The 227,396-nt window shown below is 65.0% G+C and carries 212 protein-coding genes, 1 tRNA gene, 2 pseudogenes and 1 riboswitch (1 of these 216 running past the window's edge); of the genes and pseudogenes, 118 read left to right on the top strand and 97 right to left on the bottom strand.

All coding sequences use genetic code 11. The annotated features are described in order from the left end of the window. Positions 1-122 carry the 5' end (the start) of a general stress protein CsbD gene (locus AB0362_RS05740; protein WP_068055948.1) on the bottom strand. The gene continues 406 nt to the left of window position 1, outside the view, so 122 of the gene's 528 nt are visible here — the first part of the coding sequence; the start codon lies at positions 120-122; its stop codon lies beyond the left edge, outside the window. Positions 123-214: 92 nt separating this feature from the next. Here AB0362_RS05740 and AB0362_RS05735 point away from each other — a divergent pair, with 92 nt between their 5' ends. Continuing rightward, positions 215-1,024 (top strand): alpha/beta hydrolase, encoded by an 810-nt coding sequence (locus AB0362_RS05735; RefSeq protein WP_366235123.1) that lies wholly within the window; start codon positions 215-217, stop codon positions 1,022-1,024. 90 nt (positions 1,025-1,114) lie between these two features. Next, entirely contained in the window at positions 1,115-1,375 is a 261-nt protein-coding gene (locus AB0362_RS05730) for an MbtH family protein (RefSeq protein ID WP_008710007.1), read from the top strand. A gap of 10 nt (positions 1,376-1,385) precedes the next feature. Here the strand turns inward: AB0362_RS05730 and AB0362_RS05725 are convergent, their stop codons facing one another. Continuing rightward, complete coding sequence (locus AB0362_RS05725; protein ID WP_094640838.1) at positions 1,386-2,849, bottom strand: threonine/serine exporter ThrE family protein; 1,464 nt, start codon at positions 2,847-2,849, stop codon at positions 1,386-1,388. Between the two features lie 92 nt (positions 2,850-2,941). Here AB0362_RS05725 and AB0362_RS05720 point away from each other — a divergent pair. The 3 genes from AB0362_RS05720 (at position 2,942) to AB0362_RS05710 (ending at position 4,776) form a co-directional block, all read left to right on the top strand. Further along, positions 2,942-3,013, top strand: a tRNA-Thr gene (locus tag AB0362_RS05720). Positions 3,014-3,403: 390 nt separating this feature from the next. Then, complete coding sequence (locus tag AB0362_RS05715; protein WP_094662028.1) at positions 3,404-3,997, top strand: type IV toxin-antitoxin system AbiEi family antitoxin; 594 nt, start codon at positions 3,404-3,406, stop codon at positions 3,995-3,997. After that, positions 3,907-4,776: a nucleotidyl transferase AbiEii/AbiGii toxin family protein gene (locus tag AB0362_RS05710; protein ID WP_341442271.1), complete on the top strand. Its 870-nt coding sequence runs from the start codon at positions 3,907-3,909 to the stop codon at positions 4,774-4,776. Before AB0362_RS05715 ends, AB0362_RS05710 begins: the two co-directional genes overlap by 91 nt. Here AB0362_RS05710 and AB0362_RS05705 read toward each other — a convergent pair. From AB0362_RS05705 to AB0362_RS05695, 3 genes are all read right to left on the bottom strand, one after another. Further along, complete coding sequence (locus AB0362_RS05705) at positions 4,706-5,224, bottom strand: MarR family transcriptional regulator (RefSeq protein WP_314142760.1); 519 nt, start codon at positions 5,222-5,224, stop codon at positions 4,706-4,708. The genes AB0362_RS05710 and AB0362_RS05705 overlap by 71 nt on opposite strands. A 152-nt stretch (positions 5,225-5,376) precedes the next feature. Continuing rightward, a complete protein-coding gene (locus tag AB0362_RS05700; RefSeq protein WP_314142761.1) occupies positions 5,377-5,808 on the bottom strand; it encodes a cupin domain-containing protein in 432 nt (143 codons plus the stop codon). Between the two features lie 294 nt (positions 5,809-6,102). Further along, on the bottom strand, positions 6,103-7,077 hold the full coding sequence (locus AB0362_RS05695) for a LysR substrate-binding domain-containing protein (RefSeq protein ID WP_243597456.1): 975 nt from the start codon (positions 7,075-7,077) through the stop codon (positions 6,103-6,105). A gap of 109 nt (positions 7,078-7,186) precedes the next feature. Here AB0362_RS05695 and AB0362_RS05690 point away from each other — a divergent pair, with 109 nt between their 5' ends. The 3 genes from AB0362_RS05690 (at position 7,187) to AB0362_RS05680 (ending at position 10,038) form a co-directional block, all read left to right on the top strand. Then, on the top strand, positions 7,187-7,600 hold the full coding sequence (locus AB0362_RS05690) for a hypothetical protein (RefSeq protein WP_042940221.1): 414 nt from the start codon (positions 7,187-7,189) through the stop codon (positions 7,598-7,600). A 37-nt stretch (positions 7,601-7,637) separates the two neighbouring features. After that, positions 7,638-8,504, top strand: a complete 867-nt coding sequence (locus tag AB0362_RS05685; RefSeq protein WP_008719926.1) for an alpha/beta hydrolase — start codon at positions 7,638-7,640, stop codon at positions 8,502-8,504. 85 nt (positions 8,505-8,589) lie between these two features. After that, positions 8,590-10,038 (top strand): aldehyde dehydrogenase family protein, encoded by a 1,449-nt coding sequence (locus AB0362_RS05680; protein WP_243608729.1) that lies wholly within the window; start codon positions 8,590-8,592, stop codon positions 10,036-10,038. A gap of 463 nt (positions 10,039-10,501) precedes the next feature. On the opposite strand, the gene AB0362_RS05675 is transcribed toward AB0362_RS05680, so the two are convergent. After that, the gene (locus AB0362_RS05675; protein WP_341442270.1) at positions 10,502-11,443 is read right to left on the bottom strand and encodes a helix-turn-helix domain-containing protein; all 942 of its coding nucleotides are present in this window, start codon (positions 11,441-11,443) and stop codon (positions 10,502-10,504) included. 107 nt (positions 11,444-11,550) lie between these two features. Between AB0362_RS05675 and AB0362_RS05670 the strand changes: the two genes are divergently transcribed. Beyond that, on the top strand, positions 11,551-11,862 hold the full coding sequence (locus AB0362_RS05670) for an antibiotic biosynthesis monooxygenase (protein WP_314142768.1): 312 nt from the start codon (positions 11,551-11,553) through the stop codon (positions 11,860-11,862). Positions 11,863-13,166: 1,304 nt separating this feature from the next. Here the strand turns inward: AB0362_RS05670 and AB0362_RS05665 are convergent. The 8 genes from AB0362_RS05665 to AB0362_RS05630 form a co-directional block, all read right to left on the bottom strand. Then, positions 13,167-14,147 (bottom strand): DUF368 domain-containing protein, encoded by a 981-nt coding sequence (locus AB0362_RS05665; protein ID WP_366235122.1) that lies wholly within the window; start codon positions 14,145-14,147, stop codon positions 13,167-13,169. Positions 14,148-14,381: 234 nt separating this feature from the next. Further along, positions 14,382-15,191 (bottom strand): sugar phosphate isomerase/epimerase, encoded by an 810-nt coding sequence (locus AB0362_RS05660; RefSeq protein ID WP_366235121.1) that lies wholly within the window; start codon positions 15,189-15,191, stop codon positions 14,382-14,384. Continuing rightward, a complete protein-coding gene (locus AB0362_RS05655; RefSeq protein WP_366235120.1) occupies positions 15,188-16,906 on the bottom strand; it encodes an FAD-dependent oxidoreductase in 1,719 nt (572 codons plus the stop codon). The genes AB0362_RS05660 and AB0362_RS05655 overlap by 4 nt, the downstream gene beginning before the upstream one ends. Before the next feature lies 1 nt (position 16,907). Then, a complete protein-coding gene (locus tag AB0362_RS05650; RefSeq protein ID WP_366235119.1) occupies positions 16,908-17,993 on the bottom strand; it encodes a Gfo/Idh/MocA family oxidoreductase in 1,086 nt (361 codons plus the stop codon). A 55-nt stretch (positions 17,994-18,048) separates the two neighbouring features. Next, a complete protein-coding gene (locus AB0362_RS05645; protein ID WP_366235118.1) occupies positions 18,049-20,007 on the bottom strand; it encodes an FAD-dependent oxidoreductase in 1,959 nt (652 codons plus the stop codon). Positions 20,008-20,018: 11 nt separating this feature from the next. After that, the gene (locus AB0362_RS05640) at positions 20,019-20,888 is read right to left on the bottom strand and encodes a shikimate dehydrogenase (RefSeq protein WP_366235117.1); all 870 of its coding nucleotides are present in this window, start codon (positions 20,886-20,888) and stop codon (positions 20,019-20,021) included. A 52-nt stretch (positions 20,889-20,940) separates the two neighbouring features. After that, a complete protein-coding gene (locus tag AB0362_RS05635; RefSeq protein ID WP_094632867.1) occupies positions 20,941-22,308 on the bottom strand; it encodes an MFS transporter in 1,368 nt (455 codons plus the stop codon). A gap of 164 nt (positions 22,309-22,472) precedes the next feature. Continuing rightward, positions 22,473-23,372, bottom strand: coding sequence for a LysR family transcriptional regulator (locus AB0362_RS05630; RefSeq protein WP_094632868.1), 900 nt, complete (start codon positions 23,370-23,372; stop codon positions 22,473-22,475). 140 nt (positions 23,373-23,512) lie between these two features. Between AB0362_RS05630 and AB0362_RS05625 the strand changes: the two genes are divergently transcribed. Then, entirely contained in the window at positions 23,513-24,202 is a 690-nt protein-coding gene (locus tag AB0362_RS05625; protein ID WP_366235116.1) for an SDR family NAD(P)-dependent oxidoreductase, read from the top strand. 50 nt (positions 24,203-24,252) lie between these two features. Here AB0362_RS05625 and AB0362_RS05620 read toward each other — a convergent pair whose 3' ends face one another. After that, on the bottom strand, positions 24,253-25,167 hold the full coding sequence (locus AB0362_RS05620) for an aldo/keto reductase (protein ID WP_366235115.1): 915 nt from the start codon (positions 25,165-25,167) through the stop codon (positions 24,253-24,255). A 170-nt stretch (positions 25,168-25,337) separates the two neighbouring features. Here AB0362_RS05620 and cynS point away from each other — a divergent pair, with 170 nt between their 5' ends. Next, entirely contained in the window at positions 25,338-25,787 is a 450-nt protein-coding gene (cynS, locus tag AB0362_RS05615) for a cyanase (protein WP_366235114.1), read from the top strand. A gap of 9 nt (positions 25,788-25,796) precedes the next feature. Here the strand turns inward: cynS and AB0362_RS05610 are convergent, their stop codons facing one another. From AB0362_RS05610 to AB0362_RS05600, 3 genes are read right to left on the bottom strand one after another with little or no spacing between them, the layout of a single operon-like run. Then, positions 25,797-27,065, bottom strand: a complete 1,269-nt coding sequence (locus AB0362_RS05610) for an alpha/beta hydrolase (protein WP_366235113.1) — start codon at positions 27,063-27,065, stop codon at positions 25,797-25,799. 37 nt (positions 27,066-27,102) lie between these two features. Next, the gene (locus AB0362_RS05605) at positions 27,103-28,077 is read right to left on the bottom strand and encodes a phytanoyl-CoA dioxygenase family protein (RefSeq protein ID WP_366235112.1); all 975 of its coding nucleotides are present in this window, start codon (positions 28,075-28,077) and stop codon (positions 27,103-27,105) included. Beyond that, positions 28,068-28,880 carry a class I SAM-dependent methyltransferase gene (locus AB0362_RS05600; RefSeq protein ID WP_366235111.1) on the bottom strand — a complete coding sequence of 271 codons (813 nt, stop codon included), beginning with the start codon at positions 28,878-28,880 and terminating at the stop codon, positions 28,068-28,070. The genes AB0362_RS05605 and AB0362_RS05600 overlap by 10 nt, the downstream gene beginning before the upstream one ends. A 63-nt stretch (positions 28,881-28,943) precedes the next feature. On the opposite strand from AB0362_RS05600, the gene AB0362_RS05595 reads away from it, so the two are divergent. After that, the gene (locus AB0362_RS05595; RefSeq protein ID WP_366235110.1) at positions 28,944-29,804 is read left to right on the top strand and encodes a class I SAM-dependent methyltransferase; all 861 of its coding nucleotides are present in this window, start codon (positions 28,944-28,946) and stop codon (positions 29,802-29,804) included. Positions 29,805-29,917: 113 nt separating this feature from the next. Here AB0362_RS05595 and AB0362_RS05590 read toward each other — a convergent pair whose 3' ends face one another. Beyond that, complete coding sequence (locus AB0362_RS05590) at positions 29,918-30,568, bottom strand: LppP/LprE family lipoprotein (RefSeq protein ID WP_366235109.1); 651 nt, start codon at positions 30,566-30,568, stop codon at positions 29,918-29,920. Positions 30,569-30,749: 181 nt separating this feature from the next. Continuing rightward, entirely contained in the window at positions 30,750-31,646 is an 897-nt protein-coding gene (locus AB0362_RS05585; protein WP_366235108.1) for a hydroxymethylglutaryl-CoA lyase, read from the bottom strand. Positions 31,647-31,783: 137 nt separating this feature from the next. Between AB0362_RS05585 and AB0362_RS05580 the strand changes: the two genes are divergently transcribed. The 7 genes and pseudogenes from AB0362_RS05580 (at position 31,784) to AB0362_RS05550 (ending at position 40,192) form a co-directional block, all read left to right on the top strand. Then, positions 31,784-32,449 (top strand): GntR family transcriptional regulator, encoded by a 666-nt coding sequence (locus AB0362_RS05580; protein WP_366235107.1) that lies wholly within the window; start codon positions 31,784-31,786, stop codon positions 32,447-32,449. Then, positions 32,446-33,651 (top strand): CoA transferase, encoded by a 1,206-nt coding sequence (locus tag AB0362_RS05575; protein ID WP_366235106.1) that lies wholly within the window; start codon positions 32,446-32,448, stop codon positions 33,649-33,651. Before AB0362_RS05580 ends, AB0362_RS05575 begins: the two co-directional genes overlap by 4 nt. Before the next feature lie 51 nt (positions 33,652-33,702). Then, positions 33,703-35,799, top strand: coding sequence for a hydantoinase/oxoprolinase family protein (locus tag AB0362_RS05570; RefSeq protein ID WP_366235105.1), 2,097 nt, complete (start codon positions 33,703-33,705; stop codon positions 35,797-35,799). Then, on the top strand, positions 35,799-37,688 hold the full coding sequence (locus AB0362_RS05565) for a hydantoinase B/oxoprolinase family protein (protein WP_366235104.1): 1,890 nt from the start codon (positions 35,799-35,801) through the stop codon (positions 37,686-37,688). Before AB0362_RS05570 ends, AB0362_RS05565 begins: the two co-directional genes overlap by 1 nt. Further along, positions 37,685-38,314, top strand: coding sequence for an isochorismatase family protein (locus AB0362_RS05560; protein ID WP_366235103.1), 630 nt, complete (start codon positions 37,685-37,687; stop codon positions 38,312-38,314). Before AB0362_RS05565 ends, AB0362_RS05560 begins: the two co-directional genes overlap by 4 nt. 170 nt (positions 38,315-38,484) lie before the next feature. Next, positions 38,485-39,698 (top strand): annotated as a pseudogene (locus AB0362_RS05555) (acyl-CoA dehydrogenase family protein). A 95-nt stretch (positions 39,699-39,793) separates the two neighbouring features. Then, on the top strand, positions 39,794-40,192 hold the full coding sequence (locus AB0362_RS05550) for a VOC family protein (RefSeq protein WP_366235102.1): 399 nt from the start codon (positions 39,794-39,796) through the stop codon (positions 40,190-40,192). A gap of 20 nt (positions 40,193-40,212) precedes the next feature. Here the strand turns inward: AB0362_RS05550 and AB0362_RS05545 are convergent, their stop codons facing one another. From AB0362_RS05545 to AB0362_RS05530, 4 genes are all read right to left on the bottom strand, one after another. Beyond that, positions 40,213-41,718, bottom strand: coding sequence for a protein adenylyltransferase SelO (locus tag AB0362_RS05545; protein ID WP_366235101.1), 1,506 nt, complete (start codon positions 41,716-41,718; stop codon positions 40,213-40,215). Positions 41,719-41,779: 61 nt separating this feature from the next. Further along, positions 41,780-42,601, bottom strand: coding sequence for an ABC transporter ATP-binding protein (locus AB0362_RS05540; protein ID WP_366235100.1), 822 nt, complete (start codon positions 42,599-42,601; stop codon positions 41,780-41,782). Next, complete coding sequence (locus AB0362_RS05535) at positions 42,598-43,563, bottom strand: iron chelate uptake ABC transporter family permease subunit (protein ID WP_366235429.1); 966 nt, start codon at positions 43,561-43,563, stop codon at positions 42,598-42,600. The genes AB0362_RS05540 and AB0362_RS05535 overlap by 4 nt, the downstream gene beginning before the upstream one ends. Positions 43,564-43,661: 98 nt before the next feature. Further along, a complete protein-coding gene (locus AB0362_RS05530; RefSeq protein WP_366235099.1) occupies positions 43,662-44,708 on the bottom strand; it encodes an ABC transporter substrate-binding protein in 1,047 nt (348 codons plus the stop codon). Between the two features lie 179 nt (positions 44,709-44,887). Between AB0362_RS05530 and AB0362_RS05525 the strand changes: the two genes are divergently transcribed. Further along, entirely contained in the window at positions 44,888-45,307 is a 420-nt protein-coding gene (locus AB0362_RS05525) for a nitroreductase/quinone reductase family protein (protein ID WP_366235098.1), read from the top strand. A gap of 115 nt (positions 45,308-45,422) precedes the next feature. On the opposite strand, the gene AB0362_RS05520 is transcribed toward AB0362_RS05525, so the two are convergent. Beyond that, a complete protein-coding gene (locus AB0362_RS05520; protein WP_366235097.1) occupies positions 45,423-46,040 on the bottom strand; it encodes an NAD(P)H-dependent oxidoreductase in 618 nt (205 codons plus the stop codon). 79 nt (positions 46,041-46,119) lie between these two features. On the opposite strand from AB0362_RS05520, the gene AB0362_RS05515 reads away from it, so the two are divergent. Continuing rightward, positions 46,120-46,695 carry a TetR/AcrR family transcriptional regulator gene (locus tag AB0362_RS05515; protein WP_366235095.1) on the top strand — a complete coding sequence of 192 codons (576 nt, stop codon included), beginning with the start codon at positions 46,120-46,122 and terminating at the stop codon, positions 46,693-46,695. 26 nt (positions 46,696-46,721) lie between these two features. Here AB0362_RS05515 and AB0362_RS05510 read toward each other — a convergent pair whose 3' ends face one another. Beyond that, the gene (locus tag AB0362_RS05510) at positions 46,722-46,976 is read right to left on the bottom strand and encodes a hypothetical protein (RefSeq protein ID WP_366235094.1); all 255 of its coding nucleotides are present in this window, start codon (positions 46,974-46,976) and stop codon (positions 46,722-46,724) included. Positions 46,977-47,138: 162 nt separating this feature from the next. On the opposite strand from AB0362_RS05510, the gene AB0362_RS05505 reads away from it, so the two are divergent. The 4 genes from AB0362_RS05505 to AB0362_RS05490 all read left to right on the top strand — a co-directional run bounded on the left by AB0362_RS05505 (position 47,139) and on the right by AB0362_RS05490 (position 51,090). Next, a complete protein-coding gene (locus AB0362_RS05505) occupies positions 47,139-47,669 on the top strand; it encodes a hypothetical protein (RefSeq protein ID WP_082898847.1) in 531 nt (176 codons plus the stop codon). A gap of 181 nt (positions 47,670-47,850) precedes the next feature. Further along, entirely contained in the window at positions 47,851-49,323 is a 1,473-nt protein-coding gene (locus AB0362_RS05500) for a PepSY domain-containing protein (protein WP_366235093.1), read from the top strand. Next, the gene (locus AB0362_RS05495; RefSeq protein WP_366235092.1) at positions 49,320-49,874 is read left to right on the top strand and encodes a copper chaperone PCu(A)C; all 555 of its coding nucleotides are present in this window, start codon (positions 49,320-49,322) and stop codon (positions 49,872-49,874) included. Before AB0362_RS05500 ends, AB0362_RS05495 begins: the two co-directional genes overlap by 4 nt. Next, positions 49,867-51,090 carry a Dyp-type peroxidase gene (locus tag AB0362_RS05490; protein ID WP_366235091.1) on the top strand — a complete coding sequence of 408 codons (1,224 nt, stop codon included), beginning with the start codon at positions 49,867-49,869 and terminating at the stop codon, positions 51,088-51,090. Before AB0362_RS05495 ends, AB0362_RS05490 begins: the two co-directional genes overlap by 8 nt. Positions 51,091-51,120: 30 nt before the next feature. Here the strand turns inward: AB0362_RS05490 and AB0362_RS05485 are convergent, their stop codons facing one another. Next, positions 51,121-52,242: a TIGR03364 family FAD-dependent oxidoreductase gene (locus tag AB0362_RS05485; RefSeq protein ID WP_366235090.1), complete on the bottom strand. Its 1,122-nt coding sequence runs from the start codon at positions 52,240-52,242 to the stop codon at positions 51,121-51,123. 1 nt (position 52,243) lies between these two features. Continuing rightward, positions 52,244-52,957: a GntR family transcriptional regulator gene (locus AB0362_RS05480; protein WP_317548120.1), complete on the bottom strand. Its 714-nt coding sequence runs from the start codon at positions 52,955-52,957 to the stop codon at positions 52,244-52,246. Between the two features lie 108 nt (positions 52,958-53,065). Between AB0362_RS05480 and AB0362_RS05475 the strand changes: the two genes are divergently transcribed. From AB0362_RS05475 to AB0362_RS05450, 6 genes are all read left to right on the top strand, one after another. After that, a complete protein-coding gene (locus tag AB0362_RS05475; protein ID WP_366235088.1) occupies positions 53,066-53,764 on the top strand; it encodes a phosphonatase-like hydrolase in 699 nt (232 codons plus the stop codon). A 41-nt stretch (positions 53,765-53,805) separates the two neighbouring features. Then, complete coding sequence (locus tag AB0362_RS05470; RefSeq protein WP_366235428.1) at positions 53,806-54,774, top strand: phosphate/phosphite/phosphonate ABC transporter substrate-binding protein; 969 nt, start codon at positions 53,806-53,808, stop codon at positions 54,772-54,774. Then, positions 54,774-55,580: a phosphonate ABC transporter ATP-binding protein gene (gene phnC / locus AB0362_RS05465; protein ID WP_366235086.1), complete on the top strand. Its 807-nt coding sequence runs from the start codon at positions 54,774-54,776 to the stop codon at positions 55,578-55,580. Before AB0362_RS05470 ends, phnC begins: the two co-directional genes overlap by 1 nt. Beyond that, entirely contained in the window at positions 55,577-57,169 is a 1,593-nt protein-coding gene (phnE, locus tag AB0362_RS05460) for a phosphonate ABC transporter, permease protein PhnE (protein WP_366235085.1), read from the top strand. Before phnC ends, phnE begins: the two co-directional genes overlap by 4 nt. Continuing rightward, positions 57,145-58,227 (top strand): zinc-binding dehydrogenase, encoded by a 1,083-nt coding sequence (locus AB0362_RS05455; RefSeq protein WP_366235084.1) that lies wholly within the window; start codon positions 57,145-57,147, stop codon positions 58,225-58,227. The genes phnE and AB0362_RS05455 overlap by 25 nt, the downstream gene beginning before the upstream one ends. 82 nt (positions 58,228-58,309) lie before the next feature. Next, positions 58,310-59,107 carry a DNA-formamidopyrimidine glycosylase family protein gene (locus AB0362_RS05450; RefSeq protein ID WP_366235082.1) on the top strand — a complete coding sequence of 266 codons (798 nt, stop codon included), beginning with the start codon at positions 58,310-58,312 and terminating at the stop codon, positions 59,105-59,107. A gap of 117 nt (positions 59,108-59,224) precedes the next feature. Here AB0362_RS05450 and AB0362_RS05445 read toward each other — a convergent pair whose 3' ends face one another. Both AB0362_RS05445 and AB0362_RS05440 read right to left on the bottom strand, forming a co-directional pair. Continuing rightward, positions 59,225-59,944 (bottom strand): GAF and ANTAR domain-containing protein, encoded by a 720-nt coding sequence (locus AB0362_RS05445; protein WP_149404926.1) that lies wholly within the window; start codon positions 59,942-59,944, stop codon positions 59,225-59,227. Between the two features lie 194 nt (positions 59,945-60,138). Continuing rightward, the gene (locus tag AB0362_RS05440; protein ID WP_027495724.1) at positions 60,139-60,309 is read right to left on the bottom strand and encodes a CsbD family protein; all 171 of its coding nucleotides are present in this window, start codon (positions 60,307-60,309) and stop codon (positions 60,139-60,141) included. 143 nt (positions 60,310-60,452) lie between these two features. Between AB0362_RS05440 and AB0362_RS05435 the strand changes: the two genes are divergently transcribed. From AB0362_RS05435 to AB0362_RS05385, 11 genes are all read left to right on the top strand, one after another. Then, a complete protein-coding gene (locus AB0362_RS05435) occupies positions 60,453-61,439 on the top strand; it encodes a YhjD/YihY/BrkB family envelope integrity protein (RefSeq protein ID WP_149405571.1) in 987 nt (328 codons plus the stop codon). 720 nt (positions 61,440-62,159) lie between these two features. After that, on the top strand, positions 62,160-63,158 hold the full coding sequence (locus AB0362_RS05430; RefSeq protein WP_366235081.1) for a substrate-binding domain-containing protein: 999 nt from the start codon (positions 62,160-62,162) through the stop codon (positions 63,156-63,158). 42 nt (positions 63,159-63,200) lie between these two features. Next, positions 63,201-64,190 carry an ABC transporter permease gene (locus AB0362_RS05425; RefSeq protein WP_094670362.1) on the top strand — a complete coding sequence of 330 codons (990 nt, stop codon included), beginning with the start codon at positions 63,201-63,203 and terminating at the stop codon, positions 64,188-64,190. Continuing rightward, positions 64,187-64,969, top strand: a complete 783-nt coding sequence (locus AB0362_RS05420) for an ATP-binding cassette domain-containing protein (RefSeq protein ID WP_068055667.1) — start codon at positions 64,187-64,189, stop codon at positions 64,967-64,969. Before AB0362_RS05425 ends, AB0362_RS05420 begins: the two co-directional genes overlap by 4 nt. Further along, positions 64,950-65,882, top strand: a complete 933-nt coding sequence (locus AB0362_RS05415) for a PfkB family carbohydrate kinase (protein WP_366235080.1) — start codon at positions 64,950-64,952, stop codon at positions 65,880-65,882. The genes AB0362_RS05420 and AB0362_RS05415 overlap by 20 nt, the downstream gene beginning before the upstream one ends. Further along, on the top strand, positions 65,879-66,529 hold the full coding sequence (locus AB0362_RS05410) for a nucleoside/nucleotide kinase family protein (RefSeq protein ID WP_366235078.1): 651 nt from the start codon (positions 65,879-65,881) through the stop codon (positions 66,527-66,529). The genes AB0362_RS05415 and AB0362_RS05410 overlap by 4 nt, the downstream gene beginning before the upstream one ends. 54 nt (positions 66,530-66,583) lie before the next feature. Continuing rightward, the gene (locus AB0362_RS05405; RefSeq protein ID WP_269595711.1) at positions 66,584-67,573 is read left to right on the top strand and encodes a LacI family DNA-binding transcriptional regulator; all 990 of its coding nucleotides are present in this window, start codon (positions 66,584-66,586) and stop codon (positions 67,571-67,573) included. Between the two features lie 32 nt (positions 67,574-67,605). Next, positions 67,606-68,628 carry a class II fructose-bisphosphate aldolase gene (gene fbaA / locus AB0362_RS05400; protein ID WP_366235077.1) on the top strand — a complete coding sequence of 341 codons (1,023 nt, stop codon included), beginning with the start codon at positions 67,606-67,608 and terminating at the stop codon, positions 68,626-68,628. Between the two features lie 95 nt (positions 68,629-68,723). Beyond that, positions 68,724-69,083 carry a hypothetical protein gene (locus AB0362_RS05395; protein WP_366235427.1) on the top strand — a complete coding sequence of 120 codons (360 nt, stop codon included), beginning with the start codon at positions 68,724-68,726 and terminating at the stop codon, positions 69,081-69,083. A 176-nt stretch (positions 69,084-69,259) separates the two neighbouring features. After that, positions 69,260-70,222 carry an alpha/beta hydrolase family protein gene (locus tag AB0362_RS05390; protein ID WP_317548133.1) on the top strand — a complete coding sequence of 321 codons (963 nt, stop codon included), beginning with the start codon at positions 69,260-69,262 and terminating at the stop codon, positions 70,220-70,222. Positions 70,223-70,280: 58 nt separating this feature from the next. Next, a complete protein-coding gene (locus tag AB0362_RS05385) occupies positions 70,281-70,496 on the top strand; it encodes a DUF2945 domain-containing protein (RefSeq protein ID WP_068055681.1) in 216 nt (71 codons plus the stop codon). A 56-nt stretch (positions 70,497-70,552) separates the two neighbouring features. Here AB0362_RS05385 and AB0362_RS05380 read toward each other — a convergent pair whose 3' ends face one another. Together AB0362_RS05380 and AB0362_RS05375 are read right to left on the bottom strand one after the other, a co-directional pair. Beyond that, the gene (locus tag AB0362_RS05380; protein WP_366235426.1) at positions 70,553-72,559 is read right to left on the bottom strand and encodes a hypothetical protein; all 2,007 of its coding nucleotides are present in this window, start codon (positions 72,557-72,559) and stop codon (positions 70,553-70,555) included. A gap of 41 nt (positions 72,560-72,600) precedes the next feature. Further along, positions 72,601-73,842, bottom strand: a complete 1,242-nt coding sequence (locus AB0362_RS05375; RefSeq protein ID WP_094639239.1) for an acetyl-CoA carboxylase biotin carboxylase subunit family protein — start codon at positions 73,840-73,842, stop codon at positions 72,601-72,603. Positions 73,843-74,024: 182 nt separating this feature from the next. On the opposite strand from AB0362_RS05375, the gene AB0362_RS05370 reads away from it, so the two are divergent. The 3 genes from AB0362_RS05370 (at position 74,025) to AB0362_RS05360 (ending at position 75,987) form a co-directional block, all read left to right on the top strand. After that, positions 74,025-74,366 (top strand): GNAT family N-acetyltransferase, encoded by a 342-nt coding sequence (locus AB0362_RS05370; RefSeq protein ID WP_149404936.1) that lies wholly within the window; start codon positions 74,025-74,027, stop codon positions 74,364-74,366. 81 nt (positions 74,367-74,447) lie between these two features. Further along, the gene (locus AB0362_RS05365; protein ID WP_366235075.1) at positions 74,448-75,383 is read left to right on the top strand and encodes a pirin family protein; all 936 of its coding nucleotides are present in this window, start codon (positions 74,448-74,450) and stop codon (positions 75,381-75,383) included. 28 nt (positions 75,384-75,411) lie between these two features. After that, positions 75,412-75,987 carry a hypothetical protein gene (locus AB0362_RS05360; protein WP_366235073.1) on the top strand — a complete coding sequence of 192 codons (576 nt, stop codon included), beginning with the start codon at positions 75,412-75,414 and terminating at the stop codon, positions 75,985-75,987. Here AB0362_RS05360 and AB0362_RS05355 read toward each other — a convergent pair. Continuing rightward, positions 75,984-76,916 carry a hypothetical protein gene (locus tag AB0362_RS05355; RefSeq protein WP_366235072.1) on the bottom strand — a complete coding sequence of 311 codons (933 nt, stop codon included), beginning with the start codon at positions 76,914-76,916 and terminating at the stop codon, positions 75,984-75,986. The genes AB0362_RS05360 and AB0362_RS05355 overlap by 4 nt on opposite strands. Positions 76,917-76,996: 80 nt before the next feature. On the opposite strand from AB0362_RS05355, the gene AB0362_RS05350 reads away from it, so the two are divergent. Beyond that, positions 76,997-77,611 (top strand): TetR family transcriptional regulator, encoded by a 615-nt coding sequence (locus AB0362_RS05350; RefSeq protein ID WP_068055695.1) that lies wholly within the window; start codon positions 76,997-76,999, stop codon positions 77,609-77,611. A 15-nt stretch (positions 77,612-77,626) separates the two neighbouring features. Here the strand turns inward: AB0362_RS05350 and AB0362_RS05345 are convergent, their stop codons facing one another. The 8 genes from AB0362_RS05345 to AB0362_RS05310 all read right to left on the bottom strand — a co-directional run bounded on the left by AB0362_RS05345 (position 77,627) and on the right by AB0362_RS05310 (position 85,831). Beyond that, entirely contained in the window at positions 77,627-78,352 is a 726-nt protein-coding gene (locus tag AB0362_RS05345) for a YoaK family protein (protein ID WP_068055698.1), read from the bottom strand. A 50-nt stretch (positions 78,353-78,402) separates the two neighbouring features. Next, positions 78,403-79,155, bottom strand: a complete 753-nt coding sequence (locus tag AB0362_RS05340) for a TauD/TfdA family dioxygenase (RefSeq protein ID WP_366235070.1) — start codon at positions 79,153-79,155, stop codon at positions 78,403-78,405. Beyond that, complete coding sequence (locus tag AB0362_RS05335) at positions 79,152-80,174, bottom strand: D-alanine--D-alanine ligase (RefSeq protein WP_366235069.1); 1,023 nt, start codon at positions 80,172-80,174, stop codon at positions 79,152-79,154. The genes AB0362_RS05340 and AB0362_RS05335 overlap by 4 nt, the downstream gene beginning before the upstream one ends. Further along, positions 80,174-81,460 carry an ATP-grasp enzyme gene (locus tag AB0362_RS05330; RefSeq protein WP_366235068.1) on the bottom strand — a complete coding sequence of 429 codons (1,287 nt, stop codon included), beginning with the start codon at positions 81,458-81,460 and terminating at the stop codon, positions 80,174-80,176. The genes AB0362_RS05335 and AB0362_RS05330 overlap by 1 nt, the downstream gene beginning before the upstream one ends. Next, on the bottom strand, positions 81,457-82,257 hold the full coding sequence (locus tag AB0362_RS05325) for a class I SAM-dependent methyltransferase (protein WP_317548143.1): 801 nt from the start codon (positions 82,255-82,257) through the stop codon (positions 81,457-81,459). Before AB0362_RS05325 ends, AB0362_RS05330 begins: the two co-directional genes overlap by 4 nt. Then, positions 82,254-83,465 carry a sedoheptulose 7-phosphate cyclase gene (locus tag AB0362_RS05320; protein WP_094639246.1) on the bottom strand — a complete coding sequence of 404 codons (1,212 nt, stop codon included), beginning with the start codon at positions 83,463-83,465 and terminating at the stop codon, positions 82,254-82,256. Before AB0362_RS05320 ends, AB0362_RS05325 begins: the two co-directional genes overlap by 4 nt. A 60-nt stretch (positions 83,466-83,525) precedes the next feature. After that, a complete protein-coding gene (locus AB0362_RS05315; RefSeq protein ID WP_366235067.1) occupies positions 83,526-84,191 on the bottom strand; it encodes an HAD-IA family hydrolase in 666 nt (221 codons plus the stop codon). Between the two features lie 134 nt (positions 84,192-84,325). Further along, positions 84,326-85,831 carry an adenylate/guanylate cyclase domain-containing protein gene (locus AB0362_RS05310; protein WP_366235066.1) on the bottom strand — a complete coding sequence of 502 codons (1,506 nt, stop codon included), beginning with the start codon at positions 85,829-85,831 and terminating at the stop codon, positions 84,326-84,328. Between the two features lie 153 nt (positions 85,832-85,984). On the opposite strand from AB0362_RS05310, the gene AB0362_RS05305 reads away from it, so the two are divergent. The 4 genes from AB0362_RS05305 (at position 85,985) to AB0362_RS05290 (ending at position 91,088) form a co-directional block, all read left to right on the top strand. Then, entirely contained in the window at positions 85,985-86,890 is a 906-nt protein-coding gene (locus AB0362_RS05305; protein WP_366235065.1) for a diiron oxygenase, read from the top strand. 37 nt (positions 86,891-86,927) lie between these two features. Then, a complete protein-coding gene (locus tag AB0362_RS05300; protein WP_366235064.1) occupies positions 86,928-88,424 on the top strand; it encodes an FAD-dependent oxidoreductase in 1,497 nt (498 codons plus the stop codon). Positions 88,425-88,523: 99 nt separating this feature from the next. Further along, positions 88,524-89,621 carry a ferredoxin reductase gene (locus AB0362_RS05295; RefSeq protein ID WP_366235063.1) on the top strand — a complete coding sequence of 366 codons (1,098 nt, stop codon included), beginning with the start codon at positions 88,524-88,526 and terminating at the stop codon, positions 89,619-89,621. A 24-nt stretch (positions 89,622-89,645) separates the two neighbouring features. Next, positions 89,646-91,088, top strand: a complete 1,443-nt coding sequence (locus AB0362_RS05290; RefSeq protein ID WP_366235061.1) for a fatty acid desaturase — start codon at positions 89,646-89,648, stop codon at positions 91,086-91,088. A gap of 73 nt (positions 91,089-91,161) precedes the next feature. On the opposite strand, the gene AB0362_RS05285 is transcribed toward AB0362_RS05290, so the two are convergent. Continuing rightward, a complete protein-coding gene (locus tag AB0362_RS05285) occupies positions 91,162-92,514 on the bottom strand; it encodes an MFS transporter (RefSeq protein ID WP_317548151.1) in 1,353 nt (450 codons plus the stop codon). A 203-nt stretch (positions 92,515-92,717) separates the two neighbouring features. Here AB0362_RS05285 and AB0362_RS05280 point away from each other — a divergent pair, with 203 nt between their 5' ends. Further along, entirely contained in the window at positions 92,718-93,539 is an 822-nt protein-coding gene (locus AB0362_RS05280; RefSeq protein ID WP_366235060.1) for a class I SAM-dependent methyltransferase, read from the top strand. Between the two features lie 4 nt (positions 93,540-93,543). On the opposite strand, the gene AB0362_RS05275 is transcribed toward AB0362_RS05280, so the two are convergent. Continuing rightward, a complete protein-coding gene (locus tag AB0362_RS05275; protein ID WP_317548153.1) occupies positions 93,544-93,984 on the bottom strand; it encodes an SRPBCC family protein in 441 nt (146 codons plus the stop codon). A gap of 22 nt (positions 93,985-94,006) precedes the next feature. Continuing rightward, positions 94,007-94,474, bottom strand: coding sequence for an SRPBCC domain-containing protein (locus AB0362_RS05270; RefSeq protein WP_149404946.1), 468 nt, complete (start codon positions 94,472-94,474; stop codon positions 94,007-94,009). A gap of 189 nt (positions 94,475-94,663) precedes the next feature. Here AB0362_RS05270 and AB0362_RS05265 point away from each other — a divergent pair, with 189 nt between their 5' ends. Both AB0362_RS05265 and AB0362_RS05260 read left to right on the top strand, forming a co-directional pair. Next, positions 94,664-96,844: a glutamine synthetase III gene (locus AB0362_RS05265; RefSeq protein WP_149404947.1), complete on the top strand. Its 2,181-nt coding sequence runs from the start codon at positions 94,664-94,666 to the stop codon at positions 96,842-96,844. Positions 96,845-97,042: 198 nt separating this feature from the next. Continuing rightward, positions 97,043-98,116: an alkene reductase gene (locus AB0362_RS05260; protein ID WP_366235059.1), complete on the top strand. Its 1,074-nt coding sequence runs from the start codon at positions 97,043-97,045 to the stop codon at positions 98,114-98,116. A gap of 83 nt (positions 98,117-98,199) precedes the next feature. Here AB0362_RS05260 and AB0362_RS05255 read toward each other — a convergent pair whose 3' ends face one another. From AB0362_RS05255 to AB0362_RS05245, 3 genes are read right to left on the bottom strand one after another with little or no spacing between them, the layout of a single operon-like run. Next, positions 98,200-99,705 (bottom strand): tripartite tricarboxylate transporter permease, encoded by a 1,506-nt coding sequence (locus AB0362_RS05255; protein WP_068055749.1) that lies wholly within the window; start codon positions 99,703-99,705, stop codon positions 98,200-98,202. A 16-nt stretch (positions 99,706-99,721) separates the two neighbouring features. Then, positions 99,722-100,258 carry a tripartite tricarboxylate transporter TctB family protein gene (locus tag AB0362_RS05250; protein WP_366235058.1) on the bottom strand — a complete coding sequence of 179 codons (537 nt, stop codon included), beginning with the start codon at positions 100,256-100,258 and terminating at the stop codon, positions 99,722-99,724. Next, positions 100,255-101,244, bottom strand: a complete 990-nt coding sequence (locus AB0362_RS05245; RefSeq protein ID WP_149404950.1) for a tripartite tricarboxylate transporter substrate-binding protein — start codon at positions 101,242-101,244, stop codon at positions 100,255-100,257. Before AB0362_RS05245 ends, AB0362_RS05250 begins: the two co-directional genes overlap by 4 nt. Before the next feature lie 122 nt (positions 101,245-101,366). On the opposite strand from AB0362_RS05245, the gene AB0362_RS05240 reads away from it, so the two are divergent. The 3 genes from AB0362_RS05240 to AB0362_RS05230 all read left to right on the top strand — a co-directional run bounded on the left by AB0362_RS05240 (position 101,367) and on the right by AB0362_RS05230 (position 104,315). Continuing rightward, entirely contained in the window at positions 101,367-101,759 is a 393-nt protein-coding gene (locus AB0362_RS05240; RefSeq protein WP_317548158.1) for a universal stress protein, read from the top strand. A gap of 136 nt (positions 101,760-101,895) precedes the next feature. After that, positions 101,896-103,299: a hemolysin family protein gene (locus AB0362_RS05235; protein ID WP_094639256.1), complete on the top strand. Its 1,404-nt coding sequence runs from the start codon at positions 101,896-101,898 to the stop codon at positions 103,297-103,299. Next, a complete protein-coding gene (locus AB0362_RS05230) occupies positions 103,296-104,315 on the top strand; it encodes a hemolysin family protein (protein ID WP_068055764.1) in 1,020 nt (339 codons plus the stop codon). The genes AB0362_RS05235 and AB0362_RS05230 overlap by 4 nt, the downstream gene beginning before the upstream one ends. Positions 104,316-104,640: 325 nt before the next feature. On the opposite strand, the gene AB0362_RS05225 is transcribed toward AB0362_RS05230, so the two are convergent. Next, entirely contained in the window at positions 104,641-105,120 is a 480-nt protein-coding gene (locus AB0362_RS05225; protein ID WP_068055767.1) for a DUF6764 family protein, read from the bottom strand. A 207-nt stretch (positions 105,121-105,327) separates the two neighbouring features. Here AB0362_RS05225 and AB0362_RS05220 point away from each other — a divergent pair, with 207 nt between their 5' ends. Further along, a complete protein-coding gene (locus AB0362_RS05220; protein ID WP_366235055.1) occupies positions 105,328-105,678 on the top strand; it encodes a VOC family protein in 351 nt (116 codons plus the stop codon). A gap of 10 nt (positions 105,679-105,688) precedes the next feature. Here the strand turns inward: AB0362_RS05220 and AB0362_RS05215 are convergent, their stop codons facing one another. Further along, positions 105,689-106,063, bottom strand: coding sequence for a helix-turn-helix domain-containing protein (locus AB0362_RS05215; protein WP_366235054.1), 375 nt, complete (start codon positions 106,061-106,063; stop codon positions 105,689-105,691). A gap of 113 nt (positions 106,064-106,176) precedes the next feature. Between AB0362_RS05215 and AB0362_RS05210 the strand changes: the two genes are divergently transcribed. Both AB0362_RS05210 and AB0362_RS05205 read left to right on the top strand, forming a co-directional pair. Then, positions 106,177-107,031: an SDR family oxidoreductase gene (locus tag AB0362_RS05210; RefSeq protein ID WP_149404954.1), complete on the top strand. Its 855-nt coding sequence runs from the start codon at positions 106,177-106,179 to the stop codon at positions 107,029-107,031. A gap of 59 nt (positions 107,032-107,090) precedes the next feature. Next, positions 107,091-107,675, top strand: a complete 585-nt coding sequence (locus AB0362_RS05205; protein WP_366235425.1) for an FKBP-type peptidyl-prolyl cis-trans isomerase — start codon at positions 107,091-107,093, stop codon at positions 107,673-107,675. A 91-nt stretch (positions 107,676-107,766) separates the two neighbouring features. Here AB0362_RS05205 and AB0362_RS05200 read toward each other — a convergent pair whose 3' ends face one another. Continuing rightward, the gene (locus AB0362_RS05200) at positions 107,767-108,396 is read right to left on the bottom strand and encodes a lipocalin family protein (protein ID WP_149404955.1); all 630 of its coding nucleotides are present in this window, start codon (positions 108,394-108,396) and stop codon (positions 107,767-107,769) included. After that, positions 108,393-110,426: an MMPL family transporter gene (locus AB0362_RS05195; RefSeq protein WP_366235424.1), complete on the bottom strand. Its 2,034-nt coding sequence runs from the start codon at positions 110,424-110,426 to the stop codon at positions 108,393-108,395. Before AB0362_RS05195 ends, AB0362_RS05200 begins: the two co-directional genes overlap by 4 nt. A gap of 207 nt (positions 110,427-110,633) precedes the next feature. Between AB0362_RS05195 and AB0362_RS05190 the strand changes: the two genes are divergently transcribed. Further along, positions 110,634-111,113, top strand: coding sequence for a MarR family winged helix-turn-helix transcriptional regulator (locus tag AB0362_RS05190; RefSeq protein ID WP_317548163.1), 480 nt, complete (start codon positions 110,634-110,636; stop codon positions 111,111-111,113). A gap of 279 nt (positions 111,114-111,392) precedes the next feature. Beyond that, positions 111,393-111,731 (top strand): STAS domain-containing protein, encoded by a 339-nt coding sequence (locus tag AB0362_RS05185; protein WP_231893846.1) that lies wholly within the window; start codon positions 111,393-111,395, stop codon positions 111,729-111,731. Positions 111,732-111,907: 176 nt separating this feature from the next. Here the strand turns inward: AB0362_RS05185 and AB0362_RS05180 are convergent, their stop codons facing one another. The 3 genes from AB0362_RS05180 to pruA all read right to left on the bottom strand — a co-directional run bounded on the left by AB0362_RS05180 (position 111,908) and on the right by pruA (position 114,887). Continuing rightward, a complete protein-coding gene (locus AB0362_RS05180) occupies positions 111,908-112,096 on the bottom strand; it encodes a hypothetical protein (RefSeq protein ID WP_094639319.1) in 189 nt (62 codons plus the stop codon). Positions 112,097-112,296: 200 nt separating this feature from the next. Then, complete coding sequence (locus tag AB0362_RS05175) at positions 112,297-113,241, bottom strand: proline dehydrogenase family protein (protein ID WP_317810545.1); 945 nt, start codon at positions 113,239-113,241, stop codon at positions 112,297-112,299. Beyond that, the gene (gene pruA / locus AB0362_RS05170; RefSeq protein ID WP_366235053.1) at positions 113,238-114,887 is read right to left on the bottom strand and encodes an L-glutamate gamma-semialdehyde dehydrogenase; all 1,650 of its coding nucleotides are present in this window, start codon (positions 114,885-114,887) and stop codon (positions 113,238-113,240) included. The genes AB0362_RS05175 and pruA overlap by 4 nt, the downstream gene beginning before the upstream one ends. A 99-nt stretch (positions 114,888-114,986) precedes the next feature. Here pruA and AB0362_RS05165 point away from each other — a divergent pair, with 99 nt between their 5' ends. Next, on the top strand, positions 114,987-116,558 hold the full coding sequence (locus tag AB0362_RS05165; protein WP_366235052.1) for a helix-turn-helix domain-containing protein: 1,572 nt from the start codon (positions 114,987-114,989) through the stop codon (positions 116,556-116,558). Between the two features lie 80 nt (positions 116,559-116,638). Here AB0362_RS05165 and AB0362_RS05160 read toward each other — a convergent pair whose 3' ends face one another. The 8 genes from AB0362_RS05160 to AB0362_RS05125 form a co-directional block, all read right to left on the bottom strand. After that, entirely contained in the window at positions 116,639-117,649 is a 1,011-nt protein-coding gene (locus AB0362_RS05160) for a LacI family DNA-binding transcriptional regulator (RefSeq protein ID WP_366235051.1), read from the bottom strand. Between the two features lie 72 nt (positions 117,650-117,721). After that, positions 117,722-119,053, bottom strand: coding sequence for a multiple monosaccharide ABC transporter permease (gene mmsB, locus AB0362_RS05155; RefSeq protein WP_068055806.1), 1,332 nt, complete (start codon positions 119,051-119,053; stop codon positions 117,722-117,724). After that, complete coding sequence (gene mmsA / locus AB0362_RS05150) at positions 119,050-120,588, bottom strand: multiple monosaccharide ABC transporter ATP-binding protein (RefSeq protein WP_366235423.1); 1,539 nt, start codon at positions 120,586-120,588, stop codon at positions 119,050-119,052. The genes mmsB and mmsA overlap by 4 nt, the downstream gene beginning before the upstream one ends. Positions 120,589-120,596: 8 nt before the next feature. Beyond that, positions 120,597-121,733 (bottom strand): multiple monosaccharide ABC transporter substrate-binding protein, encoded by a 1,137-nt coding sequence (gene chvE, locus AB0362_RS05145; protein WP_317548168.1) that lies wholly within the window; start codon positions 121,731-121,733, stop codon positions 120,597-120,599. Positions 121,734-121,942: 209 nt separating this feature from the next. Further along, complete coding sequence (locus AB0362_RS05140; RefSeq protein WP_094615630.1) at positions 121,943-122,746, bottom strand: ABC transporter; 804 nt, start codon at positions 122,744-122,746, stop codon at positions 121,943-121,945. A gap of 32 nt (positions 122,747-122,778) precedes the next feature. Then, positions 122,779-123,093: a multidrug efflux SMR transporter gene (locus tag AB0362_RS05135; protein WP_068055819.1), complete on the bottom strand. Its 315-nt coding sequence runs from the start codon at positions 123,091-123,093 to the stop codon at positions 122,779-122,781. Between the two features lie 11 nt (positions 123,094-123,104). Beyond that, positions 123,105-123,167, bottom strand: a riboswitch (guanidine-III (ykkC-III) riboswitch). Positions 123,168-123,212: 45 nt separating this feature from the next. Next, entirely contained in the window at positions 123,213-123,950 is a 738-nt protein-coding gene (locus AB0362_RS05130; RefSeq protein WP_366235050.1) for a TIGR03943 family protein, read from the bottom strand. Continuing rightward, the gene (locus AB0362_RS05125) at positions 123,947-124,897 is read right to left on the bottom strand and encodes a permease (protein WP_366235049.1); all 951 of its coding nucleotides are present in this window, start codon (positions 124,895-124,897) and stop codon (positions 123,947-123,949) included. The genes AB0362_RS05130 and AB0362_RS05125 overlap by 4 nt, the downstream gene beginning before the upstream one ends. A gap of 175 nt (positions 124,898-125,072) precedes the next feature. On the opposite strand from AB0362_RS05125, the gene AB0362_RS05120 reads away from it, so the two are divergent. Together AB0362_RS05120 and AB0362_RS05115 are read left to right on the top strand one after the other, a co-directional pair. Further along, the gene (locus AB0362_RS05120) at positions 125,073-125,780 is read left to right on the top strand and encodes a response regulator transcription factor (protein ID WP_068055814.1); all 708 of its coding nucleotides are present in this window, start codon (positions 125,073-125,075) and stop codon (positions 125,778-125,780) included. A 26-nt stretch (positions 125,781-125,806) separates the two neighbouring features. Continuing rightward, positions 125,807-127,192: a HAMP domain-containing sensor histidine kinase gene (locus AB0362_RS05115; protein WP_366235422.1), complete on the top strand. Its 1,386-nt coding sequence runs from the start codon at positions 125,807-125,809 to the stop codon at positions 127,190-127,192. On the opposite strand, the gene AB0362_RS05110 is transcribed toward AB0362_RS05115, so the two are convergent. The 3 genes from AB0362_RS05110 to AB0362_RS05100 are packed head-to-tail and all read right to left on the bottom strand — an operon-like array spanning position 127,172 to position 130,119. Then, positions 127,172-128,293: an AbrB family transcriptional regulator gene (locus AB0362_RS05110; protein WP_366235048.1), complete on the bottom strand. Its 1,122-nt coding sequence runs from the start codon at positions 128,291-128,293 to the stop codon at positions 127,172-127,174. The genes AB0362_RS05115 and AB0362_RS05110 overlap by 21 nt on opposite strands. Beyond that, the gene (locus tag AB0362_RS05105; RefSeq protein WP_068055827.1) at positions 128,290-128,700 is read right to left on the bottom strand and encodes a universal stress protein; all 411 of its coding nucleotides are present in this window, start codon (positions 128,698-128,700) and stop codon (positions 128,290-128,292) included. Before AB0362_RS05105 ends, AB0362_RS05110 begins: the two co-directional genes overlap by 4 nt. A 33-nt stretch (positions 128,701-128,733) precedes the next feature. Then, entirely contained in the window at positions 128,734-130,119 is a 1,386-nt protein-coding gene (locus AB0362_RS05100; protein WP_068055829.1) for a CitMHS family transporter, read from the bottom strand. Between the two features lie 170 nt (positions 130,120-130,289). Between AB0362_RS05100 and AB0362_RS05095 the strand changes: the two genes are divergently transcribed. Next, positions 130,290-131,954 carry a sensor histidine kinase gene (locus AB0362_RS05095; protein ID WP_149404966.1) on the top strand — a complete coding sequence of 555 codons (1,665 nt, stop codon included), beginning with the start codon at positions 130,290-130,292 and terminating at the stop codon, positions 131,952-131,954. Then, positions 131,951-132,607, top strand: a complete 657-nt coding sequence (locus AB0362_RS05090; RefSeq protein ID WP_366235046.1) for a response regulator — start codon at positions 131,951-131,953, stop codon at positions 132,605-132,607. The genes AB0362_RS05095 and AB0362_RS05090 overlap by 4 nt, the downstream gene beginning before the upstream one ends. Here AB0362_RS05090 and AB0362_RS05085 read toward each other — a convergent pair. Continuing rightward, a complete protein-coding gene (locus AB0362_RS05085; RefSeq protein ID WP_366235045.1) occupies positions 132,590-133,972 on the bottom strand; it encodes an MFS transporter in 1,383 nt (460 codons plus the stop codon). The genes AB0362_RS05090 and AB0362_RS05085 overlap by 18 nt on opposite strands. A 74-nt stretch (positions 133,973-134,046) precedes the next feature. Between AB0362_RS05085 and AB0362_RS05080 the strand changes: the two genes are divergently transcribed. Next, on the top strand, positions 134,047-134,571 hold the full coding sequence (locus AB0362_RS05080; protein ID WP_366235044.1) for a helix-turn-helix domain-containing protein: 525 nt from the start codon (positions 134,047-134,049) through the stop codon (positions 134,569-134,571). A 10-nt stretch (positions 134,572-134,581) separates the two neighbouring features. Here the strand turns inward: AB0362_RS05080 and AB0362_RS05075 are convergent, their stop codons facing one another. Continuing rightward, a complete protein-coding gene (locus AB0362_RS05075; protein ID WP_149404970.1) occupies positions 134,582-135,007 on the bottom strand; it encodes an HIT family protein in 426 nt (141 codons plus the stop codon). A gap of 114 nt (positions 135,008-135,121) precedes the next feature. Here AB0362_RS05075 and AB0362_RS05070 point away from each other — a divergent pair, with 114 nt between their 5' ends. The 4 genes from AB0362_RS05070 (at position 135,122) to AB0362_RS05055 (ending at position 141,055) form a co-directional block, all read left to right on the top strand. Then, entirely contained in the window at positions 135,122-136,378 is a 1,257-nt protein-coding gene (locus AB0362_RS05070; protein WP_366235042.1) for a bifunctional glycosyltransferase family 2/GtrA family protein, read from the top strand. Beyond that, the gene (locus tag AB0362_RS05065) at positions 136,375-138,393 is read left to right on the top strand and encodes a glycosyltransferase family 39 protein (RefSeq protein WP_366235041.1); all 2,019 of its coding nucleotides are present in this window, start codon (positions 136,375-136,377) and stop codon (positions 138,391-138,393) included. The genes AB0362_RS05070 and AB0362_RS05065 overlap by 4 nt, the downstream gene beginning before the upstream one ends. A gap of 78 nt (positions 138,394-138,471) precedes the next feature. Continuing rightward, the gene (gene purD / locus AB0362_RS05060; RefSeq protein ID WP_366235040.1) at positions 138,472-139,722 is read left to right on the top strand and encodes a phosphoribosylamine--glycine ligase; all 1,251 of its coding nucleotides are present in this window, start codon (positions 138,472-138,474) and stop codon (positions 139,720-139,722) included. Positions 139,723-139,894: 172 nt separating this feature from the next. Next, positions 139,895-141,055 (top strand): pyridoxal phosphate-dependent aminotransferase, encoded by a 1,161-nt coding sequence (locus tag AB0362_RS05055; protein ID WP_366235039.1) that lies wholly within the window; start codon positions 139,895-139,897, stop codon positions 141,053-141,055. A 51-nt stretch (positions 141,056-141,106) separates the two neighbouring features. Here AB0362_RS05055 and AB0362_RS05050 read toward each other — a convergent pair whose 3' ends face one another. After that, the gene (locus AB0362_RS05050; RefSeq protein ID WP_366235037.1) at positions 141,107-142,138 is read right to left on the bottom strand and encodes a GntG family PLP-dependent aldolase; all 1,032 of its coding nucleotides are present in this window, start codon (positions 142,136-142,138) and stop codon (positions 141,107-141,109) included. A 49-nt stretch (positions 142,139-142,187) separates the two neighbouring features. On the opposite strand from AB0362_RS05050, the gene AB0362_RS05045 reads away from it, so the two are divergent. Further along, entirely contained in the window at positions 142,188-142,826 is a 639-nt protein-coding gene (locus AB0362_RS05045; protein WP_366235036.1) for a TetR family transcriptional regulator C-terminal domain-containing protein, read from the top strand. A 104-nt stretch (positions 142,827-142,930) separates the two neighbouring features. Here AB0362_RS05045 and AB0362_RS05040 read toward each other — a convergent pair whose 3' ends face one another. Then, complete coding sequence (locus AB0362_RS05040) at positions 142,931-143,581, bottom strand: DsbA family oxidoreductase (RefSeq protein ID WP_366235035.1); 651 nt, start codon at positions 143,579-143,581, stop codon at positions 142,931-142,933. Between the two features lie 169 nt (positions 143,582-143,750). On the opposite strand from AB0362_RS05040, the gene purB reads away from it, so the two are divergent. After that, positions 143,751-145,169, top strand: a complete 1,419-nt coding sequence (purB, locus tag AB0362_RS05035; protein ID WP_094668665.1) for an adenylosuccinate lyase — start codon at positions 143,751-143,753, stop codon at positions 145,167-145,169. Here purB and AB0362_RS05030 read toward each other — a convergent pair whose 3' ends face one another. After that, the gene (locus AB0362_RS05030) at positions 145,170-145,961 is read right to left on the bottom strand and encodes an HAD-IIA family hydrolase (RefSeq protein ID WP_094668664.1); all 792 of its coding nucleotides are present in this window, start codon (positions 145,959-145,961) and stop codon (positions 145,170-145,172) included. A gap of 412 nt (positions 145,962-146,373) precedes the next feature. Here AB0362_RS05030 and AB0362_RS05025 point away from each other — a divergent pair, with 412 nt between their 5' ends. The 7 genes from AB0362_RS05025 to AB0362_RS04995 all read left to right on the top strand — a co-directional run bounded on the left by AB0362_RS05025 (position 146,374) and on the right by AB0362_RS04995 (position 153,523). Then, positions 146,374-147,630 carry a DUF4010 domain-containing protein gene (locus tag AB0362_RS05025; RefSeq protein WP_366235034.1) on the top strand — a complete coding sequence of 419 codons (1,257 nt, stop codon included), beginning with the start codon at positions 146,374-146,376 and terminating at the stop codon, positions 147,628-147,630. A 28-nt stretch (positions 147,631-147,658) separates the two neighbouring features. Beyond that, positions 147,659-148,078, top strand: coding sequence for an HIT domain-containing protein (locus AB0362_RS05020; RefSeq protein WP_366235033.1), 420 nt, complete (start codon positions 147,659-147,661; stop codon positions 148,076-148,078). Between the two features lie 245 nt (positions 148,079-148,323). Next, on the top strand, positions 148,324-149,610 hold the full coding sequence (locus AB0362_RS05015; protein WP_366235032.1) for a SidA/IucD/PvdA family monooxygenase: 1,287 nt from the start codon (positions 148,324-148,326) through the stop codon (positions 149,608-149,610). A gap of 17 nt (positions 149,611-149,627) precedes the next feature. After that, complete coding sequence (locus AB0362_RS05010) at positions 149,628-150,680, top strand: iron chelate uptake ABC transporter family permease subunit (RefSeq protein ID WP_262498240.1); 1,053 nt, start codon at positions 149,628-149,630, stop codon at positions 150,678-150,680. Further along, entirely contained in the window at positions 150,677-151,744 is a 1,068-nt protein-coding gene (locus tag AB0362_RS05005; protein ID WP_366235030.1) for an iron chelate uptake ABC transporter family permease subunit, read from the top strand. Before AB0362_RS05010 ends, AB0362_RS05005 begins: the two co-directional genes overlap by 4 nt. Next, positions 151,741-152,547, top strand: a complete 807-nt coding sequence (locus AB0362_RS05000) for an ABC transporter ATP-binding protein (protein ID WP_366235029.1) — start codon at positions 151,741-151,743, stop codon at positions 152,545-152,547. Before AB0362_RS05005 ends, AB0362_RS05000 begins: the two co-directional genes overlap by 4 nt. Positions 152,548-152,629: 82 nt before the next feature. Then, on the top strand, positions 152,630-153,523 hold the full coding sequence (locus AB0362_RS04995; protein ID WP_366235027.1) for a siderophore-interacting protein: 894 nt from the start codon (positions 152,630-152,632) through the stop codon (positions 153,521-153,523). Here the strand turns inward: AB0362_RS04995 and AB0362_RS04990 are convergent. After that, entirely contained in the window at positions 153,520-154,719 is a 1,200-nt protein-coding gene (locus AB0362_RS04990; protein ID WP_366235026.1) for an FAD-dependent monooxygenase, read from the bottom strand. The two genes, AB0362_RS04995 and AB0362_RS04990, sit on opposite strands and share 4 nt — an antisense overlap. 117 nt (positions 154,720-154,836) lie before the next feature. On the opposite strand from AB0362_RS04990, the gene AB0362_RS04985 reads away from it, so the two are divergent. Genes AB0362_RS04985 through AB0362_RS04975 form a run of 3 tightly spaced genes read left to right on the top strand, consistent with a single transcriptional unit; the run spans position 154,837 to position 158,505 of the window. Beyond that, positions 154,837-155,880: an iron ABC transporter substrate-binding protein gene (locus AB0362_RS04985; protein WP_094686803.1), complete on the top strand. Its 1,044-nt coding sequence runs from the start codon at positions 154,837-154,839 to the stop codon at positions 155,878-155,880. Positions 155,881-155,884: 4 nt separating this feature from the next. Then, entirely contained in the window at positions 155,885-157,453 is a 1,569-nt protein-coding gene (locus tag AB0362_RS04980; RefSeq protein ID WP_366235024.1) for an iron ABC transporter permease, read from the top strand. Further along, positions 157,450-158,505, top strand: coding sequence for an ABC transporter ATP-binding protein (locus AB0362_RS04975; RefSeq protein ID WP_366235023.1), 1,056 nt, complete (start codon positions 157,450-157,452; stop codon positions 158,503-158,505). The genes AB0362_RS04980 and AB0362_RS04975 overlap by 4 nt, the downstream gene beginning before the upstream one ends. Positions 158,506-158,508: 3 nt before the next feature. Here AB0362_RS04975 and AB0362_RS04970 read toward each other — a convergent pair whose 3' ends face one another. Next, entirely contained in the window at positions 158,509-159,921 is a 1,413-nt protein-coding gene (locus AB0362_RS04970) for an MDR family MFS transporter (RefSeq protein ID WP_317532525.1), read from the bottom strand. Positions 159,922-159,983: 62 nt separating this feature from the next. Between AB0362_RS04970 and AB0362_RS04965 the strand changes: the two genes are divergently transcribed. After that, complete coding sequence (locus AB0362_RS04965) at positions 159,984-160,868, top strand: phosphoribosylaminoimidazolesuccinocarboxamide synthase (protein WP_317532526.1); 885 nt, start codon at positions 159,984-159,986, stop codon at positions 160,866-160,868. Further along, complete coding sequence (locus tag AB0362_RS04960) at positions 160,865-162,991, top strand: S9 family peptidase (RefSeq protein ID WP_366235022.1); 2,127 nt, start codon at positions 160,865-160,867, stop codon at positions 162,989-162,991. Before AB0362_RS04965 ends, AB0362_RS04960 begins: the two co-directional genes overlap by 4 nt. Positions 162,992-163,040: 49 nt before the next feature. Here AB0362_RS04960 and AB0362_RS04955 read toward each other — a convergent pair whose 3' ends face one another. Together AB0362_RS04955 and AB0362_RS04950 are read right to left on the bottom strand one after the other, a co-directional pair. Further along, positions 163,041-163,715 carry a response regulator gene (locus tag AB0362_RS04955; protein ID WP_068049855.1) on the bottom strand — a complete coding sequence of 225 codons (675 nt, stop codon included), beginning with the start codon at positions 163,713-163,715 and terminating at the stop codon, positions 163,041-163,043. Beyond that, on the bottom strand, positions 163,712-165,265 hold the full coding sequence (locus AB0362_RS04950) for a sensor histidine kinase (protein WP_366235020.1): 1,554 nt from the start codon (positions 165,263-165,265) through the stop codon (positions 163,712-163,714). Before AB0362_RS04950 ends, AB0362_RS04955 begins: the two co-directional genes overlap by 4 nt. Before the next feature lie 174 nt (positions 165,266-165,439). Between AB0362_RS04950 and AB0362_RS04945 the strand changes: the two genes are divergently transcribed. The 3 genes from AB0362_RS04945 (at position 165,440) to AB0362_RS04935 (ending at position 168,231) form a co-directional block, all read left to right on the top strand. After that, entirely contained in the window at positions 165,440-166,834 is a 1,395-nt protein-coding gene (locus AB0362_RS04945; RefSeq protein WP_366235019.1) for a cation:dicarboxylase symporter family transporter, read from the top strand. Between the two features lie 130 nt (positions 166,835-166,964). Then, a complete protein-coding gene (locus AB0362_RS04940; protein ID WP_366235018.1) occupies positions 166,965-167,474 on the top strand; it encodes a glutathione peroxidase in 510 nt (169 codons plus the stop codon). A gap of 55 nt (positions 167,475-167,529) precedes the next feature. Further along, a complete protein-coding gene (locus AB0362_RS04935) occupies positions 167,530-168,231 on the top strand; it encodes a DUF2334 domain-containing protein (protein WP_366235016.1) in 702 nt (233 codons plus the stop codon). Between the two features lie 138 nt (positions 168,232-168,369). Here the strand turns inward: AB0362_RS04935 and AB0362_RS04930 are convergent, their stop codons facing one another. The 6 genes from AB0362_RS04930 to AB0362_RS04905 form a co-directional block, all read right to left on the bottom strand. Continuing rightward, positions 168,370-170,052, bottom strand: coding sequence for a glycerol-3-phosphate dehydrogenase/oxidase (locus AB0362_RS04930; RefSeq protein ID WP_366235015.1), 1,683 nt, complete (start codon positions 170,050-170,052; stop codon positions 168,370-168,372). A 50-nt stretch (positions 170,053-170,102) separates the two neighbouring features. Further along, positions 170,103-171,863 carry a thiamine pyrophosphate-binding protein gene (locus tag AB0362_RS04925; RefSeq protein WP_094686797.1) on the bottom strand — a complete coding sequence of 587 codons (1,761 nt, stop codon included), beginning with the start codon at positions 171,861-171,863 and terminating at the stop codon, positions 170,103-170,105. Between the two features lie 61 nt (positions 171,864-171,924). After that, positions 171,925-173,325, bottom strand: coding sequence for an iron-containing alcohol dehydrogenase (locus AB0362_RS04920; protein ID WP_366235014.1), 1,401 nt, complete (start codon positions 173,323-173,325; stop codon positions 171,925-171,927). Then, positions 173,322-174,179, bottom strand: coding sequence for an HAD-IIA family hydrolase (locus tag AB0362_RS04915; RefSeq protein ID WP_366235013.1), 858 nt, complete (start codon positions 174,177-174,179; stop codon positions 173,322-173,324). Before AB0362_RS04915 ends, AB0362_RS04920 begins: the two co-directional genes overlap by 4 nt. Further along, on the bottom strand, positions 174,176-175,675 hold the full coding sequence (gene glpK, locus AB0362_RS04910; RefSeq protein WP_094645726.1) for a glycerol kinase GlpK: 1,500 nt from the start codon (positions 175,673-175,675) through the stop codon (positions 174,176-174,178). The genes AB0362_RS04915 and glpK overlap by 4 nt, the downstream gene beginning before the upstream one ends. Positions 175,676-175,763: 88 nt before the next feature. Continuing rightward, positions 175,764-176,723 carry a hypothetical protein gene (locus tag AB0362_RS04905; RefSeq protein WP_094645725.1) on the bottom strand — a complete coding sequence of 320 codons (960 nt, stop codon included), beginning with the start codon at positions 176,721-176,723 and terminating at the stop codon, positions 175,764-175,766. A 406-nt stretch (positions 176,724-177,129) separates the two neighbouring features. Between AB0362_RS04905 and AB0362_RS04900 the strand changes: the two genes are divergently transcribed. Further along, entirely contained in the window at positions 177,130-178,698 is a 1,569-nt protein-coding gene (locus AB0362_RS04900) for an FGGY family carbohydrate kinase (protein ID WP_366235012.1), read from the top strand. On the opposite strand, the gene AB0362_RS04895 is transcribed toward AB0362_RS04900, so the two are convergent. Then, entirely contained in the window at positions 178,662-179,480 is an 819-nt protein-coding gene (locus AB0362_RS04895) for a DeoR/GlpR family DNA-binding transcription regulator (RefSeq protein WP_366235011.1), read from the bottom strand. The genes AB0362_RS04900 and AB0362_RS04895 overlap by 37 nt on opposite strands. 42 nt (positions 179,481-179,522) lie before the next feature. Between AB0362_RS04895 and thiM the strand changes: the two genes are divergently transcribed. Continuing rightward, on the top strand, positions 179,523-180,332 hold the full coding sequence (gene thiM, locus AB0362_RS04890) for a hydroxyethylthiazole kinase (RefSeq protein WP_366235010.1): 810 nt from the start codon (positions 179,523-179,525) through the stop codon (positions 180,330-180,332). A 183-nt stretch (positions 180,333-180,515) separates the two neighbouring features. Beyond that, complete coding sequence (locus tag AB0362_RS04885) at positions 180,516-181,142, top strand: LppP/LprE family lipoprotein (RefSeq protein WP_366235008.1); 627 nt, start codon at positions 180,516-180,518, stop codon at positions 181,140-181,142. Here the strand turns inward: AB0362_RS04885 and AB0362_RS04880 are convergent. After that, positions 181,139-181,777: an MBL fold metallo-hydrolase gene (locus AB0362_RS04880; protein ID WP_366235007.1), complete on the bottom strand. Its 639-nt coding sequence runs from the start codon at positions 181,775-181,777 to the stop codon at positions 181,139-181,141. The genes AB0362_RS04885 and AB0362_RS04880 overlap by 4 nt on opposite strands. Positions 181,778-181,873: 96 nt before the next feature. On the opposite strand from AB0362_RS04880, the gene purS reads away from it, so the two are divergent. Genes purS through AB0362_RS04865 form a run of 3 tightly spaced genes read left to right on the top strand, consistent with a single transcriptional unit; the run spans position 181,874 to position 183,186 of the window. Beyond that, positions 181,874-182,125 (top strand): phosphoribosylformylglycinamidine synthase subunit PurS, encoded by a 252-nt coding sequence (gene purS, locus AB0362_RS04875; RefSeq protein WP_032395924.1) that lies wholly within the window; start codon positions 181,874-181,876, stop codon positions 182,123-182,125. Continuing rightward, on the top strand, positions 182,122-182,799 hold the full coding sequence (gene purQ / locus AB0362_RS04870) for a phosphoribosylformylglycinamidine synthase subunit PurQ (protein WP_094639287.1): 678 nt from the start codon (positions 182,122-182,124) through the stop codon (positions 182,797-182,799). The genes purS and purQ overlap by 4 nt, the downstream gene beginning before the upstream one ends. Positions 182,800-182,835: 36 nt before the next feature. Then, positions 182,836-183,186 (top strand): VOC family protein, encoded by a 351-nt coding sequence (locus AB0362_RS04865; RefSeq protein WP_366235006.1) that lies wholly within the window; start codon positions 182,836-182,838, stop codon positions 183,184-183,186. Between the two features lie 124 nt (positions 183,187-183,310). On the opposite strand, the gene AB0362_RS04860 is transcribed toward AB0362_RS04865, so the two are convergent. After that, complete coding sequence (locus AB0362_RS04860; protein WP_366235005.1) at positions 183,311-184,207, bottom strand: hypothetical protein; 897 nt, start codon at positions 184,205-184,207, stop codon at positions 183,311-183,313. 58 nt (positions 184,208-184,265) lie between these two features. On the opposite strand from AB0362_RS04860, the gene AB0362_RS04855 reads away from it, so the two are divergent. Continuing rightward, positions 184,266-185,540 carry a M18 family aminopeptidase gene (locus AB0362_RS04855; protein ID WP_366235421.1) on the top strand — a complete coding sequence of 425 codons (1,275 nt, stop codon included), beginning with the start codon at positions 184,266-184,268 and terminating at the stop codon, positions 185,538-185,540. Positions 185,541-186,101: 561 nt separating this feature from the next. On the opposite strand, the gene AB0362_RS04850 is transcribed toward AB0362_RS04855, so the two are convergent. After that, a complete protein-coding gene (locus AB0362_RS04850) occupies positions 186,102-186,866 on the bottom strand; it encodes a nucleoside phosphorylase (protein ID WP_255183083.1) in 765 nt (254 codons plus the stop codon). A 113-nt stretch (positions 186,867-186,979) separates the two neighbouring features. Between AB0362_RS04850 and purL the strand changes: the two genes are divergently transcribed. The 10 genes from purL to purM all read left to right on the top strand — a co-directional run bounded on the left by purL (position 186,980) and on the right by purM (position 200,506). Further along, a complete protein-coding gene (gene purL, locus AB0362_RS04845; protein WP_317810613.1) occupies positions 186,980-189,271 on the top strand; it encodes a phosphoribosylformylglycinamidine synthase subunit PurL in 2,292 nt (763 codons plus the stop codon). Positions 189,272-189,354: 83 nt separating this feature from the next. Further along, positions 189,355-191,082 (top strand): alpha/beta hydrolase, encoded by a 1,728-nt coding sequence (locus AB0362_RS04840; RefSeq protein ID WP_366235420.1) that lies wholly within the window; start codon positions 189,355-189,357, stop codon positions 191,080-191,082. A 74-nt stretch (positions 191,083-191,156) separates the two neighbouring features. Beyond that, on the top strand, positions 191,157-191,732 hold the full coding sequence (locus AB0362_RS04835; protein ID WP_366235419.1) for a CPBP family intramembrane glutamic endopeptidase: 576 nt from the start codon (positions 191,157-191,159) through the stop codon (positions 191,730-191,732). Positions 191,733-191,737: 5 nt separating this feature from the next. Continuing rightward, positions 191,738-192,124: a sterol carrier family protein gene (locus AB0362_RS04830; protein WP_094668891.1), complete on the top strand. Its 387-nt coding sequence runs from the start codon at positions 191,738-191,740 to the stop codon at positions 192,122-192,124. Between the two features lie 125 nt (positions 192,125-192,249). Next, entirely contained in the window at positions 192,250-193,812 is a 1,563-nt protein-coding gene (gene purF, locus AB0362_RS04825; RefSeq protein ID WP_269594781.1) for an amidophosphoribosyltransferase, read from the top strand. A 116-nt stretch (positions 193,813-193,928) separates the two neighbouring features. Continuing rightward, on the top strand, positions 193,929-195,614 hold the full coding sequence (locus AB0362_RS04820) for an ABC transporter substrate-binding protein (protein ID WP_366235004.1): 1,686 nt from the start codon (positions 193,929-193,931) through the stop codon (positions 195,612-195,614). Between the two features lie 56 nt (positions 195,615-195,670). Continuing rightward, positions 195,671-196,711: an ABC transporter permease gene (locus tag AB0362_RS04815; RefSeq protein ID WP_176460326.1), complete on the top strand. Its 1,041-nt coding sequence runs from the start codon at positions 195,671-195,673 to the stop codon at positions 196,709-196,711. Next, the gene (locus tag AB0362_RS04810; protein ID WP_094639295.1) at positions 196,711-197,679 is read left to right on the top strand and encodes an ABC transporter permease; all 969 of its coding nucleotides are present in this window, start codon (positions 196,711-196,713) and stop codon (positions 197,677-197,679) included. Before AB0362_RS04815 ends, AB0362_RS04810 begins: the two co-directional genes overlap by 1 nt. After that, on the top strand, positions 197,676-199,313 hold the full coding sequence (locus AB0362_RS04805; RefSeq protein WP_366235003.1) for an ABC transporter ATP-binding protein: 1,638 nt from the start codon (positions 197,676-197,678) through the stop codon (positions 199,311-199,313). The genes AB0362_RS04810 and AB0362_RS04805 overlap by 4 nt, the downstream gene beginning before the upstream one ends. 92 nt (positions 199,314-199,405) lie before the next feature. Further along, positions 199,406-200,506 carry a phosphoribosylformylglycinamidine cyclo-ligase gene (gene purM / locus AB0362_RS04800; RefSeq protein WP_032376541.1) on the top strand — a complete coding sequence of 367 codons (1,101 nt, stop codon included), beginning with the start codon at positions 199,406-199,408 and terminating at the stop codon, positions 200,504-200,506. A 72-nt stretch (positions 200,507-200,578) separates the two neighbouring features. On the opposite strand, the gene AB0362_RS04795 is transcribed toward purM, so the two are convergent. From AB0362_RS04795 to AB0362_RS04785, 3 genes are all read right to left on the bottom strand, one after another. Next, positions 200,579-200,770: a DUF3073 domain-containing protein gene (locus AB0362_RS04795; protein ID WP_082898823.1), complete on the bottom strand. Its 192-nt coding sequence runs from the start codon at positions 200,768-200,770 to the stop codon at positions 200,579-200,581. A gap of 272 nt (positions 200,771-201,042) precedes the next feature. Next, positions 201,043-201,678: an MOSC domain-containing protein gene (locus tag AB0362_RS04790; protein WP_366235002.1), complete on the bottom strand. Its 636-nt coding sequence runs from the start codon at positions 201,676-201,678 to the stop codon at positions 201,043-201,045. After that, complete coding sequence (locus AB0362_RS04785) at positions 201,675-202,796, bottom strand: folate-binding protein YgfZ (protein ID WP_366235001.1); 1,122 nt, start codon at positions 202,794-202,796, stop codon at positions 201,675-201,677. Before AB0362_RS04785 ends, AB0362_RS04790 begins: the two co-directional genes overlap by 4 nt. A gap of 111 nt (positions 202,797-202,907) precedes the next feature. Between AB0362_RS04785 and AB0362_RS04780 the strand changes: the two genes are divergently transcribed. The 6 genes from AB0362_RS04780 to AB0362_RS04755 all read left to right on the top strand — a co-directional run bounded on the left by AB0362_RS04780 (position 202,908) and on the right by AB0362_RS04755 (position 211,157). After that, positions 202,908-204,206: a dicarboxylate/amino acid:cation symporter gene (locus AB0362_RS04780; RefSeq protein WP_068049893.1), complete on the top strand. Its 1,299-nt coding sequence runs from the start codon at positions 202,908-202,910 to the stop codon at positions 204,204-204,206. Positions 204,207-204,240: 34 nt separating this feature from the next. Further along, positions 204,241-205,107: an aminodeoxychorismate lyase gene (locus AB0362_RS04775; RefSeq protein WP_317810627.1), complete on the top strand. Its 867-nt coding sequence runs from the start codon at positions 204,241-204,243 to the stop codon at positions 205,105-205,107. A gap of 131 nt (positions 205,108-205,238) precedes the next feature. Continuing rightward, on the top strand, positions 205,239-206,819 hold the full coding sequence (locus tag AB0362_RS04770) for a cytochrome ubiquinol oxidase subunit I (protein WP_317810629.1): 1,581 nt from the start codon (positions 205,239-205,241) through the stop codon (positions 206,817-206,819). A 9-nt stretch (positions 206,820-206,828) separates the two neighbouring features. Then, on the top strand, positions 206,829-207,866 hold the full coding sequence (gene cydB, locus AB0362_RS04765; protein WP_300524390.1) for a cytochrome d ubiquinol oxidase subunit II: 1,038 nt from the start codon (positions 206,829-206,831) through the stop codon (positions 207,864-207,866). Next, the gene (gene cydD / locus AB0362_RS04760) at positions 207,863-209,563 is read left to right on the top strand and encodes a thiol reductant ABC exporter subunit CydD (RefSeq protein WP_366235000.1); all 1,701 of its coding nucleotides are present in this window, start codon (positions 207,863-207,865) and stop codon (positions 209,561-209,563) included. Before cydB ends, cydD begins: the two co-directional genes overlap by 4 nt. Continuing rightward, a complete protein-coding gene (locus AB0362_RS04755) occupies positions 209,556-211,157 on the top strand; it encodes an ATP-binding cassette domain-containing protein (RefSeq protein WP_366234999.1) in 1,602 nt (533 codons plus the stop codon). Before cydD ends, AB0362_RS04755 begins: the two co-directional genes overlap by 8 nt. Positions 211,158-211,337: 180 nt before the next feature. Here AB0362_RS04755 and AB0362_RS04750 read toward each other — a convergent pair whose 3' ends face one another. Next, positions 211,338-211,958: an FABP family protein gene (locus AB0362_RS04750; RefSeq protein WP_149405585.1), complete on the bottom strand. Its 621-nt coding sequence runs from the start codon at positions 211,956-211,958 to the stop codon at positions 211,338-211,340. Positions 211,959-212,363: 405 nt separating this feature from the next. Here AB0362_RS04750 and AB0362_RS04745 point away from each other — a divergent pair, with 405 nt between their 5' ends. Then, entirely contained in the window at positions 212,364-213,899 is a 1,536-nt protein-coding gene (locus tag AB0362_RS04745; RefSeq protein WP_366234998.1) for a cutinase family protein, read from the top strand. Between the two features lie 79 nt (positions 213,900-213,978). Here the strand turns inward: AB0362_RS04745 and AB0362_RS04740 are convergent, their stop codons facing one another. The 5 genes from AB0362_RS04740 to AB0362_RS04720 all read right to left on the bottom strand — a co-directional run bounded on the left by AB0362_RS04740 (position 213,979) and on the right by AB0362_RS04720 (position 217,133). Continuing rightward, positions 213,979-214,284: a DUF1416 domain-containing protein gene (locus tag AB0362_RS04740; RefSeq protein WP_037194601.1), complete on the bottom strand. Its 306-nt coding sequence runs from the start codon at positions 214,282-214,284 to the stop codon at positions 213,979-213,981. Between the two features lies 1 nt (position 214,285). After that, on the bottom strand, positions 214,286-215,122 hold the full coding sequence (locus AB0362_RS04735) for a sulfurtransferase (protein ID WP_068049880.1): 837 nt from the start codon (positions 215,120-215,122) through the stop codon (positions 214,286-214,288). A gap of 74 nt (positions 215,123-215,196) precedes the next feature. Further along, on the bottom strand, positions 215,197-215,685 hold the full coding sequence (locus tag AB0362_RS04730) for a DUF4395 domain-containing protein (protein WP_068049878.1): 489 nt from the start codon (positions 215,683-215,685) through the stop codon (positions 215,197-215,199). A gap of 252 nt (positions 215,686-215,937) precedes the next feature. After that, complete coding sequence (locus tag AB0362_RS04725) at positions 215,938-216,357, bottom strand: thioredoxin family protein (protein WP_366234996.1); 420 nt, start codon at positions 216,355-216,357, stop codon at positions 215,938-215,940. Then, a complete protein-coding gene (locus AB0362_RS04720) occupies positions 216,354-217,133 on the bottom strand; it encodes an LmeA family phospholipid-binding protein (RefSeq protein ID WP_068049884.1) in 780 nt (259 codons plus the stop codon). The genes AB0362_RS04725 and AB0362_RS04720 overlap by 4 nt, the downstream gene beginning before the upstream one ends. Positions 217,134-217,263: 130 nt before the next feature. Here AB0362_RS04720 and AB0362_RS04715 point away from each other — a divergent pair, with 130 nt between their 5' ends. From AB0362_RS04715 to pstB, 6 genes are all read left to right on the top strand, one after another. Beyond that, positions 217,264-218,025: a response regulator transcription factor gene (locus AB0362_RS04715; protein ID WP_068049874.1), complete on the top strand. Its 762-nt coding sequence runs from the start codon at positions 217,264-217,266 to the stop codon at positions 218,023-218,025. Then, complete coding sequence (gene mshD, locus AB0362_RS04710) at positions 218,026-218,931, top strand: mycothiol synthase (protein WP_366234995.1); 906 nt, start codon at positions 218,026-218,028, stop codon at positions 218,929-218,931. 203 nt (positions 218,932-219,134) lie between these two features. Further along, positions 219,135-220,232, top strand: a complete 1,098-nt coding sequence (pstS, locus tag AB0362_RS04705; protein ID WP_149405012.1) for a phosphate ABC transporter substrate-binding protein PstS — start codon at positions 219,135-219,137, stop codon at positions 220,230-220,232. 87 nt (positions 220,233-220,319) lie between these two features. Further along, positions 220,320-221,357 (top strand): phosphate ABC transporter permease subunit PstC, encoded by a 1,038-nt coding sequence (gene pstC, locus AB0362_RS04700; protein WP_149405013.1) that lies wholly within the window; start codon positions 220,320-220,322, stop codon positions 221,355-221,357. 3 nt (positions 221,358-221,360) lie between these two features. After that, positions 221,361-222,269, top strand: a complete 909-nt coding sequence (pstA, locus tag AB0362_RS04695) for a phosphate ABC transporter permease PstA (protein ID WP_149405014.1) — start codon at positions 221,361-221,363, stop codon at positions 222,267-222,269. Between the two features lie 37 nt (positions 222,270-222,306). Next, the gene (gene pstB / locus AB0362_RS04690) at positions 222,307-223,083 is read left to right on the top strand and encodes a phosphate ABC transporter ATP-binding protein PstB (protein WP_032395896.1); all 777 of its coding nucleotides are present in this window, start codon (positions 222,307-222,309) and stop codon (positions 223,081-223,083) included. A gap of 137 nt (positions 223,084-223,220) precedes the next feature. Here the strand turns inward: pstB and phoU are convergent, their stop codons facing one another. From phoU to AB0362_RS04670, 4 genes and pseudogenes are all read right to left on the bottom strand, one after another. Next, the gene (gene phoU, locus AB0362_RS04685) at positions 223,221-223,895 is read right to left on the bottom strand and encodes a phosphate signaling complex protein PhoU (protein WP_317532554.1); all 675 of its coding nucleotides are present in this window, start codon (positions 223,893-223,895) and stop codon (positions 223,221-223,223) included. A 66-nt stretch (positions 223,896-223,961) separates the two neighbouring features. Then, positions 223,962-225,902 (bottom strand): LCP family protein, encoded by a 1,941-nt coding sequence (locus AB0362_RS04680; protein ID WP_366234994.1) that lies wholly within the window; start codon positions 225,900-225,902, stop codon positions 223,962-223,964. Between the two features lie 118 nt (positions 225,903-226,020). After that, positions 226,021-227,160 (bottom strand): tRNA dihydrouridine synthase DusB, encoded by a 1,140-nt coding sequence (gene dusB, locus AB0362_RS04675; RefSeq protein ID WP_068049864.1) that lies wholly within the window; start codon positions 227,158-227,160, stop codon positions 226,021-226,023. Positions 227,161-227,296: 136 nt separating this feature from the next. Next, positions 227,297-227,396, bottom strand: a pseudogene (locus AB0362_RS04670) (acyl-ACP desaturase); the annotation flags it as partial.

Genomic DNA, 227,396 nt, shown 5'->3' with positions numbered 1-227,396 from the left:
AATTGGCCCTCGGCCGTCAACGAGTCGTTGCCGGTCACCGCGCCCACGACCTCTTTGGCCTTGCCCTTGATTCCGTCGAGCAATCCCTTGCGTGCTTCGCCCGCTACGTTCTCGTCAGTCATGTAACACCAGGTACCCACTGACTGTTCGAGTAACCCCGTGTCGGTGTCGGACGATACGATCCCCGACGGACGAATCAGCAGTAAGGAGACGTATGCCTATCGCCAAGATCAACGGCATCGACCTGAACTACCAGGTCAAGGGCAGTGGAGACCTGGTAGTTCTGATCATGGGCACCGGTAGCCCCGGCCGTGTGTGGGAGCTGCATCAGGTGCCGGCTCTCACAGCAGCGGGTTACCGGGTGTGCACTTTCGACAATCGCGGCATCGCGCCGTCGTCGGAGAGCACTCACGGCATCACCATGGAGGACATGGTCGCCGATACCGCCGGCCTGATCGAGATCGTTCGGAACGGTGACGAAAAGGCCTACGTCGTCGGAACGTCGATGGGCTCACGCGTCGCGCAGGAGCTTGCTCTGAGTAGGCCCGACCTGGTTCGTAAAGCGGTCTTCCTCGCCGGCCACGCCCGGGTCGACGAATTTCAGAAGACTCTCGCCAACGGCGAACGAGCGCTCTACGACAAGCGCGTCGAGCTCCCGGGAACCTATTCGGCTGCGGTGACAGCGGTGATGAACCTGTCGCCTGCGACGTTGCGTGATTCTCGCGGGGCACGCGACTGGCTCGACCTGTTCGAGTTCTCCGCCTCCTCGCCGTCCGCCGGCGTGCGCGCTCAGCTGGGCATGGAGGACGATTTCGATCGAACTGCGGCCTACCGCGGCGTGTCGGTGCCGTGCCTGTCGGTCGGATTCGCCGACGATCGGATGATCCCGCCGTACTTGGGCAAGGAACTGGCCGACGCCATCCCAGGTGCTCGGTACGTCGAGATAGCGGACGCCGGGCACTACGGATATCTCGAGCGTCCCGAGGCCGTCAACGCGGAACTGCTCGGCTTCTTGAAGGCCTGACGGCACCACGGCCCGACCTGCGTTGCTAGGGTCGTGTGGCACCTCACGGTGCAGACTTACCAATCAAACGTTCGCGACGAGTGAGGCGAGATGAGTACCAACCCGTTCGATGACGAAGACGGACGCTTCTTCGTGCTGGTCAACGACGAAGACCAGCATTCGCTGTGGCCGACGTTCTCCGAGGTCCCTCAGGGATGGCGTGTCGTCTTCGGTGAAGACACCCGCGCCGCGTGCTTGGAGTACGTCGAGAAGAACTGGACCGACATGCGTCCGCGCAGCCTGCGTGAGGCCATGGAGGCCGACGCTGCTGCACGCGCATCCGCTGAGGGAACCCCCAGCACAGAGGCCTGAGTTCCGCCTTCTACGAAGGGCTCGTACCGCGCCGCCGACGAACAGTCGGTCGGCGCGGTTCTTCTGTGCGGCGAAGCGTCGGGCGCAGTAGTTCTTCCGTGCGCGCGATGATGCGTGGTCGACGCAGGGTGCGGGCACCCCACTCACCCAAAGTCACACCGGCGGCCAGGCCGCAGCCGACGCCGAACGCGGCGAACAACGAGCTGATGCCGAGTAGTAGCTGGTCGTTGAGGATCGCGTACAGACCGCGGTACAGCGCCAGGCCGGGGAGCAGGGGAGTGATGCCCGCGACGGCGACGATCAACGGTGGAATCAGGGCACGACGAGCCAACAGACCACCCGCGAATCCGACGACGGTGGCAGCGATGGCCGAGGCGATGATCGGCCCCACGTTGAGCGTCTGCGAGAGCAGATACACCAGCGAGCCCGCGAAGCCGCCCATGAAGGCAGCCGTCAACGCACGACGCTCGGCGTAGCAGGCCAGTGCATAGAACAGCGACGCTGCTGCGCCGGCGATCACCTTGGTGGGGACCTGCAGGATGTCCGGTGGGGCCAGGTTGCTGATCTGCGGCAGATCGCTGCCGATCAGCGCGGCCAACCGCAGAGACGTCGCGACGCCGGCGATGATGCCGCCCGTCATCATCAACACTTCGAAGAATCTCGACACCGCCGTGATCGGGGCACCGGTGATCGCATCCTGCACCGAACCGACGAGCGAGAGCCCCGAGAGCAGCACGATCACCCCGGCCGCGATGATCTGCGACGGCGAGATACTGATGTTCAGCTGGTCCTGGAAGTTGTAGAGCGTGATCGCCGGTGTCGCCGCCACGAAGCCGCCGACAACCTGTTGGAAGAAGAACGGCAAGCCCGCACGGTTGAGGACGCGTCCGATGCGGTCGATCACCATCGTCGTCAGAAAGCTGACCACAGCCACCAACGCGCCACCGCCGAGCAACACACTGATGGCAGCGGCCATGCCCGACCACGCCAGCGTCGCAATCCACCGGTTGTACGGGTGCGGAGCCTTGGTGATCTCGTCGAGCCGCTCGAGCGCCGCGCTCGGCGGCACCATCTTCACGCGCACAGCGCGGATGAGACGGTCGACCTCGGCCAGCCGCGTGAAGTCCATCGAGCGGTAATGCACGATGCGCATCGTCGACGCCGGAGGACGCGTCGGGCCCCGGTGAGCACTGAGGGTGATCGAGTTGTACGTGACATCGACATCGCATCGCGCGAGGCCATACGTCGCGGCGATGTACTGCACCTGAGTCGCCGTATCCATCGCTGCCGTGCCCGAGGCCAACAGCACTTCGCCGACGCGAACCGCGAGGTCCAGCACCTCCGCAACCGACGCATCGTCGGTCAGATCGATCGGACGAAGGGGCGACGGTGCTGCGGTCGGCGTATCGATGGTGGCCCGACGCTCACCGGTGAGACGGCTCAGCGAAGCCGTCAGGTCTTGCAGGAAAGTCATGACCGTCTTTACACGTTGCTGGGGTGATCCACGGACAAGGTACCTGTTGTTACTGAGCGTCCGATGAACGGATATGCTGGCTTCGCTTCACTGCCTCCTTAGCTCAGCGGTAGAGCACTCGCCTTGTAAGCGAGCGGTCAACGGTTCAATCCCGTTAGGAGGCTCGTTCGGACGGCCCTGACCAGCGAAAACGGTTGGGGCCGTCCCTTTTTGGCCTATTTCGGCCGCTCGTTTCTTGCGCGAGCCCGGTTCGTCCACCTGGGTTTATGGGTCGCTTGTGACCTGGGGTTTTGCCGGTTCGGCGGCTCGATCCGGCGTTCGGTGTCACAGAATGTCACAACTCGTCGCTAACTCATCGGTGAGCGTTCGTGTGGATGTAGGTGGATGTGTACGGACTGGGCAGGTGATGGCCGGGCCGAGGTGCAGTGTTGGAATCAGTGTCGGTTCTGTAGGCTTGGAGCCTACGTATCCGACATTTGATGGAGGTAACTGTGACGACAAGCGATGTGCGACGCCGTCATGCCGGGTTACCTCCCGCGTTTGCACGGCTTCCGATGCGGATGGTGCGAGCCGCGACAGCGGCCGATGTCTACGCGCACCCGCGAGCCGAGCTTGCGCGGCTGACGGACCTGGGCCTGCTGCACCGAGTGGCGACGGGCTTCTACGTGGCCGTGCCCGACGATCGGGTCGGGACCGAGTGGATGCCTGGCCTGGAGGCTGCAGCAGTTGGTATCGCTGTCGCGGCGTACGGCCGCGATGACGCTGTGGTGATGGGTATCAGCGCAGCGCGGTTGCACGGTGTTCTTCCGCGTGCGTTGGCGACGGCTGTGGTGGCTGTGCCGACGCGACACGATCCGATTCGGTTGGTGGATCGGCCGGCGTTGGTTCGGTTCGTCGTGCGCGACACCGCACGTCTGGATGCGGAGCGTATCGATACCGAGTTGGGTCCGGTGTTGGTGACGACTGCGGAGCAGACGGTGTTGGATCTGGTAAAGCGTCCGGGTCTCGGTGACGCCGAGGCTGAGGTGTGGCCGGCGGTGGAGCAGTTGTATCGACGGTGCGATCCGAAAGTGTTAGCCGAGATCGCTGGGGCTCAGAAGATGCGAATGACGTTGACGCGGCTGCAGGCTCGGTTGGGGGAGAAGTAGTGAATCCCCGCGAGTTGGCCTCGGTGGCCGCGCAATTCGGTGTCGCGCGTGCACAGGTCGAGCGGGATCACCTGATCTCGCACCTGCTCGGCTATCTGAGTGCGCATTTCGCGGATCGGATTGTGTTCATCGGCGGAACAGCCTTGGCTCGAACCCATTTGGTCGATGGTCGTCTCAGTGAGGACATCGACCTGATTGCGGTCGGTTCCAGATCGGAGGTCGCTCGTGATCTCGACCGCGCTCTCCCACGCGCGGTGATGCGCAGCCACGGGCGTCTGGTGTGGGATCCTGCGATCAGCGAGGTGCCTGAGCGCCTCGGTGCAGTGTTGAGGTCGCAGTCCGGACTGGCGGTCAAGGTGCAGTTGCTGTCGGCGGAAGGTCGCCCAGCATGGCCTCTGGAGAACCGGCGACTCGAACAACGGTTTGAGGATGCACCGGGAGCTGAGTTGACGGTACCCACGCGGCCCGCGTTCGTTGCGGGTAAGACGGTGACCTGGTGTGAGCGGCGGGCGTCGCGTGATCTGTGGGACCTGTGGGCACTCAATTGCATTGGCGCATTCGAACCGGAAGTGGCCGATTTGTATCGGAGGTTCGGGCCCACGAACAAGTTGCCTGGTGAATTGCAGTTCGCGGATGCTCCGACCGAATCCGATAGGGAGAGCGAGCTTTTGCGCGTCCGGACCCGTATCTTGCGAGCTGGGTGGTCGATCAGCCGTCGTAAGCGTGGAGGTCGACATCGGGGAAGCGCTCATCGAAGACGCGTTGGACATCGGGGTTGACCGCAGCGAGAACCTGATCGAGGAGCGTGCCGAGTTGCAGCGTCTGCGAGTGTCCTAGGACGTCGATCATGACGCGCCTGACTTCGCGGACGTGCCCGGGGGCGGCCTGGGCGACCACGTCCTTACCCTCCTGCGTCAGAGCCACCTCTGTGAAGCGACCGTTGTCGGTATCCGGTCGGCGACGCACCCAGCCGCGATTCTCCATCTTGGTCAGAGTGTGTGACAGGCGAGAGATAGAGCCACCGACGAATGCGGCGAGGTCACTCATGTGGACCGTCTGATGGGGCGTGTCCGATATACATGAAAGGACCATGTAGTCGAAGTTGTTGATTCCCGCGTCTTGCTTGAGCTGGGCACTCAGGACTGTCGGCAGCGACTCGACCAGACCGGCGAGCGTCAGCCACGCCCGGATCTCCTCCCGGGTCAGCCATTGGGGGTCGCTCGTCATCGCCCGAGTGTAGTTTTCGAGTTCGACGGGCACGTTCATCGACCTCGGTGGACATCGCGTAGGCCGCGCTTCGCCGGCGGTGACGCCAGGGTGCGGGAGCTCTGCCTGAAGTATCGAAGGTGCACTGCTACGTGCAGCGCTGCGTTGTGTTCTTACGCGTCTGGTCCGATCAGGACGATCCCGTATTTGGGTGCGGCGAGCATCATGCGTGCGATCTCTGCGTCGTCGATGGCTGGGGCGGGGCCGTTGTTGGTGGCGGGTTGGCCGGACTCGCGGAGGAAGCCTTCGATCCCGCCGGGGGTGAAGCCCAGCAGGATTTGGCTCGGTGTATCTGCTGTGTTGCGGAAACTGTGGGCAATTCCTCGAAGACCGAACGCGAAGTCACCCGGCCCGGCGGCGTGGGTCGCGCCGCCGATGGTGATCTCGAACGTCCCGTCGAGAACGGTCCAGAACTCGTCCTCGTTGGTGTGGATGTGCGGGGGCGGGCCACCGCCGGGGGTGGTGATGCATTCGATGACTGCGAAGCTTCCACCCGTGTTCTCGGCGGTTGCCTTGTAGATCATGGTGTCGGCGACGAACCACACCCGCTCGCCCTCCCCGGCTGCGACGGTGAAACCTTCGACGGGAGTGGTTGTCTCCCCGCCGCTTTCGGTATCACCGGTGGTACCCCGCGGATTGTGTTCACCTGGGAGTGGTTCGAACTCGCTCCTGTGCGGGGATATGCCCGCGGTCGTCCGTGCCGGTGTCGATGTCGTTCATCGACACCTTGACGGTAAACACGCACTGTTGAAATATCAACTATGGGTGTCGAGGTGTTCCGAAGGGGGAAGTCCGGACGGGACAAGGAAAGCTTTAAGTCTCGACCCTGTGGGAGGGTCTCAGGACGTGAGCTTGGCTTGGTAGCGATCGAGCAGCGACGGAACGCCGGCGGTCGGGGGTGCCCACGAGTTCGGAACCGGACAATCGACGGCGACACGGCGGGCCGCAGCCACGAAGTCGCGGGTCAGAGGCGAGTCGACGTCCGAACGCCACCCGATGGACAACGGTGTGGGGGGTATACCCGTAACCGGAACGAATGCCAAACCTGGCCTCGCATAGAACCTTTGAGTCGACGCTTGTGAGAACGCCACGCCCTTGCTGGAGAGGATGGCTTCGAAACACTCGTCGACAGTGGAGACTTCGGCACCGAGACGAACGGTCTCACCGTCTCTCGAGCTGACGGCGAGCCAGAAGTCCCTCCATGATTCCGGGCTGCGCCTCGCGACGAACGGTTGCCCCGCCACTTCTTCGACACTGGTCGAATCTTGCTGCGCCAGAGGCGAAGTGGATGCTACGACAAGCACTCTCGGCTCCACGAACAGTGTCTCGAGCGCAAGCCAGTCTTGCACGACGACCGGCGGCCTGACGAACGCGACATCGACCGACCCGTCGCCGAGCCCGACGTAGGGGTCGGTGAAGTCGAACGACTGCATCTCGACCGCGACGTCGGGGTGGAGAGCACGGAAAGCCGACAAGATGTCCGGCGTCAGTTCCGCGGCAGCGTTCGCCTGGAATCCGACGATCAGGTTGTTGCGCCCACTACGGCCCACCTGACGTGTCAACGACGCGACACGCTCGGCATCGGCGAGAAGCTGCCTGCTCCCGTCGAGGAGCTTGTCCCCGGCAGGGGTCAACGAGACATGACGGGAATCGCGGATGAACAGTGCGGTTCCCAAGGAGTGTTCGAGTTTGCGAATCTGCACGCTGAGCGAGGGCTGTGCGATATGCAGCCGCGCTGCTGCCTTGCCGAAATGAAGCTCTTCCGCGACGGCCACGAAATACGACAACGGCCTGAGCTCCAACGGAAGATTCACGTCCCCGATGCTATTCCCGCAGCTAGACCAGCACCAGTAGTTGTTTCCTATCGATCGGGCGACCGATTGGTATTGGACGAACCCGCAGGTCCAGCGTGTGATGGGTCACATGACAACAGCAACCGACACCACCACCCAGACCCCGGAACAGTGGGCCGACGCGTTCACCCAAGCATCCGACGCAGACGCCGAGATCTCCGCGCACGGCACGTACTTCACTTGCTCGTACCTCCTCGACATGGACACCCACTCCTTCGTCATCGAGATGTCGAACGGCAAAGTCCACGCAATCGCCGTCGACCCAGGCCCGCTCGACCGGCCCTATCAGTTCGCCATCCGCGCCGGCGTCGAGACGTGGCAGGGCTTTGGAGTTCCCGTTCCGGCACCGATGTTTCACGGCATCTGGGCGGCGTCGTTCCAGCGCGACATGAGGCTCGAGGGAGATGTCCTCGTCCTGATGCAGAACCTGCGCTGCGTTACCCGCCAGATCGAACTGCTGCGCGCCGTCGGCGTTCCGGTCTAGTCCCCGACTCACACACGACTCACCGAAGGAACAGAACATGAGCAAGATTTCACCTGTGACCGGCCATTACGTCGATGTCGACGTCGACGGTCTTCTGTACAAGGTCTTCTACCTAGAGAACGGCACCGGCCAACCGTTGGTATGCCAGCACACCGCCGGGTGCCACAACCACCAGTGGCGTGGACTGCTCGAAGACGAGGACATCACGCAGAATTACCGCGTGATCGCGTACGACCTGCCCCGCCACGGCAAGTCCGATCCGCCGGAGAACACAGAGTGGTGGAAAGAGGAGTACAAGCTCTCGGCCGACCATTACGCCAACTTCATCGTGGCCCTGGTCGATGCACTCGAACTGGAGAATCCGATCTTCATGGGTTCGTCGTTCGGTGGCAACATCGCCTTGCAGCTGGCGCTTCGCCATCCGGAACGCTTCGCCGGAGTCATCCCGGTCGAGGGAGCCGACTACTCACCGGGCTTCTACCTCGACTGGTGGCAGCACCCCCACGCGAACGCTGCGCAGGTGTGCGCAAGTGGCACATGGGATCTCATGGCACCACAGTCGCCGGAAGCCGACCGGTGGAAGACCTGGTTCTACTACACGCAGGGATCCGAGGCGTTCAAGGGCGACTTGCACTTCTACTCCGTGGACCACGACCTGCGCGACAAGCTCGACCAGATCGACGGCGACCGTTGCCCGGTCGTCATGCTGACCGGCGACTACGACTACCTCACCACCCCTGAGGACAGTGCCCGCACAGCTGCGCAGATCAAGAATGCGAAGTTCATCGAGATGAAGGACATCGGGCACTTCCCGATGAGCGAGAACCACCCGGTGTTCCGGACGTACCTCATCGAGGCGCTCGAGGTTCTGCAGAAATCCGCGTCCACCTCGGTCTCCGTCTGATCTGACCCTGCACGCCCTCGATGCTCGCCGGCCTCCGACACGGGGCCGGCGAGCATTCTTTTCGGCCCTCGAAAGGGAGATCCCGATGTCCGTCACACACTTTCCGTTCTGGGTTGCCGGCGAAGCGACTATCAGCGGTGTCGCTACCGAGATCCGCAATCCGTTCGACGGTCGCATCGTGGGGACGGTGTTCGAAGCGGCGTCGGAACACGTCGACGCCGCGATCGAGGCGTCCGCCGCGGTGGCGGACGAGTTCGCGGGAACGCCGGCCCACGTTCGGTCGGATGCGCTCGTACATGTCTCGACGCGTCTGCACGAGCGTCGGGAGGAAATCGCTCGGCTCATCTCTGCCGAATCCGGCAAACCGATCAAGTGGGCGCGAGTCGAAGTCGCTCGCGCGGTGTCGACATTTCGGTGGGCGGCCGAGGAAGCACGACGATGGAGCGGGCATCTTCAGCGACTCGACACCGACGCTGGATCGGACGGCCGCTTGGCGCTGATTCAGCGCGTCCCACGCGGTCCCATCCTCGGAATTGCACCGTTCAACTTTCCGCTCAATCTGGTGGCCCACAAGGTGGCACCGGCCCTGGCGGTCGGCGCGCCGATCATCGTCAAACCTGCGCCGGCCACCCCGCTGACAAGTTTGGTGCTCGGCGGAATGCTCGCCGAGACATCGCTTCCGGCGGGTGCGTGGTCAGTGCTGACCGTCTCCAACGACAAGGCATCGGACATGGTCGTGGACCCTCGGCTACCGGTTGTCTCGTTCACCGGATCGGTCCCGGTGGGTTGGTCGATCCGAGAACTCGTTCCGCGCAAGCACGTCACGCTCGAACTCGGAGGTAACGCCGCGGTGGTGGTCTGCGCAGACTGGGCCGACGAGGAAAAACAGGAGTACGCAGCCGAGAGGATCGCACGATTCTCGATGTACCAAGCGGGTCAGTCGTGCATCGCGGTGCAGCGGGTCTTCGTCCACGACAGTCTCTACGACGCCATGCGCCGCCGCATTCTGGCTCACGTCGCGTCGCTGTCGACCGGTTCACCCGACGACGACGAGACCGACGTCGGCCCCCTGATCGACGACCGCGCAGCCGTACGCGTGGAGGAGTGGATCGAGGAAGCCGTCGAGGGGGGAGCCACCGTTCTGGCCGGCGGCGGACGCACGGGCGCAGTCGTCGAACCGACGGTCATCGAGGATGCACCGCCAGGGGCCAAGGTTGTGGACCACGAGGTCTTCGGGCCCGTTGTCGTACTCTGCAAAGTCGCCTCGGATGCGGAGGCATTCGAACAGGTCAATGAATCCCGATTCGGATTGCAGGCGGGCATCTTCACGTCGAACCTGCAGACGGCGTTCACGGCGTCACGCGTCCTGGACGTCGGCGGGGTCATCGTCGGTGACGTGCCGAGCTTCCGCGCCGATCAGATGCCGTACGGCGGAGTCAAAGATTCTGGGATGGGCAAAGAAGGGGTGCATTCGGCGATGGAGGACCTGACGCAGGAGAAGGTGCTCGTTCTGACCGGTATCGAGATTCCCTGAGATTCGGCACGACCCACCCAACTCCGAATGCCTGTTCCGACGGCAAATTCACAGTGCGCCGGCTTTCCCGGCTCTTCCCAGATGACGGTGTAGGTCGGCCGGGCGCGTCGGTCCGCAGGTAGACGTCGAGGTCTCCCGACGATGGAGGTTCCTACGCCATCCATCCGAAAGACCTCGACGTGTCCGACGCTACCCCGCCGGCCGGCTTCGGCCGCCTTGACCTGAGCGCCTTCGCGGCTCATCCCAATCGACCCTGATCGGGTCTGCTGACCCCCTCGACGAGAACGCAGCGACATCACAGCCACCCGACCCCGACCGTCCGGGAAGCCGGGGCACGTCACATGGCCTGTGCTGCGGGCGTGTCGAGTGGGTCGTCCAGGGGCGACGCAGGAGCGTCGACGCGACGTGCTGAGAGGTGGTTCCAGTCGAGCGCTAGGACACCGGCTACAGGCATGGCGATAGGTCAGGAACGGCGTCGCTCCCTGCGCAGGAGGGAGCGCAGAGTCTCGGCGTTCGCGTAGCCGACCCGTAGCGCGATCTCGGCGGAGGTGAGGTCCGTGGTTGCTGAGAGGTGCCGAGCTCGTTCGGTGCGAAGCCGTTGGACGAAGCCGAGCGGAGTGAGGTTGAGCGCCGCACGGACTCGTCGTTCGAGGGTGCGCCGGCTGGTGCCGAGCGACTGCGCGACGAAGGCGACGTTGAACGGTTCGTCCAGGCGGGCGCGCACGAAGCGTTCGAACTCGACGACGATCGGGTCCTCGTGCCGGAGATGTTCGTAGGCGACGAAGGCCGCCTGCGACGGACGCTCGTCGATGATGAGGAGCTTGGCGACATGTTGGGCCAGGTCGGGGCTGATCGATCGCACGAGTGAGAGCGCGAGGTCGATGTGGGCGAACGCGGCGCCGGCGGTGACGAGGTTCCCGTCGACCACGACCATGGTGTCGAGATCGAGGGCGACGGTCGGATAGCGCTTCAGGAACTCCGGCCCCAGGAACCAGCTGGTCGTCGCCCGCCGATGATGCATCCGTCCAGTCTCGGCGACGGCGAACACGCCGGTGCACGCCGCGGCGATCCGGGTGGTCGCGTCGTCGAGGCGCCCGAGTGAGGCGATGACCGAACGTGCATCTCGGCTCTGGAGGGCGTCGTTGGTAGCGGCGGCCGTGAGGGTTCCAAGCGCAGGGACGACGACCACGTCGAACTCTCCGGACTCCGACAGCGGGTGGTCTACCGACAGGGTCATCGATGCCGTCGTGGTCACTCGCCGTTTCGGTCCGAGGATGGCGAGTTCGATCGGGTCGATCCGCGGGTCGACATCGCCGCGGGCTCCGTCGGCCACCCGCACGATGTCGATGACCGACGCGACAGCCGAACCGAAGCAGCCGTCGATCGCGATCAGTCCGATACGCATGGCGCGAACAATAGCAATACTGTCGTATACGCCACTCCCCACCGGCCCTCGCTCGTCATAAGCTGAACTCGCCCCACGAAGAACCCCGACTTCAAGGAGAACCCCTCATGTCCACACCCGCATCACTTCCGTATGCCTTCGTCGCCAAGATCGTCGCGGCCGATGGACAGCACGACGCGCTCGCCGATCTGCTCGCCGGCGCTGTCGCACTAGCCAACGAAGAAGTAGGAACGACTGTCTGGTTCGCGGCTAGGACCCACGCCGACACCTTCTGGATCTTCGATGCATTCCCCGACGAGGCCGCTCGCGACGCCCACGCCAACGGCGCCATCGTCGCAGCCCTGATGGCCAACCAGCACCTCCTCGGCGCAGCACCCGAGATCCTGGCGGCCGACGTCCTCGCGTCCAAGCTCCCGTAGTCCGCCAACGCACGAGACGATCGCGCCCCGCCGAGCCGTCGGACCCGACCGCCTCGACACCCGCACCACGTTGACGATCCCCGACGGGCCGATCACGAGGAGGCCAGGCAACACCAGGCGCAAGCCTGGAGCGGCACTGTTTCACCGGTGGTCATCGAGAGAGCCAGCGCGGCTCCATGGCAGCGCAACTGTGTCAACTTGCCCTCCGTCCCGCGAGGCGCCGTGGGCGGGGTCGTGGTTGCGATCCGTTGCCGTGACGGGAGACGCGTTGCGCGTCGCAGCGATGACGGGTCGTTGGCGTTCCGGGGCGTTGCGTTCGTGCGCGCCGCGCGTGCGGCATGGAGCATCTCGCTGCGCACACAACGATCGCTGCGCCGACGCACCGTTGACACCTCGCACGTCCAGGTCGCGACACAACGCCACGCTGCGTTGCCGAGCGGAGCGAGGCCTATCGGCACACGGACAGGATGCCGGCCGCGAGCGCTCAGCCGGCGAGGGGTCCGTCGCAGAGGAGAGCGACGTCGGTGTCGGGCAGAGCCGTGAGGCCAGCGCATCGCGCGACCACCAGAACCGAACCGACGACCTAATCACGTCGGCTCTGCGTCTATCGCTTGATGCGCCCACTGGGTGAACGAGCCGCTGACCTGCACAAACGCCGAGCGTGGGGGACGCTGCCATCCGGTGGTGACCGACGACGACCGACCAGTACCGACCGTTTTACCGGAGTTTCACCGGAGCTCGCGGCGGCGTCGAAGCCGAGCAAGCTCCATTCTTTAGCTCACCGCTTTCCCGTCGGGGCCGCGAGTCAACCGTTCGCCCTCACGCCAGGCAAGACCGAAACCAACAACAACGGGACTGCGCGAACGACCGGGTGTTTGTCGGTCCAAAGAATACTGATGTTCGTTCGAGCCAGTGGGCCGAGGTGTCGGATGTGTTGTACAACGTCGGTTTACAACTACCGTATTTGGGTGGAGTTGGGTCTCGGTGTCACGAGCGTGTCACATGTTGGTACCTACGAGAGTGGATTCGGATGGTCCCGCTTGGACGGTCGATGCAGGTCAGCAGCTCCATGGTGGTTCCATGCGGACGTATCTGGTTGTCTCGCAACATACTTGTAAGCGAGCGGTCAACGGTTCAATCCCGTTAGGAGGCTCCACTGCTCCGATCCCGCTGCTGGGGTCGGAGTTTTTGTGTCTGTGCGGAGGGTTCACGCGCATATACGCCCCTCGTAGGAATTCACGGCACCTGCAGGCGGTGCGGATTCCGACGAGGGGCGTGGATGGCTAGCTACGCCCGCCGTTACGTCAGGACGTACGCGTGGCTGCCAGTCGCCGCTGAGCGATGGCGACCACAGCGACGACCGCAACTCCGATGGCAAACAATCCCAATGCAGCGGGCCATTCGTTGCCGACGGCCAGCAGCTCTCTGTTCTCGCCCTGCCACGGCCACAGTGCACGCAACGACCCCAACAGCAGGCCGGCAGCGGCGACCATCGCCAGATCGTGGTAGTTCGCCAGCAACCACTCGAGCACTCGAACGAAGCTGACCAACCCCACCAGAGCGCCCAGTGCGAAGACTGCCAGATACGTCAGGTTCCGCTCGTCCACGGCCGTGAGCGTCGGCGCATACAGGCCGATGACAAGCAGAAAGAACGACCCCGATACGCCTGGCAGGACGAGCGCACATATTGCGATCGTCGCGGCGAAGAACACCAGAATCAACGATGGATTCGACGGCTGGACCCCGGGTAGCGACGTGAGAACGACGACCCCGACAGCGAGAACGACGAACAGAGCCACGGCAGACAGTCGGGACCGGGTGGTGGGGAAAGCGCCACGACTGACCTCCATGAAGGGGATCGCCACCGACATCGCGATCATGCCCATGAACAGCGCCTTGGAGTAGACGGGCTGATCCGTGACGAAAGCCGCCATGATCCCCGCCACCGAGAACACCATCAACAGCATGCCGACGCCGACCGTGACGAGCAGCCACCAATCGACCTGACGGACTTCGGCGCGCACGTCGGACCGTGTCACCACGGCCTTGGGGATGTCCGTCAGATGCTTCGCCGACGCGATGGCCCTGGTGTAGATGCCGGTGACCAGGGCGACCGTGCCGCCGGAGACCCCGGGAACCGTTTCCGCCAGACCGATCAGACCGCCGCGAACGACGTTGGCCGCCAATTCCGTCGCCGGCGGCCGCCCTCTGACAACTTCATCGAGTCCGGGTCGATCCTGCTCCTTGTCACCATGGCCGGAGGGCGTCTGCCGGTTCGTCGTCATGTCCGAATCGTCCCAAACGCTTCGACGCCACGTGACACCGGCTCGACAAGCGCGGGTACGACCCACTGCAAGCGAGCGGTCAACGGATCGATCCCGTGAGGAGGCTCCGCGCTCCGATCCTGTTGTTGCGCTCGCGGCACCCTTCGCAGCAGATCAGCTCCTCACTTTCGTAAACCCGACGCCGACCGGAGTCGGGTTTCCGAAACGGGGGAGCTGATCCGCCTTCAACGACCCTCATCTGCGAGCGAGCAACTCCTGTGCAGCCGACACCAGGGAATCGAGCCAGTCGTCGGTTCCGAGCTGCTGGCGCAGTGGCTCGTTGGGTAGCTCGATGCTGACGGGGAGGTCGCCAGGTAGCGTCGCCCAGATTCCATCGAGGTCGATGCCGCCGGTGCCCGGGACGAGTCTCTCTTCGCGGGCGTGGCGAATGAGTTCGGCCGTTTCGGTGGGCGCCGGGACAAGTCCATCGCACAGTTGGGCATAGTGCAGCCAGTCCCGGGGGATCTCGGCCAGATCGGCCAGCGTCGTCGCCGAACGGTCCACGTGAAGGGCGTCGACGAGGATGCTTCGGCCGGGACCGTCTGCCTGCGAGACGACGTCGAGTGCGGCGCGGGCATCGGGTACCGCTGTCCAGGGCATGAATTCGAGGCTGGCCACCATCGAGTAGTCGGCGCACAGCGCCGCGAACTGTGCGTAGGAGTCGGTGAGCCGTGATCGGTCGTGGTCATCACCGCCGACCAACACTGCGTGTGCTCCGAGGCGGGCACCGGCAGCGACGAACTTCTCGTAGTCGGAAACCCGGAAATCCTCTCCGAGCCGGACGATTTCGAGGTCGAAGACCGTGACCGCGGAGTCCGTCAGGCGCCTGACCAGTTCGTCGAGATCCGCTGAGTTCTCGTGCAGCGGGTAGGCCGTGGTTCCAGGGGAGGCAGGTAGCAGTCGGATACCGATGGTGTCGAAGCCGTGCTTTTCGGCCAGCGTCACTTGCTCGAGCGGTGCAGTGTCGAGCACGGTGAGCGCGGCGAGACCCAGAGGTGTCGTCATGACGGTGTTCCTGTCTGTGTGGCGAGGCGGCGGCCGGTGAGGTAGCCGAATGTCATCGCGGGTCCGAGGTTGATTCCTCCGGAGGGGTAGTGCCCGCCCATCACACTGGCTTGATCGACGCCCACTGCCGAGAGGCCGGCAATCGGCTCGTCGCGGGCATCGAGGACCCGTGACAACGCATCGGTGACCAGGCCGGAGAACGTGCCGAAGCTGCCCGGTATGACCTTCACTGCGTAGAACGGTCCCTTCTCGAGAGGAGTCAGCGACGGATTGGGCCATGGATTCGACGCATCTCCAGACGCCCGATTGAATGCAGTTGTCCCCCTACCGAAATCCAGATCGACACCGTCGCGAGCGCCTTCGTTGAACGCGGCAACGGTCTTGTCGAGACCGTCGGGATCCACTCCGATCTTCTCGGCGAGTTCTCGCACGGTCTTTCCGCGCTGCAAGTAGCCGGACCGCAGGTACGGCAAGGTGGGGATCGGAAAAGGCTTCGCCATTCCGAGAGGGAGGTAGCGAATGTACTGCTGGTCCGCGATCAGCCACGAACAGACTTCCTCGCCATCGGGAACCGTGTCCATCATCGCCAGGGTGTAATCGTGGTATCCCAGCGCCTCGTTGACGAATCGTCGCCCGTCGGCGAGGACGCCGATCACCCCAGGTTTACCGCGATCGAGGATGTGTGGGAATACGCCTTCTTTTCCGTTGCGGTACTTGATGATCGAAACCGGGCAGTAGGCGACGGGCGAGGCGAGTGAGGTATCCAGTCGTCCACCCACCGATTCGCCGAGCGAGATTCCCTCTCCTGTCGTAGTTTCTGGAGTCAATGTGCGATGTTCGGTGGCGGATGGGCTGCGCGGGAACAACTCTCGACGACGATCGAGATCATGGGTGAATCCACCGGTCGCCAGGACGGCACCGCTGCGTGCGTGCACGCTGTAGGCACCATCAGGCCCGGTGAGACGAACACCCACGACGCGGCCGCTCTCATCGGTGATCAGAGCTGTTGCTGCAGTGCGAACTCTGATATCGACATCGGAGTCGAGCGCGGACCGGAGCAAGCGACCGACCAGTGCTGTGCCGTTGACGAGATGCTGTCCTCGCCGCTTTGTCGCGAGATCGAACATGTGTCGGGTGACGCGTCGGGCGCAATGCGCGAACGCCGACACCGATCTGGTGCCGTGCAGGAATCCCTGTAGATCGGGTCCGGCCATGATTCCCATTCCGAGGAAGGAGGTTTCGTAGAGTTGCCGCCGCAGGAGGACTGCGACGTCGGGTCCGAGCGTGCGGAGGTCGACCGGTTTCGGAGCCACGGAGCGATTGCCGGTGCCGGCTCCGGGGGTGTCGCCGTGGATGTCGGCGACGTGTGTACCGGGGACGAACTTCAGCGCGGTGTTCTTCTCGAAGAATTCGACCATTTCCGGTGCACCGTCGAGTAGGGCGTCGACTTTGGCGGCGTCGAAGTTCTCGCCGAGCCTGTGTTCGAGGTAGGTGCGGGGGGTTTCGCGGTCTTCATGGAGCCCGGCGGCGTGGGCGAACATGGTGCGCGGAGTCCACATCCATCCGCCGGACCATGCGGTGGCACCTCCGCAGACATCGGCCTTCTCGACGACGAGGACCGAGGCACCACCTCGAGCGGCCGCGATTGCGGTCGACAGACCACCCGCACCGGACCCGATGACGACGACGTCGTAGATATTGTCGGTGGGTGTCATGTCAAGATCCTTCCGAGACGAGTGTCGTTGTAGGAGTGAGGTCGACGACGCGGCCGGTCCGCGAGGACTCGTAGATTCCGGCCACTATCGCCAGTGAGGCGCGGGCGTCGCGACCAGTCACGGCTGGGCGACGCCCGGTGAGGATCGCCTCGGCGAAGTCCTGAACCTGAAGAGTATGAAAGTCGGCGAGTCCAGCGTTGACCTGGTCGACATCGAGGTTGGCCTCGGTATCCGCGGAGAACACGGTGCCGAGCGATACCTCACCGGGAACGGTCCACAGCTCGTTCACGCCTTCGCTGCCCTCCGGAAATTCGAGAACGCTGGCTATGGCACCGGTACTGCCGACGACGGTTACCCGGTTGCCGAGGTTGAGGTTGGCACCGGTGGTGGCAGTGACAGTCGCCGTCCCGCCGGAAGCGAAGGAGATGACTGCGGAGGCGGAGTCTTCGGTCTCCATATGGTCACCGTGAGTGTGGGTGCGGATGAAACCGGCGACGGAAACGGCCTCGCCCATGAACCATTGCAGCATATCGATCTGGTGGATCGCTTGGGTCATGAGTACGCCTCCTCCGTCGGTGTCCCAACGGCCGCGCCATGCGTCCGTCGAGTAGTACGCCGAGGGCCGATGCAGAACGACCGAGGCTTCCCCGAGCCTCGGAACTCCTAGCCGTCCGTCGTCGATGGCAGCTCTGATCCGTCGGGCAGCGGGCCAGAATCGTCGCTGGAAAAGTACGCCGAACGTGACACCAGAGCGGTCGGTCGCGTCGATCACCCGATCGGCCGCGGCGATGTCCACTGCTATCGGTTTCTCGCACAACACATGTAGTCCCGCAGCGGCTGCGGTGAGGACGACCTGTTCGTGGACAGGATGTGGCGTGCAGACGGTCACCGCGTCTAGCCCGATCCCGATCAACTCCTCGACACTGCCCACGCCGGCGGCAATCTCGTGGTCGGAGGCGAACGTCTGGGCACGGTCCAGATCGGTGTCGCAGCATCCGACCACCTCGACGCCGTCGACCAGTTGGAACGCTCGGGCGTGATTACGCGCGATCCGTCCGCATCCGACAATGCCGATACGCAGTGTCATCGGTAGTGCTCCTCTTTCTCGGGATCTCGTGCGGCGGGTGTGAAGCGGGGCAGCGTCATGCGTCGACGTGGTCCTGCGAGACTGCAGCCGCGTCGGCGGTGATGCGGGCTGCCACGTCGGCGGCAGTGACGACTGCAGCGTGGATAGAACCACCGTCGCCGCTTGCATCACCGACTGTGTGAACTCCGAAACGCGGCTCGAGAGATCTCGCGATGTCCAGCAGATCCGCACGGGGCTCGATGCCGTGGGAGATGAGCAACTCGCCGGGTGCGTCGACCCAGCGGGCGTGTCCGTCGGTGCGGATCTCGACTCGGTCATGGTCGACGGCGGTGATGATCGACGACAGGTACGTGGTCAGACCGGCAGCCGATGCGAGGCGCGGAAGGAGCACGATCTTGCCGCGCCGCCCGACGTCATGGGCGATCTGCTGCTGTGGTCCCACCATGACGACACGCGTTCCGTGTTGCAACAGCTCATCGGCGACGGCTGCAGCTTCGCGGTCGGCACCGAAGATCGTGATCGAGGGCGGCGGTGGTTCCGCTGCGAGTAGGAACTCACGGACGTCGCGCACTCGGCGGGTGTGTGAACCCGGAAGGTCGATCGTGGGTCCGCGCCCTCCGGTGGCGAGGACGATCGTATCGAAGTCTCCCTCCGCCAGCATCAGCCCCTCGACGGTCTCGCCGAGGTGGGTGGTGACGTCCAGATCGGCCAGTTCGTCGAGATACCACTGGACGATCTGCCGGTACTCCGGGTACTCGTGCAGGCCCGATGCGAGTACGAAGTCGCCTCCGAGCGTTGTCCTTTCGTCGTACAGATCGACGTGATGGCCGGCGAGAGCGAGTTCACGCGCCACCGCCATGCCTGCGGGGCCACCGCCGACGACCGCCGCAGTGAACGCGTCGGATACACGCAGGCTCGGTTGTTCCATTTCCCGGCCGACCCATGGGTTGACCGAACATGGGATCGGTCCCGCAGCAAGGGAATCGATGCAGTAATTGCACGCTATGCACGGGCGATACCGCTCGCCGGCAAGGACGCGGTTCGGGAAATCGGGATCGGCGTGCAGGGTGCGTGCCATACTCACGAAATCCGCTTGGCCAGAGGAGATCACCGCATCGGCGGCCTCGGGACTACTGATTCGTCCTGCAACACCGACGGGGATCTCGAAGTCACGGGTGTACTGCTCCGCGTACGGAGCGAGAAGTCCACGCTTCCATTCGCCGGGCTGGATGATCCATTGGCCGGCCTCGTAGTTTCCTGCCGAGACGTCGAGGAAGTCCAGGCGGTCGGTGTCGATGGCGTCGATTCTGGTGCGCGTGGTCTCTGCGTCGAGGCCGTTGTCGATTCCCTCGAAGGCAGAGAACCGAATTCCGAGAGCCACGTCCGGAGCTGCTGCGCGAACGGCGTCGATGACGCGGTTGACGAACAATGTGGGCTCGGCCCATTTGTCGTCGCGGAGATTGTAAGCAGGGGAGAGGAATTGGTGGATCAGGTAGCCGTGTCCCCCGTGCAGGGAGATGACGTCGACCCCTGCTTGACGGCATCGACGGGCAGCGTCACCGAAGCATTCGATGATGTGCTCGATATCGTCCTCGTCGAGCTGTTCGGGCATCTCGCCGCCGACGACCGCGCAGGGAACGGGAGACGGGGCGACGGGGGTGAATCCGCTGACACTTCCTTGGGCAGTCCGGCCGCCGTGGTTGAGTTCGACGCCGACAAGTGCTCCGTGGGCATGAAGCGCATCGGCCATCTTTCTGATTCCGGGGATCCGTTCGTCGACGTCGACGCCCATCTGTCGGATGCGTCCCTTACCGTCGGCGCGGACGTAGCTGGCCTCGGTGAAGATCAGGGCCGCACCGCCTGCGGCTCGGCGTTCGAGGTAGGCGATGTAGCGATCGGTCATGGTGCCGTCGATCTCGCAATAATTGCGCTCCATCGGCGCGGAGACGAATCGGTTTCGAAGGGTGAGTGTGCCGATTCGAAGCGGCTGGGCGAACGAGGGGAGTGTACTCACTGTTGTTCCTCTCACGCTGCGATCGATTGCGCAGCAACGAGTTCGGTGAGATGTCGACGCATTCTTTCTCGATCGGGGGCCGCCCCGGTCAGGAGGGCAAACGTGTCTGCGGCCTGGGCGACGAGCATCCGTCCGCCATCGAGCACTGGGGATCCGGCGACGCGTGCGGCGGAGATGAGCTCGGTCTGCATCGGTCGGTAGACGATGTCCGCCACCCACATGGACGCACGCAAAGCCGCCGTGTCGAACGGGGTGCCGGGATGGCCGGTCATTCCGATCGGAGAGGCATTGACCACTCCGTGCGATGTCGCGAGAATCGATTCGATCGCGTCGGGTGTGAACGGTGTTGCCGTCGCTGTCGGTATGGACTGCGAGAGACGTGTGCACAACTCCTGCGAGCGGTTGCGGTCGACATCACAGATTCGGAGGTCCGTCACTCCTGCGGCCGCAAGAGCGAATGCGACGGCAGAGCCGGCCCCGCCTGCTCCGATCAGTGCCACGCGGCCCAGCTCGGCTCCGGGGAGTCCGGTGCGTAGCGCGGACATGAATCCTGTGTGGTCCGTGTTGAATCCGATGGATTTGCCGTCACGCACGGCAATGGTGTTGACGGCACCGAGCATCTGGGCATCGTCGGACAACTCGTCCAACGAATCGATGATCGTTTGCTTGAACGGGTAGGTTACGTTGAATCCGGTGTAGCCGGCCGAGATCGCCTCGTGCAGAGAGCGGCTCGGATCCGCCTGCATGTCGAGTTCGATCAGTTCGTAGCTGTAGTCATCGAGGCCGAGACGGGAGGCCTCGCGGTTGTGCAGGTCGGGCGAGAGCGATGTCGAAATCGCGCTGCCGATCAGTCCGATGTGATGGTGCGTGTTCGTGGACACGGTGAGCCCTTCGATTGTGTCGAATCCGAAACTGCGCGAGAGGAATTCCGGGTCAGGCGGAGTTGTCCGCGAGCAGCTTGGCAGGCTTTCCTGCCTGCGCCTGCTCAGTGGCCTTCTCGCCGAGCTCCTCGGTGGGAGTGCGGAAGGTTTCGGGTCCGGTCAGAACCGCGACAGCAGCCAGAGCGGCGAAGCCCATGCACATCCAGGCGACCGGTCCCCAGTTGCTGGTGTCGCCGGAGGTGATCGACTGAGCGATGGCGGGGGTGAAGCCGGCGGCGAGAAGGCCGAGCATGAGACTCACCGCCATACCGGTGTAGCGAACCTTGGCGGGAAACTGCTCGGGAAAGTATGCCGGGTAGATGCCGTTGGGCATGGCGTAGAAGACGCCGATCAGAACGATGCCCGCAGCGAAAACCATTGGTACGCTGCCGGTGCCGATGGCATGGAAGAACGCGAACACCATGGCACCTGCGCCGAGGACGCCGACGACGAAGACCGGTTTGCGTCCGATGCGGTCGGCAAGGATGCCGTAGAGCGGCTGGGTGAGGACGGCGACAAAATTTGCGGACGCGATGGCGAGCAGCATCGTGGTGCGCTCGAAACCGACGACGTTCACCGCGTAGGCGAGAGCGAAGACGTTGACGATCGTGTTGATCATCGCGAAGCTGGCGCTGAGGCTGATGCGGATGACCGTGCGCCAATGGGATCGGAACATCTCGACGACGGGAACACCCGCGGTCTCGTCCTGCTCTTTGAGTTCCTCGAAAACTTCGGGCTCGTCGAGGCTGCGTCGCAGCCAGATCGCGACGGCTGTGACGATGATGCTGAGCAGGAACGGTATACGCCATCCCCAGGAATAGAGGTCTTCGTCGGGTAGCGCTGCGACGGGGATGAACACCAGGCTCGAGATGACGATGCCGAACATGATGCCGCTCATCGTGAACGAGGTGAAGAATGCGCGACGGTGCGCTGGTGCGTGTTCGAGCGTCAATGCAGAGGACCCCGGTGACTCGCCGCCGGCGGACAGGCCCTGCAGCAGTCGCAGAATGACGAGGATGATCGGTGCAGCGATTCCGATGGTGTCGTATGTGGGGAGGCAGCCGACCAGAACCGTAGCGATGCCCATCATGAGCAGACAGCCCAGCAACGCGTTCTTTCGGCCGTAGCGATCACCGAGGTGGCCCCACAGAACCGCTCCGAGGGGCCGTGCGATGTAGGCGACACCGAGGGTTCCGATCGACAGCAGGGTGGCGGTCGGTCCGCCGCCGGTGAAGAAGATGGCGGGGAACACGAGCGCGGCGGCGGAGCCGTAAATGAAGAAGTCGTAGTACTCGAGCGCACTTCCGAGGAAGCCTGAGGCCGCCGCGCGCCGCGCATTCCTGTTCGGATGGGCGGTGGCAGAAGCGGATTTGCTTGCCATGACAGTTCCTTCTCTCTCGCGCTGCACGTGGCGGCGACGGTGACGGTCGGGGCTCGCTGGGACGTCGTTGGTATGACGTGCTTCACAACGGGCTACAGGAAACGAGAGTGTCACGCCCGACTATGCCGCGTCCAACACTAAAAAAATCTGAGATAAAGACTGGATCAGTCTTGAACCGGGGTAGGCAAGATTTCCTCTGCGATCCGGAGCGCGACCGCCATGGCGGGACTCGGCGGTGCGCTGGACCACGCAATCGCGTGTGGCATGTACACCGGCTCACCGGTCAGCGGGACGAACACAGTGCCTGGGGGAAGAATCTCCGCAATGCCGTCCGACATCAGAGCGACGCCCACTCCCGCGGCCACCAGCATCAAGATCATGTACGGGTCGGTGATCTCCTGAACGATCTGCGGACGGAACCCGGCGTCCAGGCAGGCCCGCATGGCAATTTCCTGCAGTGAAGATCCTGCGGAGATCGGTGTGGTGACGAACCCGTCGTCGGACAGGTCGCGCAGATCGATCTTCGCCTCGCCGGCCAGCCGGTGATCGGACGGCAGTACCGCGCCGAACGGTTCGCGTCGGATGAGTCGAGTGGTAACCGACGGCGACGTCACGGGCAAGCCGACGAAGGCCAGGTCGAGAGCTCCACTTTCGATTTGGTTCACTGCGTCACGAGTCATGATCCGCCCGACGAGGGTCAGTTCGATATCTGGATGGCGCTGGCGAAGCGTTCGGGTGAGCGGAGGTAGCGCGCGATGGTTGAGGACGCCGGTGAAGCCGATCCTGATTCTTCCGTACACACCTCCCTCGGATGCGCGCGTCGCGTGCCGAGCGGTTTCGATACCTTCGAGGACTCGGTGTGCGTGCGGGAGAAACGCATGGCCGGCAGCAGTCAGCTCCACACTTCGTGTGCTTCTGTCGAACAGGGTTGTCCCGAGATCTTTCTCGAGTTTGCGGATTGTCTGACTCAACGGAGATTGAGCCATTCGTAGTCGTTGCGCGGCACGGCCGAAGTGAAGTTCTTCGGCAACGGCTACGAACGATTCGAGCCAGCGAATTTCCACGAGATTTCTCCGGTCGTCAGGGTGGAGGTTGACTACTGTGCTCCACGTCATATAGTCCGTTGAGAATACAGTGAATCACATTTTATGTGCCATATGTACATAGAGAATGTGGTGCTGCCACTCGATCGAAGGAGCACGCCATGACTGCCTACCCCGCCGACGCCACTGCGCTGATCACGGGCGGTGCCAGCGGAATCGGGGCAGCCTGCGCGACACGATTGAGGGACTCGGGAGTTCGGGTAATTACTGCCGATATTGTCGGCGGTGACGAATTCCTCGATGTGTCCGACGCACGCGCGGTGGATGAGCTGCGAAGCAAGATCGGACGAGTGGACATCCTGATCAACAGTGCAGGTGTCGTGGGGCCGTCGGCCCCTCTCGTGGATGTGGAACTGGACGAGTGGCGTCGGACATTCCGAATCAATGTCGACGGCACCTTCTTGATGTGCAAGGCGTTCGTTCCGGCCATGGTGGGCAACGGTTGGGGACGGATCATCAACCTCGCCAGCATCGCAGCCAAGGACGGAAACCCGCTCCAAAGCGCTTACTCCGCGTCGAAGGCCGCTGTGATCGCACTGACGAAATCTTTGGGCAAGGAGATAGCCACCACCGGCGTGCTCGCCAATGTGGTTGCGCCTGCGGCGGTATCGAGTCCGATGAACGCGGGCACCGACCCAGCGATTCTCGCGCGGTCGCAAAGCCTGACCCCTATGGCTCGCATGGGACTGCCCGCGGAGATCGCCGAACTCGTTGCGTGGTTGGCGTCGAACGAACTGAGCTTCTCCACCGGCGCGGTCTACGACATCAGCGGTGGGCGAGCGTCCTACTGAGGTTGTGATCGGTCAATTGTTCGATCCCGTGAGGAGGCTCTACAGAGCTGTCATGTCCATGCCATTCGTGATCGGTTGTCCCAATAACCTTCCGGGTCTTCCGCAAGTTTCAGATCGCTCGCTGTGATCAGTTCGCGGTCGATCGACAGCGCGGCAATGTTCTGCTCGAGTTGCGTCACAGTTGCCGCGCCGGAGAGCACGACATCGGCCCACGGTTGCGCGAGTGCAATCGCCAGTGCGACTGCGTCACGACCGACCCCGGCGGAATCCGCGACCCTGGCTAGTGGGGAATCTTCTGCCACCAGCCGGCCGTTGGCCATCGCCTCTTTGACGACGACGAACCAGCCGGCCTCGTGTGCACGTTCCAGGGCGGGGCCGACGGACGGCTCGAGCGGGTTCCACGTCGACTGCACCGAGCTGAACACTCCGATGTCCAGCGCTGCGTGCACCACGTCGGCTTGATGCGGCCCGCTGGTGCTGATGCCGATTCGGGTGCCGCTGTCGGCAATGGCGCGCAGATCGTCGAGCAGTGCAGTGTCGCTCAGAGCTGGACTGTCCGGGGTGACGCTGTGAATCAGGTAGTGGTCCGGCGCGCCGCCGAGATCGCGCAGGGTTTGGGGCCACTGTTCGGCCAAGCGTGCAACCGAGTGCTCTTTGACCTCGTGTTCTGCGGCACCCCGCTGGAAATCGGCGACGTAGGCGTAGCCCCATTTCGAGCCGATCGTAAGGTGCTCGCGCCGATTCGGATGCCGAGACAGCCAGCTGCCGAGGAACCGCTCGGCCAGGCCGTAGGACCGAGCGGCGTCGAAGTGTCGAACTCCGCTCTCCCACGCGGCGTCGAGTACCGAGTGGCACAGCTGCTCCAGGGCAACCGGATCAAACCGCCCGTCCACAGCTTTCGAGTGCCCGATCGTCAGGTACTCGGGACGTCCGAGTGCGGCAAGGCCGAGGCCGAGTTGCGTCATGTCGTCAGTACTTTCGTTGTGTCCGTGCCGGAAACAGCCACCATATCCGTGATCGGACAACGTGCACGTGGTCGATGCCAGATGTTGCGAGACGGCTGTATGCCGCTGAGACTGGAAGTCCAGGCCCAATCGGGTGTGCGCTTGTAGGACGACCACGAAGGAGAGAGCTGTTGACCGACTTTGCAGGTAAACCGTTGATCGGCGAGATTCGATTGGCACGTGTGCGTGCCGGATTGAGTTGGGCCGCATTGGCAGAAGCCATCGACATGCCGGTGGCCTGGACGGTGTCGGCACTCTACGGCCAGCATCCTCTCAGCGTCGCTCATGCCGATGTGCTCGCCGAGAAGCTCGGGATGGCCGAGGGCTCGTTGTTCGAGCTGACCCTGGCTCCTTATCGCGGATCACTCGACATCTCTTCGGACCCCACGGTCTACCGATTCCACGAGGCGCTGGAGGTGTACGGACCCGCGCTCAAAGAACTGATCGCCGAGGAATTCGGCGACGGCATCATGAGTGCCATCAATTTCACGATGAACATCGAGCGACGCCCGCACGAGGACGGAGATCGCGTCGTGGTGACGTTCGACGGGAAGTTCCTCGACTATCGATGGACCGAATAGGCCGAAAATCTATGGCCAGGTGGCCGATTCGGAAGGCGGGCCGGCCAATGCGCGTCGCATCCAGCCGTACACCCGCTCGTCGTTGAGCAACGTGAAGTGATGCGCGCTGTTGATCGCCAGACCGTCGTCCGGACGAAGTCCTATGTCGCGCAATTTGTTCCGGCCGCCGGCGCTGTCGGTACGGACGAGGCCGTCGCCGACGAAGATCCCTACCGGGTGTCGCGGGTTTCCGGTGACGACCGCGGAGGCGTGATGATGCCGAACCCCCTCCGGAACCGAGATGTCCGCGGCTGCTCCGACGTCGAATCCGTCGGCGTAGCTGGGATGTCCCTCTGCCTCGGTGATCGATCCGTGGACCAGGTCGCGGATTCCGGCGCTGCGACGCGCCAGGAGGTTCGCGAACGGCCGGGTCTCGGGCGCGAGGGCCAGAGCCGCGACGGCGAGATGTACGCCGTGTGCGAGTGGCGCACCCAGATGCGGTGTCCCCAGGGTGAATACGTCCGTCAACAGGTCCACCCACCGGCGGCCGGTCTCGGCAGCGTGATGAGCTGCGCTGCGCGAGACCAGGCCTCCCATGGAATGGCCGACCAACGTGATTCGGTGCACCCTGACAGGCCATGCCGTCACGAGCTTTTCCAGTAGGTCCGACAGTTCGGCACCGTTCGCGGCGATGCGACGTCCGGTGTTGTAACGCAAGAAGATCGAAGTGGTGTCGGCTTCGGAATCCAGCCGCTCCCCGTACGTGGGCCGGCCACCGAGCCGCCACGCGGATTCGGTCTCGACGAGCCCGTGCAAGAACAGCACCAGGTGCGCTCCCGCGTCGGGGAACGCCGCAGCCAGAGCGCGGTACTTCGGGAGCACCGGGCGTCCGTCGACGCGTATCGACATCGGATAGGCGAGGACCCGGGCGGTCTGCTCCATGTCGTCGCCGATCAGGCCGTGCAGCACAGCGATGGTCTGGGCCCCGAGGACAGTGTGCGACGGCGACGGGCGGTGGTCGTCCTCCGTCGCTTCGTTGCCGTCGGTCAAGGCGCCGACAGCCTTGGCTGCGCCGCGGCACGCGGCCACGATGCTCGAGTAGGTGCCCGCGGCGATCGCGTCGTGCATCAGCTGTGTCGGTAGAACCGCGGGACCGACGCCGAGTCGCACGGCAGCGAAGGTTCGTCGCGCGATGGCCGAGTGAACTGCGCGAACGCCACCCGCGGCCGACGCCAGTTCTCGAAGGGCGAGCTCGCCGAGTTCGCCCAACTCCTGTGTGCGCTGAGTTTTCGTCCCCACCGCTTCCAGTGTACGTATGTCCACTGAACCCGTCGGATCAGTCTCGGCGGCCCACTACTGGGTTGAGTTCGGAGGCCGCGAGGCCACCGGGCTCCACGCCGGGTAAGAATTCGCGCCAGGTGCCGCTGATCAGCGTCGGCGACTCCACAACCCGAGCCCCGTCGGCGAAGTAGGTGGTGGCCAAAGCTCGGCGTGGCTGTGTCGTCCGGTTCGGCCCCGCAGTGTGGAAGCACAGCGCGGAATGGAAGGACACGTCGCCGACCGCGAACGGCTCGGACTCCACCGCAACACCGCGGTCGACGAAGCGATGAGCGACAGCCTCGTCGTACGACGTGCCGACCTTGTCGAACTCCAGGTCCGCAACCTCGTTCAGTACATCTCGGCCACGTGCGAACGACAGCGGACCCATGCGGCCGGGGATCGCCGACATCGGCATCCACGCGGTGACCGCCTGCGTGGTCTGCAGCGGGAAATGCTCCGCGTCGTGATGCCACGGTGTGCGGCCGCAGCCGGGCTCCTTGGACAGCGCGTTGTCGTGGTAGAGCCGCACGGCCGGTTCGCCCAAGAGCGCCGCCGCCAGCCCTCCGATCCGGGGCGACAGCGCCACCGCGCGCATCAGGTCGTCGTGCAACCACATCTGCTCCAACGCGGTGAACCGGCCGGACACGTTCTCGCCGTGCTCGGCGCGTAGTAGCTCCTCGAGGCGTTCGGCGAGGCGTCGGACAACGGCAGGCGACAGCACCGCGGGCAGCCGGACGAAGGCATCGCGAGTGAAGGCTTCGACCGCAGCAGGGGAGAGGTCGTACGGCTCGGCAAGCTCACGCTCGATTTGCTCGTCCGTGGCCGCGTCGACGTCGGGTAGGCCCGGCCCGTCGACCAATTCGGCGGGTGCGGTGTCGTTGGCGGCCAGCGTGACGTACCAGTCCCACCAGTCCTGATCGTTGCCTGCCCAGTCCTGATCGATGCCGCCGTCGCGGTTCTGCTCGGGGAGCCTGTCGTTCGTCAGAGCCACAGCAGGGCCGCCTCGTGCGAGAAGGTGTAGGAACCCGACGCGTCGCGACAGGAGGCTAGGTAGTCGCCCAGCACCGGTGCTGCCTCCATCTCCTCCAGCGACACGGAGTCGTCGAAGGCGCAGCGCTGCAGAAAGCCCTCGGCGACAACACGATCGGATGTCCCGATGGTGTACGTGACGCGCTGGTCACGCACATCCGCGCCGGCTCGAATCAGCGCGTCGCGCACCTGCTCGGCCGTCGTGTACGGGGTCGCGTCACGCACGCCGGCGCGAAACGCGTCGTAGAACGCCAGGTAGTGGGAGCTCGCCGTGGCCTGCGCGACCAAACCGAGGCCGCCGGGGGCCAGCGCAGCCACGAACCGCTCGGCCGCGCTGTCCAACTCGGCCGGCGGGAGGGCGTACAGCGCGTGGGTGGCCCACACGATGTCGTACCCGCTCCGATCGGCGGGTAGGTCCTGCAGAGTCATCACCAAGTCCTCCCGAGGCACGAACGGAGCGCCGAGCGCACCACGCGCCTCGGCCACCGAGAACGCAGACGGGTCGAGCAGGTCGTAGGCCAGCTCGGGCACCGCCGACAGATCGGTGTAGCGGCGCAGTGCGGTGGGGAACTTGCCGCTGCCGCAGGCCACGTCGAGCAGCGACCAGCCCTCGTGCGCGTGCTCGGCGAGCAGGGCGGGCCAATCGGCTGCCAACGCGAGCTGGTGGTAGTCCTCGGTGGCCAGCGCGTAGAACGCTTCCATGCCCCGGCGTCCGGCCTCGCTCCAGTGCTCGAGACTGCGATCGGCTGTGTCTCCGCTGCTCACGCGATTCCTCCTAGGAAGCCGACCTCGATGCACCGGATGGGGCGTCGTGGTTGACTCGGTCCAATGTCCAACATAGCTCCGACTTCGTCGACCGACACCGCAGCCGTGCTTCTCGACGGGTTGCGGGCGGGGCGGCGCGGCGCAGCGGCCCTCGCCGGTCTCGAGCCTGGCTCCTACGCTCGTGGGCACGCCGCCTTCGAGCTCCTCTCCGACCAGCGCGGCCTGATCGCCGAACACCTCGCCGGCCGGCTTGTAGGGATGGGCGACGGACCGATCTCGGTACTGTCGGTGGGCTGCGGCGACGGCTCCCTGGACGTCCGCCTCGCCGCGGGGCTGATGCAGCAGGTGCCCGGCCGACCGGTGCGGTACGTCGGCATCGACCCCTGGCCCGGCAGCGCAGCGTTGTTCGCCGCCAAGATGGCCGCTCTGACGGCCGAGGAGCTCGACGCCGATGCGTACGTCGCGTCGTTCGACGACGTCCCGGTGGACGAGACTTTCGACGTCGTGATGTTCGTGCACTCGATGTACTACGTCGCCGACGTGGGAGCAACCCTGCGCGGCGCGCTCGACCTGCTGCGACCCGGCGGCGAGCTGTGGGTGGCCGTTGCACCGTCGGCCGCGCTCAACGCTCTGGTCGGTGTGCTCGCCCCGCCGCTCGAGGGCCACCGGCAGTGGTTCAGCGCCGACGTCGACAAAGCGTTCGTGGACAACGGGATTGCCCTCGACGACACGGTCACCCTGGACGCGATGGTCGACCTCTCCACCGCGACCGACGAGGTGCTGGACTTCGCGGTGCAGGCCCGGCTGACGCCCGAGTTGCATGGGCCTGTACGTGCCTACCTCGACGCGGTCTCGGTGCCCGGTGCCGATGGCAGGCCTCGGGTGCCCCACCCGGTCGACGTGTTAGCCGCGACCCGTCGTTGAGAGATCGTCGCCGCGAATCAGCTCCCCGGACCCGGATATCCGACGCCGATCGGAGGCGTAAGTCGCGAAAGCCAGGAGCCGATCCGGTGAACGGTGCCAGCGTGAATCGGGTTCTACGCCGTCGGCGGCGGGAAGTGGCCGGTATCGCCTCGAGGATTCATCACGGTGCCGTCGTACTCGAATGTCATCACCGACGGTCCGCCCGTCGGGCAACAGAAGGAGTCGCCGTCTGCCAACCAGTTGTATCGCACGTCGACGCTCGTGTCGGTGGCCCCGACGACGGTTGTGTAGCTGTACGGCTTGCCCGACGCTTGGCCGATGTAGCGCCCGCTGCTGTGGAAGAACATCACGTGCGAGTAGTAGGTTCCGTTCCCGGTGGTGGTGTCTCTCGCGAGTGCCCACGAGATGGTCGGGCAACCTTCGGCGCTGGTACCCGGCGTGTGATCGATGACCGTCCACCCGGTCTCGATCGGAGCCCACAGTCCGGCGATCGCGTCCTGAACCACGGGAGACGACGGATCGACGCACGGCACCACCCGCTCGTTGGGAGGGGGAGAGCCCGCACCGTCTGCGGACTCGGGGGCCGAATCGGCGGCGTCGACCGGTGCCGGTGCCTCGGGAGCCGGTGTGAGTGCTTCTGCACCAGGATTCGGCGGGGAGGAACTGCTCGACGCCGGGGCCGAGATGGGTGCCGAACTCGACGGCGGCGCGGAGGTGACGGCCGCGTCTTCGCTTCCACACGCCGCGGCGAGGAGTGCCGTCAATGCGATCACGGTGCATGAGGTCTTCGAGCGAGCGGCCATCTGTCCCCCTGTGGATTTCGACCTGAAGAGTCGGTGCAGGATTCCGAACCGGTCGGTCCGTTGTGGAGGATGTCGGATCAGCGACAGAGTTCGTTACCTCACCGCAAGTAACGAAATGGTCGCGATTCGACGACAGGCAGCGTCACCCGCCGGGGAAGCCCCCGGCCCGTCCGAGTAGGGCGGGCACCTGTTTGCCCAGTGCATTCCCGAGCCACGCCGCGGCATCGACCAGAACCTGTTGGCGCACAACGGTTTCGACTCCGGATCGATCAAGTGCATAGATCAGGTCCTCGGACGCTATGTTGCCCGTTGCCGCGGGGGCGAACGGGCAACCCCCGAAGCCGCCGATACTGGCATCCAACGCTCGCGCACCCGTCTCGAGAGCAGTCAACGCATTGGCGTAGCCCGTGTTCCGCGTGTTGTGGAAGTGCCAGCGCTGTGGGATTCCCGGTGCTCGTGTACTCGCAATGTCGGCCAACACGCGGACCTGCGCCGGCACACCGACGCCGATGGTGTCCGCCAAGGCGATTTCCGACGGTCGGTCGTCGGAGAACTGCGCGAGAATCTCGCCCACGTAACCAGGATCGACTTCTCCGCTGAACGGACAACCGAACGCCGCCGCGATGGTGACGGTGGTGGCCAAGCCCGCGGATCCAGCGTCTCGAATGACATCGCGCGCAGTCGACACTGCCTCTGCGACTGAGCAATTCTGATTTCGCCGGCTGAACTCCTCGGATGCGACGACCACCACGTTGACCTCGTCCACGCGTGCGTCGATCGCTCTGTCGAGTCCGCGGCGATTCAGCACGAGGCCGATGTAGGACACGTCGTCGCGTCGTTCGATCCCGGCCATCACCTCCTCGGCCCCGGCCATCTGTGGCACCCGGCGAGGGTTCACGAAGCTGACCGCTTCGATTCGCCTCGCTCCCGCGGCAACGCTTCGGGCGATCAACTCGATCTTCTGATCCACCGACAATGCAGTCTTCTCGTTCTGCAATCCATCACGCGGGCCTACCTCGACAAGTTGCACAGACGTCATCCTTCGATCCTTCTCTCCGCTCTCGTTGTATGCAACACCTGTGTTTCTTTCGGGGAAAATTTGCGATTCTCGTGGACAGGAGGTGGGGATGGTCCTAAGTTGTGAACAACCAGCCCATCTTCGATCGGAGGCCTTCAGTGGCCAGAGCCGTGGATCGTGTGTATTCCCACCTCCGGGACGGGATCATTGCGGGCACGTACGCGCCCGGTGCCAGGCTGGGTGAGGTCGATATCGCCGAGCTGACCGAGACCAGTCGGACGCCCGTTCGTGAGGCCCTGCGGCAGCTGGAGATGGAGGGGCTCGTCGAGGTGGTTCCGCATCGCGGAGCTCGTGTGTACACCTGGACGGCAGACGATCTCGAGGAGATCTACGACCTCCGTATGACGCTGGAGGCCATGGCTGCTGCTCGCGCTGCTCGTCGGATCGAGGAGAAGGACCTCGACCGGCTGAGCGAACTCTGCGATCTCATGGAATCGTCGGCGGCCGGAGACGCCGGCCAGAGGCTCGACCTGATGGCGCAGTTGAACGACGAGTTCCATGCCATCGTGCGTACCGCCGCCGCCAGCACGCGCCTGCTGACGATGTTGAGCGCGGTCATCCAACTCCCCCTCGTGATGCGCACCTTTCATCGCTACTCGCCTGCCGATCTCTCCCGCAGTCACGCACACCATCGAGATCTGGTGGCCGCGTTGAGAAGCGGAGACGAGATCTGGGCCGACTCGGTCATGCGGGCGCACGTCCGCGCTGCGAAACACGTTCTACTGCAATCTCTCACGCCCGACGAAGCCAAGGAGTCCGAATGAGCGAGGCCGCAACAGGGCCGTTGTCCGACCTGCGAGTAGTCGAGATGGGTCAGTTGTTGGCAGGACCGTTCTGCGGACAGCTCCTCGCAGATTTCGGAGCCGAGGTGATCAAGCTGGAGCCGCCGGGCAAGGGTGACCCGATGCGGCAATGGGGTCGGGAAAAGCCCCACGGCAAGTCGCTGTGGTGGCCGGTGGTGGCGCGGAACAAGAAGTCGGTGACATGCAACCTCCGCACCGAAGAAGGACAAGCGTTGGCGCGCAACATCATCGGTAAGTCGGACATCGTCGTCGAGAACTTCCGCCCCGGCACCCTCGAGCGATGGGGGCTCGGGTACGAGGATCTGCGCACACTGGACCCACGCCTGATCATGGCCAGAGTCACCGGCTACGGCCAGGACGGGCCCTACTCTCCCCGTGCCGGGTTCGGCTCGATCGGTGAGGCGATGGGCGGAATCAGATACGTGACGGGAAATCCGGATCTGCCACCCTCTCGGGCCGGAATCTCGCTCGGCGACTCCCTGGCCGCGGTGTTCGCGACGATCGGCGTCCTGACGGCCGTGCACCACCGGGAGCGAACGGGGCGTGGGCAACTGGTGGATTCGGCGATCTACGAGGCCGTGCTCGCGATGATGGAATCATTGCTCCCGGAATACGAGATCGGCGGCTACCAGCGCGAACGCACCGGTTCGGTGCTGCCGAACATCGCGCCGAGCAATGTCTACCCCACGAAGGGCGGCGAGATGATTCTGGTTGCTGCGAACCAGGATTCGGTATACGCCCGTTTGGTCACCGCCATGGGTCGGGCCGATCTCGTATCCGATCCCCGGTACGTCGACCACGCGTCACGCGGAGTGAACATGGCCGAACTGGACGACGTCATCTCGGCGTGGACCGCAGATCTGGGAACCGACGAGGTTCTCGACATCCTCCACGAAGCCGGTGTTCCCGCCGGCCGCATCTACACCGCTCGCGATATGTTCGACGATCCGCATTTCGCGGCTCGCGAGGCCATCGTGCGTCTGGCTCATCCCGATTTCGGCGAGATCCCGATGGCGGGTGTCGTGCCCAAGCTGAGCGACAGCCCCGGAGCCGTCCGGCATGCAGGACCTGAACTGGGAGAACACAACTCGGACATCTACGGATCGCTTCTCGGTCTCACCGAGGCCGAACGGGCTGCGCTCGTCGACCGCGGCATCATCTGAGCTCGACCGCATCGTCCCCACTCACCGCACCGCACACCACCGGAGATCATCATGCGCTATCGACTCGGAGTCGACGTCGGCGGAACATTCACCGACGTTCTGCTTCTCGAAGAAACGACCGGTACCACCTACAGAGCCAAGACTCCGTCGACACCAGCCGATCAGTCCGTCGGGGTGTTGAACGGCATCGACAAAGTGTGCTCGGAGGCCGGCATCGAACCGTCGGAGATCGATCAGGTGCTCCACGGCACCACGGTGGCGACCAACGCCATCCTGCAAGGCCGGGGAGCGCGCGTCGGACTCGTCACCACGGACGGGTTCAGGCAGGTCCTGCAGATCGCCAGATCGTACGTACCGGGAGGGTTGGCGGGCTGGATCATCTGGCCGAAGCCCGAACCGCTTGCAGCGCTGGAGAACACCGTCGAGGTCGTGGGTCGTCTGGCGGCGGACGGCTCCGAGGTGACGGCGCTCGACGAGAACCAAGCTCGGGGGCAATTACGGCGCCTCGCCGGTGCCGGCATCGAAGCGCTGACGATCTCGCTCATCAACTCCTATGCGAACGACGCACACGAGAAGAAGATCGCCGAGTGGGCTGCCGACGAGCTCCCGGACATTCCGATCTCCATCTCCAGTCAGGTCCTGCCCGAGATGCGGGAGTACGAGCGGACCCTGACCACCGTGGCCAACAGCTACGTGCAGCCCGAGGTGTCGCGTTACGTACGCAATCTCGACAACTCGTTGCAGGACAGGGGAATCAAGGCTCCGCTGTCGATCCTACGAAGTGACGGCGGACTGGTGCAGTCGGCTAAGGCATCGGAGGCACCGGTGTCGTTGCTGCTCTCCGGCCCGGCCGGCGGCGTCACCGGTGCCGTGTGGTTCGCCGAACAAGCCGGTTTCTCCGACTTCCTCACCTTCGATATGGGCGGGACGTCCACAGACGTCGCCCTCGTGCTCGGTGGGCAACCACGTATCGGCCGTGAGACCAAGGTCGGCGACCTCGCCGTCCGCGCGACGAGCGTGGACGTGCGAACGGTCGGTGCCGGTGGCGGTTCCATCGCGCACGTGCCCGAGTTGACGCGCGCTTTGAGGGTCGGGCCGCAATCGGCCGGGGCCGACCCCGGGCCTGCCGCCTACGGAAAAGGCGGAACCGACCCGACGGTGACCGACGCGAACGTCGTTCTCGGTTACCTCCCAGCCTCCTTGGCGGGCGGGGAGGTAGATCTCGACGCCGACGCGAGTCGCACCGCGGTGGCGACGATCGCCGAGGCCATCGGCTTGGCCGGTCCGGAGGAAGCCGCATCCGGAATTGTCGACATCGTCAACGAGAACATGTTCGGCGCACTGCGATTGGTCAGTGTGCAGCAGGGCTACGACCCTCGCGATTTCGCACTCGTCTCGTTCGGTGGTGCCGGGCCGCTGCACGCGAACGCGCTGGGTCGACTCACCGGGTCGTGGCCGGTGATCGTGCCACCGTCTCCCGGGGTTCTCTGCGCGTACGGCGACGCCACGACGTGTCTTCGGGACGAGGCTGCGCGCACCATGGTTCGTGCCTTCTCCGACATCGACGACGGCGAGTTGCGCACAGCTCTTGCCGAATTGGCCGACGCGGCGTCGACAAGGCTTTCGGCCGAGGGGGTGCCAGCAGACCAGCAGACTGCCACGTACCAGGTGGACCTGCGCTATCAGGGTCAGGGTTTCGAGATTCCCGTCGACCTCGACGCGTCCGCCCTCGATTCGGGGGAGCTGTTGTCCACTCTCGGCTCTGCTTTCGACGCCGAACACCAGCGACTGTTCTCGTTCCTGCTCAAGAACGAACGGGAGGTCATCAACCTCCGAGTCACGGTCAGTGGTCCACGCCCCGAGGTGGCGTTCCAGCCGTTGGAGGACGGTGGCGACGATCCGTCCGCGGCGTTGATCACCACGAACGACGTGTGGATGGACGGGCAGTACGCAAAGGCCGGCATCTACGACCGCTCGAAACTGTTGGCAGGCAACGTCGTGACGGGTCCGGCAGTGATCACGGAGATGGACTCCACCACGCTGGTGTTGTCCGGGCACACGGCCACGGTCCACCGCAGCGCATGCCTTCTCATCAACCCCGTCGGCACCGACGACACCCATCGCACCACTCGACTGCAGGAGAGCTGATGGCCACCATCATCGAGACCTCGAAGACCCCGTTCACCACGGTTCCCGTCGACCCGATCACGCTCGACATCATCGAGAACGCCTTGCGAAACGCCCGCGCCGAGATGGACGAGGTCCTCTTCAGGACGGCACTGTCACCGGGTATCCGCGAACAGCACGACGAATTTCCCCTCATCGCCGATCCGAGCGGCAAGATGGTGGTCGGGCAGTTCGGCCTGTCCGTTCCCGACTTCCTCGACAACTTCTCCGGCACCGTCGGCGAGGGCGACATCCTGCTCACCTCCGATCCTTACGCGTGTGGTGCTGCCATCAGTCACGCCAACGACTGGCTGATCGTGTTGCCCATCTTCCACAGCGGACGCGTCGTCGGCTGGTCGTCGATGTTCGGGCACATGGCCGACGTCGGAGGTAAGACGCCGTCGTCCATGCCGACGGACGCGCACACGATCTTCGAGGAAGGCGTGATCATTCCGCCCTTCAAGCTCTACAGCGCAGGCGAATTGAACGAGACCGCGCTGGACATCATTCTCAATCAGGTGCGCAAGCCGGACTGGAACCGGGCAGACCTCAACGGACTGGTCGCGGCGTGCACCACCGCGTCGCGGCGCATCGTCGAGCTGTGCGACCGGTTCGGCGTCGACGTGTATCTGTCGGCGCTCGACGCGTTGCTCGACAGGAACTATCAGGCCATGAAGGTGCTGCTCGCGATGCTGTTCGTCGATGGCGAGACCATCGAGTTCAGCGACTTCATCTGCGATGACGGATGTGGTTACGGCCCTTACGAACTGACCATCGAGCTGACCCGCCACGGGGAGAAGATCCACCTCGACTTCAGCAAGGCCGCACCGCAGGCCGTCGGTCCGATCAACTACTTCATCAACGAGAATCTCGTCCGCATGTTCTTCGGCATCTACGTCATCACCGTGGCCGACCCGCAGATTCTGTGGAACGACGGCTTCTATCCGTTGATCGACGTGACCATTCCCGAGGATTCGTTCTGGAAGCCGCGCTATCCGGCTGCACTCAACGGCCGCAATCACGGAATCGGTCGTGTCTTCGACCTTTTCGGTGGGCTGCTGGGCAAGAACAACCCCGAGATTCTCAACGCCGCCGGCTTCTCGTCGTCGCCGCACTTCATGTACTCCGGTCACTACGACGGGGGCGCGCGGGACGGGGAGTGGTTCCAGCTGTACTCGATCGGATTCGGAGGTATCCCCGGTCGTCCGATGGGAGACGGGCCGGACGGTCACTCGCTGTGGCCGTCGTTCGTCAACATCCCCTGCGAGTACCTCGAGTCCTACTATCCGCTGCGCATCGAGCGGTGGGAGACCGTCACCGACACCGGCGGTGCCGGGCTTCATCGCGGCGGCAACGGCGTCGACGTGGCGTACTACTTCGAGGAGCCGGGCACCATCGCCATTCACGACGACAGGTGGCTCACGTATCCGTGGGGTGTCAACGGCGGTAAACCCGGTGCGCGAGGAAAGAAGTGGATCGTTCGCGCGTCGGGTGAGGTCGAGGTGTTGGCCAGCAAGATCCACGAGGTGCCGGTGGGCCGAGGCGATGTGCTGCACTTCGTCACGTGGGGCGGCGGCGGTTGGGGTGACCCGCTGACCCGGGATCCCGAACTGGTCGGTCTCGAAGTTCGGCGGGGTCTGGTCAGTACCGAGGGTGCCCGCATCGGCTACGGAATCGTCTGCGATGCCGACGGTGTCGTCGATTCGTCCGCCTCCGAGGCCGCTCGCAGTGAGATGTCTGCCGCGCGCGGGGAGATCGAAGTGTTCGACAAGGGGCCGTCGATCGAGAAGATCCTCGAGCGGTGCGAGGCCGACACCGGACTGCCCGCACCGCGTCCGCCGGTGAACGTCCGAAAGGCAGTGCGCGCGTGAGCGACACCCTCGGGTCGTACCGGGAATCGGGATTCGCGGGTGAGCTGGGCCCCGGCCGTAGCCCGGCGGTTCTGGTGGTCGACATCGTCGCGGCCTACCTGGTGGACGGCTCGCCCCTGCGTGCCCCGGTGGAAGCGGCAGTAGAGGCTGCGGCACAGCTGGTTTCGTCCGCACGATCAGCCGGTGTTCCGGTCGTGTTCACCCGGGTCAGCTATCAGCCCGGCGGAACCGACGGCGGGCTCTTCACGACGAAGATTCCGGCTCTGACGGTCTTCGAGGAAGGCTCGGAACTGGGCGAATTTCCCGTCGACCCCCGTCCGATCGCCGGGGAGACCGTGGTGACCAAGCAGTATGCGAGTGCATTCTTCGGTACCTCTCTGGCGGCCACCCTCACTGCCCGCGGCATCGACACGCTGTACATCTGTGGGTTGACCACCAGCGGCTGCATCCGTGCAAGCGCGACCGACGCACTGCAGCACGGCTTCCGTCCTCTGGTGGTGGCAGATGCGTGCGGTGATCGTGAGCCGGGGATGCACGAGTCGAACCTGCTCGACCTGCAGGCGAAATACGCAGACGTCATCGATCTCGCGCAGGCAATCGAACGGTTCGGGGAGTCTTCTGGGTGACGGCTATTCGAGCCACAGATGAAGATCAGCCCCTCATATTCGAATACCCGACGCCGATCGGAGGCTGAGATCCGAAACGGGAGAGCCGATGTGGTGGGACGGTTCCCGCCTGCCAGGAAAATCCCGTCGGTTCGGACGAATCGATCCACCCATGGGGGGATAGTGGTTCCATGGACACGCTGAATCCCGATGTACCGGACGACGTCTTCGCGGACGTGTTGAAGCAGATCTCCCAGTTCGTGCGATCACGTGTGGTTCCTCGTGAACTCGAGATCATGAACAACGATTCGATTCCGGACGATCTGCGACAGCAGTCCGCGGAGATGGGTCTGTTCGGCTACGCGATTCCGCAGGAGTGGGGCGGGTTGGGTCTGAATCTGATTCAGGACGTCGAGCTGGCCATGGAGCTCGGTTACACCTCGTTGTCGTTGCGATCGATGTTCGGCACCAACAACGGGATCGCCGGGCAGGTGCTCGTGGGGTTCGGTACCGACGACCAGAAGGCGACGTGGCTGCCGGGCATGGCAACCGGCGACATCGTCGCGTCCTTCGCGCTGACCGAGGACGGGGCCGGGTCGAATCCAGCGGGGTTGAAGACGACGGCGACGGTCGAGGGCTCGGGTTGGGTGATCAACGGCAGCAAGCGCTACATCACCAATGCACCGATCGCGAACATGCTCGTCGTCTTCGCCAAATTGGACCCGAAACCGCAGAGCGGCAACGGTATCGCGGTATTCCTGGTCCCTGCCGACACGGCCGGCATCGAGGTGGGCGTCAAGGACGCGAAGATGGGGCAGCAGGGCTCGGGCACTGCCGACGTGAACTTCACCGACGTGCGCGTCGAGGCCGATGCGTTGGTGGGCGGCAACGGCGACGCAGGAGTGGAGCCTGCGGAACGACCGATGATCGATATCGGGTACAAGGCGGCGATGACGTCGTTGGCGCGGGGCGGGTGCATATTGCGGCGTTGGCCGTCGGTCAGGCGCAGCGTGCCTTGGACGAGTCGGTGGCTCATGCCGCGTCGTCCACTCAGGGCGGGGAGCCGATCGGTAACTTCCAGTTGGTGCAGGCGATGATCGCCGATCAACAGGTCGGTGTCATGGCGGGCCGGGCGATGGTGCGTGAGGCGGCGCGGGCGTGGGTGCAGGAGACCGATCGCCGTATCGCGCCGTCCGCGGTGAAGTTGTTCTGCACCGAGATGGTCGGCCAGGTCGCCGATCTGGCCGTTCAGATTCACGGTGGTGCCGGGTACATGCGTGAGGTTCCGGTCGAACGCATCTACCGTGATGTCCGGCTGCTTCGGTTGTACGAGGGGACCAGCGAGATTCAACGACTGATCGTCGGCGGCGGTTTGATCAGAGCCGAACAGAAGCGGACGTCGTGAACACAACCCCGCCGAACGGGCAGTATTGCGCTGATCTCGGGTGGCACGCAGACGTCGGTGCCTAACGTGGACGGGGACGACGAAAGGACCAGCGCATGTCGCAATTCCCCGGCCTCTCCCACGTGGCCGTGACCGTATCCGATCTTGCCGCCAGCACCGAGTGGTACTCACGACTGTTCGACGCGTCGCCCGTACTCGACGAGGACGAAGAATCCGGCAACTATCACCACACCGTGTTCGCGCTCGACGGCGGAATGCTGTTCGGATTGCACACCCACGGCGACGCTCAGGTCTCCGGTGCCTTCGACGAGAAGAGAACGGGCGTGGACCATATCGCGTTCGGCTGCACACAGGACGACCTGGCGTCTTGGGTATCGACGCTCGACCGACTCGGCATCGCGCACAGCGGTGTCAAACACGCGCACTACGGGTCTGGAATCTCGTTCCGCGATCCCGACGACATCGCCCTCGAATTCTTTGCTGCGCCTGCCTGACCGCGCTGCCCTTCACATCTTCAGGTCCCGCAGAAGGTCCGAAATCCGGCACTGAAGTTCGCAGGCGCGGGCAGGGCGTACTCGGACCGTTCGTCGCGGCGGTCGAACGGTGTCGTGACGACGTCGAGCAGACGCTCGAAAGGCTCGAGATCGCCCTCGGTCGCGGACCTGAGTGCGGCGTCGACCAGATGGTTGCGGGGAATGTAAGCGGGGTTGACGCGATCCATCCCGTCGGCGATCGATGAAAAGTCCTGTCCCCGTGCCGAAACCGCTGACCGCCAACGCTCGAGCCACTCCGCGGACGCGTCCGGTGGAACGAGGGAATCGAACGGCGACGAGTCTCCGCGCAAGTTCTCGGCGAGGGCGCGGAAGGTCAGGGTCCAGTCGGCTCGGTGGTCGGTGAGCAACCGGTGCAGTTCGTCGACGAGCGCCGCGTCCGCGCCATCGTCTGTCAGGCCGAGCTTGAGAGCCATCGCGGCAGAGTAGTGCCGGCGGTAGCGTTCCCCGAACGTGTCCAGCACTGCGGTGAGAGCCGTGATGGCGGTATCGGGCGTCGAATCGACCAGGGGCAGTAGTGTTTCGCCGAATCTGGCCAGATTCCACCCGAGCACTGCGGGTTGATTGCCGTAGGCATAGCGTCCGCCGTGGTCGATGGAGCTGAACACCGTAGCCGGATCGTAGGAGTCGAGAAATGCGCACGGTCCGTAGTCGATGGTCTCCCCGGAGATCGTCGTGTTGTCGGTGTTCATGACACCGTGCGCGAATCCGACCGACATCCACTGCGCGACAAGCGATGCCTGGGCTTCGACGACGGCCTCGAAGAAGGCGAGACAGCGTTCCTCGGCCGGCAGCTCGAGCAGTGCCGGGTAGTGGCGGGCTATCGCGTAGTCGACGAGGGGCTGCGTGAGCCCCTCGCGCCGGGCCGCGAACTCGAAGGTGCCCACCCGCAGATGGCTCGATGCAACCCTGGCAAGCACCGCCCCGGGTTGCGGACCTCCTTCTCGCACCACCTGTTCACCGGTGGTGACGACGGCGAGCGAACGTGTGGTGGGAATGTGCAGCGCGTGCATCGCTGCGCTGATGAGGTACTCGCGCAGCATGGCGCCCACTACCGCTCTCCCGTCGCCCCCACGCGAGAACGGGGTAGCGCCGGACCCCTTGAGATGCAGGTCGACTCGATGGCCCCGACCATCGCGCAGCTCGCCGAGCAGCAGTGCTCGGCCGTCCCCCAACAGTGGAACGAAATTGCCGAACTGATGACCCGCGTACGCCATCGCCACAGTGGCGGATTCGGCCGGAGGAGTCGACCCGGACAGCACACCGGCTGCCTCGGCCGTGCGCAGCGACGCCGGGTCGAGCGCGAGTGACCGAGCGAGTTCATCGTCGAGAATCAACACCCGAGGATCCGGCGCGTGGGTGCCCTGCCACGGCACTGTCAGTCCAGGAACCTCGTCGGCGAAGGTCGTCTCGAACCCGAATGCGGGCAGGCCCGTGGTCGGTACGCCCGGTCTGGTGGATTCACTCATGGTTCAGGGGTACCACGAATCGTGGCACCCAATCCCCTGGGACTCTGCTGTCCGATGCCGTTCAGGGGCGAGATGCTGCGGCCACGCCGGAGTCCTGCGTCCTTGCGAAGGTCTCGTACCCGGCCGCCGCATCGAAACGGATGTGCACCCGTCCGTCGTCGCCGTCCACGGACACGCGCGCCCGCACTCGGTATACCTCGGCGATGAGTTCCTCGGTCAGCACGTCCGCAGGTGTGCCGCCTGCGACGACCCTGCCGTCCTGGAGTACCAACACCTCGTCGCAGAACATCGCGGCCAGGTTCAGGTCGTGCAACGCGACGATGCTGGTGATCGGGAGACGAGCGACGAGAGCCAGCAATTCAAGCTGGTGATGGATGTCGAGGTGGTTGGTCGGCTCGTCCAGCAACATCTCGCGGGGCTGTTGGGCAAGTGCGCGAGCGATGTGCGCCCGCTGCTGCTCACCACCGGAGAGGGTGCGCCACAATCGATCCGCTTTGTCGGTGAGTCCGGTCTGCGCGAGTGCATCGTCCACGGCGTCGTCGTCCAGGTCGCTTCCACCGAAAGCCCCGCGATGCGGGATGCGTCCCAGACGCACGACGTCTCCGACCGTCACATCGACGTCCGTGTGGGCGTGCTGACCCACGACTGCGACCGCGCGGGCGATGTGTCTGCGCTTGAGCGAACCGAGCTCCGCACCGTCGAGTTCGACGACACCAGCGGTGGGTGATGCGGCCCCGGCCATCAGGTGCAGCAGTGAGGACTTACCGGAACCGTTGGGGCCCAACAGTCCCACCATGCGGCCGGGCCCCGGATGCAGGGTCACGCCGTCGACCACCAGGACGCCACCGCGCTTCCAGGAGACGTTCGACGCGTGCAGGGTCATCGAATTCCTCTCTTGCGAGCCATGATTGCGATGAAGGCGGGAACGCCGACGAGTGCTGTCCCGACGCCCACCGGCAGTGGGGTCGGCGCGAACGCGACGCGGGAGACGGCGTCGACCCACACCATGAAGATCGCGCCGATGACGGCAGTGGTGGGCACGAGGCGGCTGTGGTTGGGTCCCACCAACAGACGCGCTGCGTGCGGAAGAATGAGGCCGACAAAACCGATGGCGCCGGCCACGCTGACCAGTGTCGCGGTGATCAGGGCGGTGCCGACGAGCAGAGTCAATCGGACCTTCTTGACGTCGAAGCCGAGCGAGGACGCCACCGAGTTGCCGAACGCGAACGCGTCGAGCACGTACGCGTAGTAACAACACACCACCGCGCCGATGCCGGCCACGGCCACACACAGTACGACGTCGTTCCATCGCACACCCTCGAACGAACCGAGCAGCCAGAACATCACGCCGCGCGTCTCGTCCGAGTCGGCGAACGCGAAGATCACGAAAGACGTCAGGGCCGAGAACAATTGAGTGGTTGCAACACCGGCGAGAATCACGCGATCGTTTCCGCTGCCGGACATGCGGGCGAGAAACAACACCAGGCCGAACGCGACGAGTGCACCGATGAACGCACCACCGGACAGCCCGAGCGCGGCCCCGCCGACACCGAGGACACCGACCACGACGGCACCCGTCGATGCGCCCGAGGACACCCCGAGCACGAACGGGTCCGCCAGGGGATTACGCAGGAGCGACTGCATGATGACGCCGCAGATACCGAGCCCGACGCCACTGGCTGCAGCGACGAGCGCACGGGGGAGTCGCTCCTCCCAGACGATCGCGTTCTTCGATACCTTCACCGGGATGTCGGTGATGCCGAGATGGTTGAGCACCACGTCGCGCACGTTGACCAGCGAGATGTTCGCCGGCCCGAGGGTGATGGCGACGAGGACCGACACCACGCACAGCACGACCCCGCCCAGCAGGGCGAACACCCAACGCCACAGGCTGCGGGAGGTCTGCGATCGCTGGGAGGAGCGCCGACGGGTGATGGTCGCGGTCAGGACGACAGTCCCAGGTCGCGCAGTCCGGCCGACACCTTCTCGACACCGTCGACGGCCCGAATCGACGGGTTCATCTCCGCACCGTGCAAGGAGATGTAGCGCTTGTCTCGGACGGCGGCCATCGTGCTGGTGACGGGGTCGGACTCGAGGAATGCGACCTTGTCGGCGAGCAGGTCACCGGGAAAACGGTTGCGCGCCAGGTCGCCCAGTACCAGGACGGTCGGATCCCGATCCACCATGGTCTCCCAGCCGACTGCAGGCCAGTCGTCGTCGGTGTCGGCGAAGACGTTCGTCATGCCGACCGTTCTGGCGAGCAGATCGGCCGATCCCCGTCCACCTGCGATGTACGGACTCTTGGTGTCCGCGAACCAGAATGCCACGGAGACATCCGATTCGGCGGTGGTCGCGGTGGCGTCGGCCATGCGGGACTTCAGTTCGTCGACGAACTCGGCACCGCGCTCGTTGACGTCGAAGATCGCCGCGAGTTCGGTGATCTCCTGGTACAGCGACTCCATCGTGAGCGGCGTCGTTCGGGTGTTGCCCCCGTTGACGCTGCGACCGGCGTCGCAGTCGGTGGGTGAAAGATACGTGGCCGCAGCGGTTTCGGAGAAGCGGGACCGCTGAGCGACGCCGCCTTGCTCGAAGTGGCGTCCGAACGATGCAGTGACGAGATCGGGTTCGGTATCGACCACGACCTCGTAGGTGGGGGCGTTGTCGGCCAGTCGGGGAACCGAGGCGTTCGCGTCGGCGAGGTTCTCGCGGACCGGATCGGTCCAGGATGCGGTGCCGACCATGCGGTCCTGCACGCCGAGCGAGAGGAGAATTTCGGTGGAGTTCTGATCCAGCGACACCACCCGCTGAGGTGCCGAGTCGAAGGTCACCGACTCTCCGCAGTTGTCGATCGTCAATGGGTAGGTGGTCCCACCTGCGGTGGTGTCCGAGACCGCGTCGGGAACCTCCTCGGAGGCTCCGCACGCGACGAGCGATCCGACCAGGGCAGCAGCGGCGGCGAGAGTGCCTGCGCGGCGACGAACGTTGAGCACGTGGGGTGTCCTTCGGGTTCTGACAGCAACGAGCCGCCGGGGATCACCCGACGGCGCAGCGCGCCCGAGGCGCGCATGAGCACAGGCTAACCTTTGGTCGGCGGTGATGGAAATCGTCGCCGCTGAGCTGTCGGTGAGAAACCGGTCCGCGCCGACGCTGTCCGCGACATAATCGGTGGATGGCCGACTTCAACGAGATGATCATCGAGGAGTTCCGCAGTAACGGTGGGCACGTGTCCACGGCTGGGTTCGGCGACTCGCTGGTCGTCGTGCACTCGATCGGTGCCAAGAGTGGCGAGATCCGGCTGAATCCGCTGATGGCGATTTCCCAGCAAGGCAGCTGGTTGATCGTCGGCTCGGCAGCAGGTTCACCCAAAGACCCTGCCTGGGTTCACAATCTGCGCGCACATCCTCGCGTCGACATGGAGGTTCCCCACGATAGTGGAGTACGGACCGTCGCAGTGGAGGCCTCGGAAGTCCCCGACGCCGAATGGGCCGACAGTTGGCAGAAGTTCCTCGACGCCTCCTCCGGATTCGCGAAATACGTCGAGACCGCCGAGGGCCGTCGATTCCCGATCTTCCGCCTCACTCCCACCTGATCTCCCGGGGCGAGTTTTCCGACTTCGACAAGCGTTGCGCCTGAACGACAATGGACCTGAATGACAATGGATCCGTCGCCAGGGGACGCGGCGCTCCGAGCTCGTCGAGATCTGATCAGCCGGAGGCGAGGGCCTTCTGTCGGACGACCACCTGGTCGGCTATGGCAGAAGCGAGATCGGCGACCTCTGCATCGAGTGCCTCGCGACTCCTGGTATCGGTTTCGTACAGGAAGTTCGTCGATCCCACTGTTGCACCGCAGTATTCGATGATGCCTCGCTCGATCTGCGTCCGGAAAGCGGCATCGACGCCGTGGCGCTCGAAGCTGTCGGCATCGTCGCCGGCAAGGGCAACCAGGTGGACGGTGAGTCGGTCCAACTTCTTGTCGAACCCGACTCCAGGGCTGTATTGGTACGCCCATCCGCTGACGAAGACGCGATCGATCCACCCTTTCAGTAACGCGGGCATCGACCACCAGTACATCGGGAAGACCAGAACCAGATGATCGGCGCGATCGATTCGTTCCTGTTCGGCACGCACGTCCGCCGGTGTGGTTCCGTTGCCGCGGAACAACTTCAGGTCTGCGTCCTCGAATCGAGGATCGAAGTTCTCGGCCGCCAGATCGGCCGTCTCGACGGTGTTGCCGGCGACGCGGATCGCGTCCGACACGGATCGAGCGACGTGGTGGGTCAGGGAGTCGGGGTCGGAATGGGAGACTACGACGAGTGTGGTCATGGCTGATTCCTTCGGTGCGGAGAAGCGGCTATGTACCAAGAGTAGGTTACTATTCGTATATAGCGCAAGGAGGTGCCCGATGGCCCGGACGCGACTGTCTCGCTCCGACCGATACGACCAGTTGGTGGAGGTCTCCTGGGCTCTCGTGCGGACGGAAGGAGCCGACGCTCTGACGCTCGGCCGGCTCGCCGAACATGCCGGCGTCGCAAAACCCGTGGTGTACAGCCACTTCGCCTCGCGTGCGGAACTCTTGGCCGCCCTGTTCACGGAATTCGACGACCGGCAAACGGTCATGCTCGAGGAATCCCTCCACGCTGCGCCCACCTCGTTGAACGGACGCGCACACGCAATCGCCAACTCGTACGTGGGCTGCGCGTTGGCACAGGGGCGTGAGCTGACGGGTGTGCTGGCGGCATTGGAGGGCTCGCCCGAACTCGAACAGGTCAAGCGATCGGCCGAACGGGCGTATTCCGATCGATGCCGGTCGATTCTCGAGCCGTTCAGCGGCTCCGGCGGGATCTCGGCATCGTCGATCACCGCGATCTTCGGTGCAGCGGACGCACTGTCGCACGCGGCGGTATCCGGAGTGCTGGGACCAGAGGAGGCGACGGAAGAATTGACCGAGCTGATCGTCGCCGTCGTCGGCAGGGGCTGACCGGTAGTCGACCGACGGGTACGCCGTCAGCCGGAGATTCGCGGCTGCACGGTGGGAAACCGGTTGCGCAACGCATCGAGCTGGCGATACAGCTCGTAGAGCGCCTGCTTCTGGGTCTGCGCTTCGTCGCTGTGCCACACATGGCTGCGGGAATCGCCTACCCGCAAGGCCTTGCGCGCCAGTTGCTCGGACTCTTCGACGCGACTCGACGCGGCTGCGATCTCGCTGGTCAGCATGTCGGCGAACACCCGAGCCTGGGCCGCGTCCGAATTCTCTGCCATGTGCGTCCACTCTCGATCTCGCGGCTCGACCGTTGATGGTTCGAGTACCGATGATCAGGATAACCAACCGGAAAAAGACCGTCGGACCGGCTTGCGCGGTCCGGAGGCGTCGTTCCGGTACCTGGACTACTACTCGGTGTAGTCGGTAGTAAGCTCCCGTCCATGTCTGCGCCAACGGATGGATTCGCGCTCCTGCGCGGTGCGTCCGTGGGCGGGCTCTCGGCGCTGGTCACCGTCGCAGCGCACACGTTCGGTGGGGGAATGCCTCCATCCGACGCGGCCATCGTGCTGTTGGCCGTCGTCTCCGCGGCGATCGGCTACGCGACCGCCGCGGCACCGACACCGGCGGCACCGCGCGCACAGCTGCTGATGATCCTGACTGCCGCGCAGTCGGTCGGACACCTGTTGCTCACCGCCGTCGACGGTCACCATCACGGTTCGATGCTCACCCAGCAGATGTTCGCGGCCCATGTGGTTGCCATCCTGGTCGGCGCTCTGGCCATCCGCGGAGCGGAGCACGGCATCCGGCGCGCAGTGACCTCGCTACGTGAGGCACTGCCTCTGTTGGCAGCTCTCGTCGTCGACGAGTCCCGCATCGCCCCTGAACTTCCGGTCTACCGACTCCCGGGAACGCCTCGCCTTCTCGACCTGTCGGGCTGCGGAAACCGCGGACCGCCTGCGCTTCGGACCTGACCGCAGCTCGTCACTCCCACCCGCCCTGTACGTAGGCGTCGGGTATCGAGCTGTCGCTGTCTGTTCGACGAGCCCTCACATCGCGCGATCCGCGCTGCCTCCAGCACGCCGGATCGTCTGTGCGATGCCTTCTCGCGCACCACTGCGCGCACCCACACATGCCTTCACGAAACGAGTCCTCATGTCCACACCGGAATTGGAACGCCTCGCCGATCCATCGCCGCCCACCCCTCCCGATCGCCCCCGAAGCTGGCGGCCGCTGATCATGCGTCTGCACTTCTACGCAGGCATCCTGGTGGCACCGTTCATCCTGATCGCCACCATCAGCGGCGGCCTCTACGCCGTGGCTCCCACCATCGAACAACTCGTCTATCGCGACTACGTCCACGTGGACACGACCGGCCCGGCCGTCCCCGTCGCCCAGCAGATTCGGGCAGCGCAGGCCGAACGACCCGACCTCACCGTCGCCGCCGTCCGCCCTGCAGCCGAGGCCGGCGACACCACTCGGGTGATGTTCACCGACCCGAGCTTGGGCGAATCGCAGCGGCTGGCTGTTTTCGTCGACCCCGCCACCGCGACGTCTGTGGGTGAGCTGGCGGTGTACGGCTCCTCCAGCGCCCTACCGTTGCGCACCTGGATCTCCGAACTCCATCGCCATCTGCACCTGGGGGAGCCAGGTCGCCTCTACAGCGAACTCGCCGCCTCGTGGTTGTGGGTGATCGCGCTCGGCGGCCTGTACCTGTGGTTCGAGCGATATCGACGCAACCGCGACAAGGCCAGGCTGTTGACCTTCGATCGAAAGTCGAAGGGCCGCAACAGGTCCTTGAACTGGCACGGCGTGGCTGGTATCTGGATCGCCGTCGGTCTGATCTTCCTGTCCGCCACCGGATTGACATGGTCCACCTACGCCGGGGAGAACGTCACCGAGCTGCGGTCGGCACTGAGCTGGACCACCCCCGCCGTCACCAAGACGATCGGCTCCTCCGACGTTGCGACGACCGATCATTCCGGTCACGGCGGTCATTCGATGGAGATGCCGGCCGATGCATCGACGACGGAGGACAACGTCGGTCGCATCGACTCGGTGCTGGGGATCGCCCGAGCGAACGGCATAGACGGTGCCGTGGAAGCATCCATTCCACCGTCGGCCGACACGGCGTTCGTCGTCGCCGAAACCCGTCAGCCCTGGGTGATGTCGAACGACTCCATCTCGATCGACGGTGCCGCCGGCACAGTGATCGACACCGTGTTCTTCTCCGATTGGCCCCTCGCGGCCAAGCTGTCGGCCTGGGGTATTCAGCTGCACATGGGCACGTTGTTCGGGGTAGCCAATCAGCTCGCGCTGCTTGCGCTCGCCGTCGCGCTGGCATCGGTCATCGTCAGGGGCTACATGATGTGGTGGAGACGCCGCCCCACCAAGGCAAGCGGCCTCACGGCCGGGCGGCCGCCTCTGCGCGGCGGCATTCGCCGCATCTCACCGATGTCCGTCACCGCGTTGGTGGTCGTCGCTGTCGCTGTCGGCTGGTTCGTCCCACTCCTCGGGCTGAGCCTGGTGGCCTTCCTCGCCGTCGACGTCCTGCTCGGCTCGATCCGTCGAGCACGGACCAGAACCACCAATTCCGCTGCTTCCCGCCACGAAAGCGAACTCGCATGAATCTCACCCGTCGCACCTCCACACTGTTGGCCGCGCTCTCGGTCACCGGCTTGATCCTCACCGGATGCTCCAACAACGAGCCCGCCGCCGCGGCGACGGAATCCGATTCGGTCGTCGTCCGCGAGCAATGGGTCAAAGCCGCCGACTCCGGTATGACGGCGGCCTTCGCCGAATTGCAGAACACCGGCGATTCCGATGTGCACGTGGTCGGTGCATCGTCTCCGGCGTCGAGCCGAATCGAATTGCACGAGATGGCAACCGGGGCGGACGGGGCGATGGTGATGCGGCCGAAGGAGGGAGGCTTCGTCATCCCGGCGGGCGGCACACACGTGCTCGCCGCGGGCGGCGATCACCTGATGCTGATGGACGTCACGTCGCCGCTGACCCCCGGAGCCGACGCGGAATTCACGCTCGAGTTCGAGGACGCGTCGAGCACGACGTTCACCGCGCAGGTCCGTGACTTCTCCGGGGCCCAGGAGAATTACGAGCCCGGCACCATGAGCATGGACATGGACGGGTCGGCAACCCCCGCGCCGGCACACGGTGGCTGACAACGAGAACCGGTCACCACGCTCGCTGAGCCGGCGACGTCTCCTCGGTGGAGGCGTCGCCGCGCTCGGCGTCGCGGGCGTGGGAGCCGCGACCGGTTACGGGATCGTCGGCAACCGAGCCGAGCAGACGGCCACCGGAAGTGAGACCGTGCCGTGGCGCGGCGTCCATCAAGCCGGTGTCGATACTGTTCCGCCGCAGGCACACTCGATGTTCGTCGGGTTGAACATGCAGGAACGCGTCGGACGCGACGAGCTGATCGGGATCCTGAAGGTCTGGACGGAGGACATCGGACGGTTGACGTCCGGTGCACCCGCACTGGCCGATACCGAAGCCGAACTGGCGCTAGAGCCCGCCCGCCTGACGGTGACCGTCGGGCTCGGTCCGGGTGTGTTCGATGCGATCGGTTTGCCGGATCGGCGGCCGTCGTGGCTGGCACCGCTTCCTGCGTTCGGAATCGACCGCCTGGAACCGGGATTCACCGGCGGTGATCTGCTGCTGCAGGTGTGCTCGGACGATCCTGTCACCGTTGCGCACGCTGTGCGGGTACTGACCAAGAACGTGCGCTCGTTGGTGACGATCGCCTGGACGCAGCGCGGATTCCGGCGTTCGCGTGGTACCGAGGAATCGGGCACCACGATGCGAAATCTGATGGGACAGGTCGACGGCACCGTCAATCCGGAGGCCGGAAGTACCGACTTCGACGGTGTGGTCTGGGACGGCGGGAGCGATCAGTCCTGGATGAAACACGGAACGTCGATGGTGTTGCGGCGCATCCGGATCGAGATGGACACCTGGGACGAGTTGGATCGACCCGGCCGGGAACTGTCGGTGGGGCGAACCCTCGACACCGGTGCCCCGTTGACCGGAACCGCCGAGTTCGACGAGGCCGATTTCGACGCAACCGATCGATTCGGAATTCCGGTGATCCCACCGTCCTCGCACATCGCGAGGGCACAGCATGTTCACGACGGCGAGCGAATCTTCCGGCGGGCCTACAACTACGACGACCCACCGGCTGCCGGATCGTTGTCGAACACCGGCTTACTGTTCGCGAGCTATCAGCGCGATGTGCTCACCCAGTTCCTGCCGATTCAGCAACGACTCGACGAATTCGATGCGTTGAACCAATGGACCACCCCGATCGGTTCTGCGGTGTTCGCCATACTTCCGGGAGTCGTCGACGACGGCTACCTGGGGCAGAGTCTGTTCGGGTAACCGGGACACCTGGGTGTTCACGAGGTGCACTCAGGCCGGTGCCAGAGCGCTGTCCACGTTGGCCAGCGCCAAACCCATGCTGGTCGTCATGCCTATCCCGGTGGTAACGGTGGCGATGTGCACGCGGTCCACCGGTTCCTCCAGCAGGAACTCCGAACCCGGTGCCGAACAGTAGATTCCCTGCCATCGCTCGGTGACGTCGATGCGGTCTACTCCGAAGAGCGACCGGGCCTCGGTGAGCAGCACCTGGAATCCTTCCTCGCTCTGGAACGGCGACGCGGTGATCTCACGAACGTGAGTATCGCCGAGCAGGATCGATCCGTCCGGTTGTGGGGTGTACATCTGGTGCAGATCGAGCTCGACGTAGCCGGGATACTCGGCCTGCAGGCGGGCAGCGACGTCGGCAACGGCGGGCAGGTTCTCGAAACCCGAGTACCTGAGCAGCGACCAACCGGTGAACAGCGGGGTGGGTAGCGGTGCGTGGAGGGGGAGCGTGGCGCGCAGCATGTGCAGCCGACATCGCACCAGTGCGTCGCGTTCGGCGTACTCGGGAAACAGTCGATCGATGTCGTGGTTGACGGTGACGAAGGTGGTGCCGGCCCGCAGTTCCCCGCGCGAGGTGTGGACTACGCCGGGGGCGAACGACGTTGCGGCGGTGCGCCAGAAGAAGTCGACCCCGGAGCTGTCGAGCCAACGCGCGATGGCCGGGGCGGCGGCGCGTGGGTCCACTTGGACGTCCAGCGGCAGATACATGCCGCCCACCACGTCGGTGTCGGCAATGGGGAGTCGGTCCAGTACCTCGGTGCGGCCCAGTAGTCGTACCTGCTCCTTGCCCCGCAGTTCGGCGAACTGCTCGAGCACTGCGTACTCGTCCTCGTGCCGGGCAACGCAGTGCGTCCCGGACTCGACAGCCCAGAAACCTGCCGTACGGGCGAGGTCGAGCCAGTGGCTGCGGCCGGCCCGAGCGTAGTCGAGTGCAGTACCGGATTGCGCTGTGATGCAGGCGTGTCCGAAGTTCTGCACCGATGCACCTGCCACGCGATCGGCATGATCGACCACCGCTACCGTCAGGCCGCGTCGGTGAGCGTGATAGGCGTGAGCGAGACCGACGATCCCGGCGCCGACGACCACGACATCATATTCTGTGGTCATCTCAGGCATCCATGACGGCGGTGAAGGTCATTCGGTCTCCGCGGTAGAGCGACCGTCGGTGTTCGATGGGAACCCCGTCCGTATCGTAGGAGACGCGGCCGAGCAGAAACATCGGTGTGCGGGTGTCGACGGTGAGGAGCGCAGCTTCTCGGGCGTCGGGAAGGACGGTTTCGATGGTGTCGACCACTCGTCCGAAGACGACTCCGCGCGTTCGTAATTCGGCATACAACGACGTTCGGTGATCGAAACTGTCCTGCAGCCCCGGAATGCGGTACGCGGGGATGCGAGTCGTCTCGAGACCCACTCGGACGTCCCCGGTGGTGAAGACGCGCTCGAGTTGGACCACCTCCGAACCGGTCTCGATTCCGAGCAGATCCGCGAGGGCGTCGTCAGCTCGGAACGTGTCCCAGCCGACCAGAATTCGGGTGGCACTCATGCCCTTCTCCCGCGCTGCCTCGGTGTAGGAACCGATCGCCAACGGTAATACCACTTTGGGTTCGGCAACGACGGTCGCGCGTCCGCGACGTTCGATTCGACCGGCCACCAACAGTTCTCGAATGGCTTGACGCAAGGTCTCGCGGGAGACGTCGTATCGATCGGCGAGATCGCGCTCGGACGGAAATGCGTCGCCTGCCGACATGCCGTCGAGCATGTCGTCGAGACTTCTACGCACGATCTGGTGCTTGAGCACGCGGGGTTCGCTGTCCACAACCATGAGCCGACCATAGCACCAATTGGTCTAGACCTAACTGTTGCTCGACGTTCACGAGTCGTTCACTCGAGTTCCACGCAATGGTCTATACCAAACGGCAGTCTCTCTCTCATGCCGAACTCCACTACCCCGAACGCCAGCACCGACATCGAACTCGTCGTCCTCGACATGGCCGGAACCACCGTCACCGACGACGGACTCGTGTTGGACGCGTTCGACGTCGCGGCCACCGCCGTCGGACTCGCATCCGAGGGACCCGAACGCGACGACGCCCGTCGCTACGTCCTGGACACGATGGGTCAGTCCAAGATCGAGGTGTTCCGTGCGCTGTTCGGAACCGAGGACCGTGCCCAGGCCGCCAACCGCGCCTTCGAGTCGGCCTACGACGCCCGTATCGACGACGGTATCGCGCCCGTTCCCGGTGCGGCGCAGGCCATCACGAAGCTCCGCGAGTCCGGGATCAGCGTCGTGCTGACCACAGGTTTCTCAGCACCGACACAGAAGCGAATCATCGACACGCTCGGCTGGCAGGATCTGCCCGACGCGTTCCTCGCGCCCGGTGAGGCCGGCCGTGGGCGTCCCCACCCGGATCTCGTCCTGTCGGCTGCGCTGTTCGCCGAGGTCAGTGACATCGCTGCGGTCGCCGTCGTCGGCGACACCTCGAGTGACATCCTGTCCGGTCGCCGGGCCGGCGCATCTCTGCTGGTCGGGGTGCTCACCGGAGCTCACTCCGTCGACCGACTGCGCGAGGCCGGTGCGACCCATGTACTCGACAGCGTCGCCGACCTTCCCCCCATCGTTCTGCCGTGAACACCATCCTCGCCCGAACCTCACCGAACGGACACCCCGCCATGATCGCCACCCCTCACCGTCGCGCTGTGACCGCCGCGGCCGTGCTCTCGGCTGCCGCACTCGTTGCAGCCGGTTGCTCCAGTTCTTCCGATGGAGCCACCACCGAGCAAGGATTCCCCGAGACCATCACGCTCGCTGCGATTCCCGCCGAGAATTCCACCGACCTGAAGGCCAGCTACGACCCGGTCATCGAGCGCCTCGAGAACGAGACCGGAGCAACCGTCGAGTTCATCCAGGCCTCGGACTACGCGGGTGTGGTCGAGGGCCTGATCGCGGGCAATGTCGATCTCGCCTTCTTCGGCCCGTTCGCCTACGTGGTCGCCGGAATCAACGGGGCCGACATGACGCCGCTGGGTGCCGTCGTTCAGGACGAGGGAACTCCGCCCGGCTACCAGTCCTACGGAATCGCCCGTTCGGACAACGCCTCGGTCGACGGGCTCGCCGATTACGCCGGTAAGAAGGTCTGTTTCGTCGACCCCAGCTCGACCTCCGGATTCCTCTACCCGACAGCGGGACTCATCGAGGACAATGTCATCGCTTCCGGTGCGGAGGCCGACATCTCGAGTGCAATGACCCCGATCTACGCGGGCGGACACGACGCCTCGGCCTTGGCCGTCAAAGCCGGTGATTGCGATGCCGGTTTCGCGTTCGACACCATGGTCGACCGGACGATGATCGACAACGGCGAGCTGGCACCCGGCGAGCTGAAGACAGTGTGGAAGTCCGAGATGATCGCCGGTTCGCTCTTCGCTGCCAACAACGATCTCGGTGCCGACGCCATCGCGAAGCTCGAGGACGTCTTCAGTGAGGGCATGAACTCCGATGCCTTCGTCGCGGACGGCATCTGCGCCGAGGAATGCCGCATCACCGACGAGGACGCCTGGGGCGTCGTGCCGGCGCAGGACAGCGATTACGACGGCGTGCGCCACGTATGCGAGGTCACCGGCTCCGAGAAGTGCCAGGGCTGATGATGTCCGCACCGATGGACCGGGGCGATGTCGTGGTCAGCGTTCGCAATGTCACCAAGACATTCGGATCCACCACCGCGCTCAGGGACGTGAATCTCGACGTGCACAACAGTGAGATGTTGGTACTGCTCGGGCTTTCCGGCTCCGGAAAGTCGACGCTGCTGCGGTGCATCAACGGGTTGCAGCCCGTCACCTCCGGTAGCGTCACCGCCCTCGACACTCGCGTCGATCTGGCAAACCGTCGCCGAGTGCGCGAACTGCGCCGCGATGTCGGTTTCATCTTCCAGCACTTCAATCTCGTCGGTCGGTTGAGCTGTCTCGAGAACGTACTCGTGGGCGGCATCGGTCGCCTGTCCTTTCCGCGCTACGGAGCCTTCACTTATCCGAAGGCGATGAGAGAGGAAGCCCGGGCGTGCCTCGACCGAGTCGGGTTGGCGGACTTCGCGCAGCGACGGGCCGACACGCTGTCGGGCGGCCAACAGCAACGGGTGGCGATCGCACGCACCCTGATGCAGCGTCCGCGGATCGTGCTCGCGGACGAGCCCGTCGCCTCGCTCGATCCCGAGAACGCGGGCGTGGTGATGGATCTGCTGCAGCGGGTGTGCAGCGAGGAGAAGCTGACCGTGGTGTGCACCCTGCATCAGGTCGATCTCGCGCTCGGCTGGGCGCATCGACTCGTGGGCCTGCGGGACGGTCGGGTGGTGCTCGATCGCCCGGCCGCCGGTCTCCGACGCGAGGACATCATGCCGATCTATCAGCGGATCGCGCCCGATCCCGGAAACATGACCACGGTGGCACCGACATGACCGTCACGGTCGAACCGAAGCCCACGAACACTGCTGCACAGAACGATCCGCGGCGACGTCGATGGCTGTTCCCGGCGCTGGGCGTCGCCGCGCTCGTCCTGACCGTACTCTCGGCGGGGTACATCGACTTCGCGCCGACGACCCTGATCGACGGTCTCGAAGACGTCGGTAACCTGCTCGAGCGGATGCTGCCGCCCCGCGTGGACGACACCGGCAGGATCGTCTCCCTCGCACTCGACACATTGCTCATGGCAGTACTGGGCACCGTGCTCGCAGCGATCGTCTCGGTACCGTTGGCGTTTCTCGCGGCGCGCAACACCTCGCCGCATCCGGTCCTCTACAGCGTTGCTCGCGCCGTCATCACGTTCTGCCGGGCGATGCCGGATCTGCTGTTCGCGGTGCTGTTCGTCAGGGCGCTGGGGATCGGAGTGTTGCCCGGCATCCTCGCCCTCGCACTGCATTCCATCGGCATGCTCGGCAAGCTGTTCGCCGACGCCATCGAAGAGACCGATGTGGGACCGCGAGAGGCGATCCGTGCCGCCGGAGCCGGCTACTACCGGGAGATGATCAATGCCGTTGTTCCGCAGGTCGTTCCGGCGTGGATCGGAGCCTTCGTGTATCGAATCGACATCAATCTGCGCATGTCGGTGGTCCTCGGCTTCGTCGGGGCAGGCGGTATCGGGTTCGCCCTGCAGGACGCTCTGCGGGGCCTGATCTACCCGCGTGCTCTCGGCATCGTACTGGTGATCCTGGTGATCATCGCCGCGATGGAATTGGCGGCGATGGCTCTTCGCCGCATGTTGCTGGTGCCGTCCGCGGCCGGCCCGCAGCGCGATCGACTGATGCGCATCGGAGCGTCGGCCGTGCTCGTCGTCGCGGTCGTGGCGTCGTTCGTGGTGCTCGAATTGGATCCGCGCTCGCTTCTGACGTGGATCGGGCCGTCGATCGACGTGTTCGGGCGTATGGTCCCACCGGACTTCTCCGCGCTGGGAGCGGACCTGTTCGACGCCGCCGTACAGACCGTTGCCATCGGAGTCGTGGCCACCGCCATCGGTATCGTTCTGTCGATACCCGTCGGAGTTCTGGCCGCGCGCAACGCAACTCCGCATCCCGCGGTGTACTGGGTCGCGAGATCCTGGATCCTGCTGGTCCGCGCGGTCCCCGAACTCATCCTCGCTGTCGTATTCGTCGCGGCGCTCGGACTGGGCCCGGTGGCGGGAACCTGCGCACTGGCCATCGGGTCCGTAGGATTCCTCGGCAAACTCGTCGCCGACGCGATCGAGGAGATCGATCCCGGTCCCCTCGAAGCGGTGGCGTCGGTCGGTGGCGGTTGGTGGAATCGGACACTGAGTGCGGTTGTTCCTCAGGCTGTTCCGTCGATGGTCGGTTCGAGCCTGTATCTGCTCGACGTGAACATCCGCACCTCGACCATCCTGGGGATCGTCGGTGCAGGCGGTATCGGCTTCCTGCTCTTCGAGTCGATTCGTACTCTGAACTTCGACGTCGCCGGTGCGATCGTTCTCGTCATCTTCGTCGTCGTGTACATCGTGGAAAGGATCTCCGGATGGATCAGATCATTGTTGGTCTGACGCAGGCCGCTGTCTGGACGGGGAGTGGAATCGAACTGCGGGACATAGAGATTCCCGCTCTCGAATCGGGTGAGATGTTGGTGCGCGTCGATCTCGCCACGGTGTGCGGGAGCGACCTGCACACCGTGTCCGGTCGACGGCACGGTGCGTGCCCGTCGGTGCTCGGGCACGAGGCCGTCGGTCACGTGATTGCCATCGGCGATGCGGTATCGGCTGTCGAGGTGGGGGATCGGATCGTCTGGTCGGTCACGGTGTGCTGTGGTCGGTGCGCCCGATGTGTCCGCGGGTTCACGGCCAAATGTTCGGCCGTGCGCAAGGTGGGTCACGAGTCTGCCGAGAGCACATGGGCTCTCAGCGGCTCCTATGCTCGACACATCGTGCTCCCACGCGGAACCGCAGTGGTCCGAGTTCCCGACACCATGCCCGACGCCGTCGCCGCGCCCGCAGCGTGTGCGACGGCGACGGTGATGGCCGCCCTCGACGCCGCCGGTGCGATCGACGGTCGACGAGTACTGATCGTCGGGGCAGGGATGCTGGGGGTGACCGCCGCTGCGGCGGCCAGGGAGCGAGGTGGAGCGGTGTCGGTCCTGGACCGAGACCTGCAGCGGCAGAAACAATCCCGTGCATTCGGGGCCGTGGAGGACGGCGGTGCACTGACCGATGTGGCGATCGACTTCTCCGGATCGTCCTCGGCCGTGCAGGCGGCCTCGGGGCGACTCGACGTCGGTGGGCGGCTCGTCCTCGCCGGATCCGTCGCGCCCGGTGCCCCGATCACCGTCGACCCCGAAGCGGTGGTCCGAAACTGGCTGACCATCACCGGAATCCACAACTACGAACCGCGGCACCTCCACCAGGCCGTTGCCTTCCTCCGCGATACCGGCGAGAAGTATCCGTGGGAATCTCTCGTCGAGGCACCGGTTCCATTGGCCGAACTCGAATCGGTGTTGCGGCCGACGCCGTCGGGAATTCTCCGGTCGTCGGTCACGCCCTGGGCTCACGGTCTGTCGACGAGGTCCAACGACTGTCCGGCGCGTCCGGCCGGTGTCGCTTCGCGGTGATGTCTGCGTCGGCGGAGGTGCTCATCGCACGAGCGGGCCGAGCGTGCGATTACGGTTGTGCCGAGCGGGATACCCCCGAAGCATGCCCGAAGGCGACACCGTATTTGCACTGGCCGCGAGGTTGCGTCGAGCATTGGACGGCGCGACGCTGCGGGCCGGAAGGCTGCAGGTGCCAGCGCACGCAGTCGAGAACCTGGCCGGGCGAACCGTCGTCGGGCATCGGACACACGGCAAGCATCTGCTGACCGATTTCGAGAACGACACGACGCTGCATACGCATCTGCGGATGAGCGGTTCGTGGACGGTGGTGCGGGTCGGTCGTTCGATTCCGCAGCGCATCCGACCCGACGTGCGCGTCCGGCTTGCCGTGGTCGACGGGCCGACCGCCTACGGAGTCCTGCTGCCGGTCGTCGACTACGGATACACGAGGGACATGAACGGGCTGATCGCGCATCTCGGGCCGGACCCGCTGCACCCGACGTTCGACGCCGAGCGCGGAGTTGCCAACATCGCCGCCCAGGGACGCCGGCCGATCGTTGCGACGTTGCTGGATCAGCGGGTGATTGCCGGTCCCGGAAATCTGTGGGCCAACGAGCTGTGTTTTCTGCGCGGCCTGTGGCCGTGGACGCCGTCGAGTGATGTCGACGCGCAGAGATTGGTCGCGTTGCTCGAGCGAGCGATGCGTCATTCGGCGACGGTTCCGGGTGCGATGCAGGTGACCACCGGGGACACTCGCCGGGGTCGATCGCACTGGGTTGCAGGGCGGGCAGGAAAGCCGTGTCTGCAGTGTGGGACGTCGATTCGGGTGGTCGCGGAGACAGCAGGAGATCCGGACAAGCGTCGAACATGGTGGTGTCCGACCTGCCAACCGGAGCCCTAGCGACGAGCGGTCGATCGCTGTTGGCTCAACGACATAACCGCCCGCGGGTATCGCGTGTTGCCTGCCGATACCAACGACTGCTTTCCTCGTGACCGAAAGATCGAAACCTGGGGGTCGTCAGAAGGTCGAATTGGTCGGGTGATCGGTATCGACCAAGTCGTGAGCCACCTTGTGCAGAGGCTGATTCTGCTGCTGCGAGAGCTTCGCCAGCAGCTCGAACGCCTGCACCGCGTCGAGATCGTAGCGTTCCATGATCATTCCCTTGGCCTGGCCGATGATGTCGCGACTGGCCAGGCCCGTCCGGAACTGCTCGTTGTCGCGGGCGCTGAGCAAGGCAATGGCGGCATGCGCTGCGAGGGCTTCCCCGATCTCGACCGCGTCGACATCGAAGGCACGCGGCTCGTCACTGTAGAAGATCAAGGCACCGAGGTCGTCCGCGTTGCTGTAGAGCTGAAACGCCGCCAAGGATTTGAATCCCTCGTTCACGGCCAGAACCGCGAACTCCGGCCATCGTGGCTCGGACGTGAGGTCGTCCGAGACGACGACATCGAAGTGGCGAACCTCGGTGGGAATCGGGCCCTCGTCGAGCTCGTACTGCAGTCGACACAGCTTTTCGGCCAAAGGGTCGGTGGATGCCACCACGGTGCGGACGCCTTTGCTGACCGTGGTGACGCAGCCGACGGTTGCACCCGGTATGAGCCGGATGGAGGTGCGCAAGATCTCTGCCATCGTCTCGGGCATCGAACGGCGGGTATCACGCAACGACCGCGCGAATTCGGCGAGTGACGATGCAGGGGACGATCCGGGAAGCTGCACATCGGGCGATGATTGCGACATTCACACGGTCCTCTCGCATAGGACCCCTGCCGCTCTTCGCCGGAGAGATCCACGATCTTGCGCCTTCTGCTGGACGCCCGTGCCGGCTCGAGAGCCAGCGCTGTGCACTTTATACGCTTCCGCCGAAACGGTTGTTCGTCGAACAGCGCGAGGGCCGCCGATCACCTGATCGACGGCCCTCACCGAAGTACGACTTACTTGAAGGTGTCCTTGATGTTCTCGCCGACCTTCTTCACGCCTGCCGAACCCTGGTCCTTCTTGCCCTCGGCCTCGAGGTCCTTGTTGTTCGTGGCGTCGCCGACAACTTCCTTCGCCTTGCCGATGGCGTCTTCTGCTGCGTTCTTGGCCTTGTCGATGAAGCTCATGTGAGTTCCTTTCCTCGTGCCGGGTTGGTACTGAAGACTTAGTCGGAGCCCGTCGACCAAAGCGCACGTTCGCGTGCTGAGATCTGGGTCACACGTGCCGTCGACGTTTCCGTGGTGCCTGCGGTGGTTACATTCGTCCGATGATGGTCGCCAAGGTGGACAGTTATCAGCGCAGGCATCCGTCGGCGGGTTTCCCGCTGGCAGTGCTGTACAAATTTCTCGACGACCGTGGCGGCTACCTCGCGGCCCTCATCGCGTACTACTCGTTCCTGTCGTTGTTCCCGTTGCTGCTGCTCTTCACCACCGTGCTGGGAATCGTGCTGGCCGGGGACCCGGAACTGCAGACCCGCATCATCGATTCGGCCATGAGCCAGATCCCGGTCATCGGTGATCAACTCGGACAGCCGGATCGGCTCAGCGGCGGAACGACCGCCATCGTCATCGGCGTGGTGGGGTCGCTGTACGGCGGACTGGGAGTGTCACTGGCCGCTCAGTACGCAATGAACACCGCGTGGTCGGTCCCGCGAAACGAACAACCGGATCCGATCAAGGGTCGGCTGCGCGGGCTGCTGCTGCTCAGTACCGTCGGCACCGCCATCATCGGCCTGACCGTTCTCAACGGCGTCGCGTCCTCGGGCGTGTTCGGATTCGCCGGTGGCGCACTGGCACTCGTCGGAGCGGTCGTGGTCAACGCCGTGGTCTTCACTGCCGCGTTCCGAATCGGGACCGCCCGCGCCCTGAGTGTGCGCGAGGTTCTGCCCGGTGCCGCGATCGCCGCGGTGATCTGGCAGGCACTGCAATCGTTCGGCGGCATCTACATTCGCTATGTCGTCGGCAACGCCAGCGCCAGCAACGGGATCTTCGCGATCGTCCTCGGCCTGCTCGGCTTTCTCTACGTCTCGTCGGTGCTGATCGTGCTGTGCATCGAAATCAACGCCGTACGAGTCGACCACCTGCATCCCCGAGCGTTGTTGACTCCGTTCACCGACAACGTCGAGCTCACCGAGGGTGACAAAAACTCCTACACCGGACAAGCAGAAGCGCAGCGCAACAAGGGATTTCAGGACATCACGGTCACCTACGACGAGCCGGAGTCGGTGACGGAGAAGGACTCGCCGCCGAGCAAGTAATGGGTGGTGGTGCGTGGCATCGGCGGGGGTAGCGGGGGGCAAATGCGCGCGCATTCGCCAGGTGCTCACGGAATAGCCAGGTGATCGGGCGCGAAATCGCGTGCGGATGGCAAACGCGCGCGCATTTGCGGGGACTGGGGCGGCGGGGAGAACTGGGGGCGGCGAGAACTGGGGGAGGCGGGTACCCGGGCGTCGGAGGCTGATCGCCGGAGGGGGCTGATCGGCGGCGATCGCAAATGCGCGCGCATTCGCCAGGTGCTCACGGAATAGCGAGGTGATCGGGCGCGAAATCGCGCGCGGATGGCAAACGCGCGCGCATTTGCGGGGACTGGGGCGGCGGGGAGGCGGCTGGGGACTCGGCTTCGGCGGACGGGGGAGGGTTCGCCGCCGGACAAGTGATGGGTGGTGGTGCGTGGCATCGACGATCACAAATGCGCGCGCATCCGCCAGGTGCTCACGGAATAGCCGGGTGATCGGGCACGAATTCGCGCGCGGATGGCAAACGCGCGCGCATTTGCGGGAACTGGGGTGGCGCGAACCGGGGGCGACGCGAACCGGGCCGACGCAAACTACGTGACCCCCGTCACGAACCGTCTGCCCGGTCGGTGAAAAAGAATCCAGGTTTGTTTCGGCGAAAGCGCATGCGCAAGCGCTTGTATGCGTTCTAGGCTCCTGCAATCGAGCGACGCGACCGCGTGGCTAGGGGACAAGGGAGTCCACATGTTCAATCACCGTCGGAAGTCCGCGCTGACGATCGGCACCGCGCTCATGGCCGGTTCGCTCGTGTTCGGTCTGACTGCGTGCAGCAGTTCGGATTCGGACAGCGTCAAGGTCGGGCTCATCACCAAGACGGACTCCAATCCGTACTTCGTGAAGCTGCGCGAGGCAGCGCAGGCGCAGGCGGATTCCAGCGGAGCCGAGCTGGTGGCTCTGGCCGGCGCTTTCGACGGTGACAACGAGGGACAGGTCGCGGCCATCGAGAACCTGGTCGGGCAGGGTGTGAAGGGGATTCTGATCACCCCGAACTCGTCCACCGGAGTCCTGGACGCGATCAAGAAGGCACGTGACGCCGGCGTCGTCGTCATCGCCCTCGACACCGCAACCGACCCCGAGGACGCGGTCGACGCCACGTTCGCCACCGACAACAAGGCCGCAGGCATCAGCCAGGGCGAATGGGTCAAGGGCACTCTCGGAACCACTGCGCCCCAGGTCATCATGCTCGACGGCACCGCGGGCGGCACGGTCGACACGTTCCGTCACGACGGCTTCCTCGAGGGCATGGGCCTGACCGACAGCTCGCCGGAGATCGTCGGCCAGGAGAACACAAACGGCGATCAGACCAAGGCGCAGACCGCCATGGAGAACCTGCTGCAGCGCGCACCGGGCGTCAATGCGCTGTACACGATCAACGAGCCCGCAGCAGCGGGTGCGTACCAGGCGATTCAGTCTGCCGGCCGCGCCGATCAGATCACCATCGGCTCGATCGACGGCAGCTGCACCGGCATCGAGAACGTCAAGGCCGGCATCATCGGCGCGACGGTGCTGCAGTTCCCGGCGAAGATGGCCGAGCAGGGCGTCGACGCTGTGGTGAAGTTCGCCGAGGACGGCACCAAGCCCAGCGGCTTCAACGACACCGGCTCGCAGTTGGTCACCGATCAGCCCGTCGACGGAATCGATTCGCAGGACACCGCGTGGGGCGAAGAGAATTGCTGGGGCTGATCGCGGATTCCCGGACCATCGCCCCAACACGAGGACTGATCCGTGAGTACTGACACCGCCGCTGAGCCCAAGGCTCCGAGCCGGTTCAACGTGGGGACCATCCTGCGTGAACCGCTGCTCGGGCCGATGGCCGCACTCCTCATCGCCGTGATCGTCTTCAGCTCGATCTCGAGCTCGTTTCTCAACCCGCAGAACGTTTCTCTGATCCTGCAGCAGTCGGTGGTCGTCGGCATTCTGGCTGTCGGCCAGACTCTGATCATCCTGACCTCCGGTATCGATCTGTCGATCGGTGCGGTGGCGGTGATGGGCACCATCGTGATGGCGCAGTCGGCAGGCGCGAACGGTCCGGTGGTCGCACTGGGTTCCACGCTTGCCGTCTGCCTGGCGTTCGGTGCGATCAACGGCGGATTGGTGACGATGCTGCGACTGCCACCGTTCATCGTCACGCTCGGCACGTTCACCGCGATTCAGGCAGCCACCAGGTTGCTGGCCGGCTCCGAGACCTACCAGGTACCGAGCGGACCGCTGACGCTGCTCGGTACCTCGTTCAAGATCGGCAGTTTCTCCACGACGTACGGCGTGGTGGTGATGCTGCTGGTCTACGCCGTGATGTGGTACGCGTTGTCCCAAACATCTTGGGGCAGGCATATTTACGCGGTCGGTGGTAGCCCGCAGGCCTCGGATCGCTCGGGCATCAAGTCCGGTCGCGTGCTGTTCTCGGTGTACATCGTCACGGGAGTCATCGCGGCGATCGCGGCGTGGGCAGCGCTCGGACGGATCCCCAACGCCGATCCGAACGCCTATCAGAACGCCAACCTGGAAACGATCACCGCGGTCGTCATCGGTGGAACCAGCCTGTTCGGTGGCCGCGGCACCGTCATCGGGACTCTGATCGGAACCCTGATCGTCGGTGTGCTGCGCAACGGTCTCACCCAGGCCGGCGTCGACAGCCTGTACCAGAACGTCGCGACCGGCATTCTCGTCATTGTCGCGGTGGCCGTCGATCAATTCGCACGTAGGAGGTCACAGTGAATGCCCCCCTCGCTCTGGAAGCGCGCGGCCTGGTCAAGACCTACGGCAGTGTGACGGCCATCAACGGTGCCGATTTCGAGTTGCGGCCCGGTGAGGTGCTGGCGGTGATCGGCGACAACGGTGCCGGAAAGTCCAGTCTCATCAAGGCTTTGGCGGGTGCTGTCATTCCCGACTCGGGCGAGATCCTGATGAACGGCTCTCCGGTGTCGTTCAAGAACACGCGCGACGCACGAGCAGCTGGCATCGAGACGGTCTATCAGGACCTGGCTGTCATTCCCGCGCTCGACATCGCGTCGAACGTCTATCTGGGGCGCGAGATCAAGCGGAAAGGCATCAGCGGCAGTCTGTTTCGTCGCCTCGATATGCCACGGATGCGCGAGGAATCGTCGAAGCACCTGCAGGATCTGAAGATCGGTATCAAGTCGGTCAATCAGGCGGTCGAGACGCTCTCCGGCGGTCAGCGTCAGGGCGTGGCAGTGGCTCGGGCGGCAGCGTTCGGACGCGGAGTGATCATCATGGACGAGCCGACGGCCGCACTCGGCGTGCGGGAGTCGGGCATGGTGATCGACCTGATTCGCACGATCCGCGACCGAGGCATACCGGTGGTGCTCATCAGCCACGACATGCCGCACGTGTTCGAGGTCGCCGATCGGATTCACATCCACCGCCTCGGTAAGCGGGCAGGCGTCGTGAATCCGAAGAACCGCACCATGTCCGAGGTCGTCGCGCTCATGACCGGCGCGGAGGAGCCGACCGACGATGAACGCGCAGGCCTCTGAATCGACAAGTCCGGTCGGTGTTTTCGTCGGGCTGGCGACACTCGACGTCGTTCATCGAGTGTCGGCAGCGCCGGCACCCAACCAGAAGATCACCTCGAGCGCACAGTTCGTCGCGGCGGGAGGACCTGCTGCCAACGCGGCGGTGACCTTCGCCGCGCTGGGCGGGACGGCGGTGCTCGTCACCGCGCTCGGAGACGACCCGGTGGCAGCCCTGATCAAGGCCGACCTGGCGGCATTCGGAGTGCGGGTGATCGACGCCGCCGAGGGCTCCACCAGGGCTGTGCCCGTCTCTGCTGTGACGGTGATCGAGTCGACCGGTGATCGGTCGGTCGTCTCGGCCGACGCCGTGAACTCCGACGCCTCGCCGCCGGAGGATCTCGAAGCCGTCGTGGCCGGTGCCGACGTCGTTCTCGTCGACGGGCACCACCCCCTGATCGCCTGCGCCGCCGCGGAACATGCGGCGGCGCGGGTTACCACGTTGGTCGTGGACGCCGGTCGCTGGAAACCGGTAATGAGCGAGCTGATTCCGCACGCCACGGACATGGTGTGCTCGGCGGACTTTCGCGCCCCCGGCACCTCGGACACCGCTTCCACCGCGGCGGCGCTCGTCGGATCCGGCGTGCACACCGTCGTCACGACCCACGGCGGAGATCCCGTCGAATGGTGGTCCGAGGGATCATCGGGATCGGTCGATGTGGAGCCGGTCGCAGTGGTCGATACTCTGGGTGCCGGGGATGCGTTCCACGGCGCGTATGCCTATTACTCCACGCAGCCAGGCTCTCTTTCCGAGCGCATCGACAGGTCGGCTCACGTTGCCGCATTGCGCTGCTCGGTGATCGGCCCCAGAGCGTGGTTACACGAACTATCCGCCGACACACTTCACTACCCACGGACTCGAAAGCGACAACGGTGAGCACTGACCAGGACGTACAGGAAGCCACCCTCGAACAACTCGTGGAGCTGGCGCGAAAGTCGGCTGTATCCGGTCAGCGACGCATACTCGGCCTGACCGGTGCGCCGGGTGCCGGAAAGTCCACTGTGGCTCAGCAACTCGTCGACGCGCTCGGGCCGGAACTCGCGGTACTGGTTCCGATGGACGGATTCCACCTCGCCAACGAGGTGTTGATCGAGCTGGGCCGGCTCGATCGCAAGGGTGCCCACGACACGTTCGACGACGGCGGCTATGCGCGGCTGATCGCGGCGATTCACGACCAGCAGCCCGGCGACCCCATCGTGTACGCGCCGAGATTTCGGCGCGAGATCGAGGAGTCGATCGGGTCCTCGATTCCGGTCCCGTCCACTGTCCCGCTCGTCGTCACCGAGGGCAACTACCTGCTGATGGAGTCCGACGCGTGGCCTGCGGCGCGCGCGATGATCGACGAAGTCTGGTTTCTGGCCCCGCACACGACGGTTCGGCACCAGCGGCTGGTGGCCAGGCACGAGGCCTACGGAAAGTCGCACGAGGCCGCGAAGTTCTGGGCACTGGGCTCGGACGAGCGCAACGCGGAACTGATCGGGTCCACCGCACTCCGCGCCGATCGAATTTTGCGACTGACATGACTGTTCCACCGAGCCACGAGACCCGACAGAGTCAGGCCGACTGACATGCCTACGATGGACGACGTTGCTCGCCTTGCCGGGGTATCGGTATCGACTGTCTCCCATGTGCTCAACGGAACCCGCAACGTCAATCCCGCCACCCGGGAGCGCGTCGACGCAGCGATCGTCGAGATCGGCTATCGGCGCAACGTCGTCGCTCGATCGCTCGCGGCGGGTCGGACGCACACCGTGGGACTGTCCATCGCCGCATTGACCAACCCGTACTTCGGCAGCCTGGTCCATGCCGTCGAGGAGCGGTTGTCCGAGGCCGGTTACGTGTTGATCCTCGGTGACTCGCACGACGAGCCACGCTCCGAGCGCAGGGTGACGGACTCGTTGCTCGACCGTCAGGTCGACGGCATGATTCTCGCGCCCGCAGCCGGCTCGGAGTTCTCCACGATTCCCGAGATCGTCCGTAGCGGAACCCCTCTGGTGTTGATCGACCGGATGCTCGATGTCTCCTGTGACCAGGTGGGCCCGGAGAACGACGCGTCGGCGTACGAGCTCACGACCCACCTCCTCGACGCCGGACATCGACGCATCGCGATCGTCCGCGGCATCGAAGGGATCTCCTCCACGACAGAGCGATTCGACGGCTACTCTCGCGCACTTGCGGATCGAGGAATCGAACTCGATCCTCGACTCGTTCTCGACGGCCGGTCCAGTGTGGAGGTGGCCGAGTCCCGAGTGCGTGAGCTGATGTCGGGTCCGGATCGGCCGACTGCTCTGGTGTCGATGAACAACTCGATGACCATCGGATCGCTGAAAGCGGTTCGCGGCCTGGGCTTGTCGATCCCCGCCGACCTCGCCTTCGTGTGCTACGACGACTTCGAGTGGTCGGATCTGTTCGAGCCCCGGCTCACCGCGGCGGCTCAGGACGTGCAGACGATCGGCCGAACCGCAGCCGACCTGTTGCTGAATCGAATCGAGGGCAGCGAAGAGACACCTCGGTCCATTCGAGTGCCCACCACCTTCACCCATCGCAATTCCTGCGGCTGCACGTAGACCGCAGCCACACCCAAAAGATAGGACCCACCATGCCGATTGCCAGTCCGGAGCAGTATGCCGCCATGCTGGATCGCGCCAAGGATGGTGGGTTCGCCTACCCGTCGATCAACGTCACCGGTTCGCAGACTCTCAACGCAGCTCTGCAGGGATTTGCCGAAGCCGAGAGTGACGGCATCATTCAGGTATCGGTCGGCACCGCGCTCTATCTGTCCGGCAACGCCGTGCAGAACCGCTTCGCCGGGTCCAAGGCGCTCGCGCAGTACGCCCACGAAGTGGCGCAGCACTATTCGATCTCGGTGGCGCTGCACACCGATCACTGCCCCGCCGAGAATCTGGACGACTGGGTCCGCCCCCTGCTGGCCGACGCGATCGAACGACGCGGCCGCGGACTATCGCCGCTGTACCAATCGCACATGTGGGACGGATCGGCCGTGCCGTTGGACGAGAATTTGCGGATCGCGCGCGAGTTGCTCGACCTGTCGGTGGAGGCCGACACCATTCTGGAGATCGAAGTGGGAGTGATCGGCGGGGAGGAGGACGGGGTGTCACACGAGATCAACGAACAGCTGTATTCGACGGTCGACGATGCGCGCGCCACGATCGCTGCGCTCGGTGCGGGGGAGCGCGGTCGTTATATGACGGCTCTGACCTTCGGCAACGTCCACGGCGTCTACAACCCCGACTCGGTACATCTGCGACCCGAGATCCTCGACGAGATCCAGTCCGTCGTCGGAGCCGAGACGGGCAAGGACAAGCCCTTCGATCTGGTGTTCCACGGCGGATCGGGTTCCAGCGCAGAGGACATCGCCTCCGCCGTCGCCAGCGGGGTGATCAAGATGAACATCGACACCGATACCCAGTACGCGTTCACCAGATCCATCGCCGGTCACATGATGAGCAAGTACGACCAGGTTCTCAAGGTCGACGGCGAGTACGGAAACAAGAAGGCCTACGACCCCCGATCCTGGGGCAAGCCGGCCGAGACGGCGATGGCGGCTCGCGTGGTCGAGGCGACACAGATGCTGGGCTCGGCAGGGCGCACTATGCGCTGAGAATCCTTTCCGTCGAGTGTGTCGAAATCTGCGGACCGGTTCCGTCCCAGGGTCGAATGCGGCAAGAATGGCCGCATCGAACGTCAGGGGACACCATTGCCAAGTACCTCATGCTCAAGCATTACCGCGGCGCTCCGGAGCCGATCAACAGCGTCCCGATGGACCGGTGGACGCCTGCGGAGGTGCACGCGCACATCCAGTTCATGCAGGATTTCGCCGCCGAACTCGAAGCCACCGGCGAGTTCGTCGACGCTCAGGCCCTGGCTCCCGAGGGGGCCTGGGTGAGCTCCGGAGGTGAGGGCAGGAGGCGCTGGGCGAGGTCGATCCGGCCGTCCCGCGGCACACAGCGGCGTCCGCGTACCTGTGCGAGAAGGCCGGTGATCTGCAGCGTGCTGCCGAGTTGTACGCGGAGGCGGCGGAGAAGGCGTCGTCGATTCCCGAGCGGCACCATCTGACGCTGCAGGCCGCGCGGATCAGAGCCGGTTGAGCCCCCCAGGCGGCAAGCGAACGGACCGATCGGTTTCGTAATCTGATCGTTAGCGGTAGAAAGCGGAATCCGTGCGACCCTCGTATGGTGCTGAAGTTGCCAATGGGACAGAAGAGAAAGAAACTAACTCGATCCGCTGCGGTCGTGACGGCCGCGGCAGCGGCGTCGATGCTGATGACCGGAACACCGGCGCAGGCGTTGCCGGGTAACTCCGGATCGGCCGACGCGGCTGCGGGAGCCGTCGGCATCCATCAGGTGTCGGCGACCCGCGCGGTGCTGAACGTCTTCTCCCCGTCCATGAATCGGGTCATTTCCAACGAGGTGTTGCATTCGCCGGAAGGTGGCCCTGCGCCCACTCTCGTGCTGCTCAACGGCGCACTCGGCAACGAGGACGGAGTCGGGTGGCTCAACAACTCGGGCGTAGAGCAGTTCTTTCTCGACAAGAACGTCACGGTCGTCGCACCCATCGGCGGTCGCTTCAGTTTCTACACCGATTGGCAGACAACCGATCCCGTGCTCGGCAGCAACAAGTGGCAGACCTACCTGAGCCGCGAATTGCCTGCCGCTGTCGACGCGGCCTACGGCTCGACCGGCAGACGCGGCGTGGCAGGGCTGTCTATGAGTGGTGGTCCCGCACTGGATCTGGCGATCCAGGCTCCGGATGTGTTCGACGCGGCCGCGTCGTTCAGTGGCTGCCCGGCACCCTCCAACCCGCTTGCCACTGCCGGTATTTCGGCGATGATCGCCGGCGGACTCAACAACCCCTTCAACATGTGGGGGCTGCCGGGAAGTCAGGGATGGCGCGACCACGACCCGTCACTGAACGTCGAGCGGCTGCGCGGAACCGCGGTCTACGTCAGCTCCTCCCGCGGACTGCCCGGACCGGTGGATCGCATTCCCGAGGGCGCGATCCCGCCGTTCGGCGGAATGGCGGTGGAGGCCATGGTCAACCACTGCACGTCGATCTTCGTCGACGCCCTGCGCCGAGCAGACGTGCCGGCAACGGTGTCCATGCGCGAGGAGGGCGCGCACACCTGGCCGCTGTTCGAGGATCAGCTGCGTGAGGCCTGGTTCACCACGCTGGCACCGGCTCTGGGAACCAGCTGATTGCATCGAGACTCCGGCGGGTAAGCGTGGTTCACACCGGCGAAAGGACAACGCGAACATGTCGAAGGACGAACTGCACAAGGGCGACAAGGTCGAATGGCAGACCCACGGAAACACGACCGAGGGAACGGTGGTGGAGAAGATCACCTCCGAGACCGAAGCCGCAGGCCGCACCGTGAAGGCATCGAAAGACGAGCCGCAGTACCGGGTCGAGAGCGACAAATCCGGTAAGGACGCGGTGCACAAGCCGGAAGCGCTGGACAAGAAGGACTGACGCCACAAGATCACCTGTGCGCCCCGAGTTGTCGACTCGGGGCGCACAAGTGGATCTCAGGCCTCGGGCACCGATCGTTCTGCGCCCCAACTCCGTTCGATGTAGCCGCGGATGCGCTCGATGTCCTCGGCGGGGATTCTCTCCGGCTCGCCGTGCTCGAGGGGATCGGTGTGGAAGATGTAGAGCCGTGAGGCGAACTGGTCGAACGGCAGCGAACCCTCGCCTGCGCGTTCGCCGTTGCCCGCCGTGCCCACCACGACGCCGTCGCCCCAGTCCTGACCGCTGTCGTTGTTCGGGTTGAAGAAGTACACCCGCATGACGCCGTCGGGATCGGTGTTCACGCGCAGGATCGTGATGGCGTGCCATCCCACATACCGTGCGGCGCTGTCGGTTACGGCCACACCTGCCGGCTGTGGATGGATCAAGGGTTGGTGCCCGTTGTACTCCGGGTGGTACGCGGCGTAGAACTGCCGCAGAAAGGCGTTCAGGTCGACGAGATTGCCGGTCGCGACATCGACGTCGATGTGGAATTCGCGTGCCGACCACCACCCGTGGAACTCGGGATTGACCCAGCGGTGCGGATCGCCTGGACGATCGGCGCAACGCCGGACCATCTCGGCATAGATGCGATCGAGGTGCGGAACCAGCAACAGCGACGCGGGATCGAGGTCCACCGGATCGGTCGTGGCGACGCCGCTGACACTCTCGGTCGACGAGATCGGCTGCCCCTCGAAGTGCATGACGATCTCCTCGTCACGCGCCGCCCACACCACCATCTGCAGCAGGTAGTCGGGATCGTTGTAGGCCCACATCGACAATGCCCGCGCCGACTGACACGTCGGGTTGTCGCCCTGGCCCACACCGAGGGGCTGCCCCAGCATCGAGAGCAAGCCCCCGAGCAAGCGTGACTCCGGCGCGGGGACGGGCCCGAACGTGGTGATCAGTCGTTCCCGCACTGCGGGAGCAAGTTTCAGCGAGATCTGCCGCCACAGGGACGGCACGATCGGCGGCTGATGCAGAATCCCGCGATCGAGAAGCAGTGCCAATCCGTAGAGGCACTGCGCGGTCTCGGGATACACCGTCTCCTCGATGAGGCGATGCACCAGTTCCGGATACCGCGTCAGGCAGGTCCGGCCGGTATCGGACAGACCGAGGGCCTCGGGCAGAACGTAGGAGTAATGGTCGACGAGATACTGCGTCAGCGTCGCGTGATACGGGGAGACGAGCCCGGTGTCGTGCATGGCTCGCGCGAATCCGCGGGCCTCGAACTGCAACGCCTCGACGTCCATCGCCTCGAGTCGCGACCGGTACACCTCGACGCCCGGATCCTCGCGGCAGGCATCGGTTGTGCCGAACAATGCCGTGATCAACCGATCCAGGCCTTGACCGGACGTGCCGAGATCGACGGTGGGATCGTCACGATAGATCGCGATGCGGGTGACCATGTCCTTGATGGTGTCCACCTGAATCGGACGCTGCCGCAGAATCCGCCAGATCTCCTCGACCAACTCGTCGAGCACACTGTCGTAGCCGATCTGCCCGGCCACGTACCCGAACAGATCACGGATCAGATGAGCGGTGCGGCCCAGGCGAACTCGCTCCGACTCGGACGGTGGTGTGAACAGGACGTCGAGATTCACCGCGAGAACCTGAGAGAGGAACCGGCGGGCATCCTCGGCGGTCACCGCAGCATGCTCGTACTCGCCCGCAACGATCGCGACCATCCGCAGTTCGCTGGTCGCCTCGAGTACGAACGTGTCGTCGTTGCCGCTGCGCAAGCTGGGCCCTACGAACCCTGGAACGAGAATGTCCGGCTGTGCCCAATCGGTGCCCGCGAACAGCCCCGCATTCTCGAGCACCTCGGCGCGTTCGCGAATTGCACCGCAACCGCCGGGCTGCAACAGGACTCGATGCACACCATCCAGAACACGTCGCACCTTGGTGTTCTTGCTGAACTCAGGTGCATCGGCCAAGGCATGCACGGCATGGTCCAGTTGCGCCAACCGTGATGCCAATGCTTTGTCCACTGTGGTGGTCGCGTTCGTCGGTGCCGGCTCGTCCATGGTCTGTGACGATGGGTTGCGGTCGTCTCCGAGTTGCTGCTTCACACGTAGAAGTCCAGTTCTTCCTGATGCTTCAACAAGTCACGCATGACGTAGGTGTCCTCACCGAAGAAGTACAGCAGGCCCCAGTGGGTGCCGAATGCCGTTCTCTTGGTGACGGTTTCCTCCACCGGTGCCGACAGATCGTTGGTCTCGTAGTAGTCGTGCCCGCTGGTCTCCTCGGGAATCTGCAGTTGACTGACGACGCGGCGTCGCGGGTACACCCCGAAACATCCGGCGACACCGGTGGCGTCGACGACCTCCTTCGGGAAGAAGGCGTCGATCTCCTCCTCGGTGGTTTTCGGATCGAACGCCAACGCCAGGCCCTGGTAGGCGTTGAAGCCGTAGGCCCGCTCGAGCAGCTCGAACACCTTGAAACCCGGTGGGCGGTAAGCAACTTCGCCGAAGTACATCTCGCCGTCACTGGTGACGAAGTACTCGGGATGAATGAAGCCGAACTCGATATCGAAGGTCTTGATCAACTTCTCGATCTGCACCGTGATCTGCTCACGATACTTCTCCAGTTCCGGTGTGGCCGGAACGAACACCGAATAGCCGAGCGTGACGTATTCGGAGATGTTGAGGAACTTGATCTTGCCGTTGTGAATCCACGCTTCGACAGCGAACTCCCAACCGTCGAGGTGCGATTCCATCAGCGCCGGAAATTCCTCGTCGGGAATGGAGTCGACCTCGTCGGGGGTGCGAATGACACGGTGGCCGAGGCAGCCTGCCTTGTCGAATGCCTTGACATGGATGGGATCGTTCGGATCGCCGTCGAGCTTGAGCAAGGTCTGGTTGACTCGCTTGAGGAATCGGATGACGTCCTCGCGGTCGTGGGCCTCTTCGAAGATGCCGACGCGGATTCCACCGAGTTGGGCGCGACGCTTCATCAAGGACTTGTCGCGCAGCAGCATCGCCTGACCGAACAGTCGCGGGTTGCCCAGCAGTACCGAGTTGATGGCACCGGCCCACTCGACAGTCTCCTCGTAGAGCGGGATCGCGACGTCGACGCCCTTGTCCTGCAGGGTCTCGGCGATTTCCAGTGAGCGATCGTTGAGTCGCTCGAAGTTCCACGGGAGGTACGGAATGTCGTGCTCGGTGCAGTACGCCTCGGCCCACTCGGGGGCGACGACGACGTAGCGCCGATCGAACTTGTCCAGTGCTTCCACCGCGGCCAAACTCCACCCCAGCAGGGCCACGAAACCCTTGTTCGGGTCTTTCTCCAGCCTGTCTGGCTGAGCCATGAAGTTCCTTCCCCTAGATGATTCATCGGTCGAGGTCCTTCGCTCCACCGTACAGAGGCAGTATCGGTCACCGGGCACCCCTGTATGCGACTGTGGATCGGAAACGCGCCGGATCCAGGTGTTCGGTAGCGTGCACGATCGACGAGGTGCGGTGCGCGCCTTCCTGGAACGAGGAGTGCGACATGACGGTCGACAAAACGGGTGCGCAGGTCGAAATCACCCAGCAAGCAGATCGTTTCACGGTTTCGGCCGACGGCTCGCAGGTCGGGTTCACCGAGTTCGCCGACGACGAACACGGCAGACGTATCTTCTTCCACACCGAGGTCGACGCAGCGTACGGCGGACGTGGTCTGGCGACGATTCTCGTGCAGCAGGCGCTCGACGCCACCCGCAACGATGCCAAGCGGATCGTGCCGATCTGCGAGTTGGTAGCGGCCTTCGTCGGCAAGCACTCGGAATTCGACGACATCGTGGAGCAACCGACCGACGAGATCCGGCAATGGCTGGCCGACCGGCAGGCCTGACCGCGGGAATACCGTCGGGCTTCGGCGGGTTGAGGCGATCAGAGTAGTTGCAGAGTCAACTACATTGCCGAAAGGGACGCCATGCCTGCAGTGACGGTCGACAACATCCTCGCGTTGCCCCGAATCCCCATGCCCGACGCCACCGCCGTCCCCCGCCCGGTCCGGTCCGTCACGACGGCACCGACGGGGTTCGAGGGGGAGGGCTTTCCGGTCCGTCGCGCATTCGCGGGACTGGACATGGCGTCGCTCGACCCGTTCATCCACATGGATCAGATGGGCGAGGTGAACTACGCGCCCGGTGAGCCGAAGGGAACGCCGTGGCATCCGCATCGCGGATTCGAGACGGTCACCTACATGATCGACGGCATCATGGAGCACAAGGACTCTCACGGCGGCGGCGGAATCATCAGCGGGGGCGACACCCAGTGGATGACCGCGGGCGGTGGCATCCTGCACATCGAGGCCCCGCCGGAGCATCTGGTGCTCTCGGGCGGACTGTTCCACGGTGTACAGCTGTGGGTCAATCTGCCGCGCGAGAACAAGATGGCGCATCCGCGGTACCAGGACATCACCGGGAGCAAGGTGGCGTTGGCGTCGAGTCCCGACGGCGGTGCGTTGGTCCGCGTCATTGCCGGTGAGATCGCAGGCATGCAGGGCCCCGGGTCTACGTACACTCCGATTGCGCTCTCGCACAGCACCATCGCGCCAGGTGCGGTGCTGACGCTGCCGTGGAACAGGGAGTTCAACGCACTGGTCTACGTTCTCGCGGGCGAGGGCACCGTGGGTGCGGAGAAGCGTCCCCTCAGGATGGGGCAGACGGCGCTGTTCGGCCGCGGCGACACCATCGAGATGTCCGCGTCTACGGCGGGGGAATCGCTGGAGGTGTTCGTTCTCGGCGGCAAGCCGATCAGGGAACCCGTCGCGATGGCAGGCCCGTTCGTCATGAACACCAAGTCCGAAGTGCTGCAGGCGTTCGAGGACTACCAGGCCGGTCGGCTCGGCGTTCCCGTCGAATGATCGTCTCGGCCGTGCAACGATCTCCTGCATGAGCGACGCCGAACCCCGTATTCGCAGAACACGGCTGTATCGCCGTCTGGTCACCCGCGCGGACGGCCCGCTCGAGCCCGCGCGGGCGGCCAAGAGGCTGTCGGCCTACGTCTACGGAAACATCCTGGTTCTGGCGGCGGTCGCAGCATCGACGCCGAGCTCGATCGAGAACGGAACGGCTGCTGTTCTGGTTCTGGCCACTGCGGTGACGACGTTCCTGGCGCACGTCTTCGCGGACTTCGTCGCCAACAGTCAAATCCCCGAGGCGCACGGCGATGCCACCGAAGATCAGCTGAAGTTCAAGGCCGTCGAGGAATTCCGTGACGCCGTGCCGATCCTGAGCTCGGGCACGGTCCCTGCGGTGATGCTGGCCCTCGGCTGGTTGTCAGTGCTCCCGGGACAGTGGTCGGAACTGCTGGCCGGCGGTGTCATCGTGATACGCATCGCGACGATTCAGATGGTCACGGAACGAATTCGTGGCAACCCGTTGACCTTCCGCGCATTTCTGGGTGGCCTGGCCACCGCTGCGGTCGCCGCACTCATCGTCTTGGCCAAGGTGTTTCTGGGGCACTAACTCCCGAACTCGGCGTACAACTCCGGCAGGAAGCCGGCTAGGTGGTTCATCTCCTGTCCGCAGTGCAGCAGCAGATCTCGGGCGAGATCGACTCCGAGATCCAGGTCCGTCGGATCGACCGACGCCCCGCGGCGGACGGCGCACACGGCCTGCCCGATGTCCGGTACGTGCAACCCGCGCAGGTTCAGGAAGAAGCGGCTACGCATCTCGGCACCGCCGTCGACGGGACGCACCTGGTGGGCCAGCCAGCCCAGGTCCACCGGCGCGATGGAGCTGCCCACTCGGCCGAAGACGATCGTCTGATCCGCGGGGACGTCGAAGCCGTGCGCAAGAGGATCGCGAAAAGCGATGCCCAGCTGTTGCAGCTTCGGTCCGACGTACTCGTCCACGAAAGTCGTGTTGCCGACATACTTGGCCTTGTCGGGAATGTCGAGTGCCGTTCGATCCTCGGCGAGGGCTGCGTAGAGGTGGGCGTCGGGATGCCACAGCTTGTAGCGTGCGGCCTCGGTGGAATGCCAGCCGAACCACCAGTCCCACATCGCTGCCGTCACGCGCGGCATCACCGTGCGGACCGCCACGAACGTCACTCCATCGGCGCGTCGACCGTATCCGGTCTCGATCGTGGAGTAGCCGGTGGGCGCGAGATCGGTTGTGATGGAATCGAATCCAGGAATCGAATCCGGCGCGAGGGCCGGGCCCGCACAGGCGTCCGCGACGGCGGTCGGTGCGGGCGTCGTTCGCTGTGCCATGTATCGGGCGTACGGCAGATCTCGATCGGCGTCGCGGTAGCCCTGGTAGCGCTCACCGCACTCGTCCGCCGAACCGGTTGCCGGGGCCGCCACCGCCTTGGCTACCGGGCCGACGACGGCGACGGTGGCCGCAGCGGCCGCTCCGATCATGATCTGGCGTCGTGTCGGCCCCCGGGTCATGCGACCACCCCTCTCAACATTCGTTGAGGCTAGGTCGTGGAATCGATGTATGTCAACAGCCGGGCACTACACTGCGCGGTATGAGTCCGGCACACCCCAGGGACGACGAGTCGAGAGTGCGTCGGCGCGACGAGATCGCCACGGCCGCGATCGAGGTGCTCGCCACCCGAGGTCTTCGCGGCTTGACGCACCGGGCGGTGGACGCCGCAGCGGGACTGGGACCCGGGTCGGTGAACTACCACGCGCCCACCCGGAGTCGGCTGCTTCACCTGGCTCTCGGTCAGCTGTTCGTCCGCGACTTCGAGGTGGCCGGAGCGACCTTCGGCAGTCTCGTCGACGTCAAGCCGCTCACCGCCGATATCGTGGTGTCGCGCATCATCGATTTCATCGACGCCATGACGACCGGGGATGCCGTCCAACGGGTCATCGCTCGCCACATCATGCTCGGCGAGGCGCAGCACGACGACGAAATTCGCGAGTTGTTCGACAGTCAACGAGCAGCATTCGTCACCTACACCCAGTGGATCGTCGCCTCGTTGGACTCCGAGGATCCGCCGTCCGACGCCGAGACCCTCGTGGTGATGATCGAGGGGCTGGTGCAGCGGCAAGTGCTGATCGGGTCACGCCTGTCCCCGGGTTTCATCGAGCAGATGTTGCGCAAGATCGTGGTGGCCTCGCCGCTGGTCGAGAACTGACCCGGGCCGGCGGCCTCACCCCAGCAGCGAACGACGCTCGGTGTGGGTGAACGTGAAGATCGTCGCGCCGAAGCTGATCAGTGCGGTCAGAAGCAGTACCTGCGGGCCGGTGATGACGACGCCGATGAAGGCTCCGATCGCGCCTCCCAAGGCGAACGATCCGAGAAGCGCTGTGTAGCAGAGCCAGTCGTAGCGCGTTCCGCCGCCGAACATGTGCCGCTCGATTCCCTGACCCAGTTTGACCATGGTGCCGGTGACGTAGCTCAGCGGAATGTAGGTCTCTTCCTTCTTCGTGAACGCGGTGTTGAGGGCACCGAGTGCGAAGGCCACCAACAGAATCGGGTAGAAGTTCACGTTGGCCGACGACCATCCGGAGATTGCGATGTCGATCGCGCCTGCTCCGGCGAGGGCGATCGTGGTGAGCACCGTTGCTCCGTGCGGGTGGTTCGACCAGTAGCGACGACGGCAGATCGACGAGATCACGACGCCTGCCAGGAAGGAGCCCATGAGCGCCAGTGCCGCGATCGGTGACGCGCCCGGGGTGACCTCCTTGCCCTCGGGATGCCCGAAGTGTCCGACGACTGCTCGCTCGGTGTTGCCGGTCATGAAGGTCACGAAGTAGCCGGCGGAGTGGAGGAAGGCAACTGCACCCACCATCCCTGCCAGTCCCGACAATATCCAGGACAGACGAGCTTCGGCACCGACGGCTGTTTCGCGGCTGATCGTCAATGGGGAAGTCATGACTCGATTGTCCGGAATACGGGTGAACCGGCAAATCTTTGAGTTGTCGGTCACATAACCGACGGCGATTCACCATTGGCAACCATTCCCCGGTGCATGACCCTGTTTCCCACGACCCCGCTGTGATCGGCTTTGTGCATCACACATCGGTTGTCCCACATGACGACGTCCTCCGGTGCCCACGCGTGTCGCAGCACATTGGTCTCGCGGGTCGAATGCTCGAACAGGTATCGCACGGTCTCCTGTGCCTCCTCGGTGGAAAGGCCGCTGATCGCGACACACCGTGCGGGTGCCGACAACGCCAGTGCGGTACGCCCGGTCACGGGATGCACTGCGAACAAGGGATGTTCGGCACAGGAATCGGTGTCCGACGCCACCCCGGTCACTCGGTGCGTCACCGTTCTTCCGGCCAGGTCCGCTTTCCGGTCGGCCGGCAAGGTGTCGTAGGCCGCGTACTGGTCGCTGAACAGCGTGCTGCCCCCGGCCTCCGGTACCTCGACCGCACGTAATGCGGTGTAGGCAGGCGGATTCGGTACGTACGTGGTGTCCACGTGGAACGTCGATTTGGGCGGTGTGGTGCGGCCGACGTTGCTGATGACGTTCAGATCGGGAAAGCCCGGCACCGGCGTCTCGCCCTCGGTGAACATCATCTCGCCGAACCGCCGGAGAAATGCCAGGAAGCCCGCGTCGTCCATGGGCTGTCTGCGCAGAATCAGCACGCCGTGTTCGGCCAACAGCGTTCGCAGTTCTTCGGTCTCGGTGGAGCTCAGGTCCAGCTCGTCGATCTCGATTCCCAACGTCACGAGGACAACTCCTTCACCGACAGTTCGTCGAGCGTTCGTGCGAACAGTTCGTCGACGGCGATACCTGCCGCCGAGGCCATCACGGCGAGCACGCTCGACGGCGAGTACGAGCAGTACAGACCGGCTTCGAGGAACCACGGTTGGCCGTCGGGGTCGATCCGGAAGTCGAACAGACCGTAGTGCCGGCAGCCGAGAGATCGATAGCACGATCGTGCTGCCGCCCAGACCTTCTCGGTGATCGGATCGGAGACGTCCACCATCCACGCCCTGGTCTGCTCCTTCGCGACCAGGTACAGATCCCCGTCCGAGGTGCGATTCAACTTGTCGGCGCTGGTACGAATCGACTCGACGGCATACTCCTCGAGTGGAAGGCAGATCAGCTCGTCGCCCCGTGCGATGATGCCGCAACGAACCTCGCGGCCGAGGGGGATATACGACTCCACCAGTGCCGCAGACGAATACGTCAGAGCCTCGCTCACTGCGGTTGCCAACCGGTCGGATTCGCGAACCAGTGTGACGCCCATCGAGTTGTCCGAGTCCACGGGCTTGACGACCACCGGCAGTTCGACGTCGATGTCGTCGCCGCACCGCACCACGACACCGGTCGGAACGGCGACCCCGGCCGCCGCGACCACGGCTCGGGCGCGAGCCTTGTCGGCCGTCATCGCCATCACGTCCGGACCGTTGCCCACGTACGGCACGCCCAACAGATCGAACAGGCTGCGGTATGTCGTCATTCCGGGCAGACAGAACATCTGCGGCACCATCACGTCGAAGTGCCACGACGAGATGACGTCCACTGCCTGAGCCAACGACATCTGGTGTGCCGACGCCACACTGGCGGCGTCGATGCCACCGGGGAAGCTCCAGAGCCCGCCGGGGGAGACGAACGCCACCTCGAATCGATAGTCGGGATTTCCACCGAGTGCGTCGAGGAATCCGCCCGCATACACCCGAGACAGATCGCAGTGGAATTCGTCCACCGACGATCCGACCAGTACCAGGACCGACAGGGTCATCAGTCGCCTCCGTTCTCCACGAGCTTGCCGATGTTGAAGTCGATGCGTGACCATCCGCGTCGGGCCAGCAGATTTCGCACCAGCAGGGACGGAATCTGAAGGTGGTGCACCAGCAGATAGGGAAGTGGATCCCAGCCGGTGAGGATGGCGTCCTTGCCCTCGAAGATGCTGCGCAAGCGGGCCTTTCGGTTACCCTCGGTGAGCAGACGCCACACCTCGTGGTAGATCCAGTAGGTCGGGCGAGCCGTCGTACGCGGCACGATCACGGGATGGCCGTCCTCGAGGTACGCGGCAGCCAGGTCGGGATGGTCGTAGAACATCGTGATGGCCGAATGGGTGCGGGGGTTGCACTCGATGGCGTAGATGTGGCCGTCGGCGGCGGACTCGATGAAGTCGAACGACAGCTGGCCGGTGACGTCCAGCGAAGAGACGAATGTTTCCACCCAGCGCAGGATGTCGGGCTTGTCGACCATCTCGTAGTTGACCTGGAACGCCGACGATTCGCAGCAGCCGTACACCTGCAACCGTCCACCGCGGACGGTGCCGTGGGTGCAGTACTCCTGCCCGGCGACGAACTGCTGCAGGATCCACGGATCGTCCTCGGAGATCCCGAGACTGCGTGCGAATCGCAGGTTCTCGGCAGGCGTGTCGCGGGTCAATCGCGTCAGATCCATGCGGCCGACCGGGTTGTACGAGATGCGTTTGAGGATGTACTCACGGCCCGGTGGGAAGTCGAACTCCGCGATCTGCTCGACGTCGGTGATGCGTCGCCAATCGGGAACGCGCAAGCCGAGTGCCGCAGCGTGTTCGGAGAACCTGGACTTGTCGTCGAGCATGCGAACCGTCGCGCCGTCGCCGTGCAGGACCTCGCAGTGCGAATCGAGTAGTGCCCGTGCGTCGGCATCGTGGATGCTCGCAGCCGGACTCGCGACGGGGACGAAGACGTCGACGCCTTCGCGGAGCACCACATCCAGAAGTGCTCGGGCGTAGCCGGATTCCGTTGGGTCGGGTACACAGTGAAAGCGGTCGACCGCCCGCGAGAACCGATGGCCGGTGAAGCGATACTTGGCCGATTCCACCAGGACGACCCGGTGCCCGGCGAGATGGAAGGACCGCGCGAGCTGCAGGGCCTTGGTCATCTTCCCGCCGCTGATCATGACCGTCTTGGGGGATTCGGTTCGGCGCGTGGCGGGCCGTCCGCCGCGGACGGCAGCCACCCCCGCCGCCACGAGGTCGGCGGGGAGGGTGGCAGTGAGTCCGACAAGCGCTGCGACAGTGCGGATCATGTGCGCCGGATCAAGGTGACGCCGTCGCGCAACGGCACCAGCACCTGCTCCACGCGGGGGTCGTTCGCCACGTACTCGTTGAATTCGGCGACGGCCCGGCCGTTCTCGGTGGGGCGTTCGCTGTACGGCTGACCCTGCAGGAGGGTGTTGTCGACGGCGATCACGGCGTTGTCGGCCAGCAGCTCGCTACCGAGCAGGTGCTCCACGTACGCGCGGTATCCGGTCTTGTCGGCGTCGACGAAGACCAGATCGAACGTGCCGTCCAACCGGCGGAGGGTGTCCAGTGCAGGCCCCACCTCCACCGTGATGGACGAGCCCGCAGGCGAATCCGCGAAACAGGACCGCGCGAACTCGGCCACGTACGGATCCACCTCGCAGGCGACCACCTCGCCGCCCGCGGGCAGAGCCTCGGCCATCGCCAGTGCCGAGTAGCCGGTGAACATACCGATCTCGAGCACCCGCTTCGCCCCGGTCATGTGCACGAGAAACGCAAGAAAGCGTCCCTCCACGTGGCCGGAGAGCATTTCCATCTCCAGTGGCCCCGAGCCGGAGACGACGTCACGTGATCTCCAGTCCTCGGTGCGGGTCCGCGATGCCAGTGTCGCCAGCGCTGCGGATTGGGGGGTGGTGCAGGTGTCGAGATACGGGTCGAGTCCCGCCGCGAGATCGCGGGCTCGATGAACACGAGTGATCAGCTCGTCGGTCGCCCCGTTACCGGCGTCGAGCAGATCGGCTATCTCGCTCAGCTCGCGCGCCAGAATGGTGGTCGGGGTGACCGGTCGCGGGGTCTGGGTCACGGCGTCGGTGCAGTGAACATGTCGAGACCCTCGCCTGCGCGCGGGAAGTCGAGGCAGATCTTCTTGTGCAGAGTCAGCACATCGGCCAACTCGGCTGCGTCGAGATCGTTGAGGAAGCGGCACGTGCCGATCGGGTCCGGCACCGCCGCGCGCAGAATGCCGTCGCGGGTCTTGAGGATCGATGCCGTTGCCTCCGAGAGCAACTCGGGTGTCAGGTACGGGCTGTCCAGGGCCAGCCCGATGCTGGACATGACACCGAGCACTCGATCGCGATCGGCGGTGGACAGGTGTCCACGCTGTTCGGCGACGGTCGTCGACAGCGCCATGTCGATGTTGATCGCGTGGCCGTGGAAGAACGGGGCAGGCGGAGTCAGCTCGAGCGTCGGGCTCCAGGTGTGGCCGAAGGCGATGACGCGATCGAGATCGATCTCGTGCAGATTGGGTGCCTCGAGTTCGAGCATCGTCGCGATCGCCGAGTAGGTCAGTCGATCTGCAACCGAACGCAATTCCGCTGTTCCGTCGAGATGACCGAATCGGGTTCGGAGCAGTTCGGGACCGTACTGTTCGAGCATCTCGAAGATCTCCAGATTGCCGACGACGGAGATCTTGATCAGCTCGGCCATGCCGTTGCGCACCTGATCCTCGGGCAATGTGCCGAGGAACGAGAAGTCCAGCAGCACCTTCTGCGACGCGTGGTACGCACCGAGGCGGTTCTTGTGCTTTCCGTAGTTGACGGCCACCTTGATGGACACGCTCGCGTCGATCAGGCCGATCAGGGTGGTGGGAATGCGAATGTACGGGGTGTTCCGTCGGTAGCTGGCGCACGCGAAACCCGCTACGTCCGTGGTCAATCCGCCGCCGACCACCAGCACCGGCTCGGTGCGGACCAGACCGAACGCATCGAACTCGCCCACGATGCGCTCGAACGTCTCCAGCGACTTCGCGGTCTCGGCGATGTGCACCGGAACCACCGTCAGTGCGATGTCGTAGTGATCGAAGTACGCGCTGATCCGGTCGCCGTAGATCTCGTGCACCGATTCGTCGACGACCATCAGCGCGCGACCGTACGGCCGGTAACTATCGGCCAATTCGGTGTTCTCGATTGCGAACACACCGTCGACGTAGATCAGGTCGTACTCGATGCGTTCGTAGCCTTCGACGCGAAACGACCTGTCCCCGGCAACGACCTGGGCCTGAAGATTGCTCACTGGTTACTCCTGGAGGATTGGATGAAGGGTCTGACTGAACGCTCGCTGCGCAGGCTTCGCTCAGGCGGAGATCAGAGCGCGGACACTCTCGGGATCGAGTGCATCGACGGTGTCGGTGGCCGAGCCGAACTCGGTGCCTGCAGTGTTCTCGTTGGGGAATGCGACGCAGGTGATGCCCGCGGCAACCGCCGCCTGGACACCGCCGGCATTGTCCTCGATGGCGACGCTGTCCGATGCGTTCTCGCCCAACGACTTCAAGGCGAATTCGTACGACGCGGGATCGGGCTTGCCGGCATCGACCGAGGACGCGTCGACGATGATGTCGAACGAGTCGGCGGTGAGTTCGGGAGACAGAGCAGCGAGCAGGGCGTCGATGTTGTCCCGCGAGGTGGTCGTCACGAAGCCGACCTTCATGCCGTTCGCCTTGGCCGAGTCGATCGTGTCGGCCACGCCCGGTCGTGTCTTCACGTCCGATTCGCCGATCAGACGCTGGAAGATCTCGGACTTCGTCGCGTGCACGGCGGCGGCGTCCACCTCGGTACCCGTGTCGGACGCGTATTCGCTGATTCGGTCGGCACCACCGTTGGATCCGAGCATGGCCCGGTAATCCTCGCGAGACCAGTTCCAGTTCAGATCGTGTGCTGCGAACGCCTCGTTGAACGAGCGACGTTGCAGTTCGGACGTGTCGACGAGAGTGCTGATCGAGCCGAACAGAATTGCGGACATGGATGCCTTTCGGAGCGAGAGACGTTGTACCAGTCAATGTCTCGCGCATGCGCGATGGGTGAGTTGGTTCGGGGGGTATGCCCCATCGGCACCGAACGGGAAACCTTCGAATTTTTCGGCAGAACGGTCGGACGTCAGCGATGCCGGACGGGCGCGGCCAGAGTCGTCGGTGTCGACCGGCCGCGCAGGGTGACCGCCTCGCCCGTCGTCCAGTGCGAGCGTTCGTCGACGGAGGCGTGATCGAGCACGATCGACGAGGTGAGCACGTCGGTGTTCGGGTCGTCCTTCGCGAGATCGGTGAGCCGAGCCGCCTGATTGACGGTGTCGCCGATGACCGTGTACTCGAATCGGGATTCGGCTCCGATGTTTCCGGCGATGACCGGGCCGTACGTGACGCCGATACCGATCTCGAAGCCGCCGTCGGAGGCGAGGGCGACGGCCAGGGTGCGTGCGGTGCGCAGTGCCGCCGTCGCGGGATCGGGGTGGTCGACCGGGGCGCCGAAGATCAACAGTGCGGCATCGCCCTCGAACTTGTTGACGAAGCCGCCGTTGCGTTCGCCGTGCTCGACCACCACCGCGAAGAAGCGGTTGAGAAGATCGACCACCGCTTCCGCGGATTCTCGCTCGGCCATGGCCGTCGAACCCACCAGATCGATGAACAGCACGGCCACCGTTCGGTTCTCGCCGCCGAGGCGAGGAGCACTCGCCAACGCCCGCTGCGCCACGTCGTGGCCCACGTGGCGACCGAAGAGAGAACGCAGGCGTTCGCGCTCGTCGAGACCGACGACCATCTTGTTGAACCCGTTCTGCAACCGGCCGATCTCGGAGGCGTCGTAGACGTCGACGCGGGTGTCGGTCGCTCCGGCTTCGACGCGTTGCATGGCCGTGCTGACCTGCTGTAGCGGATCCGATACGGACCGTCCGACCAGGAACATGCCGCCGAATCCGACGACCAGGGCGATCGCGGACAGCGACACCATCGCGGGAGACAGGTCGACGTCGGGTGGGATGACGGTGTCGATCAGTCTGCCGAGGCCGATGAGACCGAGGCCGAGAATGGGAATGGCCGTGCTCAGGACCCAGATGAGAACGACGCGCAGCTTCACGCCGAGTGCCGCGGAATCGGTGACCGCACTGACCTCCATCACCGCTGCGGTGGTCGGCCGAAGGGTTCTCTCGGCAACCAGATAGCCCAGTGAGCAGGTCGCCAGGCCGCCGAAGCTGACGGCAATCGCGACGATGATCGACAGCGCCGCGCCGGCGGACGCATTGACCGCGACGAACACCGCGACGCCGAGTGCCCACAGCAGCACGTGGACGCCGAGCTGACGAAGGGGCAGCCTCACGATGGCGATCGCGGTGGCGTCCGCGGGCGTACCGCCGGTGTGCAGCCACAGCACGAGGGGCTTCGCAACGCGGAGGCCGAGCGCGATCCCGATGGCGATCGCGACCGGTAGATACACGAAGAAGGCGACGTAATTTCGGTCCGACAGGATCTCCTCCGAGCCGACCGGCAACGGCAGGATGAAGCGGGCCAACACGAAGACGATGACTGCTCCGATGGCGTTGGCCGACACCATGCCCGCCGCGTAGAGGCGCATCGGGGTGCGGGTGAGGGCGGACCGTAGAGCTGCGATCACCGATGAATCTCCGTTCTCTGTTCGCTCGAACTGTAGGGGTCCGGAAAAAGATTCGACGAGATTTCTCCTCGAGTGACTACCTGTGTCCCCGAGTACCTGGTAATCTCCGTAACAGTTACATAGAGCTTTTCGACGATGGAAGGAACCACGGCGATGACCAGCACACTCTCCAGGAACGACGTTCTCGAGCCCGAGGATGTCTCCGCTCGTTTGCTCGATTCCGCCGCCCAGCTGTCGTACGACCCCTCCGAGGAGGTCGACTGGGAAGCCGATCTCGATCCCTCCCTCTACGGACTCAACCCGGAGTGGAGCACCCTCTTCGGCACGAAGCTGTGGGACGAGATGAGCGAAGAGCAGCGCATCACGCTCACCCGCCACGAGGTCTGCTCGATCATGAGCACCGGCATCTGGTTCGAGATGATCCTGCAGCAGATGGTTCTGCGCGATCAGTACTGCAAGGACTCGTCGAACTCGGACTTCCAGTTCGCGCTCACCGAGATCGCCGACGAGTGCCGCCACTCGATCATGTTCGCCCGCGCCTGCCAGAAGATGGGTATCAAGGCATACCTGCCGCGTCGATCGAGCATCGAACTCGGCCGTGGCTTCAAGGCTCTCGCGTCCGCCGAGGTCGCCTACGGCGGCATCCTCGTCGCCGAAGAGGTGCTCGACGTCATGCAGCGCGACTGGATGCGCGGCGAGAACGTGCTGCCACTCGTGCGCACCACCAGCAAGATCCACGTCGTGGAAGAGTCGCGGCACATGACGTTCGCGCGCGCTCAGATGCGTGAGGAGATCGCCGAGAAGAGCCCGGCTCGCCGTAAGGCCAGCGCGCTCGTCGTCGCGATCGCCGCCCGCATGATCGTGTCCAACATGGTCAACAAGGAGGTCTACGCAGCAGCCGGCCTCGATGTCGACCGCGCAGTGAAGGAAGCGAAGAACAACGCCCATCACCACACGATGATGCGCACCTCGAGCGAGCACTTGATGGCATTTCTTCTCGACTGCGGTTTGGTCACCAAGCCGGCCGAGATGATCTACCGTCGTCTGCACATGCTCTGACCACTCTTTTCGAGGCCGTGAAGGACATCCGAGAACAATGCCGTTCGCGATCACGCAGAACTGTTGCAACGACGCATCCTGCCTGTCGGTGTGCCCCGTCAACTGCATACATCCGACGCCGGACGAGCCGGATTTCGGTAAGACCGAGCTGCTCTACATCGATCCGCGCTCGTGCATCGACTGCGGTGCCTGCGCGGACGCGTGCCCGGTGGACGCGATCACTCGCGTCTCGCGTCTGACACCGGACCAGCAGATCTACGCGGACATCAACGCCGACTACTACAAGGACAAGCCCGCCGTGGCGGAGTGGGGCGCGCCTCGGTTCCCGGTGGCGACGGTCAACGACCTACCGCCGATCGACATCGCCATCGTCGGGACCGGACCGGCTGCCTGCTATACCGCTCAGGCGCTGTTGCGTGTCCCCGGCACCAACGTCACCTTCTACGACCGGCTGCCCACTGCGGGCGGTCTCGCCCGCTACGGCGTCGCTCCCGATCACCTCGGTACCCGACGCATCAGTGAGCACTTCCGTGGAATCTTCGTCCATCCGCGGGTGACGATGAAGCTCGGTGTCGAGGTCGGTAAGGATGTCGACCACGTCGAACTGGCTCGGAAGTTCGACTCGGTGGTCTATGCCGTCGGTGCCGACAAGGACCGAGCCCTCGAGATTCCCGGTATCGACCTCGACGGATCCGTCAGCGCGCGCACCCTGGTGGGCTGGTACACCGGCCACCCCGACGTTCCCGCCGATGCCATCGATCTCACCGGCGTCGACCGCGTCACCATCATCGGAAACGGCAACGTCGCACTCGACGCTGCTCGTATCCTCACGGCCGACCCGGACCGGCTCGACGGAACCGAGATCGCCCCGCACGCTCTGGCCGAGTTGCGTCGGCATCGGGTGAACGAGGTCGTCGTCCTCGCCCGTCGTGGCCCCGAGTTCGCGGCGTTCACCCGGTCCGAATGCAAGGCTCTCGTCGATCGCGCCGGCGTCGACGTCGTCGTGGCAGGACCGGACGGAATCGTCGACGCCATCGATCGCCTGCCGTTGTCCGCTCCTGCGTCGGCTCTCGCCGGGGCGACGCGAGTCGAACTGGGCTCGCAGGCACACGCGCGCCGCATCGTCTTCGCGTTCGGCCGAGCTCCGGCTGCTCTCCACGGCAGCGGCTCGGTGCAGTCCATCGAGGTCGGCGTCGGTGAGCATGCCGTCGAGCTGCCGACCGAGTTGGTTCTGCTCGCGATCGGCTATCGCGGAACCCCGTCACCGGGAATCCCGTTCGACGACATCAGCGGCACCATTCGTAACGTCGGCGGTCGCATCACCGCTGCCGACGGCACTCCGGTTCCGGGGTGCTACGTCGTCGGGTGGGCCAAACGGGGTGCCACGGGCGGCATCGGCGACAACAAGATCGATGCGGAGGAAACGGCCGAGGCGTTACTGGCCGATGTGCCCACGCGCGGGCTTGCCCGTCCGGTCGGTTGGTACGGAAAAGTGAGTGCCGCCCTGGGCGACCGCGTTTCCAGAGCGCGCTGACCGGTCGGAACAGCCCGGTTCTGTTCACCTTGTGTAGCAGTCTCATTCAGTTCTGAGCGATTCGGATGTGTAGCACGGCGTACAGGGTTACCGTTGAGTATGGCTGAACGGGGGGCCAAGCCCCAGGTTTCTTTTGTAAGACGGACGATGCTGCGCGCAGTCCGATCGTTGTTCAATCCGCTCCGGCCTGACGACTACCTGTCGATGATCAATCCGCTGTGGACCACCCGCGAGCTTCGGGGGAAGGTCGAGCGGGTGACACCGGAGGGATCGGAGGCCGTCTCGGTGTACATCCGTCCGGGTTTCGAGTGGCAGGGCCACACACCCGGGCAGTACGTCCGACTCGGAGTACTGATCGACGGTCGGTACCACTGGCGGGCGTATTCGCTCACCTCCGATCCGGACCCGGTGGACGGATTGGTCAGCGTCAGTCCCAAGTTGGTGCCGTCGGGGACGGTCTCGCCGTACTTGGTGGGAACCATCAGGACCGGTGACATCGTCCGGCTCAGTGAGGTCGAGGGCGAGTTCACTCTGCCGAATCCGATTCCGGACAAGATGGTGTTCATCAGTGCAGGCAGTGGCATCACGCCGATCATCAGCATGTTGCGCGCCCTCGATCACCACGATCAGGTACGCGACGTCGTGGTGGTGCATTCGGTGCACAATCGCGACCAGCTGATGTTCGCCGATACCCTCGACGAACTCGAAGCCAAGCACGACGGGCTGACGGTGAAGCTGCGGGTCACCAGCGACGAGGGTCGGATGAAGGCGTCCGAATTGGACGAGCTGGTCCCGGATTGGCGTGAGCGCGAGGCATTCTGCTCCGGTCCGGGTGAACATCTGGATGATCTGCGCTCGTACTGGAAAGACCAGGGTGACTACGACCGGTTCCATCACGAGAGTTTTCAGCCGGTCATCGGTGGTGGCGACGATGCAGGCGAGGGCGGCACCGTAAAGTTTATCAACAGCAAGAAGGACGTCGAATGCGACGGCGGCACAACGATTCTCGCCGCCGGTGAGGAAGCCGGCCTGGATTTGACGTACGGCTGCCGGATCGGCATCTGCCACACCTGCGTAGGTACCCTGAAGAAGGGGCGTTTACGTGACCTACGTAACGGGGATATCTCCGAACCTACGGGGCAAGCGGTTCGGATCTGTGTCAACACTGCTGAGGGCGACATCGAAATCGAACTCTGATCTTCACATCGAACAGGGGAATGAATGTCTATCGACGAAACCACCAGGCGTGTCACGGTCTCCGACGAGCCGGTGAACCCGCTGGCGCATCTGAGTGACGACACGATCGCCGAACTCGCCAAGGAGTTCGACGCCATCCATGACGAGGTGTACGCCAGCCTCGGTGACAAGGATCGGAAGTACATCACCTCGGTGATCGCAGCCCAGCGGCAGTTGCTGGTCGCGGGTCGAGTGTTGCTGCTCGGATCGACCAGCAAGCCGGCATGGCTGGCGGGTACCGCGTGCCTCGGAATCGCAAAGATTCTCGAGAACATGGAGATCGGCCACAACGTCATGCACGGCCAGTGGGACTGGATGAACGATCCGGAAATTCATTCCTCCGTGTGGGATTGGGACACCGCGTCTACCGCGAGCTCGTGGAAGCACTCGCACAACTACGTGCACCACACGTACACCAACATCCGCGGCAAGGACAAGGATCTCGGCTACGAGATCATGCGTATCGACCCGCGGCAGAAGTGGCACCCGGCCTACCTGGCGCAGCCGTTCTACAACGTGCTGCTGATGGCGTTCTTCGAGTGGGGTGTCGCGCTGCACGATCTCGACATCGAGGCCATTCGTCGCGGTGAGAAGCCGGTCAAGGATCTCGTCGAGGATCTCAAGGGCATCGGCGTCAAGGCACGCAAGCAGTTCGTCAAGGACTACGTGGGTTGGCCGCTGATCTCGGCCGGTGCGTTCGCGCTGGCGCAGGTCGCATCGGGTGGTCGTCTGCCCGAGAGCAAGCGCTCCAGGCTCGCGTCCAAGCTGCGTGGGTCTGCCCGGTTCGGTAAGAACCGTCGGACCGCGGCTCTGCTGGACAGCCGGTTCAGTGGCATCGAGAGCACGTTCCTGTCGACGGTGGCCGCGAACTTCACCGCGAACATCATTCGAAACGTCTGGTCGAACGCGATCATCTTCTGCGGACACTTCCCGGACCAGGCCTACACCTTCAGCCAGGAAGAGGTGGAGAACGAGACCCGCGGTGGGTGGTACGTCCGTCAGCTCGTCGGAGCCGCCAACATCGACGGTGGCCCGTTGTTCCACTTGATGAGCGGCAACCTGAGCTACCAGGTGGAGCACCACCTGTACCCGGACATGCCCAGCACCCGGTACGCGGACGTTGCGCCGAAGATCAAGGACATCTGCGAGCGCTACGAACTGCCCTACAACACCGGACCGTTCTTTCAGCAGTGGGGCATGGTCCAGCGCACCATCGCACGGCTGGCGTTCCCGGGCGGCAAGGCTCGGCCGAAGCCGGGCCCCTACCGTCCCGAGGAGAGCTGGCGTCGTAAGTTCGCCGAAGGTGCCACCAAGGACAGCGAGGCCGCCAAGACTCGCGGCCGCGTACCGGCAGGGCATCCGGCGGCCGGACCGGAGCACAACTCCGGCGGCGTCGATGTTCAGCCGCCGCCCCGTGGCGACGACTGAGTTCGTCCCGTGAAGAGCTGACGAAACCGCGGCCACCCGATTACCGGGTGGCCGCGGTTCTGCGTTGCGGGTGTCAGGTCATGTCGACGTCCTTGGTCTCGATCAACCGCTTGGTGCACACCAGACTGAGTACCGACAGCAGGGCCAGCATGACTCCGATCGAGATGCTGCCGAACGCGGCGGTGAGCGGTGCGGCCAGCATCGGCGGAATCGCGCCACCGAGAACGCCTGCGAGGTTGTAGCCCAAACCTGCTCCGGTGTAACGGAATCGGGTTTGGAACAGCTCAGGGAGCAAAGCTCCGGTCGGTCCGTAGGCAACACCGAAGATGGCCAGCGTGACGCACATGCCGATCACGAAGGCTGCGGGTGAACCGGTGTCGAGTATCGGGAACAGAGCGATCGACCACGGGATCGCGACCATGCACGCCGCCATGATCACTCGCCGTCGGCCGACACGATCGGAGTAGGTGGCCGACACCGCGATCGCGACTCCGAAGATCACCGCAGCACCGATTCCGGTGACCAACACGAACGGGCGGTCGAATCCGAGGGTCTTGGTGCCGTAACTCGTCAGGTATGCGGTTCCCATGTAGAAGAAGGCGAAGAGTGACGCCAATGCGCCTGCAGCGGTGAGGATTTCCCGCTTCTGGATGCGCCAGGCGTCGAAGATCGGCAGTTTCGTCGGTGCTGCGTTCGCCGGTGCCTGCTCCTCGGCGAGCTTGTTGGCACGAAAGACCGGGGTCTCTTCGATGGCCAACCGCATGTACAGGCCGATGAGTACCAGAACGGCGCTGAGCAGGAACGGGATTCGCCAACCGTAGTTGAGGAACGTCTCGTTGGTGTCGCCGAGCAGCAGTCCGGTCGCGAGGAAGGTCGCGCTCGAGAAGATGAACGCGGCGGACGGTCCCAGCTGAGGGAACATCGCGTAGAAGCCGCGTTTGCCGGGAGGCGCGTACTCGGCCGTCAGCAGTGTCGCGCCTGCCCATTCACCACCGACTGCGAACCCCTGGCCGAACCTGAGCAGCACCAGGATGATCGGCGCAGCCACGCCGATCGTCTCCGCGCCGGGCAGCAGACCGATGGCGAACGTGGACACCCCCATCAGCAGCAGCGTCGAGATCAGGGTCTTCTTGCGACCGATGCGGTCACCGAAGTGTCCGAACAGCACTGCGCCGACGGGCCTGGCGATGAACGCGACCGCGAACGTCGCGAACGAGGCCACGGTGCCTGCGGTGGAGCCGAGGGCCGGGAAGAAGATCGTCGGGAAGACCAGGGCGGCCGCGGTGCCGTAGATGAAGAAGTCGTAGAACTCGATCGTCGTGCCGATGCCACTGGCGACAGCGACCCGGCGGACACTGGTCTTGGTCTGCACCGTAGGTGGCGTCGATGCGGACACACCCGGGTCGTCGGGTGAGACAGTGGTCATGGTTCCTCCGTTTTGTCGGGTATCGGGTGAATGCGCGATACCGAGTGCGACGAACGGTAGTGATCCGAGTCACGCGATGAATACCCCCGGATGGGGGTGTGGTGAACGCACGAGACCTCAGGCGCACCTCAGGGTTCGCCGGTACCGTCTGACACCAGGGGAGCGACGCTTGTGTCCGCAGGGTGGGAAGCGAAGGTGATCTGGTGTCCACAGACCACAATCGGGATGTGTTCGACAGTGAGCGGGTGGCTGCGGCGTACGTGGAGTATGCGGGTCCGACCGACGGTTTTCTGGACCGCGGGGAGGCGGCGGCGCTGGTCGCTGCGGCCTCGGTTGCGCGCGGAACGCCGATACTGGACGTGGGAGTCGGCAGCGGACGAACCACGGCGCTGCTTCGGCTGATCAGCGACCGCTACGTTGCGATCGACTACGCACCAACCATGGTCGACGCCTTTCGGCGAAACTTTCCCGACCTGCAGGCGCATGTGGCCGACGCGCGTGATCTGGCGGACTTCTCCGACGGCGAGTTCGGTCTGATCGTGTTCAGCAACAACGGAATCGACACCGTGACGCATGACGAACGAGTTCGAGTACTCGCAGAATTTCACCGAGTTCTCGGCGAGTCCGGAATTCTGGTGTTCTCCACTCTCAACCGCAACGGACCGTCGTTCGGGGAGAAGCCGTTTCAGTTGAGCAGACCGACCCAGCGGTTCACGTTCTCACTCGCGCGCATCGTGACGGCTGTCGGACGACGACTGCTCGATCCCGCCGGAGTCGTTCGTAGCGTTGCCAATTGGTGGTCTGCGCGCTCTCGGGTCGTCGATCGCGGAACGTGGGCCGTAGCGCCGCTCGCTGCGCACGATTTCGCTCCGTTCATGCACTTCACCACCGTGGCAGACGTGCGACGACTGGTGACCGATGCCGGGTTCACCATCTCCGAGATCTTCGCCGACGACGGTTCGATCGTGGCACCCGACGTTCTGGCGAGCTCAGCGGACAACTTCACCGTTTTCGCACGCAAGTAGGGCCTCAGCCCAGTCGCTCGAGCGCCTCGGTCATCTTCTCCACGGTGTCCGGCGCGACTTTCGCCTCGAACCCCGCCTTCAGGAACGGGCCGGCTACCTTGGCGGCACCGTTGAATTCGACCTTCGCGTGGTAGTCGATTCGGGTGGCGTGCGGTCCTTCGGCGGTCAACGTGATGTCGTCGACGCTGGTGGCCGTCTTGTTCTCGCCCTCGAGCACGATGTGATCAGGCTCGTCGGTGACCAAGGTGTAGGTCAACTCCGTGGTGATACCGAACAGCTTCGAGACGTTGTGCCACTGCGTTCCGACGGCGACCGGACCGTCGGAAATCTGTGTGCAGCTCTGGGTTCCGGGATCCCACGACGGCGCATGGGAAAAGTCGCGTAGAAAGGCGGCCGCCTTCTCGATCGGAACAGCGGCGGTGAAGGTGCGGGTGACGTCGACCATGAGAATTTCCTGTCGTCGGGGATCAGTCTTCGAGCGGGACGCCGAGGTGCTCGGCGAGCCGGCGCATGGTGCCGACTATCTGTTCCTCGGTCACCCGGGGAAAGCCGGCCATCTTGCGGAACTCCGGGTCGGTGACGCGGGACCAGTCGTAGACCTGTGTGAGAGCTGTCCGATTCTCGGCAACTTCTTCGAGTTCCCAGGACCACCGCGTGCCACGCGGTCCCATCCCCTGGCGATTGGGAATCCAGCCGACGCGTCGATCCTGCTCGAACACGAACACGGTGTTCTCCATGACGTACTCGCCCAGCTCCGGCTGATACATGTCCATCGCAAAGGTGTCGCCCACCGCGCGCAGCGGTGTCGGTTCGATCGCACCACGCAACATCTCCGAGCCGTCGACCGCGGCCTGAACCTCGGGGTTGGCCAGTGCGGTGAACACCGAGGCCGGGGGAGCGTCGATCACGCGGCGGACGGTCAGCTGGTCGCTCATGGGGCTCGCTTTCGGTTGTTTACGCTGGCTACGGAGTTACCCCGTCTGCGTGGAAGGAAACTCCGGTCGCCGTTTTTGCCTCGCAGTGGACACAGCGACGAAACACGACCGCCACGTCGCATTCGTACAGTCGCCGGGTCGGACTCCACAAAATCCAGCTGTGGAGCAGCACCTTGTCAAGGGGTAGCCATGAGTGGAAATACCGTACGCCTGCAGGCGATCAAAGACGTCGAGGCGTATGTGCCGCCTGCGGTCAGCTTCGTCGGAGACGAGAAGCCGGGCGAGATCTTCGGAGAGAACGTCTTCAGCAAGGTCGTCATGCAGAAGCGACTGCCCAAATCCGTGTTCAAGTCGGTGATGGCGACCATCGACAAAGGCAAGAAGCTCGACCCCCTGGTCGCCGACGCGGTGGCGTCGGCGATGAAGGACTGGGCACTGGAGAAGGGCGCGACGCATTACGCGCACGTCTTCTATCCCCTCACCGGGTTGACGGCCGAGAAGCACGACAGCTTCTTCGACCCGGTCGGAGACGGCAGCGCGCTCGCGGAATTCGCGGGCAAGACGCTGATTCAGGGCGAGCCCGACGCGTCGAGCTTCCCCAACGGCGGCCTGCGCAACACGTTCGAGGCTCGTGGGTACACCGGTTGGGACGTCACCAGCCCGGCGTACGTACTGGAGAATCCGAACGGCAACACCCTGTGCATCCCGACGGTGTTCGTCTCGATGACCGGTGAGGCCCTCGACCACAAGACGCCGTTGCTGCGTTCGCAGCAGGCCATGGGTGGGCACGCCGAGCGGATCCTGAAGCTGTTCGGGCACGAGAACATCGAGAACATCGTCTCGTTCTGTGGTCCGGAGCAGGAGTACTTCCTGGTCGACCGACACTTCTTCCTCGCCCGGCCCGACCTGCTCAATGCCGGCCGCACCCTGTTCGGCTCGAAGCCGCCGAAGGGCCAGGAGTTCGACGATCACTACTTCGGAGCCATTCCCGAGCGTGTGCTCGGCTTCATGATGGACACCGAGCGCGAGCTGTTCAAGCTCGGCATCCCGGCCAAGACCCGGCACAACGAGGTCGCACCAGGGCAGTTCGAGATCGCGCCGATGTTCGAGCGCGGCAACATCGCAGCCGATCACCAGCAACTGTTGATGACGACGTTCAAGACCATCGCCAAGAAGCACGGCATGGAATGCCTGTTCCACGAGAAGCCCTTCGAAGGCGTCAACGGCTCCGGCAAACACGTCAACTTCTCGCTCGGTAACTCCGATCTGGGATCGCTGCTGGTGCCCGGCGACAACCCCCACGACAACGCGCAGTTCCTCGTCTTCTGTGCTGCCGTCATCCGCGCGGTGCACAAGTACGGCGGTCTGCTGCGCGCGTCGGTGGCGTCGGCGACCAACGATCACCGCCTCGGCGCGAACGAGGCTCCGCCCGCGATCATCTCGATCTTCCTCGGCGATCAGCTCGCCGACGTGTTCGACCAGATCGCCAAGGGCGCGGCGACGTCGTCGAAGGGCAAGGGCACCATGATGATCGGTGCCGACACCCTGCCCGTACTGCCGACCGACCCCGGCGACCGCAACCGAACCAGTCCGTTCGCGTTCACCGGCAACAGGTTCGAGTTCCGTGCACCCGGTTCGATGCAGACCGTCAACGGCCCGATGGTCACGATCAACACGATCATGGCCGAGGCTCTCGACTACATGGCGACCAACCTCGAGCTGGCCGTCGCCGAGGGCACAGATTTCGACACCGCGGTGCAGAACCTGTTGACCGAGATCATCACCGAGCACGGTGCGGTGGTGTTCAACGGCGACGGCTACTCCGACAACTGGCAGATCGAGGCCGAGTCACGCGGCCTGCCGAACCTGCGTACGACGCTCGACGCGTTGCCCGAACTCATTTCGGACTCGGCGATGGAACTGTTCGAGAAGTACAAGGTCTTCAACCACCGAGAGATGCACTCGCGCTACGAGATCGGGCTCGAACAGTACGCATTGACGGTGTTCGTCGAGGCGCGTCTGACACTCGAGATGGGCCAGACGTCCATTCTGCCCGCAGCCGTGCGCTATCAGACCGAGCTGGCGCAGAACGTCAGTGCACTCAAGGGTGCAGGCGTCGACGACGTCGACATGACTGCGCTGCAGGCGGTGTCGGCACCGCTCGCCGAGCTGCGCGCCGCGTTGGCGACGTTGAAGGCCGCGCTCGAAGCCGACCCCGGCGGCGAGGCCCTCGCCGAGGCGACGCACGCCAAGGACGAACTGCTGCCCGCGATGGCCGCCGTTCGATCTGCGGCGGACACTCTGGAAGCCATGGTGGCCGACGATCTGTGGCCGCTGCCGACGTATCAGGAGATGCTCTACATTTTGTGAGTGCCTGCGCGTAGGAGTGGAGCCTGCGGAACGACCAGATGGAACAGTGGTGCGGATAAGTGCCTCAGGCGGCACCTATCCGCACCACTGCTGCGTTCGGCGTGAGCAATGTCTCGAGGCGGAATAGCTCGGTGGATCTTTCGAGTTCGGAGTGAGCAGTGGCAAAGATTGTGCACGCACTCGTGAGGAGAGAGATCCATGAAGTTGTTTACCCCGTTGGCGCTCGGTGACCTGAAGCTCGACAACCGGCTGGTGATGGCCCCGCTCACGCGGACGCGCTCCGGCCAGGACGGTGTACCGGGCCCGCTGGTGGTCGAGCACTACAAGCAGCGTGCATCCCTGGGTCTGATCGTCAGTGAAGGTACGTACCCCAGCCATGCGGGCCAGGGCTTTCCCGGTCAGCCCGGTCTGGTCACCGACGAGCAGATCGAGGGCTGGCGCAACGTCGCCGATGCAGTGCACGCCGACGGCGGACGGATCTTCGCGCAGGTGATGCACGCCGGTCGCGTGACCCACGAGGCGACGACGGGTGGCCGCGAGGTCGTCGGGCCCAGTGCCATTGCCATCGAGGGCGAAACCCACACCTACGAGGGCAAGAAGGCGTACCCCACCCCGCGTGCGCTGCGCGAGGACGAGCTGCCCTCGGTGATCGCCGAGTTCGTGCAGGCGTCGAAGAACGCGATCGCCGCCGGAATGGACGGCGTCGAGATCCACGGTGCCAACGGATATCTGTTGCACGAATTCCTTTCGCCCGCCTCGAACCAGCGCGACGACTCGTACGGCGGCTCGCCGGAGAATCGGGCGCGCTTCGTGGCCGAGGTCGTGGAAGCAGTGGTCGCCGCTCTCGGAGCGGGCAAGGTCGGAATTCGCATTTCACCCGAGCACAACATCCAGGACGCGCTCGAGACGGACGCCGATGACGTGCGCGCAACCTACCGCGCATTGGTCGATCGAATTGCACCCCTGGGATTGGCGTACCTCAGTGTGCTGCACAAGGATCCGTCGGGCGAGCTGGTCCAGGATCTGCGACAGGCATTCGGCGGCCCGGTGCTCGTCAACAGTGGCTTCGGTGAGATCACCACCCGCGACGAGGCGCTCTCACTTCTCGACAACGGAATCGGTGACGCAATTGTCGTCGGCCGTCCGGCGATCGCCAACCCCGACCTCGCCTACCGCTGGCGCGAGGATCTGCCGTTGAACGAGCCCGACCCGAGCACGTTCTACACCGATGGTGCCGAGGGCTACACGGATTACCCGGCCCTGCAGCACTAGCAGTACCCGGCGTTTGCCGACCAGATATTCAGATGCCCACCGTCACAGGTGGGCATCTGAATAATCTGTGGGCACACAGAGCTCTAGAAGTCTGCGGTTTTACGGGCGCGGATCTTGCTGACGATCGAGAACACCACAGCGATGACCATCAGTGCGTAGAGCACGATGGTGATGCCGCTGCTGATCAGAATCGACGGATCTCCTTCGCTGACGGCCAGTGCGCGTCGCAGTGATTCCTCGGCGAGCGGGCCGAGGATCACCGCGATCAGCACCGGTGCGAGCGGAATCTCGTAGCGCCGCATCATGAATCCGACGATGCCGAGTCCGAGCATGAAGATCAGGTCCACGATCGACGCACTCGACGCGTAGACGCCGAGGGCTGCGAACACCGAAATGCCGGCGTAGAGGTAGTTCTTCGGGATCTTCAGCAGCTGCGCCCACAGTGGTGCGAACGGCAGGTTGAGGATCAACAGCACGATCATGGCCACGAACAGGCTGGCCAGCAGGGCCCAGACGATGTCGCCGCTGCGCTCGAAGAGCAGGGGCCCGGGTTGCATGCCGTACTGCTGGAAAGCCGCCAGCATGATCGCGGCCGTCGCCGACGTGGGCAGACCCAGAGCCAGCAGCGCGCCCATCGCTGTTCCGGCCGTGGAGTTTCCGGCGGCCTCGGGACCTGCGACGCCGCGAATGGCACCCTTGCCGAACATCGGCTTCTCGCGTTTGCGATCGAGCCTGCGCTCGGTGCCGTAGGCCAGGAAGCTCGGCACTTCGGCACCGCCCGCGGGGATCACACCGAACGGCACACCGAATGCCGTACCGCGCATCCATGCCGGCAACGCATCGCGGAACTCTGCCTTGCTCAGCCACGGTCGTCCCTGCGACTTGATCAGCGAACGGTCCTCGGGTCGACCGATCTTCGACGCGATGTGGATGACCTCACCGAGGGCGAGCATCGCGACGGTGATGACGACGATGTGGATGCCGTCGAACAGGGCAGGAACCTCGAACGTGAATCGTGAAGCGCCCGAGGGGCCGTCGATACCGATGACGGCGAGGGTGAGGCCGATCAGCAGTGCGGTCAGGCCCTTGAGTGCGGAGTCCGAGACCACCGCCGAGGTGGCGATGAATGCGAACACCGCGAGGGCGAGATATTCGGCGGGACCGAAGTTGGTCGCCAAGGCGGCGAGCGTCGGGGCGAAGAACACCACCAGGGTGGTCGCGACGATACCGCCGATGAATGCGCCGATCGCCGAGGTGGCCAAAGCCTGTGGGGCGCGGCCGTTCTTGGCCATTCGATGGCCCTCGAACGTGCCTGCGATCGCAGTGCTGTTGCCGGGGGTGTTCATCAGAATGCCCGAGATGGAATCGCCGAACAGGCCGCCGAAATACACTCCGGCGAACATGATCAGCGCCGCGGTGGGGTCGAGGGTGAAGGTGACGGGCAGCAGCAGGGCCACGGCCATGGCGGAGCCGAGACCGGGCAGGACGCCCACGGCGGTTCCGAGCAGCGCGCCGACGAACACCCAGACGAGGTTCATCGGAGTCAGCGCGGTGCCGAATCCGTCGATGAGATTGCTCAATGAATCCATCAGAAGTTCAGCTCCGTCAGAAGATTTGGGCGAGGACGCCGCCGGGCAGGGTCAGCCCGAGGCCAGCGGAGAATGCGATCTGAATCGTGCTCGAGACCAGCAGTGCTACTGCCGCGTCGAACACGTAACGGCGACCGCCCAATCCGACCGACACGCCCCAGAACAGCAGTGCGCCGGCCAGGACCCAGCCGAGCGGGTCGAGCAGAGCGATGAACAATGCCACCGATCCGACGGTGATCGACAGGGTTCGCCAGTTGCTGACGGTGCCGGTGTGCGGCTTTCCGTCGGCGTCGACCCCGCGGTCGATCACGTCGGGCTTGACCATCAACTGAATGGTGACCAACAGGGCGACGACGAAGCAGCCGCCGGCGACGATGGCCGGAAAGACCTGTGGGCCAGGCGAGGTGGCGGTGGACGGAACATCCATCGTGACGGTTCCGTAGACCAGGAACAATCCCAGTGCGACGAGCAGTGCCGGAACGATCAGGCCGCTGCGGCCGGTCCAGAACGACCGGGACGTACCCGTGTCGGTGTCTGTGGTCGTCGTTGTCATACCAGCCCCAATTCCTCGAGAATTCCGGTGATGCGTGTCTGCTCGACCTCGAGGAATTCGCCGAATTCGTCTCCGGTCAGGACGGATTCCTTCCAGCGGTTGCGTTCGACGGCCGTCGCCCATTGCTCGGTCTCGACCATCTCCGTGACGATGTCGACGAGAGTCTGCCGGTCCTCGTCCGAGATTCCCGGCGGCGCAACGATTCCGCGCCAGTTCACCAGGTCGACGTTGTAGCCCTGCTCGATGAACGTCTCCACGTCGAATCCCTCGAGCGGCTCGGGCGCGGCCACGGCGAGTGCGCGTACGTTGCCTGCCTCGATCTGGTCGCGGAAGTCGTTGAACCCACTGACCGCGACGCCGACGGTGTTCGACAGCAGCGATGTCAGGACCTCGCCGCCTCCGGAGTAGGCGATGTAATTGATTGCGGCCGGGTCGATGTCGGCTTCCTGCGCCAACTGACCCGCGACGATGTGGTCGATTCCGCCGAGGGAGCCGCCGCCGATCGGCAGTCCACCGGGATTGGCCCGCCATGCCTCGATCATGTCCTCGAGATTCTGGATGGGTGAATCCTTGGGCACCACGAAGACCTCGAAGTCCTCGGCGAGCTTGGCGATCGGGACGGTGTCGGCCAGTGTGGTCTCGGAGTTGTTGATCGCGATGCCGCCGAGCATGACGGTTCCGGTGATCATGACGGTGGTGGGCTGACCGCTGAGGTTGTCGAGTTGGCTCAGGCCGATAGTGCCGCCGGCACCGGGGACATTGACGACCTGAGCGTTGTTGACGATGCCGTCGCTACGCAGCGCCTGCTGCGATTCGCGGGCGACCAGATCCCAGCCGCCGCCCGCGGCAGCCGGTGCGATCAGTGTCAATTTGGCTCGGGCGTCGGAGCCGCTGGCACTGCGAGCGGCGTCGATTCCGGCAACGGTGACTGCTCCCACCACCACCAAGGCTCCGGCCGTTCGTAGCAGTGTGGGCGATATCGCCATCAGAGACCTTTCGTGTGGGGTGTCACAGCGTCAGGTTAGATACAGTTTGTCTGATTAGTCCAGTTCACAAATCCCCGAGGGTGATCCTCGGTGAAGACGAGCAACGAGCAACGGGAGAGAACGTGTCGGTAGCGAGCGCAGTGGCAGTAGCGATGAGCAACACCCCCGAGGGGCAGGAAGCGCTGCGACGCGGATCCGCCGAGGCCGAGCTGCGTCAGGCCGAGCTGATCGTGTTGTCCGTGGTGGACCGCGATTCCGTATCGGCAGAGGACCGCGCGGCAGCGCAGGCCGAGGTGGAGAAAACCCTTCCCGGAACTGCCACCACCGTGCGCGTCGAGCCCGACGGCGGCGACCCGGCCGGCGCGCTGGTCGATCTCGTCGCAGACGTCGGTGCGGGCCTGGTCGTCATCGGCTCCAAGCGTCGCTCCGCGGTGGGCAAGTTCCTGATGGGCAGCACCGTGCAGCGAGTGCTCTTGGACTGCCCGGTTCCCGTCCTGGTCGTGAAGGCTCCGTGACCCGACACTGACTTCGACCCGGTAGTATCGGACAAACTTCACCCTTACAACCTCGAGGAATCATGGACAGCGATAAACCCGGGCCGGACACGGCCCCCCGCACCACAGCTACTACGTGCGAGGCGGTGTCCGGCGAATGAGCGTTCTGCTCACTCTTCTGCTCGGCCTGCTCGTCGTTTTCCTCATCACCGTCGCGACCGGCTACTTCGTAGCCCAGGAATTCGCGTACATGACCGTCGACCGGTCCCGGCTCAAGGCACGTGCCGAGGCCGGTGACGCCGTCGCCGCTCGTACCCTGACCGTCACCAAGCGCACGTCCTTCATGCTGTCCGGTGCTCAGCTGGGCATCACGGTCACCGGCCTGCTGGTCGGCTATGTCGCCGAACCGCTGATCGGTCAGTCCTTCGGCGCGATACTGGGCGGCGTCGGAGTTCCTACGGCTGTCGGTGTCGGCCTCGGTGCCGTTCTGGCGATCACGTTCGCGACGTTCGTGCAGATGCTCTTCGGTGAACTGTTCCCGAAGAATTTCGCCATCGCCCGCCCCGAGCCGGTGGCTCGATGGCTCTCGCTGTCGACGACCATCTACCTCAAGCTCTTCGGGTGGTTGATCACCATCTTCGACCAGTCGTCGAACCTGTTGCTCAAGGCTCTCAAGATCGAGCCGGTGCACGACGTGGAGCACTCGGCGAGCCTGCGCGACCTCGAGCACATCGTCTCGGATTCCCGCGAGACCGGCGATCTGCCCGACGAGTTGTCGACGCTGCTCGATCGAATCCTCGATTTCCCCACTCGCACAGTCGAACACGCGATGATCCCGCGCTCACGATCGGCGACGGTCCGAGACACCGACACTCTCAGCGAGGTCGCTGCCCTGATGGGGCAGGAGCACTCGAGGTATCCGGTGCTCGACGAGGACGACGGTATCGTCGGCGTCGTCCATCTCGCGGACGTCCTGTCCGCGACGGTGCCGGGTTCCACACCGATCTCCGAGCTCACGCGTGACGCGCTGATCCTCCCGGAGATCCAGACCCTGCCCGACGCGATGCGCGAGTTGCGCTCGACCAAGAACCAATTGGCTTGTGTGATCGACGAATACGGCGGTCTGACCGGCGTCATCACGATCGAGGACCTGGCCGAGGAGCTGGTCGGCGAGATCACCGACGAGCACGACGACGACCTGTCCGATCCGAGCCCGGTCAGTGCCGACGACGGCAGCTGGACCATGGCCGGCGAGGTGCACGTCGACGAGGTCGAACGTGCCATCGGCATCGATCTGCCCGAGGGTGACTACGAGACCATTGCCGGTTTCGCCATCGCGCACAACGGATCTCTCCCCGATGTCGGGGAACGGATCGAAGTGGACCTACCACCGGACAACGCCGATCTGGCGAACGACGAGGAGAGTCCCGTTCGTTTCGTCATCCTCGAGATCGAGGAGATCGACAGCCACGTCCCGTCCCTGCTGACTCTGACGCTCGGCGAGCGTGACCCCGAACACGACGACGAGTCGGCCGAGTCGAAGGAAAGTGTGCACCGATGAGCAACATCTGGATTTTCCTGGCCGTCACGATCGGCCTCATCGCTGCCAGTGCCTTCTTCGTGGCCGTCGAGTTCGCGCTGCTGGCCGCCAAGCGGCATCGGCTCGAAGACGCGGCACCCAATTCACGCTCCGCTCGTGCGGCGCTGCGCAGCTCGTCCGAGCTGACGGTTCTGCTCGCCGGCTCCCAGCTCGGCATCACCGTCTGCACCCTCGGTCTCGGTGCGACGACGAAGCCGGCCGTGCACTACTGGCTCACGCCCCTGTTCGAGAGCGGCGGCCTGCCGTACTGGTTCGCCGACGTCCTCGGTTTCGTGCTCGCGCTGATCATCGTCACCTTCCTGCACCTGGTGGTCGGTGAGATGGCTCCGAAGTCCTGGGCCATCGCCCATCCGGAGAAGTCCGCGACGATGCTCGCAATCCCTATGCGCGCGTTCATGTTTCTCACCCGTCCGGTGCTGACGGCACTGAACAACATGGCGAACTGGTGCCTGCGGCGGGTCGGCGTCGAGCCGGCCGACACCGTGGGTACGGGCCAGAACGCGGACGACCTTCGGCAGCTGGTGGAGCATTCGGTGAACGTCGGTGCCCTCGATGCCAGCTATCAGGCGCAGATTTCCAGTGCGCTCGAACTGCAGGAATTGACCGTCGGCGACCTGGTGCGTCAGTTCGGCAAGCCCACGTCGGTACCGTCGACGGCGACCATCGACGACGTGCGCGAGGCCTCACGTCGCTCGGGGCATCTGCGGATCCTGGTCAGCGACGCGGACGTGGTCAAGGGCGTGGTGCACGTGCGCGACACGTTGACCGCTCCGCAGACCCTCGCCGAGATCACGCGTCCGGCATACACGCTGGAGGCGACGACGCCGGTGTACGTTGCCCTGCAGTCGATGCGCGAGACCCGGCATCACCTGGCACTGGTGGTCGACGGTTCGGCGGCGGCGGACGATCCGGCTCGCAGCGTCGGCGTCGTGACCCTGTCGGATGTGTTGACCCGACTGTTGCCCCAGCCGGTCTGATTCGATTCCGGTTTCGAACGAGACATCCCCGCCCGGCCGAGAAGGCCGAGCGGGGATGTCTTCGTCGTGACGGGTCGAAAGAACTCAGATCGGGGCGACAACCAGCAGGTGTGCCCAGTACGACGCGACGTCGTGGCCGAGTTGGGGGAGCAGAACGTCGTAGAGCAGGTAGGACATCATTGCCGTCGAACTCCTTGTTCAGCGTGCCGTTTCCGACTCGCGTTCCGAGATTGTGGGTGACCGAGACTGCCGGTCACTGAGACTGTAGATCACACAGCCTTCGGTGACATCCATATCGCCCACTCGCACCCCCCCGTGGCGCACGTCAGCCGATGCAGCCCTGCAGGGTGGTGAAGCTGCCCGCGATTCCGGCACCGTTGCACACCGCGCCGTTCGGGGTGAGGGTGATGGTGGAGCCCGGTGCTGCCACCGCGATGGAGAGCCCGAGACCGGCTGCGGTGTTCTGTGCGACGGCACCGGGGCCGAAGGCGATAGCTGCAGGCGCGCCACCGAAACTGCCGTTGCTCACTGCAGTTCCACCGTTCAGTCCCAGTGCAAGGGCGGCTGCGTTGTTCATCGCCTCGGCCGAACCCCAGCCCTCGAGGCCGAGGCCGGCCGCCGCACTCGCGACGTCGGCGGAGCTGTCGCACTGCGATCCTCCGACGAGCGCAGCGACATCGGCCCCTCCGGGTGCGGTGGTGCAGGCGACCGGTGCTGCGGATGCAGTGCCGGGTACCAGTGCCGCGAATGCACACGCGAATCCGAATGCTGCCGCCCCGCCAACAATCCTCTTGGTGTGGAACATGATGAATGCCTCCCCAGATCAGTGCGTCGACACCGGTGTGCCGAGCGTCTCGGTCGTCGGGCCGGTGTTGCGCAGGACCCGCACGCCTGAAGTCGAGTCTCGACGGGTCCGAACGCGGCACGGGTTCGGCATCATCACGGAAACGTCTCGGTAGTATCACGCTGAAATAACGCGCTGGTGGGTGTTCGCGGCCTCTAGGATCGGACCGTGATCGGACGCATCGACGAGGTGGTTTTCGACTGCACGGACCCGGCATCGCTGGCGCAATTCTGGGCCGCGATACTCGGCGGAAAGCCGATGGTGCGTGACGCCGCATGGCACTTCGTCGACGTCTCCGGGTTCACTCGGCTGGCATTTCAGCGAGTCCCGGAGAGCAAAGCGGGTAAGAATCGACTCCACCTCGACGTCGCCGTATCGGATATCGACCGTGCCGTCGGGTCGGCCGTCGCCTTGGGCGCGAGGGTGCTCGGCGACCGACACTCCGACGCGGCGGGAACCTTCCAGGTGCTGCTCGATCCCGAGGTCAACGAGTGGTGCCTGGTGACGCCGCCCGCCTGAGCCCGGCCGATCAGCGGGCGTCGTGTTCGGCGCGTGACTCGAGGACGGCAGGCATGTTGCCCTCGATCAGTTCGATGAGATCGGCCAATCGGGTACCGACGTCGCGTCCCAGCGGTGTGAGGCTGTACTCCACCTTCGGTGGAATGGTCTCGAGGACGGTGCGGACCACGAGGCCGTCCCGCTCGAGGGTCTGGAGGGTCTGCGAGAGCATGCGTTCGCTGACGCCGTCGACGCGTCGGCGCAACGCGTTGAATCGATAGTCGCCCTCGGTGAGGGCGGCGAGGGCGAGCACGCCCCACCTGCTGGTGGCGTTCTGCAATGTCTGCCTCGACGCACAGTCACGCGCGAAGACGGACGCTTCGAGAGATTCTGCGGGCTCGGACATATCGCCATGCTAGCGCATATCAAAGAGTCAGTAATAACTAGAAGGGTTGCACTGCACGAAAAGTAAGTGCATAGTGAAGGGGTACTCGACACCTCGACTTCAGGAGTTCGATCATGACCACAGCGGTAACAGGAGCAACGGGCAATCTCGGCGGACTCGTCGTCGACGCACTCATCGAGCGTGGTGTCGAACCCGCCGACATCGTGGCGGTCGTCCGAAACGCGGACAAGGCCGCTCCGCTGGCCGAACGCGGTGTCGTGGTTCGGGTCGCCGACTACTCCGATTCCACCGCGATGACGGCGGCTCTCGCCGGCGTCGACAAGCTTCTGCTCGTCTCGGGCTCGGAGGTGGGTCAGCGAATTGCGCAGCACACCAACGTGATCGAGGCAGCGGAGGCCGCCGGAGTGGGCCTGATCGCCTACACCAGCCTGCTGGCCGCAGACACTTCGGGAGTGAGCCTCGCGCCCGAGCACAAGGCCACCGAGGAGCGCCTCGCCGCGTCCGGCATCCCCGCGGTGTTCCTGCGCAACGGCTGGTACTGGGAGAACTACCTCGGTTCGCTCGCCCAGACCGTAGAGAGCGGAGTGCTCCTCGGCGCGGCAGGCAACGGCAAGCTCGCCGCCGCGTCTCGCGTCGACTTCGCCGCCGCGGCCGCTGCCGTGCTGACACTCGACGATCAAGGCGGAAAGATCTACGAGCTCGGCGGCGACGAACGCCTCACCTACGCCGAGCTTGCGGCCGTCATCGGCGAACTCTCCGGCAAGCCGATCGCCTACAAGGACGTCTCGGAGTCTGAATACGCCGCGATTCTCCAGGGCGCAGGACTGCCCGACTTCGTGGCAACCATGCTGGCCAGCGCGGATGCCGGGATTGCCCGCGGCGAACTCGACACCGATTCCGGAGACCTGCAGGCCCTGATCGGTCGAGCGTCCACCCCGGTCGCAGAAGTACTCCGCGCCGCAGTGTGACGGACATCGGGGGCGGTACTTGTAGCGTGGGCGCGGTGAATCACTCCTACACCCGCACCATGTTCCTGGCCGCCTCCGTCTCGCTCGTCGTGCTGACGGGCGCGTGCAGCTCGGACGAGGACACCTCGTCCCCGGCGCCTTCCACGTCCTCCGCGTCGTCGGACGCCGGTGCTCCGGCCGCCTCGAGCACCTGCCCCACGGAAGCACCCGACGCGGCAGCCATTCCGGAATGGACGCTGGACGGGGACTCCGGCAGCATGGCCGTTGTCGGATCCACCGACACGGCCGCGCCCGCGGTCACCGTCGACGCACCGTTCGCCGTCGGCGAGACACAGGTCGAAACGCTGATGGCGGGAGATGGACCGGTCGTCGCAGCCGACGCCGAGGTGTCCGTCTGCTACATGGGCGTCAACGGACGCACCGGGGAAACGTTCGACAGCAGCTTCGAGCGGGGCGCGCCGGTCGATTTCCCGCTCGACGGAGTTGTCGCAGGCTTCCAGAAGGCCATCGCCGGACAGACCGTCGGCTCGACCGTCGCCGTTGCGGTCACCTCGGCCGACGGCTACGCCAGCGGCAATCCGGCGGCCGGAATCGAGCCGGGCGACAGCTTGATCTTCGCGATCTCGATCCTCAGCGCGGCGTAGCCGCAGTGGTGCGGTCGAGTGCCCCAAGGGGCACGCGGGAGTGGAGCCCGCGAAACGACCCGGGAACGGAGCCGCACCACTGCCGCAGGCATTACACCGTCGAGAGCTGCTGAATCGTCGTCGCGCCGCCCGGGGTGGGTGTCGTGGTGATGAAGTTCGAGTCGTAACCCAGCGATTCGACGACGCCACGGATCTCGCGGAACTGCTCGACGCTGACGTCGGGCGTGCGCTTGAGCACGAATCCGGACGTGCGGGTTGGGCTTCCGACGAACGCCCACGAGTAGTCGTCGGCGATGTAGGCCACGATGTAGTTGGTCGGTCCCTCCTGGCTCTCCTGCGTGGGAACGCCCGGGAAGCTCACGTGCAGTTGGGCATTGGTGACGGTGTCGTTGACTCGTGCGTTGCCGACGATGCGGTTCTCCTGGCCCGTCCAGGTGGTGCAGGTGTTCTCGACGCGAATGTTGGCGTCGTCGATCATCTGGTAGTTCGCCTGGGTGTCGCGGGCGCAGATCAGGTTGAAGGGCTGCGGCACCGCGGCGACCTGGTTCCAGGTGCCCAGGTAGCGCTCGACATCGAGTGACGGGATCGGAGCCAGCGGCTCGAGTCCGACCGATCCCAGCGGTCCGACCGGCTGCGCCTGAGCGGGGGCCGCGGTCAGCAGTGCGCCTGCGGCCAGGGCACCGACGAGTGCGGTGCGGCCGAATGCGTTGCGGATCTTCATGTGTTCGCTCCTTGGGTTGCGGATGTGTTCTTGTTCGAGTCGATCCTGTTCGGCCACCAGATCCCCGGGCCGATGAGGGTGAACAGGGCGGGAATCACGACTGTGCGTACAACGAAGGTATCGAGCAGAATACCCAGTCCGACGATGATTCCGAGTTGGGTCAGGGTGATCAGCGGCAGGACGCCGAGCACGCAGAACACGGCTGCCAGAACGATTCCCGCGCTCGTGATGACACCTCCGGTGGCCGAAACCGCCCGCACGATGGCAGATCTGGTGCCGTGCCGGGGCGTCTCCTCCCGGGTGCGAGTGACGAGGAAGATGGTGTAGTCCACGCCGAGCGCGACCAGGAACAGGAACGCGAACAGTGGAGTGTTGTCGTCGAGGGCGGGGAATCCGAAGACGTGCAGGCTCACCCAGCTGCCGATCCCGATAGCGGCCACTGCGCTCAATACCGTTGTCGCGACCAGGATCAGGGGCGCGACCAGGGCGCGCAACAGCACCAGGAGCACGGCGAGCACGACCGCGAGAATCGCGGGAATGACCACGAGGCGATCGCGGGCCGCTGCGTCGGTGGTGTCGAGTGCCTTGGCGTCGCTGCCGCCTACCACAGGGGTGAAGCCTGCGGAACGACCCTCGGGCGCTGCTCCGTCCACGCCGGTGAGTGCGGCGCGGAGGTCCTCGACGACGGCGAACGACTCGTCGGATGCGGGAGCCGCATCGGTGACGACCGAGAGGCGGGTGAGTCCGGTGTCGGAATCTGCGACGCGATCGACCGAGACGACTCCGTCGATGCCCTCGGCGGTGCTGATGACTGCATCGATGTCGGCGGTGGGAGCGAGGACCGTCATCGGATCGGCCGATCCGGCCGGGAAGTGCTGGGAGAGGGTGTCGAAGCCTTCGACGGACTCGGCGGTGACACGGAACTGCTCGGTTTGCGAGAGTCCGATCTGAGTCCCGAACAGTGCGGCGCAGCAGGCCAGCAGTGCGACGATCGTGATCGAGGCGGTAGCCACGGGGCGTCGGGCGACTCCCGCGGCGATCGAGTGCCAGACGCCCTCCGTGGTGGTGTCACGGTCCGATTCCTTGGGAACGAAGGGCCAGAACAGCTTCGGGCCGCACAGTTTCAGTAGAGGCGGAAGTACGAACAGGACGAACACTGCTGCGACGACGAGACCGGCCGCGGCCAGCGCCCCGAGGCTGCGGGTGCTCGGCAGCATCGCGAGGAGCAAGGTCAGCAGGGCCAGTACGACGGTTGCGTTGCTGGCGAGGATGGCGGGCCCGGCCTGGCGAACGGCGCGGTGCAGGGCGAGGCGATGATCGGACTCGCGACGCAGTTCCTCGCGGTATCGAGAGATGAGCAGCAGTGCGTAGTTCGTGCCTGCGCCGAACACCAGCACACTGGTGATTCCCGAGGTCGAACCGTCGAAGGAGAGCCCGGTGGCCTGGGCCAGCACGGTGCCGACGGTGGTGGCGAATCGGTCGGCGAAACCGATGACGGCCAACGGCACCAACCACAGGATGGGTGATCGGTAGGTGACGATGAGGAGGACGGCCACCACGAGCGCGGTGACGGCCAGAAGCGTGAAGTTGGCTCCGGAGAACGAGTTCGCGATGTCGGCACCGAAAGCGGGTCCGCCGGTGACCTGGGCAATCAGATCGGGTGAGAGGCTGTCGCTCGCAGCGGATCGCAGTTCGGTGATCAGTTCGTTGAGCGTGAAGCCCGACAACTCGGAATCGACCTGGACCAGCGCGATCGCAGCTTTGCCGTCGGGAGCGACGATCGGGGGCGGGCCGGGCTCGTCCGGCACCGAGCGATCGACGGCGAGCAGCCTGCTCTGTGCGGCAGCTGCGCCCTCGATGTCGGCGGCTGTCAGGTCGCCGCCGTCGGCCCGGCTCAGAACCAGGATCACCGGTGCGGAGTCGGAATCCGGGAACTGGGAGAGAAGCTCGTCGACCTGGTAGGACTCGGCCGACGTCGGCAACGAATTCGGCGATTGGTCGGCGGAATCGTTGCTGCCGACCAACCCCATCACGGCCACGGCGAGGATGAAGATCGCTGCCGCCAGCGCCCCGGATCTGCGCCCGGTGGCCGCGACCGCGACGCGGTCCCAGACGGTCTTGTTCTCGGTTCGAGTGCTGTCCACGAAGAAACAATCTCATTTACTTAGATATTAAGCAACTGAATCTCTTGCGGGCAGTAGTCTGACGGTGACCGCAGCGAAGGAGTTACCACCGACATGGCCGACCGAAACCACCTCGAATCCGCGATTTCCGCGGATCTACGAGCGCTGTCGTCGGTCTCCGAACAGATCGGCCAAGTGTTCGGCGCTCAACACAGCCTGCGGCCCAACGACTTTCGGGCTCTGTTGCACGTCATGGTCGCCGATGTCGAGGGTGCGCCGCTGACGGCGGGCGAACTGGGCACGATGCTGGGGCTGTCCTCGGCGGCGATGACTTACCTCGTCGAGCGCATGATCACCTCCGGGCACATCCGCCGCGAATCCGACGCATCCGATCGACGCAAGGTCATTCTGCGGTACGACGAGCACGGGATGGAGGTCGCTCGCGGCTTCTTCGGCCCCCTCGGTAAGCGGACGAGCGCCGCATTGGCGGACCTCCCCGATGGCGATCTCGCCGCCGCCCATCGGGTGTTCGAAGCGCTGATCGGCGCTATGCGCGAACATCACGCGGACCTGGGAAACAGCCGTCGCGCGTAGGGGCCGCGCCCGGCGCGATGTTCGAACCGCTGGTGGGTGGCCTGTTCTGGCCAATGCTGGACTCCGAGCGTGCGAGTGCCGTAGGGTTGGCCACGGTTGAGCTAACAGCCGGTCACGGGGAAACGCAGCGAAGTCGGCGTCCGGGTCAGGCTAAAATTCTGCTCCCGCTGCGTCAATCGGTTTCCCCCTCAGTTCGACCGATCGATGGGATCTGCCATGAGTGTTGAATCTTCAGGCAACAAAGTTCGAACCACCCCGGTGACTGTCGCGGAGAAGTCCGTGTCCGTCGCAGCAACCGGAGCAATCTTCACCGCGCACGACGGCCCCGACGGCTCACTCGTCGTCGCCGTCCACGGCGACATCGACATGCGCAGCGCGCCGATGTTCTCCGATTTCGTCTGCAGCCGCGTGTCCAGCAAGAGGCATGTCACCCTCGATCTGTCCAATGTCGAATTCTTCGGCATCGCAGGTCTCACAGTTTTCGATGCAGTCCGTGACTACACGGCCGGCATCGGCGCATCATGGTCGATCGTCGCAGGACGCTCGGTCTCACGTCTGATCCAGGTCGCCGACCTCGAGTCCACGATTCCGACGGCTCGTCCCTCGAACGACCGGTAATACTCCGGCGATCATCGCCGCGACAAGAGGTGGGCAGCTCCAGTACGGGGCTGCCCACTGTTCGTCGTTCTCGAGTCGTCTGCCCCCGAGTTGCCTGTCCCCGAACGAACGAACGACCCTGCAGAACGGCGTAGCCGGTGTACAGGGTCGTTCGAAGTTGTTGCAGCCCAGGAGAACTAGTCCTCGGTTCCCTCCGAGGCGCTGAAGAAGGCCCACTCGCCGTCGTGCTCGACCTCGAGTCGCCATCCCAATTCCTCGTTGTCCGACTTGCTGTCCTTGAACCAGGCGTGTGCGTCCTCCGAACTGGAGATGTCCTTGGTCTCGACGACGGTTCCGTGCGGATCGATAACTCTGTAATTTGCCATGACGTCGGGATGCCCCGATGTCGCACGACCTAATCCACGCTGGAACGCCGAGGCGAGAGGGCGGCCGACTCCGGTGGTGTACAAAAGCGCGCGCATTCGTCGAATGCTCGCGAAATCGCCTCGGAAACCACGCGATTCTGCGCGCAGCTGGCAAACGCGCGCGCTTGTGCGGTGAGCGAGCGAGTTGTCGAGTGCACCCGCTACGTGCGCGAGAGCACCGATCGCGCGAAGAACATCAGGTTCGCCGGACGCTCGGCCAGTCTGCGCATGAAGTAGCCGTACCACTGCGACCCGTAGGGCACGTACACGCGAACGTGCCGCCCGGCATCGACGAGTCGGCGCTGCTCGGGATCGCGGATGCCGTAGAGCATCTGGAACTCGAACTCCTCCGACGACCTGCCCGCGGACGCCGCGAACTGCTCCGCCGCGTCGATCATCTCCGGATCGTGTGAGGCCACCATCGGGTAGCCGCGACCGTTCATCAAGACCTGCAGGCACCTCAGGTACGAGTCCGAGACCTCGCGTGCACTCTGAAACGCCACCGACGACGGTTCGTTGTACGCACCCTTGCACAGGCGGATCCGAGATCTCGGCCCGGACAGGTCCCGGCAGTCGGCCTCGGTGCGTCGCAGATACGCCTGCAGCACCGTGCCCAGATCCGGAAAGTCCGCGCGCAGTTCGCGGACGATCGACAGGGTCGAATCGGTGGTCGTGTGATCCTCGGCATCCACCGTCACCCACACCCCGGCCGCAGTGGCAGCAGTGCAGATCGTCCGTGCGTTCTCCAGCGCCAGGGTTCGGTCGATTCCCTGGCCGAGCGCGGACAGCTTGAGTGAGATCTCCAGCGCTGTCGCATCGGCAGTTCGCGTCGAAAAGCGTTGTATCAGTGACAGATACGCGTCCACCGTCGCCATTGCTTGGACTCGGTCGGTGGTGTCCTCACCGAGGTAGTCCACCGAAACGAACCGGCCCGACGCCAGTAGGGCGTCGACTGCGGTGACGGCCGCGGGCTCGGATTCACCTGCGACGAATCGGTCGACGAGGGATCGGGTGGCGCGCAGCCGCGTCACCGTCGCCTGCAGTTTCGGTGAACGCGCCGCCGCCAGCAGCGCCGGCCGCAGCGGATTGCTCAGCAGGGTGGTCATCGCGTGCCCTCGCCTTCCTGGTGGGGGTAGCCGTGGGTGGTCGGCGGGACGAACGTTTCCTTCACGGTGCGGGCCGAGGTCCACCGCAGCAGGTTCTGCGGTGAGCCGGCTTTGTCGTTGGTGCCCGATGCACGGGCTCCGCCGAACGGTTGCTGTCCCACCACTGCGCCGGTCGGTTTGTCGTTGACGTAGAAGTTGCCGGCGGCGAATCGCAGTGCCGCATGGGCCTTTTCGACGGCGGTGCGATCGGTGGCGATGACCGCTCCGGTCAACGCGTACTTCGAGCCACTGTCCACGGCGCGCAGGGTCTCGGCATAGGCGTCGGGCCTGGCGTCGTCGTAGACGTGGACGGCGAGAATGGGGCCGAAGTACTCGGTGGTGAAGGCCTCGTCGGTGGGATCGTCGCCGAGAAGAACGGTGGGGGAGACGAAGTAGCCCTCCGAGTCGTCGCAGGTACCGCCTGCAGCAATGGTCAGGCCGGGGACGGACTTCGCTCGGTCGAGGGCAGCTGCGTTGCGGTCGAACGCCTTTCGGTCGATGACGGCACCGCCGTAGTTGGACAGATCGGTCACGTCACCGTACTTCAGCGCCGAGACCTGCTCGACGAACGAATCGCCCATCGAAGCCCACAGCGATTTCGGTACGAATGCCCGGGACGCTGCCGAGCACTTCTGTCCCTGGAAGTCGAACGCACCGCGAATCATGGCGGTGGTCAACACATCCGGATCGGCCGAGCTGTGCGCGACGATGAAGTCCTTGCCGCCGGTCTCCCCGACGAGCCGTGGATACGAGTGGTAGTTCGAGATGTTGTTGCCCACCTGACGCCACAGCGTCTGGAATGTCGCGGTGGATCCGGTGAAGTGGATGCCGGCCAGCCGTGGATCGGCAAGGGCGACTTCGGACACCATCGGCCCGTCGCCGAGAACGAGGTTGATCACCCCTGGTGGCAACCCTGCGGCTTCGAGCAACTGCAGCGTCAGATATGCGGCCACGGCCTGGGTGGGCGAGGGCTTCCACAGCACGGTGTTGCCCATCAACGCAGGCGCGGTGGGCAGGTTGCCTGCGATGGCGGTGAAGTTGAACGGAGTGATGGCGTAGACGAAGCCCTCGAGCGGACGGTATTCGACGCGATTCCACACTCCCGGTGCTGATATCGGCTGCTCGGCGAGAATCTGCCGGGCGAACGTGACGTTGAACCGCCAGAAGTCGATGAGCTCGCAGGGTGCGTCGATCTCCGCCTGATAAGCAGACTTGGACTGACCGAGCATCGTTGCAGCAGAGATTCTTTCGCGCCACGGACCGGACAGCAGATCGGCGGCCCGCAGGAACACCGCGGCGCGCTCGTCGAAGGGAAGATCGCGCCACATCGGCGCGGCTGCCGTCGCGGCGTCGATGGCGTCGCGCACATCCTGGTGGCCGGCACCGGCGAAACTGCCGATGACCGACGAGTGCTTGTGCGGTTCGACGACGTGTTCGCGTGGGCCGTCGGCCTGTCGATGAACTCCGCCGATGACCTGATGGATCTCGACGGGGGAGGAACGCAGTTCGCTCAGGCGGGAACGCAAGCGGGTGCGCTCCGGACTACCCGGGGCGTAGGTGTTGACCGGCTCGTTGGTGGGGGTGGGGACGGATGTGACGGCGTCCATGGCTGCTCCTCGGCTTCGGTGTGTGCTGCTCATTGAAGTCCGATCCACACCGCGTTCAATCAGCTCATCGGCCAAAGAATTTGTGATCTACTTGTCCTCATGGCCAATGCGGTGTCGCTGCGTTCGATGCTGACCTCGCTGCACAGCGCCGTCGTCGAACTCGTCCTCGCGCCCGCCGGAACGGACATGGGCGTCGAGTCCGTCGCGCTGCTCGATGCCGACGACCTGCGGCTACCTCCGGGAGCATCCTCCGATCTGACGCTGCTGGTGGGCGTGACCGAGGCCGATGTGATCCGGTGGTTCGACGATCTCGCGTTGCGTCCGGTCGCAGACCGACCACTCGCGGTGCTGACCAAAGTCGCCGCCTCGACCGCGCTGTCCCACGGTGCCCGGGAGACCGGCATCGCCTTGGTCGCAGTGCACCAGCAGACACGGTGGGAGCTGTTGCTGTCGATGATGCGCGGAGTTCTCGATCAGGCCCGATCGCAGAGCCCCGACGACGGACTCTTCGGAGCCGACACCGACCTCTACGAACTCGCGCAGACGGTGGCGTCGCTGACGAAGGGCATGGTGAGCATCGAGGACGAGCGCTCGCATGTGTTGGCCTACTCGGCATCCGACGACGCGGCCGACGAGCTGCGCACCCTGTCGATCCTCGGACGCGAAGGGCCGGCCGATTATCTGCGCAGACTGCACGAGCGTGGCGTGTTCGATCGACTCCGCCGCACCGACGACGTGATCGACGTGCCGGCCGATACCGAACTGGAGATTCGTCGACGCCTCGCGGTCGGGATTCGTCGCATGCACGGCAGCCGGACGACTCTCGGGACGATCTGGGTACAGGAGGGTGCCGCCCCGCTCGCCGCCGACGCCGACGCGGTACTGCGCGGTGCCTCCGCCGTCGCGGCCCGACTGATCACCCGGATCGCGAACGCCCCGACCAACGAGGCCCTGCAGATTCAGCGCCTGCTCGGGGCAAGGGGCGGCGGAGTCGACGTACCGTCGCTGGCGTCTGCGCTGTCGATACCCACCTCGGGATCCGCGGCTGTCGTCGGATTCGCGGCCTGCGGAGACTTCGAGATCAGCGCCCTGGCACCGTCTGTTCGACTGCATGCCAGCGCTTTTCGACGAGACTCATTGGTCACCACCATCGGTGAGAGAATCTACGCACTGTTTCCCGGGGTGGCGTCGGGCACGGGGATTGCGGGGTGGACCGCTGACGCCGTCGGACGAATCGAGACGCGTACCTCGCTGGCGTTGCGCGCTGCGGTCGCAGCCCCGATCGCAGACCTCGAGGGCGTGGCCGTGGCCAGATTCGAGGTCGACCGAGTACTCGACGGCACCACCGGCGAGGTGCGGGTCACCACGCTGGAGGAGTCGAGAACCTCGGTGTTGCTGGGCGAAATCCTGGAACTGATCACCAATCACGAACAGCTGCGAGACCCGCGCATCGCCGCCCTCGACCGATACGACGCCACCAACGAGTCCAGAATGCGCGAGAGTCTCGAGACGTACCTGGCGTGCTTCGGCGACGTTCGGGCTGCCGCCGAGCGATTGCACATTCACCCGAACACCCTGCGCTACCGCATTCGCCGCGTCGAGCAGATCCTGGACCTCGATCTCACCGATTCCGACGCACGTCTACTCGTCGAAATCCAACTGCGTCTGTGATCGGCTTCGCCGCACGTGAGCAGGAGTGGAGCCCGCGGAACGACCCAAGTGAGCGAAAACTCGTAGCAGGCTACGAAGTTTCATGCACGTGGGGTGCCGGTGCTGGATCGGATCACCAGGGTCGGTTCGATGCTCGAACGCCTGGTGCTTCGGTTTCCGGTGTCGATCTGGTCCAGCAGAATTTCGACGCTTCGTACGCCGACGTCGGTGAATTCCTGGCGAATGGTGGTCAGGGGCGGTGAGAAGAATTCCGCGTCGGGAACATCGTCGAAGCCGACCACGCTGACGTCCTGCGGTACTCGCTTTCCGTGGACGTTCAGCGCGCGGAGCACCCCGAGCGCCATCGAGTCGTTGCCTGCGAACACTGCGGTGACGGCGGCGTTCCCGGCCAGTTCGCTGCCGGCCCGAAAGCCTGATTTCGCGGTCCAGTCGCCGCCGAGGGTGGGCGGCGGTTCGATGCCTGCTTCCTCGTGGGCCAGCCGCCATCCGGTGACGCGGTCGCCGGCCTCGTACCACCCCAGCGGTCCGGCAACGTGCCACACGGCGCTGTGTCCGAGCGAGAGCAGGTGACTGGTTGCGGCCCTGGCTCCGGCGATCTGGTCCACCGAGACGACGGCCAGATCACCGGCAGGCGAACCCTCCACGGCGACGAGTGGGAGTTCCCCGGCCAGATCGGCGATGTCGCCGCCGTCGGTGCGCAGAGGCGCGATGACGACGACGCCGTCGACACCCTGCTTCTGCAACCGGCGCACACAGGTGATGATGGCTGCCTCGTCGAACGAGGTGGGGACGCCGACCACCACGGAGTAGCCGGCGTGACGGGCTGCGTACTCGACGCTGTACAGCGTCGACACCGGACCGTAGAGAGCGTTTCCGGTCCCCACGATTCCGATGGTCTTGCTGCGGCCGGTCACCAGAGCGCGAGCAGCAGTGTTCGGTCGGTAGCCGAGTTCCGAGATCGCTTGATGCACTTTGGTTCTCGTCGCTTCGGTCACGTTGGGATGACCGTTGATGACGCGGGAGACGGTCTGATGGGACACGCCGGCGAGACGGGCGACATCGGTCATGGCGGGTCCGCGAGTGGGTGTCATCTTTCGAGCCTCCCTTCGTGATCGAAGACAATCACAGCATGCCCGGGCCGGTGGTGCCCGCGACTGTGTGGATTACGTGGGTGTTGTCACCGCGGAACCGGTCGTGGTGGGCGCAGGCTTGCCTGGCTCGGCACCGGAGAACATCTCGGCCGGCACAGGCACTCCCAGATAGCTGCTCGGAGGCGCAGCTTTGTCGCCCTTGTTGCCCTTGCCGCTCGCTGCTCGGCGCTTGGTCCAGATGTCGAATGCCACTGCGGCGAGCAGTACCAGGCCCTTGACCAGCTGAACGCGTTCGCTGGGCGAACCGATGAGCGACATTCCGCTGTTGATTACGGCGATGATGAGTCCGCCTGTGAGCGCACCGACGATGCGGCCGACACCGCCCTGCACCGCTGCGCCACCGATGAAGGCCGCGGCGATAGCGTCGAGCTCGAAGCCGTTGCCTGCAGTGGGACCGGCCTGGTTGAGGCGGCCGGCGAAGATGATTCCGGCGAGGGCGGACAGCACTCCCATGTTGACGAAGATCCAGAAGGTCACCGGCTTGACCTTGATACCGGACAGCGACGCAGCGTGAATGTTTCCGCCGATGGCGTACACGTGCCGACCGAACACCGTCCTGCCTGCCAGCGTGGAATAACCCATCACCAGTACGGCGAGAAGGATCAGCACGTACGGCAGGTTCTTGAAGCGCGCCAGCTGGACGGCGACGGCGAGAACCAGACCGCCGGCCAGAACCATCTTGAGCAGGAACAGGGGCATCGCGTCGACGGCCTGGCCGTACTTCTGCCGACCAGTCCGAGAACGCCACTGCGTGAACACGATTCCGGCAACGGCGAGGATCGCGACGAGCAGGGTGAAGATGTCCGCACCCCCGAGCGGCCCGAGTCCCACGTTGCCCAGGAAGCCGGGGAGGAAGCCGTTGGAGAGAGTACGTACGGGTCCGGGGAACGGTCCGATGCCCTGGTTACCGAGAACGATGAGGGTGACCGCGCGGAAGATGAGCATGCCGGCCAGGGTCACGATGAATGCCGGAATGCCGAAGTACGCAACCCAATAGCCCTGCCAGGCTCCGATCAGACCGCCGATGATCAGCGTGATGAGCACCGCAAGAGGCCACGGCACGTTCTGCTGAACCATCAGCACACCCGAGATCGCTCCGGTCGCCGCGACAACCGATCCGACGGACAGGTCGATGTGGCCCGCGATGATGATCACGACCATGCCGATGGCCAGGATGAGGATGTACGAGTTCTGGACCACCATGTTGCTGATGTTCTGCGGGACCAGCAGTTGGCCGCCGGTGAGAACGGTGAACAGCAGGATGATCAACGCGAACGCGATGAAGATCCCGCTCTGGCGGAGGTTTCGCGTGAGCAGCCCCCGTACGGTCGACAGCTGGTTCATCGAAGTACTCCTGTTCCACGGGTCATGAGGTGCATGAGGGATTCCTGTGTCGCGTCCTCGCGAGTCACCTCACCGGTGATCCGGCCTGCGGACAGCGCGTAGATCCGGTCGCACAGCCCGAGCAGTTCCGGTAGCTCGGAGGAGATCACCAGAATTGCCTTGCCAGCGTCGGCGAGATCGTTGATGATCGAATAGATTTCGAACTTCGCGCCGACGTCGATTCCTCGCGTCGGTTCGTCGAGGATGAGCACGTCGGGATCGCTGAAGATCCACTTGCTCAGCACGACTTTCTGCTGATTGCCGCCGGAGAGCTTGCCGACGACGGCAGAGACGTTCGGTGCCTTGATGTTCATGCTCTTCCGGAAGCCTTCGGCCACCTTGTATTCCTGGTTGTCGTCGACGAAGCCACCGGTCACCAGTTTGTCGAGTGCCGCAGTGGAGATGTTGCGTTTGATGTCGTCGATCAGGTTGAGGCCGTAGCGCTTTCGGTCCTCGGTGGCGTACGCGATTCCGTGATGGATGGCGTCGCTGACGGATTTGACGTGTATTTCCCTGCCGTACTTGTACAGTCGCCCCGAGATGTCGATGCCGTAACTGCGTCCGAAGACACTCATGGCCAATTCGGTGCGTCCGGCACCCATCAGCCCGGCCAGGCCGACGATCTCACCACGGCGCAGCGTCAGATTCGCTCCGTCGACGACGGTTCGGCCGTGCTGGGTCGGACTGTGCACGGTCCAGTCCTCGATACGCAGAACTTCCTCTCCCACAGTGGATTCGTGTGGTGGGAAACGGTGCTCGAGATCGCGGCCGACCATCAGCGAGATGATGCGATCCTCGGTGACCTCGGGGCTGCGCATGTCCAACGTCTCGATGGTGCGGCCGTCGCGAATGATCGTGGTGCGGTCGGCGACGGCCGCGATCTCGTTGAGCTTGTGCGAGATGATCACGCACGTGATTCCCTCGTCTCGCAGACCGCGCAGCAGGTCAAGCAGATGAGCCGAGTCCGAATCGTTCAGTGCTGCAGTCGGTTCGTCGAGAATCAGCAGCGTGACGTCCTTGGACAACGCCTTGGCGATCTCGACGAGTTGCTGTTTGCCGACACCGAGATCGTTGACCACGGTGACCGGGTTCTCCCGCAGCCCTACCCGATTCAGTAGGGCTGCGGCCTCGGAATTGGTTCGGTTCCAGTCGATGAACCCGCGCCTGGACCGCTCGTTGCCGAGAAAGATGTTCTCGGCGATGGACAGGTACGGACTCAGCGCGAGTTCCTGATGGATGATGACGATGCCCTCGGCCTCGCTGCTCCGGATGTCGGAGAACTCGCAGGCGCGACCGTCGAACACGATCTCGCCGTCGAATGTGTCGTGTGGATACACACCCGACAGCACCTTCATGAGCGTCGACTTTCCGGCGCCGTTCTCACCGCAGATCGCGTGGATTTCGCCGCGATTGACCGAGAGAGTGACATCCTGCAGCGCCTTCACGCCGGGAAACGTCTTGGTGATGCCGCGCATCTCCAAGATCGGGCTCGCCATCTCCGAACTCACTTCAACTGATCCTCGGTGTAGTAGCCGCCTTCGACCAGCAACTGCTCGTAGTTGCCCTTGTTGACGATCTCGGGCTGCAGCAGGTACGCCGGGACGACCTTCTCGCCGTTGTCGTAGTCCGTCGTGTTGTTCGTCTCCGGCGTCTGACCGTCGAGCATGGACTGAGCCATCGCGATCGTGACCTCGGCCAGTTGCCGGGTGTCCTTGTAGATCGTGGAGTACTGCTCGTCGGCGATGATCGACTTCACCGACGGCACCTCGGCGTCCTGACCGGTGACGATGGGGTAGGGCTGCCCTGCCGTGCCGTAGCCGTTGCTCTTGAGCGCGGAGAGGATTCCGATCGACAGGCCGTCGTACGGCGAAAGCACGCCCTGAACCTTCTGGCCCGAAGAGTACGTCTTGGTGAGCAGATCCTCCATGCGCTTCTGCGCGGTCGCCGGATCCCAGCGCAGGGTGGCGGCCGTCTCGAAGTCGGATTCGCCGCTGCCGATCTTCAGTCTTCCGTCGTCCAGGTACGGCTGCAGAGTCTCCATCGCGCCGTCGAAGAAGAACGTGGCGTTGTTGTCGTCCGGAGAACCGGCGAAGACCTCGATGTTCAACGGACCGGCTGGGGCGTCGGCCTTGTCGGTGCCGTCCTCGTTCTTCAATCCGAGGCCGACGAGCAGAGACGTGGCCTGGTCGACGCCGACCTTGTAGTTGTCGAACGTCGCGTAGTAGTCGACGTTGGGGGAGTTGCGGATGAGGCGGTCGTACGCGATGACGCCGATGCCGTTGTCCTTGGCTTCCTGCAACTGGGTGGTGATCGCGGTGCCGTCCACCGAGGCCACGATGAGAAGCTTTGCGCCCTGGGTGATCTGGTTCTCGATCTGATTCACCTGGGTGGGAATGTCGTTCTCCGCGTACTGCAGATCGACCTTGTAGCCCTGTCCCTCGAGCGCGCTCTTGAGATTGTCGCCGTCGGCGATCCATCGAGCCGAGGACTTGGTCGGCATCGTCACGCCGATCAGCGCGCCCGCCGTGCTTCCGCCGTCGGCCGGCTGGACGTCCGCCGTCTTGGTGCTCGATCCGCATGCGGTGACCGTGATGGCCAGTGCCACCGCGGCCGCGGCCATGGGTAGATGTCGAAACTTCATCGTTTCTCCCTGCTCGGTGAAATCAGATCTCGAAGTTGGTGGAGAGTGGCCTCGTCTGTGCCGCACATCACATCAAGACGAAAGTGTGAGCGATAACATGGGCATTGTCAAAGTTTATTTTCCGCACCCCCGCTAACCAGTGTGAGCGCTAACAACGAGTCACCGCCGCAGCCCCGAGAGTCGAGAATTTCGCCGCAGGGGCCGGGGCGTCAGTGCAACTCGTGAACCGACTGTTTCCCGCTCTTGAGCCAGCGACTCGGGAGTCGGCCGACCAGCTCGCCCAGTGGGTGGACCGCAGCCGAGAGGATCTCCACGGAATCCTGCAGGATGTCGATCGAGATGCTCATCCGCTCGATGTTCGGGGCCACCGACGTCAGTGTCTCCGACAGCTTGACCAGCTGATCGAGCGGTCCGCCCTTGGCTGTCAGTCGCTCGACGGCACCGTCCTCGGCGAGCAGCGTTTCGAGGATGCCCTCCTCGGCGATGGCACGCTCGATCAGGCCGTCCTGACGCGTGAGCACCTCGAGCGGGCCGTCCTTGGCCGTCAGTCGTTCGAGCGGTCCGTTGGTGGCGGTGATGCGGTCGAGCAGACCGCCTTCGGCGAGCAGTCGTTCGAGCGGTCCGTCCTCGGCGAGCAGCCGGTCCAAGGGTCCGCCCGGAGCCAGAATTCGCTCGACCGGGCCACCCGGGGAGAGCAACCGCTCGAGGGTGCCGTCCTCGGAAGTGAGGCGGTCGACGACGCCGCCCTGGGCGAGAAGGCGGTCCAAGGGTCCGCCTTCCTTGAGTGCGTTGCCCAGGGCGCGGTCGTCGGAGGTGAGTTGGCCGAGCTGGGCGAGCAGTTGCATGGTGCCGCCGCGTGGATTGGCGAGCGAGGCGACACCTGCGGTGCCGGATGCACCGGTGGCCAAGGCCATCCTGGTGGTGGCCAACGCGACCTCCGCGACGCCGATCGCCTGCTCGGCGATGGCAATTCCGGCGCGCGCGGGCAGTGTGATCGCTGACACCCAATTCATCGTTTTACTGTAACTGCTCGTAGCTCGGAAAATCAGTGAAGAACCTTCAGTCCCACGACGCATCCGACGATGCCGACCAGAAGTGCCACCTTGAGCAGTGATGCAGCTTCTTCGCCGGTGATCATGGCGTACGCGACGGTGAGGGTGGCACCGATTCCCACCCAGACGGCGTAGGCGGTACCGGTGGGCAACGACCGCATCGCGACCGCGAGACCGATCATGCTGAGCACCACTGCGACTCCGAAGACGACGGACGGTCCGAGTTTGGTGAAGCCCTCGGACTTACCGAGCGCTGTCGCCCAGATCGCTTCGAGAACGCCGGAGACGACGAGAATGAGCCAAGCCACGAAAATCACTCCTTGCACCGTCTTGTCGCTGTTCGGGTACGGTGCGCTCGTCCGATTGTCGGAAGTGACTTGTACGATCGTACCAATTCGGGTCGGTAGTGGCCATGGGTTTCGGGTTGTCAGTACGCGTACGTGTTCGCGGGCGCGTCGATTCGCTCGACCGTCGAGACGGTCATCGTGGGTGTGAACGCGGTGTCCTCCGTCGCTGTGGCCGCGTCGACGGTCCCCGATATCTGCAGCCAGGTGCCGTCCGAAATGTCGTCGAGAGACGCGCTACCTGCGTCGAGGTGGATGCGAACGGACCTGGCGTCGGCCGCGCAGCAGATGATGAGAATGCGAGCGAGATCAATGCCGTCCGTCGTGCCGTCGGCGCGCGGTGAGCCTCCGTTCGCGGTGGCGACGGCGAATCCGGTGACGCGAATCTCCCGTCCGTCGAGGCTGCCTTCGGTGTCTCTGACCGCGCGTTGTACGACATCGAGCAACGGAACCTCGGGCGCGCGCTCGTCCGGGAGAGGTGGAAACGCTGTCCGCTGACGGTCGGCCGCCGAGGTGACGGATCGATCGCCGACCGCGGAGACACCCAGCGCGGGCGGTGCGACGAACAGGATGACCGCGAGCGGGACCAACAGCAGCCAGTACGGACGCGAATCATGATCGTGCCCGTCGTCGGCCGGCCCCCCGCGGCGGATGTCGGCCACGATCGACGCGGCCGCCAGGAGCACGATCAACACGCCGGCAGTCAGCAGATACGGATGCAGCGACGGTTTGACGTATCGCACAAAGCTGCCGTCCAACGAAATCTTGACCATGGCTCCGCCGAGGAGAAACAGCAGAAGGTTCTGCACCTCGCGCTTCATCGCGCTCCCAGAACGAGGTAGCCGCACACCGAGGCGCACACGACCGCGACGACGAACGTCAGCGGGGCGAAACGTGCGACGAACCCGCGTCCGAAACTGCCCGCCTGCATCGCCATCAGCTTCACGTCGACGGCAGGTCCGACCACCAGGAAGACCAACCGCGGCAGCAGCGGCAGCATCGACATGCTGGCGGCGACGAACGCATCGGCCTCCGAACACAGAGCCAGAATCACCGCGAGTACGGCCATCACCAGGATCGACAGCAGCAACTGCCCGGCGAGATGGGCGAACACCCAGTCCGGAATCACCAGATGCAGCAGGGCGGCGGCCGCGGCACCGAACACGAGAAATGCCCCGGCCTGAAGCAGGTCCGCACGCGCCGACTCGCGGAACGTCTCCCACTTCGAGCGGTCGTGATCGTGCCCGCGATCGGCCAGCCGCGCGGTGATCCACTCCGCCTTACCGAACCGGGTCCACAGCCAACCCATCACCAGTGCAGTGGCGAGCGAGCCGAGGAACCGCGCGAGAACCATGCCGGGTTCGCCGGGAAAAGCCACCGCGGTCGAGACCAGGACGACCGGGTTGATCGCCGGTGCCGACAGCAGGAACGCGAGGGCGGCCGATGCCGGAACACCCTGATCCATCAGCCGACGCGAGACGGGAACGGCACCGCACTCACAACCGGGCAGCGCCATTCCGGCCAGTCCCGTCACTGCGACGGCAGCCGTTTCGTTCTTCGGGACCACTCGTCGCAGCACCGACGGCGAGACGAACGCGGCGATACTTCCGCTGACGAGCACTCCGAGCACCAGGAACGGCGTCGCCTGCACGAAGATCCCGGTGAACACCGTCGCGCCGGTCTTCAGCGCGGGGGACGAGTCGACCCACCGTGCGATATCGGCACCGAAGACGATGCCCAATACGAGCAGAGTTGCGAATACGTGCATGGATGACACGGGAGGCCGAGTCCTGATTCGGCCGTCGGTCTTCGCGTCGAGCATCGCTGCCATCATGCCCCCTGTGGCCGGGCTGTGTTGTCGGTGGCTCGCGGCAACTTCGTGTCGGTGGCTCACAGCAACCTCACAGCGAGAGTCCAGCGAACGAGCAGCATCTCGCGCGAAGATGGACACCGTGAGCGAGACACCCGAGGCCAGAGTCCTGATCGTCGACGACGAACCGACCATCGTCGAACTGCTGTCGGTCAGCCTGAGGTACCAGGGATTCGAGGTGGCGACGGCGTCGTCCGGCCCCGAGGCTCTCGACAAGGCGCGCAACTTCAGGCCCGAGGCTCTCATTCTCGACGTGATGATGCCCGGCATGGACGGGTTCGGTCTGCTGCGTCGACTGCGGGCCGACGGAATCGATGCGCCTGCCCTGTTCCTGACCGCGCGTGACTCGGTGGAAGACAAGGTGACCGGGCTGACTCTCGGTGCGGACGACTACGTCACCAAGCCGTTCTCGCTCGAGGAAGTGGTGGCCCGACTCCGCGTGATCCTGCGCCGGTCGGGCAAGAGCGAGGACGCGCAGCCGTCGCGAGTTGCGTTCGCGGACATCGAACTCGACGACGACACCCACGAGGTGTGGAAGGCAGGCGAGCCGATCTCGCTCTCGCCCACCGAGTTCACGCTGCTGCGGTACTTCATGGTGAACGCGGGAACCGTGCTGAGCAAGCCGAGAATCCTCGATCATGTGTGGCACTACGACTTCGGCGGTGAAGTGGGAGTGGTGGAGTCGTATGTGTCGTATCTACGTCGCAAGGTCGATACCGGAGACACTCGCTTGATTCACACACTGCGAGGCGTCGGCTACGTCATGCGCCAGCCCCGGTGACGGCCGTTCGAGGTCGGATTCGGAGCCTGCCGCTGCGTTTCACCTTGGTCGCGGCGTTGCTGCTCCTGGTCGGGTTGGGCCTGCTGGCGTCCGGTGTGGCGGTGACGTCGTCGCTCGAGTCCTCCCTGATGCGTCGCCTGGACAGTCAACTGGTCGAAGCGTCCCAGGGATGGGCGAAACCGGGTGGCGAACGCCCGCCCTTTCCGATCGACGAGCCCAACCCGAACCGGCCGCCGACGAACTTCTTCGTTCGGTCCGTGGCCAACGACGGTACCGTCCGGGGCCCGATCAACGATGTGGCCGAGAGTGTTCCGGACCTGTCCGGTGCGCCGTCGGCAACTCCGAAGACCGTCGGTTCCGAGGGCGACCCGTCGAAGGAGTGGCGGGTCATCACGGTGACCAACAGCGAGGGTTCCACCACCGTTGGCATGTCGCTCAGCGCCAACCAACAGACCGTCAGCCGGCTCGTGGTGCTGCAGTTCTACATCGGTGCCGCCGTGTTGCTTGCCCTGGCCGTGATCGCCTACTTCGTGGTGCGACGCAGTCTGCGACCGTTGCGTGAAGTGGAGACGACGGCCGCGGCCATCGCTGCCGGAGATCTGCATCGCCGGGTTCCCGAGTGGAGTGAGAAGACCGAGGTGGGCCGATTGTCGTTGGCCCTCAACGGAATGCTCTCGCAGATTCAGCGGGCATTCGCGGCAACTGCGGCCTCGGAGGAGGCGGCTCGTGCGTCCGAGGATCGGATGCGCCGCTTCGTCGCCGACGCCAGCCACGAACTACGTACCCCGCTGACGACGATCCGCGGGTTCGCCGAGTTGTATCGGCAGGGCGCGATGAGCGACATCTCGTTGCTGATGACGCGTATCGAGGGCGAATCGGCGCGGATGGGCCTGCTCGTCGAAGACCTGCTGATGCTCGCGCGACTCGACGCGCAACGCCCGCTCGACATGCGTCGCGTCGACCTACTGACCATCGCCGCTGATGCCGTGCACGACGCCAAGGCGGTCTCACCCGCGCGGGACATCTCGCTGAAAGTGTTGGCCGGGCCGGGAATACCCGAGGTCAGCGGCGACGACGCTCGCCTGCGGCAGGTACTGGCGAACCTCGTCGGAAACGCGGTGCGGCACACACCGGAATCGGCGTCGATCACCGTCTGCGTCGGGACCACCCAGTCCTCGGTGCTGCTCGAAGTCCAGGACACCGGTCCAGGGCTGGGCGAGGAAGAGGCGGCGCACGTGTTCGAGCGCTTCTATCGAGCCGACTCCTCCCGGACGCGCGAGAGCGGCGGCAGCGGGCTCGGGCTCTCGATCGTCGCGGCTTTGGTGGCGGCGCACAACGGCACCGTTCGGGTGCAGAGTGCCCCCGGTCAGGGTGCGACCTTCCGGGTCGAATTACCCCGCGCCGACAGTTGATTCGCTTGCCGTCCTCGCTTTCTTGCGCTCGGCCAGTTTCGTGTACGCGGCTGCGGCGAGTGGCGCGGCCACGAGCATCGACACCAGTCGGATCACCTGCACACATGCGACGAAGGTGACATCCGACCCCGTGGTCGCGGACACGGCAAGCACGGCGGCCAGGCCGCCGGGTGTGGTCGCGAGGTACCCGGTGAGCATGCTGACCCCGGTGATCGCAGACAGCGCCCAGCCGAACAGCGCGCACACCAACCCGATCGAGAGCACCAGCAGCGCGGCCCACGGGAAGATGCGACCGATGGCCCGCAGGCTCGACACGGTGAAGGCGAGCCCCGCTTGCCATCCGATGACGATGAACGCCACCGGCAGCAGCACCGTGGGTACCGAGATGTCGACGGGCCATCCGAGCAGTTCGCAGGCACCGGCGATCATCAGCGGTCCAAGTGTCGCCGGCGCGGGCAGTCGGATGAGCCGCGCCAGAACGATTCCGGCGATGACGGCGGCGATCAGAAAGGCCGTGCCGATGTACCAGGGCGTCGTCGCCGTATCGTCCGCGCCTGCTCCGCCGCCGGTGTCGGTGTGGAACGCGAACGTGACGATCAGCGGCATCGTGACCACCACGAGCGCGACGCGCAGGTATTGCACCACGGCGACGATCCGCTCGTCCCCGCCGAGTTCTCGGGCGATGGACACCAGACCCGTTGCGCCACCGGCGATCAGGGACAGTGCTCCGGTGACGGGGTCGACGTCGCGATGCAGGGCGAGCAGTGCGCCGCAACCGGCGCTGACGACCAGCGTCCCGGCACCGACGAGAACGGCGGGAATCCAGTTCTCGCCCAACGCGCCGAGAGTGTCGGTGTCGAGCATCAGACCGATGGTCACCGCAAGCGTGCCCTGCGCTGCCATCGACGCCGGGCGCGGTACCGCAGCCGGGCCGAGGCCGGTCAGAGCGAACACCACAGCGACGACGAGGGCCGCGAACAACGACGGTGCCGTCAGGCCCAGGGCCGCGAAAAGGGCCCAGCCCCCGACGGATACGGCCGCGAGGCCGATCCATCGGAGGCTGTTCCCCAGTATTCGTCTCATCCGTTTCGGAGCACTCACGCTCCGGACTTGACCAGAAGAACCGGGACCGGAATCTCGAGGAGCAGGCGCTGAATGGTCTGTCCCATCAGGAACTTTCCGACCGCCGAGCGGTGTCGGGAGCCGACCACCAGGATCTCGGACTTCTGCTCTTCGACCAAGGTCAGCAGGGTGTTGACGGCATCGGGATCGGGCCGGCCCACCGCCACGGTCCAGGAGACGGCGTCGGCGTGATCGATATCGGCCAGAGCGGTCTCCACCGACGTGGATACCGCCTGCGTCTCGGCCGCCTCGGCGGAGGGCTCGGCCGATCCGGAGAGTGCGTGCAGGACGACGAGGTCCGTCTCTCGAATGCGGGCTTCTCGCACTGCGGCCGCCAACGCTGCGCGGCCCTCGGGTGAATTGTTGTGCAGTACGCCAACGGTCATGACAGTTTCTCCTACGACGAGTGGGGTGGGGGATCAGCCGAACGGGATCTGGCCGAGGAGGATGCCGACGGCCAGCATCGCGAGGGAGACGACCACCGCTCGCCACAGCACCTTCTTGTGGTGATCGGCCAGCGACACTCCGGCGAGGGTGACCAGCAGCAGGATGGCCGGAACCAGCGGACTCTGCAGGTGGACGGGCTGACCGGTGATCGACGCACGGGCCATCTCGACGGGGTCGATGCCGTACTTGCTCGCAGTCTCGGTCAACACCGGGAGGATGCCGAAGTAGAAGGCGTCGTTGGTCATGAAGAACGTCAGCGGGATGCTCAGGATGCCGGTGATGACGGCCAGGTACGGGCCCATGCCCGCCGGGATGACGTTGAGCAGCCACTCGGCCATGGCCTCGACCATGCCGGTGCCCTGGAAGACGCCGGTGAGAATTGCTGCGGCGAGCACCATGGCGACCACGGAGACGATGGAGGACGAGTGCCGTGCGATCGCGTCGCCCTGTTCCTTGACCTTGGGGAAGTTGACCGTCAGAGCGATCGAGGCAGCGATCATGAACAGCACCGGGATGGGCAGGATGTCCATGACGAGGATGACGAGCAGGATGACCGTCAGAGCAGCGTTGAACCACAGCAACTTCGGGCGCAGCGTGTCGCGATTGGGGTCCAGGCCGTCGAAGAACTGACCCGATTCGCCGGAGTCGTCCGATCCGCCGGTGCCTGATCCGCCGGTTCCCTTGCCGCCCTTGCGGATACTGCCGCCGCCACCGGAGGCCACCAGTTCGGGTTCGTAGATCAACTTGCCGATGCGACGACGCTCCATGATGCCCAGGTGCACGGCGAACAGCAGCACGATGATCAGGCCGACGATCATCGAGGGAACCATCGGAACGAAGACGTCGGACGGGGAGATACCGAGAGCGGATGCGGCGCGCACCGTCGGGCCGCCCCACGGGATGATGTTCATCGTGCCGTTGGCGAGACCGGCGACGACGGTCAGAATGACCGGGCTGACACCGAGTTTGAGGTACAGCGGCAGCAGCGCGGACGTGACGATGATGAACGTGGTGGAGCCGTCACCGTCGAGCGAGACGACCATGGCCAGAATGGCTGTTCCGACAACGAGTTTCATCGGGTCGTTTCGCACGAGGCGCAGGATGCCGCGCACCAGCGGGTCGAACAGTCCGACGTCGATCATGATTCCGAAGAAGATGATCGCGAAGAACAGCAGGGCTGCAGTGGGGGCCAGGGACTTGATGCCGTCGGTGATCATGTCACCGATGCCGAGCCCGGCGCCGGCCAGCAGACCGAAGATGACGGGTACGAGGGTGAGTGCGACGACGGGCGTGGCTCTCTTGGTCAGGATCAAGAACATGAAGGCGGCTACCATGAGGAAGCCGAGTATCACCAACATCGTGCACTCCTTCTCGAAATGTGTGAGGTGGGTCCGGTTGGACTACGTGTTGTGACTGAAGTTACGTAACCGGCATCACATGTTCGCTGTTGTGCGCACTACCCGCGCAAGCAACGAAAAGAGCCTTTTGCGCATTGTGCTCGAGCCCGCTCGGCGCATAGCCTGGTTGGGTGCGATTGAGGACTCAGGTGCTGTTGTTGCAGGCAGCGCTGGTGGCGGTGGCTCTGGCGGTGGCGTTCGGGGTCTTCGCCATCAGCAGTGGCAGCCAGGCGAGCGAGGAATACGGCGAACGTGCACTGGCCGTTGCGCGGACGGTGGCGTCGGACCCGGAGGTGCGTTCGCTCGTCGAGCAGTTCTCTGCCGTGGACACCGCAGGCACCGACGCCGCGCCTGCGGGAGTGTTGGCAGGCGGAGCACTGCAGCGTGCAGCCGAGGGTGCCCGAATGCGCACCGACGCACTGTTCGTCGTCATCACCGACGATCGGGGTCTGCGGTTGGCGCATCCCGATCCGACAGTTCTGGGTCAGCGGGTGAGTACGGATCCGTCGGGGGCGCTGGCGGGCAACGAGGTGGTCGAGCAGGAGCGCGGCACCCTCGGCGACTCCGTACGCGCGAAAGTGCCTGTACTGGCTCTCGGTTCGACCGACGTGGTGATCGGTGAAGTGAGCGTGGGCATCTCCACGACGGCCGTGCGCACCGAGTTGGTGAAAGATCTGATCAACGGCGCGTTGGTGACCGGTGCCGTACTGCTGCTCGGGCTGATCGGCTCGACTCTGTTGGCGCGCAGATGGAAACGGCTGACTCTGGGGCTCGAGCCGGAGGAGCTCGCCGAACTGGTCCGGGAACAAGAGGCGGTGTTGCACGGAATCGGTGAGGGTGTCGTCGCCATCGACCCCGATGGAGTCGTCACGGTCGTCAACGACGAGGCGCGCACCCTGCTCTCGATCGACGGTAAGCCGGGGATGCGCATCGAGGACATCGGTCTGACCCCGAGGCTGCTCGAGGTCATCGAATCGCCGACGTCCGAGCCGGTTCTCGCGGCCGTGAACGAGGTCGTGGTCATTGCGGCCGCCCGAAAAGTGCTGCGCGACAATCGTGATCTGGGTACGGTGCTGACCGTGCGCGACCGAACCGACGTGGAGACGCTGACGCGTCAGCTCGACGCGGTGCAGTCGATGTCCGCTGTGCTGCGCGCGCAGCGTCACGAGTTCGCGAATCGGATGCATCTGGTCAGTGGACTGCTGCACGAGGGTCACCCGGATCGGGCGTCGCAGTACATCGACGAGATCCTCGGTGTCGGACCGAGATCGGAATCCATCGAGGGCATCGACGCCGTCTCCGACGCCTATCTGCGGTCGTTTCTGACGGCGAAGGCCGCGCATGCGAGGGAGAGCGGAGTGCGGTTGGTGTTGGGCGAGAACACCTGGGTCGGCGGCGAAGTGGCCGTCCCCGTCGACGTGACCACGGTGCTGGGCAATCTCGTCGACAATGCGATCGATGCTGCCAGGCTGGGAGTCAGGCGGCCGGCCGAGGTGGAAGTGGAACTGGTGCAGGACGGTTCGACGTTGCACATCGTGGTTCTCGATTCCGGCGACGGGGTGGACCTGGCACCCGAGCAGGTATTCGTCGAGGGAGTCTCGACCAAGTCGACCGAAGAATCGCCGGGCGGTCGGGGAGTGGGCCTGGCGCTGAGTCGGCAGATCGCGCGCACCCGCGGTGGCGACGTGACGCTGGCCGATGCCGGTGGGCAGATCACCGAGGAGAACGAACGAGGAGGCGCGGTGTTCATCGCGTCGATACCGGATGCGCTACAGGCAGATGAGGTCTCACAATGAGAGTGCTGGTCGTGGACGACGATTTCCGGGTTGCGGATCTGCATGCGGCACTGGTGAATTCACTCGACAACTACAAGGTCGCCGCAGTCGCGACGAGTGTCGCTCAGGCTCGGGAGTTGGCGTCGTCGCAGTCGTTCGATCTGGCGCTGGTGGACGTCTATCTGCCCGACGGATCGGGAATCGACCTGGTGCGCGAACTCGAGTGCGACGCAGTGGTGCTCTCGGCGGCGGCCGATCAACAGACGGTGCGCGCGGCCATGACCGCGGGTGCCTGGACGTATCTGATCAAGCCGTTTCCGCGATCGGCGTTGATCGACCGCCTCACCGGGTATCTGACGTACCGGACTGCTCTGGACCGTTCGGAGGAGCTGACCCAGGCCGACATCGACGGCGGACTCGACGCGCTGCGCCCGCGCGCGGCCGCGCCGCTGCCGTCCTCGCAGTCCGTGACCCGTGACCTGGTGCTCGATGCGGTGCGCACGACGGCCGACCCGATGTCCGCGGGCGAAGTTGCTGCAGCCATCGGCATTTCACGCGCGACAGCGCAGCGTTATCTGGCGACCCTGGTGTCCAAGGGCCGGTTGCGCATGCAGCTGCGTTACGGATCGACCGGGAGGCCGGAGCAGGAATACTCGCTAGCGCCCGGCGCGTGAGAACGACACCACCACGGCCCCGAGAACCGAGATCGCAGCGGTGACAAGGGCCGCGGTGTTCCAGCCCTGCACCAGTCCGCCGGCTTGGTCGGCACCTACCGGAACGGCAACCACCGCAACGACGGTGACCCCGATAGCGGACCCGACGTAGCGCGCAGTGTTGTTGGCACCGCTGCCCATGCCGCCTCGTCCGGCGGGAACGCTGGCCACCGCCTCGCGGCCGAGCGCAGCGTTGAGTACGCCGCTGGCGACTCCGGCCACGAGCAGGCCGGGAAGCAACCGTGGCCAGGATGCGTTCTCGGACAGCCCCGTCAGCATCAGCATGCCGATCGCGACGCCCACCAGCCCGACGGCGAGTTGCGTTCGACCGCTCAGCGACGCGGGCAGCCTGCGGGCCAGCAAGGCGGTGACCACGGACGTGGCCGACCAACCGAACAGCAGCAGGGCGGCACCGAGCGCGTCGATTCCCAGTACGGTTCCGAGGAATCCGGGCATGTACGACATCAGGGCGATGATGCCGCCGCCGGTGGCCAGCGCGGCGACGGTGGCGGCCAGAAACGGTGGGTGTCGGAAGAGGGTGAGATCGAGCATCGCAGCGGCACTGCGCAATTCAAGGACCACGAACGCGCCCAGCAACAGGGCGGCCAGCACGAACAAGATGATCGGGGCCATGGCTGTCCAGCCCTGCCTGCCCTCGACCAAGGCCGCCAGCAACGCGGCGATGCCCGTCGCCAACAGCAGCGCGCCGACCGGATCGAGGCCGCGGGGGGCGTCGGACCTGGATTCTTCGACGAGCACATGCGCGGCGACGGCGAGTGCGAGCGTGGCGATCGCGAGCACCACGTAGGCCGTACGCCAACTCGCCGAGCGATCCAGCACGGCGGCGAGCAAGGGCCCGAGAGCGATGCCTGCACCCACGCTCGCACCCCAGACCCCGCTGGCCTTCGCGCGCACCGGACCGGCCGGGTGGGTGTGGGCGATGATGCCCAAGCTCGAGGCGACGACGGCCGCGCCGCCGAGGCCCTGCAGGATGCGGGCGAGAACGAAGATCAGCGTGTTGGGGGCGAGTGCGCAGACGATTGCGCCGACGGCCAGGACCACCGCGCCGAGAGCGAACGTGCGCCGACGTCCGAAGTCGTCGGCGACCGTACCGGTGGTGAGCAACGCCGCGGCGAGGCCGATGCTCATGGAGCTGAGAATCCAGGTGCGTCCTGCGGCGTCGGACATCAGATCGGCTGCGGTGCTGTTGATGGTCGCGAGCGGTGCGGTGAACGCCATCAGAGTCAGCAGGGTGCCGAGCGCTGCGATGGTGAGCGCGCGGGCGCTGTTCGCGGTGCCGGTGGGCGAGGGTGCAGTATCGGTCATCGTCGTCCTTGTGGTCTGGTGATCGAACTGTAAACGCCCAACTTGGTTCGGTCAACAGACTGTACTATCGCCCCATGGCACTCGGAATCGACTACGCCCGCCAGGACTGCTCCCTGGCCCGTGCCCTCGAACTCGTCGGTGAGCGATGGACCTTGCTCATCGTGCGCGACTGCTTCTTCGGCGTCCGACGCTTCGGTGATTTCCAGGTCCACCTCGACATCTCCAAAGCAGTCCTCGCACAACGACTCGGCGCGCTGGTCGACGCCGGGCTGCTCGAACGACGAGCTCGCTCATCGGAGGGCGGGCGCGAGAACTACGTTCCGACCACCGCCCTCGAAGGACTGTGGCCCGCGGTGTTCGCCCTGAGCTACTGGGGTGAGGAACAGACCGCGAAACCCGCAGGGAAGCGTCGACGATTCCTGCACGCGGACTGCGGAACCGACCTCGGGCCACTGGGGATGTGCCCCGAATGCGGAGTCGCGCCGGGGCCGCACGACATCGACACCGACATCGGCCCCGGCTACGACCCCGACACCCGATCCGACGAGGTCTCGATGCAGCTTCGGACGCGTCGGCGGCTGTTGACGCCGCTGCGTTGAGCGAGATGCGTCAGTTCGGGACGTGAGCCTCGTGGCCGAGCCGGCGTAGCGCTGCTCGGAGCTTGGCTGCGGCCTCGTCCTGCGACTCCGCCGACGGATTCGGATCGGCACCGGAGATGTCGAAGTTGCCCATGTCGTACGCCGGAAACACGTGCAGGTGCAGGTGCGGGACCTCGAGTCCGGCGATCAACAGACCGGCGCGGGGAGCATCGAACGCGGTCTTGACGGCCTGACCGATGATCTGCGCGACGGCAGTGATCTTGGCGAACGCGGCACCGTCGACGTCCTGCCACTGGTCGATCTCCTCACGCGGAACCACCAACGTGTGGCCCGGGGTGAGCGGCGCGATCGTCAGAAACGCAACCACGTCGTCGTCCTGCCACACGAAACGCCCCGGAATCTCACCGGCGATGATCTTGCTGAAAATGGAAGCCATGGGAACAGGATGCCCTACCCGACTCGACCGGGGCCGTACCAGTGGGCGTGGCTCCCAGGTAATTGCCAGGTCGGTCGCAGGGCGATTCAAGGTCCGGGCCCGATCGTTGTCGTCATGACAACGAATTCCCTCGCACGAGCAGCAGGCCAGCGGCCCGGCTCGAACGCCACGGCCACTCTCGAGGTGGTCATTCCGGTATACAACGAAGAGGCCGATCTCGAACAGTGCATTCGTCGTCTCCACGAGCATCTGGAGGACCGAATCCCGTTCCGGTCCTCGATCACGATCGCCGACAATGCCAGTACCGACGGAACACTCGCTGTCGCACGTCGACTCGCCGACGAGATCGACGGAGTCCAGGTTCATCACCTGGACGAGAAAGGGCGGGGCCGGGCCCTCAAAGCAGTGTGGCTGGCGTCGGACGCCGATGTGGTGGCCTACATGGACGTCGATCTGTCCACCGATCTCAATGCCCTGATGCCGCTGATCGCACCGTTGATGTCCGGTCATTCGGACCTCGCCATCGGCTCGCGGCTCAACCGATCGTCCCGAGTGGTTCGCGGCGCGAAACGTGAATTCATCTCGCGTAGTTACAATCTCATTCTGCGTACTTCGCTGCGCGCACGCTTCTCCGATGCGCAGTGCGGTTTCAAGGCCATGCGTACCGACGTCGCCCGACAGCTGTTGCCGCTCGTCGAAGACACCGGGTGGTTCTTCGACACCGAATTGCTCGTCATCGCAGAGAAAGTCGGCCTGCGCATCCACGAGGTGCCCGTGGACTGGGTCGACGACCCGAACAGCAGCGTCAACATCGTCGACACCGCCGTCAAGGACCTGCAGGGCTGCTGGCGCGTCGGGCGTGCCCTCGCCACCGGTGTACTTCCGGTCGCCGAACTTCGCCGAAGCCTGGGACGGGAGCCGCTCGTGCCAGGAGTACCGCACGGAATGATCAGCCAGATGGTGCGATTCGGCATCATCGGCATCGCCAGCACCATCGCCTACGCACTGCTGTACCTGATGCTGCATTCTCTCATCGGCGCGCAGGCCGCGAACTTCTTCGGGCTGCTGATCACCGCTGTGCTCAACACCGCGGCGAACCGTGCCTTCACCTTCGGCGTCCGGGGGCCGGACGGTGCGGGCAAACACCAACTGCAGGGGCTGGCGATCTTCGGCTTCGCTCTTCTCGTCACCAGTGGATCGCTCGCCGTGCTGCACGCCTGGGTTCCCGATGTGTCCCGGCACGTCGAACTCGCCGTCCTCATTGTCGCCAATCTCGTTGCCACCGTGTGCCGATTCGTCGCCCTGCGGTGGGTCTTCCGTAGCGCACTGGACGCAGGCTCGGAGTCCGCGAGTTCGGAGAAGAGCCTGTGACGACGACGATGGAGCGGCCCTCCGCGGCTGCCGATTCTGCACCGGTGACCTCCCCGCGCTGGGAATTGGTCGGGCTGGTGGCCCTGCTCTTCGGAACCGGCATTGCCTACATCTGGGGACTCGGCGCGTCGGGCTGGGCCAACTCCTTCTATTCCGCTGCGATACAGGCGGGTTCGGTGTCGTGGAAGGCCTTCTTCTTCGGATCCTCCGACGCCGCCAACTCGATCACCGTGGACAAGCCCCCGATGTCGCTGTGGCTGATGTCGTTGTCGGTACGCATCTTCGGGCTCAACACCTGGGCGATGCTCGTACCCCAGGCTCTTCTCGGCGTCGCCTCCGTGGCGCTGCTGCGCGCTACCGTCAAGCGTCGATTCGGTGGCGCGGCCGGTCTGCTCGCAGGCCTGGTACTTGCCGTGACTCCGGTTGCCGCACTGATGTTCCGGTTCAACAATCCTGACGCGTTGCTGGTGCTGCTGATGATCGCCGCGGTGTGGGCGTTGCTGCGAGGCGTCGAGACCGGAAAGACCAAGTGGCTGTTGATCACCGGCATGTTCGTCGGATTCGGCTTCCTCACCAAGCAACTCCAGGTCATGCTCGTCGTACCGCCGCTGGCTCTGACCTATCTGATCGCCGGGCCGCCGAAGTTCCTCATCCGGCTGTGGCAGCTGTTCGGCGCGCTGGGCGCGATGATCGTCTCGGCCGGATGGTGGATTCTGATCGTGGAATTCTGGCCGGCGTCCTCCCGGCCGTGGGTCGGTGGCTCGCAGAACAACTCGATTCTCGAACTCACGCTCGGGTACAACGGATTCGGTCGCCTCAGTGGTGACGAGACCGGAAGTGTCACCCCCGGCCGCAGCGGTATGGGCGGCGACATGGCCGGGGGGATGCCCGGCGGGATCTGGGGTGAGACCGGCATCCTCCGCATGTTCGACGCCTCCCAGGGCGGCCAGATCGCCTGGCTCATTCCGGCCGCGCTGATACTGCTGGTCGTCGGACTCGTGTTGCGCGGCAAAGCTCCTCGGACAGACGTGCAACGAGCCTCGCTGATCGTCTGGGGATCGTGGTTGCTGGTCACCGGTTTGACGTTCAGCTTCATGGCCGGAATCTTCCACGCGTACTACACCGTTGCGCTCTCGCCCGCCGTCGCTGCTCTCGTCGGCATCGGCAGTGTGGTGCTGTGGCGTCGACGCGAGACGTACTGGGTGCGGATCGCGATGGCCGTCGCGGTGACGTCGACCGTCGTGATGGCGTGGGTGTTGCTCGGTCGCAGTGAGAGTTTCGTGCCGTGGCTGAAGTGGGCGATTCTCGTCGTCGGAATCGTGGCGGTCGTCGCGCTGCTGATCCCGGCACTGACTCGCGGCAGGCTGGCTGCGGCATCGATCCTGGCGGTGATGTTCGCCGGACTCGCCGGACCGACCGCCTATGCGGTCGACACCATCGGCACGCCGCATACCGGAGCCATCGTCTCGGCCGGTCCCAACACCGGCATGCGCGGATTCGGCGGTATGGGCGAAGGCCGAGGCGGTCCGGGCGGGATGCAGTTGCCGGCCGGGGTTCAGATACCTGCCGGAATGCAACCGCCTGCGGGTTTCCCGGGTCAGGCCGGGGCTGCCGGCGGGGCCGAGATGGGCGGGACGGGTCGGGGTATGGGCGGCGGTATGGGTGGTCTGCTCGAAGGCAGTGCACCGACTGCGGCCATCACCGAGATGCTCGAGCAGGACGCCGACTCGTACACCTGGGTGGCAGCGGCCATCGGAGCCAACACCGCTGCGGGTTACCAACTGGCCACCGAGGATCCCGTCATGCCGGTCGGCGGTTTCAACGGCACCGACCCCTCGCCGACCCTCGCCCAATTCCAGCAGTACGTCGCCGACGGAGAGATCCACTACTTCATCGGAGGCGGCGGCATGCCGGGCATGGAGTCGGGGACCTCGGCAGAAATCTCCGCCTGGGTCACCGAGAACTTCACCGCGACCACGGTCGACAACGTGACGTTCTACGACCTCACGCAGTAACACCGAACCACCACGAAAGAGCCCCGCGCCGTGACAGGTGCGGGGCGCTTTCGCGTCGAGCAGATAGTCTGATGCACTGTGCGCGTACTAGTCATAGGTTCCGGTGCTCGTGAGCACGCCCTCCTCCTTGCGTTGAAGGCCGATCCGTCGGTCGAGAAGCTCTTCGTGGCTCCCGGCAACGCAGGCACCGCGAAGCTCGCCGAGCAACACGCGGTCGACGTCGCCTCCGGTGAGGCGGTGACCGCGCTGGCGAAGAAGGTCGAAGCCGATCTCGTCGTCATCGGACCGGAGGTTCCACTGGTCCTCGGCGTGGCCGACGCCCTCCGTCAGGCCGGCATCGCTGCGTTCGGCCCCTCCGCGGAGGCTGCGCGCATCGAAGGGTCCAAGGCCTTCGCCAAGGACGTGATGGCAGCGGCCGGTGTGCGGACCGCGCACAGCGAAATCGTCGACTCGCCCGCCCTGCTCGACGCAGCCCTCGACCGTTTCGGACCCCACTGGGTGGTCAAGGACGACGGCTTGGCCGCAGGCAAGGGTGTCGTCGTCACCACCGATCGCCTCATCGCTCGCGATCACGCAGCGGAGCTCCTCGAGAACGGTCACCCGGTACTGCTCGAATCGTTCCTCGACGGACCCGAGGTCTCCCTCTTCTGCCTCGTCGACGGCGAGACCGTGGTGCCGCTGCTGCCCGCGCAGGACCACAAACGCGTCGGCGACGGAGACACCGGACCCAACACCGGCGGCATGGGTGCGTACACCCCGTTGCCGTGGTTGCCCGAGGGCGCGGTCGAGGAGATCGTTCGCGATGTCGTGAAACCCGTTGCCGCCGAGATGGTCGAGCGCGGTGTGCCGTTCTCCGGTCTGCTGTACGCGGGTCTTGCCATGGGTGCCGACGGTCCGGCGGTCGTCGAATTCAACTGCCGCTTCGGCGATCCCGAGACCCAGGCGGTGCTCGCGCTGCTCGACTCACCTCTCGGTGAAGCGTTGAACGCGACGGCAACCGGCACACTTGCGTCACTTCCGCCGCTGCGCTGGAAGGACGGCGCGGCCGTCACCGTCGTCATCGCCGCCGAGAACTACCCCGGTCGACCACGCACCGGTGACGAAATCCTCGGCTCCGAGGGCGAAGGCGTGCTGCATGCCGGCACCGCGGTGAAGGACGGCGCGGTCGTCTCCGCGGGTGGACGCGTGCTCAGCGTGGTCGGAACCGGATTCGACCTCACCGCCGCCCGGGACGACGCCTACTCACGCATCGCGGGAATCCGATTGCCGGGCAGTCACTTTCGTACGGACATCGGGCTGGCTGCCGTGGAGGGTCGCATCTCGCTGTAGGTGCGGTGAGTGGGCGGGCGTCGGCCGGCGTGTTCCAGCAAACGCGCGCGCGTTCGTGAGACGCGCGCGGAATTGCCGGACGTTGCCAGTCGATCTTGCGCGCACTTGGCGAACGCGCGCGTTTGCAAAGGTCAGAGGTACCGAGCGAACCGGGATCAGTAGTGTCGAAACAATGCACAGTGAATCGCAGCGATCGAAGGTCGAGCCGTTCCATGTGATGGATGTGTTCGCCGCGGCGGCCGAGCGGGCGCGCACTCATGGCGACGTGCTCTCTCTTGCTGCAGGTCAACCCTCCACCCGAGCGCCCGAGCCGGTGTTGCGCGCTACCCGCGAGGCTCTGGATTCGCATCTGCTGGGGTACACCGAGACGCTGGGGATTTTGCCGCTGCGTCGCGCTATCGCCGAGCACCACAGCGCGCGGTACGGCATCACCGTCGACGCCGCGGACGTGGTGATCACGACCGGCTCGTCGGGCGCGTTCACGTTGCTGTTCCTCGCAGCGTTCGACGCGGGGGATACGGTCGTGATGGCCAGGCCCGGCTATCCGGCGTATCGAAACACGTTGGCGGCGTTGGGCTGCCGCGTCGTCGAGCTCGACTGTGTGGAAGAGACACGGTTCCAACCGACCGTCGCGATGCTCGAGGAACTGCCCGAACCGCCCGCGGGTCTCATCATCGCGAGCCCCGCCAACCCCACCGGCACGATCATCGACGCCGACGAGCTGGCGGCAATCGCGCGCTGGTGCGACGAGCACGGAACTCTGCTGATCTCGGACGAGATCTACCACGGCATCGCCTACGGGGACGCGCGCACGTCGAGCGCCTGGGAGACATCGAAAGAATCCGTCGCCATCGGATCGGTGTCGAAGTACTTCTCGATGACCGGATGGCGGCTCGGCTGGATGCTACTTCCGACCCGATTGCGCAGGGCCGTCGAACGATTGGCGTCGAACATGACGGTGTGCCCACCGGCGATTTCCCAGGTGGCCGCCATCGCGGCGTTCACCGAGGAGTCGCGCATCGAGTTGGATTCACACGTCGAGCGCTACGCCGTCAACCGCCGAATTCTGCTCGACGGTTTGCCGGCCATGGGCATCACCGACCTCGCACCGGCCGACGGTGCCTTCTACGTGTACGCCGACATTGCGCACCTGACCGAGAATTCGCGGAGCTGGTGCGCGCGAGTGCTGTCCGAGACCGGCGTCGCACTGGCACCGGGTGTCGACTTCGACACCGTGCGCGGCAATCACACGGTGCGATTCTCGTTCGCAGGCACCACGTCCGACGTCGCCGAGGCGCTCGAGCGGCTTCGGGTCGTGAGTGGAACCTCGTAGCAGGCTACGAGGCAGGAGTGGAGCCTGCGGAACGACAGGAAGGCGCTGCGTTCACGTGCGGCGCAGACGCTCCAGTACCTCGGCGATATCGGCGGCGTCGACGTCGCGGTGGGTCACGAAGCGCACCTTGCCCGCGACGGTCACCGCGGCGATCCCAAGCTCGGCCAGCTCGGTGACCGTCGTCGCCGGGTCGGGAACCGTCGCGAGGACGATGTTGGTCTCCGGCTCTACCACCTCCCAGCCTCGCTCGCGCAGCCCGGAAGCGAGGGTGGACGCGTTGGCGTGATCCTCGGCGAGATCACCGATGCGACCCAATGCGACGAGCCCGGCCGCGGCCAGCACGCCACCCTGACGGACGCCGCCGCCCAACATCTTTCGGACGCGTCGCGCCTCGTGGATACGTGCGGAATCCGAGACGAGCATCGAGCCGACGGGTGCGCCGAGGCCCTTGCTCAGGCATACCTGCACCGTGTCGGCACCGGCAGCGAGCGACGCGATCGGAACATCCAGGGCGACAGCGGCATTCCACAGTCTCGCGCCGTCCAGGTGGACCTTCAGCCCGCAATCACGTCCGGCGGCAACGAGTTCCGCCCATTCGTCTGGTCCGATCACGGTCCCGCCGGCGAAGTTGTGGGTGTTCTCGAGCGACAGCAGCGTGGTCCGTAGCGAGAAGTACGGTCCTGCACCGCCCGCTTTCGCACGCACCGTCGACGCCAGAGGGCGGCCGGGACCGCCGTCGTGGGGGAGGGCGTCGGGCATCCCGCCTGCCAGCCATGCGGCGGTACCGAGCTCGGACCCCAGGACGTGCGCATGTTCGGGGGCCAGGAAGCGATCGCCGCGCTGCAGATGCAGCATCAGCGCGATGATGTTGCCCATCGACCCCGACGGAACCCACAGTGCCGACTCGAACCCGAGCAGAGCTGCCACCGCTTCTTCCAGCGCTGCCATCGTCGGATCGTGATCGAGGACGTCGTCGCCCACTTCGGCGTCGGCCATGGCTTTTCGCATGACCGAATCGGGTCGGGTGATGGTGTCGGAGCGAAGGTCGATCGTTCGAGGTGCCACGAGCAACGACAATTCCATAGCGCGAAAGCAGTCCGACGAACGGCCTCGAGCTGGCACGATGACTTGAATGTCCGCAGGTCCGACCGAGTCGCAGCACAAGGTGTCGGGTGCGACTCCGAAGGGGGTGCGCCGCCGGCAGGCACTGGCGTCTGCGGCCGCGGACCTTCTCGTCGAGGGCGGCTTCGACGCGGTGCGGCACCGATCGGTGGCCGCGCGAGCCGGGCTTCCTCTTGCGTCGACCACCTACTATTTCGAGTCCCTCGGAGACCTGGTGGCCGCGGCGGTCGACGTCGTCGGAACCCGTGAGATCGACGTCATGCGCGGCCGCATCGACGACGAGGGCAAGTGCTCGAACGAAATGGAATCGACGGTCGACCTCATCGTCGACCTGCTCATCGGGCCACAGGACGGGCACGAGCAGCTGATCGCACGGTACGAACGCTTCATCGCCTCGGCCCGGCATCCCGAACTACGAGAAGTGCAGCTGCGGCTGCGCGCCCAGATCGACGACCTGCTCACCGATGTCCTGCGCCGATCGGGCCGAACCGTGCAGGAAGAGCAGCTACGACGACTCGTGGCAGTGGTCGACGGAGCCGTCGTCGGAGCGCTCAGCGAAGTGGACCCCGACCCCCGTCACATGGCACGAAGCATGCTGCTGGCCGTCATCGACATCGTGGCACCGGCGGAACAGGTGCAAGCCGATTGACTGCTGGCCGGTCTCGCCGAAGTCTGCGTCGTGGATCGGTGGCACCTCGCACACGCCGTCCTCGCAGACGGGGCCGTCGTCGCCGACGATCTCCAAAGGACCGCTCATGACCCGGCAGCGGCTTTCTGCAGCACGTCTACGAACACCGACGGTTCTTGTGCGCCGGACACACCGAGCCGTCCGTCGATCACGAAGAACGGTACGCCGCTGATTCCGTAGGCGATGGCCTGCTCCTTGTCCGCCCGCACGGCCGGCAGGAACTCCTCGGACTTCAGCGCCCGGGCCGCCTCGTCACGGTCGAGGCCGACCTCCGCGGCCAGGTCGGCGAGATCATCGGTGCGGCCGACGTGGCGGCCCTCCTCGAAGTAGGCCGCCAGGAGCCGTTCCTTCATCTCGACCTGCATGCCCTTCGACTTCGCGAAGTGCAGGAGCTCGTGCGCCTTGACGGTGTTGGTGTGCTGCACGGCATCGAAGTCGTACGCGAGCCCCTCGCCTGCGGCCAGCTCGGTCATCTGCGCCAACATCTGCGTGACCTGGGCGGCCGGCATACCTTTGTGCGAGACGAGAAAGTCGACCTCGCTGCCATCGAAGTCGATCGGTGTGTCGGGTGCCAGCTCGAACGAGTGGAACTCCACCTCGAGCGTTCCGCCCCCGGCGGTGAACTCCGCAGCGCCTGCCTCGAAACGGCGCTTGCCAACGAAGCACCAGGGGCATGCGATGTCGGACCAGATGTCGACCTTCACTGTTCGGCTCACGACGGCTCCAACATCGGAGCGCGCGTCGGTTATTCCACGCGGCGCGCAGCCGCTGGCACCAGGAAAAGGGCGGCGTACGCGATCCCGGGAGGCCGGTACTGCAGTCCTTTTCCGAAACAGTGCAGTCGTCTTCCGAGACCGACAACTGCGCCACGTAAGCTGGACGCTCGTGAGCATCCCGAATGTCCTGGCCACCCGTTACGCGAGTCCCGAACTGGTGGAGCTGTGGTCGCCGGAGCACAAGATCGCCCTCGAACGCCAACTGTGGATCGCTGTGTTGCGCGCGCAGTCCTCCCTCGGAGTCGACGTCCCCAACGCGGCCATCGCGGACTACGAAGCCGTCGTCGATCAGGTGGATCTCGCGTCGATCGCCGAGCGTGAGCGCGTCACCCGGCACGACGTCAAGGCCCGCATCGAAGAGTTCAACGCCCTCGCCGGCCACGAGCACATCCACAAGGGGCTCACCAGCCGCGACCTCACCGAGAACGTCGAGCAGCTGCAGATTCTGCGCTCCCTCGAGCACGTCCACGCGCACGGCGTCGCCGTCGCGAAGAGGCTGGCCGAGCGCGCTGCCGAGTACTCCTCGCTGGTGATGGCCGGTCGCAGTCACAATGTCGCAGCTCAGGCGACCACTCTGGGCAAGCGTTTCGCGTCGGCCGCCGACGAGCTGCTGTTGGCCCTGTCCCGGGTACAGGAGCTGATCGCGCGCTACCCGCTGCGCGGCATCAAGGGCCCGATGGGTACCTCGCAGGACATGCTCGACCTGTTCGGCGGCGACTCGGCCAAGCTCGTCGCGCTCGAGCGCATAGTCGCCGATCACCTCGGTTTCCGGCACACGATGACGAGCGTCGGCCAGGTGTACCCCCGTTCGCTCGACCACGAGGTCGTCTCCGCGCTGGTCCAGATCGGTGCCGGACCGTCCTCGTTCGCCCACACCGTTCGCCTGATGGCAGGCCACGAACTCGTCACCGAGGGCTTCCAGGCGGGCCAGGTGGGCTCGTCGGCAATGCCGCACAAGATGAACACCCGCTCGTGCGAGCGCGTCAACGGACTGCAGGTGGTGCTGCGCGGCTACGGCTCGATGGCCGCCGAGCTCGCCGGAGCGCAGTGGAACGAGGGCGACGTCTTCTGTTCCGTCGTGCGCCGCGTCGCGCTGCCCGACGCCTTCTTCGCCATCGACGGCCTCATCGAGACCTTCCTGACGGTGCTCGACGAGTTCGGTGCGTACCCGGCCGTCATCGCCAAGGAACTCGACCGCTACCTGCCGTTCCTCGCGACGACCAAGGTGCTCATGGCCGCCGTGCGCGCAGGCGTCGGACGCGAGACGGCGCACGAGGCGATCAAGGAGCACGCCGTCGCGGTTGCGCTGGCGATGCGTGAGCAGGGACTGGAGCCGGACCTGCTCGACCGTCTGGCCGCCGACGATCGGCTGCCACTCGACCGCGCTGCCCTCGATGCTGCACTGGCCGACAAGACGGCATTCGTCGGTGCCGCCGACGCTCAGGTCAGTGCGGTCGTCTCGGCAGTGGAGCGTCTGATCGCGAAGTTCCCCGCCGGGGCGTCGTACAGCCCGTCGCCGATTCTGTAGTCAGGAGAGGACACCGGGGAGGTCGGCCACGGAGTCGATCACGTGGTCGGGTTCCATCGCGAATTCGTCGGTGATGCGTCGGTCGAGCACGTCCTGACGGAACTTCCCGGTGCGAACGAGCACGCCGGTCATCCCGACGACCTGGGCGGCGAGGACGTCGTTGTCGAGGTCGTCGCCGACCATGACGACGTCGTCGGGGTCCACGCCCATCCGCTCGGACGCCGTCCGGAATCCCAGCGGAGCGGGCTTGCCGATGGCCTTCGCGGTATGTCCCGACGCCTGTTCCATACCCCCGAGGTACATGCCGGTGTCGATGCGCAGTCCGGCTCCGGTGCTCCACATCAACGAACGGTGCATCGCGACCACGGGAATGCCCCGGCACAGCCAGTCGTAGACGCGGCTGAGCCGCTCGTGGGTGAACTCCGGGCCTGCCCCGCCGACGACGACGACATCGGGATCCTCGGACGTCTCGTCGACGAACTCGATTCCCGGCATGTCGCCTGCGATCTCACCGTTGTTGATCAGCACCACCCGCGCGTCCGGATAGTTCTCACGCAGATGATCCGCGGTGAGCGACGCGGCCGTGACGATCTCGTCCGAGTGCACGTCGAGTCCCACCTCGCGCAGCGCCGTAGCGATCTGTCCACGGGTTTTGGACGTCGTATTCGTCAGGAAGGCGCGAGCAATGTCCTTGCTGTCCAGGTACTTCAGAGTCTCTGCTGCCCCTGGCACCGCCTGCCACGACGTGACGAGAACGCCGTCGATGTCGAAGAGAACCCCGCCGATGCTCATCGGCAAACAGTAGTCGGGTTACCGAACGCCTGCAGCCTCAGCCATGTTGCCCACGTAGCGTCGGCAGCGCCCGGTACAGGTAGGGCTCGTTCGGTGATGTCGGAACATCGACGGACCGCACCTATGGCGATGACGTGAGGGACCTTCTGCCCTGTTTCTTCGACTGTGTAGTCACGACAATTGGATTGTGACCTACTGCGACGCTGAGAGCTGACGCCGTGACGGAGACGTCGGACCGCAGCAGAGACGGATGGGGCTCGGCTGTGTTCGCCGCTCGAGGCGAACTGGTCCGAAACTGGACCGGCCGTGGATTCGAATCCGATCCGACTTCGGGATCCGTCGTCGACTCGACCGGTAGTAGTCGCTCGTTGCGGCAAATCCGTTCCAGTAGTGAGCGATCGGAGAAACAGTCGTGAGCTGGACGGACGTCGAGCCCTTCCTGGTGGCGCTCGCCATCGGGCTGCTGCTCGGGTTCGAGCGTGAACGTAGCCATATCCGCACGCTCCCGGCCGGGTCGCGTTCATTCGCACTGCTGTCTCTTGCCGGAGCCGTCGCCGCCAGCTTCGACAACTGGGCAGTGTCGGCCGGCATCGTCGTCGTCGGGCTGCTCATGGCGCTTGCCTATCTCCGCACCAGCGAGCAGGACCCGGGGACCACTACCGAGATTGCCGCGCTGGTGGCCTATCTGCTCGGCGCCCTCGCCTTTACCGACCCGTCGGTGGCCGTAGCCCTTTCCGTGATCGTGGCCGGACTGCTGGCGTCGAAGTCTCGCATTCATCGCTTCGCCCGTCAGATGGTCAGCGAGATCGAACTCGAAGACGCCATCAAGTTCCTCGTGGCGGCGTTTGTCATCCTGCCGTTGTTACCCGATCGCGGAATCGGACCCTACGGCGTGCTCAACCCGGCCAAGGTGTGGCTCCTCGTCGTTCTGCTCACCGGTATCGGATGGATCGGATACATCGGCGTCCGTACGCTTGGGTCCCAGCGTGGTCTGCTCGTCACGGGTCTGGCCGGCGGATTCGTATCCGCAAGTGCGACAACTGCGTCGATGGGCCGGCTGAGCCGGACAGCCGATGAGATACGGGCACCGCTCGCCGGGGCGCTCGTTGCCAGCCTTGCCACTTTCATACAGTTGCTCGTCGTCATCGGGTTCGTCGAGCCGGAGGTGCTTCGACGACTGTGGCCCCCGGTGGTGGTGGGAGCCATGGTGCTCGTTGTAGTCGCTGCCGTCGTCTACCGCGGTGCCGCAGTGGCTCCACGAGACGCCGAGGTGACGAGCGCAGGCGTCGAGCCGCACACCTCGGCGCGGCCGTTTTCGTTGCGGCCGGCACTCGTCTTGGCTGCTGTTCTCGTCTTCGCCCTGTTTGTCGGCCGATGGGGTGCTGACGTTCTCGGTTCGCGAGGAGCGGTGCTCGCCGCAGCTGCGGCGGGTCTCGCCGATGCTCACGCCGGTGCTCTCGGTGCTGCGAGCCTTGCTGCGAAAGGCACGATCACGGTCGACAGCGCGCTGCAGGCAATCGCCGCTGCGCTCGGAACGAACCTACTGGTCAAGAGTGTGCTGGCCTTCACTTCAGGTGGGCGTCGCTTCGGTCTTGGGTTTCTTGCGGGCATGGCTGTGCCGACGGTCGTCTTCGCCGTCGCGATGACCATCGTGGTGACGGTGGGGTGAACTGCGGCGGACCTTAGAGTTCGTGACTGTGAACCCTTATACGATTTTCGCCGAGATCATTGCCGGGACGGCCGAGGCTTCTCGCGTCCACGAGGACGAGACAGCGATTGCGTTCATGGACATCAGGCCGCTCACCAGCGGACATGTGTTGGTGGTGCCCAAGGAGCAGTATCGGACGCTGGCGGAGTTGCCGCCGGAGGTCGGGGCGCACCTGTTCGTGGTGGGGCAGAAGGTGGCTGCCGCTCTGCGTGCCGGCAACCCGCGTGTCGCGGGCGTCAACCTGTTCCTCGCCGACGGCACGGTCGCCGGTCAGGAAATCTTCCACGTGCATCTGCACGTCATCCCCCGCATGATCGGTGACGGCTTCGGCCTGCGGGCTCGGCCGTCGTCGCCGCAACGATCCGAACTGGACCGGCAGGCTGCGGAGATCGCGGCCTTGCTGAGCTGAGCTCTCGCCCTGCTCGAATTGCTGCCCGTGTGTGGTGTCTTCGAAGCCGTTGTGTACCCAGGCTAGTTAGGTTAGCGTTGCCTTCCGCAAGGCGCGAGTCGATGCCTGTGGCACGACATTGCGCGCGATACCCGGTCACGGACCGAATCACCCTCAGGAGCGCACACGATGAACCTTGTCGAAGACACGGAGGCGGCCGAGCCGGTTCGGGGAACACTGGATCGGATGACGGGGGCGAGCCGTCGATGACCTCGCACAACGATCTTTCCGACGGCGCCTACGACATCGTCGGGGTCGGCTTCGGGCCCTCGAATCTGGGCCTGGCCATCGCGATCGAGGAGCACAATCGAATGTGCTCGCCGGCAGAGCGATTGACGGCCTGCTTCGTCGAATCCAAGGACGAGTTCGCCTGGCACCCCGGCATGCTGTTGCCGGGGACGTCCATGCAGATCTCGTTCCTCAAAGACCTGGCGACCCAACGCAATGCCAGCAGTGAGTACAGCTTCCTGGCGTATCTGTCGGAACAGGGTCGGCTCAATCACTTCATCAATCTGCAGACGTTCTTCCCGAGCCGGCTCGAGTTCCACGACTACCTGGCTTGGGCCGCAGGCAAAGTCGACGCGACCGTGCACTACGGCACCCGGGCGCTGGACGTCGTCGACACCGGCGACGGCTACGGCGTCCGCACCGAGGGGCGGCGCACCGGGACCGTGCGAGGACGCAACATCGTGCTCGCCGGAGGACTGACCGCCAGCCTGCCCGACGGGGTCACGGCGTCGGCGCGACAGTTCCACAACCACGATCTTCTCGGCGAGCTCGATCGGTTGCCGTCGAGGACGCAGCGCACCTTCGTCGTGGTCGGTGCCGGGCAGAGTGCCGCCGAGGTGGTGGACTACCTGCACTCGACGTACAGCGACGCGTCGGTGCACGCGGTGTTGCGCAAGTACGGATACAGCCCGGCCGACGACAGCCCCTACGCCAATCGCATCTTCGATCCGACGGCCGTCGACGACTTCTATTCGTCGTCGCACACACTGCGCGAGCAACTGCTGCACTATCACCGCGGCACCAACTACTCCGCTGTCGACCTGCCGTTGATCGAGGAGTTGTACGCACGCGAGTACTCCGAACGAGTCAGCGGGAAGCGCCGGTTGTTCGTGCACGGAGCGTCCCGGTTGGTCGGAGCCACCGAGGAGCCGTCGGGCGTTCGTGTCTCGGTCGAGCACGGCCCGACGGGGCTGGCCGAGGACATACTGTGCGACGCTGTCGTCTATGCCACCGGCTTCACGTCCCTCGATCTACCCGAGATCCTCGGTCCGCTGTTCGACGACGTCGAATACGACTCCCGCGGGCCTCGCGTGACGCGTGACTACCGACTCGTGACGCGTGAACCGAGTGCGGGTTCGATCTACCTGCAGGGCGGCACCGAGCACACGCATGGCCTGACCTCGTCGTTGCTGTCCAACATCGCTGTCCGCAGCGGTGAGATCGTGAAGTCCGCTGTGGGCGCGAGGGTGCGATCGGTGGTGTGAATCGGGTGAGGACGAGCGTGGGCGACGAGCCGGAACAGCGAGGCGTTCCGGCCGAAGTCGGTGGTCTCGCTCGCACCGATGCCCGTCGGGCCGCGGGGTTGTTCTTCGTCACCGGAGTGCTGGCGGCGCTGTGCCTGGTGAGCATCTCGGTGGGAACCGAGTACATCCCGATCGGCGAGGTGTGGCACGGTCTGTTCTTCGCCGACGGATCCACCGAATCGGTGATCGTTCGTGAACTGCGGCTTCCGCGTACCGTTCTGGGGTTGCTCGTGGGAATCGCCCTCGGGGTGGCCGGTGCGCTGATTCAGGCGATGACGCGAAATCCGCTGGCCGACCCGGGAATTCTCGGCGTCAACGCCGGGGCGGCGTTCTTCGTTGCGATCGCCGTCGGCGTGCTCGGTGTCACCGGCATCGGGTCCTACATCTGGTTCGCGTTCGCCGGCGCGGTGGTCGCCACGATCGCGGTGTACGCGCTGGGGGCGATGGGGCGAGCGGGAGCCACTCCGATTCGGTTGACGCTGTCCGGAATTGCGCTCGGAGCTGTACTGGGCGGCATCACCTCGGGCATGCTGCTGCTCGATCCCGATGCGTTCGACAGGATGAGGTTCTGGGGAGCCGGGTCGTTGGCCGGTCGAGGTATGGACATCGCGTCCGAAATCGCTCCGTTCATCGCGCTCGGAGTGTTTCTGTCCGCCCTGATCGCTCGTCCTCTCAATGCGATCGCGCTCGGCGACGATCTGGCCCAGTCGTTGGGGGCGAACGTGATTCGTACGCGAGTCATCGGCGTCGTCGCAGTGACCCTGCTCGCCGGCGCTGCGACGGCCGCGGCCGGGCCCATCGGATTCGTCGGACTGATGATTCCGCACATGGTGCGGTGGTTCGTCGGACCGGACCAACGATGGATTCTGGTCTACACGGTGGTCGCGGCACCGGGTTTGCTGTTGCTCTCGGATGTGGTCGGACGCGTCGTGCTCAGGCCGGGGGAATTGCAGGTCGGCATCGTGACCGCGTTCGTCGGCGCACCGGTGCTGATCCTGCTGGTTCGCCGGAAGAAGGCGAGCGGGCTGTGACCCGTGAACAACGCGGCGGCGACATCGATTTCGGCCGAACGCTGTGGATCGTGCGAGTGCGGGATCGAGTGGACGGCCGCATCGACATTCGAACGGTCGGCGTCTGCGCGGCCTTGCTGCTCGTGACGGTGGTGGTCTCCGTCGTCGCGGTCGGTACCGGCGACTTCTACATTCCGCCGAACGAGGTGATCGCCGCGGTGTTCGGCGACGCGCCACGCCTCACCGAGATCGTGGTGATGGAGTGGCGGTTTCCCCGAGTGGCGCTGGCCTTCCTGTTCGGAGCCGCCCTCGGTGTATCGGGCGCGGTCTTTCAATCCTTGACGCGAAATCCGTTGGGCAGCCCGGACATCATCGGATTCGCCACCGGTTCCTACACCGGCGCGCTCGTCGTCATCCTCGCTCTCGGTGGTGGCTACTACCGGACCGGAGCGGGCGCGCTCGTCGGCGGACTCGCGACGGCGGCGGTGGTCTACCTGCTCGCGTACCGGCGCGGGGTGCAGGGCTTTCGGCTGATCATCGTCGGGATCGCCGTCAGCGCCGTCCTGGCCTCGGTCAACACCTGGCTCGTGATCAGGGCCGACCTCGACGACGCGATCGCGGCCGCAGTCTGGGGTGCGGGCACCCTCAACGGGCTGGGTTGGTCGCAGGTGGGACCGGTACTGGCAGTGTCGATCGTCATCGCGTCGTGCCTGGCGGTGCTCTCGCGTCGGCTGCCGATGTTGGAGATGGGGGACGATGCGGCGAGGGCGCTCGGTGTGCGCGCCGAGCCGACCCGTCTGATGCTGGTGTTCCTCGGAGTTGCGCTGATCGCGATGGTCACCGCGGCCGCGGGGCCCATCTCGTTCATCGCGCTCGCCGCTCCGCAGTTGGCTCGCCGCCTCACCGGCACCTCGTCAGTGGCGATGGTGCCCGCCGCGTGCATGGGAGCGCTGCTGCTGGTCGTCAGCGACGTTGTTGCACAGCGCGTCTTCGCTCCCACGCAGCTCCCGGTGGGTGTGGTGACCGTATCGGTCGGCGGCGCATACTTCGTGTGGTTGCTGGCGCGGGAAGGCAGGAAGCAGTGACGAAGCCTCGGTTGCACGCCGACGACATCACGGTCGGATACGACAAGAGCGTGGTCAGCGAGAACCTGACCGTCGAGATTCCCGACGGCAAGTTCACCGTCATCGTCGGACCGAACGCCTGCGGCAAATCGACTCTGCTGCGAGCACTCTCGCGGCTGCTGAAGCCCTCTCGGGGAACCGTTCTGCTGGACGGGAAGGCGATTTCGTCGTATCCGGCGAAAGAAGTTGCCCGACGCCTCGGCCTGCTTCCGCAGACCTCCATCGCACCCGACGGTATTTCGGTGGCCGATCTGGTTGCGCGGGGCCGCTATCCGCATCAGAAGCTGATCCGGCAGTGGTCGACCGCAGACGAGGCCGCGGTGATCGAGGCCATGAATTCGACCGGAGTGACGTCACTGTCCGCTCGTCCGGTGGACGAACTGTCCGGCGGTCAGCAGCAACGCGTCTGGGTGGCAATGGTTCTCGCGCAGCAGACGCCGCTGCTGCTGTTGGACGAGCCGACGACCTTCCTCGACATCGCCCACCAGATCGAGCTTCTCGACCTGTTGGCCACTCTGAACCGCGAGAACGGTCGCACTCTGGTCGCAGTGCTGCACGACCTCAATCACGCCTGCCGGTACGCCGACCACATCATCGCGATGAAGGACGGCGCAGTGGTCACCGAGGGTGCGCCCGCCGACGTCGTCACCGCCGAGCTGGTGGAGGCGGTCTTCGGGCTGCCGTGCCGCATCATCGACGACCCGGAATCGCACACACCGTTGGTGATTCCCAAGGCGGGCGGTCGCAGGCTAGGCAAGGCTTAGTTTAGAATCGAGGAGGAATGGCTGCCGAGTCGGCCTGCGGGTTCTCTCGAGAGCCACGTCGAGATATGTATCGAGGGCGAAGATGAACGAACAACCGCGTGGTTACTACTACGCCGACGTCGTTGCAGTGGAACGTCTCACGGTGCACATGGTGCGCGTGACGTTCGGCGGCGAGCACGTTGCCGGCTACCGCACGCTCGGTGTGCCCGACGAATGCGTCGGAGTCTATTTCCCCAGGGCAGGCGAGGCGATCCCGCCGCCGATGACCGAGGTCGACGGGTTCTGGTGGTTCCACGGTCTCGACGACGCTCCCGAAGGGCGCAACTACACCATCCGCCGTCTCGATCAGGAGCGCGGTGAGCTGACCATCGACTTCTTCGCCCACGAGGGTGGTGTCGCATCCACCTGGGCGCAGCAGGCCGTCCCGGGGCAGACGGTGCTGTTCACCCGGCCGCGATCCTGGTATTCACCGCCCGCCGACGTCGAATGGCTGCTGCTGGTCGCGGACATGACCGGGCTGCCCGCACTCGGCCGACTCGTAGAGCAGTTGCCCGCCGGAATGCGTGCGCACGCGATCGTCGAGGTTCTCGAACGCGGCGACATCCAATCCTTCGAAACCCAGGCCGACGTCACGTTCGACTGGCGCATCGGATCCGGAAACGGCGACAGCGCAAGCGTTCTCGACGACGCGGCGTTGGCGTACCCGCTGCCCGACGGACGCGGCTATGTGTGGTTCGCCGGCGAGGCGTCGTCCTCGCGTCGGGTGCGCAAGTACTTCCGCAAGGACTTGGGCTACGACATCGCGTACTTCGACATCATCGGGTACTGGCGCGCCGACTCCGAGAAGTGGCTCGAGAAATACAAGCAGTACCAGGAGGAGGCGCTCGCGGTGTACAACGGCGTCATCGAGTCCGGCCGCTCCGAGCAGGAAGCCAGCGAGGCATTCGATGCGCTGCTCGAGCGGGTGGGGCTCTAATCTGCGTTGTCGATTTCGTAGTCCGGCAGCTCGAGTGTCGCCGCGTCGGGACCGAGGAACTTGCTGCTCACGGCCTGTACCGGCTTCGATCCGGCCAGCCGCAGTACGGTGCGGAATGCGGCGACTCCCACCGACGTCTTCGGATGAGCGACGCGAGGCACGCCGGGCGGTAGCTTCTGCGCCTGATCGACGAACGGACGCATACGCGTCTCGAAGGCCTCGAACCCGGCGCGATGATCACTCGCCCGCGCGAGCTCGCCGGCGAGAACGTACGCGCCGGTGACCGACAACGTGGTGCCCATGCCGCTCAACGGCGTTGCGCACCAAGCGGCATCGCCGAGCATGCCGATTCTGCCTTCGGACCAGCGCGGGGCCTTCACCTGCGCCAGATAGTCGACGTACAGCTCCGAGTCCGGTCCCAGTGAGTCCAGGATTCGGGGCACTTCCCAACCGACGCCGGCGAACGTCGAACGCAGAGCGGTGATCACGCGTTCGGTGGACGCGCCCTCGTAGCCGCTGTCTTCGGACACCCAGGACAGGCTGAATCGCGTCGTGCCGAGGTTGTCCGGTCGTAGATTGGCCACTCGGGATCCGGGGGCGTTGTACCAGCGCCACCAGCCGTCGTCGCTCGGTCCCTTCGGCAGTACGCCGTAGGCGGTGTACAGGCCGACCGGGGTGGTCTCGGCCTCGCCGGCGAACACCAGTTCTCTGCTGCTGGAACGTATTCCATCGGCGAAGAGAACGAGGTCGAACCTGTCCGTTGTGCCCGTTGCGAAAGTGACATCGACGCCGGCAGCATCCTGAGTCACCCCGACGACGCGATCGCCGTAGCGATACTCGGTCCGTGGGCCGGCGGATTCGACCAGAATCCGCGCGAACTCGCCGCGCAGAATTTCCAACTCCGCCGTCGGGCCGTCGTGGGATCCGTCGCCGGCCGGGAATGCCGCGATGGTGGCGTCGGCGTCGTCGACGAATCGGGTGCCCTTCTCGGTGGTGCCGTTCGCGACGAGGGTCGCGTCCAGACCCATGCGCCGCAGCACCTCGCGGCCGGAGCCGCGGACGTCGATGTTCTGGCCGCCCAGTCGCAGGTGCGGTGAGCGTTCGAGGACGGTGACCTCGAAGCCGGCTCGGTCCAGCCAGAACGCCACGGTGGGGCCGGCAATGCTGGCGCCGGTGACGAGTACGCGAGAGGTCATGGAGTGGGAGTGCCCGGGCCTGTGGCCGTTCAATCCCGGAGGGAAAGTAGCTGAGCCTCACCTTTGTGGTGTACTTTCATCGAATTGTCCGAATGACCCGTTTTCGTCAGGAGAACCGTGTTCACCGTTCGCCGTCTGGCGCTGCTCTCGTTCAGCGCAACCCTCGCCCTCGGTCTCGTCGCATGCAGCTCGGAAGGCTCCTCCGACGAAGGCACGTCCACCTCCGAGTCCGCCACCGCAGAGTCCTCACTCGTGGTGTACTCCGGCCGCGGTGAAGAGCTCGTCGACCCACTGATCGAGCGCATCGGTGGCGGTATCGAGGTCGACTACTCGGGTAACACCAACGCCCAGGCAGCCAAGATCCTCGAGGAAGGCGACGCCACCCCGGCCGACGTCTTCTACGGTCAGGACGCAGGCGCACTCGGTGCCCTCGACGAGGCCGGTGCTCTCGCGCCGCTGCCCGAGGACATCCTCTCCCTCGTTCCCGAGCAGTACCGCGGTGCCGACGGCACCTGGGTCGCCACCTCGGCGCGAGCCCGCGTGCTGGCCTACAACTCCGATTCGGTGCAGGCCGCAGACCTGCCCACCGGTATCGACGGACTGCTCGACCCGCGCTGGCGCGGACAGATCGGCTACGCACCGACCAACGCGTCGTTCCAGGCGTTCGTCACCGCCCTGCGCGTGCAGCGCGGCGAGGACGGTGCTCGCACCTGGCTCGAAGGCTTCGTCGCCAACGAGCCCGTCGCCTTCGAGGGCAACGGCCCGCTGCTGACCGCCGTCAACGACGGACAGGTGGCCACCGGCCTGCTCAACCATTACTACTGGTACCCCTTCAAGGAAGAGAACGGCGACGACGCCCCGGTCGAGCTGCACTACTTCGAGCCCGGTGACCCCGGTGCGCTGATCAACGTCGCCGGTGCCGGTGTGCTGGCTGCCTCGGACAACCAGGAAGCGGCATTCGATTTCGTGCGCGAGTTGCTCTCGACCGAATCGCAGACGTACTTCGCGAACGAGACCGCCGAATACCCCGTCATCGACGGAGTCACCTCGGACTACGACCTGCCGCCGCTGTCCGAGCTGGGCTCGACCGATCTCGATCTCGGTCAGCTCTCGTCGCTCGAGGCCACGCAGACCCTTCTCACCGACGTCGGAATCATCTAGTCGGGTGCTCGCGTCTGCACTTCAGCCGCTTCGGCGGCGCCACTTCGGCGGTCGTCCCGTTCTCGGGACGACCGCGTTGTGCGTGGGAGCGCTGACGCTGACACCCCTGCTGTACCTGTTCGTTCGAGCGTTCGACGGCGGAACCGAGAAGGTGCTGCGACTGCTCCTGCGGCAGCGCACACTCGACCTCGCCATCCGTACGGCAACACTGACGATCACCGTGCTCCTCGCGTCGGTCGTGGTCGGGACGCTGCTGGCATGGCTGACCGTCCGTACCGATCTACCGGGACGACGCTTCTTCGCCATGGTCCTCGCAGCTCCACTCGCCATCCCGTCCTACGTCTCGGGGTACCTGTGGATCGCCGAATTCCCCTCGCTGGCGGGCTTTTCCGGTGCAGCACTCGTGCTCACGTTGTCCTGCTTCCCGCTGGTGATGCTGCCGGTGTCCGCGGCGTTCGCCACCGCGGACCCCTCGTTGGCCGAGGTCTCGCGAACCCTCGGTCGAGGCGCAGTGCGCACGGCGCTGACCGTCGAGTGCCGTCGCGTCGTTCCGGCCGCGGCAGCGGGCGCACTGCTGGTCGCGCTGTACACCATCAGTGACTTCGGGGCGGTGGCTCTGATGCGATACGACGCGTTCACACTCGGTATCTACAGTGCCTACCGCGGGGGACTCGATCGCACCGCAGCCGCCGTGCTCGGGTTGGTGCTCGTGGTGGGCGCGTTAATGCTCACCCTCCTCGAACGGCGTGCCCGACGCGGTGCCACGGCGAGGGTGGGATCGGGAACCGACCGGATGGCCGAGCCTGTCGTTCTGGGCCGGTGGCGCGTGCCCGCTCTGGCCGTAGTCGTTGCTGCCCTGGGTGTTTCGGTGCTGGTACCGATTCTGGCCCTGGCGCGGTGGTTGAGTCGATCGCTGCGCTTCACCGTCGACTGGGTGGACGTGCTGGCCGTGACAGCCAAGACCGTCCAGTACTCCGCCACCGCCGCCGTGGTGGTGGCCGTACTCGCGTTGCCGGTCGCGCTGTTCGCGGCCCGATCCACGTCGAGGGCCGCTCGCGGTGCCGAGTTGTCCACCTACATCGCGCACGGACTACCGGGAATCACCGTCGGACTCGCCACGGTCTTTCTCGGAATCCGGTTCCTGCCGTCGTTCTACCAGACGGCCGTTCTGCTGGTACTGGCGTACGTGGTGCTGTTCCTGCCGTTGGCCGTCGGCAGCACAAGAGCAGTCGTCGACGCCACTCCCGTTGTTCTCGAAGATGTTTCACGAACCCTCGGCGCGGGCCGGCTGCGTACCGATCTTCGCGTGACGATTCCGATCGCCTTGCCCGGCATCGCCGCCGGGGCCGCTCTGGTCTTTCTGACCGTCGCCAAGGAACTGCCTGCGACGTTGATGCTGCGCCCCCGGGGAGTCGACACGCTCGCGACCACGCTGTGGTCCACCACCGAGGCGTTCCGATACGGCGAGGCGGCTCCCTACGCCCTGGCCCTGATCCTGATCTCGGTGGTCCCGACGGTCGTTCTGACACGAGCGTTGGGACGCACGACGCGGAAGCGAGTAGCACTGCCATGAGCATGGTGATTTCCGGTCTCGTCGCCTCGTACGGCAGTACGGAGGTGCTGCACGGTATCGATCTCGACCTCGGCGACGGCGAAATGCTTGCCGTCCTCGGCCCTTCCGGCTGCGGCAAGACGACCCTGTTGCGATCGATCGCGGGACTGCACCGCATCGACGCGGGCCGGATCACCTCCGACGGACGGGACATCTCGGTGGCGGGGCAGATTCAGGTGCCACCGGAGAAGCGGGGCATAGGCCTGATGCCACAGGAAGGTGGACTGTTTCCGCACCTGACGGTACGAAGGAACATCGAATTCGGTTTGCGTGCAGGCTTTCTGCGACCCTACCTGTCCGGTCGCGACGAGCGCGCACGACGCGTCGACGAGATGCTCGAGCTCGTCGGACTGCCAGATTCAGGTGGGGTGAAGCCCAGCGAACTCTCGGGCGGTCAGCAGCAGCGCATCGCGTTGGCGCGTGCGCTGGCACCGGCTCCGTCGGTGGTGTTGATGGACGAGCCGTTCGCCGCCCTCGACGCGGGGCTGCGTACCTCCATTCGACAGGACGTACGAGAGTTGTTGCAGTCCAGCAAGACCGCGTCGATCCTCGTCACCCACGACCGGGCCGAGGCGCTCGGAACAGCCGATCGGGTGGCCGTGCTGCTGGGTGGTCGCTGCGCCCAGATCGACACACCGCGGGAGGTGTACGAGCGGCCCGCCACACCCGCCGTCGCGCGGTTCGTGGGCGACGCCTACTTCGTCGACGCCGTAGCGCGGAGTGGCTACGTCGACACCGTCCTCGGCCGTCTCGAGTCCACCACCCGAGCAACGGGAAACGGGCAGGCGTTGCTCAGGCCCGAGCAATTGGTGGTCTCGGAACGCAAGGACGGCGCATTCGTCGTCGAGCACGAGTTCTTCACCGGCCCCGAATCCTCGGTCACTCTGCGGCACTACGACACCGGGCTGCGGCTTCGGGCTATCGCCCGTACCGCCGACCGATTCGCCCCCGGTACCGCCGTGGAGGTTTCCGTGACGTCTCCGGTGCACTGGTTTCCGCGTCAGGTGAGTTGAGGGCTATCGCGTCGGTTCCTTCGCACGTTTGGGCATGAACAGTGCCGCGACGGCCATCACCGCTGCCGCCGCCAGGACACCCAGAAAGACCGGATGGATGGCGTCGGACAGTTGTTCGGGGCTCGGGTCGTCGGAGATGCGTGAGTTGACGATGGCACCGAAGATTGCGACCCCGACTGCGCTGCCGATGGAGCGGGCGAACATGTTGGTCGAGGTGGCGACGCCGCGCTCGGACCATTCGACGCTCGACTGGGCGGCGATGAGGGTGGGGCTGGCGATCAGGCCCATACCGAGGCCGATCACGAAGCACACCGCACCCACCTGCCACACCTGTGAACCGGCACCGAGGCCGGTGGCGAATGCCGCTCCGACGACCGCGATGGAGGCACCGATCAGCGCTGTGGTGCGGAAACCGAACCGGAGGTACACCCGCCCGGAGAGGGATGCCGCGATGGGCCAGCCGAGAGTGAGGGTCGACAGTGCGAAGCCTGCGACGATCGCGCCGGTGCCGAGCACGCCCTGCACGAACGTCGGAACGTAGGACGTCAGGCCGAGGATCAACGCACCGACGAGCAGCGAGATGAAACTGCTGACCACCAGGACACGACGGGTGAACACCCACAGCGGCAGGATCGGCTCCTCGACTCTGGTCTGAACCACTGCGAAAGCGGTGAGCAAGGAGACTCCGGCGGCGAAGATGGCGATGCTGACGGGGGAGTTCCATGCCCAGGACTGGCCGCCCTCGAGCAGTCCCAGTAGCACCAGGGCTGCGCCCACCGTCAGCAGCACGGCACCGAGGTAGTCGATCTTGGGCTTGGTGCGTTCCACGGCTCCCTCGTCGAACTTGCGCCACAGCATTCCCGCGGCCAGCGCGCACAACGGAATGTTGACGAAGAAGATCCAGCGCCACGACAGATATTCGGAGAAAATTCCGCCGAGCGCGGGCCCGAGCACCGAGGACATGGCCCATACGCTGGCCAGGTAGCCCTGCACCTTGGCGCGCTCGGCCAGGGTGTAGATATCGCCGGCGATGGTGATGCCCATGGGCTGCACGGCGCCCGCGCCGAGACCCTGAACTGCTCGGAAGGCGATCAGGGCGGGCATGCTCCAGGCCAGGCCGCAGAGTATCGAGCCGAGCAGAAACACCGCGATGCCGAACAGCATGATCTTCTTGCGGCCGAACAGGTCGGCCAGTTTTCCGTACAGCGGCACCGATACTGCCTGTGCCAGAAGATAGATGGAGAACAGCCACGGAAACTGCGTGAAGCCGCCCAGGTCGTCGACGATGGACAGCACCGCCGTGGCGATGATGGTCGCGTCCAGGGCTACCAGCGACGTGCTGAGCATCAACGCAATCAGTATCGGCCCGCGTTCGGAGCGGAATCCGACTTCCGATGTCGTGTTGTTCGTTGCCACGGCTACCAGTCTGATGCCTGCCGACACCCCCGCCGCCACCGGCCCAGATAGTGTTGAACACCGTGCGACCATCACTGAGTAGCTACGAGCATCTGGCCGGCGGCAAGGTCCGCGATCTGTACACGATCGACGACGCGCATCTATTGCTCGTCGCGAGCGACCGAATCTCGGCCTACGACCACATCCTCGACACCCCGATCCCGGACAAGGGACGCGTGTTGACGGCGATGAGCGTGTTCTTCTTCGAGGAGCTCGGCGGCGTCAACCATCTGGCAGGCGATCCGCTCGACGAACGCATCCCCGCCGAATTGGTCGGCCGCGCCCTGGTGGTGAAGAAGCTGAACATGGTTCCGATCGAATGCGTCGCGCGCGGGTACCTCACCGGTTCCGGGCTGGCGGATTACAACGCGACGGGAAAGGTGTGCGGCGTCGAACTTCCGCCGGGGCTCGTGGAATCCAGCAAGCTCAGCGAGGCGATCTTCACCCCCGCGTCCAAAGCGGAACTGGGCGACCACGACGAGAACATCACCTTCGACCAGGCCGTCGAGCAGGTCGGTGCCGAACTTGCGTTCAAGTTGCGTGAAGACACCATCGAGATCTACACGCGGGCAGCCAACTTCGCTCTGGAACGCGGAATCATTCTCGCGGACACGAAGTTCGAGTTCGGTACCGACGCCGACGGCAACCTCGTCCTCGCCGACGAGGTACTCACGCCCGATTCCTCGCGCTACTGGCCGGCCGATTCGTACGAGGAAGGTCGTGTTCAGCCCAGTTTCGACAAGCAGTTCGTCCGAGACTGGTTGACCGGCGAGTCCGGTTGGGATCGCAACTCCGACACTCCACCGCCACCGTTGCCGGACGACATCGTCGCCGCAACCCGCAGCCGCTACATCGAGGCCTACGAGCGCATCTCGGGCCTGAACTTCGACGATTGGGTCACGCCATGACGATCACCCCACCCATTGCCAAGAAGGTGCCACTCGAGCGCACCCATCACGGCGACACCTTCATCGACAACTACGAATGGTTGCGCGCCAAGGAAGATCCCGAGGTGATCGCCTACCTCGAAGCCGAGAACGCCTACACCGAGCAGCAGACCGCCGGCCTGGAATCGTTGCGGGGCAAGATCTTCGACGAGATCAAGTCGCGGACCCAGGAAACCGACCTGTCCGTGCCGACGCGTATGGGGCAGTGGTGGTACTACTCACGCACTGTCGAGGGGAAGTCGTACGGTCTCCAATGCCGTTGCCCCGTCGACTCTCCCGACGACTGGACCCCGCCCACGCTGTCGTCCGACGTGGACGTTCCCGGTGAGCAGGTTCTGCTCGACGCGAATGTCGAAGCGGAGGGTCATGACTTCTTCTCCCTCGGCGCGTTCTCGATCAGCCTCGACGGCACGCTGCTGGCGTACTCGACCGACACCGAGGGCGACGAGCGCTACACGCTGCGCTTCAAGAACCTGGAGACCGGCGAGCTGCTCGCCGACACCATCGAGAACGTCGCGCCCGGGGCCACCTGGACTGCCGACGCCACGCACGTATTCTACCTGACGGTCGACGAATCCTGGCGTCCCGACACCGTCTGGCGGCACACGCTCGGCAAGTCCGGGGACGTCAAGGTCTTCCACGAACCCGACGAAAGCTACTGGGTGGGCTTCGGTTCCACCCGCAGCGAGAAGTACCTGATGATCTGGGTCGGCTCGAAGATCACCTCCGAATGCCTCGTGCTGGAGTCCACCGATCCCGAGGGCGAGTTCCGCGTCGTACTGCCCCGCACGGACGGCGTCGAATACAGCATCGAACACGCCGTCGTGGCCGGTGAGGATCGATTCCTCATCACCCACAACGGTTCGGTCAACGGTTGGGGCACCGAAGGGGAGAAGGCCGAGAACTTCCTGCTCGCCGAAGCTCCGGTCTCGGACCCACTCGATCAGCGCATCCTCGTTCCGCATCGCGACGACGTCCGCGTCGAGGACATCGACGCCTTCGCCGGCCATCTGATCTTCACGTACCGGCGAGAAGCCTTGACCCGCATGGCGATCTGGCCGCTGACCGATCAGGGATACGGCGAGTACCGCGAGCTCGAATTCGACGAGGAGCTCTACTCCGTCGGAGCCGGCTCCAACCCGGAATGGGATCAGCCGCTGCTGCGAATGGTCTACACCTCGTTCATCACCCCCGGCCAGGTCTACGACCTCGACATCGCCAGTGGTGAACTGCTGCTCCGCAAATCGCAGCCGGTTCTGGGCAAGTTCGACGCCGGTGACTACGTTCAGCATCGCGAATGGGCCACCGCGCCGGACGGCACGCAGATTCCGCTGTCGGTCATCGCACGCAAGGACGTGCCCGAAGGCCCCGCGCCGACGCTGCTCTACGGCTACGGATCGTACGAGGCCTCGATGGACCCGTCGTTCTCGGTGGCGCGGCTCTCGCTGCTCGACCGCGGGATCGTCTTCGTCGTCGCCCACGTACGCGGCGGCGGCGAGATGGGTCGGCACTGGTACGACAACGGCAAGACGCTGAAGAAGAAGAACACCTTCACCGACTTCATCGCTGCCGCACAGCATCTCATCGACACCGGACGCACCTCGCCGAAGCATCTCGTCGCCGACGGCGGCAGCGCGGGCGGATTGCTGATGGGTGCGGTGGCCAACCTCGCGCCGGAGCTGTTCAACGGCATTCTCGCCAACGTGCCGTTCGTCGATCCGCTCACCTCCATCCTGGATCCGTCGTTGCCGCTGACGGTCATCGAATGGGACGAATGGGGAAACCCGTTGGCCAGCAAGGAGGTGTACGACTACATGAAGTCGTACAGCCCCTACGAGAACGTCGAGGCCAAGGACTACCCGTCGATCCTGGCGATCACGTCCATCAACGACACCCGCGTTCTGTACGTCGAGCCCGCGAAATGGGTTGCGGCCCTTCGTGCCACTAAGACGGGTGACTCCGACCTGCTGCTCAAGACCGAAATGAGCGCCGGACACGGCGGAGTCAGCGGTCGATACGAGAAATGGAAAGAAGCGGCCTTCGAGTACGCGTGGATCGTGAGCGCCTCCGGCGCACGTGCATAGAAACTCGTAGCCTGCTACGAGTTTCCGCTCACATGCGGCGCCAGCCGCTCTAACGCCACACGTAGCGGACCTGCGGTCGCCCGGCTCTGCCGTATTCGGTGTGCCGGGTGACCAGGCCGTCGTCGGCGAGGCGCTCGAGGTACCGCCACGCGGTCACGCGGGAAACTCCGACGACCTTGGCGGCCTCGGATGCGTTGAGTCCGTCAGCGGCTTCTCTGACGCTGGCGGTGATGCCGTCCATGGTTTGTGGGGCAATGCCTTTGGGTGTCGAGACGCGTTCGTCGGCTGTTCGTAGATGTGCCATGGCGCGGTCGATGTCGCGTTGACTCGACGCGTTCTCCCCGGCCGGCAACGCAGCATGGAATTCGCGGTAGCGCTCGAGCTTGTCGCGGAACGCGGCGAACGTGAACGGTTTGAGCAGATACAGCACGATGCCGTGTGCCACCGCCGAACGCACCACCGAGAGATCCCGCTCGGAGGTGATGGCGATGACGTCGGGACTCGGCCGCAGACCACCGAGTGCGGCCGCTACGTCGATACCGCTCGCATCGGGCAGCCCGATGTCGAGCAACACCAGATCGACGGCCTCGGTACTGGCGAATCGCATGGCCGAAGCGCCGGTGTGCACCACCCCGGCCACCTCGAAGCCCGGGGTGCGCTCGACGTACGTCTTGTGGGCCTCGGCGATCAAGGGTTCGTCGTCGACGATCAGCACCCGGATCACGACGTCGAGCCCGGGATGGTGGCAACCATGACAGATCCGTACGTCACTTCCGACGTCAGAGTGCCCCGATGGCGGTTGATCACCTGGGCCACCAGCGCCAGCCCCAGACCGCGTGAACCGGACTTGGTCGAGTAGCCGCGCCGCAGAGCAGCTTTCAGCGTCTCGGGCGGCATTCCGGGACCACTGTCGGCAACGCGTACGACGAGTTCGGCGTCGGCGTCACGGACGGTCACTTCGACCCACGGCTGATCGGATTCTTTCGAGGCATCGATGGCATTGTCTATCAGATTGCCTACCAGCGTGACCAATTCGCGGGCCGTCAGCACTCCTTCGTCCTCCATCGCCGTGTCGTCGGTGATGGTGAGCTCCACACCCTGCTCGGCAGCTTGACTGACCTTGCCCAGCAGCAGCGCCGCGAGTGCAGGCTCGCCGACGGAGTTCATCAGGCGGTCGATCAGCGTCTGCGAGAGTTCGAGATCGGCGGTGGCGAACTCGACGGCCTCCTGCGGCCGGCCGAGCTCGACCATGGTGATGACGGTGTGCAGCCTGTTCGCCGACTCGTGCGCCTGCGAACGCAGCGACTCCGCAAAACTGCGCACCGAGTCCAATTCACCCATCAAAGAACGCAATTCGGTCTGATCGCGAATCGTCAGCACATTGCCCAGGCGTCGGCCCTCCCACATCACCGGATCCTGATTGACGACGAGCACCCGATCCTTCGTCAGATGCAACTCACCGCGCACGATGCCGGTGTCCATCTGCTGCATCGACTCCGGCAACGACGCGAGCGAGACCGGGCCCTCCGGCAGATCGAGCAGGCGTCGGGCCTCGTCGTTGACCAACTCCGCCTCGTCGCTGCGGCCGAACACCAACAAGCCTTCACCGATCGAGTGCAGGACGGCATCGTGATGCTCGTACATCGTGCGCAGTTCCGCCGGTGCCATTCCCAGTGTCTGACGCCGAAGCCGGCGGCTGAGCAGCGTCGATCCCGCTGCGGCGACGACGAACGCAGCGAGCACGACCCCGATGATCAGCGGGAGGCCCTGGAAGAACTGATCACTGATCTTCTGGCGAGTGACGCCGGCGGAAACGAGGCCGACGATGTCGCCTTCTGTATCTGTGACCGGGGTGACCGAACGGATCGACGGCCCGAGAGATCCCACATAGGTCTCGGTGAACGTCTCACCTTGTAGCGCGCGATCGATGTTGCCGCTGAACGGTTTACCGATCAGGTCGACGGTGGTGTGCGTGAACCGCGTGCGATCCGGGGCCATCACGACGATGAAGTCGACGCCGGTGACCTGACGGATCTTCTCCGTTTCCGGCTGCAGACGTGACGTCGGGTCGTCGGATTCGATCGCAATGGGCGTCGACGGTTCGTTGGCGATACTGACCGCGATCGCCGTGACTTCGCGTCGGGTCGCGTCGTCGCTGTTGGACCGTTCGTTGAGCACCGTCAGGATGCCGCCGGCGAAGACGACGACCCCGATGACGACGAGCTGCAACACCAACACCTGGCCGGCGACGCTCAGCGGACGTTTGGCGGACAACGGATTCCTTTCGCGCAAGAACAGTCGGTGTGAACGAAATGAACGTATAGGTGACTCCTGTCACGGCGTCGAGCAACATCATCTCTCAGCAGGGGTGATGCACCTCACTCCACTCCCAGTAGTCACGAAGTCCGCAGTTCGACTCGCGCTTCATTTGAACCAGAAGGAAGACTCATGACAACCATCGATGCCGAGCGGTTCGACAATCCGCCAGCCGAGCCCAAGAAGAAGCGCGACAAGACTCACTGGCTCTACATTGCCGTGATCATCGCGGTGATTGCCGGTGTGATCGTCGGATTGACGGCAAAGGACTTCGCCGTCGAGCTCGCGGTCCTCGGCACGCTCTTCGTCAGCCTGATCAAGATGATGATCAGCCCGGTCATCTTCTGCACCATCGTCCTCGGTATCGGATCGGTCCGAGCCGCAGCCAGTGTCGGCCGCGTCGGTGGCCTCGCCCTGGCGTACTTCATCACGATGTCGACCATTGCACTCGGTATCGGCATGGTCGTAGGAAACCTGATCCAGCCCGGTGAGGGGCTCAACATCGTGCCTGGCGGCGGCGATGAGTACGCCGAAACCGCAGAGGGTGCCGGTGGCACCATGGACTTCATCGCCGGCATCATCCCGGAGAGCCTGCTGTCGTCGCTCACCGCCGGATCCGTACTGCAGACGCTCTTCGTGGCCATCCTCGTCGGCTTCGCGCTGCAGGCCATGGGCAAGCAGGGTGAAGGTATTCTCAAGGGCATCGGCGCAGCGCAGAAGCTCGTTTTCCGCATCCTGACCATGATCCTGTGGCTCGCCCCGATCGGTGCTTTCGGTGCCATCGCCGGTGTCGTCGGCAAGACCGGTTTCGACGCGGTCATCCAGCTCGGCACCTTGATGCTGGCCTTCTACATCACGTGCTTCATCTTCGTCTTCTTCTTCCTCGGCCTGATCCTGCGCTTCGTCTCCGGCTTCTCGATCTTCAAGCTGGTCAAGTACCTGGCCCGTGAGTACCTGCTCATCGTCGCCACCAGCTCCTCCGAGTCGGCACTGCCGCGTCTGATCGCCAAGATGGAGCACGTCGGAGTCGAGCGCACCACCGTCGGCATCGTCGTCCCCACCGGATACTCGTTCAACCTCGACGGCACGGCGATCTACCTGACGATGGCCTCGATCTTCATCGCCGACGCCATGAACATGCCGCTCTCCATCGGCGAGCAGTTCTCGCTGCTGCTGTTCATGATCATCGCCTCGAAGGGTGCGGCCGGAGTCTCCGGAGCCGGCCTGGCCACCCTGGCCGGCGGCCTGCAGAGCCACCGCCCCGAACTGCTCGACGGAGTCGGCCTCATCGTCGGAATCGACCGCTTCATGTCCGAGGCCCGCGCGCTGACGAACTTCTCGGGTAACGCCGTCGCCACCCTGCTGGTCGGCACCTGGACCAAGACGATCGACAAGGATCGGGTCAACACCGTTCTCGACGGCGGCCTGCCGTTCGACGAGGAGACCATGGTCGACGACCACCTCCCCGAGGACGAGCGACCTGCCGACAAGCAGGTCATCATCGAAAAGCACGCCGCCAAGGCGTGATACCTGCCGGGCGCCGCGCATCCCCCCGTCGCCCGGTTCGGAAGAACCAAGAACGACCCCGCCACCAGCGGGGTCGTTCTTGTTTTTCGTACGTCGGTTCCATTCTGTCGGTACTCACAGGTAAGTTCGGATGATGACTGAAGTTCAGAACATCGGCATCAACACGCTGGGTGGTGCGCCCACCACGCTCGACGAGTACGCCGGAAGAGCCGTCCTCGTGGTCAATGTCGCCTCCAAGTGCGGACTGACCCCGCAGTACGAAAAGCTCGAGAAGCTCGCCAACGAATACTCGGCGCGAGGCCTGTCGGTCGTCGGAGTGCCCTGCAATCAGTTCGGTGGCCAGGAACCCGGCACCGCAGAAGAGATCGAGACCTTTTGCTCCACCACGTACGGCATCACATTCGCGATGACCGAGAAGGTCGACGTCAACGGTGACAACCAGCACCCGTTGTACGCCGAACTGACCAAGATCGAAGACGCCGACGGCAAGGCCGGAGACGTCCAGTGGAACTTCGAGAAGTTCCTGATCTCGCCCGACGGCGTCGTGACCGATCGTTTCCGTCCGCGCACCGAGCCGGACGCACCCGAGGTGCTCGCAGCGATCGACAAGATCCTGCCGAAGGACACGATGGCCGTTTAGCTTCTGTCTGCATCGACGTCGAGCCTCGTTCACGCTGGTGTGCGAGGCTCGAGTCATGTCTGGACGCCTGATCGTGTCGGTGAGCGGAATCAAGAACGACACCTACGAGCACGCCGCCGAGTTCGCGCGGATCCTCGACGGTCGCGGCGTTCCGCTGTCGCTGCTCGTCGCACCTCGGTTGAAGGACAAATACCGCCTCGCAGCCGACGTGCCCACCCAGGAATGGTTGCGGGCGCGACGCGACGGCGGTGACGCGGTCGTGCTGCACGGCTACGACCAGGCCGCGACGAAGCGTCGACGATCCGAGTTCTCCTCGCTGCCGCGTCACGAAGCACGACTGCGTCTGATGGCCGCCGACCGCGTCATGGAACAGACGGGCCTGCGCACCCGAATCTTCGCCGCTCCGCGGTGGATCGCCTCACCCGGAGCCGTCGAAGCCCTCCCCGACGCCGGCTTCCGAATGTTGGCCGCGCTGAACGGTATTCACGACCTCGACCGGGACGGCGTGGTACGTGCCAGAGTATGGGGAATCGGCGAGGGCTTCAAAGCCGAACCCTGGTGGTTCAAGGCACTGGTACTCGGCGCAGGCCGCACCGCCCGACGTGACGGAGTGGTGCGCCTGGCCATCAGTGCCAAGCAACTCGGACGCCCGGGACCGCGACAGGCAATCCTCGACGCCATCGACCTCTCCCTGCACCACGGAGCCGAGGCCGGCGTGTACGAATGGCTGCCGCGCAGCAACTCTCGCGTGGCCTAGCAAGCCGTTCGCTGCCCCCACCCCCGCCCGACCCCCGCCCGGCCCCACCCCGCGTCAATGGACCCTTGCACGCCTCAGACGTATGCAGTGGTCCATTGACGCGAACGGGGTGGGGGTGGGGCCCCGGGGGAGGGTCGGTCAGCTGCTGGTCGTCGAGTACGACGCCTGGGCTTCGAGTTCCGACGCAACGGTGTGGCGCGTGCAGGAGGTCAAGCGTTTGACGTACTCCTGGTTTTCTCGAAGATCCCGCGCGACGTGGTCGGTGGACCATCCCGCGTGCTGTTCGAGGATTCGCCCCACGGCCTCGGCGGCACCGTCCTGCGCGCCGGGTTCGATGCCGATCATGATGCGCCGATGCAGGATGTCGGCCAGGGTGACCGCGTATTCCTCTCGGATTGCCAGCATCACTTCGGCGGCCAGGAACGCGCCGCGACCGTGTCCGACCACCTCTGCCAGTGTCGGTTCGGTGCGCGTCAACTCGAGCAGTTCGTCCACGCGGCTGCCGTACACGGCCACCAATCGGTCGACGAGATGTTCGGATAGACCCAGATCGTCTGCAGCCGCTCGTAATCCGCGAGCAGGATCGGGGCCTGCACCGGGTAGTGGTGTGCTGCGTGCACAGAACGTCGGCTTCGGGCGCTTCATCTTCCGGTAGACCATCGTCAGCGTCTCCTCGGCCAGCGATAGGTGCGGCGTCAGCTTGCCGCCGACGACCGAGATCAGCCCCTCCAGCTCGTCGTGATCGACGATGTCGTGGCTGCGGGAGATGGCCCGAGTGTCCCCATCGGCTTGGAAGGGGAGGGGCCGAACACCCGCGTACGTCATCACCACCGACTCGCGCGTCAATCCGGCACCGGGGATCAGCTCGTTGGTCTCGGCCAGGATGTAGTCGATCTCGTCCTGCGTTGCCGCCACGGTGTCCAGGTCGCCGTCGAAGCGGTCGTCGGTGGTTCCGATGAGGAAGTGCCCGCGCCACGGAATGACGAGCACGGCGCGGTTGTCCGACCGGGCCTCGTAATACACCGCGCATGTCGGAGCGCCGGGGAACGGTCCGACGACGGCGTGAGTTCCCTTGGTACCACCGATCAATCGAGGCATCGAGGGTGCGGAGCCGACCAGCACGTCATCGACCCACGGCCCGGCTGCGTTGACGACGACCGTGGCCCGAACCGTGGCCGATCGTCCGGTCGTGACGTCGAGGAGCTCGACTCCGGTGACCGTGGATCCCTGTGTGGTCAACGCAATTGCCTGGGTGTGGTTACGCACCGTCGCGCCGTGCCGCGCCGCGTCGAGCACATTCTCGACGACCAATCGCTCTGCGAACTCGACCTGGCCGTCGTAGTAGTGCAGACCGCCCGCGAGTGACGAGGTGTCCAGACCGCCGAGTTCGACGGCCATGGCTTTCTTGTTCAATCTGCGGTGTCGAGGCACCGACTTGTTCCAGGACAAGGCGTCGTACATCGCCATGCCCACCCGCATCATCCAACCCGGTTTGTGGTTGTGGCCGTAGAGCGGAACGACGAACGGCAACGGCTTGACCAGATGAGAAGCAATGTCGAACAGTGCTTCCCGGTCGCGCAGTGACTCGTGCACCAATGCGAACTCCATGAATTCGAGGTAGCGAAGTCCGCCGTGCATCAACCTGCTCGACCAACTGGACGTGCCGCCCCCGAAATCTCCCTTGTCGATCAGGAGGGTTCGGGTGCCCTGCAGTGCGGCCTCGCGGGCGATCGCCGCCCCGTTGATGCCCGCACCGATCACGACGAGGTCGTACTCGTGCGCGGCCACCTCGTCGAGATCCAGTCGTGTGGTGTTACTCATGTCTGTCCTTCTCGTCGTTCCGCTCGGTCTGTGGACCTGTTGCTGTGCAGTTACTTTCGGCCCGCAGACTGCTGCCACGGGCGAGCCTGGTAGACCGTTCCCGGGCGTGGATAGAATTTGCCCGACGCCAACCGGCGGGTGTAGCTGTCGATCGGCGTCGCGTCGGGATCGATTCTGATCTCGACGACGGTGGGTCCTTCGGTGCTGAAGGCCTTGTCGAATGCGTTGGCCAGCTCGTCGGCCGAGGTGACCAGAATTCCCTGCATTCCCAGACCTGCCGCCGCCGCGGCGTACGAGGTGCTGGCCTTCTCGCTCTCCAGGTCCACGGAGTAGCGCAGGCCCTCGTAGTGCAGGTGCTCCCACATGCGGAGCCATCCCCAGGTTCCGTTGTTGAGGACGACGTGCACGATGTTCATCCCGTGGGCGGCCTGGGTGGCCAATTCGCCTACCGAGTAACTGAATCCGCCGTCGCCCGAGACGGTGACGATGCGCGCCTCGGGGCGGGCTTTCGCGGCACCCATCGACGCCGGGGTCGAGTAACCGAGCCCGCCCTGTCCGCGTGCGAACAGGAAGTTGCGTCCCGGCACCGGGTTCTTCAGGTAGTTCGATATCCAGCCGGCGCTGAAGCTGGCGTCGGAGACGACGATGTCGTGGGGCCGCAGATGCTTGGCCAGTTCGGTCATGGCCCTCGGCGGCATGACCGGGCTCGCCTCACTCAGTCTCAGTGGTTCGGTCGATGCCCATGCGGCGATCTTCGACTCCGCAATTCGCTTCTGCCACTCCGGAACCGACTTGGGTTCCACCAGCGGGACGAGCGCTTCGAGGGTGGCCTTGACATCGCCCAGCAGTCCGGACGAAGGCCCGAAGGTTCGGCCGAGCTGACTGCCGTCGACGTCGACCTGGATGGTCATCTGCTCCGGACGGGGCAGGGCCCAGTTCAGCGACGTGTTCTGTCCCACTTTGGATCCCAACCAGATGATGAGATCGGCCTCGCCGGCCAGCTCACGCGCGGCCTGTGATCCGAGAGGGTTCAGTACGCCCACCGAGTAGCTTTCGGTCTCGGTGACCGAGCCCTTGCCGGTGAAGCTGGTGCCCACTGCGGCACCGACGCGAGTGGCGAACTCGGCGAGCTCCGCGGTTGCTCCCGAACCCAGAACGCCGCCACCGGCAATGATGTACGGACGCTCGGCCTTCGCGATCAGCGCTGCGGCGGTGCGCAGTTCGTCGTCGGAGGGCCTGCTTCGGTACGCAGGTGCGGAGTTGAATCTTTCCTCTACCTGGAGATCTGTTTCTTCCCACTCCTCGTCCAGCACATCGTGGGGAATCACCACGGCCGTCGGGCCGGGCTTGCCGGTGGTGGCAGTGCGAAACGCCGCTCGCACCAGATCGGGGACCGTCTCCAGGTCCGGTGCCAGCCAGGACTGTTTGGTCATGGTCTGCAGGAACGGCATCTGATCGAATCCCTGGGAACCGACTCCACCGTCGCGCAGCGGAACCCAGGACCGTGGGAGTTCGCCGACGATGGCAACGATGGGCACCGAGGCGTTCATGCTCTCGATGAGTCCGTCGGGAAGCTTCGTCGTGCCGGGGCCGACGGTCACGTCCACGATTCCCGGCTTACCGCTCACTCGTGCATAGGCGTCGGCGGCATAGGCCGCGGAACGCTCGTCACGGCAGCCGAGATGGGACATGTCTTTCCTGTTCGACAGACCCTGGTAGAACGCAGCCGTCTGGCCGCCGGGCTGTCCGAACACCTGTGTCACTCCGTGCTTGCGCAGAATTTCTGCGACGAGATCGCCACCGTGTGGCATGAGACACGCTCCTTGTTGTCGGGTCGAGAGTTGTTGGTGCGTAGAGGGAATGGTCTTCGGTTCAGAGTCCGCCACCGGACTCGGCGGCCCGGTCGAGTACGCGGTCGATGAATTCGTCTGTCCAGCGGCCGGATACGAGCAGTGCATCGCACAGCGTGAACCGATCCCGCATGAGCGGAAGTGTGCGCATGATCCACCGAACAGTCTCGCGGTCGACTGGCGGTGTCAGCTGCGAGAACCTGGTCGGTGCGCCGATGGCGGCCAGATCGGCAGCGATGTCGGCTGCGGTTCGAAGAAGGGCGACCAACGCGCGGCGGTGATCAGCCCAGTTCGCCACGAAATCTTCGAGCTCACTACGCGCGCTCGACCATCTGGCCATCTTGGTCGCCACATTGCGGGCACAGGCCTCTCCGACCCTGCCGGAGGGATCGATCGATTCCCACGCCCTGATGACCGAGGAGTCGAGGTCCGGTATCGGTGTGATCGCGTCGTCGACGTCGATGGCGAGAGCATCGAAGGATTCGATTGCACTCTCCCACAACGCCGCTGATATCACCGCGGCGACACCCACCTGAGCGCCGTGCAAGTCGTGGTCGGTACCTCGGGCCACTGCCGCCATGTCGATCAGGTGGCTGATCAGGTGCTCGCAGCCCGACACCACGGCCGTCGTTCCGGTGACACCGATGCCGAGACCCCCGTAGGTGAGGGTATCGAGTAGTGCTTCGAGATCCAGCTCCGTCAGCGACGGTGCATCTCGAAGTCGCTCCGCCGCTGCACCGATCACGGCCAGAACGTCGGCGTCGAACTCGGTGTCCATGCCCAGAGTGCACGCCAGATACCAGTCGGCAGGCGCGCACCAGATCGCGGCCGCATCTCCGAATCCTGCTCTGGTCAGCGCGGCAGGTGCGTGGGCGACCACGTCGTGGTCGATGATCAACGCGACGGGCCAGGCGGTGGGAACCGTGCTCTTGGTGCCGCTGCGGACCAGCACCGACAGTGGATCGGAGAAGCCGTTGACCGACGCACATGTCTGGATCACCACGAGGGGAACGCCATGCCGATGGGAGAGCACCTTGCCGAGGTCCACGATGGTGCCACCGCCGACGGCCACGATGGCCGCACACCCCGCGTTGGCGGCGGTGGAACCGTCCACCGTTGTTTCGTCGAGAACCACCGTCCCGTGCCGGTGGTTCGGGACCGACACCATGGCCGTGAAGTGTCGGGCAACAGTGCTCTCGATCTCGGCGAGGACGTCGCGTGAACCCACCGAGATCGGTGTGCCGTCGTGCAGGATCACCGCCGTACCCGATGCATCGAGTTCTGCCAGAACGGAGTTCAACTCCGCCAACGCCCCCGGAGCACTGACGAGCGTGCGGAGCGTCGACGCGGCGTGGTCGATGCCGATCTGCGCGAGATAACGCGCTGTGTCCGTCGTCGCGCCGACGGTCTGCGGCCGGCTCATCCTGCGCTCCGAGTCGATCGAACAGGCAGCAGATCATCGACCGATTCGACGATGTACGTGGGCCGACCCTCTGGCTCTGCCCGGTCGACATCGTCGAGAGTCGATTCGCCGGTGAGCACGAGAGCCGTCGAGGTGCCGGCGTCCACCCCCATGGCGATGTCGGTGGTGAGCCGGTCGCCGACGACGAGCGTGGTGGCCGGATCGATCCCGGTGAGCGCGCTGATGGTCTCGAACATGAACGAGCTGGGTTTGCCCATCTGCGCAACGGCAACGAGTCCTGTGCTCGCCTCGATGGCCGCCGTGACCGCCGCCGCGTCCGGGTCGCCGAATCCTCCTGGGAGAGGACAGAACCGGTCGGGGTTGGTGGAGACGAGAATCGCGCGACGGTAGACGGAGAGTGCCTCGAAGGCAATCTTGAGTTTGCGGTAGTCGAATCCGCGGTCGTAGCTCGCGACCACGACGTCGATCTCCCGTGGATCCTCGCTCAGTTCGAGGCCGGCCGCCGAGATCGAGTCCTTCAGCGGCTGTTCACCGATGACGAAGATCTTGCTTTTCGAGGCATTCTCGGCCAACCACCGCACCGTCGTCATCGACGTGGTGATCACGTCGGACACCTGCGCCGGTATGCCGAGCGACGTGAGCTTGTCGGCGTACTGCTGCGGCGCACGGGTGGGGTTGTTGCTGCAGAACACAACTCGACGACCATGGTCGCGGAGCGCTTCGATCAGGTGCGCTGCACCGGGCAGCAGTTCGTCGCCGAGATAGAGCGTGCCGTCGAGGTCGAAGACGTAGGACTCGAACAGTTGTGTCGGTCTGTGCAGAATCGACTGTGTGAGTGTCGAAGTCGGCGTCATCGGGTCGTCACCTTGCGGGCCCAACCCTTGGAGAGTTCGACTGCCTCGATCCAGCCCGCGTACATCTCCTCGGCTTTGGTGCGGTCCATCTTGGGCTCGAAGGTGCGGTCCACCGACCACAGTGCCTCTATCTCGTCGAGGGATTCCCATACCCCGGTGCTCAATCCGGCCATCAGCGTCGCCCCCAGCGCAGTGGCTTCGGTGATGGCGGGCCGGATCACGGGGATGCCGAGGATATCGGCCTGGAGTTGGCAGAGCATGTTGTTGTTCACCGCGCCGCCGTCGACCCGCAGCTCGGGCAACGTGACCTGACCGTTCGCGGTGATCGCATCCACGACGTCGCGGGTTTGGAAGACCATGGATTCGACGGCTGCGCGGATGATGTGCAATCTGTTGGTGGAGCTGCTCATTCCGACGATGCAGGCACGGGCGTAGGGATCCCAGGTCGGTGCGGCGAGTCCGGTGAAGGCGGGAACCAGGTAGACACCGTCGGTGCTGGCCACCTGGCCTCCGTACCATTCGCAATCCGCAGCTCCGTGAATGAGTTTCATGTCGTCGCGCAGCCACTGCATGGTCTTGCCCATGCTGAACAGCACGCCCTCGTTCTCGTAGCGGACATCGTCGCCGACACCCCAGGCCACGGATGTCGTTGCGCCCTCGACCATCTGCGGGGTGTCGCCGCAGTTGATCGTCAGCACCCCTGCTGTTCCGTACGTCATCTTGGCCTGACCGGCTCGGAAGCAGACCTGCCCGAAGAGCCCGGCTTGCTGGTCGCCCATGTTGGACGCGATGGGAATCGGTGCCCCGAACGTGGCACCGGCGTCGCCGACGATCGTGTCCGAGGAGACGACCTTCGCGAGCATGCAGCGCGGAATGCCGTAGGCGTCGAGCAGATCCTGATCCCATTCACGGGTGTGGATGTTGAACATCATCGTTCGCGAGGCGTTGGAGTAGTCGGTGACATGGGCGCACCGTCCGGTGAGGTTCCAGATCAGCCAGGTGTCGATGGTGCCCGCCAACAGTTCACCCTTCTCGGCCCGCTCGTGCGCTCCCGGCACGGTCTCGAGAATCCAGGCGATCTTGGACGCGGAGTAGTAGGCGTCCGAGTTCAGGCCGGTGCGCTCGCGAATGACGGAGTCGAGTCCGCGTTCCCGCCACCGCTCGATCACGCCGTTGCTCTGGCGCGACGCCCAGACCACCGCGTTGTGGATCGGCCGCCCGGTCTCCTTGTCCCACACCACGGCCGTTTCCCGTTGGTTCGTCAGTGCGATCGCGGTGATGTCGGTCGGTTCGAGATCGGCGCTCCGCAGTGCCTCGCGCATCGTTTCCAGCTGTGCGGTGAGGATTTCGAGGGGATCGTGTTCGATCCATCCCGAGTTTGGATAGATCTGAGTGATTTCGCGTTGCGCTACCGCGCGGACCTCGCACTTCTCGTCGAAGATGAGAGTTCTTGCGCTGGTGGTGCCTTCGTCGATTCCGAGAATGTACTGAGTCATGGCTGACGCTCTTTCCGTCGTGTCGTGGCGAGATGGGGTTGGTGTTTCGGGTGAGATCGAGTTACCGCTGTGGGGCCGACGGGCCGGTTCAGATTTGTCCGAATATCAGTTGGGTGCCGACGATCAGCGATGTCGTGACGGCGATGGCGCACGCCGGAGGGTCGAAGTGGCTGTCTCCGAGCGTGTGGAAGATGCGGGAGCTGAGCTCTGCGAGAAAAGCGCTGAACAATCCCACTCCGACGGCCGCCACCAGTGCGATCGTGCTGGGCGCACCTGCGGAGAGAACGGCGACGGCGGCCAAGCCGGCGGGCAACGTGATGTGATGCGATACCGGACCGGACAGGCCGATCTGCAGCAGCAGGAGTGTCGTGGCACTGAATCCGAAGAGCAGGATGGGGCCCAGTGCTCGGGCCGACTCCGGAAGGCTGACGATCAGCCAGCCCGCAGCCAGTCCGAAGCCGACAGCGACGGTGGCAACCTGCAGCCGGTGCGATTGGAACGGTAGCCAGGCCTGCGTCGCGGTCGGGTGCCACCGGGTGGCGATCTGTGCGCCCGGGCCACCTCGGTTCGATGCCACCAGTCCGGTGCGTCCGAACGAAAGGCGCGTTGCCGCAGCAAGAATCACGACCGTGAGGGCGACAGTATCGGTGAGCACCACCGCCGAGGTAATCGTCGAGTCGATGCTCACGGCGGATTTGAGCGCCTTTTCGAGTGCGAATCCGAGAACTCCGAATGCGCCGCCGACGAGCAGCACGCTGCTGCTACCCAGGCCGACCAGCGGCGAGAGAATGTTCTTGCCGTCGTCCAGCTTGCCGGTGCGTTTGGCGTATGCCGCCGCCGCAACCGCCCCGACGAACGCCACCTGGGGGCCGAGAAAGGGCCCGAATGCCAACTGCCCCAGGAAGTCGTAGTCGGAACCGGCCAGCGCAGCCACCACGCCGACGATGCAGAAGATGCCGCAGAGACTGAAGACGAACAGTCCGCCGAGGGCAGCGCCGACCAACCCACCGCCGAATGCGGCGATGTACGCGACCAGTTGAAGATCCACGGCAAGAGTCCTTTGTTCGAGACGGTGAGGTGCCCGTTCACGGGTCCTCGTGGTGGAGCCCGTCCACTCCTGGCCCGAGGTGACGGGTGGGAATGCGGGGCGAAACCTCTTCGAAAGCCATCGGCCGCACCAGGCGGGGACGGTGACCGAGGGAGCTCGTGTTCGAGCGGCGCCGGGTTGAGAGGAACTGACTTCGTGTTTATGCCGGTTTGTGCGGCTTAGTGACGAAGTTAACTCACGGTGGAGTGGCAGTCAACATCTACCGGGCGGTAATATTTACGACTTCAAACCCCATTTCACTAGGCAACTTGGTGAAACTATGTGATCCTTGTCATCTAGTCCTGAGGCAGTAGCCCTCCGCACAGGATCGCAAGAGCTGCATTAATCCGCAGCCGGGATGGTGGTCATGGAGCAATACATCGTCGGCATCGACGCCGGCGGAACCTTCGTCAAAGCGGGGCTGTTCGACGCGAACGGGCACGAATTGGCCGCATCGAAGGAACGAAGCCCGCACTCGACGTCCAGCGGCGGCAGGCGTGAACAAGATCCCGATGCACTGTTCGGTGCCGTGTGCTCCGCGGCGCAGGCCCTGCTCCGCTCGTCGGGCATCGGTCCGCGCGACATAGCCGCGATATCGGTCACCGGCTACGGCAGCGGGTTGTGGCTGGTCGACGAGCACGGCGCGGCGCTCGGGAACGGCATCCTCTCGACAGATGTCAGGACCGAACTCGAACCAGCATCAGCACTGGACGAGGTCACGGCGGCACGGGTTGCGCACATGGTGTCGCAACGAGGGTGGAGCGGACAGACCGCGGCGTTGTTGAGATGGTTCGGCGAGCACGAGCCGTCGATGCTGCCCAGGGTGCATCGCGTCCTTGCCTGCAAGGACTACATCAGGTCTCGATTGTGCGGGGACATGTCCACCGATCACACCGATGCCGGGCTGACCGGCTTGTGCGACATCGAGCGAAATTCATGGTCGGAGGACGCACTCGACTTGCTTGGACTCTCGCAGTGGCGCGCCGTGTTGCCGAGTATCGGGCCGGGCGCAGAGAAGGTCGGCGTGGTCACCGCCGTGGCCGCCGAACTGACCGGATTCGCGGTGGGCACCCCAGTGGTTCGGGGAGTGGTCGACGTTGCCGCGTGCGCGGTCGCCTCACGAGTGCTCGACAGAAGTCACATGTCCGTTGTCGCAGGAACATTCGGAATCGATCAAACGCTGCATCGACGCCCCAGAACCAGCAGGCCCCCGTTGCTCCAGTGCCGGTACGTCACGGGGGAGGTGTATCTCGCGAGCGAAGGCGGGATCACGTCGGCGAGCAACCTCGAATGGTGTTGTCGCTCGCTGTTCGGCGGACCGGCCGACGACGCCAGGAACCGAGGGGGAGACCTCTATCGGATGTGCGACGAGGCCGTGACTCGCGCGTATGCCCGAGATCGATTGGGCGACATGATGTTCTTTCCGTATCTGTTCGGTGGACCCGGGGGTGCGCCGGCCGGCCTGCTCGGGGCTGTCGCCGAGGACGGGTTCGACGAGGCGGCGCTGGCTGTGTACGAGGGAATTGCCTACGCGCACAGAGCGGATATCGAGTCGCTCCTCGAGGGCGAGGACGCAGCTCGGCCGAGCGCCGTCCGGATGTCGGGGGGTGCCTCGCTCAGCCCGATCTGGCCGCAGATATTCGCCGACGTTCTCGGACTGCGCGTGGACGTCGCCGACCGAGGGGAAATCGGGGTCCGTGGTGCTGCGATCACAGCTGCGGTGGGAATCGGGATGTTTCCTGAATTCGCCGCCGCTGCATCGGCATTCACGCCTACGCTGCGATCCTACGAACCCGATCCGCAGCAGGTGGCGGTGATGGCTGTTCGATACGCGCGCCATCGTGCAACGACCACAGCACTGGCTGAGGTCTGGAGCAGAGGGTATTCGGTCGACGATCGCTATTGCGATCGGTCCGTCGTCGCTGCGGATGCCTGACCGCCCTGTTCGATGTCGTCGACGGAGATGCACTCGACGCCGCTGTCGCGATACTGCCGCAGAAGTGCGGGATCGAGGCCGGGCTCGACCGCAAGCGTGGTGATCGCCGCGAGCGGAGCGACCTGGAATGCACCGGAATAGCCCAGCTTGTCGCTGGTGCACAGGACGATCGAGCGGTGGGCCCCCTCGATCATCGCCCGTTTGATCTGCGCTTCCTCGTACTCGAAATGAGTGATACCGGAGTCGACGTTGATGCCCAGAATGCCGAGGATCGCGACATCGGCATTGATCGACTCGTACGTCTTGAGAGTCTGCGCGCCCACCGTCACCATGGCGTTCTTCAGGAGGCGACCCCCGACCACGACGACCTCGCAGTGGGGATGCTCCGCGAGGTTCACCGCGGTCGACGGGCTGTGCGTGACGAACGTCGCGCGAAGTTGGGGGTCGAGCTGTTTCGTCACCTCGATTGCCGTCGTACCGCCGTCGATGAGAATCACCTGGCCGTCCTGCAGCAGGCTTGCGGCAGCACGGGCGACGAGCGACTTGGCCGACGCCTCCTGGCCTCGCCGATCCCGGTAGTCCTGGTGCAACGTGGACACCACCAGCGCTCCGCCGTGCACTCGCTTCAATTTTCCTTCCGCTCCGAGCTCGTCCAGATCCCGGCGAATGGTGTCCTCGGAGACGTCGAACGTGACGGCGAGTTCGGAAGACAGAATCTTGCCCGTCGTGCGCAGTAGCTCGAGGATTCGGAAGTGCCGCTCGGGCTTGAGGAGTGTGGCCACCAGGGCATCGTATCCGTCGACCGCGGTCGTAGACTCGGATCGATGAGTGCTTCTAGCGTGACCCTGGACGACGTCGTCCACGCACATCGACTCCTACGCGAACGTAATCCGCTGGTCCAGTGTTTGACCAACACCGTGTCGGTGCAATTCGTCGCGAACGCGCTGTTGGCCGCGGGGGCCGCTCCGGCGATGGTGGACAACCCCGAGGAAGCGGCCGGCTTCGCCGAGATCGCCGACGCGGTCCTGGTCAATCTCGGGACTCCGACAGCCGCGCAGGTCGAAAGCGCTCACCTGGCGTCGGCCGCAGCGAGGGCAGCGGGGAAGCCGTGGGTTCTCGATCCGGTGGGAGCAGGTGGTCTGCCGTGGCGCACCCAGGTGGCCGTCGAGCTACTTGTCAACCGGCCCAGCGTCATTCGCGCCAATGCGTCGGAGATCATGGGGCTGGCAGGTGCGGACGGCGGATCGCGCGGAGTGGATTCGTCTGCGCAGGTGGCGGATTCGGTCGATGCGGCGAGTTCATTGTTGGATCGAGCCGACGTGGTGGCGGCATCGGGGGAGACCGATCACATTCTCGGCCCGGATGTCATGGTGAAGGTCGGCGGCGGAAGTGCACTGCTGCAGCGGGTTACCGCGACCGGATGTGCCCTCGGTGCGCTGACGGCTGCCTACTGCGCGGTGTCACCCAGTGCTTTGATCGGTGCCGTCGCGGCGCACGCGCATGTCGCGGTGGCGTCGGAGATCGCTGCGCGGTCGACATCGCGGCCGGGGTCCTTCGCCGTCGCGTTCCTCGACGGCCTGGATGCGGTGGACGAGTCGGTCTTACGCGAGTTGGTTCGGCTCGACACGGTCTGACGTGTGCAACCCGCGCTCCACTGTGCCGCACTATCCGCGGGAATGTCGCGAAATGTGCGCGTAGTGGTGCGAAAAATGCAGATCGCTGCGAAGGTAACGCCCTCTTGACCGAAACGTGATGTAACGGAGCATGTTTGCGAGCGGACATACCTGGCGTCGGGCAAATCGAACCAGGTGGTCTTCATGAAACGACTTCTACTCCTCGTAGTCAGTGCAACAGCCCTCGTCGCCTGCGGCGGAGCGGAGCAAGGAACCCCCGCGGCAGCACCGTCCCCGGCCGTTCCGGCAACCACTCAGGCAAGCCCGGCACCGGTGACACCCGACCCGGCCACCGTGACCGAGGGAGCGCAGCCGCAGCGGACGCCACCCGAGGAGGCCAGCGACCTGGTTCCGATGGGTACGTCGGAAGCCGAGCCACTGTGCCTGGATCTGACGTGGGGGCAGGTACCGCAGGCCGTGGACTCGCTGCCGCTCGTGTTCGCAGATTCACCGTGGGTCGCTACCGACATGGGCGATCCCTGTGCGTCGTTCACCTGGGTCGAAGCTCTTCCGTACGGCGCGACGGTCAGCTCGCCGACACATCTGCTGTTCTTCCACGACGCTGAGTACCTCGGCACTGCGACGTCGGAGCCGTACGGGTTCACGTCGGTGGCGGCCCAGTCCGCCGACACGATCACAGTGAACTACCGCTGGCCGCTCGCGAACGATGCCAATGCCAATCCCACCGGCGGCCCGGTGACGATCGACTATCAGTGGGACGGGACGCAGGTGACCATGATCGGCACCCTCCCGCCCGAGGTCACCGGCTAGATCGAGACGGACGATTCCTCGGGAAGCTCGCGGATTTCGGCGTCGGACATGTCCTTGAAGCGGCCGTAGTAGACGCCCCTGGCCTGCTCCGCGACGATGGCCTGGTGGATGGGAAATGCCATCCTCGGGTTCACTGCTCGCAGGAATTCGACGGTCTCGGAGAGCTTCGACCACGGTGCGGCGGCGGGGAGCGCGAGAACCTCGACCTGCTGCTCGGGGACGAACAGCGAGTCACCCGGGTGGAACAGCTGCCCCGGATTCTCTGGAGTGCCGAGCAGGTAACCGGTGTTGTCGATCTCCGGCAGTTCGGGATGGATGACGGCATGGGTGCCGCCGACGCCGGTGACCGTGATGCCGCCGACCGTGAACGCCTGACCCGCGGGAGCCGGAGTCCACTGGCCGCCGAGTTGGCCTGCGGTCATCGGATCGGCATGCAGTGCCGCACGCGGATTCGCCTCCACCAGAGCGGGAAGTCGCTGCAGATCGACGTGATCCGGGTGCTGATGGGTGACGAGGATCGCGTCGAGTCCGGTGATGCCCTCGAACCCGTGAGAGAACGTGCCGGGATCGAACAGCACGGTGGTGCCGTTGAGTTCGACGAGAACGCAGGAATGTCCGAAGTGTGTCAGCCGCATGGTCCCCACAGTAAGCGCGGTTTCGCGCCTCCCGCCAGGGCTGCGTAGACTCCCACCTGCCGGTAACCAGCCGTACGTATTTCAAGGAGCGCTTTCGTGGCCCGAGTCGTTGTCGATGTCATGCCCAAGGCCGAGATTCTCGATCCGCAGGGTCAGGCGATCGCCGGTGCACTGGGCCGTCTTGGCATCTCCGGTGTGTCCGACGTCCGCCAAGGCAAGCGTTTCGAACTCGAGGTCGACGACACGGTCGACGACGCCGAGCTCGAGAAGATCGCGGAATCGCTGCTGGCCAACACCGTCATCGAGGACTGGACGGTCACCCGCGTATCGGTAGAGCCCGCCGCATGAGCGCCCGCGTAGGAGTTATCACTTTCCCCGGAACTCTCGACGACGTCGACGCCTCTCGCGCGGTCACCCTCGCCGGCGGCGAAGCCGTCAGCCTCTGGCATGCCGACGCCGATCTGAAGAACGTCGACGCCATCGTGGTCCCCGGCGGATTCTCGTATGGCGACTACCTCCGCGCCGGAGCGATCGCTCGCTTCGCCCCCGTGATGGAGTCCGTCGTCAAGGCCGCCGAGGGCGGTATGCCGGTTCTCGGTATCTGCAACGGATTCCAGGTGCTCTGCGAGGTGGGTCTGCTCCCCGGCGCGCTGACCCGCAACGAAGGGCTGCACTTCGTCTGCCGCGATCAGTGGCTGGCAGTGGAGAACACCGACACCGCGTGGTCGTCGCGATACGAGCCCGGTGCCGAGATTCTGATCCCGGTCAAGAATGCCGAGGGTCGATTCCAGGCACCGCAGAACGTGCTCGACGAGCTCGAGGGCGAGGGCCGGGTGGTCTTCCGTTACAGCGGCAGCAACCCGAACGGATCGCAGCGTGGGATCGCCGGGATCTCCTCGGCCAACGGTAGGGTCGTCGGTTTGATGCCGCACCCCGAGCACGCCACCGAGCCGCTCACCGGTCCGAGCGACGACGGTCTCGGCATCTTCTACTCGGCATTGGACACGATCGTCAACGCCTGACCCGAACGTGTCGGTGGTCGCAGTTACTGTGCCGCCATGACACTGAACTTGGCGATGATCACGTTCGACACGACCGACCCGGGACCGATCGCCCGCTGGTGGGCCGCGCAGGCGGACGGAACGATCGTGGAAGAGAACGACGGCTGGTTCTACGTCGTCGAACTCGCGTCGGCACCGTATCGAATGGCCTTCCAGAAGATCGACGACCCGACGCCCGGCAAGAATCGCGTTCACCTCGACATGACCACCGGTGACCTCGACGCTGAGGTCACGCGGCTCGTCGAGGCGGGTGCACGCGAAATTGCGCAGCACACCATGGGCGACTTTCGCTGGGTGACACTGGCCGATCCCGACGGAAACTCGTTCTGCGTGTCCGGTTCGCACTGAGTAGCGGATGCCCGCCCAAGCGTGGGTGATGCTCGTGGTCGGCTGGGACGTCTTTGCGTCGCTGCTGCGGGACGGCCCACCACCCCGCCGTCAGAACAGCGGGTCTACCGGCACGTGACGGCGGTCAGGCCGCGGCCGCCGGCAGCTCAGCCAAGGTAGAGGCGAAAACTCCCGTGGGCCCGCCCGATACGTCGCAGTACTCGCCGTCTCGCCAGAAGAACACCGAGCGTGACAGTGGGCTCGGCGTGTCACGAGTGAACATATCTGCCAGCTCGGCGAGCTCGGCTGCTGCCGCGAGCGCCACGTCGGCGTTGCGCGGCCGGTGGAAAATGAACTCGTAGGCATTGGGAACGACGAACAATACGCCGTACAGACATTCGCCGAGGTGTGCGGAGATCAGCGTGGTCATATCGGCGACCTTCGACGCGAGGTAGATCGAATCACCGCTGAGGACCTCGATGTCGACGCTGTTCCTGCTGAGAATTCGGCCGTCCTCGAATTTCAGCGCTGCGGTGTTCCTTCGGCCGGCTGCCCAGGCGGCGTCCAGGTCTCGGCCGACGAGATGCCGATCTGCCAGTGTCACAGCGCGATTCGGAGAAGACAGGTTCAGCACCCGTCGCGGTGCGCCCGGCACGTCGAGTAGCGGGACGGAATACTCGTACTCGCACTCACCCATAGCCGCCAGGGCGGACGGAGCGACGACGCGCTCGCGCAGCCTCGAGTAGAACTCGTCGTCCGACAATCCGGTGAAGAACGTGGGATCCGCCTCCCGCATCGTCTCGATCATGAGGTCGACATAGCCGGCGATGATGCCGTCCCACGCCGATCGACTCACCCCGGAGCACCGGGCGAACAAGTTGTTCAGTGACATGCGAACGCCCGAGCCCACCGCCAAAGTTGTCGCATCCTCGCGGTGAACCACCACCCCACGCTTGCGAAATGCTTCGATCGTCTTCATCCGCACGATGGCGAATGTGGTCGCATGAACTGCGCCGTAATCAGGCAGAGAATGAAATTTCATGAAGTCGTCCCCCCGGTCGGTGTGTGCTCTCGAGGTGTTCGACGCGGCGGCTGCCACAATGGTTCCCATGTCGACTCACGCCTCCGCAACCGGTCTCTGCAACTTCGTCGACGTCTCTCCGTCACCGTTCCACGTGTGCCGGACAGTCTCCGTCCAACTCGACGACGCAGGATTCGTACGGCTCGACGAGACCGATACCTGGCCTACGGAAGCAGGCCGCTACTACCTGATCCGCGCCGGATCGCTGGTTGCCTGGAGTACCGAGAGTGATGGTCCGTTCCGTATCGTCGGCGGACACACCGACAGTCCCAACCTTCGCGTGAAGCAACATCCCGATCTGCAATCCGCGGGCTGGCAGATGGTGGGCCTCGAACCGTACGGCGGTGCCTGGCTCAACTCGTGGCTCGATCGCGATCTGGGCATCTCCGGTCGGCTGAGTGTGCGCGACGGAAACGCGGTGCGCGAGGTTCTGGTGAAGGTCGACGAGCCCATTCTGCGAGTCCCGCAGCTCGCGATTCACCTCTCCGAGGATCGCAAGGGCGTCACCCTCGATCCACAGCGACACGTCAATGCCATTTGGGGCGTGGGTAATTCGCCACAATCGTTCATCGCATACGTCGCCGAGCGAGAAGGCGTCGACCCGCATTCGGTACTGGGTTGGGAGTTGATGACGCACGATCTGGCGCCCAGTGCCGTCGTGGGTGTCGAGTCCGAACTCGTCAGCGCGCCGCGTCTGGACAATCAGGGCACCTGCTACGCCGGGACCCAGGCTTTGCTTGCCGCAGTGGACAATCCGACCGCCGTCACGCCGGTGCTGGCCCTGTTCGACCACGAGGAAGTCGGCAGTATGTCCGACCGCGGTGCGTTCTCGGATCTGCTGAACACCGTGCTCGAGCGCATCGTGCTCGGACGCGGCGGTGGCCGTGAGGAATTCCTCCGCACGATGGCCGGATCCATCTGTGCCTCGGGCGACATGGCGCACGCGACGCATCCCAACTACCCGGATCGGCACGAGCCCGCGCATCGCATCGCACTCGGTGGGGGACCGGTGCTCAAGGTCAACCAGAACCTGCGTTACGCAACCGATTCCGCGGGTGCCGGTGCCTTCGCGCTCGCCTGCGATCAGGCTGGAGTTCCCTTGCAGCGCTACGTACATCGAGCCGATCTGCCCTGCGGCTCGACCATCGGACCCATCACTGCGTCACGCACCGGCCTGTCCACGGTGGACGTCGGCGCAGCGCAGCTGGCCATGCACTCGTCGCGAGAGTTGATGGGAGCCAGTGACGTGAAGTCCTACGCCGACGCGTTGGCGGCATTCCTGGCCCCAGCCTGAGCCCGATCGGGGGGTCGCAAATGCGCGCGCATTCGTCAGGTGCGCGCGGATTCGTGACCTGTGCTGGGCCGATTTCGCGTGCGTGTGGTAAACACGCGCGCATTTGCGGCGGGGGCGGAGGCTGAATACCGCGGCGCGACACCGTTCCCCGCGGCGCGACACCGTTTCCCGTTCCCCGTCCGGCGGTCGCAAATGCGCGCGCATTCGTCAGGTGCTCGCGGATTCGTGACCTGAGCTGGGGCGATTTCGCGTGCGTGTGGCAAACGCGCGCGCATTTGCGCGGGGTCGGGGGCGGAGGGTGTCGGCGGAGGGTGTGGGCGGAGGCTGAATACCGCGGCGCGACATCGTTCCCCGCGCGTTCCCCGTTCCCTGTCCGGTGGTCGCAAATGCGCGCGCATTCGCCAGGTGCTCGCGGATTCGTGACCTGAGCTGGGCGATTTCGCGCGCGTATGGCAAACGCGCGCGCATTTGCGGGGGCGGAGGGGGCGGGGGCGGAGGCGAGTCAGAGACCCGGTGAACCCGAACCAGCAACCCAGTGAACCGGCAACCCCGCGACCCCGGCTAGATCGGGCTCAGTTGCAGGCACGCATCGGCTGCGAGCCAGAACAATTGTTCGCGCACTGTCGTGGCCTTGGTCCAGCCGCGGTGGTCCCAGTCGGCGGCGAGGGAGTCACCCGCGTACAGCAGTTGCGCGAATCGCACTCCGCGGAATCGGGCGACGGCGCAGAAGGCGGAGGCCTCCATGTCGACGGTTCGGCAGCCCTCCTCGACGCGGCGCGAAACGCGCGCACGGGTCTCGCGGTAGAGCGCATCGGTGGTCCAGGAGCGGCCGGTGACGAAGTCGACTCCGGCGTCGGTCAGCACGGATTGCAGCACAGCCACGCCTGCGGGATCGGCGTCGACGATCCGTCCGGGCGGCAGGTAGTGGAACGAGGTGCCCTCGTCACGCAGGGCGCTGTCGACCACCATCACGTGTCCCATGCCCAGGTCGTCGGACAGTGCCCCCGCGCCGCCGACGGCCACGAACTGGGTGCATCCCATCGCGATGGCCTCTTCGAGGAACAGTGCGGCCAGCGGAGCGCCGACGCCGGGGTGGAAGACGGCAAGCTTCTCCCCGTTCCGTTCGATCTCGTAGACGGGGTGTTCGCCGTGCTCGGAGCGCATGATCGAGACGACTCTGGCGTCGCCTTTCGCGCAGATGCTCTCGATCACCTCGGAGAAGAAACAGACGACGGCCTTGGGTGGTACGTCGACTCCCTTGGCCACCATCGACGGGTCGATGACGCCCGTTTCGTCCAGATCGTTCTCGGTCAGCGCGATGTCCATCAGGTGATGTTCGCACGACCGATTACAGACCCCGCACGACCGATGCCGTACATGTCGCACGGTCCCGATAGACTCCCCCTGGCATTTCGCTCCATCGAAGGGACCTATTCCTCGTGTCCGCTAGCTCTGTACCCACAGACACTGTCTCCAACGCCGTCGCAACCCCCGACGTAGCGCAGCCGTACAAGGAACTCGGACTCAAGGACGACGAATACGTCCGCATCAAGGAAATCCTCGGCCGTCGGCCCACCGACGCCGAGTTGGCGATGTATTCCGTCATGTGGAGCGAGCACTGCTCGTACAAGTCCTCGAAGGTGCACCTGAAGTACTTCGGTGAGACCACCACCGACGAGATGCGCAAGCCCATGCTCGCCGGTATCGGTGAGAACGCGGGCGTCGTCGACGTCGGCGACGGCTGGGCCGTCACGTTCAAGGTCGAGAGCCACAATCACCCGTCGTACGTCGAGCCCTATCAGGGTGCGGCGACGGGCGTCGGCGGCATCGTCCGCGACATCATGGCCATGGGCGCTCGCCCGATCGCCGTCATGGACCAGCTGCGATTCGGTGCCGCCGATGCACCCGACACGCGCCGCGTCCTGAGCGGCATCGTCGCAGGCGTCGGCGGCTACGGAAACTCCCTCGGCCTCCCCAACATCGGCGGCGAGACGGTGTTCGACGCCTCCTACGCCGGTAACCCTCTGCTGAACGCTCTGTGTGCCGGTGTCATGCGCGTCGAGGACATGCATCTCGCGTTCGCGTCGGGCCTGGGCAACAAGATCATTCTGTTCGGCGCACGCACCGGTCTCGACGGCATCGGCGGCGTGTCCGTGCTCGCGTCGGAGACCTTCGATGGCGACGAAACCGGCGGTGGCCGCAAGAAGCTTCCGGCAGTGCAGGTCGGCGACCCGTTCACCGAGAAGGTGCTCATCGAAGCCTGCCTCGAGCTGTACTCCAACAAGCTCGTCGTCGGTATCCAGGACCTCGGCGGTGCCGGATTGTCTTGCGCCACTTCGGAACTCGCGTCAGCGGGCAGTGGCGGCATGCACATCGAGCTGGAGAAGGTGCCGATGCGCGCCACCGGCATGACGCCCGCCGAGGTGCTCTCGAGCGAATCCCAGGAGCGCATGTGCGCCGTGGTGACTCCCGACAACGTCGACGCGTTCATGGCCGTCTGCAAGAAGTGGGACGTTCTGGCCACGGTGATCGGTGAGGTCACCGACGGTGAGCATCTGCAGATCACCTGGCACGGCGAGACGGTCGTCGACGTTCCGCCGAAGACCGTCGCGCACGAGGGACCGGTGTACAACCGTCCCGTGCAGCGTCCCGCCACCCAGGACGATCTGGTCGCGAACACCACGGCGTCGCTGCAGCGTCCGGAAACCGGGGACGAGCTGAAGGCGACGTTGCTGAAGATGATCGGCTCTCCGCAGCTGTGCAGCCGACGCTTCATCACCGAGCAGTACGACCGCTACGTGCGCGGCAACACCGTCCTCGCCGAGCACGCCGACGCAGGCGTCATCCGCATCGACGAGAAGACCGGTCGCGGAATCGCTTTGGCCACCGACGCGTCGGGTCGCTACACCGCACTCGATCCGTATCGGGGTGCGCAGCTGGCGTTGGCCGAGGCGTTCCGCAACGTCGCCGTCACCGGCTCGACCCCGAAGGCCGTCACCAACTGCCTGAACTTCGGCTCACCCGAGGACCCGGGCGTCATGTGGCAGTTCCAGCAGGCCGTGCGCGGATTGGCGGACGGCTGCGTCACCCTCGGCATCCCCGTGACCGGCGGCAACGTCAGCTTCTACAACCAGACCGGTGCCGAGCCGATCCTGCCGACACCCGTCGTCGGTGTACTCGGCGTCATCGACGACGTGCATCGCCGCATCCCCACCGGCCTCGGTCTCGAGCCCGGCGAGACGCTGATCCTGCTCGGCGAGACCCACGACGAGTTCGACGGGTCCATCTGGGCACAGGTCGAGCACGATCACCTCGGCGGCGTGCCGCCCAAGGTCGATCTCGCCCGCGAGCAACTGCTGGCAGACATTCTGCTCTCGTCCTCGCGCGACGGATTGGTCTCGGCTGCACACGATCTGTCCGAGGGCGGCCTCGCTCAGGCCGTCGTCGAAGCCGCTCTGGCCGGTGAAACCGGTTGCCGCATCATCCTTCCCGAGGGTGCCGATCCGTTCGTGACACTGTTCTCCGAGTCCTCGGGCCGCGTACTGGTCGCGGTACCGCGCACGGAAGAAACTCGCTTCACCGGCATGTGCACCGCCCGCGGTCTGCCGTGGGCGCGCATCGGCGTCGTCGACGAGGGCTCGGATTCGATCGAGGTGCAAGGGCAGTTCTCCGTCCCGATGACGGAGCTGCGCGAGACGTTCGAGAGCACTCTTCCCAGACTCTTCGGCTGACCGAGGTGGGGGGACGCACATCGGAGCAGCGCCGGGGCGAGGTCGACGCGACACTCGAGCAGGACCAGCATCATCGGTACCACCTGCCCTCGGTCGAGTTCGCCGTCCCCTCACCTGCCAAGCATCCGTTCGTCATGTGGGCCTGGGGCCTGCTGCGCCTGGACTTCACCGGAATTGCGTTCAGCGCGTTGTTCTTCTGCTGGTCGTTGACTCCGTCTCTGCTCCCTCGTGGATGGCTGTTCCAGGGCATCATCGGCGGTATCAACGCGGCCATCGGCTACGCCTTCGGCGTCGCGGTGGGTTGGGCCGTGACTCGTTGGTGGCTCTCGTCGCGATCGTGGTGGCCGTTGCCGCGCAAGGTCGAGCTGGCCGTCAAGGTCGCCGTTCCTGTCCTCGCTATCGCGGCATCGATGGTCATGCTGGCGATCTCGGCGGAATGGCAGCGTGAGCTGGCCGCTCTGATGGACGCGGAGGGAACAACCACAACGGGGTATTTCCGCACCGGCGCGCTCAGTATCGCCATGGCAGCGCTGTTGATCTCGGTGTGGCGGGTGTTGCGTGACTTCGTTCGTCTGCTCGCCCGTCAGATCAACCGCATCGTGAAGATGCCGCGCGAAGTGGCCAATGCGCTCGGGGTCGTCGTCCTCGTCGTGCTGTCCGTCGCCCTGGTTCAGGGTGTCCTGCTGCGCGCGGTCTCCGAGGTCACCAATTCCGTGTTCAGTCTGCAGAACGACGAAACCCGGGACGGCGCAGAACAACCCGTCGCCGACGAACGCTCCGGCAGCCCGAACTCGTTGGCGCCGTGGGACACCCTCGGCTTCGAGGGTCGCAACTTCGTCTCCAGCGGACTTCGCGCCGATGAGATGGAGCGAGCCACGGGCCGCCCCAGCCTCGAACCGATCCGGGCATATGCAGGCCTGGAAACCGCAGAGACCCAGGACGAGCGACTGAACATCGTGGTCGCCGAACTCGAACGCACCGGGGCATTCCAGCGCGCGGCTCTCGTCGTCGTCCCGACTACCGGAACCGGATGGGTCAACCCCACCGCCATCGAAGCCGAAGAGCTCATGTTCGACGGCGATGTCGCCACCGTCGCATCCCAGTACTCGTACCTGCCGAGTTGGATCTCCTTCATCGCGGAGGGAGACAAGGCCGCGCAGGCAGGCAGAGCTCTGATCGACAAGGTGCACGACCGCTGGCTGCAGGAACCGGAGGCCACGCGCCCCAAGTTCTACGTCTACGGCGAGAGCCTCGGTACCCAGGCGGGTGAAGGCGCGTTCGACGGTCTGGCCGACATCCGGGCCACTACCGACGGCGTCCTGTGGGTTGGACCGCCGAACAACAACCGCATCTGGAGTCAGTTCGTCAGCCGACGCGACCCGGGAAGCCCGGAGGTGCGGCCGGTCTACTCCGAGGGACTGACGGTCCGGTTCGCCGACAACTCGTCGGGCATCCCGCCGGAGGATCAGCCCTGGTACGAGCCGCGGATCCTCTACGTTCAGCACGCGTCGGATCCGGTGGTCTGGTGGTCACCCGACCTGTTGTTCGAGCGTCCCGACTGGCTGTCCGAGCCACCGGGGCCGGACCGGCTGCCGAGCATGCGATGGTTCCCGGTCGTGACCTTCTGGCAGGTGGCCGCCGATCTGACCAACGCCGCGGGCGTTCCCGACGGACACGGCCACAACTACGGAACCCTCGTGCTCGACGGCTGGGTGGCCGTTGCCGCGCCCGAGGGGTGGACCGACCGCGACACCGAACGAGTCCGCGGGGTCATGGAGCAGTTCGCCGGCCGGGACGGTCCGGAGAAGTGAGAACCGCAGTGACGGCCGGAGTGGAGCCTGCGGAACGACCCATTCTGGCCGGAGTGGAGCCTGCGGAACGACCCATTCTCACCGGACTCGCGACGACGGCGTGGAGTACCTACCTCCTTCCCGCTCTCGGTCTCGATGCCCGTGGACGGGCAGTGGCCAACGCGTCGTTCGCCGTCGGTGTGGCTGCACTGTCTCGAACGAGCGCAGCAGAGCTCGGCCTGCGCAATTTCGCTGCCGGGCTGAAGTGGGGCGCTGCGGCGTCGGCCATTCCCGTTCTCGGATCTACCGTCGTCGCTGCGATTCCTGCGTTGCGTCGGCGCGTCCGGCCGTCCGAGGACGAACTGGCCGAGTGGGTCCTGTTTCGCATCCCAGTGGGAACGGTACTGACCGAGGAACTGCTCTTCCGCGGTGTGCTCGACGCCGCGTCGCCTGCTCTGTCGCCGATCTTCTTCGGGCTCTGGCACATTCACCCGGCCCGCGCGGCGGGTGACACCGTGGTCGGAACGGTGGTGGCGACGGCAGCGGCCGGTGTGGTGTTCTCGTGGCTTCGAGCCCGCAGCGGCAGTGTGCTCGCCCCGGCGCTGCTGCACTACTTTCTCAACGCCAGTGGCGCTGTGCTGGCGCATCTCGCAGCGGACGACAGGAGTTAGGCGCAGTGCCACCGCACAAGGAAGTCGGCCCCGCCGAGGTACGCGAGGCCGTTCTGGCCGTCGAGCAATGGATCAAGGGTGAGGCGGACAAGCCTGCGCGGGCGCAGATAGCCGCAGCGGTACGCACCACTGCCAGAACTCTCGGCCAGAATGCGCCGGGATCCTCGGTGGAGGTGCGGGTACCGCCGTTCGTCGCGGTGCAGTGCATCGTGGGGCCGCGTCACACCCGGGGGACACCGCCGAACGTCGTCGAAACCGACGCGCTGACGTGGCTGCAGGTGGTCACCGGAATCCGCGATTTCGCCGAGGCTCTCGCCGACGGTTCGATCGATGCGTCGGGCAGTAGAGCGGCGGAAGTGGGTCGCTGGCTGCCGCTGTTGTCCATCAGGTGATCGGTGTGAATCGGACACACGTTCACCTACTGGGAATCTCCCGTCCACACGATGCGTTGACTCCGGCCGTGTGCCCGTAGACTCAGGCACGGCCCCCCGCCCCGTCCCCCAAGGGAGCAATGCCCGTGACCAACGCCGATTTGTCGGTCGACAGTCCGAATCTTCTGGTAAGCAAACCCCTCGACGAACCGGAGAACGAGCCGCGCGAGGAGTGCGGAGTGTTCGGAGTATGGGCACCGGGCGAGGATGTGGCCAAGCTCTCGTATTACGGCCTCTATGCACTGCAGCACCGTGGCCAGGAGGCTGCCGGCATCGCAGTGTCCGACGGTTCCCAGGTGTTGGTGTTCAAGGATCTCGGTCTCGTCAGCCAGGTGTTCGACGAGCAGACGCTCGGCGCTATGCCCGGGCACGTCGCCATCGGTCACTGCCGCTACTCCACCAGTGGTTCGGTCACGTGGGAGAACGCGCAGCCCATCTTCCGTACCACCACCGCCGGGACGGGGATTGCGCTCGGCCACAACGGGAATCTGGTGAACTTCGCCGAGCTCGCCACCAAGGCGCGCGACGCAGGCCTGATCAACGACCGGCTGCAGGGCAACGGCACGTCGGATTCCGACGTGGTGACCGCGCTGCTGGCGCACAAGGCGGCCGACTGCACCATCGAGCAGGCGGCGATGGAATTGCTGCCATTGCTCAAGGGTGCCTTCTGTCTGACGTTCATGGACGAGCACACCCTCTACGCCGCGCGTGACCCGCACGGCGTTCGACCGTTGTGCCTCGGCCGCCTCGATCGCGGCTGGGTGGTTGCCAGCGAGACGGCGGCACTCGACATCGTCGGTGCCGCGTTCGTCCGCGACATCGAGCCCGGTGAACTGCTCGCGATCGACGCCGACGGTGTTCGGTCCTCGCGCTTCGCAGCTCCCGAGCCCAAGGGTTGCGTGTTCGAGTACGTGTACCTCGCTCGTCCCGACAGCGTCATCGGTGGTCGTTCGGTGCACTCGACGCGAGTCGAGATCGGACGTCGTCTCGCGAAGGAACATCCGGCCGAGGGGGACCTGGTCATCCCGGTGCCCGAGAGCGGAACTCCTGCTGCGGTCGGTTTCGCGCAGGGTTCCGGCATCCCCTACGGCCAGGGCTTGATGAAGAACGCCTATGTGGGACGCACGTTCATTCAGCCGTCGCAGACCATTCGTCAACTCGGCATCCGGCTCAAACTCAATCCTCTCAAAGAGGTCATACGGGGCAAAAGGCTGGTGGTGGTGGACGATTCGATCGTTCGCGGCAATACCCAGCGCGCCCTGATCAGGATGCTCCGCGAGGCCGGTGCGCTGGAGATTCACGTGCGTATCGCGTCGCCGCCGGTGCGCTGGCCCTGCTTCTACGGCATCGACTTCGCTTCTCCCGCAGAGCTGATCGCCAACGGTGTCGATTCCGAGGACGGAATTCTCGAGGGTGTTCGGCAGGCGATCGGTGCCGATTCGTTGGGGTACATCTCCATCGACGGCATGATCGCGGCCTCCGAGCAGCCTGAATCCCGGTTGTGTGCAGCATGTTTCACCGGCAAGTATCCGATCGATCTGCCGGCCGACAACGCACTCGGCAAGCACGTCCTCGAGGGTCTGCTGGCCTCGGCCGCCGGGCAGCCGGTGGACAACGACGCGAACGTGAGTGCCCTGAGTCGTCCCTGAGCAGGGCGTTCCTGCGAGGGAACAGCAGGGTTTTCTCAATGCCACATATTGGAAACAGTCCGTCGGTACTGTCCTTTCAGTTACATAGGACACACCGATTGGATAGAGGCTTTCAGATGACCCTGTCGCCCGACGACGGACGCATGCAGCGCTACAGCGCGGCATCGAAGACCGCTGCACCCAGCACAGCGGGACGCAAGCACGGCAAGAAAGTTGCTGCAGTGGCAGCACTGTCGGTACTCGCATTGACTGCGGCAGCCTGCGGCTCGGGCCGCACCGACGAAGCCGGTGGCTCCGGTGAGGGCAGTGGCGACACCATCACCGTCGGTACCACCGACCAGGTGACGTCACTCGACCCGGCGGGCTCGTACGACAACGGCTCGTTCATGGTGATGAACCAGACGTATCCCTTCCTGATGAATTTTGCGCCCGGTAGCTCCGAGCTTGAGCCCGATGTCGCCGAGAGCTGCGATTTCACCGAGCCGACCGTGTACACGTGCACGCTGAAGGACGATCTGACGTTCGCGAACGGCAACCCGCTGACGAGCGAGAGCGTGAAGTTCTCCTTCGATCGCATCGTCGCCATCAACGATCCCAACGGACCCGCGTCGCTGCTGACGAACCTCGACAGCATCGCGACTCCGGACGAGAAGACCGTCGAGTTCACGCTGAAGGCCGCGAACGATCAGACGTTCCCGCAGATTCTGGCGACACCGGCGGGCCCGATCGTCGACCAGACCGTGTTTCCGGCAGATTCGATTCTCGACGACGACGCCATCGTGGCGGGCACCCCGTTCGCAGGCCCGTACTCCATCTCGAGCTACGCCAAGAACTCCCTCGTCAGCTTCACCGCGAACGGCGACTACAAGGGCATCCTCGGAACTCCGAAGACCTCGTCGATCAACGCGAAGTACTACACCAGCTCCGACAACCTCAAGCTCGACGTGCAGAACAAGGCCATCGACGTCGCGTGGCGATCGCTGACCCCGACGGACGTCGAATCGCTCGGCAGCGTCGACGGTCTGACGGTGCACGAGGGACCCGGCGGCGAATCGCGCTACATGGTCTTCAACATGAACACGATGCCCGGTGACAACCCTGATCAGAAGCTGGCCGTGCGCAAGGCAATTGCGGCCTCGGTGGATCGCCAGGCGCTGTCCGACGGCGTCTACAAGGGCACCTACACCCCGCTGTACTCGGTAGTCCCCACCGGTCTGGCCGGTGCGAACACCGCGTACGGCGACGTCTACGGCACCACCCCGAACCGCGACGAAGCAGCCGGATTCCTCTCTGCCGCAGGCGTTGCCACCCCGGTGCAGCTCAACCTGCAGTACAACCCGGACCACTACGGTTCGAGCTCGAGCGAGGAATACGCCGCGATCAAGAGCCAGCTCGACGCGACGGGCCTGTTCAACGTGAACCTGCAGTCCACCGAGTGGAGCACGTACACCAAGGAACGCGTCGCCGACGCCTACCCGGTGTACCAGCTGGGCTGGTTCCCGGACTACCCCGATGCGGACAACTACCTGACGCCGTTCTTCGGGCCGGACAACTTCCTGCAGTCGCACTTCGAGAGCCCGGCCATCACGTCACTGCTCGATCTCGAGCGCACGACCGCCGACGAGAATGCTCGGATGCAGATCATCGGTCAGATTCAGACCGAGCTCGCGACGAACTACCTGCCGACGCTTCCGTTGTTGGAGGGCAAGCAGATCGCCGTCGCCACCGACGAGATCAGCGGCGTGGACGAGACTCTCGACGCCTCGTTCAAGTTCCGATTCGTCACTCTCGCCAGGGGCTGACCGGCGTGCCCACTACCGACAGCACGACGGTAGAGGGCGAGAAGCAAGCACAGCAGGTGAGCGCGCCGTCACGGTACGGCGCGCTCGCCCGTTATCTCGGGGTCAGATTTCTGCTGATCATTCCGACTGCCTGGATTCTCGTCACCGTCGTGTTCTTTCTGATGCGGGTGATCGGTGATCCGATCACCGCGGCCCTCGGTGGTCGCCTACCTGCCGAACAGATCGCCCAGCGCAAGGCCGAGGCCGGCTACGACCGACCCATTCTGACGCAGTACTGGGAGTACCTGACCGGACTGTTGCGCGGCGATTTCGGCCGCTCCGCCACCGACAACCGCGCGATCAGCGACGTCCTGCTCGTCAACGGCGCTGCCACACTGGAATTGGCGTTCTGGGCACTGCTGGTCGCCTTCGCGGTCGGCATCCCGCTCGGGTTCTTCGCCGCCACCCATCGGGACCGATTCGGTGACGCCTCGCTGCGGATCTTCGCGATCCTGGCGTACGCGGCTCCGGTGTTTTTCGTCGGTATGCTGCTCAAACTGCTGTTCGCAGTCAAGCTCGGCTGGCTCCCGGTGGCCGGTCGTGCCAGCACCAATGTGGAACTGGCACTGCAGAACGTCTCGCCCAAGACCAACATTCTGATCGTCGATTCGTTCCTGTACGGCGAGCCGAGCTACATCGTGGACGTGCTCGAGCATGCCGTGCTTCCCGCACTCGCCCTGGGTCTGTTGACGGCCGGAGTGTTCCTGAGGCTGGTGCGCGTCAACCTGATTCAGACGTTGCAGGCACCGTTCGTCGACGCCGCGCGCGCTCGCGGGTTGAGCGAGGGGACGGTGACGCGGCGGCATGCGTTCCGCAACGCCATGATTCCCATCGTCACCGTCATCGGCCTGCAGATCGCCGTGCTCCTCGGCGGTGCGGTACTGACCGAGACGACGTTCGAGTGGCAGGGCCTGGGCTACGAACTCGCCCGGTACCTCCAGCAACGCGATTTCGTTGCGGTGCAGGGCATCGTGACGTTCCTGGCCGTCGTGGTCGCCGTCGTCAGCTTCGTCACCGACGCGATCGTCGCACTCATCGACCCGAGAGTGAGGTTCTGATGAGCACCGAAGTCGTGCTGTCCGACGTCCCTCCCACCCGTCCGCACCGTCGAGGATTTCCCGGCGTCGCATTCGTCAAGTCCACGTCGGGGTTGCAACGTGTCACCTTGATCGTCGGGTTGGCCCTGATGGTGGCGTTCGTGATCGCCGCAGTGTTCGCCCCGCTTCTCGCGCCGTACGGGTTCTCGCAGACCAGCGACGCCGGGCAGGATTTCGCCCGGCAAGCAGCCCCGTCCGCGCAGCACTGGTTCGGCACCTCGGTTCGCGGTGAGGACGTGTTCTCGCGCGTGATCTACGGTGCCCGAACGGCATTGATGGTGATCGCGTCGTCGTTGATTCTCTCGCTCATCATCGGTGTTCCGCTCGGCCTCGCCTCGGGTTACATCGGCCGTTGGTTCGACCGCGTGCTCGTGCTGTTCATGGACGCGATGTACGCATTCCCGTCGCTGCTTCTCGCGGTGGTCATCTCGATCGTCGTCGCAGGCGGCCAGTCGTCGAGCTTCGGTGGCATCGCGTCCGCGGCCATCGCCATCACGGCCATCTTCGTCCCGCAGTACTTTCGCGTCGTGCGCAACGCCACGGTGGCGGTCAAGACCGAACCGTACGTCGACGCCGCCCGGGTCACCGGTGCTGGTACTCCGCGAATCCTGTTCCGCCACATTCTCGCCAACGTGGTGCAGACGCTGCCGGTCATCATCACCCTCAACGGTGCCGAGGCCATCCTGACCCTCGCCGGACTCGGATTCCTCGGATTCGGCATCGAGCCCACCTCCGCCTCGGAGTGGGGATACGACATCAACAAGGCGCTGCCCGATATCTCCAACGGCATCTGGTGGACGTCGGTGTTCCCCGGCCTGGGCATCGTGTTGGTGGTGCTCGGCCTGACCATGGTGGGCGAAAGCGCAAGTGAGACACTCAATCCGCTGCTGCGCACCCGCAAGAAGTTCAAGAAGGCGGTGAAGGTATGACATCGAGTGTTGCAACTCCACGCGAGTCCGCATTGTCGGTGAAGTCGTTGTCCGTCACGTTCCTCACCGACGCCGGCGAAGTCGATGCCGTCACCGAGGTCTCGTTCGAGGTGTTCCCCGGCGAAGTACTGGCGGTGGTGGGGGAGTCCGGATCGGGCAAGTCCGTCAGCGTCCGATCCGCCATCGGCCTGCTCCCCGACACCGCCCGCGTCGAGGGACACGTGGTACTCGGTGGCCAGGACGTGACGACGCTGAGCAACAAGGCGTGGGCGCAGTTGCGCGGCAACAAGATTTCGATGGTGTTCCAGGAACCGGGCAGCGCCCTCGATCCGCTGTTCACCATCGGCTATCAAATCGTCGAGGCGTTGCGGGCGCACACGCGCGACGACGGCAAGCGAATGTCGTCAAAGGATGCCAAGATTCGGGCCGTCGAGCTGTTGACGATGGTGGGTCTGCCCAACCCCGAGCAGCGCTTCTCGTACTACCCGCACGAGCTGTCGGGTGGCCAGAAACAACGCGTCATGATCGCGATCGCCATCTCGTGCGAGGCGAAGGTCATCATCGCCGACGAGCCGACCACCGCCCTCGACGTCACGGTGCAGGCCGAAATCCTGGACCTGCTCCGTGATCTCAAGGATCGGCTCGGCTGCGCGATCGTGCTCATCACCCACAGCATGGGCGTCGTGTCCGACCTGGCCGACCGCGTCGTCGTCATGCAGAACGGCCGCGTCGTCGAGGAAGCTCCGGTGGCACAACTCTTCGACGCACCCGCCGACGACTACACCAAGAAGCTGCTGGCCGCGGTGCCCACACTCGCCGCCGTGGAGTCCGACAAGACGGTCGACACCTCCGGCGAACCGGTACTCGACGTCTCGCGTTTGGTGGTGCAGTTCTCCGGCGGCGTCGGCTCACCTGCGTTCCGGGCGGTCGACGACGTCTCGCTCACCATCCACCGCGGCGAAACCCTCGGGCTGGTGGGCGAATCCGGCTCGGGCAAGTCCACGATCGGCAGATGTGTTGCAGCACTGCAGAAGCCGACCAGCGGCAGCGTGACGGTGATGGGGCAGAACATCGCAGGCGTGAGCGAACGCAAGCTCAAGCCGCTACGCAAGCGATTCGGCTTCGTCTTCCAGGACCCGTCCGCATCACTGAACCCCCGACTGACCGTCGGGCAATGCATCGCCGAACCGATGATCGTGCACAAGTACGGCTCCAAGGACGCGATCTCGGCGAGGACGACCGAGCTGCTCGACGCCGTGCAACTGCCGTCGGGCACCGACAAGCGCTACCCCCACGAGCTCTCCGGTGGGCAGCGGCAACGCGTCAGCCTGGCGCGGGCTCTGGTGCTGGGACCTGATCTGGTGGTCGCGGACGAGCCGACCAGCGCTCTGGACGTGTCGGTGCAGGCAGCCGTGCTCGATCTGTTCGAGGCACTGCAGCAGGAATTCGGCTTCGCCTGCCTGTTCATCAGTCACGACCTCGCGGTGGTCGACCGCGTTGCGCACCGCGTGGTGGTACTGCGCAACGGGGCAATCGTGGAAGAGGGGACACCGTGGAAGATCCTGCGATCGCCGGAGGCGGAGTACACCAAGAAGCTGTTGGCGGCGATCCCGGGTAAGCGCCTGCACACGTGAATTCTTCTCGCCACCGGGCACTCCGGTACCGTTAGGGCGCTATCTGTGCCGTCACGGGCGCTGACATGATCGAGTACACAGGCTGGAGCCGAATGACCGAGGAATCCCAACCCACGAGCGCAACTCACTCGGGCGGTGCCTCCTACGCGGCGGCCGGGGTCGACATCGCCGCAGGAGATCGAGCAGTGCAACTGTTCGCGCCGCTCGCCAAGAAGGCCAGCAGGCCCGAGGTCATGGGCGGTCTCGGCGGTTTCGCCGGCCTCTTCGCGCTCAAGGGCGACTACCGCGAGCCCGTCCTGGCCGCCTCGACCGACGGCGTCGGCACCAAGGTGGCCGTGGCGCAGGCGCTCGGCAAGCACGACACCCTGGGCCTCGACCTGGTCGCAATGGTCGTCGACGACCTCGTCGTCTGCGGTGCCGAGCCACTGTTCCTGCAGGACTACATCGCCGTGGGCCGAGTGGTTCCCGAGCAGGTCGCCGAACTGGTCAAGGGCATCGCAGAAGGCTGCATCATCGCCGGCTGCGCACTGCTCGGCGGCGAGACGGCCGAGCATCCGGGACTGATGGCCGACGGCGATTACGACCTCTCGGCCACCGGCATCGGCGTCGTCGAGGCGGATTCGATCCTCGGACCCGAGCGGGTGCGTCCCGGTGACGTCGTCATCGGCATGGGATCGTCGGGTCTGCACTCCAACGGCTACTCCCTCGCGCGCAAGGTGCTGCTGGAGATCAACCACATGGATCTCGGCGGACACGTCGAGGAGTTCGGCCGCACCCTCGGCGAGGAGCTGCTCGAACCGACCAAGATCTACGCCAAGGACTGCCTCGCGCTCGCGGCCGAAACCGACGTGCGCACGTTCTGCCACGTCACCGGCGGCGGATTGGCGAACAACCTCTCACGGGTGATGCCCGAGGGCCTGGTCGCCGAACTCGACCGAACCACGTGGAGCCCTGCCCCGATCTTCTCGCTGATCGCTCAGCGCGGACGCGTCGAGCGGGCCGAGATGGAGCAGACGTTCAACATGGGTGTCGGCATGGTCGCCATCGTGGCACCCGAGGACGTCGATCGAGCACTCGCCGTGCTGACCGCACGCCACATCGACTGCTGGACGTTGGGCACGGTGAAGAAGGCGACCGGTAAGGACGTCGCCGACGAGCGTGCGCTGCTGCTGGGTAACCACCCGAGGTTCTGATCGCCCGAGGACGGGCAAACAAGTGAGGGGGAGCCGCACCGCGGCTCCCCCTCAGTCGTTCAGTGCTCAGTACTAGCGTCGCCAGTCCTCGTACTCGTCTTCTTCGACTCGGGAAGGCGCGTCCGAGTCGACGCCGCCACGATGCGAGTTCGACGAACCACCGGAGAGCTCTTGCTGCAGTCTCTCCAAGTCCGTAATAGGCGAGCTGTACTTGAGCTCACGAGCGACCTTTGTCTGCTTTGCCTTAGCCCTGCCTCGGCCCATGGCGGTGCCCCCTCGCGGACTTTCGGGGCGGCCTGGGGAAATTTGGCGGCCCCGTTAGAGTTGGTATTTCTTCCTGGGACACACTCTAGCGCGCGAATCGCCGCGATGCGCAGACGGCACCACGTGTCGGTGCCGGGCGAACGGGCGCGACACGCCCGGGAAAAGGGTCGACGCAGCCTGTACCTGCAGAAATCCGTGCACAGGCAAACTATCTTCATGTTGCGACACGAGAACTACGTGCTGCGCGTCATGGGGAGCGACGCACTCAGGGGTCAGTTCCGCAACGATTTCAATGCCGCGGCCGCATCGCGGTAGACCTTCGGTGCCAAATCGGGCTGATCGAGCAAAGTGGACATCGCGGTCGCGTCGGTTCCTCGGAACAGGTCGCGAACCGTCACCCCGTGTTGCGGTACCGACTCCACGGTCACCGTGTCACCGCCGCCGAAGACCCCGGGTTCGAGAACTCGAAAGTACGCACCCACATCGCCTCGGTCCGCGAAGCGACGGATCCATCTCGGCTGGTCCATCCACCGTGCGAACGTCGCGCAGGGCTTGCGGGCGATCGTCACCTCCAACGTCACCGTGCCGATGCGCCACCGCGACCCGATCACCGCGTCGGTCACCGGTACACCCTCGGTGCGGAGGTTCTCCCCGAATAGACCCGGTGGAACCGGCACCCCCAGCTCGTCGGCCCAGTGCTGCGCCTCGACCTCGTCGTAGGCGTACACGGCCTGATCGAGTCCGCCGTGGAATTTCGTGTCCCGACAGTGATCACCGCCGATGCCGAGCTCGTGCACGTCCACCTGCCCGTCGACGGGCCGCTTGTCGATACCACTGTCGACCACCGCTCGGCGTCTGAACGGAACATCGGCGTGCACGACGCAGACCGCGAGGACCCTCCCGGTCACCGGCCGCGCAGGCGGTCGACCGCAGCGCGGCCGGCCTGGACGTCGTCGTACGACGGGATCGAATCCGGATCGATCGACGCGGCACACGGCCCTGCTTCGAGGGCAGTGTCGACCGGAATCGTCCGTTTGAGAAGAGCCAACGCGATCGGCCCCAGCTCGAAGTGATCGATGACGGTGCCCAGACGGCCCACCGAGCGTCCGCCTGCGGTCACCGGATCGCCCGTGCCGGGCCGGCCGTCCGCGGAACCGTCGAGATGCAGCAGCACCAGGTGCCGAGGCGGTCGACCGAGATTGTGCACGCGCGAGACAGTCTCCTGCCCGCGGTAGCAGCCCTTCTCCAGATGCACCGCGCCGAACTCGGCTGCGCTACCGATCCAGCGAACCTCGTGCGGAATGGTCTTCTCGTCGGTGTCCACGCCCACGCGCGGACGCAACGATTCCACCCGCAACGCGTCGAACGCCCAGGTTCCGGCCGGGGCGGCCCCGGCGTCGCGCAGTCGGAGGAACCACTCGCTCAGGCTCGCGCGGGGGATCACCACGTCGTAGGAATTCTCGCCCGGCCAGGGCATCCGCCGCACGAAACCGCCGCCGTCGATCGGCGACGCACCGTAGACCTCGCTCGGAGCCGGCAGGCCGGCCTTCTCGAGCGCCGACGCCGCGTCGGATCCGAGGACGGTGAGAACGGCGAGTTCGTCGGCCTCACGGGGTTCGGCCTTGGCCCAGAACACCATCTTCTTCAGGAACGACAGCAGATCCGGTCCGGCCGAGCGCTCGGTGTCGATGTACGTGACGCCGGCCAGGTCGGTCTGGACGAAGTGATGCTCGATGCGGCCGTTGACGTCCAGGCTCAGATTCTCGGCCGAGCTGCCGTCGGGCAGGTTGGAGACGAGTTGGCTCGAGATCGTGTTCAACCAACTCAGGCGTTCGTCTCCGCTGATGGCCAGCACGAAACGGTGGGAACGGTCGATGACGGCAGCGCCGCTGACCGCGTCGCGTTGCTCGCCGAACGGATTGCCGTAATGCCAGGCCACCCCGGCATCGACGCTGTCGTCGGGGGAGGGCACTGCGCCGGGGAGTGTCAGAAGTGGACTCGGGCTGATCGTGACTGTGTCGGACACATCCCCCATAGTAGGAGCCCGTCGGCGCAGCAACTCGGTGACCGGTCCCTTTACACCCTCGAAACGGCGACGACACGGCAACGCGACGACACGGACCTAGCGTGTCGATCCATGAAGAAACTGGCGCATCCGGCCGCGCAGATCGGCCTCGCCGCGATCGGCGGCATCGTGTTCGGGTTGGTGGTCGGCGAGTGGGCCGCGAACCTGAAGTTCATCGGTGATCTGTTCATCCGACTGATCCAGATGTCGATCGTCCCGCTGGTGATGGCTTCTGTCATCGTGGCCACCGGGTCGATGGCGGGGGCGGGAACCGGCAAGATCGCGTTTCGCACCTTCAAATGGATGATCGGGTTCTCGGTCGTCGCTGCTGTGCTGGCCTGGGTGCTGAGCACCATCATTCGGCCGGGCGCGGGCATGGTGTTCACCCAGCAGCTCGATCCGGCGCTCGAGGAGTCGGCGAGCGAGGCGCTCGGCTGGCAGGACACACTGCTGAACTTCGTCAGCACCAACGTGTTCGACGCTATGTCAACGGCGACGATGGTGCCCATCATCGTCTTCTCGCTGCTCTTCGGTATCGCGCTGCGCAGTCACATCACCAAGACCGGCAACACCCAGGTGCTCTCGTTCATGGACCAGATCCAGCAGATCGTCCTGACGATGATCCGGCTCGTCATGGTCATCGCCCCGGTCGGTGTGTTCTGCCTGCTCGCCGCGCTCGCCGGAGACGTCGGATTCTCCGTGGTGTCCACCGCGCTGAGCTACCTCGGTACGACGCTGCTCGGGGTGTTGATTCTGTTCGCACTCTTCGTCGTGGTCGTGACGATGCGGACCCGATTGAACCCGTGGAAGCTGCCCAGCAAGCTCACCGAACAGACTGCCGTTGCAGTGACGACGACCAGCTCGGCCGTCACGTTCCCGACGGTGCTGCGCAACACCGTCGAGAAGGTCGGCGTCAGTCAGAAGGTCGCCAACTTCACGCTGTCGATCGGGTTGACGATGGGCTCCTACGGCGCCGTGCTCAACTACATGATCGTGGTGATGTTCCTCGCGCAGGCAGGCAACATCGACCTGAGCCTCGGGCAGATCGTGCTGGGCATGGGCCTGGCGGTCCTGCTGAACATGGGCACCATCACCGTGCCCGGCGGATTCCCCGTCGTCGCGATGTTCCTCGCGACCTCGCTCGACCTTCCCTTCGAAGCCGTCGGCCTGCTGATCGCCGTTGACTGGTTCGCCGGGATCTTCCGTACCTTCCTCAACGTGAACGGAGACACATTCGTCGCGATGCTCGTCGCCAACGCCGACGACGAGATCGACCGCGAGGTTTACAACGGCACCAAGGTCGTCGTCGCCGAGGATCTCGACCTCGACGAGTACGCCGACGCGCTGGCAACGGCCGACCGAGCGGATTGATCGAACGCGTCCGCTCCCCTCTAGGGTGGCGGGCATGTCGGAGTCGGTAGTGGTGACGTTGGACGGCCGAGTGCACGACGCGAATCGGCCGTTGCTGTTCGCCGACGACCTGGCCGCGGTGCGCGGCGACGGGGTCTTCGAGACGCTGCTCGTGCGCGGCGGCGCGGCCTGTGCGGTCGAGTTGCATCTGGCCCGGCTGGTGGCGTCGGCGAAGGCGCTGGACCTACCCGTCCCCGATCTCGAACAGTGGCGCGCCGTCGTCGAACAGTCCGTGGGTCTGTGGGCGCAGGAGTCGGAGGACGAGGCGGTTCTTCGCGTGGTCCTCAGCCGCGGACGCGAGGGCGGTGGTGACCCCACCGCATACGTGACGGTGGGGCCGCTGCCCGAGCGAGTGCGGGCAGCGCGCACCGACGGGGTGTCGGTGATCACGCTCGATCGCGGCTACTCGGTGGACTTCTCGTCGGGAGCGCCGTGGCAGCTCGCGGGGGCCAAGACGTTGTCGTATGCGACCAACATGGCCGCGCTGCGACATGCCGCAACGCAGGGTGTCGACGACGTGATCTACCTCAGCAGCGAGGGGCGGGTGCTCGAAGGTCCGCGCTCGACGGTGGTGCTCGCGCGCGGTAAGACTCTCGTCACACCGTCCGTCGAACAGGGCATCCTGGCCGGAACCACGGTCGCCGGGTTGTTCGCCGTGGCCGAGTCCGCTGGTTGGACGTGCGAACACGGGCACCTGCATCCCGCGGATCTCATTGCCGCAGATGGTGTTTGGCTTGTCTCGAGCGTCACCCTCGCGGCTCGGGTCACGGCGATGAACGGCGTTCCTCTGGGCACTCGGAGGCGTGCCGGTGACGTTTCGACGATGGTCGATACGGCCGTGGAGGCGGTCGAAACTCGATAGGAGTCCAACGACCCTGCCGAAAGACTCTTCCCTACTACTAACCGTAGTAGTACATTCGAGTTTGTCGCGGGCCAACGCCCTGACCTGCGGTGTTGCCCGTCACAGCTCGGGTGTGAGAGTTCGGAGTATCGATGGACGCGTTGGATGTCTCGCGGTGGCAGTTCGGTATCACCACCGTTTACCACTTCATTCTCGTACCTCTCACGATCGGCCTCGCGCCGATGGTGGCCGCCATGCAGACCATGTGGGTGATCACCGGGAAGGACTCCTGGTATCGGCTGACCAAGTTCTTCGGCAAACTGTTCCTCATCAACTTCGCCCTCGGCGTCGCGACCGGAATCGTCCAGGAATTCCAATTCGGCATGAACTGGAGCGAATACTCACGGTTCGTCGGTGACGTGTTCGGTGCACCCCTCGCGCTCGAGGGATTGGTCGCGTTCTTCCTCGAGTCCACGTTCCTCGGCCTGTGGATATTCGGCTGGAGCCGACTCCCGAAACTCGTTCACCTGGCGACCATTTGGCTCGTCGCCATCGGCGTCAACGCCTCCGCCTTCTTCATCATCGCAGCCAACTCATGGATGCAGCATCCCGTCGGCGCGATCTACAACGAAGAGACCGGCCGCGCCGAACTCACGGACATCTGGGCACTGCTCACCAACAACACTGCGCTGGCGGCCTTTCCGCACGCCGTCGCAGGAGCATTCCTCACCGCCGCGACCTTCGTCGCCGGCATCTCCGGTTGGTGGATGGTGCGTGAGGCTCGCAGGAAGCAGGCTGAGCTCACTCCGCTGTCCGAAAACGGACTCGCACCGCAGGCTCCGCTCCCAGCCGCTGGGGTCACCACTCTGCAGGCTCCGCTCCCAGCCACTGGGGTCGCTACGCAGGCTCCGCTCCCGGCCACGGACTCGCGTTCGATGTTCAGATCCGCAGCACGAATGTCCTTCATCGTCATGATCGTTGCCGGCGGTGCGCTCGCCATCACCGGAGACATTCAGGGCAAGCTCATGTTCGAGCAGCAGCCCATGAAGATGGCATCCGCAGAATCGTTGTGCGACACCGAGACCGGGGCCAGCTTCTCGCTCCTGACCGTGGGCACCCACAACAACTGCGAATCCGTGGTTCACCTCATCGCGATTCCCGGACTCACCTCGTTCCTGGCGGAGAACGACTTCGGTGCCACCGTGCAGGGCGTCAACCAACTGCAGGAGCAGTACGAGCAGCAGTTCGGCCCCGGAAACTACAAGCCGAACCTGTTCGTCACCTACTGGGCGTTCCGAATGATGATCGGACTGGCCGCCGGCTCGGCCCTGCTCGCCATCGCGGGTCTGTGGGTCACCCGGGGTGGCCGGATTCCCGACCAGAAGTGGTTCTCGTGGTTGTCGCTGCTGGCGATTCCGACGCCGTTCCTCGCCAACAGTGCGGGCTGGATCTTCACCGAAATGGGCCGTCAGCCATGGGTTGTGGCGCCGAACCTCTCGGGAGTCGATCAGATACGGCTGACCGTGGACCAGGGCGTGTCCGACCATCCCGTCGGCCTCGTTCTCGCCTCGCTGGTGACGTTCACACTGCTGTACGCCGCCCTCGGTGGTGTCTGGTTCTTCCTTCTTCGTCGCTACGTCATCGAAGGGCCTCTCGACCACGACGCGCATCCGCACGTCGATCCACCGGAATCGGAAGACGAAGAGCCCAAACAGCTCTCGTTCGCGTACTAGGGGAAAACCATGTCACTGCCCGAATTCTGGTTCTTCGTCATCGCCTTCTTCTTCGTCGGCTACTTCGTGCTCGAAGGTTTCGACTTCGGCGTCGGCATGCTCATGCCGATCCTGGGCAGGCATCCCGACGCCGCCACGGGGGAGAAGCGCAGGCGTGCGGTACTGAACACGATCGGCCCGGTCTGGGACGGCAACGAGGTGTGGCTCATCACCGCAGGTGGCGCACTGTTCGCGGCCTTCCCGGAGTGGTACGCCACGTTGTTCTCGGGCTTCTACCTGCCGCTGCTGCTCATCCTGGTGGCGCTGATCCTGCGTATCTGCGCCATCGAATGGCGCGGCAAGATCGACGACCCGGTGTGGCGTCGACGCTGCGACATCGGGATCGGCATCGGCTCGTGGGTTCCGGCGGTGCTGTGGGGCGTCGCGTTCGCCAACATCGTCCGCGGCGTCGCGATCGACGAGAACAAGAAGGTCACCGCAGGCTTCTTCGATTTGCTCAACCCCTACGCTCTGCTCGGCGGTGCCACCATGGCGTTGGTGTTCGCCCTGCACGGCGCGGTGTTCATCGCGCTCAAGACTTCCGGGGACGTGCACGAGGATTCCGTGAAAATTGCGGCGCGCCTGTCGGTTCCGGCAGTTCTCGTCGGCGGCACCTTCGCCCTGTGGACCCAACTCGCGCACGGCAAGACGTGGACGTGGCTACTCGTCGCGGTGGCCGCCGTCGCACTGCTTCTGGTCGTCGCGCTGACGGCGAAAGTGCGCGAAGGCTGGGCATTCGTCTTCACCAGCGTTGCCATCGTTGCCGTCGTGGTGCTGTTGTTCGCCTCGCTGTTCCCCAATGTCATGCCGTCCAGTACGGATGCCGCGTTCGATCTCACCATCGCGAACGCGTCGTCGAGCCCGTACACGTTGAAGGTCATGACGTGGGCCGCAGCCTTCGCCGCCCCTGTCGTCCTCGGATACCAGGCCTGGACGTACTGGGTCTTCCGCCAGCGCATTTCGAGTGCCCAGATCCCGGACTCGATCGGACTGACGGTGAAATCGTGACCGCCCCCGCTGTGCCGCGGGGACGGGCGAAGGGGCCCGTCGATCCCCGACTGTGGAAGTACTCCCGATCGGCGCGGGGCTACCTGATCGTCACTGTCGCTCTGTCGACCGTCGTCACCCTGTGCATCATCGTCGGCGCGCTTGCGATCGGCCGCGTACTGGCCGGGGTCATCACCGACCCGACGGCACGGTCGTTGTCCGCCTGGACGACGGAACTCGCCGTGCTGGCGGGCGCAATGGCCGTCCGTGTGCTCGCCACCGGAGCCCAGTCCCGCTATGCGCACCGGTCGGCGTCACGTGTGGTGGCCGAAGTCGAAGTCGAGGTACTCACGGCTTCAACACATTTCGAGCCCCGAGAGCTCGACCGCGAACGGGAAGAGTTGACCGTCGTCGTCACCCGAGCCATCGGGGGTCTGCGCGCGTACCTGACCGGATACCTGCCGGCGCTGGTGTCCGCGGTCATCGTCACTCCGCTCGTTCTGGTCGTCATCGTCACTCAGGACGTGACCTCGGCTGTGGTCATCGCTGTGACCCTGCCGCTCATCCCGATCTTCATGATTCTGATCGGGTTGCTGACCAAGGGCCGAGCCGCGGCGACGCTCACGACGATGACCCGGTTGTCTGCGCAGTTGCTCGATCTACTGGCCGGTCTGCCGACCTTGCGCGCGCTGCGCCGCGAACACGGCCCGGCCGCTCGCATCCGTGCGTTGGGCGATGCCCATCGACGAACCACGATGCGCGCGTTGAAGGTTGCCTTCCTCTCGTCGATGGTGCTGGAGTTGCTCGCGACCCTGTGTGTCGCGCTGGTGGCCGTCGGCATCGGCTTGCGCTTGGTCTTCGGGGAGATGACGCTCGAAGCGGGCATCATCGCGTTGATTCTCGCCCCCGAGGTGTACTTCCCGCTGCGCGCCGTGGGGACCCAGTTCCACGCAGCAGAGGACGGCGTCGAGGCCGCGGAGCGAGCCTTCCGGGTCCTGGACCGGCGTACGACACAGCCGACCCGTGGCCGGACCGTGAACGCGACGACCGCGGACATCGAACTTGTCGGACTCACCGTCGCGAGCCGGGACGGCGACGCTCCGGCCGGACTGAGTGCGCTGTGCCGAGCGGGCACCATCACGGTAGTGACCGGCCCCAACGGCTCGGGTAAATCGACTGCGCTGCAGGCCGTTCTGGGGCTCACGTCGCCCACCAGCGGTGCGGTACTCGTCGGTGGCGTGCCCGTGGTCGATCTCGACCTCGACCGGTGGTGGGCTCAGGTCGCCTGGCTCCCGCAGCGTCCGGTGCTGCTTCCCGGCACGCTCTACGAGAACGTCACCCTCCACGGTGTGCCCGACGCCGATGCACTGGACGCAGCCTGCCGCGCTTCGGGATTCGACGCCGTACTACGAGAGCACCCGAACGGCTGGAACACTCGCGTCGGGCAGGGCGGAGTGGGTCTGTCCCTCGGCGAACTGCAACGCCTGGCCCTGACCCGAACCTTCGTCTCCGACGCGACGGTGATGGTACTGGACGAGCCGACGGCGCACCTGGACGCGGCGAGTGAACAGACTGTGCTGCAGGCCATTCGAGATGCAGCCGACCGAGGCGTCACCGTGGTGATGGTCGGTCACCGGCGCGCGGTGCTGCACGCCGCCGATCGCGTCGTCGAGGTGCGAAGCAGTTCGCCGGTGGTACCGGAGTTCGATCATGTCTGACCTACGACGCGCACTGGCACTGTTCGAGCTCTCCCCGCGCAGGGTGGCACTGGCTGTGGCGGCCGGCGTGGCAACACTCGGCAGCGCACTGGCTCTCGCCGCACTGTCGGCATGGTTGATCACCCGAGCCTGGCAGATGCCTCCGGTGATGGACCTGACCGTCGCAGTGGTAGCCGTTCGGGCGCTGGGCATCTCGCGCGGTGTGTTCCGCTACCTCGAACGATTGACCACGCACGACGCGGCCCTGCGCGGTACGACGGCAGCGCGCACGAGGATCTACGAGCAGCTGGCGAACGGACACGGCGCGCTCGCTCTGCGTCGCGGTGACGTACTGGCCCGTACCGGGGCGGACGTCGATGTGCTCGGCGACGTTGTCATACGCGCGATCGTCCCCATCTGCGTGAGCGTCGTGATGATGCTCGTAGCCGTGGGACTGCTCGCCGGTATCGCGCCTGCTGCCGCGTCGATCCTGGCGGTGTCGTTGTTGATCGCCGGGGTGGGTGCACCGATTCTGGCGGCGCGGTCGGCACGGATCGCCGAGGAGGCCGGAGCCGACGCCGACGCGCGGTTCGCCGAGACCGCCGTCCGAGCACTCGACCACGCCGCGGAACTGCGGGTCGCCGGGTGCCTCGACGCGACGCTCGCCGAAGCCCGCGGCGCAGCGCAGGATTCGGTCACTGCCCGCGACCGGGCGGCGCGACCGTCGGCGCTGGCCGATGCCGCCGTTCCGTTGTCGATCGGTGCATCGGTGATCGGGTCCTTTCTCGTCGGCATCGGGCTGTACGGACCGACCGGAGGCACCGCAGGTGGCATGACTCCGATGGCTCTGGCGATCATCGTGCTGGTTCCGCTCGCTGCCTTCGAGGCGACCGCGGCACTCCCCGGGGCGGCAATCGCCCTGATGCGTGGACGAATCGCGGCCACTCGAGTCATGGCGATGCTCGATGCGGCTCCGCCGCATGTGAGTAGAAACTCGACCCCTGCTACGAACTTCCGTGCACATGCGCGGAGCGCACTCATCGGGCCCAGCGGATCGGGCAAGTCCACGATGCTGCGGGAGTTCGCCGAGGAATGCGGTTCGGACGCAGCGCTGTTCGCCGAGGACGCGCATCTGTTCGACACCTCGATTCTGGAGAACCTGCGTGTGGTGCGCGGCGATGTCGACGAAGCACAGGCATCGGATGCGCTGCGACGCGTGGGCCTGGGCCCATGGCTCGACGCGCAGCCTCTCGGGGTCCACACCACCCTGGTCGGCGGTGCGCAGGCCGTCTCGGGCGGAGAACGGCGCAGACTGCTGTTGGCTCGCGCTGTGCTCAGTACGGCCCCGATCGTGCTGCTGGACGAGCCGACCGAGCATCTCGACCGAATCTCCGGCGAACAGATACTGCGAGAGTTGCTCACCACCGACGACGGCTTGTTCGGAGCCGATCGAATCGTGGTGGTCGTCACTCATCAACTGCCGGAGAACACCGACGCCGACCAGGTGATCGACCTGGGTGCGGACCCAAAGAAAAAACCCTTTGCCGACTCGGAATCTCCGGCGTACGTTGGGAGTACACGAGAGAGGAGGTGGTCTGAAGTTGATGAACTCTAGGACGCGTGAGGTGGCTGTCAGCTAGCCGCAATCGCTGACGGATTCACTGCGAAGACCGCGCGAGCGGCTAGCGAATCCCAGGCAGCTACCCGGCCCCCGAGCCCCCGACCTGTCCGGTCGGGACCTGAAAGCAGGTACGGCTCGGGGGCCGTTCGCTGTGGGTACCGAAGTGGTTGTGTCTCAGCCGATGTAGCGAGACAGGCGCGCGGACAACCGCGGTGCCAGTGGGCCGTCGGCGACGACGCGTTCCTCGACGTATGCGAGGTCGCCGCCTTCGACGATGCCGTAGAGCCGCTTGGCCCCGCCGACCAACGCACCCGAGGTGCTACGGATGACGACGTCGGTGGCCAGTTCCCAGGACGACTTGGTCAGGGCGTGGCCGTAATACAGTTCGACGACTCCGGTGCTGTGGGTCAGCAGCAGTTCGACGAGCTCTTCGTCGTCGGAACCCTTGAGCCCGTGGCCTCCGCTCATCCGCCAGAATCCGGTTTCGCGGAGGTCGGGATGTGCGAAGTTGCCGTCGGAGTCGAGTCGCCACGAACGCGATTCCCAGCTCAGGTAGCTACCGCCGTCGTGAGTGACGACGATCTGCTGACCGAAGGGATAGTCGGTACCCGACTCGGGGTCGTGGCCCTCGCCCTCGCCACGCCACACGCCGACGAGCGGCAGCAGAGCGAGCATCGACGGGTGCAGATCGGGGCCGAGGCGAAGATTGGCCGTGTCGTCGGGGTGCGGGATGTCCGGCAGGACCGGAACGTTCCGCGTCGACGCGTCGGCGAACTTCTGTTCGGCAGCCGCTATTGCTTCGTCGCCACTGGTGACGGGGGTGCCGAGCCCCTCGTCAGCACTGCCGGGTTGCCCCGCAACCGGTTCTGTCACGACTCGTCGTTGACCAGTCGGTAGACGACGTAGAGCGAGAACGCGATGATGGCTACTGCCGCAAGAACGAGAAGTAGCTCGAAGAAGATGACCACGAGTGCGAGTTTAACCCGCAGCGATCGTCGTCGAGGACAGCGGCCCGAATACCGCCTGTGTCCTTGGTGACATCTAACCGAATTCGGGGCCTCGAGTGCGCTGGATCACTCATAGCTGTGGAGAAATCCTGTCGAGCAGGTACCTTCTTCGGGGGGCGTCGGGCGCTCGAGGGTGAGTTTCCGATGTTGTTCACTGTGTTCTGTCACGAAGGCTGGGGAGGTCTCCGCAACAATGCTGCGTCGTAAACGGGCTCTGACATCGTCGTTCGGTCCGTTGTTGATGAGGTCGGCGGTGGTGACCCTGGCGTTGGCGCTTGCCGCTCCCGCAGCCGCATTCGCCGCTCCGGACTCGGGATCGGCAGAGTCGGGCTCGGCAGAGTCGGGATCATCCGACTCCGGTTCCGCCGACGCCGGATCGTCCGACTTCGGGTCGTCGCAGGGTCCGAACATCGACCCCAACAACTACGCGCAGGACTGCCCCGATGTGCTGGTGTTGGCGGTGTCCGGTGCCACCGACTCGGCGTCGGACCGCAATCCTCTGGCCGAGCAGGCGTCCACTGTCGCGTCGAACTGGGTCGGGAATGTGACGGTCCCGGTCGGTGAGGCGAATGCCGACAGCCCGGGTACCGTCGGCTGGCTCTACGTCCCGTACGCCTCGACGTACGGCTTCGACGTTCTGGACGACGTGCCGACCTACCACGAGTCGATCGTGGAAGGTGTCGCAACGACCAATCGTCTGATGGACGAGTACAAGGTCAAGTGTGGAGACCGAACCAAGTTCGTACTCCTCGGATACAGCGTCGGCGGCGAGGTACTCGATCGTTTGTCCACCGAGATCGGCGCGCGTGACGCGAGTGCCCTGGTCAACGGCGACGACATCGCAGGCGTGATCATGGTCGGTTCGCCCTACCGCCCGGCCGGTGTGCCGAATTTCGGTGACGAGCCGGGTGAATCGCTCGGTGGCTTCATGGACCAGTCGCCGCGGGATTACGGAACACTGACCGACAAGGTCACCTGGTCGTGCCGACCGTGGGATCTGGCGTGCGACGCTCCGGACGACATCGAACTTCTACAGCTCGCCCTCGAGGTCATCTCGCAGATGCGGCTGACCGTCCTCAACCCGGTACAGACCGTGTCCGACTTCGCGCGCGCAGTGACGACCATTGCTTCGCGCGCGATCGTCGATATCGCCACCGACAAATCATGGTTCACCTCCGACGAGACTCTGCTGCAGGTCTTGGTGAGGGTGGCGGATGTGGATTACACCGTCGCCGATCAGCAGGCGGTGGACGCACTGACACCGGAGCAGCTCCTCGTCGATCTCAACTGGGCGATGGGGCCCGGTGCCGAGACCGTGGAAGCCAAGCTCCGCGCCGAGGCCACCGGGTTCGAGGAGAACAACAAGGGCATCGCCGATGTCGTGCTCGGGCCCTACCTGGCGCTCGGCTTCCTGCAGCACCTGTCGTACTGGTACAACGATCCCAACGACGGGTACGAGTGGGAGAGCGAGAAGATGGTCGCTTGGATCACCGACCTTGCGCGCACCGAACGCGAGAAGAAGAACGCACCGCAGACGGCGACACCGGAAGCCCCCGCCCCGGAGACCGCACCCGAACCCCGCCTGCTGCCGGAGCCCGGCACGGTCACGCAGGTGAGCGATCTCGGAGCGTTCCTCGAATCGCAGGGCATTCCGGTACCGGAAGGGATGTTCCCGCCGCAGTATTCGACGGTCCCCGATCCCGCCACCTCGGTGCCCGTCCCGAACTAGAAGCCTCCACCGAGCCGAAAGAACCCCGCACCTGCGAGCAGGTGCGGGGTTCTTTTTCGTTCGAAGCGAGCCGGTCGGATCAGACTCCGACGGTGACGTTCGCCGAGTGCACGCCTGCGCCCTCGGGAGCGATCACGGTGTCGCCGTTGCCCGATGCCGACAGCGCGCGAAGCGTCCACTGTCCGGGAGCGGCGAAGAACCGGAAGTCTCCGGTGCCCGACGCGACGACCTCTGCGGTGAATTCGCCGCTGCCGTCGAGCAGCCGCACGAATGCGCCTGCTACGGGCTCACCGTCGCCGGCGAGGACGCGGCCGGTGATGACCGTTTCCTTCTCGACGTCGACACCTGCGGGGATGGTCTGGCCCTGTACGGGTGCTCCACACATATCAGTGAACCTCCAGCTCGATGGGTGCTCCGACGAGAGAGCCGTACTCGACCCAGCTGCCGTCGTAGTTCTTGACGTCTTCCTTGCCGAGGAGCTCCTTGAGGACGAACCAGGTGTGGCTCGAACGCTCACCGATGCGGCAGTAGGCGATGGTGGCCTTGCTGTCGTCGTAGCCCTTGGTCTTGTACAGCTCTTCGAGCGCTTCGTCGGACTTGAACGTGCCGTCCTCGTTGGCGGTGGTGCTCCACGGGATGTTGATCGCGGACGGGACGTGGCCACGCTGCTGTGCCTGCTCCTGCGGAAGGTGAGCCGGAGCGAGGATCTTGCCCGAGAACTCGTCGGGCGAACGCACGTCGATCAGGTTCTTGTTGCCGATGGCATCGATGACCTCGTCGCGGAACGCGCGGATCGACAGGTCGGGTGCCTCGGCGCGGTACTGCGTGGTCTCACGGCTGACGACGTCCTTGGACAGCGCGCGGCCGTCGAGTTCCCACTTCTTGCGTCCACCGTCGATGAGCTTGACGTCCTTGTGGCCGTACAGCTTGAAGTACCAGTAGGCGTAGGCGGCGAACCAGTTGTTGTTTCCGCCGTACAGCACGATGGTGTCGTCGTTGCTGATGCCCTTGGCCGACAGCAGGTCCGAGAACTGTTCCTGATTGAGGAAGTCGCGGCGAACCGGGTCCTGCAGGTCCTTGCGCCAGTCGAGCTTGACCGCACCTTCGATGTGTCCGCCGTCGTAGGCGCTTGCGTCTTCGTCGACCTCGACGAAGACGGTCTTCGGTGCGTTCAGGTTCTGCTCGGCCCAGTCGGCAGAGACCAGGACGTCGGAGCGAGCCATGGTGTTCCTTTCGGTCTTTCTCTATGGATCGGTGAAGGTCGAGACAGGACTGCAGCCTGCTCAAGCGACCCTGTTCAGGATGCGGTGTGCGAGGTGGTGCGCAGCCGCGAGGCGAGGGGGTAGATCATGCAGCCGAGGCAGACCGCGAACGCGGCGTTGAGGAAGGCCGCGAACAACGCGAAGCCTGCCGCCACGGTTCCGACGACGGGAGCGCCGATCGCGAAGCCGAGGACTCCGACGGCGGCGAACACGAAGCCCACCAGTTGAGCGAACTTCAACGGTGCCACCGGCTCTCGTTCGCTGGTGGGGGAGAGCCGCGGTGCGACGAATGTCGCGTAGATCGTGCCGTACGGACTGCGCTTGGGTCCGCGGACGGCTCCGATTCCGAACACGATCGCCTGTAGCCCGAGCAGGATTGCCGCCGCGGGGACCGAGAACGTGGTCAGGAGGAGAACGACGACCAGAACGGCGGTGGTGATCCACGCCGCGAAGCGTGGACCACGAACGTCCACCTGGTCGATCGTGGCAGTGGGGGTGGTGGTCCGGGTGTCGGGTGTCGACATCGAGAGGTACTCCTGAGCGAGGTCGGGGCACGCCGCATCGGCAGTGCTCGGACATGGATTTCGATCATCGGGCCGTCATCACGCATGGGCGTGGCGGCAGAAGGAAATCAGCAGCAGCGACAGCAACAACCGCCCAGTCGGCACAGATCGACTGTGCGACGACTGGTGAGCATCAGCTCGCGGCAGGAGAACACGAAGAGCATCGTACCCGCTACCAGCGGCGCGTCCTACCGCCGGTCCGAAGAAGCGAGGTCAGAGAGCGTCGAGTGCCGACCGCAGCGCCGCAGCGGACGGCACACCCGCGATTCTGGAGCGCCGTTGCAATCGGGTGTCGAGTACGAAAGTGGTGGGCAGTGACAGCACGCCCAATTCGCGAGCGAGGATCGGATGGGCGTCGATGTCGAGTTCGAGTTCGCGGGCATCGCTCCGGTCGTCCAGCACCTGCTGGACGACACGTCGCACGGCTGCGCACGGTCCGCACCAGTCGGCCGAGAAGTGCAGGACGGTCGCATAGTCGGTCGTGGCACCCGCGTCGAGCAGCAGCGGGTACAGGTCGTCGGTCACGGTGTCGGGCTCACGCACCGCCCGCACGGCACCCGATCGGCTGCGCAGGAACAATCCGGTAGCGACGGCAAGGATCGCCACGACGACGAGAACTGTGATCCCTGTCACGGCTTTTCGATTTCGTTGAGGTCGATGGTCACGTTCTCGCCCGATCCTTCGACGACGATCTGCGAGCCCTCCGCATAGACGTCGGTCGGGACGAGCCCGAAGGGCAGGCTCTGACGCTCGATGGTCTTGGTGAACAGTCCGAGAACCGTGGGCTTGGCGAAATCGGGGATCGAGAAGTCCGCCTGACCCTCCGGGCCGAAATAGAAGTCCGACGCCACGATGGCGACGCCGTCACCTTCGAGCAACAGGTCGGCCTGCACGCTCACCGTCGTCTCGAGCGGGCCGACCGGAACCGTTCCGGTCAGCACGACGCCCCCGGTAGTGGTCATGCCCGATCCGCCGGAGCCGCCGGTGCCGTCCGACTTGTCGGCCGGCGGCGCGGAAACCTGCAGGTCGACGATGCCGAGGAACCGGCCGAGGTCCGTGGCCTCGATCCGTACGCGGCCGTCGAGCTCGTCCACGGGAATCGCCCGCACGTTGTTGTCGATCAAGTCGGACAACTCGATGTGCACGCCGCGGAGATTGGCCTCGATCGTCGTCGAGCCGACGTACTCGGTCGGCACGTCCTGCGCGCGGATCTCGATGTTCTGGTAGCGCCCGTCCGCGGCCTGGGTGAGGAACGGGAAACCGTGCACGATCACCTGAGGGTCCGAGGTGAGCTCACCGCCGGCGCGGATCGCGCGGGAGACTCGATACTCCGAGTAGGCCGCAGCGCCGAAATCCACCACGAGGGTGAGGGCCAGCAGGCTGGCGAGTCCGATGAGAAGTGTGCGCACGGGTCCATTGTGACCGACGAATCGCGCACTGCCCTCTTCGGCCGGTTGTACGGACAAGCTAGTCTGTGTCCTTGACGATCACTCAAGTCCAGCCTGGACTGGACCGGCCAGCAGTAAGAATGGAGACGCAGTGGAGCTCCTACTACTGACCTCCGATCCCAATCCGGAGGGCGTTCTGCCGTCCCTCGCTCTCCTGGCGCATCACGTACGCCCGGTACCCACCGAGGTGTCCTCGCTTCTCGAAGCCGGCTCGGCGGACATCGCGCTGGTCGACGCTCGTACGGACCTGGCCGCCGCTCGTGGTCTGTGTCGCCTGTTGGGAAGTACCGGATCGGCCATCCCCGTCGTCGCGGTGCTCACCGAGGGTGGGCTCGTCGCGGTGAATTCCGACTGGGGTCTCGACGACATCCTGCTCCCCGGTACCGGCCCCGCAGAGCTCGACGCCCGGCTGCGGTTGCTGGTCGGCCGTAGTGGAGGAGTTGCCAGCCCGGAGACCTCCGGCAAGATCACGCTCGGCGAACTGGTCATCGACGAAGGTACCTACACCGCTCGGCTGCGAGGTCGTCCGCTCGACCTCACGTACAAGGAATTCGAGCTGCTGAAGTACCTTGCTCAGCACGCGGGGCGGGTCTTCACTCGCGCCCAGCTCCTGCAGGAGGTGTGGGGCTACGACTTCTTCGGTGGCACGCGCACCGTCGACGTCCATGTTCGACGCCTGCGCGCCAAGCTGGGCACCGAGTACGAGTCGCTCATCGGAACGGTACGCAACGTGGGATACAAGGCGGTTCGACCCGCGCGCAACGCCAAGGGTGGACCGGTGGTCTCGGACGCTGCCGGCGGGGATTCCGACGATGCGGATTTCGAGTTCGAGCAAGAGAGTACTCTCTCGTAGATGAATTCGGATTCTGCGTTCGACGTCCACCCCATCGACGGCGACGCACCGTCTTCGCGCGTTTCCTACGAGATTCATCAGATCCTCTCCCGTGCAACGGAAGTCGACGGCACTGCGCCCTTGTCGGAGCAGGCCGTGAAGGCTGTCGACCGAGGTGACGACGTCGTTCGTCTGGTCTCCATCGAGGGTGATCGTGTGGTCGGTTACGTCGGAATCGCCGACGGGATGGCCGAGGCTGTCGTCGATCCGCCGTTCCGCGGTCACGGAGTGGGACGCGAATTGGTTTCTCGCGCACTCGAAATCGGCTCCGGTGCCCGTATCTGGGCGCACGGCAACCTGCCGGCGGCGCAGTCTGTCGCGGCGCGGCTCGGGTTGCAGGTGGTTCGCGAGCTGCTGCAGATGCGTCGCGCGTCCGCGCATCCCGATCTTCCGGATGTGGTTGTGCCGGAAGGTATTTCGCTTCGAACGTATCGTGGGCATCAGGACGATGCCGAGCTGCTGCGGGTCAACAATGCGGCCTTCTCCTGGCACCCCGAACAGGGTGGCTGGACCGATCGCGACATCGCCGCACGACGAGACGAATCGTGGTTCGACCCGGCCGGACTGTTCCTGGCTTTCGAGGAGGGCAGCGACCGCCTCCTCGGCTTCCACTGGACGAAGGTTCATCCGGCCGAAGGCTCGGAACCCGCCATCGGTGAGGTGTACGTCGTCGGAATCGACCCCCAGTCGCAGGGGCGCGGCCTCGGCCGAGTGCTCACGCTGGCCGGCCTGCACTATCTGCGTAGCAGAGAACTCGGCCAGATCATGCTGTACGTCGAGGCCGACAACACCGCTGCCGTGCACACCTACAGCAAGCTGGGCTTCGAGAACTACCACGTGGATGCCGCATACGCTCGCAGCGTCTGAACGGACATTTCAGGCTGCGGTGTTCATCTTCCGTTCACCCACGCGGGGGTAAACGTCTACCACCTGCCCTTACCTTTCTCCATGGGTGGCAACCTACGCCGCCTGGTGCGAGGTTCTCTTCTGGAGCCGGCACCCACACAGTCACAGCGCGGCCGATCAGGTCCGAGCCGTGGACACGGCCCAAGATTCCTCGGAGGAAACAGGTGAACCTCAAGCGCAACGGTGCTCTCATGAGCGCAGTGGCCATCAGTGCCATGTTGCTGACCGCATGCGGTAGCGACGCGAACGTCGAGACCGTCGGCGCGGGCGATTCTTCCGCCTCGTGCGAGGGCAAGTCTCCGCTCACGGGCGAAGGATCGTCTGCTCAGCAGAACGCGATGTCCAACTTCACCTCGGTCTACTCGAGCGTCTGCTCCGGCAAGTCCGTCGAGTACACCACCAGCGGCTCGGGCAACGGTCGTACGCAGTTCGTCGCCGGTCTGGTCGACTTCGCCGGCTCCGACTCCGCGATCAAGGACGAGCAGGCAGCCGAGGCGGCCACCCGCTGCGACAGCAACCCGGCATGGAACCTGCCGCTGGTCTTCGGGCCCGTCGCAGTGGCCTACAACCTCGACGGCGTCGACAGCCTGGTGCTCACGCCCGATGTCACCGCACGGATGTTCACCGGCCAGATCACCACCTGGAACGATCCCGCGATCGCCGCCCTCAACGAAGGCGTCGACCTGCCGTCCACCCCGGTCACCCCGGTCTACCGCTCCGATTCCTCGGGCACCAGCGACAACTTCCAGCGCTTCCTGTCCGACGCTGCTCCGGAGGCCTGGACCCTCGATCACAGCTCCGACTGGGCCGGCGGCGTCGGCGAAGGTGCCAACGGCTCCTCGGGCGTCGCCCAGGCCGTTTCCGGGACTCCCGGCTCGATCACGTACGTCGAGTTCGGCTTCGTCGAGCAGGAAGGCCTCAGCGCCGCGAACATCGACTTCGGCAGTGGCCCGGTCGAGCTGAGCACCGAGAGTGCTGCCGCTGCCATCGACGCCGTGACCTTCTCCGGTGAGGGCAACGACCTGGTGCTCGACCTCGACACGCTGTACGCCAGCAACGAGGCCGACACCTACCCGTTGGTGCTCGCCACCTACGAGATCGTCTGCTCGGCGGGCTACGACGCCGACACCTCGGCAGCAGTCAAGTCGTTCCTGCTCAGCGCCGCGAACGAGGGCCAGCAGGGCCTCGAGGAAGCCGGCTACGTGCCGCTGCCGGACCGCTTCAAGGAGCGTCTGATCACCGCTATCGAAGCAATCGCCTGATTAAATGAGACGTAGTCCTGCTTCGGCTCGCGGCATCGCGAGCCGAAGCAGGACCGTCCTCGACCTCCACACGAGACAGTGAGCGGTATGAGCGACACCCACTCGATGACCGGCGTCCCCTCCGCGGCTTCTGTGCCCTCCGCGGGTGCCGCGCACAAACCGGAAGAACCACAATTGTCAGACAAGAAAAAATCGGGGACCGTCACACGTCCCGGTGACAGGATCTTCTCCGGCCTCGCCACGGGCTCGGGCATCTTCATCATCGCGCTGATCGCCGCCGTGGGTATCTTCCTGGTCTGGCGTGCGATCCCCTCACTGTCGAACAACACGGTCAACTTTCTGACCTACAACGGTGCCTGGGACACGTCCAACACCTCGGCCATGGTGTTCGGTGTTCTCGATCTGTTCCTGGTCACCGTCACGGTGTCCCTGTTCGCGCTGGTCCTCGCGATGCCTGTCGCCCTCGGCATCGCCATCTATCTGACGAACTACGCGCCCAAGCGAGTGGCGGGACCGCTCGGTTACGTCATCGATCTGCTGGCCGCAGTCCCGTCGATCGTCTTCGGACTGTGGGGCCTGTACGTCCTCGCGCCGGTGATCAGCCCGTTCGCCGAGTGGCTCAACACCAACCTGGGTTGGTTCCCACTCTTCGGTACCGGGTCGGTCTCCATCGCCGGCGGCGGCACCATCTTCACCGGCGGCATCGTGCTCGCCGTCATGATCCTGCCGATCATCGCTGCCGTGACCCGCGAGGTGTTCATGCAGACGCCGAAGGGTCAGATCGAAGCCGCTCTCGCACTCGGGGCCACCCGCTGGGAGGTCGTGCGAACCACGGTCATTCCGTTCGGAAAGTCCGGTTACGTCAGCGGCTCCATGCTCGGCCTCGGCCGCGCACTCGGTGAGACCATCGCGCTCTACATCATCATTCGCAGCACCCAGTCGACGTTCGGCGGAACCTTGTTCGACGGCGGTTCGACATTCGCGACCAAGATCGCGCTGGCCGCGGGCGAGTTCAACAACCCGCTCCAAGCCGGTGCCTACATCGCCGCAGGTCTGGTGCTCTTCATCCTGACGTTCGTCGTCAACGCCGGTGCTCGCGCCGCCATCGCCGGAAAGAAGGACTGACCCATGACCGCAACCATGGACAAGCCCGTCAAGGAACCCACGTTCCAGGGCGTCAGCGCTCGCCGGAAGGCGTCCAACCTCTCGGCGACGATCCTCGTCAGCCTCTCGGTGCTGGTGGCACTCGTCCCACTGATCTGGGTGCTCTACACGGTGATCTCTCGTGGACTGTCCGCGGTGGTCTCACCCACGTGGTGGCAGAACTCGCAGGCCGGCGTCACCCAGTTCATCGCAGGCGGCGGTGCGTACCACGCCATCGTCGGAACGCTCCTGCAAGGACTGTTCTGCGCCGCCATCTCCATCCCGATCGGCATCTTCGTCGCCATCTACCTCGTCGAATACGGCGTGGGCACGCGACTGGCCCGAGTCACCACCTTCATGGTCGACATCCTCACCGGTGTGCCGTCCATCGTCGCGGCCCTGTTCATCTACGCGCTGTGGATCGCCACCTTCGGGTTCCAGCGCTCCGGCCTGGCCGTGGCCTTCGCCCTCGTGCTGCTGATGATCCCTGTGATCGTGCGCTCGGCCGAGGAAATGCTGCGCATCGTCCCTCAGGATCTGCGCGAGGCGTCCTACGCGCTCGGTGTGCCGAAGTGGAAGACCATCGCCAAGATCGTCATCCCCACGGCGCTGTCCGGCATCGTCACCGGCATCATGCTCGCTCTGGCCCGCGTGATGGGTGAGACGGCACCCGTGCTGATCCTGGTGGGATCTGCCACCGCCATCAACTTCAACATTTTCGAGGGGCCGCAGACGTCTCTGCCGCTCATGATGGTCGACCTGCAGAAAGCAGGAACCGGCGTGCTCACCGCTGAGCGCATGTGGGGAGCAGCCCTGACGCTGATCCTGATCGTCGCAATACTCAACATCGGCGCGAAGTTGGTCTCGAAGTTCTTCTCGCCCAAGAACTTCTGACCCACCCGACTCCAGCGAATCCTAAGGAACGAAGAACATGGCAAAGCGTCTCGATCTCAAGGACGTCAACATCTACTACGGCAAGTTCCATGCCGTCTCCGACGTCACTCTGGCCGTACCGCCGCGCAGCGTCACCGCGTTCATCGGACCGTCCGGCTGCGGTAAGTCGACCGTCCTGCGTTCGCTCAACCGCATGCACGAGGTGACCCCCGGCGCCCGCGTCGAAGGCTCGGTGCTGCTCGACGGCGAGGACATCTACGGCAGTGGCGTCGACCCGGTGGGTGTGCGCCGCACCATCGGCATGGTCTTCCAGCGCCCCAACCCCTTCCCGACGATGTCGATCCGCGACAACGTCGTCGCCGGCCTGAAGTTGCAGGGCGGCCGCGGCAAGAAGGAACTCGACGAGATCGCCGAGCGCTCGCTCAAGGGTGCCAACCTCTGGAACGAGGTCAAGGACCGCCTCGACAAGCCCGGTGGTGGCCTCTCCGGCGGACAGCAGCAGCGTCTGTGCATCGCTCGTGCTATCGCAGTCTCGCCCGACGTTCTGCTGATGGACGAGCCCTGCTCGGCTCTCGACCCCATCTCCACTCTCGCCATCGAGGACCTGATCCAGGAACTCAAGCAGGACTTCACGATCGTGATCGTCACGCACAACATGCAGCAGGCCGCACGGGTGAGCGATCAGACCGGCTTCTTCAACCTCGAGGCGACCGGCAAGCCCGGCAAGCTCATCGAGATCGACGACACCGAGAAGATCTTCTCCAATCCGACGCAGAAGGCCACCGAGGACTACATCTCCGGCCGCTTCGGATAAGCACACACGAACGCGAGAACCCCCGTCGAGCGAAAGCTCGGCGGGGGTTCTTTCGTGCGTGTCTGCGCTCGTTGTTCCGACGAGAAAGCCGAGTAGCGCTGCAGCGCAGCGCCACTCGGTCTCGGCGAGGGTGGGTACTACGAGGTGGGGATGTTGTTGTGGCTCAGGTCGAGCGGCAGCTCACCGGTCACCAGGAAGATCACCCGACGGCCGACCTCGACAGCGTGATCGGCGAAGCGCTCGTAGAAGCGGCCGAGCAGAGTCACGTCCACCGCAGCAGCGACGCCGTGGCTCCACTCGCGGTCCATCAGCACCGTGAAGAGGTGACGGTGCAGATCGTCCATCGCCTCGTCCTCCTCCTGCAGCTTCGCAGCGCGCTCGGGATCGCGGGTCTCGAGGACCTCACGGGCCGACGCGCCGATCTGAACGGCGAGCCGACCCATCTCGGCGAAGTACCCGTTGACGACCTCGGGGAGGGCATGGTTCGGGTGCCTGCGACGAGTGATCTTGGCGACGTGCAGTGCGAGTGCGCCCATGCGATCGATGTCGGCGACGATCTGAATGCCGGCCACCACCGAACGGAGGTCGCCTGCGACCGGAGCCTGCAGGGCGAGAAGGGTGAAGGCCTTCTCCTCGCACACCGCACTGAGCTCGGTGATCCTGTCGTGTTCGGAAATGACCTGCTCGGCGAGTACCAGGTCTGCTTGAAGGAGGGACTGCGTGGCCTTTTCCATGGCCGCACCAGCCAGGCTCGCCATCTCTCCGAGGAGATCGGCAAGCTCGTTCATCTGTTCGTTGTAGGCGACGCGCATGAGCGAAGTTTAGTGGGTCACACCGACCAGTTCCCTGTCCCGAGGGTTAACGGAGCATGAATGAACTCAGGCGCACGTGTCGTCGGCGGCGTTGGTGTACGAGAGATCCTCCGGAAGGGGCGCACTCTCGGTGGTGCCCTCGACCTGAGTGGGATCGATTTCAGTGCCGAATGCCGTCGGAAACTGGGTGTATCCGGGATAGTTCGAGCCGAGCACCACCTCGACGACGTTGTTCAGGCTCGGTGCCAGCTCGATGGCCGCGCCGGGTATCGCCGACGCGACGGTCGCCGCAGCAGCCTCCTGATCCTGGGAGTAGCGCACCACGGTCTGAGCCGCGGTGCCCGAGAAGTTGCCGACCGTCAGGATCTGGAAGCCGTAGACCGCGAGTTCGTCGGATGCCGTCTGAGCCATCCCGGCGATGTCGGATGCGTTGGACACCTGCAGGGAGACAGTTGCCGGATCGACGGCCAACAGCGGCGCGTCGGGTACGGCGGCAGGTGCGGGCTCTTCGGGTGTCACCGGCTCCGCGCGTTCCTCACCGGGCAACGGAGCGTCGTCGATGATGGCCTGGAAGATCGCACCGATCGCGTCGTCGTTGGGGATCTCGTTGCCGTAGTCGTTGGTGCCGGTGGTGGGAATGGTCAGGAAGGTCACCGCACCGGCGTCCACGTTCTGCAGCGAGCGCCCCAGCGTCACCAGGTCCTGAGTCTTGACGTTCTCCACGAAGGTGTCCGAGGTGAACGCGTTGACGAATCCGTTGAGCTTGCCGGGATCGAGCAGCACGTTGTTCGAGAGCGCGGACCTCAGAAGCGACGACAGGAAACGCTGCTGTCGCTTGATGCGGCCGTAGTCGCCGTTGCCCTCGGACTCGACGTTGCGCGCTCGAACGTAGTTCAGTGCGGTGCGGCCGTCGATGCGCTGTGTTCCGACGTTGGGGAGGACGTCACCCAATTCGTAATCGATCAGCGGCTGCGCGGTGCAGACCTCGACACCACCGACCTCGTCGACCATGGACTCGAATCCGGCGAAGTCCATCCCGACGAAGTGTCCGATACGCAGGCCCGAGATCTTCTGGATGGTCTTGACCAGACATTTGGGGCCGCCGAGAGCATAGGTGGCGTTGAGCTTGTCGCCGTATGCCTCGGGGAACATCTCTCCGGTGTAGGTATTGGTGTCGTTGTCGAACTGCTCGCACTCGGGGCGCGTCACATCGAGATCACGGGGAAACGAGACGGCGACGACGCGGCTGCGGTCGGCCGGGATGTTGACGAGCATGACCGTGTCCGAACGGGCTCCCTCGGCGTCGGCGACGGTGCCGGCACCCACCTCGCCGCTGGCCCCGGTGCGGGTGTCGGTGCCCACGATCAGGTACGTCTCGTCGCCGTATTGGCCTTCGGCGTCGACGACGTCGGTCGAATCGGGATCGAGTGCGGCGACCTGGAGAAATCCCTGATCGGTGTTGCGGAGATATCCCCACACCACCCCGGTCAGGGCCACCGCCAGAATCGCGACGAGAGAGACCAGGCTTCGGCCGATCATCCGCACTCGGCGGCGTCGGCGCACCCGGCTCATCGCCAACCGTGTCAGAGCCGGGCGATCCGTCGCGGGCGCACCCACCGGTTCCGGTGCCGCGTGCGGCGGCGGAGTCGGCGGCACTGCGCGGGCAGGCGGGGGAGTGGAATCGGTGATGGGGGCGATGACCTCGGTCGGCTCTTCGGCCTCGGGACGGTCGTCCGGAGCCCGCCGAGTCGATCCCGAGCGCGACATCTTGTCCACCAACTCGGCGACCGAGACGGTGTCGGCGTTACGCGGCGATCGTTTGCCGAGCCTACCGCTGTCCTCGGGCTGAGGCGATTGCTCCTCGTCCGGTGTTGCGGGGCCTTCGGAGTGAGGTGGGCGCTGCCCCGACCGTCCGATTGCACCGGTTTGTCTGATTGAGGACAGCGGGCGCTCCCATGGGGCGCGACCCTCGGGCACCGACGGGCCCGACTCTCGATCGTCTCCCACGAATTCGAACCTGGCCTTCCATCACACGCACGCGCCGCCTGCTCGGCAATCCCAGCCATAGTACTGACTCGAGCGGCATGGTCCACTCGAGCGAGGTGGGCGGCTGGTCAGCTGCGAATCAGCCGCCGGAATGCATCAGGTCGGCACCGGCGGGGACACAGACGTCCTCGGGATCGTCGAGCCAACCGTCGGGCAGCGACACCGCGCCCGGTGAGCCCTGTCGACCACGGGGGCCTTCGGCGTCCTTGGGAAACGGAACGGTCGGATCGAGTTGCGCCAGAAGGTCGTCGAGCTCGGTCAGGGTCGAGACCAATGCCATCGAGACCCGAAGGTCGGATCCGGCCGGGAATCCGCGCAGGTACCAGGAGACGTGCTTGCGCAGTTCTCGCAGGCCCTTCTTCTCGCCGTGATGCTCGGCGAGCAACTCGGCATGCCGAGCGATGATGGTGGCCACCTCGCCGAGGGTGGGTGGAGTGGGTTCGGGCCGACCGTTGAGGCGGGCGCTGAGTTCGGCGAACAGCCAGGGCCGACCGAGGCAACCGCGCCCGACGACGACGCCGTCGCACCCGGTCTCCGCCATCATGCGGACCGCGTCGGACGCGGAGAAGATGTCGCCGTTGCCCAGGACCGGGATGCCGGAGACATGTTCCTTGAGTCGAGCGATCTCGTTCCAGTCGGCGGTTCCGGAGTAACGCTGCGAGGCGGTTCGGGCGTGCAGAGCCACCGCCGCTGCGCCCTCGCCTGCGGCGATTCGTCCTGCATCGAGATGAGTGTGGTGGTTCTCGTCGATGCCGACGCGGAACTTGACGGTGACGGGAATGTCGGTGCCCTCGGTTGCCTTGACGGCAGCCGCGACTATGCGGCCGAACAGGTTTCGCTTGTAGGGCAGTGCGGCACCACCGCCTTTTCGGGTGACCTTCGGAACCGGGCAGCCGAAGTTCATGTCTATGTGGTCGGCCAGATCGTCGTCGACGATCATCTTCGCGGCGGCGTACGTGGTGTCCGGATCGACGGTGTAGAGCTGCAGCGACCGTGGAGTTTCGGTGGGGCCGAACGTCGTCATGTGCATCGTGGCCGGCTGCCGTTCGACGAGCGCTCGCGCTGTGACCATCTCGCAGACGTACAGACCCGAGGTACTACCGGCCCGCTCCAACTCCTGCTCCCGGCACAGGGTGCGGAACGCCACGTTGGTGACGCCGGCCATCGGTGCGAGGACGACGGGGCTGCGCAACTCGAGCGAGCCGATCTGCAGTGTCATGAGGGAAGCCTTTGGAACGGAGGGAACGTGATCATGGTGACATCGGTGGGCCGGGGGCAGCGGTCGGAAGACAGATGCCGGAAAACAGTGGTGCCCGGCACCGAAGTCGGTACCGGGCACACCAGCCGATCTGAGCTTACGACGCGCGTGCTTCGGCCTTCGCGCGTTCGCGGGCGAGGGAGCGATCGCGCATCTCCTCGAACTTGGTGGCTTGTCGCTCGAGGTCTTCGAGGAAC

This window comes from Rhodococcus sp. NPDC079359, from assembly GCF_040702585.1.
In the GTDB taxonomy this organism is placed as follows: domain Bacteria; phylum Actinomycetota; class Actinomycetes; order Mycobacteriales; family Mycobacteriaceae; genus Rhodococcoides.
This window is presented reverse-complemented; position numbering and strand designations above follow the sequence as displayed.

What these genes read in the sequence shown, in the direction of transcription:
- AB0362_RS05235 (WP_094639256.1), top strand. Translation starts at nt 101,896, where the DNA reads ATGAGCGTTCTGCTCACTCTTCTGCTCGGCCTGCTCGTCGTTTTCCTC.
- AB0362_RS05650 (WP_366235119.1), bottom strand. Translation starts at nt 17,993, where the DNA reads ATGACACTGCGTATCGGCATTGTCGGATGCGGACGGATCGCGCGTAAT.
- AB0362_RS05055 (WP_366235039.1), top strand. Translation starts at nt 139,895, where the DNA reads ATGCACAGTGAATCGCAGCGATCGAAGGTCGAGCCGTTCCATGTGATG.
- AB0362_RS05305 (WP_366235065.1), top strand. Translation starts at nt 85,985, where the DNA reads ATGACCAGCACACTCTCCAGGAACGACGTTCTCGAGCCCGAGGATGTC.
- mmsA (WP_366235423.1), bottom strand. Translation starts at nt 120,588, where the DNA reads ATGGCGAGCCCGATCTTGGAGATGCGCGGCATCACCAAGACGTTTCCC.
- AB0362_RS05470 (WP_366235428.1), top strand. Translation starts at nt 53,806, where the DNA reads ATGATCGCCACCCCTCACCGTCGCGCTGTGACCGCCGCGGCCGTGCTC.
- AB0362_RS05345 (WP_068055698.1), bottom strand. Translation starts at nt 78,352, where the DNA reads ATGACTTCCCCATTGACGATCAGCCGCGAAACAGCCGTCGGTGCCGAA.
- AB0362_RS05495 (WP_366235092.1), top strand. Translation starts at nt 49,320, where the DNA reads ATGAATCTCACCCGTCGCACCTCCACACTGTTGGCCGCGCTCTCGGTC.
- AB0362_RS04960 (WP_366235022.1), top strand. Translation starts at nt 160,865, where the DNA reads ATGACGATCACCCCACCCATTGCCAAGAAGGTGCCACTCGAGCGCACC.
- AB0362_RS05285 (WP_317548151.1), bottom strand. Translation starts at nt 92,514, where the DNA reads ATGACCACTGTCTCACCCGACGACCCGGGTGTGTCCGCATCGACGCCA.
- AB0362_RS05515 (WP_366235095.1), top strand. Translation starts at nt 46,120, where the DNA reads ATGGCCCGGACGCGACTGTCTCGCTCCGACCGATACGACCAGTTGGTG.
- AB0362_RS05520 (WP_366235097.1), bottom strand. Translation starts at nt 46,040, where the DNA reads ATGACCACACTCGTCGTAGTCTCCCATTCCGACCCCGACTCCCTGACC.
- AB0362_RS04920 (WP_366235014.1), bottom strand. Translation starts at nt 173,325, where the DNA reads ATGAGCCGGCCGCAGACCGTCGGCGCGACGACGGACACAGCGCGTTAT.
- AB0362_RS05480 (WP_317548120.1), bottom strand. Translation starts at nt 52,957, where the DNA reads ATGGTTGTGGACAGCGAACCCCGCGTGCTCAAGCACCAGATCGTGCGT.
- AB0362_RS05665 (WP_366235122.1), bottom strand. Translation starts at nt 14,147, where the DNA reads ATGACGACGAACCGGCAGACGCCCTCCGGCCATGGTGACAAGGAGCAG.
- AB0362_RS05670 (WP_314142768.1), top strand. Translation starts at nt 11,551, where the DNA reads ATGTCCACACCCGCATCACTTCCGTATGCCTTCGTCGCCAAGATCGTC.
- AB0362_RS05585 (WP_366235108.1), bottom strand. Translation starts at nt 31,646, where the DNA reads ATGACGTCTGTGCAACTTGTCGAGGTAGGCCCGCGTGATGGATTGCAG.
- AB0362_RS05230 (WP_068055764.1), top strand. Translation starts at nt 103,296, where the DNA reads ATGAGCAACATCTGGATTTTCCTGGCCGTCACGATCGGCCTCATCGCT.
- AB0362_RS05270 (WP_149404946.1), bottom strand. Translation starts at nt 94,474, where the DNA reads ATGAGCGACCAGCTGACCGTCCGCCGCGTGATCGACGCTCCCCCGGCC.
- AB0362_RS05680 (WP_243608729.1), top strand. Translation starts at nt 8,590, where the DNA reads ATGTCCGTCACACACTTTCCGTTCTGGGTTGCCGGCGAAGCGACTATC.
- AB0362_RS05625 (WP_366235116.1), top strand. Translation starts at nt 23,513, where the DNA reads ATGACTGCCTACCCCGCCGACGCCACTGCGCTGATCACGGGCGGTGCC.
- AB0362_RS05260 (WP_366235059.1), top strand. Translation starts at nt 97,043, where the DNA reads ATGAAGTTGTTTACCCCGTTGGCGCTCGGTGACCTGAAGCTCGACAAC.
- AB0362_RS04735 (WP_068049880.1), bottom strand. Translation starts at nt 215,122, where the DNA reads ATGGCTCGCTCCGACGTCCTGGTCTCTGCCGACTGGGCCGAGCAGAAC.
- cydB (WP_300524390.1), top strand. Translation starts at nt 206,829, where the DNA reads ATGTCACTGCCCGAATTCTGGTTCTTCGTCATCGCCTTCTTCTTCGTC.
- AB0362_RS05450 (WP_366235082.1), top strand. Translation starts at nt 58,310, where the DNA reads ATGCCCGAAGGCGACACCGTATTTGCACTGGCCGCGAGGTTGCGTCGA.
- AB0362_RS05085 (WP_366235045.1), bottom strand. Translation starts at nt 133,972, where the DNA reads ATGACCGATACTGCACCCTCGCCCACCGGCACCGCGAACAGCGCCCGC.
- AB0362_RS04820 (WP_366235004.1), top strand. Translation starts at nt 193,929, where the DNA reads ATGACCCTGTCGCCCGACGACGGACGCATGCAGCGCTACAGCGCGGCA.
- AB0362_RS05205 (WP_366235425.1), top strand. Translation starts at nt 107,091, where the DNA reads ATGTTCCTGGCCGCCTCCGTCTCGCTCGTCGTGCTGACGGGCGCGTGC.
- AB0362_RS04885 (WP_366235008.1), top strand. Translation starts at nt 180,516, where the DNA reads ATGAAACGACTTCTACTCCTCGTAGTCAGTGCAACAGCCCTCGTCGCC.
- AB0362_RS04940 (WP_366235018.1), top strand. Translation starts at nt 166,965, where the DNA reads ATGATGACTGAAGTTCAGAACATCGGCATCAACACGCTGGGTGGTGCG.
- AB0362_RS04935 (WP_366235016.1), top strand. Translation starts at nt 167,530, where the DNA reads ATGTCTGGACGCCTGATCGTGTCGGTGAGCGGAATCAAGAACGACACC.
- AB0362_RS05725 (WP_094640838.1), bottom strand. Translation starts at nt 2,849, where the DNA reads ATGACTTTCCTGCAAGACCTGACGGCTTCGCTGAGCCGTCTCACCGGT.
- AB0362_RS05565 (WP_366235104.1), top strand. Translation starts at nt 35,799, where the DNA reads ATGGCCACCATCATCGAGACCTCGAAGACCCCGTTCACCACGGTTCCC.
- AB0362_RS05215 (WP_366235054.1), bottom strand. Translation starts at nt 106,063, where the DNA reads ATGTCCGAGCCCGCAGAATCTCTCGAAGCGTCCGTCTTCGCGCGTGAC.
- AB0362_RS05330 (WP_366235068.1), bottom strand. Translation starts at nt 81,460, where the DNA reads ATGATCCGCACTGTCGCAGCGCTTGTCGGACTCACTGCCACCCTCCCC.
- AB0362_RS05080 (WP_366235044.1), top strand. Translation starts at nt 134,047, where the DNA reads ATGGCACTCGGAATCGACTACGCCCGCCAGGACTGCTCCCTGGCCCGT.
- fbaA (WP_366235077.1), top strand. Translation starts at nt 67,606, where the DNA reads ATGCCGATTGCCAGTCCGGAGCAGTATGCCGCCATGCTGGATCGCGCC.
- AB0362_RS05375 (WP_094639239.1), bottom strand. Translation starts at nt 73,842, where the DNA reads ATGGCTCAGCCAGACAGGCTGGAGAAAGACCCGAACAAGGGTTTCGTG.
- AB0362_RS04810 (WP_094639295.1), top strand. Translation starts at nt 196,711, where the DNA reads ATGAGCACCGAAGTCGTGCTGTCCGACGTCCCTCCCACCCGTCCGCAC.
- AB0362_RS04780 (WP_068049893.1), top strand. Translation starts at nt 202,908, where the DNA reads ATGAAGAAACTGGCGCATCCGGCCGCGCAGATCGGCCTCGCCGCGATC.
- AB0362_RS05275 (WP_317548153.1), bottom strand. Translation starts at nt 93,984, where the DNA reads ATGGTCGACGTCACCCGCACCTTCACCGCCGCTGTTCCGATCGAGAAG.
- AB0362_RS05265 (WP_149404947.1), top strand. Translation starts at nt 94,664, where the DNA reads ATGAGTGGAAATACCGTACGCCTGCAGGCGATCAAAGACGTCGAGGCG.
- pstB (WP_032395896.1), top strand. Translation starts at nt 222,307, where the DNA reads ATGGCAAAGCGTCTCGATCTCAAGGACGTCAACATCTACTACGGCAAG.
- AB0362_RS05225 (WP_068055767.1), bottom strand. Translation starts at nt 105,120, where the DNA reads ATGTTCCACACCAAGAGGATTGTTGGCGGGGCGGCAGCATTCGGATTC.
- AB0362_RS05380 (WP_366235426.1), bottom strand. Translation starts at nt 72,559, where the DNA reads ATGGACGAGCCGGCACCGACGAACGCGACCACCACAGTGGACAAAGCA.
- AB0362_RS05210 (WP_149404954.1), top strand. Translation starts at nt 106,177, where the DNA reads ATGACCACAGCGGTAACAGGAGCAACGGGCAATCTCGGCGGACTCGTC.
- AB0362_RS04795 (WP_082898823.1), bottom strand. Translation starts at nt 200,770, where the DNA reads ATGGGCCGAGGCAGGGCTAAGGCAAAGCAGACAAAGGTCGCTCGTGAG.
- AB0362_RS05195 (WP_366235424.1), bottom strand. Translation starts at nt 110,426, where the DNA reads ATGGGGTTGGTCGGCAGCAACGATTCCGCCGACCAATCGCCGAATTCG.
- AB0362_RS05350 (WP_068055695.1), top strand. Translation starts at nt 76,997, where the DNA reads ATGAGTCCGGCACACCCCAGGGACGACGAGTCGAGAGTGCGTCGGCGC.
- AB0362_RS05130 (WP_366235050.1), bottom strand. Translation starts at nt 123,950, where the DNA reads ATGAAGCGCGAGGTGCAGAACCTTCTGCTGTTTCTCCTCGGCGGAGCC.
- AB0362_RS04990 (WP_366235026.1), bottom strand. Translation starts at nt 154,719, where the DNA reads ATGACCTCTCGCGTACTCGTCACCGGCGCCAGCATTGCCGGCCCCACC.
- AB0362_RS05250 (WP_366235058.1), bottom strand. Translation starts at nt 100,258, where the DNA reads ATGACAACGACGACCACAGACACCGACACGGGTACGTCCCGGTCGTTC.
- AB0362_RS04945 (WP_366235019.1), top strand. Translation starts at nt 165,440, where the DNA reads ATGACAACCATCGATGCCGAGCGGTTCGACAATCCGCCAGCCGAGCCC.
- AB0362_RS05430 (WP_366235081.1), top strand. Translation starts at nt 62,160, where the DNA reads ATGTTCAATCACCGTCGGAAGTCCGCGCTGACGATCGGCACCGCGCTC.
- AB0362_RS05620 (WP_366235115.1), bottom strand. Translation starts at nt 25,167, where the DNA reads ATGACGCAACTCGGCCTCGGCCTTGCCGCACTCGGACGTCCCGAGTAC.
- AB0362_RS05045 (WP_366235036.1), top strand. Translation starts at nt 142,188, where the DNA reads ATGTCCGCAGGTCCGACCGAGTCGCAGCACAAGGTGTCGGGTGCGACT.
- AB0362_RS05500 (WP_366235093.1), top strand. Translation starts at nt 47,851, where the DNA reads ATGTCCACACCGGAATTGGAACGCCTCGCCGATCCATCGCCGCCCACC.
- AB0362_RS05415 (WP_366235080.1), top strand. Translation starts at nt 64,950, where the DNA reads ATGAACGCGCAGGCCTCTGAATCGACAAGTCCGGTCGGTGTTTTCGTC.
- AB0362_RS04925 (WP_094686797.1), bottom strand. Translation starts at nt 171,863, where the DNA reads ATGCCACACGGTGGCGATCTCGTCGCAGAAATTCTGCGCAAGCACGGA.
- AB0362_RS05180 (WP_094639319.1), bottom strand. Translation starts at nt 112,096, where the DNA reads ATGGCAAATTACAGAGTTATCGATCCGCACGGAACCGTCGTCGAGACC.
- AB0362_RS05505 (WP_082898847.1), top strand. Translation starts at nt 47,139, where the DNA reads ATGTCTGCGCCAACGGATGGATTCGCGCTCCTGCGCGGTGCGTCCGTG.
- AB0362_RS05570 (WP_366235105.1), top strand. Translation starts at nt 33,703, where the DNA reads ATGCGCTATCGACTCGGAGTCGACGTCGGCGGAACATTCACCGACGTT.
- AB0362_RS04730 (WP_068049878.1), bottom strand. Translation starts at nt 215,685, where the DNA reads ATGTCGACACCCGACACCCGGACCACCACCCCCACTGCCACGATCGAC.
- AB0362_RS04915 (WP_366235013.1), bottom strand. Translation starts at nt 174,179, where the DNA reads ATGACGCCGACTTCGACACTCACACAGTCGATTCTGCACAGACCGACA.
- AB0362_RS05335 (WP_366235069.1), bottom strand. Translation starts at nt 80,174, where the DNA reads ATGACCCTGTCGGTCCTGGTACTGGTCGGATCGTCGGTGGACGAATTC.
- AB0362_RS04880 (WP_366235007.1), bottom strand. Translation starts at nt 181,777, where the DNA reads ATGCGGCTGACACACTTCGGACATTCCTGCGTTCTCGTCGAACTCAAC.
- chvE (WP_317548168.1), bottom strand. Translation starts at nt 121,733, where the DNA reads ATGAAGTTTCGACATCTACCCATGGCCGCGGCCGCGGTGGCACTGGCC.
- AB0362_RS04975 (WP_366235023.1), top strand. Translation starts at nt 157,450, where the DNA reads ATGAGCATGGTGATTTCCGGTCTCGTCGCCTCGTACGGCAGTACGGAG.
- AB0362_RS05525 (WP_366235098.1), top strand. Translation starts at nt 44,888, where the DNA reads ATGGCCGACTTCAACGAGATGATCATCGAGGAGTTCCGCAGTAACGGT.
- AB0362_RS05435 (WP_149405571.1), top strand. Translation starts at nt 60,453, where the DNA reads ATGGTCGCCAAGGTGGACAGTTATCAGCGCAGGCATCCGTCGGCGGGT.
- AB0362_RS04745 (WP_366234998.1), top strand. Translation starts at nt 212,364, where the DNA reads ATGCTGCGTCGTAAACGGGCTCTGACATCGTCGTTCGGTCCGTTGTTG.
- AB0362_RS05445 (WP_149404926.1), bottom strand. Translation starts at nt 59,944, where the DNA reads ATGTCGCAATCATCGCCCGATGTGCAGCTTCCCGGATCGTCCCCTGCA.
- mshD (WP_366234995.1), top strand. Translation starts at nt 218,026, where the DNA reads ATGAATTCGGATTCTGCGTTCGACGTCCACCCCATCGACGGCGACGCA.
- AB0362_RS05165 (WP_366235052.1), top strand. Translation starts at nt 114,987, where the DNA reads ATGGCCAATGCGGTGTCGCTGCGTTCGATGCTGACCTCGCTGCACAGC.
- AB0362_RS05370 (WP_149404936.1), top strand. Translation starts at nt 74,025, where the DNA reads ATGACGGTCGACAAAACGGGTGCGCAGGTCGAAATCACCCAGCAAGCA.
- AB0362_RS05575 (WP_366235106.1), top strand. Translation starts at nt 32,446, where the DNA reads ATGAGCGAGGCCGCAACAGGGCCGTTGTCCGACCTGCGAGTAGTCGAG.
- AB0362_RS05315 (WP_366235067.1), bottom strand. Translation starts at nt 84,191, where the DNA reads ATGTCCGCAATTCTGTTCGGCTCGATCAGCACTCTCGTCGACACGTCC.
- AB0362_RS05140 (WP_094615630.1), bottom strand. Translation starts at nt 122,746, where the DNA reads ATGAATTGGGTGTCAGCGATCACACTGCCCGCGCGCGCCGGAATTGCC.
- AB0362_RS05365 (WP_366235075.1), top strand. Translation starts at nt 74,448, where the DNA reads ATGCCTGCAGTGACGGTCGACAACATCCTCGCGTTGCCCCGAATCCCC.
- AB0362_RS04995 (WP_366235027.1), top strand. Translation starts at nt 152,630, where the DNA reads ATGAACGAACAACCGCGTGGTTACTACTACGCCGACGTCGTTGCAGTG.
- AB0362_RS05175 (WP_317810545.1), bottom strand. Translation starts at nt 113,241, where the DNA reads ATGACCACCCTGCTGAGCAATCCGCTGCGGCCGGCGCTGCTGGCGGCG.
- AB0362_RS05510 (WP_366235094.1), bottom strand. Translation starts at nt 46,976, where the DNA reads ATGGCAGAGAATTCGGACGCGGCCCAGGCTCGGGTGTTCGCCGACATG.
- AB0362_RS05385 (WP_068055681.1), top strand. Translation starts at nt 70,281, where the DNA reads ATGTCGAAGGACGAACTGCACAAGGGCGACAAGGTCGAATGGCAGACC.
- AB0362_RS05660 (WP_366235121.1), bottom strand. Translation starts at nt 15,191, where the DNA reads ATGACGACACCTCTGGGTCTCGCCGCGCTCACCGTGCTCGACACTGCA.
- AB0362_RS05730 (WP_008710007.1), top strand. Translation starts at nt 1,115, where the DNA reads ATGAGTACCAACCCGTTCGATGACGAAGACGGACGCTTCTTCGTGCTG.
- AB0362_RS05050 (WP_366235037.1), bottom strand. Translation starts at nt 142,138, where the DNA reads ATGGAATTGTCGTTGCTCGTGGCACCTCGAACGATCGACCTTCGCTCC.
- AB0362_RS05715 (WP_094662028.1), top strand. Translation starts at nt 3,404, where the DNA reads ATGCGGATGGTGCGAGCCGCGACAGCGGCCGATGTCTACGCGCACCCG.
- AB0362_RS05090 (WP_366235046.1), top strand. Translation starts at nt 131,951, where the DNA reads ATGAGAGTGCTGGTCGTGGACGACGATTTCCGGGTTGCGGATCTGCAT.
- AB0362_RS05245 (WP_149404950.1), bottom strand. Translation starts at nt 101,244, where the DNA reads ATGGCGATATCGCCCACACTGCTACGAACGGCCGGAGCCTTGGTGGTG.
- AB0362_RS05075 (WP_149404970.1), bottom strand. Translation starts at nt 135,007, where the DNA reads ATGGCTTCCATTTTCAGCAAGATCATCGCCGGTGAGATTCCGGGGCGT.
- glpK (WP_094645726.1), bottom strand. Translation starts at nt 175,675, where the DNA reads ATGACTCAGTACATTCTCGGAATCGACGAAGGCACCACCAGCGCAAGA.
- AB0362_RS05360 (WP_366235073.1), top strand. Translation starts at nt 75,412, where the DNA reads ATGAGCGACGCCGAACCCCGTATTCGCAGAACACGGCTGTATCGCCGT.
- AB0362_RS05030 (WP_094668664.1), bottom strand. Translation starts at nt 145,961, where the DNA reads ATGAGCATCGGCGGGGTTCTCTTCGACATCGACGGCGTTCTCGTCACG.
- AB0362_RS04770 (WP_317810629.1), top strand. Translation starts at nt 205,239, where the DNA reads ATGGACGCGTTGGATGTCTCGCGGTGGCAGTTCGGTATCACCACCGTT.
- phoU (WP_317532554.1), bottom strand. Translation starts at nt 223,895, where the DNA reads ATGCGCGTCGCCTACAACGAACAGATGAACGAGCTTGCCGATCTCCTC.
- AB0362_RS05655 (WP_366235120.1), bottom strand. Translation starts at nt 16,906, where the DNA reads ATGACACCCACCGACAATATCTACGACGTCGTCGTCATCGGGTCCGGT.
- pstC (WP_149405013.1), top strand. Translation starts at nt 220,320, where the DNA reads ATGAGCGACACCCACTCGATGACCGGCGTCCCCTCCGCGGCTTCTGTG.
- AB0362_RS05190 (WP_317548163.1), top strand. Translation starts at nt 110,634, where the DNA reads ATGGCCGACCGAAACCACCTCGAATCCGCGATTTCCGCGGATCTACGA.
- AB0362_RS05440 (WP_027495724.1), bottom strand. Translation starts at nt 60,309, where the DNA reads ATGAGCTTCATCGACAAGGCCAAGAACGCAGCAGAAGACGCCATCGGC.
- AB0362_RS05255 (WP_068055749.1), bottom strand. Translation starts at nt 99,705, where the DNA reads ATGGATTCATTGAGCAATCTCATCGACGGATTCGGCACCGCGCTGACT.
- AB0362_RS05690 (WP_042940221.1), top strand. Translation starts at nt 7,187, where the DNA reads ATGACAACAGCAACCGACACCACCACCCAGACCCCGGAACAGTGGGCC.
- AB0362_RS05675 (WP_341442270.1), bottom strand. Translation starts at nt 11,443, where the DNA reads ATGCGTATCGGACTGATCGCGATCGACGGCTGCTTCGGTTCGGCTGTC.
- AB0362_RS05015 (WP_366235032.1), top strand. Translation starts at nt 148,324, where the DNA reads ATGACCTCGCACAACGATCTTTCCGACGGCGCCTACGACATCGTCGGG.
- AB0362_RS05120 (WP_068055814.1), top strand. Translation starts at nt 125,073, where the DNA reads ATGGACACCGTGAGCGAGACACCCGAGGCCAGAGTCCTGATCGTCGAC.
- AB0362_RS05685 (WP_008719926.1), top strand. Translation starts at nt 7,638, where the DNA reads ATGAGCAAGATTTCACCTGTGACCGGCCATTACGTCGATGTCGACGTC.
- AB0362_RS04930 (WP_366235015.1), bottom strand. Translation starts at nt 170,052, where the DNA reads ATGAGTAACACCACACGACTGGATCTCGACGAGGTGGCCGCGCACGAG.
- AB0362_RS04860 (WP_366235005.1), bottom strand. Translation starts at nt 184,207, where the DNA reads ATGAAATTTCATTCTCTGCCTGATTACGGCGCAGTTCATGCGACCACA.
- AB0362_RS05705 (WP_314142760.1), bottom strand. Translation starts at nt 5,224, where the DNA reads ATGACGAGCGACCCCCAATGGCTGACCCGGGAGGAGATCCGGGCGTGG.
- AB0362_RS05100 (WP_068055829.1), bottom strand. Translation starts at nt 130,119, where the DNA reads ATGTTGGTGATACTCGGCTTCCTCATGGTAGCCGCCTTCATGTTCTTG.
- pstA (WP_149405014.1), top strand. Translation starts at nt 221,361, where the DNA reads ATGACCGCAACCATGGACAAGCCCGTCAAGGAACCCACGTTCCAGGGC.
- AB0362_RS05070 (WP_366235042.1), top strand. Translation starts at nt 135,122, where the DNA reads ATGACAACGAATTCCCTCGCACGAGCAGCAGGCCAGCGGCCCGGCTCG.
- AB0362_RS04855 (WP_366235421.1), top strand. Translation starts at nt 184,266, where the DNA reads ATGGTTCCCATGTCGACTCACGCCTCCGCAACCGGTCTCTGCAACTTC.
- dusB (WP_068049864.1), bottom strand. Translation starts at nt 227,160, where the DNA reads ATGACACTGCAGATCGGCTCGCTCGAGTTGCGCAGCCCCGTCGTCCTC.
- AB0362_RS05475 (WP_366235088.1), top strand. Translation starts at nt 53,066, where the DNA reads ATGCCGAACTCCACTACCCCGAACGCCAGCACCGACATCGAACTCGTC.
- AB0362_RS04805 (WP_366235003.1), top strand. Translation starts at nt 197,676, where the DNA reads ATGACATCGAGTGTTGCAACTCCACGCGAGTCCGCATTGTCGGTGAAG.
- purM (WP_032376541.1), top strand. Translation starts at nt 199,406, where the DNA reads ATGACCGAGGAATCCCAACCCACGAGCGCAACTCACTCGGGCGGTGCC.
- phnE (WP_366235085.1), top strand. Translation starts at nt 55,577, where the DNA reads ATGACCGTCACGGTCGAACCGAAGCCCACGAACACTGCTGCACAGAAC.
- AB0362_RS04865 (WP_366235006.1), top strand. Translation starts at nt 182,836, where the DNA reads ATGACACTGAACTTGGCGATGATCACGTTCGACACGACCGACCCGGGA.
- AB0362_RS05635 (WP_094632867.1), bottom strand. Translation starts at nt 22,308, where the DNA reads ATGGCAAGCAAATCCGCTTCTGCCACCGCCCATCCGAACAGGAATGCG.
- purQ (WP_094639287.1), top strand. Translation starts at nt 182,122, where the DNA reads ATGAGCGCCCGCGTAGGAGTTATCACTTTCCCCGGAACTCTCGACGAC.
- AB0362_RS05355 (WP_366235072.1), bottom strand. Translation starts at nt 76,916, where the DNA reads ATGACCCGGGGGCCGACACGACGCCAGATCATGATCGGAGCGGCCGCT.
- AB0362_RS04740 (WP_037194601.1), bottom strand. Translation starts at nt 214,284, where the DNA reads ATGTGTGGAGCACCCGTACAGGGCCAGACCATCCCCGCAGGTGTCGAC.
- AB0362_RS04755 (WP_366234999.1), top strand. Translation starts at nt 209,556, where the DNA reads ATGTCTGACCTACGACGCGCACTGGCACTGTTCGAGCTCTCCCCGCGC.
- AB0362_RS05105 (WP_068055827.1), bottom strand. Translation starts at nt 128,700, where the DNA reads ATGACCGTTGGCGTACTGCACAACAATTCACCCGAGGGCCGCGCAGCG.
- AB0362_RS05405 (WP_269595711.1), top strand. Translation starts at nt 66,584, where the DNA reads ATGGACGACGTTGCTCGCCTTGCCGGGGTATCGGTATCGACTGTCTCC.
- AB0362_RS05455 (WP_366235084.1), top strand. Translation starts at nt 57,145, where the DNA reads ATGGATCAGATCATTGTTGGTCTGACGCAGGCCGCTGTCTGGACGGGG.
- AB0362_RS05290 (WP_366235061.1), top strand. Translation starts at nt 89,646, where the DNA reads ATGTCTATCGACGAAACCACCAGGCGTGTCACGGTCTCCGACGAGCCG.
- AB0362_RS05200 (WP_149404955.1), bottom strand. Translation starts at nt 108,396, where the DNA reads ATGAAGATCCGCAACGCATTCGGCCGCACCGCACTCGTCGGTGCCCTG.
- AB0362_RS05295 (WP_366235063.1), top strand. Translation starts at nt 88,524, where the DNA reads ATGGCTGAACGGGGGGCCAAGCCCCAGGTTTCTTTTGTAAGACGGACG.
- AB0362_RS05545 (WP_366235101.1), bottom strand. Translation starts at nt 41,718, where the DNA reads ATGAGTGAATCCACCAGACCGGGCGTACCGACCACGGGCCTGCCCGCA.
- mmsB (WP_068055806.1), bottom strand. Translation starts at nt 119,053, where the DNA reads ATGAACCAGCTGTCGACCGTACGGGGGCTGCTCACGCGAAACCTCCGC.
- AB0362_RS05300 (WP_366235064.1), top strand. Translation starts at nt 86,928, where the DNA reads ATGCCGTTCGCGATCACGCAGAACTGTTGCAACGACGCATCCTGCCTG.
- AB0362_RS05485 (WP_366235090.1), bottom strand. Translation starts at nt 52,242, where the DNA reads ATGACCACAGAATATGATGTCGTGGTCGTCGGCGCCGGGATCGTCGGT.
- AB0362_RS05550 (WP_366235102.1), top strand. Translation starts at nt 39,794, where the DNA reads ATGTCGCAATTCCCCGGCCTCTCCCACGTGGCCGTGACCGTATCCGAT.
- AB0362_RS05540 (WP_366235100.1), bottom strand. Translation starts at nt 42,601, where the DNA reads ATGACCCTGCACGCGTCGAACGTCTCCTGGAAGCGCGGTGGCGTCCTG.
- AB0362_RS04775 (WP_317810627.1), top strand. Translation starts at nt 204,241, where the DNA reads ATGTCGGAGTCGGTAGTGGTGACGTTGGACGGCCGAGTGCACGACGCG.
- AB0362_RS04850 (WP_255183083.1), bottom strand. Translation starts at nt 186,866, where the DNA reads ATGGACATCGCGCTGACCGAGAACGATCTGGACGAAACGGGCGTCATC.
- AB0362_RS05160 (WP_366235051.1), bottom strand. Translation starts at nt 117,649, where the DNA reads ATGACACCCACTCGCGGACCCGCCATGACCGATGTCGCCCGTCTCGCC.
- AB0362_RS05125 (WP_366235049.1), bottom strand. Translation starts at nt 124,897, where the DNA reads ATGCACGTATTCGCAACTCTGCTCGTATTGGGCATCGTCTTCGGTGCC.
- pruA (WP_366235053.1), bottom strand. Translation starts at nt 114,887, where the DNA reads ATGGACGCCGTCACATCCGTCCCCACCCCCACCAACGAGCCGGTCAAC.
- thiM (WP_366235010.1), top strand. Translation starts at nt 179,523, where the DNA reads ATGAGTGCTTCTAGCGTGACCCTGGACGACGTCGTCCACGCACATCGA.
- AB0362_RS05735 (WP_366235123.1), top strand. Translation starts at nt 215, where the DNA reads ATGCCTATCGCCAAGATCAACGGCATCGACCTGAACTACCAGGTCAAG.
- phnC (WP_366235086.1), top strand. Translation starts at nt 54,774, where the DNA reads ATGATGTCCGCACCGATGGACCGGGGCGATGTCGTGGTCAGCGTTCGC.
- AB0362_RS04900 (WP_366235012.1), top strand. Translation starts at nt 177,130, where the DNA reads ATGGAGCAATACATCGTCGGCATCGACGCCGGCGGAACCTTCGTCAAA.
- AB0362_RS05595 (WP_366235110.1), top strand. Translation starts at nt 28,944, where the DNA reads ATGTCCAACATAGCTCCGACTTCGTCGACCGACACCGCAGCCGTGCTT.